The sequence below is a fragment of the Xanthomonas sp. JAI131 genome (assembly GCF_013410075.1).
Taxonomy (GTDB): Bacteria; Pseudomonadota; Gammaproteobacteria; order Xanthomonadales; family Xanthomonadaceae; genus Xanthomonas_A; species Xanthomonas_A bonasiae.
The window spans coordinates 1,381,366-1,608,098 of record NZ_JACCCN010000001.1 but is presented as its reverse complement, the minus strand read 5'-3'; the positions used below and the strand labels follow the sequence as shown (position 1 = coordinate 1,608,098).

200 protein-coding genes, 4 tRNA genes, 1 other RNA gene and 1 pseudogene (1 of these 206 running past the window's edge) are annotated in these 226,733 nt (G+C 68.1%); 130 read left to right on the top strand and 76 right to left on the bottom strand.

Annotation, left to right across the window (positions count from 1 at the left end; genetic code table 11):
* Positions 1-116 precede the first annotated feature (116 nt).
* Positions 117-1,481, top strand: a complete 1,365-nt coding sequence (locus HDC36_RS06720; protein WP_179565473.1) for an NAD-dependent succinate-semialdehyde dehydrogenase — start codon at positions 117-119, stop codon at positions 1,479-1,481.
* Between the two features lie 161 nt (positions 1,482-1,642).
* Here HDC36_RS06720 and HDC36_RS06715 read toward each other — a convergent pair whose 3' ends face one another.
* The 12 genes from HDC36_RS06715 to HDC36_RS06660 all read right to left on the bottom strand — a co-directional run bounded on the left by HDC36_RS06715 (position 1,643) and on the right by HDC36_RS06660 (position 12,776).
* Positions 1,643-2,635, bottom strand: a complete 993-nt coding sequence (locus HDC36_RS06715) for a magnesium and cobalt transport protein CorA (protein ID WP_179565472.1) — start codon at positions 2,633-2,635, stop codon at positions 1,643-1,645.
* Between the two features lie 25 nt (positions 2,636-2,660).
* Positions 2,661-3,851, bottom strand: a complete 1,191-nt coding sequence (locus HDC36_RS06710) for a DUF4105 domain-containing protein (protein WP_318241164.1) — start codon at positions 3,849-3,851, stop codon at positions 2,661-2,663.
* 110 nt (positions 3,852-3,961) lie between these two features.
* Positions 3,962-4,843 (bottom strand): transporter associated domain-containing protein, encoded by an 882-nt coding sequence (locus tag HDC36_RS06705; protein ID WP_179565471.1) that lies wholly within the window; start codon positions 4,841-4,843, stop codon positions 3,962-3,964.
* 112 nt (positions 4,844-4,955) lie between these two features.
* Positions 4,956-5,540 (bottom strand): hypothetical protein, encoded by a 585-nt coding sequence (locus HDC36_RS06700; protein ID WP_179565470.1) that lies wholly within the window; start codon positions 5,538-5,540, stop codon positions 4,956-4,958.
* 58 nt (positions 5,541-5,598) lie between these two features.
* The gene (locus HDC36_RS06695; RefSeq protein WP_179565469.1) at positions 5,599-6,042 is read right to left on the bottom strand and encodes a hypothetical protein; all 444 of its coding nucleotides are present in this window, start codon (positions 6,040-6,042) and stop codon (positions 5,599-5,601) included.
* Positions 6,043-6,122: 80 nt separating this feature from the next.
* Positions 6,123-6,608 carry an rRNA maturation RNase YbeY gene (gene ybeY, locus HDC36_RS06690; RefSeq protein ID WP_179565467.1) on the bottom strand — a complete coding sequence of 162 codons (486 nt, stop codon included), beginning with the start codon at positions 6,606-6,608 and terminating at the stop codon, positions 6,123-6,125.
* Between the two features lie 56 nt (positions 6,609-6,664).
* Positions 6,665-7,531: a hypothetical protein gene (locus tag HDC36_RS06685; protein ID WP_241093214.1), complete on the bottom strand. Its 867-nt coding sequence runs from the start codon at positions 7,529-7,531 to the stop codon at positions 6,665-6,667.
* Between the two features lie 134 nt (positions 7,532-7,665).
* Complete coding sequence (locus HDC36_RS06680) at positions 7,666-8,223, bottom strand: hypothetical protein (RefSeq protein ID WP_179565465.1); 558 nt, start codon at positions 8,221-8,223, stop codon at positions 7,666-7,668.
* The gene (locus HDC36_RS06675; protein ID WP_179565463.1) at positions 8,220-9,206 is read right to left on the bottom strand and encodes a PhoH family protein; all 987 of its coding nucleotides are present in this window, start codon (positions 9,204-9,206) and stop codon (positions 8,220-8,222) included. Before HDC36_RS06675 ends, HDC36_RS06680 begins: the two co-directional genes overlap by 4 nt.
* Positions 9,207-9,338: 132 nt before the next feature.
* Positions 9,339-10,793, bottom strand: coding sequence for a tRNA (N6-isopentenyl adenosine(37)-C2)-methylthiotransferase MiaB (miaB, locus tag HDC36_RS06670; protein ID WP_179565461.1), 1,455 nt, complete (start codon positions 10,791-10,793; stop codon positions 9,339-9,341).
* Between the two features lie 193 nt (positions 10,794-10,986).
* Positions 10,987-12,057 carry a DUF4344 domain-containing metallopeptidase gene (locus HDC36_RS06665; RefSeq protein WP_179565459.1) on the bottom strand — a complete coding sequence of 357 codons (1,071 nt, stop codon included), beginning with the start codon at positions 12,055-12,057 and terminating at the stop codon, positions 10,987-10,989.
* A gap of 98 nt (positions 12,058-12,155) precedes the next feature.
* Entirely contained in the window at positions 12,156-12,776 is a 621-nt protein-coding gene (locus HDC36_RS06660; RefSeq protein ID WP_179565457.1) for a glutathione S-transferase family protein, read from the bottom strand.
* A 75-nt stretch (positions 12,777-12,851) separates the two neighbouring features.
* On the opposite strand from HDC36_RS06660, the gene HDC36_RS06655 reads away from it, so the two are divergent.
* The 8 genes from HDC36_RS06655 (at position 12,852) to HDC36_RS06620 (ending at position 19,126) form a co-directional block, all read left to right on the top strand.
* The gene (locus tag HDC36_RS06655; protein WP_179565456.1) at positions 12,852-13,817 is read left to right on the top strand and encodes a YafY family protein; all 966 of its coding nucleotides are present in this window, start codon (positions 12,852-12,854) and stop codon (positions 13,815-13,817) included.
* 116 nt (positions 13,818-13,933) lie between these two features.
* Positions 13,934-14,890 (top strand): lytic transglycosylase domain-containing protein, encoded by a 957-nt coding sequence (locus tag HDC36_RS06650; RefSeq protein ID WP_179565455.1) that lies wholly within the window; start codon positions 13,934-13,936, stop codon positions 14,888-14,890.
* Between the two features lie 138 nt (positions 14,891-15,028).
* Positions 15,029-15,652, top strand: a complete 624-nt coding sequence (gene petA / locus HDC36_RS06645; protein WP_003478708.1) for a ubiquinol-cytochrome c reductase iron-sulfur subunit — start codon at positions 15,029-15,031, stop codon at positions 15,650-15,652.
* Positions 15,653-15,655: 3 nt separating this feature from the next.
* Positions 15,656-16,918, top strand: a complete 1,263-nt coding sequence (locus HDC36_RS06640) for a cytochrome bc complex cytochrome b subunit (RefSeq protein ID WP_179565454.1) — start codon at positions 15,656-15,658, stop codon at positions 16,916-16,918.
* Positions 16,911-17,063: a hypothetical protein gene (locus HDC36_RS06635; protein WP_179565453.1), complete on the top strand. Its 153-nt coding sequence runs from the start codon at positions 16,911-16,913 to the stop codon at positions 17,061-17,063. Before HDC36_RS06640 ends, HDC36_RS06635 begins: the two co-directional genes overlap by 8 nt.
* Positions 17,060-17,806 (top strand): cytochrome c1, encoded by a 747-nt coding sequence (locus HDC36_RS06630; protein ID WP_179565452.1) that lies wholly within the window; start codon positions 17,060-17,062, stop codon positions 17,804-17,806. The genes HDC36_RS06635 and HDC36_RS06630 overlap by 4 nt, the downstream gene beginning before the upstream one ends.
* A 170-nt stretch (positions 17,807-17,976) precedes the next feature.
* A complete protein-coding gene (locus HDC36_RS06625) occupies positions 17,977-18,612 on the top strand; it encodes a glutathione S-transferase N-terminal domain-containing protein (protein WP_009598113.1) in 636 nt (211 codons plus the stop codon).
* 79 nt (positions 18,613-18,691) lie between these two features.
* The gene (locus HDC36_RS06620) at positions 18,692-19,126 is read left to right on the top strand and encodes a ClpXP protease specificity-enhancing factor (protein ID WP_179565451.1); all 435 of its coding nucleotides are present in this window, start codon (positions 18,692-18,694) and stop codon (positions 19,124-19,126) included.
* A 252-nt stretch (positions 19,127-19,378) separates the two neighbouring features.
* On the opposite strand, the gene HDC36_RS06615 is transcribed toward HDC36_RS06620, so the two are convergent.
* From HDC36_RS06615 to HDC36_RS06600, 4 genes are all read right to left on the bottom strand, one after another.
* Positions 19,379-19,723: a DUF3301 domain-containing protein gene (locus HDC36_RS06615; RefSeq protein ID WP_179565449.1), complete on the bottom strand. Its 345-nt coding sequence runs from the start codon at positions 19,721-19,723 to the stop codon at positions 19,379-19,381.
* A gap of 351 nt (positions 19,724-20,074) precedes the next feature.
* Complete coding sequence (locus tag HDC36_RS06610; RefSeq protein ID WP_179565447.1) at positions 20,075-21,172, bottom strand: DUF2272 domain-containing protein; 1,098 nt, start codon at positions 21,170-21,172, stop codon at positions 20,075-20,077.
* Between the two features lie 65 nt (positions 21,173-21,237).
* Positions 21,238-22,116 carry a carboxylating nicotinate-nucleotide diphosphorylase gene (gene nadC, locus HDC36_RS06605; RefSeq protein WP_179565445.1) on the bottom strand — a complete coding sequence of 293 codons (879 nt, stop codon included), beginning with the start codon at positions 22,114-22,116 and terminating at the stop codon, positions 21,238-21,240.
* Positions 22,113-22,382: a Trm112 family protein gene (locus HDC36_RS06600; protein ID WP_039005221.1), complete on the bottom strand. Its 270-nt coding sequence runs from the start codon at positions 22,380-22,382 to the stop codon at positions 22,113-22,115. The genes nadC and HDC36_RS06600 overlap by 4 nt, the downstream gene beginning before the upstream one ends.
* A gap of 58 nt (positions 22,383-22,440) precedes the next feature.
* Between HDC36_RS06600 and purE the strand changes: the two genes are divergently transcribed.
* Together purE and HDC36_RS06590 are read left to right on the top strand one after the other, a co-directional pair.
* The gene (gene purE / locus HDC36_RS06595; RefSeq protein ID WP_179565443.1) at positions 22,441-22,944 is read left to right on the top strand and encodes a 5-(carboxyamino)imidazole ribonucleotide mutase; all 504 of its coding nucleotides are present in this window, start codon (positions 22,441-22,443) and stop codon (positions 22,942-22,944) included.
* Entirely contained in the window at positions 22,941-24,092 is a 1,152-nt protein-coding gene (locus tag HDC36_RS06590) for a 5-(carboxyamino)imidazole ribonucleotide synthase (RefSeq protein ID WP_179565441.1), read from the top strand. Before purE ends, HDC36_RS06590 begins: the two co-directional genes overlap by 4 nt.
* Positions 24,093-24,281: 189 nt before the next feature.
* Here HDC36_RS06590 and HDC36_RS06585 read toward each other — a convergent pair whose 3' ends face one another.
* On the bottom strand, positions 24,282-24,860 hold the full coding sequence (locus HDC36_RS06585) for a Fe-Mn family superoxide dismutase (protein ID WP_179565439.1): 579 nt from the start codon (positions 24,858-24,860) through the stop codon (positions 24,282-24,284).
* Between the two features lie 130 nt (positions 24,861-24,990).
* On the opposite strand from HDC36_RS06585, the gene grxD reads away from it, so the two are divergent.
* From grxD to HDC36_RS06515, 14 genes are all read left to right on the top strand, one after another.
* Complete coding sequence (gene grxD / locus HDC36_RS06580) at positions 24,991-25,311, top strand: Grx4 family monothiol glutaredoxin (protein ID WP_179565437.1); 321 nt, start codon at positions 24,991-24,993, stop codon at positions 25,309-25,311.
* Positions 25,308-26,048 carry an SDR family NAD(P)-dependent oxidoreductase gene (locus tag HDC36_RS06575; protein WP_179565435.1) on the top strand — a complete coding sequence of 247 codons (741 nt, stop codon included), beginning with the start codon at positions 25,308-25,310 and terminating at the stop codon, positions 26,046-26,048. Before grxD ends, HDC36_RS06575 begins: the two co-directional genes overlap by 4 nt.
* On the top strand, positions 26,045-26,644 hold the full coding sequence (locus HDC36_RS06570) for a MarC family protein (protein WP_179565433.1): 600 nt from the start codon (positions 26,045-26,047) through the stop codon (positions 26,642-26,644). Before HDC36_RS06575 ends, HDC36_RS06570 begins: the two co-directional genes overlap by 4 nt.
* A gap of 306 nt (positions 26,645-26,950) precedes the next feature.
* Positions 26,951-29,332: a TonB-dependent receptor gene (locus HDC36_RS06565; protein WP_179565431.1), complete on the top strand. Its 2,382-nt coding sequence runs from the start codon at positions 26,951-26,953 to the stop codon at positions 29,330-29,332.
* A gap of 116 nt (positions 29,333-29,448) precedes the next feature.
* Positions 29,449-29,910: a hypothetical protein gene (locus tag HDC36_RS06560; RefSeq protein ID WP_179565430.1), complete on the top strand. Its 462-nt coding sequence runs from the start codon at positions 29,449-29,451 to the stop codon at positions 29,908-29,910.
* A gap of 424 nt (positions 29,911-30,334) precedes the next feature.
* Positions 30,335-33,502, top strand: a complete 3,168-nt coding sequence (locus tag HDC36_RS06555; protein ID WP_179565429.1) for a TonB-dependent receptor — start codon at positions 30,335-30,337, stop codon at positions 33,500-33,502.
* A 108-nt stretch (positions 33,503-33,610) separates the two neighbouring features.
* Entirely contained in the window at positions 33,611-34,999 is a 1,389-nt protein-coding gene (gene ppnN, locus HDC36_RS06550; protein WP_179565428.1) for a nucleotide 5'-monophosphate nucleosidase PpnN, read from the top strand.
* Positions 35,000-35,163: 164 nt separating this feature from the next.
* On the top strand, positions 35,164-35,673 hold the full coding sequence (locus HDC36_RS06545; RefSeq protein ID WP_179565427.1) for a Tfp pilus assembly protein FimT/FimU: 510 nt from the start codon (positions 35,164-35,166) through the stop codon (positions 35,671-35,673).
* Positions 35,670-36,152, top strand: coding sequence for a type IV pilus modification protein PilV (gene pilV, locus HDC36_RS06540; protein ID WP_179565426.1), 483 nt, complete (start codon positions 35,670-35,672; stop codon positions 36,150-36,152). Before HDC36_RS06545 ends, pilV begins: the two co-directional genes overlap by 4 nt.
* A 35-nt stretch (positions 36,153-36,187) precedes the next feature.
* On the top strand, positions 36,188-37,387 hold the full coding sequence (locus tag HDC36_RS06535; protein ID WP_255432599.1) for a PilW family protein: 1,200 nt from the start codon (positions 36,188-36,190) through the stop codon (positions 37,385-37,387).
* A 3-nt stretch (positions 37,388-37,390) separates the two neighbouring features.
* Entirely contained in the window at positions 37,391-37,873 is a 483-nt protein-coding gene (locus HDC36_RS06530) for a PilX N-terminal domain-containing pilus assembly protein (RefSeq protein ID WP_179565422.1), read from the top strand.
* A 10-nt stretch (positions 37,874-37,883) separates the two neighbouring features.
* Positions 37,884-42,866, top strand: a complete 4,983-nt coding sequence (locus tag HDC36_RS06525; RefSeq protein ID WP_179565420.1) for a PilC/PilY family type IV pilus protein — start codon at positions 37,884-37,886, stop codon at positions 42,864-42,866.
* A gap of 35 nt (positions 42,867-42,901) precedes the next feature.
* Positions 42,902-43,342: a type IV pilin protein gene (locus HDC36_RS06520; protein WP_304951827.1), complete on the top strand. Its 441-nt coding sequence runs from the start codon at positions 42,902-42,904 to the stop codon at positions 43,340-43,342.
* A gap of 89 nt (positions 43,343-43,431) precedes the next feature.
* A tRNA-Asn gene (locus HDC36_RS06515) sits at positions 43,432-43,508 on the top strand.
* A 41-nt stretch (positions 43,509-43,549) separates the two neighbouring features.
* Here HDC36_RS06515 and HDC36_RS06510 read toward each other — a convergent pair.
* Positions 43,550-44,167 (bottom strand): GspH/FimT family pseudopilin, encoded by a 618-nt coding sequence (locus HDC36_RS06510; RefSeq protein WP_255432598.1) that lies wholly within the window; start codon positions 44,165-44,167, stop codon positions 43,550-43,552.
* 68 nt (positions 44,168-44,235) lie between these two features.
* Here HDC36_RS06510 and uvrB point away from each other — a divergent pair, with 68 nt between their 5' ends.
* From uvrB to HDC36_RS06420, 18 genes are all read left to right on the top strand, one after another.
* Complete coding sequence (gene uvrB, locus HDC36_RS06505; protein WP_179565418.1) at positions 44,236-46,257, top strand: excinuclease ABC subunit UvrB; 2,022 nt, start codon at positions 44,236-44,238, stop codon at positions 46,255-46,257.
* Positions 46,258-46,353: 96 nt separating this feature from the next.
* A tRNA-Val gene (locus HDC36_RS06500) sits at positions 46,354-46,428 on the top strand.
* A 167-nt stretch (positions 46,429-46,595) separates the two neighbouring features.
* Positions 46,596-46,853 carry a hypothetical protein gene (locus tag HDC36_RS06495; RefSeq protein WP_179565416.1) on the top strand — a complete coding sequence of 86 codons (258 nt, stop codon included), beginning with the start codon at positions 46,596-46,598 and terminating at the stop codon, positions 46,851-46,853.
* Positions 46,854-46,888: 35 nt separating this feature from the next.
* Positions 46,889-48,562, top strand: a complete 1,674-nt coding sequence (locus HDC36_RS06490) for a type IV secretory system conjugative DNA transfer family protein (protein WP_179565414.1) — start codon at positions 46,889-46,891, stop codon at positions 48,560-48,562.
* Positions 48,563-48,985: 423 nt separating this feature from the next.
* Positions 48,986-49,414 (top strand): hypothetical protein, encoded by a 429-nt coding sequence (locus HDC36_RS06485; RefSeq protein ID WP_179565412.1) that lies wholly within the window; start codon positions 48,986-48,988, stop codon positions 49,412-49,414.
* A gap of 62 nt (positions 49,415-49,476) precedes the next feature.
* A complete protein-coding gene (locus HDC36_RS06480) occupies positions 49,477-50,493 on the top strand; it encodes a type IV secretion system protein (RefSeq protein WP_179565410.1) in 1,017 nt (338 codons plus the stop codon).
* Positions 50,490-51,251, top strand: coding sequence for a TrbG/VirB9 family P-type conjugative transfer protein (locus HDC36_RS06475; protein WP_179565408.1), 762 nt, complete (start codon positions 50,490-50,492; stop codon positions 51,249-51,251). Before HDC36_RS06480 ends, HDC36_RS06475 begins: the two co-directional genes overlap by 4 nt.
* Positions 51,248-52,447, top strand: coding sequence for a TrbI/VirB10 family protein (locus HDC36_RS06470; RefSeq protein WP_179565406.1), 1,200 nt, complete (start codon positions 51,248-51,250; stop codon positions 52,445-52,447). The genes HDC36_RS06475 and HDC36_RS06470 overlap by 4 nt, the downstream gene beginning before the upstream one ends.
* 18 nt (positions 52,448-52,465) lie before the next feature.
* On the top strand, positions 52,466-53,509 hold the full coding sequence (gene virB11 / locus HDC36_RS06465) for a P-type DNA transfer ATPase VirB11 (RefSeq protein ID WP_179565404.1): 1,044 nt from the start codon (positions 52,466-52,468) through the stop codon (positions 53,507-53,509).
* A 146-nt stretch (positions 53,510-53,655) separates the two neighbouring features.
* Positions 53,656-54,546 carry a lytic transglycosylase domain-containing protein gene (locus tag HDC36_RS06460; RefSeq protein ID WP_179565402.1) on the top strand — a complete coding sequence of 297 codons (891 nt, stop codon included), beginning with the start codon at positions 53,656-53,658 and terminating at the stop codon, positions 54,544-54,546.
* 75 nt (positions 54,547-54,621) lie between these two features.
* Complete coding sequence (locus tag HDC36_RS06455; RefSeq protein WP_179565684.1) at positions 54,622-55,023, top strand: TrbC/VirB2 family protein; 402 nt, start codon at positions 54,622-54,624, stop codon at positions 55,021-55,023.
* Positions 55,016-55,327 (top strand): VirB3 family type IV secretion system protein, encoded by a 312-nt coding sequence (locus HDC36_RS06450; protein ID WP_179565400.1) that lies wholly within the window; start codon positions 55,016-55,018, stop codon positions 55,325-55,327. The genes HDC36_RS06455 and HDC36_RS06450 overlap by 8 nt, the downstream gene beginning before the upstream one ends.
* Positions 55,328-55,497: 170 nt before the next feature.
* Complete coding sequence (locus HDC36_RS06445) at positions 55,498-57,966, top strand: VirB4 family type IV secretion/conjugal transfer ATPase (protein WP_179565398.1); 2,469 nt, start codon at positions 55,498-55,500, stop codon at positions 57,964-57,966.
* A 67-nt stretch (positions 57,967-58,033) separates the two neighbouring features.
* Positions 58,034-58,807 (top strand): hypothetical protein, encoded by a 774-nt coding sequence (locus tag HDC36_RS06440; RefSeq protein ID WP_179565396.1) that lies wholly within the window; start codon positions 58,034-58,036, stop codon positions 58,805-58,807.
* A gap of 138 nt (positions 58,808-58,945) precedes the next feature.
* Positions 58,946-60,055, top strand: a complete 1,110-nt coding sequence (locus tag HDC36_RS06435; RefSeq protein WP_179565682.1) for a type IV secretion system protein — start codon at positions 58,946-58,948, stop codon at positions 60,053-60,055.
* A 40-nt stretch (positions 60,056-60,095) separates the two neighbouring features.
* Positions 60,096-60,584 (top strand): DUF4189 domain-containing protein, encoded by a 489-nt coding sequence (locus HDC36_RS06430; RefSeq protein WP_179565394.1) that lies wholly within the window; start codon positions 60,096-60,098, stop codon positions 60,582-60,584.
* Positions 60,585-60,744: 160 nt separating this feature from the next.
* Positions 60,745-61,191, top strand: a complete 447-nt coding sequence (locus tag HDC36_RS06425; protein WP_218848005.1) for a DUF4189 domain-containing protein — start codon at positions 60,745-60,747, stop codon at positions 61,189-61,191.
* 317 nt (positions 61,192-61,508) lie between these two features.
* Positions 61,509-63,119, top strand: coding sequence for an alpha-glucosidase (locus tag HDC36_RS06420; protein ID WP_179565392.1), 1,611 nt, complete (start codon positions 61,509-61,511; stop codon positions 63,117-63,119).
* A 578-nt stretch (positions 63,120-63,697) separates the two neighbouring features.
* On the opposite strand, the gene HDC36_RS06415 is transcribed toward HDC36_RS06420, so the two are convergent.
* Both HDC36_RS06415 and HDC36_RS06410 read right to left on the bottom strand, forming a co-directional pair.
* Entirely contained in the window at positions 63,698-66,451 is a 2,754-nt protein-coding gene (locus HDC36_RS06415) for a TonB-dependent receptor (RefSeq protein ID WP_179565390.1), read from the bottom strand.
* 602 nt (positions 66,452-67,053) lie between these two features.
* The gene (locus tag HDC36_RS06410; protein WP_255432633.1) at positions 67,054-69,138 is read right to left on the bottom strand and encodes a glycoside hydrolase family 97 protein; all 2,085 of its coding nucleotides are present in this window, start codon (positions 69,136-69,138) and stop codon (positions 67,054-67,056) included.
* Between the two features lie 265 nt (positions 69,139-69,403).
* On the opposite strand from HDC36_RS06410, the gene HDC36_RS06405 reads away from it, so the two are divergent.
* From HDC36_RS06405 to HDC36_RS06395, 3 genes are read left to right on the top strand one after another with little or no spacing between them, the layout of a single operon-like run.
* Positions 69,404-71,602, top strand: a complete 2,199-nt coding sequence (locus tag HDC36_RS06405) for a Six-hairpin glycosidase-like protein (protein WP_179565385.1) — start codon at positions 69,404-69,406, stop codon at positions 71,600-71,602.
* The gene (locus tag HDC36_RS06400; protein WP_179565384.1) at positions 71,599-73,092 is read left to right on the top strand and encodes an MFS transporter; all 1,494 of its coding nucleotides are present in this window, start codon (positions 71,599-71,601) and stop codon (positions 73,090-73,092) included. The genes HDC36_RS06405 and HDC36_RS06400 overlap by 4 nt, the downstream gene beginning before the upstream one ends.
* Positions 73,089-74,768: an alpha-amylase family glycosyl hydrolase gene (locus tag HDC36_RS06395; protein ID WP_255432596.1), complete on the top strand. Its 1,680-nt coding sequence runs from the start codon at positions 73,089-73,091 to the stop codon at positions 74,766-74,768. Before HDC36_RS06400 ends, HDC36_RS06395 begins: the two co-directional genes overlap by 4 nt.
* 80 nt (positions 74,769-74,848) lie before the next feature.
* Here the strand turns inward: HDC36_RS06395 and HDC36_RS06390 are convergent, their stop codons facing one another.
* The 4 genes from HDC36_RS06390 to HDC36_RS06375 all read right to left on the bottom strand — a co-directional run bounded on the left by HDC36_RS06390 (position 74,849) and on the right by HDC36_RS06375 (position 78,318).
* The gene (locus HDC36_RS06390; protein WP_179565382.1) at positions 74,849-76,420 is read right to left on the bottom strand and encodes a PepSY-associated TM helix domain-containing protein; all 1,572 of its coding nucleotides are present in this window, start codon (positions 76,418-76,420) and stop codon (positions 74,849-74,851) included.
* A gap of 10 nt (positions 76,421-76,430) precedes the next feature.
* On the bottom strand, positions 76,431-76,694 hold the full coding sequence (locus HDC36_RS06385) for a hypothetical protein (RefSeq protein ID WP_179565676.1): 264 nt from the start codon (positions 76,692-76,694) through the stop codon (positions 76,431-76,433).
* Positions 76,694-76,993 (bottom strand): hypothetical protein, encoded by a 300-nt coding sequence (locus HDC36_RS06380; RefSeq protein ID WP_179565380.1) that lies wholly within the window; start codon positions 76,991-76,993, stop codon positions 76,694-76,696. The genes HDC36_RS06385 and HDC36_RS06380 overlap by 1 nt, the downstream gene beginning before the upstream one ends.
* 260 nt (positions 76,994-77,253) lie before the next feature.
* Positions 77,254-78,318 (bottom strand): LacI family DNA-binding transcriptional regulator, encoded by a 1,065-nt coding sequence (locus tag HDC36_RS06375; protein WP_179565378.1) that lies wholly within the window; start codon positions 78,316-78,318, stop codon positions 77,254-77,256.
* A gap of 462 nt (positions 78,319-78,780) precedes the next feature.
* Here HDC36_RS06375 and thrS point away from each other — a divergent pair, with 462 nt between their 5' ends.
* The 22 genes from thrS to HDC36_RS06265 all read left to right on the top strand — a co-directional run bounded on the left by thrS (position 78,781) and on the right by HDC36_RS06265 (position 102,193).
* Positions 78,781-80,685 (top strand): threonine--tRNA ligase, encoded by a 1,905-nt coding sequence (gene thrS, locus HDC36_RS06370; RefSeq protein WP_179565376.1) that lies wholly within the window; start codon positions 78,781-78,783, stop codon positions 80,683-80,685.
* A 63-nt stretch (positions 80,686-80,748) separates the two neighbouring features.
* Positions 80,749-81,273 (top strand): translation initiation factor IF-3, encoded by a 525-nt coding sequence (gene infC / locus HDC36_RS06365; protein WP_074375534.1) that lies wholly within the window; start codon positions 80,749-80,751, stop codon positions 81,271-81,273.
* A 504-nt stretch (positions 81,274-81,777) separates the two neighbouring features.
* Positions 81,778-81,975 (top strand): 50S ribosomal protein L35, encoded by a 198-nt coding sequence (gene rpmI, locus HDC36_RS06360; RefSeq protein WP_002811096.1) that lies wholly within the window; start codon positions 81,778-81,780, stop codon positions 81,973-81,975.
* Between the two features lie 10 nt (positions 81,976-81,985).
* Positions 81,986-82,345 carry a 50S ribosomal protein L20 gene (rplT, locus tag HDC36_RS06355; RefSeq protein ID WP_003466653.1) on the top strand — a complete coding sequence of 120 codons (360 nt, stop codon included), beginning with the start codon at positions 81,986-81,988 and terminating at the stop codon, positions 82,343-82,345.
* Between the two features lie 201 nt (positions 82,346-82,546).
* Positions 82,547-83,542 (top strand): phenylalanine--tRNA ligase subunit alpha, encoded by a 996-nt coding sequence (gene pheS / locus HDC36_RS06350; RefSeq protein WP_179565373.1) that lies wholly within the window; start codon positions 82,547-82,549, stop codon positions 83,540-83,542.
* Between the two features lie 121 nt (positions 83,543-83,663).
* The gene (gene pheT, locus HDC36_RS06345) at positions 83,664-86,042 is read left to right on the top strand and encodes a phenylalanine--tRNA ligase subunit beta (RefSeq protein ID WP_179565371.1); all 2,379 of its coding nucleotides are present in this window, start codon (positions 83,664-83,666) and stop codon (positions 86,040-86,042) included.
* A gap of 21 nt (positions 86,043-86,063) precedes the next feature.
* Entirely contained in the window at positions 86,064-86,363 is a 300-nt protein-coding gene (locus HDC36_RS06340; protein ID WP_003466661.1) for an integration host factor subunit alpha, read from the top strand.
* Complete coding sequence (locus tag HDC36_RS06335) at positions 86,344-86,700, top strand: MerR family transcriptional regulator (protein ID WP_009597860.1); 357 nt, start codon at positions 86,344-86,346, stop codon at positions 86,698-86,700. The genes HDC36_RS06340 and HDC36_RS06335 overlap by 20 nt, the downstream gene beginning before the upstream one ends.
* A gap of 97 nt (positions 86,701-86,797) precedes the next feature.
* Positions 86,798-86,874 (top strand) — tRNA-Pro (locus tag HDC36_RS06330).
* Between the two features lie 613 nt (positions 86,875-87,487).
* The gene (locus HDC36_RS06325) at positions 87,488-88,189 is read left to right on the top strand and encodes a polysaccharide biosynthesis/export family protein (protein ID WP_179565369.1); all 702 of its coding nucleotides are present in this window, start codon (positions 87,488-87,490) and stop codon (positions 88,187-88,189) included.
* Positions 88,171-89,598: a GumC family protein gene (locus tag HDC36_RS06320; protein ID WP_179565674.1), complete on the top strand. Its 1,428-nt coding sequence runs from the start codon at positions 88,171-88,173 to the stop codon at positions 89,596-89,598. The genes HDC36_RS06325 and HDC36_RS06320 overlap by 19 nt, the downstream gene beginning before the upstream one ends.
* A 317-nt stretch (positions 89,599-89,915) precedes the next feature.
* A complete protein-coding gene (locus HDC36_RS06315) occupies positions 89,916-91,376 on the top strand; it encodes an undecaprenyl-phosphate glucose phosphotransferase (protein WP_179565367.1) in 1,461 nt (486 codons plus the stop codon).
* Between the two features lie 247 nt (positions 91,377-91,623).
* Positions 91,624-92,880, top strand: a complete 1,257-nt coding sequence (locus tag HDC36_RS06310) for a polysaccharide biosynthesis protein GumE (RefSeq protein ID WP_218848091.1) — start codon at positions 91,624-91,626, stop codon at positions 92,878-92,880.
* Positions 92,877-93,974 (top strand): acyltransferase family protein, encoded by a 1,098-nt coding sequence (locus HDC36_RS06305; protein ID WP_179565363.1) that lies wholly within the window; start codon positions 92,877-92,879, stop codon positions 93,972-93,974. Before HDC36_RS06310 ends, HDC36_RS06305 begins: the two co-directional genes overlap by 4 nt.
* A 43-nt stretch (positions 93,975-94,017) precedes the next feature.
* Positions 94,018-95,151 (top strand): glycosyltransferase family 4 protein, encoded by a 1,134-nt coding sequence (locus tag HDC36_RS06300; protein ID WP_179565361.1) that lies wholly within the window; start codon positions 94,018-94,020, stop codon positions 95,149-95,151.
* On the top strand, positions 95,148-96,197 hold the full coding sequence (locus tag HDC36_RS06295; RefSeq protein ID WP_179565359.1) for a glycosyltransferase: 1,050 nt from the start codon (positions 95,148-95,150) through the stop codon (positions 96,195-96,197). The genes HDC36_RS06300 and HDC36_RS06295 overlap by 4 nt, the downstream gene beginning before the upstream one ends.
* On the top strand, positions 96,194-97,699 hold the full coding sequence (locus tag HDC36_RS06290; RefSeq protein WP_179565357.1) for a lipopolysaccharide biosynthesis protein: 1,506 nt from the start codon (positions 96,194-96,196) through the stop codon (positions 97,697-97,699). Before HDC36_RS06295 ends, HDC36_RS06290 begins: the two co-directional genes overlap by 4 nt.
* Before the next feature lie 53 nt (positions 97,700-97,752).
* Positions 97,753-98,940, top strand: a complete 1,188-nt coding sequence (locus HDC36_RS06285; RefSeq protein WP_225209651.1) for a glycosyltransferase family 1 protein — start codon at positions 97,753-97,755, stop codon at positions 98,938-98,940.
* A 54-nt stretch (positions 98,941-98,994) separates the two neighbouring features.
* A complete protein-coding gene (locus HDC36_RS06280) occupies positions 98,995-99,786 on the top strand; it encodes a polysaccharide pyruvyl transferase family protein (RefSeq protein WP_179565355.1) in 792 nt (263 codons plus the stop codon).
* Positions 99,773-100,537 (top strand): WecB/TagA/CpsF family glycosyltransferase, encoded by a 765-nt coding sequence (locus HDC36_RS06275; RefSeq protein WP_179565353.1) that lies wholly within the window; start codon positions 99,773-99,775, stop codon positions 100,535-100,537. The genes HDC36_RS06280 and HDC36_RS06275 overlap by 14 nt, the downstream gene beginning before the upstream one ends.
* Positions 100,538-100,642: 105 nt before the next feature.
* Positions 100,643-101,113 (top strand): cupin domain-containing protein, encoded by a 471-nt coding sequence (locus HDC36_RS06270; RefSeq protein ID WP_179565351.1) that lies wholly within the window; start codon positions 100,643-100,645, stop codon positions 101,111-101,113.
* Positions 101,114-101,170: 57 nt separating this feature from the next.
* Positions 101,171-102,193 carry a TraB/GumN family protein gene (locus HDC36_RS06265; RefSeq protein WP_179565349.1) on the top strand — a complete coding sequence of 341 codons (1,023 nt, stop codon included), beginning with the start codon at positions 101,171-101,173 and terminating at the stop codon, positions 102,191-102,193.
* Between the two features lie 23 nt (positions 102,194-102,216).
* On the opposite strand, the gene dxs is transcribed toward HDC36_RS06265, so the two are convergent.
* From dxs to HDC36_RS06225, 8 genes are all read right to left on the bottom strand, one after another.
* Positions 102,217-104,130 carry a 1-deoxy-D-xylulose-5-phosphate synthase gene (gene dxs, locus HDC36_RS06260; RefSeq protein WP_179565347.1) on the bottom strand — a complete coding sequence of 638 codons (1,914 nt, stop codon included), beginning with the start codon at positions 104,128-104,130 and terminating at the stop codon, positions 102,217-102,219.
* Positions 104,131-104,280: 150 nt separating this feature from the next.
* On the bottom strand, positions 104,281-104,940 hold the full coding sequence (locus HDC36_RS06255) for an HNH endonuclease (RefSeq protein WP_179565345.1): 660 nt from the start codon (positions 104,938-104,940) through the stop codon (positions 104,281-104,283).
* A gap of 102 nt (positions 104,941-105,042) precedes the next feature.
* Positions 105,043-106,827: an acyl-CoA dehydrogenase C-terminal domain-containing protein gene (locus HDC36_RS06250; RefSeq protein ID WP_179565343.1), complete on the bottom strand. Its 1,785-nt coding sequence runs from the start codon at positions 106,825-106,827 to the stop codon at positions 105,043-105,045.
* 177 nt (positions 106,828-107,004) lie between these two features.
* On the bottom strand, positions 107,005-108,000 hold the full coding sequence (locus HDC36_RS06245) for an HlyD family secretion protein (protein ID WP_179565341.1): 996 nt from the start codon (positions 107,998-108,000) through the stop codon (positions 107,005-107,007).
* Positions 108,001-108,008: 8 nt separating this feature from the next.
* Positions 108,009-108,215 carry a DUF1656 domain-containing protein gene (locus HDC36_RS06240; protein WP_179565340.1) on the bottom strand — a complete coding sequence of 69 codons (207 nt, stop codon included), beginning with the start codon at positions 108,213-108,215 and terminating at the stop codon, positions 108,009-108,011.
* Positions 108,199-110,373: an FUSC family protein gene (locus tag HDC36_RS06235; RefSeq protein WP_179565338.1), complete on the bottom strand. Its 2,175-nt coding sequence runs from the start codon at positions 110,371-110,373 to the stop codon at positions 108,199-108,201. Before HDC36_RS06235 ends, HDC36_RS06240 begins: the two co-directional genes overlap by 17 nt.
* Positions 110,370-110,867 carry a MarR family transcriptional regulator gene (locus HDC36_RS06230; RefSeq protein WP_179565336.1) on the bottom strand — a complete coding sequence of 166 codons (498 nt, stop codon included), beginning with the start codon at positions 110,865-110,867 and terminating at the stop codon, positions 110,370-110,372. The genes HDC36_RS06235 and HDC36_RS06230 overlap by 4 nt, the downstream gene beginning before the upstream one ends.
* Before the next feature lie 283 nt (positions 110,868-111,150).
* Positions 111,151-111,627 (bottom strand): LEA type 2 family protein, encoded by a 477-nt coding sequence (locus HDC36_RS06225; protein ID WP_179565334.1) that lies wholly within the window; start codon positions 111,625-111,627, stop codon positions 111,151-111,153.
* Between the two features lie 658 nt (positions 111,628-112,285).
* Between HDC36_RS06225 and HDC36_RS06220 the strand changes: the two genes are divergently transcribed.
* From HDC36_RS06220 to HDC36_RS06210, 3 genes are all read left to right on the top strand, one after another.
* A tRNA-Phe gene (locus HDC36_RS06220) sits at positions 112,286-112,361 on the top strand.
* A 329-nt stretch (positions 112,362-112,690) separates the two neighbouring features.
* Positions 112,691-112,972 (top strand): hypothetical protein, encoded by a 282-nt coding sequence (locus tag HDC36_RS06215; RefSeq protein WP_241092830.1) that lies wholly within the window; start codon positions 112,691-112,693, stop codon positions 112,970-112,972.
* Between the two features lie 314 nt (positions 112,973-113,286).
* A complete protein-coding gene (locus tag HDC36_RS06210) occupies positions 113,287-113,829 on the top strand; it encodes a lipocalin family protein (RefSeq protein WP_179565332.1) in 543 nt (180 codons plus the stop codon).
* A 39-nt stretch (positions 113,830-113,868) separates the two neighbouring features.
* Here HDC36_RS06210 and HDC36_RS06205 read toward each other — a convergent pair whose 3' ends face one another.
* Genes HDC36_RS06205 through queG form a run of 3 tightly spaced genes read right to left on the bottom strand, consistent with a single transcriptional unit; the run spans position 113,869 to position 116,796 of the window.
* The gene (locus HDC36_RS06205) at positions 113,869-114,264 is read right to left on the bottom strand and encodes an antitoxin Xre/MbcA/ParS toxin-binding domain-containing protein (protein ID WP_179565330.1); all 396 of its coding nucleotides are present in this window, start codon (positions 114,262-114,264) and stop codon (positions 113,869-113,871) included.
* Between the two features lie 44 nt (positions 114,265-114,308).
* On the bottom strand, positions 114,309-115,640 hold the full coding sequence (gene xseA / locus HDC36_RS06200; RefSeq protein ID WP_179565328.1) for an exodeoxyribonuclease VII large subunit: 1,332 nt from the start codon (positions 115,638-115,640) through the stop codon (positions 114,309-114,311).
* A gap of 28 nt (positions 115,641-115,668) precedes the next feature.
* A complete protein-coding gene (queG, locus tag HDC36_RS06195) occupies positions 115,669-116,796 on the bottom strand; it encodes a tRNA epoxyqueuosine(34) reductase QueG (protein WP_179565327.1) in 1,128 nt (375 codons plus the stop codon).
* A 23-nt stretch (positions 116,797-116,819) separates the two neighbouring features.
* On the opposite strand from queG, the gene HDC36_RS06190 reads away from it, so the two are divergent.
* The 6 genes from HDC36_RS06190 (at position 116,820) to HDC36_RS06165 (ending at position 124,432) form a co-directional block, all read left to right on the top strand.
* Positions 116,820-118,304, top strand: a complete 1,485-nt coding sequence (locus HDC36_RS06190) for an NAD(P)H-hydrate dehydratase (protein ID WP_179565325.1) — start codon at positions 116,820-116,822, stop codon at positions 118,302-118,304.
* Positions 118,301-118,780, top strand: coding sequence for a tRNA (adenosine(37)-N6)-threonylcarbamoyltransferase complex ATPase subunit type 1 TsaE (gene tsaE, locus HDC36_RS06185; protein ID WP_179565323.1), 480 nt, complete (start codon positions 118,301-118,303; stop codon positions 118,778-118,780). Before HDC36_RS06190 ends, tsaE begins: the two co-directional genes overlap by 4 nt.
* Positions 118,781-118,861: 81 nt before the next feature.
* Positions 118,862-120,496, top strand: coding sequence for an N-acetylmuramoyl-L-alanine amidase (locus HDC36_RS06180; RefSeq protein ID WP_179565321.1), 1,635 nt, complete (start codon positions 118,862-118,864; stop codon positions 120,494-120,496).
* Positions 120,497-120,655: 159 nt separating this feature from the next.
* Positions 120,656-122,521 (top strand): DNA mismatch repair endonuclease MutL, encoded by a 1,866-nt coding sequence (gene mutL, locus HDC36_RS06175; protein WP_179565319.1) that lies wholly within the window; start codon positions 120,656-120,658, stop codon positions 122,519-122,521.
* Positions 122,521-123,450, top strand: a complete 930-nt coding sequence (locus HDC36_RS06170; protein WP_179565317.1) for a DUF1684 domain-containing protein — start codon at positions 122,521-122,523, stop codon at positions 123,448-123,450. The genes mutL and HDC36_RS06170 overlap by 1 nt, the downstream gene beginning before the upstream one ends.
* 16 nt (positions 123,451-123,466) lie before the next feature.
* Positions 123,467-124,432, top strand: coding sequence for a TraB/GumN family protein (locus HDC36_RS06165; RefSeq protein WP_179565315.1), 966 nt, complete (start codon positions 123,467-123,469; stop codon positions 124,430-124,432).
* 123 nt (positions 124,433-124,555) lie between these two features.
* Here HDC36_RS06165 and phaR read toward each other — a convergent pair whose 3' ends face one another.
* The 3 genes from phaR to gluQRS all read right to left on the bottom strand — a co-directional run bounded on the left by phaR (position 124,556) and on the right by gluQRS (position 126,993).
* A complete protein-coding gene (gene phaR, locus HDC36_RS06160) occupies positions 124,556-125,071 on the bottom strand; it encodes a polyhydroxyalkanoate synthesis repressor PhaR (protein WP_009597630.1) in 516 nt (171 codons plus the stop codon).
* Between the two features lie 215 nt (positions 125,072-125,286).
* On the bottom strand, positions 125,287-126,027 hold the full coding sequence (locus tag HDC36_RS06155; RefSeq protein ID WP_179565313.1) for a beta-ketoacyl-ACP reductase: 741 nt from the start codon (positions 126,025-126,027) through the stop codon (positions 125,287-125,289).
* A gap of 57 nt (positions 126,028-126,084) precedes the next feature.
* On the bottom strand, positions 126,085-126,993 hold the full coding sequence (gene gluQRS, locus HDC36_RS06150; protein WP_179565311.1) for a tRNA glutamyl-Q(34) synthetase GluQRS: 909 nt from the start codon (positions 126,991-126,993) through the stop codon (positions 126,085-126,087).
* 103 nt (positions 126,994-127,096) lie between these two features.
* On the opposite strand from gluQRS, the gene htpX reads away from it, so the two are divergent.
* The gene (gene htpX / locus HDC36_RS06145; RefSeq protein WP_179565309.1) at positions 127,097-127,984 is read left to right on the top strand and encodes a protease HtpX; all 888 of its coding nucleotides are present in this window, start codon (positions 127,097-127,099) and stop codon (positions 127,982-127,984) included.
* Between the two features lie 209 nt (positions 127,985-128,193).
* On the opposite strand, the gene HDC36_RS06140 is transcribed toward htpX, so the two are convergent.
* The 3 genes from HDC36_RS06140 to HDC36_RS06130 form a co-directional block, all read right to left on the bottom strand.
* The gene (locus tag HDC36_RS06140; RefSeq protein ID WP_179565307.1) at positions 128,194-130,266 is read right to left on the bottom strand and encodes an EAL domain-containing protein; all 2,073 of its coding nucleotides are present in this window, start codon (positions 130,264-130,266) and stop codon (positions 128,194-128,196) included.
* Positions 130,267-130,461: 195 nt separating this feature from the next.
* Positions 130,462-131,658: an NAD(P)/FAD-dependent oxidoreductase gene (locus HDC36_RS06135; protein ID WP_179565306.1), complete on the bottom strand. Its 1,197-nt coding sequence runs from the start codon at positions 131,656-131,658 to the stop codon at positions 130,462-130,464.
* Positions 131,655-132,200 carry a YaeQ family protein gene (locus HDC36_RS06130; protein WP_179565304.1) on the bottom strand — a complete coding sequence of 182 codons (546 nt, stop codon included), beginning with the start codon at positions 132,198-132,200 and terminating at the stop codon, positions 131,655-131,657. Before HDC36_RS06130 ends, HDC36_RS06135 begins: the two co-directional genes overlap by 4 nt.
* Positions 132,201-132,320: 120 nt before the next feature.
* Here HDC36_RS06130 and HDC36_RS06125 point away from each other — a divergent pair, with 120 nt between their 5' ends.
* The 4 genes from HDC36_RS06125 (at position 132,321) to HDC36_RS06110 (ending at position 135,312) form a co-directional block, all read left to right on the top strand.
* Positions 132,321-132,692 carry a hypothetical protein gene (locus tag HDC36_RS06125; protein ID WP_179565302.1) on the top strand — a complete coding sequence of 124 codons (372 nt, stop codon included), beginning with the start codon at positions 132,321-132,323 and terminating at the stop codon, positions 132,690-132,692.
* Positions 132,689-133,564, top strand: coding sequence for a pseudouridine synthase (locus HDC36_RS06120; protein WP_179565300.1), 876 nt, complete (start codon positions 132,689-132,691; stop codon positions 133,562-133,564). Before HDC36_RS06125 ends, HDC36_RS06120 begins: the two co-directional genes overlap by 4 nt.
* Positions 133,565-134,177: 613 nt before the next feature.
* On the top strand, positions 134,178-134,387 hold the full coding sequence (locus HDC36_RS06115) for a cold-shock protein (protein ID WP_033483465.1): 210 nt from the start codon (positions 134,178-134,180) through the stop codon (positions 134,385-134,387).
* A 229-nt stretch (positions 134,388-134,616) separates the two neighbouring features.
* The gene (locus tag HDC36_RS06110; RefSeq protein ID WP_179565298.1) at positions 134,617-135,312 is read left to right on the top strand and encodes a glutathione S-transferase; all 696 of its coding nucleotides are present in this window, start codon (positions 134,617-134,619) and stop codon (positions 135,310-135,312) included.
* A gap of 70 nt (positions 135,313-135,382) precedes the next feature.
* Here the strand turns inward: HDC36_RS06110 and HDC36_RS06105 are convergent, their stop codons facing one another.
* The gene (locus HDC36_RS06105) at positions 135,383-136,279 is read right to left on the bottom strand and encodes an alpha/beta hydrolase (RefSeq protein ID WP_179565296.1); all 897 of its coding nucleotides are present in this window, start codon (positions 136,277-136,279) and stop codon (positions 135,383-135,385) included.
* Between the two features lie 620 nt (positions 136,280-136,899).
* Between HDC36_RS06105 and HDC36_RS06100 the strand changes: the two genes are divergently transcribed.
* Positions 136,900-138,453: a YdiU family protein gene (locus HDC36_RS06100; protein ID WP_179565294.1), complete on the top strand. Its 1,554-nt coding sequence runs from the start codon at positions 136,900-136,902 to the stop codon at positions 138,451-138,453.
* Positions 138,454-138,586: 133 nt separating this feature from the next.
* On the opposite strand, the gene HDC36_RS06095 is transcribed toward HDC36_RS06100, so the two are convergent.
* Entirely contained in the window at positions 138,587-139,291 is a 705-nt protein-coding gene (locus HDC36_RS06095) for a TetR/AcrR family transcriptional regulator (RefSeq protein ID WP_241094041.1), read from the bottom strand.
* A gap of 62 nt (positions 139,292-139,353) precedes the next feature.
* Between HDC36_RS06095 and HDC36_RS06090 the strand changes: the two genes are divergently transcribed.
* From HDC36_RS06090 to HDC36_RS06075, 4 genes are all read left to right on the top strand, one after another.
* Positions 139,354-140,505 carry an efflux RND transporter periplasmic adaptor subunit gene (locus tag HDC36_RS06090; RefSeq protein ID WP_179565292.1) on the top strand — a complete coding sequence of 384 codons (1,152 nt, stop codon included), beginning with the start codon at positions 139,354-139,356 and terminating at the stop codon, positions 140,503-140,505.
* Between the two features lie 6 nt (positions 140,506-140,511).
* Positions 140,512-143,625, top strand: a complete 3,114-nt coding sequence (locus HDC36_RS06085) for an efflux RND transporter permease subunit (RefSeq protein WP_179565290.1) — start codon at positions 140,512-140,514, stop codon at positions 143,623-143,625.
* A gap of 81 nt (positions 143,626-143,706) precedes the next feature.
* Positions 143,707-144,264, top strand: a complete 558-nt coding sequence (locus tag HDC36_RS06080; protein WP_179565288.1) for an adenine phosphoribosyltransferase — start codon at positions 143,707-143,709, stop codon at positions 144,262-144,264.
* Between the two features lie 223 nt (positions 144,265-144,487).
* Positions 144,488-144,838, top strand: a complete 351-nt coding sequence (locus HDC36_RS06075; RefSeq protein WP_179565286.1) for a hypothetical protein — start codon at positions 144,488-144,490, stop codon at positions 144,836-144,838.
* A 122-nt stretch (positions 144,839-144,960) separates the two neighbouring features.
* Here the strand turns inward: HDC36_RS06075 and HDC36_RS06070 are convergent, their stop codons facing one another.
* Together HDC36_RS06070 and dbpA are read right to left on the bottom strand one after the other, a co-directional pair.
* Positions 144,961-145,479, bottom strand: a complete 519-nt coding sequence (locus tag HDC36_RS06070) for a hypothetical protein (RefSeq protein WP_179565284.1) — start codon at positions 145,477-145,479, stop codon at positions 144,961-144,963.
* Positions 145,476-146,852 (bottom strand): ATP-dependent RNA helicase DbpA, encoded by a 1,377-nt coding sequence (gene dbpA, locus HDC36_RS06065; RefSeq protein ID WP_179565282.1) that lies wholly within the window; start codon positions 146,850-146,852, stop codon positions 145,476-145,478. Before dbpA ends, HDC36_RS06070 begins: the two co-directional genes overlap by 4 nt.
* A gap of 131 nt (positions 146,853-146,983) precedes the next feature.
* Between dbpA and HDC36_RS06060 the strand changes: the two genes are divergently transcribed.
* Positions 146,984-148,882, top strand: a complete 1,899-nt coding sequence (locus HDC36_RS06060) for an ATP-binding cassette domain-containing protein (RefSeq protein ID WP_179565280.1) — start codon at positions 146,984-146,986, stop codon at positions 148,880-148,882.
* Positions 148,883-149,566: 684 nt separating this feature from the next.
* On the opposite strand, the gene HDC36_RS06055 is transcribed toward HDC36_RS06060, so the two are convergent.
* A complete protein-coding gene (locus HDC36_RS06055) occupies positions 149,567-150,067 on the bottom strand; it encodes a barstar family protein (protein WP_179565278.1) in 501 nt (166 codons plus the stop codon).
* Complete coding sequence (locus HDC36_RS06050; protein ID WP_179565276.1) at positions 150,064-150,537, bottom strand: ribonuclease domain-containing protein; 474 nt, start codon at positions 150,535-150,537, stop codon at positions 150,064-150,066. The genes HDC36_RS06055 and HDC36_RS06050 overlap by 4 nt, the downstream gene beginning before the upstream one ends.
* A gap of 333 nt (positions 150,538-150,870) precedes the next feature.
* On the opposite strand from HDC36_RS06050, the gene HDC36_RS06045 reads away from it, so the two are divergent.
* Positions 150,871-151,482 (top strand): superoxide dismutase, encoded by a 612-nt coding sequence (locus tag HDC36_RS06045; RefSeq protein ID WP_179565274.1) that lies wholly within the window; start codon positions 150,871-150,873, stop codon positions 151,480-151,482.
* A gap of 60 nt (positions 151,483-151,542) precedes the next feature.
* On the opposite strand, the gene HDC36_RS06040 is transcribed toward HDC36_RS06045, so the two are convergent.
* Together HDC36_RS06040 and HDC36_RS06035 are read right to left on the bottom strand one after the other, a co-directional pair.
* Entirely contained in the window at positions 151,543-152,034 is a 492-nt protein-coding gene (locus tag HDC36_RS06040) for an AraC family transcriptional regulator (protein WP_179565272.1), read from the bottom strand.
* Positions 152,035-152,177: 143 nt separating this feature from the next.
* Positions 152,178-152,576, bottom strand: coding sequence for a hypothetical protein (locus HDC36_RS06035; RefSeq protein WP_179565271.1), 399 nt, complete (start codon positions 152,574-152,576; stop codon positions 152,178-152,180).
* Between the two features lie 177 nt (positions 152,577-152,753).
* Here HDC36_RS06035 and HDC36_RS06030 point away from each other — a divergent pair, with 177 nt between their 5' ends.
* Together HDC36_RS06030 and HDC36_RS06025 are read left to right on the top strand one after the other, a co-directional pair.
* The gene (locus tag HDC36_RS06030; RefSeq protein WP_179565270.1) at positions 152,754-155,765 is read left to right on the top strand and encodes a sensor histidine kinase; all 3,012 of its coding nucleotides are present in this window, start codon (positions 152,754-152,756) and stop codon (positions 155,763-155,765) included.
* A gap of 45 nt (positions 155,766-155,810) precedes the next feature.
* Positions 155,811-156,428: a response regulator transcription factor gene (locus tag HDC36_RS06025; RefSeq protein ID WP_179565666.1), complete on the top strand. Its 618-nt coding sequence runs from the start codon at positions 155,811-155,813 to the stop codon at positions 156,426-156,428.
* 33 nt (positions 156,429-156,461) lie between these two features.
* On the opposite strand, the gene HDC36_RS06020 is transcribed toward HDC36_RS06025, so the two are convergent.
* The 3 genes and pseudogenes from HDC36_RS06020 to HDC36_RS06010 form a co-directional block, all read right to left on the bottom strand.
* A complete protein-coding gene (locus HDC36_RS06020) occupies positions 156,462-157,367 on the bottom strand; it encodes an endonuclease/exonuclease/phosphatase family protein (RefSeq protein WP_179565269.1) in 906 nt (301 codons plus the stop codon).
* 64 nt (positions 157,368-157,431) lie between these two features.
* Positions 157,432-160,413, bottom strand: a complete 2,982-nt coding sequence (locus tag HDC36_RS06015; RefSeq protein WP_179565268.1) for a glycoside hydrolase family 3 C-terminal domain-containing protein — start codon at positions 160,411-160,413, stop codon at positions 157,432-157,434.
* A 78-nt stretch (positions 160,414-160,491) separates the two neighbouring features.
* A pseudogene (locus HDC36_RS06010) lies at positions 160,492-162,186 on the bottom strand (M14 family metallopeptidase); the annotation flags it as partial.
* A gap of 257 nt (positions 162,187-162,443) precedes the next feature.
* Between HDC36_RS06010 and HDC36_RS06005 the strand changes: the two are divergent.
* Both HDC36_RS06005 and HDC36_RS06000 read left to right on the top strand, forming a co-directional pair.
* Entirely contained in the window at positions 162,444-164,000 is a 1,557-nt protein-coding gene (locus tag HDC36_RS06005; protein ID WP_179565266.1) for an oligopeptide:H+ symporter, read from the top strand.
* 9 nt (positions 164,001-164,009) lie between these two features.
* On the top strand, positions 164,010-164,645 hold the full coding sequence (locus tag HDC36_RS06000) for a rhomboid family intramembrane serine protease (protein ID WP_179565264.1): 636 nt from the start codon (positions 164,010-164,012) through the stop codon (positions 164,643-164,645).
* A 175-nt stretch (positions 164,646-164,820) separates the two neighbouring features.
* Here HDC36_RS06000 and HDC36_RS05995 read toward each other — a convergent pair whose 3' ends face one another.
* Positions 164,821-165,021: a hypothetical protein gene (locus HDC36_RS05995; RefSeq protein WP_179565262.1), complete on the bottom strand. Its 201-nt coding sequence runs from the start codon at positions 165,019-165,021 to the stop codon at positions 164,821-164,823.
* 300 nt (positions 165,022-165,321) lie between these two features.
* Between HDC36_RS05995 and HDC36_RS05990 the strand changes: the two genes are divergently transcribed.
* The 4 genes from HDC36_RS05990 (at position 165,322) to HDC36_RS05975 (ending at position 168,238) form a co-directional block, all read left to right on the top strand.
* A complete protein-coding gene (locus tag HDC36_RS05990; protein ID WP_179565260.1) occupies positions 165,322-165,609 on the top strand; it encodes a GNAT family N-acetyltransferase in 288 nt (95 codons plus the stop codon).
* Positions 165,610-165,670: 61 nt separating this feature from the next.
* Positions 165,671-166,531 (top strand): DUF3298 and DUF4163 domain-containing protein, encoded by an 861-nt coding sequence (locus HDC36_RS05985; RefSeq protein WP_179565258.1) that lies wholly within the window; start codon positions 165,671-165,673, stop codon positions 166,529-166,531.
* An 11-nt stretch (positions 166,532-166,542) separates the two neighbouring features.
* Positions 166,543-167,661, top strand: a complete 1,119-nt coding sequence (gene cfa / locus HDC36_RS05980; protein WP_179565256.1) for a cyclopropane fatty acyl phospholipid synthase — start codon at positions 166,543-166,545, stop codon at positions 167,659-167,661.
* A gap of 79 nt (positions 167,662-167,740) precedes the next feature.
* Positions 167,741-168,238 carry a MarR family transcriptional regulator gene (locus HDC36_RS05975; protein ID WP_179565254.1) on the top strand — a complete coding sequence of 166 codons (498 nt, stop codon included), beginning with the start codon at positions 167,741-167,743 and terminating at the stop codon, positions 168,236-168,238.
* 115 nt (positions 168,239-168,353) lie between these two features.
* Here the strand turns inward: HDC36_RS05975 and HDC36_RS05970 are convergent, their stop codons facing one another.
* A complete protein-coding gene (locus tag HDC36_RS05970; RefSeq protein ID WP_179565253.1) occupies positions 168,354-170,555 on the bottom strand; it encodes a M3 family metallopeptidase in 2,202 nt (733 codons plus the stop codon).
* Between the two features lie 209 nt (positions 170,556-170,764).
* Here HDC36_RS05970 and HDC36_RS05965 point away from each other — a divergent pair, with 209 nt between their 5' ends.
* Complete coding sequence (locus HDC36_RS05965) at positions 170,765-172,807, top strand: amidohydrolase family protein (RefSeq protein ID WP_179565251.1); 2,043 nt, start codon at positions 170,765-170,767, stop codon at positions 172,805-172,807.
* Positions 172,808-172,811: 4 nt separating this feature from the next.
* Entirely contained in the window at positions 172,812-173,303 is a 492-nt protein-coding gene (locus HDC36_RS05960) for a glutathione peroxidase (protein ID WP_179565249.1), read from the top strand.
* A gap of 144 nt (positions 173,304-173,447) precedes the next feature.
* Here HDC36_RS05960 and HDC36_RS05955 read toward each other — a convergent pair whose 3' ends face one another.
* The 3 genes from HDC36_RS05955 to HDC36_RS05945 all read right to left on the bottom strand — a co-directional run bounded on the left by HDC36_RS05955 (position 173,448) and on the right by HDC36_RS05945 (position 176,630).
* Positions 173,448-174,227: a ferredoxin--NADP reductase gene (locus tag HDC36_RS05955; RefSeq protein WP_179565247.1), complete on the bottom strand. Its 780-nt coding sequence runs from the start codon at positions 174,225-174,227 to the stop codon at positions 173,448-173,450.
* Between the two features lie 97 nt (positions 174,228-174,324).
* A complete protein-coding gene (locus HDC36_RS05950; RefSeq protein WP_225209654.1) occupies positions 174,325-174,720 on the bottom strand; it encodes a hypothetical protein in 396 nt (131 codons plus the stop codon).
* A 26-nt stretch (positions 174,721-174,746) separates the two neighbouring features.
* A complete protein-coding gene (locus HDC36_RS05945) occupies positions 174,747-176,630 on the bottom strand; it encodes an ABC transporter ATP-binding protein (protein ID WP_179565245.1) in 1,884 nt (627 codons plus the stop codon).
* A 207-nt stretch (positions 176,631-176,837) separates the two neighbouring features.
* On the opposite strand from HDC36_RS05945, the gene HDC36_RS05940 reads away from it, so the two are divergent.
* Complete coding sequence (locus HDC36_RS05940; protein WP_179565243.1) at positions 176,838-177,065, top strand: hypothetical protein; 228 nt, start codon at positions 176,838-176,840, stop codon at positions 177,063-177,065.
* A gap of 70 nt (positions 177,066-177,135) precedes the next feature.
* Here the strand turns inward: HDC36_RS05940 and HDC36_RS05935 are convergent, their stop codons facing one another.
* The 3 genes from HDC36_RS05935 to HDC36_RS05925 form a co-directional block, all read right to left on the bottom strand.
* Positions 177,136-178,041 carry an arginine deiminase-related protein gene (locus HDC36_RS05935; RefSeq protein WP_179565241.1) on the bottom strand — a complete coding sequence of 302 codons (906 nt, stop codon included), beginning with the start codon at positions 178,039-178,041 and terminating at the stop codon, positions 177,136-177,138.
* Between the two features lie 178 nt (positions 178,042-178,219).
* Complete coding sequence (locus HDC36_RS05930) at positions 178,220-178,660, bottom strand: carboxymuconolactone decarboxylase family protein (RefSeq protein ID WP_179565239.1); 441 nt, start codon at positions 178,658-178,660, stop codon at positions 178,220-178,222.
* Positions 178,661-178,757: 97 nt separating this feature from the next.
* Positions 178,758-179,639 carry an RNA polymerase sigma-70 factor gene (locus HDC36_RS05925; RefSeq protein WP_179565237.1) on the bottom strand — a complete coding sequence of 294 codons (882 nt, stop codon included), beginning with the start codon at positions 179,637-179,639 and terminating at the stop codon, positions 178,758-178,760.
* A 101-nt stretch (positions 179,640-179,740) separates the two neighbouring features.
* Here HDC36_RS05925 and HDC36_RS05920 point away from each other — a divergent pair, with 101 nt between their 5' ends.
* On the top strand, positions 179,741-181,264 hold the full coding sequence (locus tag HDC36_RS05920; RefSeq protein ID WP_179565235.1) for a fumarate hydratase: 1,524 nt from the start codon (positions 179,741-179,743) through the stop codon (positions 181,262-181,264).
* Positions 181,265-181,348: 84 nt separating this feature from the next.
* Complete coding sequence (locus HDC36_RS05915; protein ID WP_179565233.1) at positions 181,349-181,984, top strand: glutathione S-transferase family protein; 636 nt, start codon at positions 181,349-181,351, stop codon at positions 181,982-181,984.
* Positions 181,985-182,057: 73 nt separating this feature from the next.
* Here the strand turns inward: HDC36_RS05915 and HDC36_RS05910 are convergent, their stop codons facing one another.
* Together HDC36_RS05910 and HDC36_RS05905 are read right to left on the bottom strand one after the other, a co-directional pair.
* Positions 182,058-183,209: a phospholipase A gene (locus tag HDC36_RS05910; RefSeq protein WP_179565231.1), complete on the bottom strand. Its 1,152-nt coding sequence runs from the start codon at positions 183,207-183,209 to the stop codon at positions 182,058-182,060.
* Positions 183,210-183,338: 129 nt separating this feature from the next.
* The gene (locus tag HDC36_RS05905) at positions 183,339-183,824 is read right to left on the bottom strand and encodes a DUF456 domain-containing protein (protein ID WP_179565229.1); all 486 of its coding nucleotides are present in this window, start codon (positions 183,822-183,824) and stop codon (positions 183,339-183,341) included.
* 236 nt (positions 183,825-184,060) lie between these two features.
* On the opposite strand from HDC36_RS05905, the gene HDC36_RS05900 reads away from it, so the two are divergent.
* A complete protein-coding gene (locus tag HDC36_RS05900) occupies positions 184,061-184,276 on the top strand; it encodes a cold-shock protein (protein ID WP_046979462.1) in 216 nt (71 codons plus the stop codon).
* 96 nt (positions 184,277-184,372) lie between these two features.
* Here HDC36_RS05900 and HDC36_RS05895 read toward each other — a convergent pair whose 3' ends face one another.
* Together HDC36_RS05895 and HDC36_RS05890 are read right to left on the bottom strand one after the other, a co-directional pair.
* Entirely contained in the window at positions 184,373-184,849 is a 477-nt protein-coding gene (locus HDC36_RS05895) for a glycine zipper 2TM domain-containing protein (RefSeq protein ID WP_179565227.1), read from the bottom strand.
* 153 nt (positions 184,850-185,002) lie between these two features.
* Positions 185,003-185,428 (bottom strand): hypothetical protein, encoded by a 426-nt coding sequence (locus HDC36_RS05890; RefSeq protein WP_179565225.1) that lies wholly within the window; start codon positions 185,426-185,428, stop codon positions 185,003-185,005.
* Positions 185,429-185,523: 95 nt separating this feature from the next.
* Here HDC36_RS05890 and HDC36_RS05885 point away from each other — a divergent pair, with 95 nt between their 5' ends.
* Entirely contained in the window at positions 185,524-186,357 is an 834-nt protein-coding gene (locus HDC36_RS05885) for a tRNA threonylcarbamoyladenosine dehydratase (protein WP_179565223.1), read from the top strand.
* A 69-nt stretch (positions 186,358-186,426) separates the two neighbouring features.
* On the opposite strand, the gene HDC36_RS05880 is transcribed toward HDC36_RS05885, so the two are convergent.
* The 4 genes from HDC36_RS05880 to HDC36_RS05865 form a co-directional block, all read right to left on the bottom strand.
* Positions 186,427-186,861: a hypothetical protein gene (locus HDC36_RS05880; RefSeq protein WP_179565221.1), complete on the bottom strand. Its 435-nt coding sequence runs from the start codon at positions 186,859-186,861 to the stop codon at positions 186,427-186,429.
* Between the two features lie 3 nt (positions 186,862-186,864).
* Positions 186,865-187,134, bottom strand: coding sequence for a hypothetical protein (locus tag HDC36_RS05875; protein ID WP_179565219.1), 270 nt, complete (start codon positions 187,132-187,134; stop codon positions 186,865-186,867).
* Positions 187,135-187,348: 214 nt separating this feature from the next.
* On the bottom strand, positions 187,349-188,131 hold the full coding sequence (locus tag HDC36_RS05870) for a TatD family hydrolase (protein WP_179565217.1): 783 nt from the start codon (positions 188,129-188,131) through the stop codon (positions 187,349-187,351).
* 6 nt (positions 188,132-188,137) lie between these two features.
* Positions 188,138-188,377 carry a DUF6116 family protein gene (locus tag HDC36_RS05865; protein ID WP_179565215.1) on the bottom strand — a complete coding sequence of 80 codons (240 nt, stop codon included), beginning with the start codon at positions 188,375-188,377 and terminating at the stop codon, positions 188,138-188,140.
* 179 nt (positions 188,378-188,556) lie between these two features.
* On the opposite strand from HDC36_RS05865, the gene HDC36_RS05860 reads away from it, so the two are divergent.
* From HDC36_RS05860 to HDC36_RS05805, 12 genes are all read left to right on the top strand, one after another.
* A complete protein-coding gene (locus HDC36_RS05860) occupies positions 188,557-189,369 on the top strand; it encodes a glycine zipper 2TM domain-containing protein (RefSeq protein ID WP_179565213.1) in 813 nt (270 codons plus the stop codon).
* Positions 189,370-189,476: 107 nt separating this feature from the next.
* Positions 189,477-190,640 (top strand): acyl-CoA dehydrogenase family protein, encoded by a 1,164-nt coding sequence (locus HDC36_RS05855; protein ID WP_179565211.1) that lies wholly within the window; start codon positions 189,477-189,479, stop codon positions 190,638-190,640.
* A 60-nt stretch (positions 190,641-190,700) separates the two neighbouring features.
* Complete coding sequence (locus tag HDC36_RS05850; protein WP_179565209.1) at positions 190,701-191,240, top strand: GNAT family N-acetyltransferase; 540 nt, start codon at positions 190,701-190,703, stop codon at positions 191,238-191,240.
* A 91-nt stretch (positions 191,241-191,331) separates the two neighbouring features.
* Positions 191,332-191,886 carry an NADPH-dependent FMN reductase gene (locus tag HDC36_RS05845; RefSeq protein ID WP_179565207.1) on the top strand — a complete coding sequence of 185 codons (555 nt, stop codon included), beginning with the start codon at positions 191,332-191,334 and terminating at the stop codon, positions 191,884-191,886.
* A 216-nt stretch (positions 191,887-192,102) separates the two neighbouring features.
* Positions 192,103-193,521 carry a replicative DNA helicase gene (locus tag HDC36_RS05840; protein WP_179565205.1) on the top strand — a complete coding sequence of 473 codons (1,419 nt, stop codon included), beginning with the start codon at positions 192,103-192,105 and terminating at the stop codon, positions 193,519-193,521.
* 175 nt (positions 193,522-193,696) lie between these two features.
* On the top strand, positions 193,697-194,806 hold the full coding sequence (locus HDC36_RS05835; protein ID WP_179565203.1) for an FIST N-terminal domain-containing protein: 1,110 nt from the start codon (positions 193,697-193,699) through the stop codon (positions 194,804-194,806).
* A 2-nt stretch (positions 194,807-194,808) separates the two neighbouring features.
* Positions 194,809-195,942: an ATP-binding protein gene (locus tag HDC36_RS05830; protein WP_179565201.1), complete on the top strand. Its 1,134-nt coding sequence runs from the start codon at positions 194,809-194,811 to the stop codon at positions 195,940-195,942.
* Between the two features lie 3 nt (positions 195,943-195,945).
* On the top strand, positions 195,946-197,052 hold the full coding sequence (locus HDC36_RS05825) for an HDOD domain-containing protein (RefSeq protein ID WP_179565199.1): 1,107 nt from the start codon (positions 195,946-195,948) through the stop codon (positions 197,050-197,052).
* On the top strand, positions 197,049-198,206 hold the full coding sequence (locus HDC36_RS05820) for an HD domain-containing phosphohydrolase (protein WP_179565197.1): 1,158 nt from the start codon (positions 197,049-197,051) through the stop codon (positions 198,204-198,206). Before HDC36_RS05825 ends, HDC36_RS05820 begins: the two co-directional genes overlap by 4 nt.
* Positions 198,207-198,302: 96 nt before the next feature.
* Positions 198,303-199,724, top strand: coding sequence for a deoxyribodipyrimidine photo-lyase (locus HDC36_RS05815; protein WP_179565195.1), 1,422 nt, complete (start codon positions 198,303-198,305; stop codon positions 199,722-199,724).
* Positions 199,725-199,847: 123 nt separating this feature from the next.
* Positions 199,848-201,302, top strand: coding sequence for a wax ester/triacylglycerol synthase family O-acyltransferase (locus tag HDC36_RS05810; RefSeq protein ID WP_179565193.1), 1,455 nt, complete (start codon positions 199,848-199,850; stop codon positions 201,300-201,302).
* A 106-nt stretch (positions 201,303-201,408) separates the two neighbouring features.
* The gene (locus tag HDC36_RS05805) at positions 201,409-202,107 is read left to right on the top strand and encodes an OmpA family protein (RefSeq protein ID WP_179565191.1); all 699 of its coding nucleotides are present in this window, start codon (positions 201,409-201,411) and stop codon (positions 202,105-202,107) included.
* Between the two features lie 153 nt (positions 202,108-202,260).
* On the opposite strand, the gene HDC36_RS05800 is transcribed toward HDC36_RS05805, so the two are convergent.
* On the bottom strand, positions 202,261-203,352 hold the full coding sequence (locus tag HDC36_RS05800) for a LysR family transcriptional regulator (RefSeq protein WP_179565189.1): 1,092 nt from the start codon (positions 203,350-203,352) through the stop codon (positions 202,261-202,263).
* Positions 203,353-203,480: 128 nt separating this feature from the next.
* Here HDC36_RS05800 and HDC36_RS05795 point away from each other — a divergent pair, with 128 nt between their 5' ends.
* From HDC36_RS05795 to HDC36_RS05770, 6 genes are all read left to right on the top strand, one after another.
* Positions 203,481-203,705: a hypothetical protein gene (locus HDC36_RS05795; RefSeq protein ID WP_179565187.1), complete on the top strand. Its 225-nt coding sequence runs from the start codon at positions 203,481-203,483 to the stop codon at positions 203,703-203,705.
* Positions 203,702-204,475 (top strand): SDR family oxidoreductase, encoded by a 774-nt coding sequence (locus HDC36_RS05790; RefSeq protein WP_179565185.1) that lies wholly within the window; start codon positions 203,702-203,704, stop codon positions 204,473-204,475. The genes HDC36_RS05795 and HDC36_RS05790 overlap by 4 nt, the downstream gene beginning before the upstream one ends.
* Complete coding sequence (locus tag HDC36_RS05785; RefSeq protein WP_179565183.1) at positions 204,472-205,680, top strand: efflux RND transporter periplasmic adaptor subunit; 1,209 nt, start codon at positions 204,472-204,474, stop codon at positions 205,678-205,680. The genes HDC36_RS05790 and HDC36_RS05785 overlap by 4 nt, the downstream gene beginning before the upstream one ends.
* A gap of 162 nt (positions 205,681-205,842) precedes the next feature.
* Complete coding sequence (locus HDC36_RS05780; protein WP_179565181.1) at positions 205,843-209,013, top strand: multidrug efflux RND transporter permease subunit; 3,171 nt, start codon at positions 205,843-205,845, stop codon at positions 209,011-209,013.
* 31 nt (positions 209,014-209,044) lie between these two features.
* On the top strand, positions 209,045-209,779 hold the full coding sequence (locus HDC36_RS05775) for an SDR family oxidoreductase (RefSeq protein WP_179565179.1): 735 nt from the start codon (positions 209,045-209,047) through the stop codon (positions 209,777-209,779).
* Entirely contained in the window at positions 209,773-211,224 is a 1,452-nt protein-coding gene (locus tag HDC36_RS05770) for an efflux transporter outer membrane subunit (RefSeq protein WP_179565178.1), read from the top strand. Before HDC36_RS05775 ends, HDC36_RS05770 begins: the two co-directional genes overlap by 7 nt.
* 276 nt (positions 211,225-211,500) lie before the next feature.
* On the opposite strand, the gene HDC36_RS05765 is transcribed toward HDC36_RS05770, so the two are convergent.
* Positions 211,501-212,475: a GGDEF domain-containing protein gene (locus tag HDC36_RS05765; protein WP_179565177.1), complete on the bottom strand. Its 975-nt coding sequence runs from the start codon at positions 212,473-212,475 to the stop codon at positions 211,501-211,503.
* A 288-nt stretch (positions 212,476-212,763) separates the two neighbouring features.
* Positions 212,764-213,816: a LysR substrate-binding domain-containing protein gene (locus HDC36_RS05760; protein WP_255432595.1), complete on the bottom strand. Its 1,053-nt coding sequence runs from the start codon at positions 213,814-213,816 to the stop codon at positions 212,764-212,766.
* Positions 213,817-213,924: 108 nt separating this feature from the next.
* On the opposite strand from HDC36_RS05760, the gene HDC36_RS05755 reads away from it, so the two are divergent.
* Positions 213,925-214,509, top strand: coding sequence for an NAD(P)H-dependent oxidoreductase (locus HDC36_RS05755; RefSeq protein ID WP_179565176.1), 585 nt, complete (start codon positions 213,925-213,927; stop codon positions 214,507-214,509).
* 265 nt (positions 214,510-214,774) lie between these two features.
* Here the strand turns inward: HDC36_RS05755 and HDC36_RS05750 are convergent, their stop codons facing one another.
* Complete coding sequence (locus tag HDC36_RS05750; RefSeq protein ID WP_179565175.1) at positions 214,775-214,948, bottom strand: hypothetical protein; 174 nt, start codon at positions 214,946-214,948, stop codon at positions 214,775-214,777.
* Between the two features lie 630 nt (positions 214,949-215,578).
* Positions 215,579-215,930, bottom strand: a transfer-messenger RNA (tmRNA) gene (gene ssrA, locus HDC36_RS05745).
* Between the two features lie 605 nt (positions 215,931-216,535).
* Here ssrA and HDC36_RS05740 point away from each other — a divergent pair.
* Positions 216,536-218,845 carry a S8 family serine peptidase gene (locus HDC36_RS05740; protein ID WP_255432629.1) on the top strand — a complete coding sequence of 770 codons (2,310 nt, stop codon included), beginning with the start codon at positions 216,536-216,538 and terminating at the stop codon, positions 218,843-218,845.
* Positions 218,846-218,923: 78 nt separating this feature from the next.
* On the opposite strand, the gene smpB is transcribed toward HDC36_RS05740, so the two are convergent.
* Positions 218,924-219,427: an SsrA-binding protein SmpB gene (gene smpB / locus HDC36_RS05735; RefSeq protein ID WP_053837624.1), complete on the bottom strand. Its 504-nt coding sequence runs from the start codon at positions 219,425-219,427 to the stop codon at positions 218,924-218,926.
* Between the two features lie 60 nt (positions 219,428-219,487).
* On the opposite strand from smpB, the gene HDC36_RS05730 reads away from it, so the two are divergent.
* On the top strand, positions 219,488-219,919 hold the full coding sequence (locus tag HDC36_RS05730) for an SRPBCC family protein (protein WP_179565174.1): 432 nt from the start codon (positions 219,488-219,490) through the stop codon (positions 219,917-219,919).
* Entirely contained in the window at positions 219,916-220,179 is a 264-nt protein-coding gene (locus HDC36_RS05725) for an RnfH family protein (RefSeq protein WP_179565173.1), read from the top strand. Before HDC36_RS05730 ends, HDC36_RS05725 begins: the two co-directional genes overlap by 4 nt.
* Before the next feature lie 27 nt (positions 220,180-220,206).
* Here the strand turns inward: HDC36_RS05725 and bamE are convergent, their stop codons facing one another.
* The gene (bamE, locus tag HDC36_RS05720; RefSeq protein ID WP_179565171.1) at positions 220,207-220,605 is read right to left on the bottom strand and encodes an outer membrane protein assembly factor BamE; all 399 of its coding nucleotides are present in this window, start codon (positions 220,603-220,605) and stop codon (positions 220,207-220,209) included.
* Positions 220,606-220,708: 103 nt separating this feature from the next.
* Here bamE and fur point away from each other — a divergent pair, with 103 nt between their 5' ends.
* Entirely contained in the window at positions 220,709-221,131 is a 423-nt protein-coding gene (gene fur / locus HDC36_RS05715) for a ferric iron uptake transcriptional regulator (protein ID WP_179565169.1), read from the top strand.
* 869 nt (positions 221,132-222,000) lie between these two features.
* On the opposite strand, the gene recN is transcribed toward fur, so the two are convergent.
* Positions 222,001-223,668, bottom strand: a complete 1,668-nt coding sequence (gene recN / locus HDC36_RS05705) for a DNA repair protein RecN (protein WP_179565167.1) — start codon at positions 223,666-223,668, stop codon at positions 222,001-222,003.
* A 112-nt stretch (positions 223,669-223,780) separates the two neighbouring features.
* Here recN and hrcA point away from each other — a divergent pair, with 112 nt between their 5' ends.
* The 3 genes from hrcA to dnaK form a co-directional block, all read left to right on the top strand.
* Positions 223,781-224,839, top strand: a complete 1,059-nt coding sequence (gene hrcA / locus HDC36_RS05700) for a heat-inducible transcriptional repressor HrcA (RefSeq protein WP_179565165.1) — start codon at positions 223,781-223,783, stop codon at positions 224,837-224,839.
* Positions 224,840-225,015: 176 nt separating this feature from the next.
* The gene (grpE, locus tag HDC36_RS05695) at positions 225,016-225,537 is read left to right on the top strand and encodes a nucleotide exchange factor GrpE (protein ID WP_179565163.1); all 522 of its coding nucleotides are present in this window, start codon (positions 225,016-225,018) and stop codon (positions 225,535-225,537) included.
* A gap of 150 nt (positions 225,538-225,687) precedes the next feature.
* Positions 225,688-226,733, top strand: partial view of a molecular chaperone DnaK gene (gene dnaK / locus HDC36_RS05690; RefSeq protein WP_179565161.1) — the 5' portion only. Its footprint extends 871 nt past the window's final position; only the first 1,046 of its 1,917 coding nucleotides appear in the window; it begins with the start codon at positions 225,688-225,690; the stop codon falls past the right edge of the window.

Here is a 226,733-nt window from a genome sequence, read left to right as displayed (position 1 = left end):
CTACCAGAGCCGCCGTCGCCGCAGAACGCTGCGGTCCATCGCGGTCGCCGCATCGCCACGCCGCCGCAACCTTCGCGGCGCTAGGCTGGGCGGACTTTTCCCAGGAGTCCGTCGCGATGCCTTACGACACCGTCAATCCCGCCACCGGCCAGGTCGAATACAGCCTGGAGCTGATGGATGCCGCCGCCGTCGAGCGGCGCCTGGCCGCGTCCGCGCAGGCCTTTCCCGCATGGGCGCAGACGCCGCTGGAGCAGCGCGGCGCGCTGTTGCGGCAGGTCGGCGTGCAGTTGCGCGCGCGCCGCGAGGAGATCCAGCGGCTGATGACCGCGGAGATGGGCAAGCTGCGCAAGGAGGCGCTGGCCGAGGTCGACAAGTGCGCCGATGCCTGCGACTACTACGCCGAGCACGCCGCCGACTACCTGCGCGAGCAGCCGATCGCCACCGATGCGCAGCGCAGCTACGTGCGCTACGAGCCGCTGGGCTGCGTGCTGGCGGTGATGCCGTGGAACTTCCCGATCTGGCAGGTGTTCCGCTTCCTGGCGCCGGCGCTGATGGCCGGCAACGTGGCGTTGCTCAAGCATGCCAGCAACGTACCGCGCTGCGCCGATGCGATCCATGCGGCGCTCGCCGCGGCGGGCGTGCCCGATGGCGTGTTCGACGTGCTGCACATCGACAACGACCAGGCCGCCGAGGTGCTGCGCGACGCGCGCATCGCCGCGGTGACGCTGACCGGCAGCGAGCGCGCCGGCCGTTCCATCGCCGCCAACGCCGGCGATCAGCTGAAGAAGTGCGTGATGGAACTCGGCGGCAGCGACGCCTTCGTGGTGCTGGACGACGCGGATCTGGACATCACCGTGGCTGCGGCGGTGAAGTCGCGTTTCGACAACGCCGGGCAGACCTGCATCGCGGCCAAGCGCTTCGTGGTGGTGGAGGCGATCGCCGACGACTTCGTGCGCCGTTTCGTCGCCGCGGCGGCCGAGCGCCGCCTCGGCGATCCGCAGGACGAGGCGACCACGCTGGCGCCGATGGCCCGGCAGGACCTGCGCGACGAACTGCACAAGCAGGTGCAGGCCAGCATCGCCAAGGGCGCCACGGCGCTGCTAGGCGGCGCCCCTGACACCGGCACCCACGCCGGCTATCCGGCCTCGATCCTGGATCACGTGGTGCCGGGCATGCCCGCCTACGACGAGGAACTGTTCGGCCCGGTCGCCGCGATCCTGCGCGTGGCCGACGAAGCCGAGGCGGTGCGCGTGGCCAACGACACCAGCTTCGGCCTGGGCGGCAGCGTGTGGAGCGCCGACCGCACCCGTGGCGAGCGCGTCGCCCGCCAATTGCAATGCGGCGCGGCCTTCGTCAACGCCATCGTCAAGAGCGACGTACGCCTGCCGTTCGGCGGCATCAAGCGCTCCGGCTTCGGCCGCGAACTGGCCGAGCATGGGATTCATGAGTTCATGAATATCAAGTCGGTGTATGTGGGTTGAAGCCGGGATTGGGGAGTCGGGATTGGGGATTCGCAACAGCGGATCCCGATGCCTGACGCCAAGCGGCGCAGCTGTTGCTTCAACGCGTGGCTTGCCTCGAACTGGCTACGGCGTGGAGTTCCGCCGTTGCGAATCCCCACTCTCCAATCCCCAATCCCGGCTTACAGCCACCGCGCCCGCTTGAACGCCAGATACAGCCCCAGGCAGACGACGCCGACGCCGCCGATCATCAGTGGGTAGGCCCAGGGCCATTCCAGTTCCGGCATCTGCTTGAAATTCATGCCGTACCAGCTGGTGATCAGGGTCGGGGCGGCCAATAGCGCGGCCCAGGCGCCGAGGCGCTTGACCGTCTCGCCCTGGGCCAGGGTCACCAGCGACAGGTTCACGCTCAGCGCGGTGCCGAGCATCTCGCGCAGGGTGTCGATCGCCTCGTTGGTACGCACCGCGTGGTCGAGCACGTCGCGCACGTACAGCCGCACTTCGTCGGGAATCAGCGGGCCGGGGTTGCGCTTGAGGTGGGCGAGCACGTCCTGCAGCGGCGCCACGCCCAGGCGCATCTGGTTGAGCTCGCGCTTGAGCTCGTACAGGCGGATCGCGGTGTCGCGCCGGTAGGCCTCGGCGAAAATGTCCTTCTCCAGGCGCTCCAGGCTCTGCCGGAATTCGTCCAGGATCGGCTGGTAGTTGTCGACGATGTAGTCCAGCACCGCGTACAGCGCGTAAGACGGGCCGAGCTGCATCAGCGCCGCCTCGCGCTCCAGGCGTTCGCGCACCGGCGCGTACGGCAGCGAGGCGCCGTGGCGCACGGTCAGCAGGAAGCGCGCGCCGAGGAAGGCGTGGGTCTCGCCGTAGACGATGCGCTCGTCGATCACCTGCGCGGTGTGCACGGCCAGGAACAGCGAGTTGCCGTAGGCCTCGACCTTGGGCCGCTGGTGCGCCTTGCGGGTGTCCTCGATCGCCAGGTCGTGCAACTGGAATTCGTCCTGCAGCTGCTGCAGCACGTGGTCGGCGGGTTCGTACATGCCGACCCAGACGAAGCCGTCGTCGCCGGCCAGCACGTCGCTGATCTGCTCCAGGGCGATGTCGTGGCGGCGGCCGTGACCGTCGTAGTGCACGCAGTTGATGACGCAGGCGGGATTGGCGGGGACGGTGGCCATGGGCAGCAATGGTGTGCGGGCGGGATCAGCGCTGCAAGCGGCGCCGCGTGAACGTCCAGGCCAGCGCGGCGTGCACCGGCAGCAGCAGGGCGATCCACTGCAGGTTGAATTGCGGCTGCAGCATCGACAGCCAATGGATCAGCAATGCCGCGCCGGCCAGGGCGACCACCAGCCACAACACCAGGCCGAACCAGCGTCCGGGCGGGCGACCGCGCAGCTGCGCGATGGCGCCGCCGACCAGCAGCAGGCACAGCGGGTCGAGCAGCAGCAGGTTGCGATTGGCCCAGGCCGCACGGTGGTCGCTGAAGCCCCACAGGTACAGCAACACGCCGCCGCCGAGCGCGCACAGCAGCCAGAACGGCAGCGCCAGCGCCGCCAGCCAGCGCGGCCGCCGCGCCAGCGCGACCACGCCGACGGCGACCAGCAGCCCGGCCAGCAGCCACGGCCACCAGTGCCGCGCCTGTTCCTGCGGTTCCGGCGCCAGCCGCTGCGGCAGCACCTGCTGGCGCGACTGCACCAGCGGGCGCCCGGCGCTGTTGCGTACCTCGCCCAGGCTCTCGGCCAGGCGCATCGGCACGAACGCCTCTTCCCAGCGCGACAGCGGCTTGTCGGCGAACGGGCCCAGGCCCAGGTCGAAGCCCAGCCACATCCATGGCGCCGGCGAGGCCAGCCGCACCGATTCGCTGCGATAGGTGTTGCCGCGCGAACGCCCCGACAGCTGCGCATGCAGCGTGCCGCCCAGCGCACGGTCCAGCGCATCGCGGACCATCGTGGCGCAGTTGGCGGTGTAGTAGTCGTAGCGGTAGCGCGCGTTTTCCGGCCGCGCGCGCCAGGCCAGGGCCTGCTGCAGCGCGCGTGCCTGCGCCGGTTCCATGTCCAGCCACTGGATGTCCACGCCGCGGCCGGCATCGCGGTACTGCGCCAGGTCGTCCTGCAGCGGCAGGGCGACCAGGTAATACATCATGTCGCCGGCGGCGAAGCGGCTGACGAAGTCGGGCTCGCTGGGATCGAAGAAGCCGAAGTTGTACGAGGTGGCCTGGCCGCTGCGCGGATCCACCACCACGATCGCATCGTGGCCGAAGCGTTCGAAGAACACCTCGCCCGGCTGCATCGTGGCCACGCCGATGCGCGGCGCCGGTGCGGACGCGTCGGTGCTGGGCGGACCGGCGACGGGCGCCGCGGCGGAGGCGGGCGCCAGCGCCGGCGGCGCGGCCAGGTCCGCGTCGCCGGCCTGCGCGAACGCGAACGCCGCGCAGCAGGCCAGCAGCGTGCCCAGCAGCCATTGCGGCCAGCCGCGTGCCGGCCAGCGCGACAGCGGGCGGGCGATCAAGCGTCTTCCTGCGGGTCGGGCGGCAGGATGGTGACGTGGAAGGCCTGCACCCGGCGCGCGTCGGCGCGCGCCACGCGGAACGCGAAGCGTCCCAGGGTCAGCTCCTCGCCGGTTTCCGGCAGGTGGCCGATGGCCTCGGTGACCAGGCCGCCGACGGTGTCGTAGTCGTCGTCGGAGAAGTCGGCGCCGAAGCGTTCGTTGAAATCCTCGATCGGGGTCAGCGCGTCGACCACGTACTGGCCGTCGGCCTGCGCGGCGATCAGCGAGGCTTCGTCCTCGGCGTCGTCGTGCTCGTCGTCGATCTCGCCGACGATCTGCTCCAGCACGTCCTCGATGGTGACCAGGCCGGCGACGCCGCCGTACTCGTCGACCACGATCGCCATGTGGTTGCGCGAGAGCCGGAACTCCTTGAGCAGCACGTTGAGCTTCTTCGATTCGGGGATCAGCACCGCCGGGCGCAGCAGCTCGCGCACCGTGCCCGGACCGTGGTCGGCGACCACGCCGCGCAGCAGGTCCTTGGCCAGCAGGATGCCGAGGATGTCGTCCTTGTTCTCGCCATGCACCGGGAAGCGCGAATGGCCGGATTCGACCACCTGCTTCATCAGGTCGAGAAAGCGCGCTTCCGCCGACAGCGACACCATCTGCGAGCGCGAGACCATCACATCGCCGACGGTGAGTTCGGACACCGACAGCGCGCCTTCCATCATGCGCAAGGTGTCGGCGGCGATCAGCCCGTCGTGCTGGGCGTCGCGCAGCACCTCGACCAGGTCGTCGCGGGTGTGCGGGTCGCCGGAGAAAACCGAGCTCAGGCGTTCCAGCCAGCCGCGGCGTTTTTCGTGGGTTTCCTGAGGGGAGCTACTAGAGTCGTCTTCTGACATGTTCTATGGATACGGCACCCGGTCTGCCGGGCGATGTGCGCAAGTCTAGCAGGGCCAATGGGACAGAGCCGCGACGCCGGCGGCGGCCGCGGCGGCGCGCGCAGGGACGGGTTCAGCCGCCGCTGGCGGGCGTGTGCAGCGGGTCCGGCGCCGGCGGCGCGTCCGGGTCCTCCGGCAGGTCCAGGCTGTAGCTGCAACCGGCCAGGGTCTGGCCGGGGTGCGACTTCACCGTGGACAGGCTGAGGATGATCGATTCGATCATCGGCTCGCCGGTCTTGGGATCGGTCACGTCGCGGCTGACCAGCTCGCGGCCGAACATCGCCTTGTCCGGCGTGTCCACCGCCGCTTCCAGCTGCAGTTGCTTGGCCAGCGGGCGTGGATCGGGCAGGTCCAGGATCGCCATCACGCTGGCGCCGGCGACGGCGATGCGCGTGGTGCTGTGGCCGAACACCTGGATCGGCCGCACCAGTTCGTATTCGCGCATGAACAGGTTGGACTGCGGCAGCGGCCGCCAGCCCTGCGCGACGGCTTTCAGCGGATCGGCCAGCAGCGGCCCCAGCGCGGCGAAATCGGCCACGCGCTGGCGGCATTCGAGCAGCGCCGGCAGGTCGATGGCGGGTGCAGGGGCGGGTGCGGGAGCGGCCGCAGCGGGCAGCGCGGCCGCGAGCGCGAACAGAAGCAACGATGGACGGATCAACGCGCTGGACCTCGGGCCGGAAAGCAGGGAGTTGCGGCGCAGCGGCCGCGCGGCAACGTTAGCGCCCGCGCCAGCGCTTGACCAGCCAGTGCCGCGCGCTGGACAGGGTCAGCAGCGCGCTGGCCAGGTACAGCACGGACAGCGCAGCGAGCGTGCCGCCGCTGTCGAACTGGGTGTTCAAGTGGCGGCAGCATAGCCACGCGCCGATCGACAGCGGACACAGCAGCGCGACCCGTCCGGTGTGGGCGGCGACGCGCACCGGGCCGCCGACCCGCGCTTGCCGCCGGCGCAGGTAGAACCAGCGCCAGGCGCTGGGCGTGGTCGCCAGCACCAGCAGCGCGAGCGCGCCCAACCAGGGCAGCAACGATTCGGGCAGGCTGCCGCTGCCGGCGAACAGCGGTGCCGGACGGATCAGGCCCAGATAGACGGAGGCGGTCAGGCCGATGCCCCACAGGGCCGCGGCGAGGCCATGCCATCGCCCTGGGCCTGGGCGGGTTTCCACCTGTGTGGCTGGTGCTGGTTCGAACATCCTTGTCCCCCTTGCTCGTCAGCTGTCGAAAAACGCGCCGCGCGCGACAGGCGTCAGCGTTCCCCGGCGTAGGGGTCGCCCACGCCCAGGTCGGCCAGGATCTCGCGCTCCAGCTGCTCCATCGCGTCGGCCTCCTTGTCGTCCTCGTGGTCCCAGCCGAGCAGGTGCAGCACGCCGTGCACGGTCAGGTGCGCGTAGTGGGCGTTGAGCGGCTTGCCCTGTTCGGCGGCCTCGCGCGCCACCACCGGCGCGCAGATCACTAGGTCGCCGAGCAGCGGCAGCTTGACGCCCTTGGGCAGGCCTTCGGGCAGCTCGGCCGGGAAGCTGAGCACGTTGGTGGCGTAGTCCTTGCCGCGGTAGTGGTGGTTGAGCGAGCGGCCTTCCTTGTCGTCGATCAGGCGGATCGCCAGGTCGGCCTCGCGGATGCGGCCCTTCAGCGCCGCCGCCACCCACTTGCGGAAGCTCGCCGCCGCCGGCAATCCGGCGCGGGGCAGGGCGTAGCTGACGCCGACGTCGAGGTGGACCGGACCTTTGGTCATGGCGATACCGGCATTTCAGAGCGGACAGGAGCCGACAGTATCGCGCGTGCGGCGCGTCACCGCGACTTCCAGTCGTCGGCGGTGTAGGCGATTTCGATCACCTCGGCGGTGCCAGCTTGCCCATCGATGCCCGCGTCCTTGACCGAGCCATGGCAGTTGAAGCCCATGTGCGTCGTGGCCTGGCGGACCAGTGCCACGGCGCTCTGCTCGGGCGTATCGTTCACGTCGATGTGGATGGTCGCGTCCGCGCAGCCGCCGACGTTGGCCACGTGGATGGCCGGCACGAGCGCGCGCGCGGCCTGGTCGGCGAGCGCGTCGAAGCTGTCCCGCGCGATGCGTTCCTGTGCTGCGGACACGCGGACCTTGAAATAGTAAAGCTGCTTGTAGAACAGGTAGCCGTTGGAGAACAACGGCATGTCCGTCGAGGTCCGATGCATGTCCAGCCGCAGCTTCTGGCCGTGGACCCGTTCAGACTGGGCAATGGCCGCGAGCACCGCCGCATCGGCGTCGTTGTCCGCCTGGGGCGACGGTGCGGCGTCGCCGTTCAGCGCGAACGGCTCATCGCCCAGTTCGCGCAATTGCGTATAGGCGCCTTGCGACACTGCCGCGGCCAGATCGGCGCGGAACGCCACCATGCCGTCAGCGATGGCCTTGGCAGGATCCAGCCGTCCAGCCGGATACACGAAGACATCGATCACCAGTGCCGGCTGGTCCGCCAATGCGTAGTGGAAGCCGGCGCCAGCCAACTTGGCGGCGGGGTCGTACTTGCTGCGGATGAGGGCGAAATCGCCTACCGTTTTCGGCGCGACCAGATAGCTGGTCTCGACGTAGGCGCGCGCCGGCGGTGCTTTCGGTTTGGCGGGCGCCGCGCTTGCGAACACGACCAGCAGGCAGGCGAACAGCAGCGAACGGCAACGGAACATGGCACTCCCCCAGTGCATACGTGGCGGCAGTGTAAGCCGGTTGCGCCCAGGCTTGAGCGGATGCAGGACGCGGTCCAGTTGGCGACCGATGCCGCGGTTCCAGGACGCTGTCGGCGGTTGCCGCTATCGCAGGATCAGGTGACGCATTCGATCAGCATCAGCAATGGCGGTCCGCCGACGGCGACGCGGTAGAGAACGCTGCCCATCGGGCCGTGCTGGCAGTGCGGGTCGCTGCGCTCGACCTGGATCGCCGGCGCCAGGCCCGGCGGCGCGTTCGTCCACACGGCAGCCTGCCCGCGTTCGAGCAGTTGGCCTACCAGATACAAGGCATCGGAAGGCACCCGCGCCTTTTCGACCACGGCGCAGCCGAAGCGGTCGCGTGCGTCGCTGGTGGCGGCCAACAGCGCCTGCGCACGCCCTCCGGCGATCCAGGCCAGCCGTTGTCGCTCCTCGTCTTTCGGCATGGCGGCAGAGGCGTGCCGCGCATCGGCGGCGCGTTCGAGTTCCGCGCCAGGCAGGCTGATGGTCGCCTGCTCGACCCTGATCGACAGGCATGGGGGCGCCATGGCCTGGGCGAGGGCGATACGCTGTGGCGTCGCCGGAATCGCCGCCCGGGTCTGGGCCAGGCCGCAAGGGCTGCAGGCCGTGCCGAGCAGGGCGGTCAGTGCAACGCCGGGCCAGCGCCGGGTCACGCGGCCGGGCCGGTCGCCTTGTCGATGAGGTCGCGCTTTTCGTAGGCGGTGACGATGCGCGCCACCAGCGGGTGGCGCACCACGTCGCGCGCCTCGAAGAAGGTGAAGCTGACGCCTTCGACCTCGTGCAGCACCTCGATCGCGTCGCGCAGGCCGGACTTGACGTGCTTGGGCAGGTCGATCTGGGTCAGGTCGCCGGTGACCACCGCGGTGGAGCCGAAGCCCAAGCGGGTCAGGAACATCTTCATCTGTTCGATGGTGGTGTTCTGCGCCTCGTCCAGGATCACGTAGGCGTCGTTGAGCGTGCGCCCGCGCATGTAGGCCAGCGGCGCGATCTCGATGACGTTCTTTTCCAGCAGCTTGATCACCTTCTCCACGCCGAGCATCTCGTACAGCGCGTCGTACAGCGGGCGCAGATAGGGATCCACCTTCTGGCTCAGGTCGCCGGGCAGGAAGCCGAGCTTCTCGCCGGCTTCCACCGCCGGGCGCACCAGGATCAGCCGCTGCACGCGCGATTCGTTCAGCGCTTCGACCGCGCTGGCCACCGCCAGGAAGGTCTTGCCGGTGCCGGCCGGGCCGACGCCGAAATTGATGTCGTGGCTGGCGATCTGGTGCAGGTACTTGGCCTGGTTGGCGCCGCGGCCGCGCACGGTGCCGCGCTTGACCTTGATCGCCACTTCCTGCGGTTCGTAGGCGCGCTGCGCGACGCGATCGACATTGGCCTGGTTCAGGCGCAGGTGGATGGCCTGGTCGTCGAACACGACGCTGTCGGCCTCGGCATACAGGGCTTGCAGCAGCACCTCGGCGGCGGCGACCGCGCTGGACGGGCCGGTGATCCGGAACACGTTGCCGCGGTTGGAGATCTCCACGCCCAGGCGCAGTTCGATCTGGCGCAGGTGCGCGTCGAACGGCCCGGCCAGGTTGGCCAGGCGTTCGGTGTCGGCGGGTTCCAGGGTGAAATCGCGTTGTGCGGGGATGGTCATTCGATGCGGACGCGGCGGGCGCGGGGCTGCCGGCGTCGTTCAGGACAGGGAAGGAAAGCGTAGCGCGCGCGCGGGTGAAGGACCAGTCGCGTCCGCACGGACAGTGCGGCGCGCTGGCGCCGCGCGCGGCGCTCAGTCGGCGTCGACGAGCAGGCGCCCGCGCAAGGAATTGCTCAGCGCCTCGGTGATCGCCACCTCGACGAACTGGCCGACCAGGCGCGGGTGCCCGGGAAAGTTCACCGAGCGCATGTTCTCGGTCTTGCCGGTGAGTTCGGCCGGGTTCTTCTTCGACGGGCCTTCGACCAGCACCGTCTGCACGCTGCCGACCATGTCGCGCGAGAGTTGCAGCGAGTGCGCGTTGATGTGCGCCTGCAGCCGCGCCAGCCGCGCGTGCTTGACCGCGTCGGGGGTGTCGTCTTCCAGGTCCGCCGCGGGCGTGCCCGGGCGGCGCGAGTAGATGAAGGAGAAGCTCTGGTCGAAACCCACGTCCTCGATCAGCTTCATGGTCTTGTCGAAGTCGGCGTCGGTCTCGCCGGGGAAGCCGACGATGAAGTCCGAACTGATCGAGATGTCCGGGCGCACCGCGCGCAGCTTGCGGATCTTCTGCTTGAATTCCAGCGCGGTATAGCCGCGCTTCATCGCGCTGAGGATGCGGTCGCTGCCGGCCTGCACCGGCAGATGCAGGTAGTTGGCCAGCTGCGGCACGTCGCGATACGCGTCCACCAGCGAATCGCTGAACTCCAGCGGATGCGAGGTGGTGAAGCGGATGCGGCCGATGCCGTCGATCTGCGCGATGCTGCGGATCAGCAGGCCCAGGTCGGCGTACTGCGGCTCCTCGCCGGCCTCGGCGTCGGCGTAGGGCCCACGGTAGGCGTTGACGTTCTGGCCGAGCAGGTTGATCTCGCGCACGCCCTGCGCGGCCAGCTGCGCCACTTCCACCAGCACGTCCTCGAACGGCCGGCTGATCTCCTCGCCGCGGGTGTAGGGCACCACGCAGAACGAGCAGTACTTGGAGCAGCCTTCCATGATCGACACGAACGCCGACGGGCCTTCGGCACGCGGTTCCGGCAGGCGGTCGAACTTCTCGACCTCGGGGAAGCTGATGTCCACCTGCGACTTGCCCGACTCGCGCCGCGCGCGGATCAGCTCCGGCAGCCGGTGCAGGGTCTGCGGGCCGAACACCAGGTCCACGTACGGCGCGCGCTTGACGATCGCCTCGCCCTCCTGCGACGCCACGCAGCCGCCGACGCCGATGATCACCGGCTTGCCGCCGGCCTTCAGCGCCTTCCAGCGGCCGAGCTGGCTGAACACCTTCTCCTGGGCCTTCTCACGGATCGAGCAGGTGTTGACCAGCACCACGTCGGCTTCTTCGGGGTTGTCGGTCAGTTCCAGGCCCTCGGCGGCGGCGAGCACGTCGGCCATTTTGGCCGAGTCGTACTCGTTCATCTGGCAACCGTGGGTCTTGATGTACAGCTTGCCGCGTACCACCGCAGGCGCCGCGGGCCGGGCGGCAGGCAGCGGCAACAGGGCAGGGGCGCTCGCGGCGGGAGCCGCGATCGGCGAAACGGGGGCTGGCGTCCCGGGCATGGCGCTTACTCCAGACGGGTTGCGGGCGCGGCCGGCGATGGCTGCGATCAGCCGATCATTGTATCGGGAACCGAGACTGCCGCGGCGGGCGGCGGCGAACCGGCGCCGCGCAAGGCCTTTCGCGGCGGGACGGCCCGCCGCCGTCCCCGCGCCGCGTCGGCACCGCGAGCGGTGCGCTGCCGCGGAAGGCGCCTCAGCGCACGTAAGGCGACTCGGCGTTCTCTTCCTGCTTGCGCTTCGCCTCTTCGTAGCGCTTCTGCGCTTCTTCGCCGCTCATCTGGTACTTGGGCGCGATGTGCGGCAGCAGCAGCTTGGCCCAGGCGGTGGTGATGCGGCTGCTCTCGGTGGGGCAGCGCTGGGCGCGATCTTCGGGCAGCATGCCGCTGGTCACCAGGCGCAGGTACTTGCCCGGGTCGCGTCCGTACAGCATGCACATCAGGTTGTAGAAGCGCTGCTGGCCGAGCGAGTGCTCGTCGGCGAAGTCGGCCGCGCCATACTGCTCCTTGGTGTTGAGCACGAAGAACAGGCCGGCCAGCCGCAGGTTCTCGGCCAGGTCGCCGGGCGACTCGTTGGGGGCCATGAACATCAGCATCAGCGAAGAAGCGAGCTGGTCGGCCGAATCCTCCTCGCGGCCGGTGCTGGGCAGGCTCAGCATGTCGATCAGCGCATGGCCGAATTCGTGCAGCATGATGAAGCGGGTGTTCGCCAGCAGGAAGCGCGCGCTGAAGCTGTCGTCCTGGTTCTGCTCGCCCAGGCTGGCGCCGATCTTGATCAGCATCTCCACCATTTCGTAGCACAGCACCAGCTCGTGCTTGGTCGGCGAATAGAAGGCGTTGGTCTGCTTGCACTCGGCGGTGATCAGGTGCAGCGGGCCGGGCAGCATCAGCAGCCCGTCCATCGCGTTGACCTCGGGCAGGCGATGCAGGATGTCGATCTTGACCGAGAAGTCGTACGCTTCCTGCAGCGCCGGATCGCGCGGCGGCACGTATTCGTAGGTGAACTTGACGCCCTCGGCCTTCGGTTCCTCGGTCGTCGCGTCCTTGGCCGCCTCCGGCTGCGGACCCTGCTGCGCATCGACCGCATTGCCGGCGGCGGCATCGGCGACCGCATCGGCGGAGGCGCCCTTGGCCGCGGGCTTGGCCGGCGGGGGCAGCGTCGCGGGCACGACGGCGGCGGTCTGTTGCCCCTTCCATGCGGTGTAGGCCCAACCGCCGCCTACGGCGCACAGCGCCACGATCAAGATCGCGATGAGAGTCTTTTGCATGCGTTTCCTTCCTTGGTGACGATGGCGGCCGGCGCTTCCCGGCTGAGCTGCGGCGAGATGGTACGGTGCCGATTGCCCGCTGGGAAGATGCCGCTGCGTCAGGCGCTTCCGGCATCGATCGCCTGCGCGCGCTGCACCGCTGGCCGCGCCGCCATGCGTTCGACATAGGCGCGGGTCGGCGCCGGCGGATCGACCAGGCCGAAGCCGATCATCCAGCCCAGCGCGCTGCCCCACAGCACGTCGGCCGCGGTGCAGCGGTCGCCGAGCAGGTAGTCGCCGCGCGCCAGCTGGTCGTCGACCACGCCCATCACCGTGTCGCAGTCGGCATACGGCGAGATCGCCCGCGGCGGCGCCTCGCGCTTGAGCGCGCGGTCGATCACCGCCGGCTCGAACGCCGAGCCGTAGAACGCCAGCCAGCGCAGGTAGGGGCCGCGGCGCGGATCGCCCATCGCCGGCGCCAGCCCGGCTTCGGGGTACAGATCGGCCAGGTATTGGTAGATCGCCACCTGTTCGGTAACCACCGCGCCGGCGTGGTCGATCGCCGGCACCTTGCCCATCGGGTTGATCGCCAGGTACGCCGGTTCCAGCTGCGCGCCGCTGGCGAAGTCGATGCGGTCCAGCGTGTAGTCGGCACCCAGTTCCTCGAGCAGGATCAGCACGCCTTTGGAGCGGGATTTGGGGTTGTGGTACAGGGTCACATGGCGGTCGGCGATGGGCATGGCGGCTCTCCTCGGTGATCGAGCGGCCATGCTAGGCGCTATTGCGGACGGATTCTGTCCGCAATACCGTGCGCCATGGCTTCCCCTGCCTCCCGCACCTTGCGTCTGATCGGCCTGCTGCAGACCCGCCGGGTCTGGGCCGGCGCGGAGCTGGCCGAGCGCCTGGGCGTGGACCGGCGCAGCCTGCGCCGCGACATCGAGCGCCTGCGCGCCCTGGGCTATGCGGTGCAGGCCTCGTCCGGCGTCGGCGGCGGCTACCGGCTGGCGGCCGGTGCGCAGATGCTGCCGCTGCTGTTCGAGGACGACGAGGCGGTGACGGTCGCGGTGGCACTGCGCGCGGCCGCCACCAGCATGGGCGGCCTGGAGGACACCGCGCTGCGGGTGCTGGCCAAGCTCGACCCGCTGCTGCCGGCGCGGGTGCGGCAGCGCGCCGGGGCCTTGCAGGCGGTCACCCTGTCGCTGGGTGAGGAGCCGGCGGCGGACACCCAGGTACTGACCGGCATCGCCAGCGCCTGCCGCGATCGGCGCCTGCTCGGCTTCGGCTACTGCGACCATGCCGGGCGCCGCAGCCAGCGCCTGATCGAGCCGCTGCGCCTGGTCAACTACGGGCGCCGCTGGTACCTGCTGGGCTGGGACCGCGAGCGTGCCGACTGGCGGACGTTCCGCGCCGAACGCATCGTGCCGCCGCTGCAGCCGGGCGAGACGATCGCGCTGCGCCTGCCGCCGCGCGATCCGGCCGCGATGGTGCGCGACGCGATCCGGCACAGCCCGCTGCCGCTGCAGTTCGGGCTGAGCGTGCGGCTGCGCGGCAGCATGGGCGACCTGGGGCCGCGCATTCCGTCCTGGTGCGGAACCCTGGAGGCCGAGCAGGACGGCTATTGCCGGCTGTCGATGCTGGCCGACGGATTGCCGTGGCTGGCGGCGCAGTTGCTGACCCTGGGCGTGCCCTTCGTGTCGCTGCAGGCCGACGCGGCGGTGACTGCCGGGCTGCGTGCCATGCTGGGCGAGCTGCTGGCGCAGTTGCCGGGCGCGGCCGAGTGAGCGGGCGGATCGAGCCGGCCGGGCGCGCCGCGCGGCTCGGATGGAAACGGGCGGCCGGTCCCGCTGCCGTCGCCGCGCACTTGGCAAGCGTCGGCGAAGTTGGGACACTCGCCGCCATGAAGGGGATGGTGGGGCTTCTGGGGCTGGCAATCGCAACGCTGTCGGCAATGCCGGCCAGCGCGGGCACCCTATACAAATGCATCGGTGGCGACGGCGTACCCAGCTACGTCAGCAAGCGCGTGGCCGGCGCCAGTTGCAGCGTGGTCGGCAGCTATGTGCCCGACCGCCGCGCCGCACGTGCTGCGCCCGCGGTTGCCGCAGCCTCCACCGAGCGTGCGTCCAATCGCGGTGTCGTCACCCTGGCCGCGCCGCAGTCCGGCGCCCCGGCCACCATCATCAGCACGCCGGTCGCGGCGCCGACGCCGGTCGCCGCCAGCGTGGTGCCGAAGAGTGTGGCCCCCGTGCCTGCCATGACCGGTACCGCGCCGCGGCGGGTGGTCAGCGGCCAGGTCTATTCCTATATGAAGGACGGCGTGCGCCACTACACCAGCGCACGGCCGACCCAGGTCGCCAGCCTCGGCGCGGTGCGCACCATCCGCTACAGCTTCATCGAGACCTGCTACGCCTGCGCCAACCCCGGCCTGAACTTCGGTGCGGTGCGGCTGAACACCACCGCCTACCAGAGCGAGATCGCCGCCGCCGCGCGCGAGTACGGGGTCGACGAGGCGGTGGTGCGCGCGATCATCCATGCCGAGTCGGCCTACAACCCGATGGCGCTGAGCCGTGCCGGCGCGCAGGGCCTGATGCAGCTGATGCCGCCGACCGCGCGCCGCTTCGGGGTCAGCGATTCGTTCGATGCATCGCAGAACATCCGCGGCGGCGTGCAGTACCTGGCCTGGCTGCTGAAGCGCTTCAACGGCAACCTGACCCTGGCCGCCGCCGGCTACAACGCCGGCGAAGGCGCGGTAGACAAACACGGCGGGGTGCCGCCGTACAGCGAGACCCAGCGCTACGTGCAGCGCGTCGGCGTGCTCGCCGACCGCTACCGCGGCGTGCTGGCGACGGCGCATTGAGGCATTCTCGTTTCCGTCGCGACGATGCATTGTCTGCGCGTTAAGGGTTCCGCTACACTGCAGTGGATTTTATGCGGTTCGACCCCCACCGAACCGCTGGCAGCCTAATGCTACCCAATCAAAAAATCGGAGTGCCGGATGGCCAACGATGGGGTCAACGATTCTGTTAATGCAGGACGCCGCCGCTTTCTCACCGCCACCACGGCGGTGGTGGGCGCGGTGGGTGCGGGTTTCGTCGCGGTTCCTTTCATCAAGTCCTGGAACCCCAGCGCCAAGGCCAAACTGGCCGGTGCGCCGGTCACCGCCGACATCAGCGCGTTGCAGGAAGGCCAGCGCCTGATCCTGGAGTGGCGCGGTCAGCCGATCTGGATCGTCAAGCGTTCCAAGGCGATCCTGGATGCGTTGCCGACGCTGGATGGGCGGCTCAAGGACCCCAAGTCCGAGGTCACCGACCAGCAGCCGGCCTACATTAAGGGCGAGGGCCGTTCGATCAAGCCCGACATCTCGGTGCTGGTCGGGCTGTGCACGCACCTGGGCTGCTCGCCGGAGATGGTCGCCGAGATCCGCCCCGAACCCTACGATCCGGAATGGAAGGGCGGCTATTTCTGCCCCTGCCACAAGTCGCGCTTCGACATGGCCGGCCGCGTGTTCCAGGGCGTGCCTGCGCCGATCAACCTGCTGGTGCCCCCGCATCACTACCAGGACGACAACACGCTGATCATCGGCGTCGATCCCAGTTCGTCCGCGAAGGGGGCAGCGTAAGCCATGGCCGACAATCTCCTTACCCGCACCGCGGGCAACGTGTTCGACTGGGTCAACGAGCGCGCGCCGGGGCTGATGCCGTTCTACCGCAAGCACGTCAGCGAGTACTACGCGCCGAAGAACTTCAACCTCTGGTACTACTTCGGTTCGCTGGCGATGGTGGTGCTGGTCAACCAGATCGTCACCGGCATCTTCCTGACGATGCACTACAAGACCAGCGCGGCCGAGGCGTTCAACTCGGTCGAGTACATCATGCGCGACGTGGAGTGGGGCTGGCTGATCCGCTACATGCACTCCACCGGCGCCTCGCTGTTCTTCATCGTGGTGTACCTGCACATGTTCCGCGGGCTGCTCTACGGCAGCTACAAGAAGCCGCGCGAGCTGGTGTGGATCCTCGGCATGCTGATCTACCTGGTGCTGATGGCCGAGGCCTTCATGGGCTACGTGCTGCCGTGGGGGCAGATGTCGTTCTGGGGCGCCAAGGTGATCATCTCGCTGTTCGGCGCGATCCCGGTGATCGGCAACGGCCTGACCGAGTGGATCATGGGCGACTACCTGCCGTCCGACGCCACGCTCAACCGCTTCTTCGCGCTGCACGTGATCGCGCTGCCGCTGGTACTGCTGTTGTTGGTGGTGCTGCACCTGGGCGCGCTGCACGAGGTCGGTTCCAACAACCCCGACGGCGTGGAGATCAAGAAGGGGCCGAAGGGCAACCGCTGGGATCCGAACAAGCCGGCCGACGGCATTCCGTTCCACCCGTACTACACGGTCAAGGACCTGGTCGGGGTCGGCTTCCTGCTGCTGATCGGCGCCTTCATCATCTTCTTCGTGCCCGCGTTCGGCGGCCTGTTCCTGGAGCACGACAACTTCACCGAGGCCAACCGCCTGGTGACGCCCGAGCACATCAAGCCGGTGTGGTACTACACGCCGTACTACGCGATGTTGCGGGTGGTGCCGAACAAGCTGGGCGGCGTGCTGGTGATGTTCTCGGCGATCGCGATCCTGTTCCTGGTGCCGTGGCTGGACCGCGCCAAGGTCAAGTCGATCCGCTACCGCGGCTGGATCTCCAGGGTGATGCTGGGCGTGCTGGCGGTGTGCTTCGTCTGGCTCGGGGTGATCGGTTCCGGTCCCGGTACCGATGCCAGCGAGACCATCATCGGGCGCGTGCTGACCGTGCTGTACTTCGGATTCTTCCTGACTATGCCGGTCTGGACCACGTTGGACCGGACCAAGCCGGTGCCGGAGCGGGTGACCACCCATGACTAAGCCCGTGATTGCCGTCCTGGCCTGCTCCGCGAGCGTCTCGTTGTTGTCCGCCATGAGCTACCTGCTGCCGTTGGGGCAGATCGTGTTCTGGGGCCGGCAGGCGCTCGGCTCCCTGTTCGGTGCGATGGTGGAGGGATCCCTATGAGCAAGCGCCTGATGTCCGTTCTGGCCTGCTTCGCCTCCGCGCTGCTGTTGTCCGCCTCGGCGCTGGCCGCCGAGGGCGGCGCCACCCAGCAGGCCGGCAACGATCTCGGCGACCGTGCCTCGCTGCAGCGCGGCGCCAAGCTGTTCATGAACTACTGTTCCGGCTGCCATTCGCTGAAATACCTGCGCTACTCGCGCATGGCCGAGGACCTGGGCCTGAGCGAGGACGAGGTGATGGCCAACCTCAACTTCACCGGCGCCAAGGTCGGCGAGCACATCGAGGCGGCAATGCCGCACGATGCGGCGACCAAGTGGTTCGGCAAGGCGCCGCCGGACCTGAGCCTGATCGCGCGCGTGCGCGGCACCGACTGGGTCTATACCTATCTCAAGTCGTTCTATCTGGACCAGTCGCGCCCGTTGGGCTGGAACAACAAGCTGTTCGCCAACGCCTCGATGCCCAATCCGCTGTGGGAGCTGCAGGGCCTGCAGCAGCCGATCTACGGCAAGGCCGAGCAGCCCGGCGTGGACAAGCCGGTGGAGCGGCTGCAGTTGGCCTCGCCGGGCAGGGAAACGCCGGCGCAGTTCGACCAGACGGTCCGCGACATCAGCAACTTCCTCGAATACGCCGGCGAACCGGCCGCGCTGAAGCGGCAGAGCCTGGGCGTGTGGGTGGTGCTGTTCCTGGCGCTGCTGACCTTCCTGGCCTATCTGCTGAAGAAGGAATACTGGAAGGACGTGCATTGAGCGTCGGCCGCAGTGCCGGCGCGTTGTCTGCATCGTTGCTGACCCGATCCCCTGTTCATCCTATTGGCTTTTGCGAGCGAGGGTTGCACACTCAGGGGCCGTGATGACCGTCAGCAGGGTGTTGGCGGCATCGATGCGGCCGGCGGATTCCGGTCGTCGGAGAGCCTTGAATGGCGGCGAGTGTGCGTATGCGAAATACCTTGACGTTGTTTTCTTCCACGGATGATGTGCTGTGCCACCGCGTCCGTCTGGTGCTCGCCGCAAAGGGCGTGACCTACGATTTCGTGGCGGTGGATCCGCAGAATCCTCCCGAAGACCTGATCGATCTCAATCCCTACCACTCGGTGCCGACCCTGGTGGAGCGCGAGCTGGTGCTGTACGCGGCCTCCGTGGTCAGCGAATACCTGGACGAGCGCTATCCGCATCCGCCGCTGATGCCGGTCGATCCGTTGTCGCGCGCGCGCCTGCGCCTGGCCATGCTGCGCATCGAGCACGACTGGGTGCCGCAGGTGCAGGCGATCCAGCTCGGCAACAAGGCCCAGGCCGAGGCCGGGCGCAAGCGGCTCAAGGAGCTGCTGACCGCGTCGGTGCCGCTGTTCAAGGCCAGCAAGTTCTTCCTCAATCCGGAAATGAGCCTGGCCGATTGCGCGATGGCGCCGATCATCTGGCGTCTGCAGGCGCTGGACATTCCGCTGCCCAAGGACGGCAAGGCGATCGAGGACTACGGCAACCGCATCTTCCGCAATCCCGGTTTCATCCGCAGCCTGACGGATCAGGAAAAGAAGCTGCGCGACCTGCCGGCCTGATGTTCCGGCCGCGCGTGGCGCATCCGGTTTTTCCCGCGTTGCGCCGGCGCCATTGCGTGCCGACGCGTAGAATTGGCGCATGACCGACGATATTTCCCGCATGACCAGCCATCGCCCGTACCTGTTGCGGGCGCTGGTGGAGTGGATCAACGACAACGGCATGACCCCGCACATCCTGGTGGATGCGGGCCTGCCCAACGTGCAGGTGCCGCCGAGCGCGGTCAAGGACGGCCGGGTGGTGCTCAACATCGCCGAACGCGCGGTGGTGCGGTTGCAGATCGACAACGACGGGGTCAGCTTCACTGCGCGCTTCGGCGGTGTCAGCTATCCGGTGCAGGTGCCGATGGCCGCGGTGCTGGCGGTGTACGCGCGCGAAACCGGGCAGGGCATGGCGCTGCCGGACGATATCCACGGCGCCACCGAGCCGCCGGGCGACGACACCCCGCCGCCGCGCCCAAGCGGTTCCGACGACGGCGCCGGCGGCAAGCGCCCGCATCTGCGCGTGGTGAAGTAACGGCGACGTCGGACCCGCGCCGGCGCGCATGTGGCCGGAGCGATCGTCCGATCCGCTGGCGCATTGATGCCCGGCGGATCGCGCGCATCGCCAGGCGCTGCGCACCATTCGCTAAGGTTCACGCGCGCCAAGGCCAGTTTGGATCGAAACGCTGTAGGAGCGCCTTCAGGCGCGACCGACATGCGTGCAGAACATCTTGTCTGTCCTGCGAGAGCCCTTGCGGAACGACTTCGCGAACGACGAGGCAGCGCCTCACTCGCGCGGCGCACGGCCTTCGTGCAGCGCCGTCACCGTGGCCACCGAGGGCCCGGTGAAGGCGATCAGCTGATTGCCGAGCAGCACCAGGCGACCGCTGTGGCGATCGATGCCATCGTAGGAATAATCGAAGCGGAAGGTCCGCTCGAAGCCGAGCCAGCCGCTGGGCAGGCGCCGCAGGCGCAGGCCGGTGCCGTGCACGCTCTGGTCCAGCCACTGCACATCGGCGGCCTTGCAGGCATTGCGGCCGAGGCTCTCGGCGCGTTCGGCGGCGGCGCGCGACGCGTTCCAGAACGCGAACACCGCGGCGCCGGCAATCATCAACAGGATCAGGCTAGGCATGCGTCACTGTAGCGAGACGCGGGGTGGAGCGGCAATGCTTGGTTGGGGACTCGGGACTCGGGACTCGGGACTCGGGACTCGGGAATCGGGAATCGGGAATCGGGAATCGGGAATCGGGAATCGGGAATCGGGAATCGAAGCCGGGGCCGGGGCTGGGCTGGGGTCGTGGCCGGGGCCGTGGCTGGGATTCGAAGGTGCGCCGATCGCGAGCGCGACGTTTTCGTGTGCGACTCAAGGCCTCTTGTGGGAGCGACTTCAGTCGCGACAGGCCTCACCGACAAAGCCTGCTGCGACCGATGGATCGAGGCGAGCCGGTACGGATCCTGAAGGCCGCAAGCGTTCGATAAAACGCTAGCGTTCCAGCAGCGGTTCGGTCGCCGACGGTTGTGCCCCCGGTGTCGCCGCTGCGGGGGACGGTGCGGTCGGTACGGCCGGTGCGGCTGGCACCGTGCCGGATGCCGGCGGTGGCACCATCGGCGCGGTGGCCGGCGGCGCGGCCGGATCCACGGCGGGAACGACGCCCGGCGTCACCGGCGGCTGCAACTGCGCCTGCGGTTGCAGCTGCAGCAGCGCCGCCCAGTCCTGGCGATTGAAGTCGCACAGCTCTTCGCGGCCGGGCGTGCACTCCAGGCCGGCGCCGTCGTCGCCGGCCTGGTCCTGCGCCAATGGCGCCTCCAGCTGCAGGCGGCCGGCGCGGTCCAGCGGCAGCTTGCGCATGGTCACCGCGTTGAGCACGTTGCCGCCGATCAGGTACAGCGTGTGGTCGCCGCCGACGTTGGCCGCGACCACGATGTCGCAATGCGACTCCCACGGCAGCGCGCCGCCGCGCGCCAGCGCCTCGCGCAGCCCGGCCGCGCCCAGCGGTTGCTTGCGCCCGCGCAGGAAGCACAGCAGGTCGCCCGGTGCGGGCTTGTCCTGCTGCGGGTCGGCGTAACGGTAGGGCAGGCCGTCGGCACCGGCCTGGTAGGCGGCGCGGATGTAGTCGATGTGCCGCACCGAGGTGCGGAAGCCGCCGACGCCGGCGCGCACCATCACCCAGGACACGAACGCCGCCGACCACGGGTTGTCGACGATGAACGCGCGGCAGTCCGCTTGCCGGTAGCGCGAGCCGTCCAGCTGCTGGCAGCTGGCGGCGCCGTCGCTGCCGCCCATCGCGCCCAGCGTGCCGCTGTCGCGCCAATAGGCGGCCACGCGCTGCCAGGCTTCGATGCCGTGATCGGCGAGATAGCTGCGCTCGGCCTCGGTCACGCGCAGGCCGGCGAGCCGGCCGTCGCGATCGATGAACGGCCGCCACCACAGGCGATGCTCGTTGCAGGCGGTGCGCACGATGGCGACGGCGGCGGGCGTCAGGCCGAAGCGCGGCGGCAGGTCGCACACCTCCGCGGCGGCCGCGCGGCCGGCGGGAAACAGGGCGGCGGCACACAACAACGCGAACCAGGGGCGGGCCATCGGCGAACTCGGTGAATAGGGGGATGCGTGCAGCGTCGCAGAGCGGCGCGGCCGTGGCCGTGAAGTCAGTGCGGCGGCGGGCCCAGCTTCAGCGACAGATCCACCGCCTGCACGTGCTTGGTCAGCGCGCCGATGGAGATGCAGTCCACGCCGTCGGCGGCGATCGCGCGCACGCCGTCCAGGTCGACGCCGCCGGACACCTCCAGCGGGATCGCGCGGTGGAACGGCGCGGCCGCGGCGATCGCCACCGCTTCGCGGCGCTGCGCCGCATCGAAGTCGTCGATCAGGATGCGGTCGCAGCCCACCGTCAGGGCTTCGCGCAGTTGCGCCAGCGTCTCCACCTCGACCACCAGCGGCAGGTCCGGCCATTGCGCGCGCGCGGCCTGCACCGCCGCGCTCAGCGAGCCGGCGGCGTGGATGTGGTTTTCCTTCAGCATCACCGTGTCGTACAGGCCGAAGCGGTGGTTGCTGCCGCCGCCGCAACGCACCGCGTACTTCTGCGCCAGGCGCAGGCCGGGCAGGGTCTTGCGCGTGTCGAGGATGCGCGCGCCGGTGCCGGCGACCGCGGCCACGTAGGCGGCGGTGGCGGTCGCGGTCGCGGACAGGGTCTGCAGGAAGTTCAGCGAGGCGCGCTCGGCGCTGACCAGCGCGCGGCTGCGCCCGTGCAGCAGCGCCAGCACGGTGCCGGCGGCGACGCGTTCGCCTTCGGCGATGCGCCAGTCGATCCGCACCTGCGGGTCGAGCGCGCGGTGGCAGGCGTCGAACCAGGGCCGGCCGGCGATCACCGCGTCCTGCTTGCACAGCAGGTAGGCGCTGTCGGTGCGGTCGGGCAGCAGCGCGGCGGTGACGTCGCCGCTGCCGATGTCCTCGGCCAGCGCGCGTGCCACGTCGGCGTCGATCGATGCCTGCGCCGGCGGCTGCAGCGGCGCCGCGGCGCCGCTCATTTGCCGGGGAAGTCGGCGAGCTGGGCGGTGCCGATCGCTTCTTCGGCCAACAGCACCGGGATGCCGTCGTCGACGCGGAACAGCTGCTTGCGGTCGCGGGTGATCAGCGCCTCGCGCAGCGCTTGCGCCTGCGGGCTGCCGTCGGCGCGCTGCACGCCGCCGGCGGCGATGGCGCGGTTCAGCGCCTCCAGGCCGCGCGCATCCAGCAGGGCCAGCGGTTGGCGGGTGTCGGGCGAGCACAGCAGGTCGAGCAGTTTGCGATCCATCCGGTCTTCGTCTTGCGTGGAAGACGGCTAGAATACGTCTTTAAGGCAGGGGACGGCCATGACCTCCAAGCAAACCGCGCCGCTCGTCGGCATCGTGATGGGTTCCCGCTCCGACTGGGAGACCATGCAGCATGCGGCGCAGAAACTCGATGCGCTGGGCGTGCCCTATGAAGTGAAGGTGGTGTCCGCGCACCGCACCCCGGACGTGCTGTTCGCCTATGCCGAAGCGGCCTCCACCCGCGGCCTGCGCGCGATCGTGGCCGGCGCCGGCGGCGCCGCGCACCTGCCGGGCATGCTCGCGGCCAAGACCGCGGTGCCGGTGCTCGGCGTGCCGGTGCAGTCCAAGGCGCTGAACGGCCTGGATTCGCTGCTGTCGATCGTGCAGATGCCGGCCGGCATCCCGGTGGCCACGTTCGCGATCGGCAACGCCGGTGCGGCCAATGCCGCGCTGTTCGCCGCGGCGATGCTCGCCGCCGAACACGCCGACATCGCCGCCGCGCTGGACGATTTCCGCCAGCGCCAGACCGACGAGGTGATGGCCAAGGACGACCCGCGCCAATGAGCACCACTGTCGGAATCCTGGGCGGCGGCCAGCTGGCGCGGATGATGGCCGTGGCCGGTGCGCCGCTGGGCCTGCGCTTCGTGATGCTGGATACGGTGGCCGACGCCTGCGCCGGGCAGGTCGCGCCGCTGCAGGTCGGCGACTACCGCGACGAGGCGGCGCTGGCCGCGTTCGCGGCCAGGGTCGATGTAGCCACCTTCGATTTCGAGAACGTGCCGGCGGCCAGCGCCGAATGGCTGGCCGGGCAGGTGCCGGTGTTCCCGAACCCGCGCGCGCTGGCGGTGGCGCAGGATCGGCTGGCCGAAAAGACCCTGTTCCGCGAACTGGGCATCCCGGTGCCCGATTTCGCTGCGATCGGCAGCCGCGCCGAACTGGACGCGGCGCTGGCGCAGGTCGGCACCCCGTGCATTCTCAAGACCCGGCGCCTGGGCTACGACGGCAAGGGCCAGTTCCGGATCAAGTCCGCGGCCGATGCCGATGCGGCGTGGGCCGCGCTGGGCGCGCAGGCGGCCAGCGTGGGCCTGATCGTGGAAGCCTTCGTGCCGTTCCAGCGCGAGATCAGCGTGGTCGCGGTACGCGGCCGCGACGGCGAGTTCCGCACCTGGCCGCTGACCGAGAACTGGCATGTGCAGGGGGTGCTGTCGGCCAGCCTGGCCCCGGCGCAGGCCGATGCCGCGCTGGAGCGGGCCGCCATCGCCCACGCGCAGGCGTTGGCCGAGCGCCTGCAGTACGTGGGCGTGTTCGCGCTGGAACTGTTCTGCCGCGACGGCGAACTGCTCGCCAACGAGATGGCGCCGCGGGTGCACAACTCCGGCCACTGGACCATCGAAGGCGCGGAGACCTCGCAGTTCGAGAACCACCTGCGCGCGGTGCTGGGCCTGCCGCTGGGGTCCACGCGCATGCTCGGCCATGCCTGCATGCTCAACTGGATCGGGCAGATGCCCGACGCCGTGCCGGTGCTGGCGCAGCCCGGTGGGCATTGGCACGACTACGGCAAGGACGCGCGCGAGGGCCGCAAGGTCGGCCACGCCACGCTGCGCGAGGACACGCCGGCCGCCTTGGCGCAGGCGCTGCAGACGGTCGGCGCGCAGTTGCAGCGCGGCGACCAGGTCGCGCCGGTGATCGAGACCCTGCGCGCGCAGGGTTGAGCGGGCCGAGGGTGCCGCGCCCAGGCCCCGCGCCTGGGCGTGGCCCGAAAGGGCGCCAGCGCCACGCGCGACTACGCGTCAGCCGTCATTCGTCGAATCCCGGAGCGCTTCACCACGGCCGCAGGCCGTTCATCCCGAATCCCGAAGCGCTTTACAACAGCCGCAGGCTGGTCATCCCCAATCCCGGCCTCACCGCATATTCGCCGCCACGAACTCCCAGTTCACCAGCTTCCAGAACGCTTCCAGGTAGCGCGCACGGTCGCCGCGGTAATCGATGTAGTAGGCGTGCTCCCACAGGTCGCAGGCCAGCAACGGGAGGTCCTCGCCGGTCAGCGGCGAGCCGGCGTTGACCGTGGCGAGCAATGCCAGCGTGGCGTCCGGGCGCTGCACCAGCCAGACCCAGCCCGAGCCGAACACGGCCAGCGCCATGCGTTCGAACTCGGCCTTGAAGCGGGCGACGTCGCCGAAGCTCCTGGCGATGCGCTCGGCCAGCTCGCCGCCCGGCTCGCCGCCGCCGCGCGGACGTAGCCCGCGCCAGTAGAATTCGTGGTTCCAGACCTCGGCCGCGTGCTGGAACAGGCGGCCCTGGCTGCGGCGCACCAGGTCCTGCAACGGCAGGTCGGCGAATTCGCTGCCGGCGATCTGCGCGTTGAGGCGTTCGACCAGCGCGCGCTGGTGCCGGCCATGGTGCTGGTCCACGGTCTCGGCGGACAGGTGCGGCGCCAGCGCCGCGCGGTCGTACGGCAGGGGAGCGAGTTCGATGGCCATGGATCCTCGGGAGCGGTTTCGGGGGCGCGCGTTTCGGTACTGCCGTGCGCAGGGCTTACACTATGCGGCTACGCGAAAGTCTAGCCGACCGCCGAGGTCCGTTTTTTCGCCCCAGCAGGAGAAATCCCCCATGCAGGTGATGGAGCGCATCCAGGCCGACGTCGAACACCACCCCATCGTGTTGTTCATGAAGGGCACACCGCAGTACCCGATGTGCGGCTTTTCCAGTCGCGCGCTGCAGGCCCTGTTGGCCGCCGGCGCCGACCGGCTGCACACCGTCAACGTGCTCGACGAACCGGAGATCCGCGCCAATCTGCCGCGCTATTCGAACTGGCCGACGTTCCCGCAGCTGTTCATCCATGGCGAACTGATCGGCGGCTGCGACATCACCATGGAACTGTTCGAATCCGGCGAGTTGCAGCGCATCGTGGCCGAGGCCTACCAGCCGTGACAGCGGAGCCGACGCCGCACGCGGGCGCGCTGGCGCAGCGCGTGGTGCTGGTGTGCGGCGCCGCCGGCGGGCTGGGCAGCGCCGCGGCAATGGCCTGCGCCCAGGCCGGCGCCACGGTGGTGTTGCTCGGGCACAAGCCGGCCCGTTTGAACCGGGTCTACGACGCGATCGCCGCCGTCGGCGCGCAGCCGCTGCTGTATCCGCTGGACCTGCTCGGCGCCACGCCGGAAGACTATGCGACGCTGGCCGAACGGCTGCAGGCCGAACTCGGGCGGCTGGACGGGGTGCTGCACTGCGCCGCCGATTTCGTCGGACTGACCCCGTTCGAGCACGCCGACCCGGCGCAATTCGCGCGCGCCATCCACGTCAACCTGACCGCCCCGGGCTGGCTGACCCAGGCCTGCCTGCCGCTGCTGAAGCAGGCGCCGGACGCGGCGATCGTGTTCGCGCTCGACGACCCGGCGCGCGTCGGCCAGGCCTACTGGGGCGGCTACGGCGTGGCCCAGCATGGCCGCCGCGGCCTGCTGGCGACCCTGCACGGCGAACTGGCCGCCTCGACGGTGCGCGTGGCCGGATTGCAACCCGGACCGATGCGCACCGCGCTGCGCGCACGCGCCTACACCCACCAGGAAGACCTCGACGCGGTCGATCCGGCGCACTACGCCGCCGCCTGCGTGGAACTGCTGTCGTCCGCCGGCGCCGCGCACCGCGGCGCGATCTGGAATCCCCTGGCATGACCATCCTGTCGGCAGCATTGCTGCTGTTCCTGATCCTCGACCCGCTGGGCAACATCCCGGTGTTCCTCAGCGTGCTCAAGCCGCTGCCGGCCAAGCGCCAGCGCGTGGTGCTGGCGCGCGAGCTGCTGATCGCGCTGGGCGTGCTGATGGCATTCCTGTGGGGCGGCAAGTACGCGCTGGAAGTGATGCACCTGCGCCAGGAATCGGTGGCGATCGCCGGCGGCATCGTGCTGTTCCTGATCGGCATCCGCATGATCTTCCCGCGCCCGGAAGGGCTGATGGGCGAGATTCCCGACGGCGAGCCGTTCATCGTGCCGCTGGCGATTCCGCTGGTGGCCGGTCCCTCGGGCATGGCCGCGGTGATGCTGATGGGCAGCAACGAGCCCACCCGCCTTGGCGAATGGAGCCTGGCGCTGATCCTGGCCTGGATCGGCACCTCGGCGCTGCTGTTCTCCGGCACGCTGCTGTACAAGCTGCTCGGCATGCGCGTGCTGATCGCGGTCGAGCGGCTGATGGGCATGTTGCTGGTGGCGATCTCGGTGCAGATGTTCCTGGACGGCCTCAGCGCCTATCTGAAGCTGCCCGTCGCCGGCTGAGCGTACGCGCGCGCCATGTTGCGCGCGTACGCCGCCGCGCCCTTGCCGTGCCTGTCGCTACGCGCCAACGCTGCGACATCCCTGGCGTTTGCGGCAATTCGATGACATTTGCGGCGCTTTTTTGTGCCGCCGCGTGTCGGTGCGTGGCGTCTTCTTAAGTTTTTGTAAACCCTCGAGGCATACGCGGGCGAAATAGCCCGCCTACCGTAGCGCCTTCCGAAGCGGTGGGCGCGCGTGCGCCGTGTCCATGCCAGTCGCTCCACCGCTCTCTGCCGCTCCCACGTTAGCCACAGAGGCGTTTGCCCGATGAAGTCCCGTTCCGCACACCGTATTTCCACTCTTTCCCTGGCGCTGGCGACCGCGCTTTCGGCGCACGCGGCCCTGGCCCAGGACGCCGGCACCGACAGTGCCGAGCAGCGCGTCACGGCCTCCAGCACCTCCAATACCACCGCTGCCTACGAGACCAAGCGCGTGCAGCAGCTGGACAAGGTCAACGTCAATGCCGACAAGAGCGGCTACGTGCTCGGCGGCGGCAACATGACCGTGCAGACCGCCAGCAAGGCGATTTCCACGGTGACCCGCGAGGCCATCGCGCAGGCGTCCGGCGGCAGTAACTTCACCCAGATGATCGATGCGATCCCGGGCGTGGACGCCGCCACCAGCGACGTGACCGGACTCAACAACGGCAACTACAGCCTGCGCGGCTTCGACTCCTCGGCGATCGGCGTCACCGTCAACGGCGCGCCGGTGACCGACAGCGGCAGCTACTCGGTCTACGCCACCGAATACGGCGATGCCGAGAACTACAACGACATCACCGTGACCCAGGGCACGCCCAACGTGGACCAGCCGGAGATGGGCGCCACCGGCGGCCAGATCGCCTGGTCGACGATCGACCCGAGCCACACCTTCGGCGTGGACTTCACCCAGAGCTTCGGCAGCAACGACTATCGGCGCACCTTCGTGCGCGTGAACACCGGCGATACCGGCGCGGTGCGCTCGTGGGTGTCGTTCTCGACCAACAGCGCCGACAAGTGGAAGGGCAACGGCGACATGTCGGTCAACAAGATCGACGGCAAGAGCGTATGGGACATCAGCCCTGGCAACTCGATCAGCGCCTCGTTCCAGTACAACCGCCAGTCCAACTATTCCTACAACACCGCCAGCAAGACCCAACTGGCGAGCGATTACGAGTACGACTACAACGACACCTGGGGCGGCGGCACGACCTCGGCCGACCAGTCCTACTGGAAGTTGCGGCGCAACCCCTACAAGAGCCTGCTGGTCAGCCTGGACGGCGAGTTCACCTTCAGCGACAGCCTGCGTCTTTCGGTGGTGCCGTATCTGTGGTGGGGCAAGGGCGGCGGTTCCAGCGCCGCGTCGGTATACCCGTCCACCAGCAGCGGCAACGTCTATGGCTACTCCAGCGGCGTGAGCGGCAGCCGCGACGTCGACTACACCTATTCCTACTCCAGTACGGTGCGTCCGGGCGTGGTCGCCAAGTTCTTCCAGGACATCGGCATGGACCACAATCTGGTCTACGGCCTGTGGTACGACCGTTCGCGCAAGAGCCAGAACAACAGCATCGTCAAGACCGACCAGAGCACCGGCGAGGCGTGCGACGTGTGGGCCGACAGCGACGATTGCTTCCTGACCTACGCCGATGGCCAGGTGCAGCAGAGCTACCGCACCTACACCGTCACCGACGTGCAGAAGTACTTCATCCAGGACAACTGGACCCCGGCCGACGACTGGGCGGTCAACTACGGCGTGTCCTGGATCCATGCCACGCGCAAGGGCCACAACTACCAGTGGCCGGATACCGCCAAGGAGATCGGCGTGGACTTCGACAACAGCTACAGCAAGCTGCTGCCGGCGTTCGGCATCAAGTACGCGCCCGACAGCCGTAACCAGTTCTATTACGGCGTGGCCAAGACCTTCCGCGTGCCGGCGACCAATTCGATTTCGTTGAACCTGTCGGCGGCCCAGGAGATCCCGCAACCGGAATCGGCCTGGACCAACGACCTCGGCTGGCGCTACTACGGCGACCGCTTCTCGCTGTCGACCATGCTGTACCAGAGCAATTACAGCAACAAGCAGATGTCTAGCTACGACCAGACCACGGCGCTGACCACCTACATCTCGATCGGCAAGGTGCGCATGCGCGGCTTCAACAGCGAAGCCAGCTACAACATCACCGACAATCTCAAACTGTACGGTTCCTACACCTACACCCAGGCCAAGATCCTGAGCGACACCCTGGCGGTGGGGACCTCCAAGGGCACCTACGACTATGCGGTCGGCGGCAAGCAGTTGGCCAATACGCCGAAGAACCTGGCCAACCTGCGCCTGAGCTACAGCATCGGCGACTTCTGGGTCGCGCTGAAGGGCCGTTACTCCGGCTCGCGTTACGGCGACTACATGAATACCGAACGGGTAGGGGGCTACACCACCTTCGGTGCCGATGCCGGTTACGCGTTCGCCGACTGGGGCTGGCTGAAGAAGCCGTCGATCAAGCTCAATCTGTACAACCTGACCGACAAACAGGCCGTCACCTGGGCCAGCACCACGCAGGTACTGGCGGCCTCCGGCGCCAGCGAGTACCCGGACGTGGTGTCCACCGGCACCCCGTACTACTCCGTGCTGGAACCGCGCGCGTTCGCGGTGACCTTCGGCGCCTCGTTCTGAGGCAAGCCCAGGCCCCGCCTGGGGGCTGGACAACGGAAGCGATGCAGACGGCCGGGGCCTAGCCCCGGCCGTCTGCGTTTGGGCTTTCGTCATTGCCGCGCCGGGTTGGTGCAACTGTGTGCGCTACGGCCATCTTCGTCGAAGGCGAGCGCCGTCCAGGCCCTGCCTTCGGTGGGGTTGGGGTTTGGCGTTCGATTCCGATTCCGATTCCGATTCCGATTCCGGGTCTGGGTCTGGGTCTGGGTCTGGGTCTGGGCCAGGGCCAGGGCCAGGGCCAGGGCTGGGGCTGGGGCTGGGGCTGGGGCTGGGGCTGGGGCTGGGGCCAGGGCCAGGGCCAGGGCCAGGGCCAGGGCTGGGGCCAGGGCCAGGGCCAGGGCCAGGGCTGGGGCCAGGGCCAGGGCTGGGGCCAGGGCCAGGGCTGGGGCCAGGGCTGGGGCTGGGGCTGGGGCTGGGGCTGGGGCCAGGGCCAGGGCCAGGGCTGGGGAGGCCTGTTGCGCCTGGGGGAACTACAAATTCGGCATACGGACGCGGTGCTCGCAGATGTCAGGGCGGCGGCGGGGCAGCGCGGGCTGGGCTAGGGCCGCGCAGCGCCCGGAGCTCCTTTGCCGCGTGGACGCCGGCCCCGCCATTCGCGGTTGCCCAAGCGGTGCCTGAGCGAAACATGGCCGGACGTTTCCTGTCCGCCGCGACCTGCGCCCGCGGCTGACCGGATGCCAGTCGTGCCCACGCCTGGCCGGGAGCGTCCTCGCCGGTGCCACGCGATGACCAATGGCTGCCAGGAAACTGCGATCCATGTCGTGTCATGTCCGTTTGTGCCAGCTTGTCACGTTTTGGCAACAAAACGGCCCTATGGTGTTAAACTCACGTTAACCCTTGCGGGGGATCCAGCAAGGGGGCATGAACCCACATTCCGCTGCCGTGCGCGCACCAGGACGGCTAGCTATGCGCATTTCGCCAAACTCCATCGAGGCTATTGCAATGACTCAACCCCGCCGTCTCCGGATGTCCAAGCTCACCCTTGGCCTCGTTGCTGCGCTCGCCGCCGCCCCCGTGTTCGCCCAGAGCACCTCCGCCGGCGTCGGCGGTCTGGTCACCCACGACGGCCAGCCGGTGATGGGCGCCGACGTGACCATCACCCACGTCGAATCGGGAACGGTCAGCCGCGCCACCACGGACGCCAGCGGTCGCTACAACGCGCGCGGCCTGCGCGTCGGTGGCCCGTACACCATCACCATCACCAAGCCCGGCGAAGGCACCAAGACCGAAGACGGCGTCTTCCTGGGCGTCAACCAGACCGCCAGCGTCAATGCGGCGCTGACCGGCGACTTGACCACACTGGAGACGGTCAATGCCGTTGCCGTGGCCGGCGGTTCGGAAGTGTTCCGCGCCACCAACACCGGCTCGGGTACCCAGATCAGCCAGGAAACGATCACGGCGCTGCCGTCGATCAACGGCAACATCCAGGATTACATGCGCCTCGATCCGCGCGTGGCCTTCGTTGACCGCGCCTCGGGCTCCATCTCCGCCGGCGGCCTGAACCCGCGCTACAACTCGATCAACATCGACGGCGTGGCCGCGAGCGACACCTTCGGCCTGGAAGGCAACAACATGGCGACCCGTCGCCAGCCGGTGTCGATGGAAGCCATCGAAGCCCTCGACATCAACCTGTCGAACTACGACGTCAGCATCGCCAGCGCCGCCGGCGCCACCGTCAATGCCGTGACCAAGTCCGGTACCAACGAATTCCACGGTTCGGTGTATGGCAGCTATCGCGACGGCGACTGGTTCGGCGACAACCCGGACGGTACCCCGTTCAACGGCTTCACCAAGGAAAAGACCTACGGCATGACCCTGGGTGGTCCGGTCATCAAGGACAAGCTGTTCTTCTTCGCCAACTACGAGAAGTTCGAGCAGGGCGCTCCGGGCGCCGACCTGGCCAGCACCGCGTACGGCAAGGCCAATGCGGTCATCAATGACGCCTACATCGCCCGCGCCCAGCAGATCGCCCAGAACTACGGCATCGACGCCGGCTCGTTGAACAGCAACGGCAACACCGACCTCGAAGAGTACGCGCTGAAGCTGGACTGGAACATCAACGACCAGCACCGCGCCAGCCTCCGTTACAGCAAGCTCGACCAGAGCAAGCTGCGCATCAACGGCATGGCCAGCAGCTCGGTTTCGCTGAGCTCGTACTGGTACCAGCACGACAAGTCGATCGAGAGCTACGTCGGCCAGCTGTTCTCCGACTGGAGCGACAACTTCTCGACCGAGTTCAAGGTGTCCTACCGCGACTACTCGGCCATTCGCAACACTCCGACCACCGCGCCAAGCATCCAGATCCAGCAGGGCACCGACTCGTTGTATCTCGGTACCGAGCTGAGCTCGCAGAACAACATCCTGACGACCAAGACCTGGAACTACTACGGTGCCGGTACCTGGACGCTGGGCGACCACGACCTGAAGTTCGGCGTGGACTACAGCACCAACGAGATCTATAACTACTTCGCCCAGAACGGCTGGGGCAGCTATGTCTTCCAGGGCCTGGACAACTTCGCCGCCGGCACCTGGTCCAGCTATCGCCTGGCTGCCGAGACCTCGCCCGGCTCGATTCCGGCCGACTACAAGTACAACAGCCTCGGCCTGTTCGTGCAGGATACCTGGTACGTCAACAGCAACCTGACCCTGACCCTGGGCCTGCGCGGCGACCGTCCGGACACCAGCCCGTCGCCGACCTACAACGCCGCCGCGTCGAGCACCTTCGGCTACAACAACAGCAAGCTCTTCAACGGCGACTTCCTGATCCAGCCGCGCGTCGGCTTCAACTACACCTTCGACAGCGAGCGCCCGATGCAGCTGCGCGGTGGCGTGGGCCTGTTCCAGGGCGACTCCCCGCAGGTGTGGATCGGCAACAGCTACTCCAACACCGGTCTGAACTACACCTCGTACAACCAGACCACCTACAGCCCGGCCGTGCCGTTCTCGCCGGATGGCCTGAACCAGCCGACCCCGACCGCGCCGGGCTCGGCGCTGCAGAGCGTCAACTTCGTCGGCAACGACTTCAAGCAGCCGTCGCTGTGGAAGGCGAACCTGGCCATCGACAGCGAACTGCCGTGGTACGGCATCGTCGCGTCGGCCGAGTTGCTGGTGACCAAGGTCAAGGACGGCCTGTACTACCAGTCGCTGAACCTGGGACCTGGCTATACCGGTCCGGACGGCCGCACCTTGTACTGGAACCCGGCCAAGGTCAGCTGGACTTCTGCTGAAACCGGCAGCAATTCGGCCGCCAGCCGCTACGGCCGCTACAGCAGGTACGATTCCATCTATCTGATCGACAACACCGACAAGGGCAAGACCTCGCAGTTCACCGTCTCGCTGACCAAGCCGTTCAGCGAAAGCAGCGACTGGTCCTGGACCCTGGGCTATACCTACACGCATGCGACCGAAGTCGGCCCGTTGACCAGTTCCACCGCCAGTTCGGGCTGGGCATACCAGTACGCCTTCGACGTGAACTCGAACACCGAAACCACCTCGCGCTACGAGATCAAGGATCGCATCAGCGGTTCGCTGGACTGGAAGCACAAGTTCTTCGGTGACTACGAAACCCGCATCGGCCTGGTCTACGAAGGCCGCAGCGGCCGTCCGTTCAGCTACGTCTTCGCCAACGACTTCAATGGCGATGGCCGTACCTACAACGACCTGTTCTACGTTCCCAACGGCGACGTGCTGTTCGGCAGCGTGAGCAGCGCCGGCCGGTTCACCCCGGACGCCGCGATGGCCGCCAACTTCAATGCATGGCTCGCCGCGCATCCGGAACTGGCGAAGTACGCGGGCAGCTACGCTCCGGCCAACGGCTTCCGCTCCGGCTTCGTGAACACCTTCGACGTGCGCATCAGCCAGGAGCTCCCGGGCTTCTACAAGGGGCACAAGTCGCAGATCTGGCTGGACATCCAGAATGTGGGCAACCTGATCAACAAGGATTGGGGCCACATCGTGGACTACGGCTTCTACGCCGACGCCTCGGTGGCACGCCTGGCCGGCATCTACAACGGCCAGTATGTGTACAACTACACCGGCACCAGCCAGCCGACCGCTGCCAACTCGGACGCCGACGGCTTCAACGTGGGCGTGTCGCAGTGGTCGCTGCAAGTGGGCTTCCGCTACCAGTTCTGATTCGTCGGAACACAGCTGCAACAAGAGACGGCCGGGGCAACCCGGCCGTTTTCTTTTGCGGAGGCTGACGCTAAAGTCGCCGTTGACGACAACGACAAGAATTCCGATATGACGACGAGCAATACGGCGGCGCGGGCGCTGCCGGTAGTGGACGCGCGGATCTACCCGCGCGGCGGCCTGGACATCCTTTCGCGCGCCGAAGTGGCACGCCTGCGCGATGCCTCCAGCGGCGGCCTGCACGAACTGCTGCGGCGCTGCGCGCTGGCGGTACTGACCAGCGGCAGCGCCTCCGACGACCCGCGCGCCGCGCGCGATCTCTATCCCGATTTCGACATCCAGGTCGCGCAGCGCGACCGCGGCGTGCGCATCGACCTGCTCAACGCCCCGGCGATGGCGTTCGTGGACGGGGAGATCATCAACGGCGTGGCCGAACTGCTGTTCGCCGTGATCCGCGACCTGGCCTACATGGCCATCGAGCTCGGTCCGGAATCGGCCGCCGACCTCGACTCCAGCGAAGGCATCACCAGCGCCGTGTTCGGCCAGCTGCGCAACGCGCGCATCCTGCAGCCGGCCGATCCGAACCTGGTGGTGTGCTGGGGCGGCCATTCCATTTCGCGCGACGAGTACCTGTACACCAAGCAGGTCGGCTACGAGCTGGGCCTGCGCGGGCTGGACATCTGCACCGGCTGCGGCCCGGGCGCGATGAAGGGGCCGATGAAGGGCGCCACCATCGCCCATGCCAAGCAGCGCAAGCGCGACAACCGCTACATCGGCATCACCGAGCCGGGCATCATCGCCGCCGAGTCGCCGAACCCGATCGTCAACCATCTGGTGATCATGCCGGACATCGAGAAGCGCCTGGAGGCCTTCGTCCGCATCGGCCACGGCATCATCGTGTTTCCCGGCGGTGTCGGCACCGCCGAGGAGATCCTGTACCTGCTCGGCATCCTGCTGCGCGAGGAGAATCGTGGCCTGCCGTTCCCGCTGATCCTGACCGGCCCGACCATCGCCGCGCCGTACTTCGAGCAGATCGACCGGTTCCTGCGCCTGACCCTGGGCGAGGCGGCCACCTCCCGCTACCAGATCATCGTCGGCGACCCGGTCGCGGTGGCGCGCAAGATGGCCGAGGGCATCCAGCAGGTGCGTCTGTACCGCAAGGACCAGAAGGACGCGTTCTACTTCAACTGGTCGGTGGACATCCCGCTGGAGTACCAGCGTCCGTTCGTGCCAAGCCACGAGGCGATGGCCGCGCTCGACCTGCATCACGGGCGCCCGCCGCACGCGTTGGCGGCGGACCTGCGCCGCGCCTTCTCCGGCATCGTCGCCGGCAACGTCAAGGAAGACGGCATGCGCCGCATCGAGGAGTACGGCCCGTTCGAGATCCACGGCGACGCGGACATGATGCAGGCCCTGGATGAACTGCTGCGCGCCTTCGTCGAGCAGCGCCGGATGAAGATTTCCGGTGAGTACCGGCCTTGTTATCGGGTCATGGCCTAGGTCGGCATTCCCGGGCGGGGAGGGCGCCCGGAGGTGGAGGCGGGGTTTGGACCGCGGCGCCTGAAGCGGAGAGCGGCGTCCAGGGGGCGGCCGTCGCTCACCTGGGGCTTGCGGTATGATGCGCCGGGGTTCAGGATTGCGCCATCACTCTGGGGAGAGTCTAGATGTCGTTTCGTCATGCCGGGTTCACGCTAGTGGAACTCGTCGTCACCATTGCCGTGATGGCGGTGGTCATGGCGATCGCATTCCCTAGCTTCCAGAACACCTTGCGCTCCCACCGGGTATCGACGTCGACCAACGACCTCATCTCGCAGATCTCGCTGGCCCGCAGCGAAGGCGTTCGCAGCACCCACGGCGGTGGCGTCTGCGCAAGTGGGGATGGCGCTACCTGCGGTACCGATTGGAGCGCTGGCTGGTTGGCCTGGGCCGATGCCAATGCCAATGGTGCGCTCGATGCCGGCGAGGTCGTATTGCGGTTCTCCAATGGCAGCGGACATGTCGTGGTCACCGGCCCGGGCAGCCCGATCACGTTCGACGCGCGCGGCTTGCGCAGCAGCGCCGGGACCCAGGTGATCGCGTTGCAGCCCGATAGCTGCGGAGGCCAGGCCTTCCGCCGCACGCTGACGATCACGCCCACTGGCCAGGTAAAGACGGTAACGGGTGCCTGCATATGAGCCAGCGCCAGCGTCGGTTGGTCAAGGGCCGGCAAGCGGGATTCACGCTGATCGAAGTGATGATCGCTGTTTTGATCCTGGGGTTCGGACTGCTCGCTTTTGGATTGCTGCAAACCATGAACGTCCGTTTCACCAAGAGCGCACAGCAGCGCACCATCGCCAGCAACCTGGCCTACGAAGTCGTGGACATGATGCGGATGCAGCGCAGCGACTCGGGGCTGTACGCATACAGTGCGATCGACTACGCAAGTTTTACCAGCGTCGCCGAAGGCGACTGCGCGAGCGTGACCGACGCCAGCATCGCGAACAACATCGCGCGCTGGAAGTGCCAGGTGAAAAATTCGCTGCCCGAGGGGGCGGCCGTGGTCCAATTGGCAAGCGACGGCAACGTCACCGTGACCCTGAAGTGGGGTGACGCTCCTTGGGAGACCGAAGCCGCCAAGAAGGTCTCGAGTTTCACGCTGAGGAGCCGGATATGAGGCCGGTGCGCTTCGGGGCGCGGCACGCGCACGGCATGTCGCTGATCGAGTTGATGATCGCATTGCTCATCGGGTTGATCCTGCTGGTCGGGGTGATCCAGGTGTTCGCCGCCTCGCGTGCGTCCTACCAGATCTCGCAGGGCGTCGCGCGCAACCAGGAGAATGGGCGCTTCGCGATGGACTTCCTGTCGCGCGATCTGCGCATGGTCGGTCATGCCGGATGCGTCAACGACCAATCCCTGCTGGCGCAGGATGCATCGGGCGCGATTTCCGGCGGCAATATCCGTTCGCTGTTCATGAGCGGGGCCGACCGGGATGCCAACAGCGTCGCCAATCTGGAATTTCCACTGCGCTTCGACCTCGGCGTACAAGGCTTCGACGCGAATGGAACTGGCCCCGGCGATAGCCTGACACTGCCCGCCACACCCGCTGCGGGTAGCGCGGCGAGTTGGACGCCGGCATTGCCTGGTGTGATCTCTGACCTCAATCCGATCGCCGGCAGCGACATCGTGGTCGTGCGCTATCTCTCCGCGGAGCAGGCGCCGCTGACGGGTTTGACCCTCGGAGCCACGTCCACCTTGCAGTACGCCGCTTCCGATGGAGCGGTGGCGACCCAAGGCTCCGGCCTGTATGCCATCGCCGATTGCAACAGCGCCACCGTCTTCCAAGCTGCATCGGCGCCGACGACGACAGCGATGTCGGTGGCGGTCAGTGGCTTGAACAAATCGAGCTTGAGCTATGTTTCCGGCAACGATGGCGCCCTGTCGTACAAGGCCGGCGGGACGATGCTGTATCGCGCGGAAACGCGCGTTTACTACGTCGCGATGAACGCTGCGGGGACTTCTCCGTCGCTGTATCGCACCCGCTGGACGTCGGTGCCTGGCACCGATGCCATCCAGGCCAGCACCGAGGAAATGGTCGAGGGCGTGGAGTCTTTGCAGTTGCTGTATGGCGAAGACGCCCAAAGCAACTTCTCGCTGCCGCCTTCGGGTCACATCACCAAGATCAATACGGCCGCCACGATCGGCGGCGCAGCCAACTCTGCGCGCTGGCGTCGCGTGGGCGCGGTGCAGATGGCGCTGCTGGTGAGGGACGGGGATTCGGAGAAGTCGCGGACATTGGCGGCTTCCCATTATTCGTTGCTCCAGGTTTCCATGACGCCGCCAAATGACGGTCGCTACAGGTCGGTATATGAAACGACCATCGCGATGCGCAATCGACTTTTCGGGAACTGATCCATGATGGTTCGTCGTCCGTTCTCGCCGGTCTCTCTCCGCTCTCAGCGCGGCGCGGTGCTGTATGTCGCGTTGATCATCCTCATTCTGCTGACCCTGATCGGCATCGTCGGCATGCAGGTGGCGACGATGCAGGAACGCATGTCGTCCAACTACGTGGCTGCGAACCAGGCGTTCCAGAAAGCAGAACGCGGTGTCCGCGATGCGGAAGTGCAAATAGCGGCGAATGCGGCTTACGACTACGAAGACTGCGCCACGCCATTCTCCGCCGAAACCTGGGCCGACAATGCCGACGACGCCCAGGTCGCCGACGTGAGGGTGCGCAACATCAGCCGTTGCACGGGCCAGTGCAGCGCCGCCGCCGCTGCGGACGAGTCGGAAACACTCTGTAACTGGTATCGAATCACTGCGTACAGTCGGGATCAGGATAGCGCTGCGGACTCGTCGTCGTTCGCTGCTGTCGACAGCATCTACATCAAGCCTTAATGGATCTCCGATGAAAATCAAGTACTGGATATTGTTGGGGCTGTTGGGCATTGCGGCATTCATTGTCGGGCGAGCGATCACCGCGCCTGCGGAACTGAATATCTCGCAGCAGCCCTTGTTCTTGCGCAGCTCGTTGCCGCCGCTGAACATGCTGGTGATGGGGCGCGATCACAAGCTGTACTACGAAGCCTACAACGACGCGTCCGATCTCAACGAGGATGGCGTCCTGGATGTGGGCTACAAGCCGGATACCATCAACTACTACGGCTACTACAATTCCAACGTCTGTTATGAGGCGGTGCAGGGGACCGGCGGGCAGTTGTTCCGGCCCGTAAGCCAGGCGACGGGCAGCAACAAGAAGCAGTGCAGCAATCTGTGGAGTGGCGATTTCCTGAACTACGTCACCACCTCGCGCATGGATGCGTTGCGCAAGGTCCTGTTCGGCGGCTATCGCGAGACCGATAGCACCAACGAGACGATTCTGCGCGCGGCGTACATCCCGGAGGATGCGCACAGCTGGGGCAAGGAGTATCAGAGCATCGCCCGGGACGGGTACGACATCAGCAAGTACACGCCCTACGCCGCGCCAGCCAGCGGGCGTTATGTCCTGTTCGCGGTAACGACGCTTTCCGACAACGGCGTCCCCCAGATGCGCGTTCTCAACAATACCCCGTTCCGGATATGGAACTGGGTGTCGATCGAACGCCCGGTGGCCGGCGACGACTGCTTTACTGCCTCCAGTACCAGAGTCAATTGCGTCAACAGTTCGCAGTCTGGCTGGGAAGTCGTGCCGAATGTCGCCTACGCCAATGCCTTGAACATCACCACGTGGCGTGACTCTGTGGGAAGTCCCGGCGACACGGCAGCGATGAATAGTCTGTTCGCTGCCGACAGCACGTCCAATCGTTGTGGGCGGGGCACTGTTGCCACCATCAATACCACCGGGGGCAACAACAATCCTTTCTCCGGTTTCAACAGTTGTACCCAGAACAATTACCACACGCTCATTTCAGGTCAGCTCAACATCACCCAGGCCGGCGACTACCGGTTTGCGGTCAACGGCGACGATGCTGTCGATGTTGCGATCGACAACAACGTGGTCGCTTCCTGGTACGGCGGCCATGGACAGAACAACAGTGCGGACAACCTGAACAGCCACGCGGGGACGGTCTATCTCAGCGTCGGCCTGCATACGGTCACGTTCCGTCACGAAGAAGGCAGCGGCGACGACAACTGGCAGCTGTATTGGTTGCCGCCCGCCAACGCCAACGCGACTGCGATGACCAATTATGCGCTGCGGGTCGAGGCTTGCCCCGCGACTGCCGAATTGCGCGAGGACAATTGCAAGATCTATCCCAGCGGCGGCATCAAGCCGACCGGCATATTGCATGACTACGGCGAAACCGACCGCATGTATTTCGGCTTGCTCACCGGTTCTTATGTGAAGAACATTTCCGGTGGTGTGCTGCGCAAGAACATGGGAAGTTTTTCCGACGAGATAAATCCAAGCACCGGCCAGTACTGCCTGAACGGAAATTGCGGCAACGGGCGCGACGTCAAGGGCGTGGTGCACACCATCAGCACCTTCCGCATGCTGGACTTCAGGTACAGCGACTACACCTATGGCTGCGGCTGGATCACCACGCGCCCGGTGAACGAAGGCGAGTGCTGGATGTGGGGCAATCCGGTCGCCGAAATGATGTACGAGACCTTGCGTTACTTCGGTGGCGCGAAGACGCCGCGCAGCGAATTCGACTATTCCAGTGGTGTCGACAGCTCCACGCTTGGGTTGTCCAAGCCCGCATGGAAGCCGCCTTATGTGGCGGCCCAGGACGGCGGCGGCGGTTATCCGAAGTGCTCCCAGCCGACCATGACGGTGTTGAGCGACATCAACCCTTCCTACGATTACAGTGTGCCCGGTACGCACTGGGGGACGATGAGCTCGAACGGCGATCCGGCGTCTTTGCAGGACCTGAATGTATCGTCTCAGGTCGACCAGATATGGGCTGCAGAAGGAGGGGGCTCGCGAAGCGTGTTCATCGGCGAATCGAACGACGTCACCGACAATGCGCCGACGCCGAAGACGATCAACAATCTCTCTACGGTTCGTGGTCTTTCGCCGGAAGAACCCAGCAAGCAAGGTACCTTCTATTCGGCCGGCGTTGCCCGCTACGGCGCCACCAACTTCATTGGCGGCGAAAAGCACATGCGGACCTACTCCGTTGCGCTTGCGTCGCCGTTGCCGAAGTTCAAGTTCCCCGTGGGCAGCGGCAGCATCACCCTGGTCCCGTTCGCCAAGTCCGTGGCTGGCAGCAGCATCAGCGCGACCAGCAATTTCCAGCCGACCGACCAGATCGTGGACTTCTACGTCCAGAAGGTGGCCAATACCGATGCGGCTGGACGCGATCGCGATACGACTGTCAATGGCGGGCGGCCCTACGCGGAGTTCCGCATCAATTACGAGGATGTCGAGCAGGGCGCCGATCACGACATGGATGCGTTCGTGCTGTACACGCTTGCCGTCAATCAGACGAACCAGTTGGTGGTGACCCTGTCCTCCGAATACGCCGCGGGCGGCATCAGCCAGTACATGGGCTATGTCATCTCCGGGACCACTGCCGATGGCGTCTATCTGGAAGTGAAGGATCAGGGCGGAGACAACGTGGCCTACCGGCTGAACACGCCGCCCGGACGCGCGCCCGGTTACTGCAATACCCAGGCGCCGCCGAACGACTGTGTCGGCTTGCCCTTGAATGCCACGCGCACCTTCGATGTGGGCAACAACGTGGGTGCCGGCCTGCTCGATAGTCCGCTCTGGTACGCGGCGAAGTACGGCACCGATCTCAATCCGGATGCCAACAACGACGGGATCCCGGACAATTACTTCCTGGTGACCAACCCGCTTTACCTGAAGTCGCAGCTCACCAAGACATTCGACGCGATCGAAAATCAGAACGGCAGCAGCGGGACCGTGACCGTGTCGGGCGCACGGGTGTCCTCCAGTTCCTACGTGGTGGCGCCGAGTTACGGAAACTACAACAACGGCTCCGACTGGGTAGGCGATCTGCAGAAGTTCCCGGTGCTGTCGTCGGGCTTGCTGGGAACGGTGCAATGGAGCGCAGCGGCCAAGATGCCGACCGATTCCGCTGGCGTAGCGCAACGCAAGATATACACCGCGCTTTCCAGTGTGAATTCCACCAACCGCGCCAACGTCGTGCGCGAGTTCACCGCACCCAATTTGGTCGCGACGTCGAGCGGCAGTGCGGTGGCGGATGCCTCCGAGATCTTCAATCGCCTCGGTTACACGACTGGCGACATCATCAACAAGTTCGGCGGCAACGTGACGCCAAGCCAGCTCGTCAGCTACCTGCGTGGCGACCAGGCGATGGAAGGGACGGCCAAGAATACGGCGCCATTCCGCAGGCGTTCCAAGATCCTCGGCGATATCGTCAATTCCTCGCCGGTGATCGCGACCAAGCGGGCTAACTACGGTTGGGCAACGGCCACCGGGTTGGTCTCGGCGGCGCGCACGAGCTATGCGGCTTACTTGACGAGTAAGGCGCAGGCGTCGCACGAATACATCTACGCCGGATTCAACGACGGAATGCTGCATGCGTTCAACGACGCCGGCGACGAGGTCTTCGCGTATGTGCCCAATGCCGTGTTGGGGAAGACCGGATTTCTCGCCGACGCCGGACTGGACGGTGGCTCGGGCTATACGCACCGGTTCTACGTGGATGGGCAGTTGACGACGGCCGACGTCTATATGGGCGGGCAATGGAAGACGGTAGTGGTGGGCACCGCCGGCGCCGGCGGCCGCTCGGCGTTCGCGCTGGATGTCAGCAATCCTTCCTCGTTCTCGGCCAGCGACGTTCTCTGGGAGGTCAACGGGCAGAGCGATACGGAGCTCGGCTACGCGATGGGCAAGCCTGTCATCGTGCCGCTGCAGAACGGCAAGTGGGTGGCGCTGATCGGCAATGGCTACAACAGCGTCAACAGCGATCCTGTGTTGTTCGTCGTGGATATCGAGACAGGCGGTGTCCTGGCCAAGTTGCGCCCCAACGACCAGGACGACGTCAACGTCAATGGCCTGGGCAATCTGGTCACGCTCGATACAGACGGCAATGGCCTGGTCGATACCGTTTATGGCGGCGATCTCCAGGGCAACGTCTGGAAGTTCGATCTCAGCGGTGTCAATGCCTCTGACTGGAACGTCGCCTACAACGGCGTTCCGATGTTCGTCGCCCGCGACCTGCATGGCGCGCGGCAGCCGATTACCGGCGAATTCGAAGTGGCGACGGGGCCGGGCAACGGCTACATGCTCTATTTCGGCACCGGGCGCTATTTCGCGGTGGGCGACAACAGCAGCGCGATCGGCCAACAGGTGCAGAGTCTCTATGGCGTTTGGGACAATGGGACGCCAGTGACCGGCAACCGGGATGCTGCGTTGGTCGCGCAGACCATCACCGCGTCGACGTCGGCAACCCGCTCGGTCTCGAGAAACGCAGTCAACTACTTGCAGAGTCGTGGCTGGTACCTGGACCTGCTCACCACCGATACCGCTGGGGTTGCCCAGACCACGGGCGAGCGCTTCTTTGGCCGCCCGCTCATTCAGAGCGGATCGGTGTCGTTCACGGCCTACCAGCCGGAGGCGGCATCGGATTGCAATCCGGGCGGTCAGAATTGGCTCTATCGTCTCAGTCTGCTGACAGGCGCGGCGGCGTATGGCCAGGTGACCTTGCCGGACGGGACGGTGGTGAGTGGAGGGTCGGTCGGCGCCACCGCGACAGGTTCGGGCGCCCCCAGCCGCGGGGTGGCGGTCACGCAGCCGGTTGCCTCGGAGCCGGTGTATTGCGATCCTGCCGATCCGAGTTGCGCTGGCGGCGGCGGATCGCAGCAATGCCAGGAGGTTACGTTGAATCCCAACAAGCCGGAGAATTCCTTGATCTCTCAGCGTTCTTGCGGAAGGCAGTCATGGCGGCAGATCAAATGAATGCGACGACGCCAGCCGCGTCCACCACGGCACGGATGCTGCCGCCGGTGGATCGCATCCAGCGCATGCCACGCGGCGCGCGCGGATTCACCTTGATCGAGCTGATGATCGTGGTTGCGATCATCGCGATTCTTGCGGCGATCGCCTATCCGTCGTACACCGAGTACGTGCGCAAGTCCAGGCGTGCGCAGGCGAAGGCCGACCTGATGGAGCTCACCCAGCAGGCCGAGCGCTTCCGCACGACCGAGAACCGCTACACGGGCTGGGCGCCGAGTTTCGCGCAATCGCCTCGCGACGGGGTCGCGCAGTACTCGCTGTCGGTTTCCGACTTGGCTGCCGGCACGTACACGCTCAAGGCGACACCTGTCGCGGGCTCCCCGCAAGCGAACGACAGATGCGGCATTCTTGCGATCGATCAGTCCGGCAAGAAGTACTCCGGCGCCAGCGGTACTGACTCGAATCCTGATTGCTTCTGAGGCGTGGCACGCACCAGATGCGGGCGCATCCGCTTTGTGAGACGAAGCGCTTGCGCTGCTCCTGGACTTCCTACTACAATGCGACCCCCGCCCGAATAGCTCAGCCGGTTAGAGCACTTGACTGTTAATCAGGGGGTCGTTGGTTCGAGTCCAACTTCGGGCGCCAAAATCCTGCAGAAGCCGCGAGCAATCGCGGCTTTTGTCGTTTCATTCCGGTGCCGTGCATGGCGGTCGCCCTGAGGGCTTGGCCGAACGCACACGCCCGACGTTGTTCACCACCACTTCCGCAAGCAGATGGCCGCGGCTGCATATCCTGACGGTGATATTGCTGCCGGCACTGCGGCCATCGGGAAGAAAGCGAATGGCGCGCCTGCCCCGGCTGGACATCAGCGTCATCGCCCCCGTGGCGGGCAAGCGTTCCTGGCTGAGGATCCTGCTCGCGTTCGCGGGCTGGCCCTGGCGGTCCGGATCGCGATAGACGATCCAGCCTTGGCTCCAATCGCTGTCGTCGCGGCAGCCGCCATCGCCCGATGAGGGGCAGGCGCTCACCGCGCCCCTCGAAGAGATCGCGCTGTTGCGTGCCAGCGCCAATTGCGTGCTGAGGCGGTGGATCGTGGCGGCGGTGCGCTGCCGTTCCAGCAACTCCTGAAAGGCCGGCAAGCCGGTTGCCGCCAGGACACAGATCAGCGCCATCACAGCGGCAAGTTGGAGCAATGTGTAGCCTTGATCGCGGAATTTCTGCATGGATGCCACCCATTCGGCCGGATGGCCGACAGTCTCCGCACAGCGCGCAAGGGCTTGAATGAGAGGGTTCACCGTTCCCATGTAAGGAATCATCCCGGCGGTGCGTCAGCCGAGGCTCGCTCCACTCAAATTCATCTCGAGGCCCGTTCATGTCCGACCGTTTCCAACTCGTATCGCCATACTCGCCGGCCGGCGACCAGCCGCAGGCGATCGAGAAGCTGGTGGCCGGCTTCGAGGCCGGACTGGCCAAGCAGACCCTGCTCGGGGTGACCGGTTCGGGCAAGACCTACACCATCGCCAACGTGGTCGAGGCGATCCAGAAGCCGACCCTGGTGATGGCGCCGAACAAGACCCTGGCGGCGCAGCTGTACGGCGAGTTCAAGGCGTTCTTCCCGAACAACGCGGTCGAGTACTTCGTCAGCTATTACGACTACTACCAGCCGGAGGCCTACGTGCCGTCGTCGGACACCTTCATCGAGAAGGACAGTTCGATCAACGAGCACATCGAGCAGATGCGCCTTGCCGCGACCAAGACGCTGCTGTCGCGCCGCGATGCGCTGGTGGTGGCCACGGTGTCGGCGATCTACGGCCTGGGCGCGCCGGAGGACTACCTGTCGCTGCGCCTGATCCTGTCGATCGGCGAGCACATCGAGCAGCGCCAGCTGATCAAGCACCTGACCGACCTGCAGTACACCCGCAACGAATACGAGCTGCACCGCGGCACGTTTCGCGTGCGTGGCGAAGTCATCGACGTGTTTCCTGCCGAGTCGGACAGCGAGGCGCTGCGCATCGAGCTGTTCGACGGCGACGTCGAGCAGCTGACCCTGTTCGATCCGCTGACCGGCGAGACCCTGCGCAAGCTGCAGCGTTACACGGTCTATCCGAAGACCCACTACGCCACCACCCGCGAGCGCACGCTCAGCGCCGTGGACACGATCAAGATCGAGCTGAAGGAGCGGCTGGAGCAGCTGTACGCGCAGAACAAGCTGGTCGAGGCGCAGCGGCTGGCGCAGCGCACCCAGTTCGACCTGGAGATGATGGCCGAGGTCGGCTACTGCAACGGCATCGAAAACTACTCGCGGCATCTCACCGGCAAGGCCGCGGGCGAGCCGCCGCCGACCCTGTTCGACTACCTGCCGGCCGATGCGCTGCTGGTCGTCGACGAATCCCATGTCACCGTCCCGCAGATCGGCGCGATGTACAAGGGCGACCGCTCGCGCAAAGAGACGTTGGTGGAGTTCGGTTTCCGTCTGCCTTCGGCGCTGGACAACCGGCCGCTGCGCTTCGAGGAATGGGAGGCGCGTTCGCCACGCAGCATCTATGTCTCGGCCACGCCCGGTCCGTACGAACTGCGCGAGTCGGCCGGCGAGATCACCGAACTGGTGGTGCGACCGACCGGACTGATCGATCCGGAAGTGGAGATCCGTCCGGTCGGCACCCAGGTCGACGACCTGCTGTCGGAGATCGGGCTGCGCGTGGCGTTGGGCGATCGCGTGCTGGTCACCACGCTGACCAAGCGCATGGCCGAGAACCTCACTGAGTACCTGGGCGAACACGGGGTCAAGGTGCGCTACCTGCACTCGGACATCGACACGGTCGAGCGCGTGGAGATCATCCGCGACCTGCGCCTGGGCAAGTTCGACGTGCTGGTCGGCATCAACCTGCTGCGCGAGGGCCTGGACATGCCCGAGGTGTCGCTGGTGGCGATCCTGGATGCGGACAAGGAAGGCTTCCTGCGTTCCACCGGTTCGCTGATCCAGACCATCGGCCGCGCCGCCCGCAACCTGCGCGGCAAGGCGATCCTGTACGCGGACCGGATGACCCGCTCGATGCAGGCGGCGATCGACGAGACCGGACGTCGCCGCGAGAAGCAGGTGGAGTACAACCTCGAGCACGGCATCACCCCGAAGTCGGTGGCGCGGCCGATCGTCGACATCCTGGAGGGCGCGCGCGCCGACGGCGCGGTCGAGGCCAAGTCCGGCAAGGGCAAGGGGCGCCGGGTGGCGGAGGAGCCGGCCGACTACCGGATGCTGGAGCCGGCCGAGGTGGCGTCCCGGCTCAAGGCGCTGGAACAGAAGATGTACCAGCACGCCCGCGACCTGGAGTTCGAGGACGCGGCGCGGGTGCGCGACCAGATCAAGAAGCTGCGCGACGCCAGCCTGGTCAGCTAGCCGCACGGCAGCTGGCCTCGTCCTCGCGGCTATTGTTCTTGGCCGCAAGGTGGGCTAAGATTCGCGCCCCTGCAGCGGTATGTCCGCAGCAGCGATGGGCGGTTAGCTCAGCGGTAGAGCACTACCTTGACATGGTAGGGGTCACAGGTTCGAACCCTGTACCGCCCACCACGACATGCAGACGATGCACTCGTGGAACACAACAAGCCGGCACCCGCCGGCTTTTTTGTTGCCTATCGTCCAGCGCAGGGCAGGGCGATCGCGCGCTGGCGGCGGGTGGCCCTGGCGCCCGGCTTGCTTTAGCATCAGGCAGACGATCAGGCGAGGAGGCCGTACGCATGATGGAATATCATCATACGATTCAAGTCAAAGGACGTTACCAGCTGGTGGCGTTGACGCGCGAACCGGAATACAGCCCCGCCAACGTGGTCGGCTACACCGTCACCACCGCGGGTGGCGCGCGCCTGGACTCGCACGACATGTCCTGGGACGAGGCGCGGGTCTGGATGGATACCCTGGTCGAGCAGGACGGCGGCGGCGTCAGCGTCGAAAAAAAGCCGTCGAAGAGCAAGCCGAGCACCCGGCGCCGAAGCTAGAATAGCCGCCAAGGTGCATCAGGGAGGATAGGGGCTTGTCGAATCGTAAGATCGTTGCGGCTGTGGTCGTCGTCGCACTCACTGCCGTTGTCGGCTATTTCCTGTCCGGCTACCTGGTGCTGCTGCTGCTCAAGCTGGATACGCGCCTGTTCGGACTGGGCACCTATTACGAATACGTGCATGCCATCGGCTTGCCGCAGGTCGCGCCCTTCGTCGGCAAGATCAAGTGGGCCGGCTACCTGGGCTTCGGCTTGCCCGGGTTGCTGTGCCTGCTGACGCTGGTAGTGATGTTCAAGCCGCGCAAGCAGGCCTTGCACGGCGACGCCCGTTTCGCCGGTGCCGCCGACCTGGCCAAGCACGGCCTGTTCAAGCAGAGCGGCAACGGCATCGTGGTCGGCAAGTTCCGCGGCAAGCTGGTGCGCCTGAGCGGTCAGCAGTTCGTCATCCTGGCCGCGCCCACCCGTTCCGGCAAGGGCGTCGGCGTGGTGATCCCGAACCTGCTCGAATACCAGGAATCGGTGGTGGTCCTGGACATCAAGCAGGAAAACTTCGACCTCACCAGCGGTTGGCGCGCCAGCCAGGGGCAGGAGGTGTTCCTGTTCAACCCGTTCGCCGAGGACCGACGCACGCATCGCTGGAATCCGCTCAGCTACGTATCCGACGACCCCGCGTTCCGCGTCTCGGACCTGATGAGCATCGCCGCGATGCTGTATCCGGATGGATCGGACGACCAGAAATTCTGGGTCAGCCAGGCGCGCAACGCGTTCATGGCGTTCGCGCTGTACCTGTTCGAGAACTGGGACGACGAACGCAACATCGGCTTCCCGGGCGGCCTGGGCACCCCGACGCTGGGGGCGATCTACCGCCTGTCCTCGGGCGATGGCAGCGACCTGAAGAAATACCTGAAATCGCTGTCGGAACGGCGCTTCCTCAGCAGCAACGCCAAGTCGGCGTTCTCCAACATGCTGTCGCAGGCCGAGGAGACCTTCGCATCGATCCTGGGCACGTTGAAGGAGCCGCTCAATGCCTGGATCAACCCGGTGCTCGACGCGGCCACCAGCGACAACGACTTCCTGCTGACCGACCTGCGCAAAAAGAAGATGACCATCTACATCGGCATCCAGCCCAACAAGCTGGCCGAGAGCCGCCTGATCATCAACCTGTTCTTCAGCCAGATCATCAACCTCAACACCAAGGAACTGCCCAAGAGCAATCCGGCGTTGAAGTACCAATGCCTGCTGCTGATGGACGAGTTCACCGCGATCGGCAAGGTCGACATCATCGCCTCGGCGGTGTCATACATGGCCGGCTACAATGTTCGGCTTCTGCCGATCATCCAGAGCATGGCGCAGCTGGACGCAACCTATGGCAAGGACGTGTCGCGGACCATCATCACGAACCATGCACTGCAGATCCTCTACGCTCCGCGCGAGCAGCAGGACGCCAACGACTACTCGGAGATGCTCGGCTACACCACCTTCCGCAAACAGAATGTGACGCGCGGCAAGGACGTGACCCGCAGCGTGTCGGAAGAGAGGAGGGCGCTGATGCTGCCGCAGGAACTGAAGGCGATGGGGAACGATCACGAGGTGTTCCTGTACGAGGGCATCCCGCATCCGGTGAAGTGCGACAAGATCAAGTACTACAAGGACAGGCACTTCACCGCAAGGCTGAAGCCGAAGGTCAATGTGCCGACACTTTCCTTGTGACATAGGGTGACGTGGTTCGCAAAATTATTGGCAATCTGGCTGGATTGAACGCTTTTTTGCCAAAAGCTTGACGTGAGCATGGCCCTGCGGCACATTCTCGCGATGCTGGTGCGGGGCAATTGGCAATAGGAACAGGGGCGTGGGTTCCCAGGACGCACGCGAGGGTGACATGGAAAGTTTTCTGACAAATTCCGTTTTTCTCGGCGCTGAAAGCCTGTCCTCGGACGTCCTTCGTCTGCAGGAGCGCGTGCGTGCGCCGGATCTACGCGATCCCCGACTCTGTCATCAGGCTCTTGCGCCGACTGTGCATCGCGCCGTGCCGTCCCTGTGGCGAAACCTGCAGTTCTCAGACCGTCGGCCGTTTGCCGGCCGTCCATCAAAAAACGTTTCCGCAATTTAGAGGCTCGCGTGAAAAGAACGCATATGTTTCGGATGATCGCCACTCTGAGCGCCGTTGCGCTGCTGAGCGCCTGTGCCACCAGGCCGGCGCCTGATTTCCGCGGCAGGTGGAAGCCGGTCAACCGGTTCTCCGAGTCGACGATGGAGATCCCGCTGTACTCCTCATACGTGTACCAGGCGGTGCCGATGGACGGCACCCTGAAGACGATGCTCGAGCGCTGGGCCAAGGACTCGAACATGCAGTTGAGCTACAGCATCCAGTCCGACTACACGCTCTATGCGCCGGTAGCCAAGATCAACACCACGAGCATCCAGCAGGCGGTCGCCGAACTCAGCGTGGTCTATGCGCAGGAAGGCGTCACCGTCTCCGCTGCGGGCAACCGCATTCTCGTGCAGCCATCTTCTTCGCTGAGCGGGACTGCGGCGCCGGCCGGCGATGGCAACGCGAAGTGACTTTACTTTCGGAGGCCGTCCATGTGCCTCCGCAGCCACATTACGTAACCTGGTGAAGTCTGATGTTCGGTAAAAAACCAGTTGAGAGCGAAAGCGTCAACAAGGCGGTTGCAAAGGCTGTCAACTACGAGATCAGCATCGCTGATCTGGCGCGGCGCAGCGAGCGCCGCGCGTGGTGGGTCGCGTTCGGCGCGATCGTCATGTGCCTGCTGTTGGGCGGCGGCTATTACTACATGCTGCCGTTGAAGGAGAAGACTCCCTACCTGGTGATGGCCGATGCCTACACCGGCACTGCAACGGTCGCCGTTCTGCAGAACACCGGCGATGTGCGCAACATCACTGCAAGCGAGGCGCTGGCCAGAAGCAATGTGTCGCGCTTCATCACTGCTCGCGAATCCTACGATTTCGAGATGATGGGGCTCAACGACTGGAACACCGTCTTTGCGATGTCGGAGAAAGATGGCGCAGTTGCCAACGAGTATCGGGCGCTGCATGCGCCGAACAATCCATCTGCGCCTTATTTCATCTATGGCAAGGTCAGGTCCATCCGCGTCAACATCCTGAGCATCACCTTGCTGGGTGGTGCCGGCAAGCCCTATACCGGCGCCAATGTCCGCTTCCAGCGCAGCATATACGACAAGAAGTCGGGGCAGACCACGCTGCTGGACAATCGGTTCGCGATCATGGGCTTTCGCTACAACGGCAATCTGGCCATGTCCGATAACCTGCGAGTAGAGAATCCGCTGGGTTTTCAGGTGACTGATTATCGCGTCGACACGGACTATGCCTCGATTCCTGCACCGCCGCCGGCAGCGTTGCAGGCACCGGCAGTGCAGGCGGCACCCGTCGACCAGGCCATGCCGGCAGGCCAGCAACAGGCCATGCCGGGTCAGGTGCCGGGCCAGCCGATGGCGCAACCTGGTGCGCCGGGTGTCAATGGAACGGTCCCCGCTCAGCAGCAGGCTCCGGTAATGAACGCTGCCGGCGTGCCTGTGTATCCGGGCGCACAGCCCGCCCAAGCAGCGCCCGTGCCCAACGCTGCACCTCAGAACAATGGCAATGGAGCGAACGTTAGATGAGTTTCATGACTAAAAACGGCTCGGCGCGTCTGGCGTTGGCGGCCCTGGCTTTGGTTGCGCCGCTCGCGTCCGCTCAAGTTGTCCAGCAATACGAGTACGAAGCGGACAAGATCTACCAGGTGCGTACCGGACTCGGCATTACTACGCAGGTCGAGCTGAGCCCGAACGAAAAGATCCTCGATTACAGCACTGGTTTCACCAGTGGTTGGGAGTTGAGCCGTCGCGAGAACGTCTTCTATCTGAAGCCGAAGAACGTCGACGTCGACACCAATATGATGATCCGCACCGCGACCCATTCCTACATTCTGGAATTGAAGGTCGTGGCGACCGATTGGCAGCGGCTTGAGCAAGCCAAGCAGGCCGGCGTCCAGTACAAGGTGACCTTCGTCTATCCCAAGGACACCAGCTTCGCGGCTGCCAGCGAAGAGGTGAAGGACGAGTCGCAGATCGATACCAGGCTGTCCAAGGACAGGCACTACTACTTCGATTACGACTACTCGACGCGCTCGAAGCAGACCTGGATCGTGCCCAACAGTGTGTATGACGACGGCAAGTTCACCTATATCAAGATGGATCTCACCAGGTTCCCCACCGGCAATTTCCCGGCCGTGTTTGCGCGCGAAAAGGAAAATGACGAGGACTTCTTGGTCAACACGACGGTCGAGGGCAATACGCTGATCGTCCACGGGACCTATCCTTTCCTGGTTGTTCGCCACGGCAAGAACGTTGTCGGCTTGCGTAGGAATAAGCAAAAGTGAACTCAAACATACCTCCGTCTGACGAAAATAACGGCCACAACGAGGGCCAGCTTCCTCGTTCTCCGCAAGGCGGAGATGTGGGCAAGGAAAATCCCTACTTCGCCCGGCAACAGCAAACAGCGGATCCCGACCTCGATGCCAACGAACCGGTTCTGAGGTCCAGCGACCTGCAGAAGCTCAACCGGAAGGCGTTGCTGTTCCTGGGCGGCATCGCGTTGCTGCTGATCGTGGCCATTTTCTGGCTGGTTGGCGGAAGCGACTCGAAAGAGCCGCCGCCGAAGCCGCGCCAGGAGGCCGTGGTGGCGCCTGCGCTTCCGCAGACGGCGCCATTGCCGACGCAACCCGCCGAGCCTGTGCCGTTGGCGCAGGAGCAGAGCCTGCCGCCGCTGCCGCCAATGCCCACCGACAGCGATATCCGTAACGCGCCTGCTGCGCAGCAGGAACGCGGTCCGTCGCTGCTCGAGCGGCGCATGGCGGGGATGCAGGATCCGGCTCAGGTAGGCGGTGGGCAGCAAGGGTTTGGCGGGATCCTGCCTCCTGGCGCGCAGCAGCCCGGCGCCGGCCAGGGACAGGACCAGGAAACCTCGGCGAAGCCGATCGCCAATCCTGACGGCCTGCTGGTGCGCGGCACCTATATCCGCTGCGTGCTCGAGACACGCATCATCAGCGATTTTGCGGGCTTCACCTCCTGCATCATCACCGAGCCGGTGTACTCCATCAACGGCAGGCGTTTGCTGTTGCCGAAGGGCTCCAAGCTGTTGGGTAAATACGATTCGGTCGAACCGACCGGGCCGCGCATGGAGGTCATCTGGGATCGGATCACCACGCCCACGGGTATCGATGTGTCGCTGATGGGGCCTGGTATCGACAACCTCGGCAGCTCAGGCCATCCGGGCCAGTACAACGCGCATTGGGCCAGCCGTATCTCTTCCGCCCTGATGATCAGCATGCTCAGCGATGCGTTCAAATGGGCGGCAGCCGAGCACGGTCCGCAGACCACGACGGTCGGTCTCAACTCCGGCCTGGTGACCGAGCAGCCGTTCGAGAGCAACACGGCGCGCGCGGTGCAGCGCATGGCCGACCAGGCGCTGGAGCGCTCGGGACGCCGTCCTGCGACGGTGACGATCAACCAAGGCACCGTGGTCAGCGTCTATGTCGCCAAAGACGTGGATTTCACTGCCGTGCTCGCCCGCTGATAGCGAAGAGACAATCACGTGACGCTCGACGATTCACCAACCGCGCAGATATCTTCGGATTTCCTGGATTACCAGTACTCAGTGCTGGGCATCCTGGATTATCTGAATTCGCCGGAAGTGACGGAAATCTGCATCAACCGTCCCGGTGAGCTGTATCTGGAAACGCTGCGCGGTTGGCAGAAACTGGATATTCCGTCGCTGACCTTCGATCGTGCGCGCCAGTTCTGCACCGCGGTAGTCAACGAGAGCAACACGGGGCAGCGCATTACCGATACCGATCCGGTCGTGTCGCTTACGTTTCCGACCGGGCAGCGTGCGCAGTTCGTTATTCCGCCTGCGTGCGACGCGGGCAAGGTGTCGATCACGATCCGGTTGCCGTCCAAGCACACCAAGACCCTGGAGCAGTATCAGGAAGACGGCTTTTTTAAGGAGATCCTCGAGCAGGAAGCGGGTATCGGCGAGCAGGATCACGAACTGCTGGAACTGCGCAGGCAGCGCAATTATTCGGAGTTCTTCAAGAAGGCTGTGCTGTTCAAGAAGAACGTCGTCGTCGCCGGCGCCACCGGTAGCGGCAAGACCACGTTCATGAAGTCGCTGGTGAATCATATTCCCAACGAAGAGCGCCTAGTCACGATCGAAGACGCGCGCGAGTTGTTCATCAGTCAGCCCAATACCGTGCATTTGCTCTACTCGAAAGGTGGACAAAGTGCGAGTAACGTGACGGCGAAAAGCTGCATGGAGGCTTGCCTGCGTATGAAGCCCGATCGCATCATCCTGGCGGAGTTGCGCGGCGACGAATCGTTCTACTTCATCAGGAATTGCGCATCCGGCCATCCGGGGTCGATCACCAGCTGCCACGCAGGCAGCATCGGCCAGACCTGGGACCAGCTCGCGTTGATGGTCAAGGCGTCGGCAGAGGGCTCGGGGCTGGAGTTCTCGGTCATCAAGCGCTTGCTGATGATGACGATCGATATCGTGGTGCATATTAAGTCGCATGCGGGTCGTCGCTATATCACGGGTATCGATTTTGATCCGGAGCGCACCCTTCATGGAAGCAAGTGAATTTGTTCACGAAAGTGATTGCTGAATCCTTGTCGGATTGACTTTGATTTTCTCTTCAGACACTATTAATTTGCGTGATCTGCGGCTGTATGGTTCTCAGGCCAATAGTCGACGGATATAGGAGGAGTGACGGCATGTTGCCAGGCATGGAACTACTGAGCTGTCCCGAAATGGCAGTTCCGGCTGAAGTGATGCAGCACGTCGTGCGCGTCGAGTCGTCGCACAATCCGTTCGCGATCGGTGTCGTCGGGGGTCGCCTGGTGCGCCAGCCGCAGAATCTCTCTGAGGCCGTCGCCACGGCACGGATGCTCGAAGACAAGGGTTACAATTTTTCTCTCGGCCTGGGCCAGGTCAACCGCTACAACCTGCTCAAGTACGGGCTCGACTCGTACGAGAAGGCGTTCAAGACCTGCCCCAACCTGCAGGCGGCCTCACGGATTCTGGCCGAGTGCTATGGCCGCTCCGGCGGCAACTGGGGCAAGTCCTTCAGTTGCTATTACTCGGGCAATTTCGAGACCGGCTACAAGCACGGCTATGTGCAGAAGGTCTACGCATCCATCAATCAGGGCAGGGCGCTCGCCGTCGCGTCCGCCGATGCCATCGCCGTCGTGCCGAACGGCGTTCACCGCCCGGCCCAGGCCGCCAAGGCCTCCGTCGTCCGCGAAATCGATTCGGTCGTCTCGCGTCGCATCGCAGGCGCCAACCAGCTTGCCAATGGTCTGGCTGCCCAGGTCCAGCCTTCTCCAGCCGCGGCTGCAGCGCCTGCCCAAGTGCATCCAGCAGCGCAGCTTTCCAATGCAGCACCGAATGCCGCCGCAGTGCGAATGGGTCAAGCGGCCGGCACCGATGCGGAACTATATGTAATACGCCCGACAAGCGCCGGCAAAGGAGTGGCGGTGCCTGCTGGTGGCGGAGCCGATCCAGCTTCGCAAGCATCTGTGGCCAGGGGTTCGGCCCTTGGTGGTTCCGCAGAGCCGGCCGTCCCGAGCTTGAATTCGCCACCGCTGGCCCCCGGCGATGGCGCCTTTGTCTTCTAGCGTAGGGAAGCAGCACCGCCATGGGAATGGCGTTTCCATCACCACCCCTCTGTTCCAATCAGGAGATACACCATGATGTCTAAGAAGAGCGAAATGACCACGGGCGCCAAGATGGCCGGCATGGCCGCGCTGAAGGCCGCCATTTTCGTAGGTTCGTTGCTGGTCGCCGGTGCGGCGATGGCGACGGGCGCGACCGATTACGCCGGTACCGACGGCAAGGTCTGTGGCTTCCTCACCAAGACCAACAATCTGCTCAACATGGGCTCGATCGCGGTCGTGACCATTGCCGTCATCGTCGCCGGCTACCAGATCGCGTTCGCACACAAGCGCATCTCGGATGTTTCGTCGATCCTGATCGGTGGCGTATTGATCGGAGCCGCGGGACAGCTGGCCAAGATGCTGATCGGCGACACCGGTTCCACCTGCTCGGCCACGACCATGAATCTCGTCCAGCAGGCGCTGCAGCACTATGCATAAAAACGTACTTTTCCGTGGCTGCACGCGCCCCGCCATGTTCATGGGGGTGCCCTACATCCCCTTTTTCATCGGCGCAGGTGGCGGCTTGCTGGCGGGAATGTACTTCGATCTTTGGTATCTGTTGTCGATCCCGGTGATTATCTTTGGGTTGCAGCAGATGACCAAGCGTGACGAGATGATATTCAGGATGCTTGGGCTGCGTTGGTTGTTCAGGATGCGCGTGCGCAACCTGCAGCGCTACTCCGGCGCCTGGGTGTTTTCCCCTAACGAATATCGGAGAAACGTGCCTGGCGCCAAGCCGTAAGTTCGGCATTGTGTCGGTGCCTGAACCCCATGCACGAACGAGTCGTTTCGTGCGTGGGGTTGTTCGGTTTTACCGTGTTGCATAAATTTTGTAGTAGGTACGCGTTCGACTACTCCCGGTTCGTCCGAATCGGGCCTTGGCAAGACGAAATGGATTCAGAGTAATTCCCTATGTTCATCCCAGACAGTTCGATCAGCGAGTTCATTCCCATCTCTACGCATGTAGCGCCATCGGTGCTCAAGACGACGGGTGGGGACTACATGTTGACCTGGCATTTGGGCGGGCTGCCTTTCGTCGGCCGTGAAGAGTGGGAAATCGAGCACCGCCACAACACCTTCAACCGCATGCTTCAGACCTTGCGCGCTCCCGACTTCGCCAACGTGGCCTTTTGGGTGCACGACGTGCGGCGTCGCCGCCGCATCAAGTCCCGCGGCAAGTTTCAGCAGACGTTCAATCAGGAATTGTCGGATCAGTACTACAGCGCGCTCTCATCGCAGAAGATCATGCAGAACGAGCTGTATCTGACCATGCTGTATCGCCCGGTCGTCACCGGGAAGCGCTTGATGGAAAAGTCGGCCAACCTGGCGCAGCTGCAGTCGGAGCAGGATCAGTCCATTGCCAAGATCGTGGAGCTGGCCGGCAACGTCGAGGCCGTGCTCAAGGACTACTCGCCGTATCGGCTGAGCATGTACGAGGCCAGCAACGGCGTCGTCTTTTCCGAAGCGCTGGAATTCTTCGGCTATCTGATCAACCGGATCGACGAGCCGGTGCCGGTCCTGCAGGCGCCGGTGCCTGCATACCTGCCGGTGAGCAAGCATATGTTTGCGAACAAGACCGGCGACTTCGTCATCAAGACACCCGAAGGCACCAATCATTTCGGCGCCATCCTGAATATCAAGGAATACACCGACGGTACGTATCCGGGCATTCTGAACGGGCTGAAGTACCTCGATTTCGAATACGTGGTAACGCATTCCTTCAGCCCGATGGGGCGTCACGATGCGCTGAAGGTGCTGGATCGGACCAAGGGCATGATGATCTCGTCCGGCGACAAGGCGGTCAGCCAGATCCATGAGCTGGACCTGGCGATGGATCAGCTGTCGTCGGGCAATTTCGTGCTCGGCGAGTACCACTTCACCATTGCGGTCTACGCCGACACCCAGGAAAAGCTTTCGCAACAGATCGCGACCACGCGCGCCGAACTGTCCAATGCCGGCTTCGTCTCTTCGAAGGAAGACCTGGCCATCGCCTCGTCGTTCTATTCGCAGCTTCCCGGCAACTGGCGCTATCGCACCCGTCTGGCAAACGTGAGTTCGCTGAACTTCCTGGGCCTGTCGCCGTTGCACAACTTCGCGCAGGGCAAGCGCGACAACAATCCGTGGGGCGAATGCGTTACCACTCTGCAGACCACCAACGGCCAGCCGTACTACTTCAATTTCCATGCGACGCACCCTGCGGAGAATTCGCTGGGCGAAAAGGCGATCGCCAATACGATGGTCATCGGCAAGTCCGGTACCGGTAAGACGGCATTGATCAACTTCCTGCTCAGTCAGGTGCAGAAGTTCGATCCGATCCCGACGATCTTCTTCTTCGACAAGGATCGCGGCGCCGAGATCTTCGTTCGCGCCTGCGGCGGCAATTATCTCGCGCTGGAGAATGGTCGCCCCACCGGCTTCAATCCGTTCCAGTGCGAGCGCAGCGAAGCCAACGTACAGTTCCTGGCGGACCTGATCAAGGTGCTTGCCGGCAAGGCCGAGTACAGCTCGCGCGACGACGAGGACATCTTCCGTGCCGTCGAGGGCATGCTGGATACGCCGATGCAGCTGCGCAGCATGACCAATTTCCGCAAGAGCCTGCCCAACATGGGCGACGACGGCCTCTATGCGCGCATGCGCAAATGGACCGCGGGCAACTCGCTGGGTTGGGTATTCGACAATCCGGTCGATACCATCAATCTGGAAAAGGCCAGCATCATCGGCTTCGACTACACCGACGTCATCGATAACCCGGAAGTGCGCGTACCGGTCATCAACTACCTGTTGCACCGGCTCGAGGCTTTGATCGATGGGCGTCCGTTGATCTACGTGATGGACGAGTTCTGGAAGATCCTGGACGGCAAGGGCGGCCTCAAGGAATTCGCCAAGAACAAGCAGAAGACCATCCGTAAGCAGAACGGCCTGGGCATCTTCGCCACGCAGAGTCCGGAAGATGCATTGGCCAGCGACATTTCCGCGGCGCTGGTCGAGCAGACCGCCACGATGATCCTGCTGCCCAATCCGAACGCGAGCAAGGAAGACTACATGGAGGGCCTCAAGCTGACCGAGGCCGAGTACCAGGTGGTCGTCAATCTGGACGAGCGCTCGCGCTGTTTCCTGGTCAAGCAGGGCCATGGCTCGTCCGTCTGCCAGCTCAACCTGAGGGGCATGGACGACGCGCTGTCGGTCATTTCGGCATCCACCGACAACATCGAAATCATGCATCAGGTGCTTGAGCAGAAAGCGGCCGAGCACGGGGTGGCGCAGAATGACTTGCGGCCCGAGCAATGGCTAAGCGAGTTCTATGCCAAGCGGAAGGGGTCGGGCAAGTCTGCGAATAGGCCCTCGGCATCCGACAGCAAGGGCGCCGCGGCGCTCGCCTGATCGATGCATTCCCCGAAAAATCGTTTCGTTCTACATGACTGGCTGTGAGGTCTATATGGACAACAATATGAAATCCTTCGCTCGATTCCGTCTGCTGACGATTGCTTGCGTTCTGTGTGCTTCGGCGCCGTCGACCGCGTTCGCGCAGTGGTGGGTGCAAGACGACAAGCAGATCGAGGAGAACAAGACCAACACGGATACACTCGACAAGAAGCTCGACAAGATCCGCGAAGACAACCAGATCGGCGCCAAGCCCTCTGGGGATAAGCCCAGCGGCGAGGAGGTTGAGGCGTTGAAAGATGGCGACACGAAGCCGAAAAAGGTCGAGGAGGACTACGGCATCGCCAACTGTGCAGGAGCCCAGGGCACACCAGTCTCAGACGAGCAAAAGACCAACTGCGAGCTGATGCAGAAGACTAGGAACGCTCAGTACAACTACATGGTTGCCATGTACGAGATCACCACCAAGCGGCTGCAGCGTCTCCGCGATCTGGAGAAAGAGCGCAACAACATCGCAGAGAACGAGATCGGCAAGCTGGAGGACAACACCAACAAGCTGATCGCGCTTAAGACCTTGATGGATATCGACCGTCAGCAGATGGAATCTGCGATGTTTGCGTACGAGATCCGGCTCAAGTATCTGCAGAAAGAGCAGGCCGACCAGACCGATGCCGCGATGAAGGGCAAGAAGAAGAGCCCCAATGGTTGGTTCGAGGACTTGCCTGGTCCGATCGCCGACCTGGCCAAGGCATCTGTGGCGGGTATGGTGATGAAGGGAGCGCTCGAAGGTGTCAAGAGCAGCAAGCCGTCCGGGATGCAAACGCTGAGCTTCGAAAAGTGAAGCGAAACCGCTTGAAATATGTCGCTCGCTCATTGTGCATGGATGTGCCGCCCAAGCCCATCTCCGAATTGAACAAAGGTTCGGGTGCTACCTCGCCCGCATGGAAGATCCAACATGTTTAACACGACCACTGGTTTTATGGATGCCGCACTTGGTGGGGCGCTCAGCTCCTTTCTTGGCAACATGGCCAACTATGCGTTCTTTTCGCTGATCAACGATTATTTGCGCGACGAGATCGACATCTTCCAATGGGCGCTTCTGCAGCGCACCACGATGTGGATGGGTGCCATCGCATTGACCGTGCTGACCTTGTGGATCCTGTTGCAGGGGTATCGGATTGTCACAGGCCAGGCGCGCGATTCGGCGATGGCGATGGTGGTGACAGCGCTGCGCGCCACGTTGATCATCGCCTTGGCAACCAGCATGGCAACTGGCTCCTCCAAGCTGTACTGGACGCTGACCGATGGACTGAGCAAGGAGATCACCCAGGTAGTCACCGGTGATGACGACAGTCCTTACGACAAGATCGACCAGAACCTTCTGCTCATGCAGACGGCATTGGCGAGTATCGATGCGTTGCAAGCGGCCGGCAACAAGGAGCAGGAGGACGACAAGACCCGGGCGCGCTGGTTCATGGGTCTGGGCATCGCCGGACCGGGCGTGGTCGCCGGCTCGATGCTGCTGCTGAACAAGATCGCGATGGCGCTGTTCATTGGTTTTGGGCCGCTGTTCATCATGTGTCTGCTATTCAATGCCACGAAGCAGCTCTTCAGCAAATGGCTGTATTACGGAATCGGTACGGTTTTTTCGTTGTCGGTATTGAGCGTGATGGTCGCGATCACCACCAAAGTGGTGGGGGCGGTGGCTTTGGCATTCGTTACCAAATGGGCTGCAAATGGGTGGAGTCTTTCCGGCGAGGGCATCAGCAGCATGTCGCTGCAGCAAGGAGGGTTGGGCTTGGTGATGACGACACTGGTTGTGACTGCGCCCCCGATGGCGGCTGCATTCTTCCAAGGCGTGCTGGGCCAGTTCAGTCCGTACTCGGCGATGGGTGCTGGTGGTGGTGCGGCTGCTGTGCCGGCTGGGCCGGGTGGAAGCTATGTGCCTCGCCAACAAGCACTTGAGGATAGAAATGCTAACGCCAATGTCAGTGGTGGTGGTGGCGGTGGTAATTTCTACGGCGCTCAATCTGTTCCTGCGGAGTCAGAAGTCGGCCGGTTAGGTAAGGCTAAGACTACTAATGGATGATGCAGGTTAAATTTATTATTCGGTTGCGGGGCTGTTTCTTATGAGGCTTAAGCTGCTTGTAGCTGCGTTGGTCTTCGGCTATTCGACATTGGGATACGCTCAAACCGCATGTCCTGTAGGCACAGCCCCGGGCTCCGCAACTTGTGGCCCGTCTCCCAGCCAGGAGGTTGTTATTCCACCTGCAAGACCGTCTGGCGAGTGGATTAAAACATGGGGAGGCATTGCTACCTCTTCCAGTGGCGGTGGCGGAGTTAGTTCAGGGCGCATGTCAAAGGAAGAAGCAGAGAGCGTGGCTTTGCAAAACTGCAAATCATCAGGGGCAAAGAATTGCAAGGTCGAATTTGTTTATAAAAATCAGTGCGTTGCGTTGGTTTATCCGGTTGATCAGGTCAACGGAATGATTTCAACTGCATCGACGGTAGAAGGTGCGTCGCAGAGAGCAATGGAGAAATGCAGGATTGAAACAGGTGGCAAGGAATGCAAGGTTGCCGTCCTAGAATGCTCAAATCCTGTTTTTAAAAGTTATTGAATTTTAACTATTTCTTGTGATGGCTTGAAAGATATAAGTCTCTGCAAGAGATTTTTTGATAGCCTGTGAAATATTTTCTCGCATTTTGATTTTGGGCGGAAAATGGCTATTAAGTTAAATTTTTTTATGTTTTATCCTTTTTGTCACCTTCATTCCGTTTTTGGCGTTCGCGCAAACTGCGTGTCCTGTTGGTGTCGCTCTGGGTTCCGCGCAATGTGGCCCTTCGTCAATCCTCGGGAGTGAAATTTTGCAACCTCCTCCCTCCCCTAGTGGTGAGTGGATTAAAACCTGGGGTGCGATCGCCACGGCTCCAAATGGCGACACTGGGGTCAGTTCCAAGATGCTTTCAAAGGAGGATGCGGAATCAAAGGCATTGAATAACTGCATTGGCTTGGGCTCCTCTGGTTGTAGAGTTAGTTTTGTCTACAGGAACCAATGTGTAGCTGCTGTAAATCCTGTTGACGGCGGAGATGGTGGTGTTATCTCTAGTGCAGAGACGCTTGATAAGGCTCTGAAGCGCGCATTGTCAAAATGCCGTTCTGCGTCAGGAAGTGAGTGCAAAGCCTCAATTGCTGAATGTTCTGCCCCATTCTTTAGGAAGTATTAGTTTCGCGGAGAGTCTGGTTAATAGGCTTGGTGCGATTTCTGCCGACATGTCTACTGCCGAAAATGCAGGATTAGCCGCCAATGTGGCGTCTAGTGTCGCGTTCACAAGAAGATGGCGCCTTTCTGTTGCTGGTCATTCTTGTAATAGGTCATGGTGCTCTTCACCTGCTCAGCATTCGATTTGCTAAAGGCCTTTAGTCATGTCGATGCGCTGAATACGTATGCAAGCACCTCTACAATTCGCACATCGACGTTACCCTAACGCAGCTTTCCGCGTGCCCACTGCGCGCGCGATCTCTGCCCGAAGGGGGGCGTTGCATGACTCAGGCTCCATGGTGGCGCGGTGCCGTCATCTATCAGATCTATCCGCGTAGCTTTCTCGATGCGAACGGCGATGGTATCGGCGATCTGCCCGGCATCGTTCGCAAGTTGGACTACATCGCATCGCTTGGCGTGGACGCGATCTGGATCTCGCCGTTCTTCAAGTCGCCGATGGCCGATTTCGGCTACGACATCGCCGACTATCGCGAGGTCGATCCGCTGTTCGGCACGATGGACGACTTCGATCGCTTGCTGGCCAAGGCGCATGCGCTGGGCTTGAAGGTGATGATCGATCAGGTGCTCAGCCACACGTCGGTGGAGCATGCGTGGTTCAAGGAAAGCCGCCAGAGCCGCGACAATCCAAAGGCCGATTGGTACGTCTGGGCGGACGCGCGCGAGGACGGCACGCCGCCGAACAACTGGATGTCGATCTTCGGCGGCGTCGCCTGGCAGTGGGAGCCGCGTCGTGGCCAGTACTACCTGCACAACTTCCTGTCGTCGCAGCCGGACCTCAACTTCCACAATCCCGAGGTGCAGCAGGCCACGTTGGACAATGTCGAGTTCTGGCTCGCGCGCGGGGTGGATGGGTTCCGGCTGGATGCGATCAATTTCTGCTTCCACGATCCGTTGCTGCGGGACAATCCGCCAAAGCCCCCGGAAAAGCGCGTGGGGCGGGGCTTCAGTCCCGACAATCCGTATGCGTTCCAGTACCACTACTACAACAACACGCAGGCGGAGAACCTGCCGTTCCTGCAGAAGCTGCGCGGTCTGCTCGATCGCTATCCCGGGACGGTGAGCCTGGGCGAGATCTCGTCCGAGGACTCGCTCGCCACCACCGCCGAATATACGCGAGCCGGGCATCTGCACATGGGCTACAGCTTCGAGCTGTTGACCGACGATTTCAGCGCACGCTACATCCGCGAGACGGTGTCGAGTCTCGAAGTGGCGATGACCGAAGGTTGGCCGTGTTGGGCGATTTCCAACCACGATGTGCAGCGTGCAGTGACGCGCTGGGGGCAGGGCGCGCAGACGCCTGCGTTCGCGCGGCTGCTGATCGCGTTGCTGTGCTCGTTGCGCGGTTCGGTGTGCGTCTATCAGGGCGAGGAGTTGGGCCTGGGCGAGGCCGAGGTCCCGTTCGAGGCGCTGCAGGACCCGTATGGCATCGCATTTTGGCCGAGCTTCAAGGGGCGCGATGGATGCCGTACGCCGATGCCGTGGGACGACAGCGCACAAGCCGGCTTCAGCACCGGGAAGCCATGGCTACCGGTGGCGCCAGCGCATCGCGCGCAGTCGGTGGCGGCGCAACTGGCCGATCCGCATTCGGTGTTGATCGCGTTCCAGCAGTTCCAGGCCTGGCGCAAACGGCATGCAGCTTTGCGCGAAGGCGATATCGCGTTCGTCGAGACCGCCGAGCCGGTGTTGATGTTCCAGCGCCGGCATGCGCGGCAGACGCTGCTGTTGGCGTTCAATCTGTCGGCGCAAGCCACCGAAGTGGCGCTGCCCGTGGGGCAATGGCGACAGCTGGCAGTGCCTGGCATCGACCCAGGCAAGGTCGAGGGTGGCCTGCAGCTGCCCGGTTACGCGATGGTGTGTCTGGAAGGCGCGTAGCCACCGCGTAGTCCGCTGGTTCGGCTGCCTGCGTGACAGGCAGCCGAAAGCGGCATGGATGCCAACGTCGGGCTATGGGGAGTGTAGATTTCCTCCCTGGCACAGAACGTTCGCCTGTCTCCTGGATGTCACCGCGCTGGATGTACGCGAATCGCTTGATACTCGCGGTTCCATATCCAAAACCCGCATGTTGCCGCCATGGCAGCGCCTAGAGCGCGACCAGATTGCGAAGCATCGGCTCGCGTTGCCCTACAGTGCACAAAAACCGTTGCCCTGATTGAAGCGCGCGTGTCCATGATCCATGGGTGAAAGCGTTTCTTGCGGCACCTATGGCCGTTTCGTTGCGAACGACGCCGGCACTGGTACTGACACAACCCTGGGCATTGGTGCGTGTGGGATGGGCAACGCATGCGCGCCGCTCGCTACGTCATTCAGTGTTCGTGCGTGGGCATTGCCGTTTGCGCAGTTGGGCTGGCAGGCCGATGCGTTTCGCCGGGCGCTGCTGCGCAGCGTACTGGGCACAAAAAAAGCCCGCCGGCATCACGCCGACGGGCTTGCTGCAGGCACGGAGGGTTGGCCTAGAACTTGTAGTTCACCCCGAGCACGTAGGTGCGGCCCCACTCGATGTATTCCAGCGGGCGATCCTTGGTCTCGGCATAGGTGCGGTAGGGCGAGTTGCTCAGGTTGCTCGCCTGCAGCAGCAGGCTCAGGCCTTTCAGGCTGCTGAGGTCGCCGAAGGTATAACTGATCTGCGCGTCGGTGATGTTCTCGCCGACCACGTAGCGCAGGGTGCGGTTGCCGTTGAAGTTGCCGATCTCGCCGATGAAGTCCGAGCGCCGGCGCTGGCTGACGCGTGCTTCGAAGCCGTTGCGCTCGTAGTAGGCGGTGAGGTTGTAGACGCGCTTGGACAGGCCCGGCAGGCTGATCTCGCCGTCGCCCACGCTTGATGCGCTTTCCGGGTCGCGGATCTTGACGTCGCTGTCGTTGAAGGTGGCGCTGGCCTGGATGCCGAATCCTTCCAACGGGGCGAACAGCATGTCCAGTGGCAGCGAGGCGGTCAGTTCCAGGCCGCGAAGGGTGCCGCCCTTGCCGTTGAACGGCGCGCTGAAGGTGCCGGTGGTCTGCACCGGCGCCGAGCCCGGCGGCGGCACGTAGCCGGCGACCAGGGCGGAGAAGTCGTAGTCGTCGCGGGTCTGGGTGTAGATGTAGCTCTTCAGGTCCTTGTAGAAGAACGCGGCCGCGACATAGGCCTTGGCGCCGAAGTACTTCTCGTAGGAGATGTCCAGGGCGTTGGCGCGCCACGGATCGAGGGTGGGGTTGCCGCCGCTGGCGCCGGGCTTGCCGGTGGCATTGTCCACGCCGAATTCCAGCGAGGCGCGCAGCTGGTCCACGCGCGGACGCGCGACCTGCTTGGCCAGCGCGAAGCGCAGGGTCTGCTCGTGCGGGAACTGGAAGGCCAGATTCAAGCTCGGCAGCCAGTCGTTGTAGGTCTTGCCTTCGTCGATTGGCCGCACTTCGCTGCCGACGGGCTGCGAGGCATCCCAGTAATTCGCCTGCGACGACTGGTCTGCGTGCTGCAGCTGTACGCCGATGTTGCCGCGCACGCCTACCGCGCCCCATTCGGTGTCGATGTTGGCGCGCATCCAGGCAGTGGTGATTTTTTCCTGCACAGTCCAGGCCTTGGAGACCAGGTACGAGGCATCCTCGCTGGGATCGAACACCATGTAGCGCGAGACCGCGCCCGGCACGTTCCAGGCGGGGATGTAGCCGATGCCGGCGAAGCCCAAGTTCACCGGCGCGTACTGCAGGTCGGAGGCGATGGTGGTGTCGCCTTGCGCGCCCAGGGTGATGTTGCCTTCGGGCTGGTGCTTTTCCTTCTCGCGGTTGGCGTAGTTCACGCCCACGTCCAGATCGGAGAACCAGCGCAGCGCTTCGGGCATCGGGAAGCTGGCTTGCAGGCGCGCGCCCTTCAGCACGTCCTCCACGCGCGGCGCCTTGCCGTAGCCGGAGCCGTAGATGGTGTTGGTGATGTACAGCGCATCTGGGTTGGAATAGTCCAGCCCGGGCGAAAGCTGCGAGAAACCGTTGTTGCGGTAGGCCAGGCCGACCGTGTCCAGCTGCGGCATCGGCGTCAGCTGCAGGTTGTTCTCGAGATTGAGCTCCTTGCGCGTAGCCTTGGAGTAGTTCACGTCGGTGATGATCCGCACGGCGCCGGCGTTGATTTCGTTGTTCCAGCCGAACGCGTCGATCTTGTCCTCGCGCTTGTTGTACATGCCGCGTACCAACGGATAGACACCGCTGGCGGTGCCGCCGGTGAAGGTGCCGTTGCCGTTGACCTGGGTGCCGGCGATGGCCAGACCCGGGGTGTAGCCGCCGTTGTAGTTGCTGAGGTTGAGCTCGAACTGGTTGGCGGTGTCGATCTGCTCGGCTTCGGTGTGGAAGGCATCGAGCGTGCTGGTCCAGGCATTGGAAGGGCGGTACTGCAAGGTCGCCATCACGCCGTCGCGCTTGGAGTCGCCGGTGCGGCGCAGCGCCTTGATGCCGTCGGAGAAGTAGGTGCCGGCGGCCACACCCGGGCGCGCGCCGCTATCGGTGTTCTGTGTGCTCCAGGGTTCGTACAGGCCCACCTGGTCCTCCTGAATGGGCGTGTCGGTATGCGCGTAACCGATCGCCAGGCCGATGGTGCGATCGGCGAACTGGTCGATGTAGCTGGCGCTGAAGCGGTTGCCATAAGGATCGGTATCGGCGGCCTTACCCAGCGAATTGCGCTGGTAGCGGCCGCCGATCGCGATCACCCGCTCGCCGAAGCTGAGCGGGCGCGCGGTCTGCATGTCCACCGTGCCCGACAGGCCCTGGCCGACCAGGCCGGCATCGGGGGTCTTGTAGACGGTGACGCCGCTGACCAGTTCGGACGGGTATTGGTCGAATTCGACGCTGCGGTTGTCGCCGGTGCTGACCACCTCGCGACCGTTCAGCAGGGTGGTGGAGAAGTCCGGCGACAGGCCGCGCACGCTGATGACCTGGGCGCGGCCGGCCACGCGCTGCGCGGCCAGGCCGGGTAGGCGCGCCAGCGATTCAGCGATGCTGACGTCGGGCAGCTTGCCGATGTCCTCGGCCGAGATCGCCTCGACGATGGACGTGGAATCCTTCTTGATCGCGATCGCGTTCTCGATACCGCGGCGGATGCCGGTCACCTCGACCTTATCCAGATCGGTGACCTGACCGTCGGTGGCTGCGGTGGCGGACTGCGTCTCGGATTGTGCGGCGGCCAGCATCGGTGTCATGGCGATGGCTACGGCCAGCGTCAGCGCATTGCGCTTGTGGTTCAACATTTTCCCCTCCCAGGCAATGTTGTCGTGCAAATTTTCTGATCCGGAAAATCGGCCGGATGTAGGGATCGCGCTGCCGATGTTCGGTAACGCGACTGCGACGTATGGTAGACACGGCAATCCGCCGCGAACGCGGCCTGCATACGTATTCACTGGGTTTCATCGCATTGGAATCGATTCCACGGTGGCGATGGCGTACGGCGATAAAGCGTGGGCGCGTCGTGATCGCAAAGGCGGTGTGCGGGAATGTGCGGCGCAGCGCGCTGCGAAGTGCGTGGATGCGGGGCATGCAGGCAGTCGCGGCAGTCCGACGCATGCCGATGGGGAGAGCAGATGCCTGGGAGACAGATGCGGATACCAGGCGCGACGAGCGTTATGGGCCAGGGCGGCACGCGTTCGCGCGCAGCATGCGCGGGGAACGGAAAAGGCGGCGCTGCATGGATGCGTCAGTCATCCGTCCGAAGCAGACCGTTGCCGATCGCCTGAGCCATTGCAGGTTGTCTGGCGACTTGGGTCGTGGCGGGCCTTGTCGATAAAGTCCGTCGCGGCTGAGGTCGCTCCTGCAGGTAACGTCATCCAGCGATCCGGTCCGGAGCGGGAATGGGCTAGCGCCGTGCCGCTGGATCGCCGTCGGCGGCGGCCGCCGCCGCGTCCAGCGGTGTGAAGCGGATCGCCTGGCCGCCGCCCGGCGCCAGCTTCAGTTCCAGGGAATCGGCGCTGCCGACCTCGCGTTGCTCGCGTACGAAGTCGAACGGGTTGTGCCGGTAGTCGGCGGCGTCGCCGTCGCGGTAGATCTCGGCGCGGTAGCGCACGCCCGGCTCCAGGAACGACAGCGACACCGGCAGCACCCGGCCGTGTTCGTCGGTGATGCTGCCCAGGTACCAGTCGCGGCTGTGGCGGTCCTTGCGTACGATGGTCACGTAGTCGCCGACCTCGCCGTCGAGGACGCGGCTGTCGTCCCAGTCCACCGCCACGTCCTCGATGAAGCGGAACGCGTCGCGATGCTGCAGGTAGTGTTCGGGCAGGTCGGCGGCCATCTGGATCGGGCTGTAGATCGCCACGTACAGCGCCAGCTGCCGCGCCAGCGTGCTCGGGATCGGCTGGCCGTCGCGGCCTTTCAGGCTGAGGATGCCCGGGGTGTAGTCCATCGGACCGGCCAGCATGCGGGTAAAGACCAGATTGACCTCGTGTTCGGGCGGGTTCGGCGGCTGCCCCCAGGCGTTGTATTCCATGCCGCGCGCGCCTTCGCGCGACAGCCAGTTGGGATAGGTGCGGCGCAGGCCGGTGTCCTTGATCGGCTCGTGCGCGTTGACCGATAGGTGGCGCGCCGCGGCTTCGCGCACCACCTTCAGGTGATGCTGCGCCATGAACTGGCCGTCGTGCCATTCGCGCCACAGCGGCCCGCCGGCCGGATTGCGCCGGTCCACCTGGCCGTCGTCGCAGACGTAGCCGGTCTTGAAGGTGTCCACGCCCAGGCGTGCATACAGGTCCAGGGCGGCATCGAGCTGGTCTTCGTAGTGCTGCACCGCGCAGCCGGTCTCATGATGGCCGATCAGGTGCACGCCGCGCTTGGCGGCATAGGCGCTGAGCGCTTCGAGGTCGAAATCCGGGGTCGGCCGGGTGAAGTCGAAGCCGCCGCCGTTGCCGAACCATTCGCCGTTCCAGCCGGGATTCCAGCCTTCCACCAGCACGCCACGGAAGCCGTGCGCGGCGGCGAAGTCGATGTAGCGGCGGGTGTTGGCGGTGGTCGCGCCGTGCTTCGGTCCGGTCGCCCAGGTTTCCTGGTTCAAATGCATCGACCACCACACACCCACGTATTTGGCCGGATGCACCCAGCTCACGTCGCCCAGCGCATTGGGCTCGTTGAGGTTGAGGATCAGATTGGAGTCGACCAGGCCGCCGGCGTGGTCGGCGATCTGTACGGTGCGCCACGGCGTGTCGAGCGGCAGGCGGCGCTTGACCTTCCAGCCTTGCGCCGACGGCGACAGCTGCGCGTGCAGGCGCTGGCCGTCGCCGCGGCGCAGCCACATCCCGGCGTAGTCGACCAGGGCGGCCTCGTGCAGGGCTATGTGCAGTCCGTCGCGGCTGCGCATCGTGATCGGCGTATGCGCCAGCGCGACCTGGTTCAGCGGCGTCTGCCGGTACAGGTATTCGTAGTGGATCGGCTCGCCGGCCGGGATCCACCAGGCGGACGCCTCCGGCACGATGTCGAATTCGGTCAGTTCCTCATCGATGATCGCCTCGCGCAGGCCCGCTTGCTGCGGGAAGCTGTAGCGGAAGCCCAGGCCGTCGTCGTAGACCCGGAACACGACCGCGAAGCGCCGCCGCAGTCCGCTGCGCTCGCCCAGGTCCACGCGCAACTCGTTGTAATGGTTGCGCACGTAGCGGCGCTCGCCCCACGGCTGCTCCCAGGTTTCATCCACGCTGCGCGTGGCCTGCGCCAGTACCGCCAGGTCGCGGTCCAGGCGCCCGTCGCGCAACTGGAAGCCCAGCCTGGAAGCGCCGATCACGGTATCGCCCAGGCGCTGCACACGGTAGCTCGGCCTGCCGTCGTCCAGTTGCAGTGCGACCTGCAGCACCTTGCCCGGCGAGTCCACGCTGGCCACGGTCTTCGATTCCGCGCGCAGCAGCGGTGCGGTGCACAACAGCGCGGCCGCGAACAGCATCCGCGTAGGCGGCGATGGACGCATGCGTGGCATGGCATGGAACTGCGGCATATCCCCTCCCAAGGCGGCCGTTGCAGCTGCGGCGACTATAGCGAGGCGCTGCGAGCCCGTTGCGGCCAAGGCGATGAATACGTATGCAGATGCACGCGATGCGATGCGGCGCGTCTACCATGTCCGCAGCGCTTCTCGAAGAGGCCGCGACCGCGGTGCCGGCATGCCGGTGCGGCGAACCCACAATGCAGGCAAAGAGGGAGGGAGGCCGACGGGCGCGAGCCGGTCCGCCGCTTCGATGCTGAAGATGATCTGCTTGGCCGCCACCTTGGGTGCTGCGGTGTCGGCGTCTGCGTGGCAGACGTCGTTGCAATGGCGCGGCCAGACCGCGCAGGCCGCGGTCACCGCCGACGGCGGCTTCGTGCTGCGTTCGGCGCAGGGCACGCGCACGCTGGCGGCGCAGCCGCTGCGCAGCGACACCGCCAGCCCGCTGTTCGATGCGCTGTTCGCGCTGGCGCAGCAGGAGTTGCGCGACGACCAGGTCGACGCGATCCGCGATCCTGCCTTCGACCACGGCAAACCGCTGCCGTGCGACTGCTACCAGACCGGCGAACGCTGGCCCTACGTGTGGACCCGCGACGTCAGCTATGCCGCCGATCTGGCGCTGGCGCGGCTGGACCCGCAGCGCACGCGGCGCTCGCTGCGCTTCAAGCTGTCGGCGATGCGCGGCGCGGATGCGCTGCCGGGCCTGTTCGTGGCCCAGGACACCGGCTCGGGCGGCAGCTGGCCGGTGAGCAGCGACCGCGTGGTCTGGTTCCTGGCCGCGCGGCATCTGCTCGACGATGCGCAGTTCGCCGCCGACACCCGCGCCGCACTCGATGCGACCCTGGCGCAGGATCGCGCATTCGCATTCGACCCGCGCATCGGCCTGTACCGCGGCGAGACCTCGTTCCTGGACTGGCGCGAGCAGACCTATCCGGCCTGGACCCGCAACGACGTGCGCTTCATCGCCGAGTCGTTCGCGCTGTCCACCAATGTGCTGCACTACCAGGCGTTGCGCCTGGGCGAGCGGCTGGCGCGCGAGCACGGCGACACTGCGGCGACGGCGCGCTATGCCGGTTGGGCGGATGCGCTGCAGCAGGCGATTGCGCAGCGCTTCTGGCGCGAGGACCGTGGCACCTACGTCAGCTATCTCGGCAGCGCTGCGCATCCGGTGGCCTACGAAAGCTATGACCTGCTGGGGCTGTCGCTGGCGGTGCTGGCCGACGTGCTGCCGCGCGAACGCGCACGCCAGGCGCTGGCGCGCTATCCGGCGGTCGAGGCCGGCAGCCCGGTGGTCTGGCCGCAGCAGCAGGAGGTGCCGATCTACCACAACCGCGCGATCTGGCCATTCGTCAGCGCGTATGCGCTGCGCGCGGCGCGGCATACCGACGACAGCGCGCGCATCGCCTTCGAAGTGCGCTCGCTGCTGCGCGGCGCCGCGCTGGCCGGCTCGAACATGGAGAACTACGAATTCCTGAGCCAGGCCGCACATGTGGACGATGGCCCGCTCAGCGGGCCGGTGGTCAATTCGCCGCGGCAGCTGTGGTCGGTGGCCGGCTACCTGGCGATGGTGATCGAAGGCGTGTTCGGTGTGGAGGACGACGGAACGGTGGCACCGAAGTTGCCGGTTGGCCTGGTGCCGATGTTGTTCGGCGAGCGCGACGAGATCGCGCTGCAGCTGCGCGAGCGACGCATCGTGCTGCGGCGGCCTGCACAGGTGCATGGCGACCTGCTGGTGGCCGGCGACACGCGCACCCATGATGGCGTGACCACCGTGCAATTGGTCGCGCGCGACACGGCGAGCACGCCGGTGCCGCTGCTCGCGGCCGCCGATGCGTTCGCCCCGCTCGCGCCGCCAGCGCCGCGCGTCGAGCGCGATGCGCAGGGCTGGCGCGTCGCGGCGGCCGCCGACGCGGTGGTGTACGTCGATGGACAGCGCCAGCCAGGCGCCGCCGATGGCGTGCGCCTGCCGTTGCGCGAGGACGTGCAGTGCCTGAGCCTGACCCGCCGCGATGCGCATTGGGAGTCGCTGCACAGCCCCACGGTCTGCATCGGCGACGTGGTCCGCCTGCGCGGACCCGACGACTGGCGTTGGACCGCGCCGCGCGATGGCGAGTACCGGCTGAGCCTGCGCTACGTCAACGCGCACGGCCCGATCAATACCGGCGTCACCGCCGCGGTGAAACAGCTGCAACTGCAATGCGGCGATGCCGCGCCGCAACGCATGCCGGTGGTGATGCCGCACAGCGTCGGCGAACAGGAGTCCACTGCCGCCGTGTTCGCGCTCAAGGCCGGGCAGGCCTGCCGCATCCGCCTGGCGCCTGCGGCCAACATGAGCGCGTTGCAGCACTTCGCGCGCTATACCGGCGGCCAGGGTGGCGCCGACGGCGTGATCAATGCGGCCGATGTCGCCGCGCTGCTGATCGCGCCGGCCGCGGCGAAGGTGAGCCGATGAGGACCGCGCCGCGCGCCAAGCCGGCGCTGTCGTTCTGGCAGATCTGGAACATGTGCTTCGGCTTCCTTGGCATCCAGTTCGGGTTCGCGCTGCAGAACGCCAATGCCAGCCGCATCTTCCAGACCCTGGGCGCGGACATGGAGCAGGTGCCGGGGCTGTGGATCGCCGCGCCGCTGACCGGGCTGATCGTGCAGCCGATCGTCGGCTATCTGTCCGACCGCACCTGGAACCGCTTCGGCCGGCGCCGCCCGTATTTCATGGTCGGCGCGCTGTTCACCACACTGGCGCTGCTGGTGATGCCGAACTCGCCGGCGCTGTGGGTGGCCGCCGGCACGCTGTGGATCCTGGATGCGTCGATCAACATCTCGATGGAGCCGTTCCGCGCCTTCGTCGGCGACCAGTTGCCGCAACGCCAGCGCGCCAGCGGCTATGCGATGCAGAGCTTCTTCATCGGCGTCGGTGCGGTGGTGGCGAGCATGCTGCCTTGGCTGTTGGCGCAGTGGGGCGTGAGCAATACCGCCGCCCCCGGCCACGTGCCGGCGACGGTGCGTTACGCGTTCTACCTCGGCGGCGCGGTGCTGTTCCTGTCCATCGGCTGGACCGTGCTGCGCACGCGCGAGTATCCGCCCGAAACGCTGCAGGAGTTCGACGACGCGCCGCCGTCGCACGCTGCCGAACGGTCGACCACCATGCCGCGTTCGGATGGCGTCGCGACGATCTGGACGGTGCTGGGCCTTGCCGGTGCCTCGGCGATCTTCTGGAGCGGCGGCGACCGCATGCTGTACGTGCTGGCCGGCCTGGTCGCCGGCTATGGACTGTTGCAATGGCTGGCGCCGCGACTGAGGCCGCACCACATGCTGGCGGCGATCATGCGCGACGTGCAGGCGATGCCGCAGGCGATGCGACGCCTGGCCTGGGTGCAGTTCTTCTCCTGGTTCGCGCTGTTCGCGATGTGGATCTACACCACCGCGGCGGTGACGCAGACGCACTACGGCGCCACCGACACCGCCTCGGCGGCGTACAACGACGGCGCAAACTGGGTGGGCGTGCTGTTCGGTGCGTACAACGGCTTCGCCGCGCTCGCGGCGATCGCCATTCCGCTGCTGGTGCGCGCGGTCGGCCTGCGCGTCAGCCATCTGCTCAACCTGTGCCTGGGGGCGATAGGGCTGCTGTCGTTCCTGTGGATCCGCGATCCGCAGTGGCTGCTGCTGTCGATGCTGGGCGTCGGCTTCGCCTGGGCCTCGATCCTGTCGCTTCCGTACGCCTTGCTGTCCGACAGCGTGCCGGCGGCGAAGATGGGCGTGTACATGGGCATCTTCAATTTCTTCATCGTGATCCCGCAGCTGGTCGCGGTCAGCGTGCTGGGTTTCGTGCTCACGCACTGGCTCGGCGGCCGGCCGCTGTACGCGCTGGGCATCGGCGGCGCCAGCCTGCTGCTGGCGGCGCTGTGCGTGCTGCGGGTTCCCGCCGAACACGGAGCAACGCAATGACGTATCGGATATCGCTGCTGGCGCTGGCCTTGTTGGGTGCCGTTGCGCCACCGGCGCGTGCGCAGGCAGCGGCGGAGTACTACGGCACGCTGGAACCGTTCGCCAGCGAGGCGGTGTATTTCGTGGTCACCGATCGCTTCGTCAACGGCGATCCCGGCAACGATCATCGCGACCAGGGCGGCGCGCACCGCACCTTCGACATCCCGCTGCCGGCGCCACCGGGCGAGAGCGACAACATCGGCTACCTGGGCGGCGACTTCAAGGGCGTGGTCGACAACGCCGGCTATATCCGCGGGCTGGGCTTCGGCGCGGTGTGGATCACCCCGATCGTCGACAATCCGGACGAAGCGTTCACCGGCGGCAAGCCGATCAGTTGGGGCAGCAACCTGAGCGATCGCGGCAAGACCGGCTATCACGGCTATTGGGGCGTCAATTTCTACAAGCTGGACGAACACCTGCCCAGCCCGGGCCTGGATTTCGCCGGCTTCACCCAGGCGATGCATGCGCAGCGGCTGAAGGTGGTGCTGGACATCGTCGGCAACCATGGCTCGCCGGCCTACACGATGCCGAAGCGGCAACCGATGTTCGGCCAGGTGTTCGATCGCGACGGCAAGCTCGTCGCCGATCACCAGAACCTGCCGCCGGCCAGGCTGGATCCGGTGCACAACCCGCTGCATGCGTTCTACAACACCGGCGGTGGCCTGGCCGAGCTGTCGGATTTCAACGAGCGCAATCCAGCGGTGATGGAGTATCTGGTCGGCGCCTATTCGCAATGGCTGGGGCAGGGCGCGGACGCCTTCCGCATCGACACCATCGGCTGGATGCCGGACAGCTTCTGGCACGAGTTCGTGCGCCGCATCCGCGCGCAGCGGCCGGGCATGTTCATGTTCGGCGAGGCCTTCGACTACGACGCGCGCAAGATCGCCGGGCACACCTGGGCGCGCAACGCCGGGGTCAGCGTGCTGGATTTCCCGCTGAAGCAGGCGCTGTCCACGGTGTTCGGGCATGCGCGCGGCGGCTTCGAGCAATTGCAGGCGCCGCTGTACCTGGAGCGCGGCCCGTACGCCAACCCGTACGAGTTGATGACCTTCTACGACAACCACGACATGGCGCGGCTGGACGCCAGCGATGCCGGCTTCATCGATGCGCACAACTGGCTGTTCACGGCGCGCGGCATCCCGGTGATCTATTACGGCTCGGAAACCGGCTTCATGCGCGGCCGCGCCGAGCATGCCGGCAACCGCAACTATTTCGGCCAGGCACGGGTGGATGCGGCGCCGCAGAGCCCGATCTTCGCGCCGTTGCAGCGCATCGCGCTGCTGCGGCAACGCACGCCGGCGCTGCAGCGCGGGCTGCAGCTCGACCTGCGCCTGTCCGGCGACGACGCGGTGTTCTATCGCGTGTTCCAGCATGCCGGCGGCACCCAGACCGCGCTGGTGCTGCTGAACAAGGGCGACGCGCCGAAGACGCTGGAGGTGCGCCGTTACCTGCAGCCGGGTACCTGGCGCGACGGTTTCGACGGCAGCGCGGTCCAGGTCGCGGACAGCTTGCGCGCCGAGGTGCCGGCGCACGGCGTGCGCGTGTTCCTGTCCGATGCGCCGATCGTTCGCTCGGATCTGCGCGCGCGGCTGGATTGGCTGATGGCGGCGAAGGATGGCGTGGAGCCGCCACTGTAGGAGCGGCTTCAGCCGCGACCGGGCGTCACCGGTAACGCCTGATCGCGGCTGAAGCCGCTCCTACAAGACGCTGGCAGTGTTCACGCGACCGACGGCTGCGGCTCGGCCCACACGCTGTTCGGTTCGCCATGCCGGGCGCGGCGCGCGGTTGCGCGTGCCAGCGCGGCGAAGCCCACAGCCATCGCCACGGCCATGCCGTCGACCCAGAACAATGGCCATTGCCCGGCGGCGGCGCTGCTCCACATCCACCAGCCGCTGGCCAGGCCGTGCGCCAGCGGGATCGCCGCGGTCACCGCGGCGGCGGCCCACAACAGCTCGCGCGCGGCCTGCGCGGGCGCGCGCAGCGCCGCCCACAGCGCGCACAGCGCCCAGCTGCCGAAGCAGGTCCAGCGCATGCCGGCATCCACCGCGTCCGGCGCGATCCGTTCCAGCACCTGCACCGCGACGAATGCCGCCGAGATCGCCACGCACAGGCCGATGCACACGCCGACCGTGGCCCGCGCCATGTTGATCTGCGCGCGGCCTTGCTGCGCCTGGCGGCGCTTGCGCCGCGATTCGATCCACAGCAGGTTGCCCGAGTAGAACAGGAACGCGCCGCCGATGCCGAGCAGGAAGTACAGCCACGGCACCAGCGCATTGCCGTATTCGCCGAAATGCAGCGCATAGGCCGAGGTCAGCGTGGCATGGTTGGCGTCGCGGCGGCCGGGCAGCTGGGTGGCGATCACCTTGCCGCTGGCCGCGTCCAGCGCCACCGTCCCGGTCGGTCCCAGCGTGCCGGGCGACTCGCCGCTGATTTCCACCGTGGCGTTGCGGTCGCCGGCGTGCTGCAGCTTCATGTACACCGGCGCGAAATCGTGCAGTCCTTGCCGCCGCGCCTCGGCGACGGCACGCGCGCTCCAGTCGGCCAGCGTGCCCACCGGCGCCGGCGTGCCGCTGGCGCTGCGCACCGGCGCGGTGTCCATCGCCACCGGCACCGCGTCCTGCACCTTGCCGTCGAAGACCAGCGGATTCAGCGCCGCCATCAGGACCAGCGACAGACACAATATCGCGCCGGTCACCGCGAACATCAGGTGCAGCGGCAGGCTCAGCACCCCGACCACGTTGTGCGCATCCAGCCAGAACTGCTTGAGATTGCGGCCCGGGCGCAGCGCGAACAGGTCCTTGAGCAGCTTCGGCAGATGGATGATCACCCCGGACACGATCGCCACCGCATACAGCAGGCTGACGATGCCCATCAGATAGACGCCGGCCACCGGCAGGCCCAGCGTGTAGTGCAGTTCGTTGACCAGGGTGGCCAGACCCGCCTGCGGCAGTTCCGGCCCGCCCTCCAGGTCGTCGAGCGTGGCCATCTGCCACACGCCCTCGGCATCGGGCCAGTAGATCAGCGCCTTGGGAAATTCGCTGCTGGGGAACAGCATGCCGAGCATCGGCTTGGCTTGCGGGTGCCGCGCCAACGTCACGTCGAGCAGGCGCTGCGCATCGTCCATGGTCTGCACCGGCACCACCTGTTGCGATTGCCAGCGCGGCAGGTCGTGGTGGAACACGGTGATCGCGCCGGCATAGAAGGCGACGAACAAGGCGAAGCCGGCGACCAGGCCCATCCAGGTGTGCAGGGCGGTGAAGGTACGCAGCGTGGCGGCTTGCAGTTTCATGCGGATGTCCTCATTGCGCCCAGCCCAGCGCCTTCAGCGCCCACAGCAGGGCGAAGCCGGCCACTGCCAGCGCGCTCAACCAACTCCAGGCGCGGCGCCCGCTGGCGCAGCAATAGGCGCCGATCGCCACGCCCACCCACAGCGGCACGAACGCGATCAGCGCGGGGACCAGCGCCTGCTGCCACGGCCCCGGCGGCAGCCAGCAGACCAGGCCGGTCAGCGCGGCGGCCAGGAAGAAGCCGGGAATCAGCCCGGCCAGCCCGCGGCTCCACATCATCGCGGCCGGCTCCGTGTGGCATCGCCCGTCTCGCCGCGCAGGGCGCCGACGGTCGGTACCAGCATCAGCGCCAGCATCCAGCTGGCGAGCATCGCGCACAGCCCGGCGCCGACGCCCAACTGCACGATCCACGCCGCCAGCGAGGTGCCCGCCAGCGCCAGGCCCAGCCCGTTGCCGAACCGGCGCAGGCGCCGCAACGACGCCAGGCGGCAGTTCGGCGAGCCGGCATACAGCGCCAGCGCGGACAGCGCCGCGCATACGGCGGCCAGGACAATCCCGGCAATGGCCGTACTCATCGGGTGCCGCTCCATGCTGCCGATCGCGGCGGCCTGCCGCCTGCGGCGGTTGCCGGCGGGAGGGCGGAGGTCGGGTGGGAAGCGGGACGGGCAGGGGGCATCGGCATTCCAGGCGGCGGCGTGCAGCCGCGGCAATCCGCGGCACTCTCTCGCGGATGATAATCATTCTGCTTTCGTAAGGAAAACGCGGCGGATGCGCGTGGCGTGTCTGCCCGGCGCGAATGGAGCGTCTGCGGCTGCGTCCGCGCGCCGGTGAGGGATCAGCTGCGCAGCGAGGAACCGCGCAGCGCCAGCGTCACCGGCAGGGTGCGGCTGGCGACCGGCTGCCCGGCGATCTGCGCCAGCAGGGTCTCCACCAGCACCGCGCCGGCCAGCTTGGTGTCCTGTTGCACGGTCGACAGCGCCGGCGCCACGCAGGCGGCGATCGGGATGTCGTCGAAGCCGGCCAGGGCCACGTCCTCGGGCACGCGCAGGCCGTGCTCGCGCAATGCCTTCAGCGCGCCGATCGCGATCAGGTCGCTGGCGGCGAACACCGCGTCGAAGCGTTCGCCACCGCGCAGCAGCGCCTGCGCCGCTTCGTAGCCGGACTGCTCGGTGGTGATCGCGTCCACCTGCAGGCCGGGCGCGAGCTCCGATCCGGCCGCATGCAGCGCCTGGGCATGGCCGCGGTAGCGCTCCAGGAACTCGGGGTAGTGGTTCGAGGCGTCGCCAAGGAACGCGATGCGCCGGCAGCCCTGTTGCAGCAGATGCGCGGTGATGTCGTGGCCGCCCTGGAAGTTGTCGCTGCCGATCGACACCCCCGGCTGCCCGGGCAGCACCGCGCCCCAGCGCACGAAGTGGGTACCTTGCTCGACCAGATGCTGCAGCCGCTGCTGCGCCTGCAGATAGTCGCCATAGCCGAGCAGGATCAGGCCGTCGGCCTTCTGGCTGTCGCCGTAGTCGGCGCGCCAGTTGTCCGACAGCTGCTGGAACGACACCAGCAGGTCGTAGCCGTGGCGCGCGCAGGCGCGGGTGATCGAGCCCAGCATCGAGTGGAAGAACGGGTTGATCAGCGAGTCGTCGGTGGTCGGGTCCTCGAAGAACAGCAGCGCCAGCGTGCCGGCATTGCGCAGGCGCAGGCTGGAGGCGTGCTTGTCGACCTTGTAGTTCAACTCGTTGGCGATCGCCAGGATCTTGCGCCGGGTCTGCTCGTTGACCGCCGGGCTGCCGCGCAGTGCGCGCGAGACGGTGGGCTGCGATACGCCCGCCAGGTAGGCGATATCGAGCGATGTGGCCTTGCCTTTGATGACGGGCGCTCGCAGTGCAGAGGAAACAGGCCGAAGCATGCCATGGCGTACGGGATAGCACTTGCTGCGGCGCAGCGTGGGGTGGGGCGCGGGACTCGGGACCGGAGACCCGGAAGAGCACAGCCCGTGCCGCTTCGTTGCCACCGCGCTGCAGGTCTTGACCGTCGATTGCCACGCACACCATCAACGCCAGCCAAGCGCCTTTCCGAGTCCCCGGTTCCGAGTCCCGAGTCCCGCGCTTCCACCCCCTTCAAATCCACAAACCACCCAAATGCGTTACCATTTGGTCTCTCTTAAATGCGGAACTACGGGTGGCCCGCGGCAACGCCGGCCGAGCGTGCGACATGAGCACTACCATCGCCCCAGCATGAAACCCCGTCCAAGGCTGTCCGAGCAGGCGCCCTTGTGGCGCCTTCTTTGTATCCCGCGCCTTGCGCCGCCGGCTTCCGGCGCGCCGCGGGAAACGCCCGACCCGCCTCGCTTTCCTTCTTGCCGACTCCCATGATCACGATCACGCTCCCCGACGGCAGCCGCCGCGAATTCGAACATCCCGTCAGCCCCATGGACGTGGCCCAGTCCATCGGCCCGGGCCTGGCCAAGGCGACCATCGCCGGCCAGGTCGACGGCCGCCTGGTCGACGCCTGCGACCTCATCGAGCACGACGCCAGCCTGCGCCTCATCACCGCCAAGGACGCCGAGGGCGTGGAGATCATCCGCCACTCCTGCGCGCACCTGGTCGGCCATGCGGTCAAGCAGCTGTATCCCGAGGTCAAGATGGTGATCGGCCCGGTCATCGCCGAGGGCTTCTACTACGACATCTACAGCGAGCGCCCGTTCACCCCCGAGGACATGGCGGCGATCGAGAAGCGCATGCAGGAGCTGATCGCGCAGGATTACGACGTGGTCAAGAAGGTCACCCCGCGCGCCGAGGTGATCGAACTATTCCGCCAGCGCGGCGAGGACTACAAGCTGCGCCTGATCGAGGACATGGCCGACGACGTCACCGCGATGGGCCTGTACTACCACCAGGAATACGTGGACATGTGCCGCGGCCCGCACGTGCCCAACACGCGCTTCCTCAAGGCGTTCAAGCTGACCCGCATCTCCGGCGCCTACTGGCGCGGCGATGCCAAGAACGAGCAGTTGCAGCGCATCTACGGCACCGCCTGGGCCGACAAGAAGCAGCTGGACGCCTACATCCTGCGCATGGAGGAAGCGGACAAGCGCGACCATCGCAAGATCGGCAAGCAGCAAGGCCTGTTCCATCTGCAGGAAGAGGGCCCGGGCCTGGTGTTCTGGCATCCGAAGGGCTGGTCGATCTGGCAGGTGGTCGAGCAATACATGCGCCGCGTGTACCGCGACAGCGGCTACGGCGAGGTGCGCTGCCCGCAGATCCTGGACGTGTCGCTGTGGCAGAAGTCCGGCCACTGGGACAACTACCAGGACAACATGTTCTTCACCGAGTCGGAGAAGCGCACCTACGCGGTCAAGCCGATGAACTGTCCCGGCCATGTGCAGGTGTTCAACCAGGGCCTGCACAGCTACCGCGACCTGCCGATCCGCTACGGCGAGTTCGGCGCCTGTCACCGCAACGAGCCGTCCGGCGCGCTGCACGGCATCCTGCGCGTGCGCGGTTTCACCCAGGACGACGGCCACATCTTCTGCACCGAGCAGCAGATCGAGGCCGAGGTCACCGCGTTCCACCAGCAGGCGCTGAAGGTGTATGCCGACTTCGGGTTCGACGATATCCAGATCAAGATCGCGCTGCGCCCGGAAAAGCGCCTGGGCGACGACGCGACCTGGGACAAGGCCGAGGCCGCGCTGCGCGCCGCGCTCGGTGCCTGCGGCGTGGAATGGCAGGAGCTGCCGGGCGAGGGCGCGTTCTACGGCCCCAAGATCGAGTACCACCTGAAGGACGCGATCGGCCGCACCTGGCAGCTGGGTACGATGCAGGTCGACTTCATGATGCCCGGCCGCCTCGGCGCCGAGTACGTGGACGAGAACAGCCAGAAGCAGCACCCGGTCATGCTGCACCGGGCCATCGTCGGCTCGATGGAGCGGTTCATCGGTATCCTGATCGAACATCACGCCGGCGCGTTCCCGGCCTGGCTGTCGCCGGTGCAGGCAATGGTGATGAACATCACCGATGCCCAGGCCGACTATGTAGACAGCGTGCGGAAACTCCTTGCAAATCAAGGCTTCCGCATCGAGGCCGATTTGCGGAACGAAAAAATCGGCTATAAGATTCGCGAACACACGCTGCAGCGGGTGCCGTACCTGCTGGTGGCGGGCGACCGCGAGAAGGAAAACGGCGCCATTGCAGTCCGCACGCGATCGGGGGAGGATCTGGGAACCATGTCGGTTGCCGCCTTCGCCGAACGGCTGCGCGCCGAGCAACTGGCGTAAGACAACCCCGATGCGGGCGGAGCCTCCGCCCGCGTCGGTCCGATTCCCCTGGGAGATTGCAACATCAGTACCCCTGACAACAAACAGAACCGCAAGAACCAAGAGATCCGTGTCCCGCGCGTTCGCGTGATCGGCAAGGACGGCGAGATGGTCGGCGTGTTGACCCGCGACGAAGCGTTGGCGCTGGCCGAAGAGGATGGGCTCGACCTGGTCGAGATCCAGCCGCAGGCCGATCCGCCGGTCTGCAAGATCATGGACTTCGGCAAGTTCAAGTTCGAGCAGCAGAAGAAGGCGAACGAAGCCAAGAAGAAGACCAAGCAGGTCGAGATCAAGGAAATCAAGTTCCGTCCGGTCACGGACGAGGGCGATTACCAGATCAAGCTGCGCAACATGCGTCGCTTCCTCGAAGAGGGCGACAAGGTCAAGGTCAACATCCGTTTCCGTGGCCGCGAGATGAGCCACCAGGAACTCGGGCGCGAAATGGCGTCGCGGATCGAAGCCGACCTCGGCGAAGACATCGTCATCGAATCGCGTCCGCGCCTGGAAGGCCGGCAGATGGTGATGATGATCGCGCCGAAGAAGCGCTGACCAGCAGTTCAGGATCGCGCCCCCGCCCATGTGCGGGAGCGCGGCCGCTGCCGGGCGCCTGCTGGCGTCCTTCGTGTTTTCCGATCGCCGCTTGCTGCCGCCGCCTGGCGGTGGCGGCGCGTGGATGCGCGCTGTCCGGGGGCAAGTCGCCCGCCACGCGTCCGGTACCCATGCAGGGCGGGGCGGGGCCGGCATCCGTTCGAGGCAGCAGCGCACTGCGAGCGCGTCCCCGCCTGATGGCGCAAGCACCCGCGATGCCGCAGCCTTTTCGATTCCCGATTCCCGATTCCCGATTCCCGGCGCCCGGGAAATCCATGATTTGCAAGGCATTCCAAGCCCTGGCATAATGCGCGGCCCAGTACATCGGGTTTGCCGTCAACGCGGCAATAGGACCCGCCCTGATTCTTTGAGGATCAAGGGCTTACAAGCCGGTACGGGCACGGACGGAAAGCGTGGCGCAGCCACCGCCCTGACCAGTGACAAAACACAATCAAGGACATTGCAATGCCCAAGATCAAGACCAACCGGGCGGCGGCCAAGCGTTTCCGCAAGACCGCCTCCGGCAAGTACAAGTGCGGCCACGCCAACCGTAGCCATATCCTCACCAAGAAAGCGACCAAGCGGAAGCGCAACCTGCGGCAGACGAACCATGTTCGTGCCGAGGACGCTGGCCGTCTTGACCGTATGCTGCCTTACCTCTGAGGACTGAACCATGGCTCGAGTAAAACGTGGCGTCCAGGCACGCCGTCGTCACAAGAAAGTTCTGAACCTGGCCAAGGGCTACTACAACGCCCGTCGCAAGGTCTTCCGCGTCGCCAAGCAGGCGGTGATCAAGGCGCAGCAGTACGCCTACATCGGCCGCAAGCAGAAGAAGCGCGTGTTCCGTTCGCTGTGGATCACCCGCATCAATGCGGCGGCCCGCATCAATGGCCTGAGCTACAGCCGTTTCATGAACGGCCTGCTCAAGGCTGGCATCACCCTGGATCGCAAGGTGCTGGCGGACATCGCCGTGCACGACGCGCAGGGCTTTGCCGCCTTGGCTGAGAAGGCAAAGGGCGCGCTGGCGGCATAAGTGCGAGTCCCTCGCAGGAGCCCGCACATCCATGTGCGGGTGTTCGGCGAGGGAGCCATCGCAGACATGCAGGGGAAGGGCGCGAGTCCTTCCCCTTTTTGCGTTTTGTGCATCCCGATTGCGGGATCGATCCTGTCGCGGGGTGTCTCCCGGGCGCAGGATCCGGGTCGGGGTGGTCGGCTGAAGTGAGGCGCGAGTGCAATGAGTGAGATCGAATCCCTGAGCGGGCAGGCGCTGGCGGACATCGCCGCGGCGGCCAGTCCCGAAGCGCTGGAGCAACTGCGCGTCGCGCTGCTGGGCAAGAGCGGCAGCATCACCGCGCAGCTGAAACAGCTCGGCGCGCTGCCGCCCGAACAGCGCAAGCTGGCCGGCGAGGCGATCAACCAGGCGCGCGATGCGGTCTCCGCGGCGCTGGCCGAACGCCGCGCGTTGCTGGAAGGGGTAGCGCTGGATGCGCGCCTGGCCGCCGAGCGCATCGACGTGACCCTGCCGGGCCGGCGCGGCGAACGCGGCGGGCTGCATCCGGTCACGCGCACGCTGGAGCGCATCACCGAGATCTTCGCGCGGCTGGGCTACGAACTGTCCGACGGCCCGGAGATCGAGGACGACTGGCACAACTTCGAAGCGCTGAACTTTCCGCCGCACCATCCGGCGCGGGCGATGCACGATACCTTCTACTTCGGCGACGGGCGCCTGCTGCGCACCCATACCTCCGGCGTGCAGGTGCGCTACATGGGCGAGCACGCGCCGCCGCTGCGCATGATCGCCGCCGGCAAGGTCTACCGCAGCGACAGCGACCAGACCCATTCGCCGATGTTCCACCAGGTCGAAGGCCTGCTGGTCGACGAACATTCCACCTTCGCCGACCTCAAGGGCACCTTGTCCGAGTTCGTGCGCGCGTTCTTCGAACGCGATTTCGAGATGCGTTTCCGCCCCAGCTACTTTCCGTTCGTCGAACCCGGCGCGGAAGTGGACATCGCCTGGCAGCAGCCCGACGGCAGCACCCGCTGGCTGGAAGTGCTCGGCTGCGGCATGGTCCATCCGAACGTGCTGCGCAGCGTCGGCATCGATCCGGAACGCTACACCGGCTTCGCCTTCGGCATGGGCGTGGAGCGCTTTGCGATGCTGCGCTACGGCGTCAACGATCTGCGCGCGTTCTTCGAGAACGATGTGCGGTTCCTTAGGCAGTTCGCCTGAGGGCCGGGATTGGGGAGTCGGGATTGGGGATTCGCGAAAGCGGATTCCTCCCGATTGCACCAGTCCCGCATGAACCCGCTCTTGCGAATCCCCAATCCCGACTCCCCAATCCCGGCCTCTCATGAAATTCAGCGAAAACTGGCTGCGCAGCCACGTCCCCACCCAGGCCACGCGCGATGAACTGGCCGCGACCCTGACCGCCATCGGTCTGGAGGTCGAAGAGGTCACGCCGCTCGGCGAATCGCTGCAGCAGGTGGTGGTGGCGCGCATCGTCGAAGCGGCGCGGCATCCGGAAGCCGATCGGCTGCAGGTGTGCCAGGTCGATGCCGGGCAGGGCGGCTTGCTGCAGATCGTCTGCGGTGCGCCGAACGCGCGCGCCGGGCTGGTCGCGCCGCTGGCGCTGGTCGGCGCCCAGGTCGGCGGCATCGCGATCAAGGCGGCCAAGCTGCGCGGCGTGGAGTCCAATGGCATGTTGTGCTCGGCCAAGGAGCTGGGCCTGGACAGCGATGCGTCGGGCCTGTTCGAGCTGCCCGACGACGCGCCGATCGGCCAGGCGCTGAGTGACTACCTCGGGTTGCCCGACGCCAGCATCGAGATCAAGCTGACCCCGAACCGCGCCGATTGCTTCGGCGTGCGCGGCATCGCCTACGACGTGGCCGCGGCCTGCGCCAGCGAAGTGCTGCCGTTCGCGGCCGAGCCGGTCGCCGTCGCCAGCGAGCGCCGCCTCGAGGTGCGCCTGCAGGCGGGCGGCGATGCGCCGCGCTACTGCGGCCGCGTCGTCGAGGATCTCGACCCGGCGGCGAAGACGCCGCTGTGGATGGCCGAACGCCTGCGCCGCAGCGGCGTGCGCCCGGTGTCGCTGCTGGTCGATATCACCCAGTACGTGATGCTGGAACTGGGCCAGCCGATGCATGCCTTCGACCTGGAGACGCTGCACGGCCCGGTCGGCGTGCGCCGCGCGCGTGCCGGGGAAACGCTGAAATTGCTCGACGGCCGCGACGCGACGCTCGACGACAGCTTCCTGGCCGTCACCGACGGCGACCGCGTGGTCGCCCTGGCCGGCTTGATGGGCGGCCACGACACCCGCGTCACCGATGCGACCCGGCATGTGTTCTTGGAGGCCGCGCACTTCGCGCCGGCGGCGATCATGGGCCGCGGCCGCAAGCTCGGCCTGCACACCGATGCCGGCCACCGTTTCGAGCGCGGGGTGGATCCGGCGCTGCCGCGGCCGGCGCTGGAACTGGCGACGCGGCTGGTGCTGGAACTGGCCGGCGGCCGCGCCGGCCCGGTGGTGGAGGCCGAGCTGCGCGAGCACCTGCCGACGCCGGCGCCGATCACGCTGCGCCGCGCGCGCATCGTGCGCGTGCTCGGCATCGAAATCGTCGACGCCGACGTCGAGCGCATCCTGCGCGCGCTGGGCATGGAGGTCGTCGCAACCGGCAATGGCTGGCAGGTCACCGCGCCCAGCCGCCGCTTCGATATCGCCCTGGAAGAGGACCTGATCGAGGAGCTGGCGCGCATCCACGGCTACGACCGCTTGCCGACCACGCTGCCGGGCGGCGCCTCGCGCATCGCCATGGGCAGCGAGACGCAACTGGACGAATTGAGCGTGCGCCGCCAGCTGGTCGCGCGCGAGATGCTGGAAACCATCAACTACGCCTTCGTCGATGCGGCCCTGCTCGACCAGTGGGGCCTGGACGCCGGACGCGTGGCGCTGGCCAATCCGCTCAGCGCCGAACTGGCGGTGATGCGTCCGTCGCTGTTGCCGGGGCTGGTCGCGGCGCTGGGCCGCAACGTCGCCCGCCAGGCCGGGCGGGTGCGCCTGTTCGAGCTGGGCAAGGTGTTCGCGGCCGCGGCGACGGCCGGCGCCGCGCCGGCGGAGACGCAGCGCGTGGCGGCCGCGGTGTGCGGCGATGCCGATGCGCTGCAGTGGGGCCTGCCGGCACGCAAGGTCGACTTCCACGACCTGAAGGGCGACCTGGACGCGCTGGCCAGTGCCGCCGGCGCGCGCCTGGACTACCGTCCGTCGGCGCTGCCGTTCGCGCATCCGACCCGTGCGGCCGACGTATACCGCGATGGCGCGCGGATCGGCTGGATCGGCCAGTTGCATCCGCGCCTGTTGCAGGCCATGCAGATCGACGTGGAGGTGCTCGGCTTCGAGCTGGATCTGGCGCCGCTGGCCGCGCGTGCGCTGCCGCGTGCCGCCGAGCTGTCGCGGTTCCCGTCGGTACGCCGCGACCTGGCCTTCCTGGTGCCCGAGGCGGTGGCCTGGTCGGCGCTGGCGAGCAGCGTGCGCGGCGCGGTCGGGCCGCTGCTGCGCGACGTGGTGCTGTTCGATCGCTACGTCGGGCCGGGGGTCGAGGCGGGTTTCAAGAGTCTCGCTATGGGCTTGATTTTGCAGGACAACTCGCGCACTCTGACGGATCGCGATGTGGATGCCGTGGTCGCCGATGCGGTGGCGGCGCTGGCGCGCGAACACGATGCGCGGATTCGCGGCTGAGACGTAGGGGATAGCAGGGCAATGGCGTTGACCAAAGCGGAAATGGCCGAACGGTTGTTCGACGAAGTCGGGCTGAACAAGCGCGAGGCCAAGGAATTCGTCGATGCTTTCTTCGATGTGCTGCGCGATGCGCTGGAGCAGGGACGGCAGGTGAAGCTGTCCGGTTTCGGCAACTTCGATCTGCGCCGCAAGAACCAACGGCCCGGTCGCAATCCCAAGACCGGCGAAGAAATTCCGATCTCGGCGCGGACGGTGGTGACCTTCCGCCCGGGACAGAAGCTCAAGGAGCGAGTGGAGGCTTATGCTGGACCCGGGCAGTAACCGCGAACTTCCGCCGATTCCGGCCAAGCGCTACTTCACCATCGGTGAGGTCAGCGAGCTGTGCGACGTCAAACCGCACGTGCTGCGCTACTGGGAAACCGAATTCCCCAGCCTGGAACCGGTCAAGCGCCGCGGCAACCGCCGCTACTACCAGCGCCACGACGTGCTGATGGTGCGGCAGATCCGCAGCCTGCTGTACGAACAGGGCTATACGATCGGCGGCGCGCGTCTGCGCCTGGAAGGCGAGGGCGCGCGGCAGGAGTCGGCGCTGAGCAACCAGATCATCAAGCAGGTGCGGCAGGAACTGGAAGAAGTGCTGCAGTTGCTGCGGCGCTGAGCGGCAACCGCGCGACCGGCTAGGAATGGCCGCGCCAATCCCGCTATAATTGCCAGCTCGCCGCGAGGCGGGACCGCCGCAACGGCGGAGTTTTTACCGGGGTATAGCGCAGCCTGGTAGCGCACTAGTCTGGGGGACTAGTGGTCGTCGGTTCGAATCCGGCTACCCCGACCATCTTCGAAGGCCCATGTCAGCGACATGGGCCTTTTTCGTTTTGCGGGGGTTGGGCCGTCCGGGCCGCCACAAACATGCAGCCGGCGTAACCGGCGATCGGCAGGCAGTCGCCGCAGTGCTCGCCCCTGCGGCGGACGCTGGTGGCGCGCGCCACTGGTGCCGTCCCGACGCGGATCGGCTGCGGGACCGTTCGGACGAGGGTGTAGACAAACGCGCTCGGGTCGATGCGATGCCTGCTGCGGCCGCCGCGGGGCCTGCGACGACCGGGACGGAAATCCGGCAGCGAACTGCGGACGAGGACCGTCAACGCCTTGACATGTGTCACGTTAACGTCGTGTATTTTGCGACGTGGCTTCGTTGAACATGCTGAATATTCGGACATGTACTTGAATCCACGCGGTATAGCGTCAAAAAAATGCCGCAAGATGTCTTGGTGAGGGCGGGTAGCTGTGCCATAGTGCACTGCAGCACGAGGCTTCGCTGTTGGCCTGGGCGGTCGTCCCAGGCAGGAAATGACACTGCAATCGTCTTACCCGACCGGTGATGGAGCGCTGGCCGGATAGAGGAGTGCGGCGTTCCCAAAACCACTCGACAGAGGGCGTCTGCATCGCGCATGGGTAAACTCTCCGGTACGTTCAACTGGGCATTGTGTCTGGCCCTTTCTTGTCTGGTCTTCCTGTCCGGGTGCAGCAGCACCGGGCCGAAGATGCTGACGGAATTGCCGGCAGGCGATCCGCTGGCCGCCTCCATGGGGCAGCCGGAGTACCTGCTCGGCCCCGGCGACCTGCTGACGGTCAAGGTGTTCCAGGTGGACGACCTGGAGCGCCAGGTGCGGGTCGACAACGAGGGCCGCATCTCGCTGCCGCTGGTCGGCGACATCAAGGCCGCCGGACTCAGCGTCAACGCATTGCAGAAGGACATCACCCAACGCTACCGCAACGGCTATCTGCAGAACCCGCAGGTGTCGGTGCTGGTCGACGAGTTCACCGGCAACCGGGTGACCGTCACCGGCGCGGTGGGCGAGCCGGGCATCTACCCGATCGCCGGTTCGGCGCTGACCCTGCAGCAGGCGCTGTCGCTGGGCAAGGGCGTCAGCGATGTGGCCAGCCGCGGCAACGTGGTGGTGTTCCGCAACGTCGGCGGGCAGAAGATGCTGGCCCGTTTCGATCTGCGCGATATCCAGAAGGGCGTCTCGCCGGATCCTGAAATCTATGGCGGCGACATCGTCGTGGTGTACCGCTCCGATGCGCTCGTCGTGCTGCGCACGATGGTGCAGCTGACCCCGTTCGTCATGGTCTGGCGGGCATACCGATGAGTTCCTCGAGCATGCACACCCGCACCTCCTCGGCGCCGCTGAGCCCGGCCGACATCAGCCTGCTGGACTACTGGAACGCCCTGTACCGGCAGCGCTGGCTGATCGTCGGCCTGACCGTGGCGGTCGTCGCGCTGGCGCTGCTGGTAACGTTATTGATGACGCCCAAGTACCGCGCCACCAGCGTGCTGCAGATCGAGCGCGAGTCCTTGAACGTCACCAACGTGGCCAACCTGATGCCGGTGGAATCGCCGCAGGATCGCGATTTCTACCAGACCCAGTACGAGCTGCTCGGCAGCCGTTCGCTGGCGCGGGCGGTGATCCGCGAGGCGCGGCTGACCCAGGACCCGACGTTCAAGCCGCTGGTCGACGAGGCGCTGGAGAAGCTGCAGGGCAATGGCGATGGCCGTGCTCCGTCGCCGGAGGCGCGCGCCGCCGCGGCCGAGAATGCGCTGGTCGGCCCGGTGCTGGACGCGTTGACGATCGAGCCGGTGCGCGATTCGCGGCTGGTGCGGATCAACTTCGATTCGCCCGACCGGGTGCTGGCCACGCGCGTGGCCAACACCTACGCCAAGATGTTCATCGCCTCGACCCAGGAGCGGCGCCTGCAGGCGTCCTCGTTCGCCGCCAAGTATCTGTCCGAGCGGCTGGAGCAGCTGCGCGACAAGGTGGAAGAGTCGGAGAAGAACGCGGTCGACTACTCCAGCAAGGAGCAGATCGTGTCGCTGGGCGACGACAAGCCGTCGCTGCCGACGCAGAACATGAGCGAGTTGAACGTGCGCCTGGCCGCCGCGCAGGATGCGCGGATCAAGGCCGAGTCGGCCTGGCGCCAGGCCGGGATCGGCGACGGCATGGGCCTGCCGCAGGTGATCAGCAGCCCGCTGATCCAGAGCCTGCGCGCCGAGCAAGCCAAGCTGGCGGCCGACTACCAGCAGAAGCTGGCCACCTTCCAGCCGGGCTACCCGGAGATGCAGCGCCTGCAGAACCAGATCGCCGAGACCAAGCGCCAGATCGGCAACGAGATCGCCAACATCCGCAGCGGGCTGAAGAACGATTACGAAGCGGCGCGGCAGCAGGAGACGCTGTTGTCCGAACGCATCTCCAGCCTGAAGAACGACGAGCTGGATCTGCAGACCCGCAGCATCCGCTACAACATGTTGCGGCGCGAAGCCGACACCAACCGCCAGCTCTACGACGCGCTGCTGCAGCGCTACAAGGAGATCGGCGTGGCCGGCAACGTGGGCACCAACAACGTGTCGATCGTCGACCGCGCCGACGTGCCGGGCAAGCCGAGTTCGCCGAAGACCTTGCTGAACCTGGCGCTGGCGTTCGTGTTCGGCCTGTTCTCGGCGATCGCCATCGCCCTGATCCGCTATTTCCTGCGCGAAGCGCAGGCGGCGGCCGCGGCATGAAGCGCGCGGCGCGACGTCTGCTGCGATGCGCCGTGACCGCGGTCGCGACCGATGCGACGACGCAGGCACATCGTCATGTTTCCTACGCAAATTCTTCAGTGAGGTGATACGTGGTTCAGCTAAGTACAGAGGTGTTCCATTATTTTCCTGACCGGTTGTACGCAGTCGCGGTTCTGTTGAAATAAACATGGGCTGCCTTGGACCTGGGGTCGGTGAGGAAGGCACCGCAGCGGTCCACTGGCAGATGAGATCGAGGCTCGCATACGTCGCATGTTCCCCCGCATGCCACCGACCGAGTTTGGATAGGAATCCCGACCATGCTTCTGGCAGACCTGAGTAGCGCCACCTATACAACGTCGTCCCCCCGCCTGCTGTCCAAATATGCAGCCGCGGCGGATATCCTGCTACGCGTATCGGATCTGACGGTCATCGTCGCCGGTGCGCTGCTGACCCACCGGCTGCTGTTCGGCAACTGGATGCCGGAAGCGTCCTACCGCGTCGCGATCGGCACCACGTTGCTGTACGCGGTGATCTGTTTCGCGCTGTTTCCGCTGTATCGCAGCTGGCGCGGACGCGGCCTGATGCGCGAGATGATGGTGCTGAGCCTGGCCTGCGGCGGCGTGTTCGCGCTGTTCGCGGTGCATGCCTTCGTGGTGCAGTTCGGGCAGCAGGTCTCGCGGCTGTGGATCGGCCTGTGGTTCGCCACCAGCCTGGCCACCTTGCTGGTCTCGCGCACCATGGTGCGCGGCGTGCTCAACCACCTGCGCTCGGAAGGCGTGGACGTGCAGCGCGTGGTGGTGGTCGGCCTGCGCCATCCGGTGGTCAAGATCCACAACTACCTGAGCCGCAATCCGTGGGTGGGCATGCAACTGGTCGGCTATTTCAGCAGCGACTACGACCTGTCGGTGGCCGATCATCCGAAGAAGCTGCAGTGCCTGGGGGCCGGCACGCCGGAGTCGCTGATCGACTACCTCAACAACAACGAGGTCGAGCAGGTATGGATCTCGCTGCCGCTGGGCGAGCGCGACCACATCAAGCAGCTGCTGCAGCAGATGGACCGCTATCCGATCCAGGTCAGGCTGATCCCGGACCTGTTCGACTTCGGCATGCTCAACCAGTCCGGCGACCAGATCGGCAACGTGCCGGTGATCAACCTGCGCCAGGGCGGGGTGGACCGCAACACCTACTTCGTGGTCGCCAAGGCGCTGCAGGACAAGCTGGTCGCGCTGGCCGCGCTGGCGATGCTGTGGCCGGTGATGCTGGCGATCGCGGTGGGCGTGAAGCTGAGTTCGCCGGGTCCGGTGTTCTTCCGCCAGCGCCGCCATGGCCTGGGCGGCCGCGAGTTCTACATGTACAAGTTCCGCTCGATGCGCGTGCAGCAGGAACCCAGCGACGTGGTGGTGCAGGCCAAGCGCGGCGACAGCCGGGTCACCCCGTTCGGCGCGTTCCTGCGCCGCAGCAGCCTGGACGAGCTGCCGCAGCTGTTCAACGTGCTCGGCGGCAGCATGTCGGTGGTGGGGCCGCGGCCGCATGCGGCGCAGCACAACACCCACTACGAGAAGCTGATCAACCATTACATGCAGCGGCACTACGTCAAGCCGGGCATCACCGGTTGGGCCCAGGTCAACGGGTTCCGCGGCGAGACGCCGGAGCTGCGGACGATGAAGAAGCGCATCCAATACGATCTGGATTACATCCGCCGCTGGTCGCTGTGGCTGGATACGCGGATCATCGTGCTCACCGCAGTGAAGGTGCTCGGGCAGAAGACCGCCTACTGATGCGCCCGATGTACCGTTATCGCGCCGACCGTCCCCACTGCCGGCGCCGCCCCGTCGTCGCCGCCGGTGGCGGGGACGGCGGCGGCTGGGCCGCGGGCCGCGGCGCCATCGAGGTCGCTTGCCGCCGTGTCGTGCACGCGGGGCGTTCCGCCATGGGCACGTTGCGGTCGCCGTTGTCGCAACCCGTGGCGCGTCGCGTCGCGCAGCGAGGTGCCGCGTGCTGAACACCGCCATCGATGCGCCGCCGATGACGCTGCGCGAGCAGCGCCACAATCTTCTGATCGAACTGGTGCTGCTGTTCGCCATCGGCTACAACTTCCTGCTCGCGGTGGTGAACGCCAAGGTGTTCCGGGTCAGCCCGGCGATGACCTATGTCGCGGAACTGGCGATCTACGGCGCCTGCTTCCTGATCGGCCTGTGGTCGCTGGACCGCAAGCGCACGGCGATGGTGTTCACCGGCATCGGCCTGCTGGCGCTGCTGATGCTGGTGCGGCTGTTCCTGGTCTGGTCGATCGATCCCAAGTTCTTCCGCGACGCGCTGATCCCGTTCGCGTTCCTGGTGCTGGGCGCGGCCTATACCGGTTCGTTGCCAAAACTTTTTCTGCGCATGGCGCTGATCGTGTCGCTGGTGGCGGCGTTCGAGCTGGCCCTGCCCAAGGTCTACGGCGACGTGGTCAACCCGAAGAGCTACTTCGTCAATGCGCGCGGCGCCAGCGCGTCGAGCTTCTGGAACCAGGACAGCAACCTGTTCGTCAGCGCGACCCGGCCGGGCGCGCGCAACTTCCTGCCGTCCTCCAACCTGCCGCGCGCCTCCTCGGTGTTCATCGAGCCGGTGACGATGGGCAACTTCATCATCTTCTTCACCGCGATCCTGCTGACCTTCTGGCGCTGGATGCGGCCGGTGGGGATCGCCGCGTCGGTGGCGATGATCGGCTTCCTGATCGTGGCTTCGGACGGGCGCCTGGCCGCCGGCACCTGCGTGATGATGGTGGCGCTGACCCCGCTGCTGCTGCGCATGGACCAGCGCCTGGGCTTCCTGATCTTCTTCGGCGTGTTGCTGGGCGCGTGGCTGATGGTGTGGGCGTCCGGCATCCAGAGCTACGAGGACACCACCCTGGGGCGGGTGTTCTTCACCGTGTATTCGATCCGCAACATGACCGCTGAATCGTGGCTGGGCCTGGATTTCGACACGCCGTACAAGTATTTCGACAGCGGCATCGCCTATTTCATCTCCTCGCAGTCGGTGGTGCTGGTGCTGGCGTTCCTGCTGGCCTATTCGTTCGCGATGCTGATGCGCACGATCGAGGGCCAGCTGTTCAAGAACCTGCTGATCTTCGCGTTCGCGTTGAGCCTGCTGGTCTCCAACGGCTACTTCTCGATCAAGACCGCGGCGCTGTGGTGGTTCGTCTGCGGCTGCCTGTGGCAGATGGTGCCGCGGCGCGCAGCGGCGGCGGCGTTGCCGCCGGCAACCGACACCACGTCGCGTGCGGCGGTGGCGACATGAGCGCCTCCACGCAGGCACTGCAGACGGTGCTGGCCGAGCAGCCGGCCCGCAGCGGCGTGCGCGGCACGCGCGATGCGCGCATCGACGCGGCCAAGGCGCTGGCGATCCTGCTGGTGGTGTTCGGCCACGCCAAGGGCATCCCGCATGCCTATGTGATCCTGGCCTACAGCTTCCACGTGCCGATGTTCTTCGTGCTGTCCGGCTGGGTCGGCGAGGCGTTCGGCAAGCGGCCGCTGGGCATGGCGACCTGGACCAAGCTGGCGCGCAGCCTGTTGCTGCCGTATCTGGCGTTCTTCCTGGTCGCGTACGCGTACTGGATGCTGACCCGCAACATCGGTTCCAAGGCGCAGCTGTGGGGCGACCGGCCGTGGTGGGAACCGTTGCTGGGCCTGGTCAGCGGCATCGGCCCCAAGCTCTACGTGATGCCGGCGTTGTGGTTCCTGCCGGCGCTGTTCGTGACCACGCTGAGCTATCTGTACCTACGCCGGCGCCTGTCGCTGGAGGTGCTGGCGGTGTTGTCGCTGCTGCTGGCCTGGGGCTGGGCGATCTGGTTCCCGACCCAGGATTACCGGCTTCCGTTTGCGCTGGATGTACTACCGGTGTCGCTGTGTTTCTTCGCGGTCGGCGCGGCCGCGGCCAAGCGCAGCGGCCTGCTTCCGACCAGCCGCACGGGCAACGCGCTGGCGGCATTGCTGCTCGGCGCGGCGTGGTTCGCGATCGCCTGGAACAACGGCCGGGTGGACGTGAACATGATGAAGTTCGGGCATTCGCCGCTCGGCTTCCTCGCCGCCAGCCTGCTCGGCAGCGCGATGGCGCTGTGCGTGGCGCGGCTGGTGCAGGAGTGGGCGTGGCTGCAGTGGATCGGACGCAACACCTTGCTGATCCTGTGCACGCATACGTTGCTGTTCTCGGTCATGGCCGGCGTGGCCAGCCGTACCGGCCTGGTCCGCGGCGATGCCTGGGGGCCGGCCTGGGCGGTGTCGGTGAGCGTGCTGGCGGTGCTCGCCAGCGTGCCGATGCGCGCGGTGATCGTGCGCGTGGCGCCGTGGATGATCGGGCTGCGGCGCGAGCCGGCACGGCAGGAGGCGTCCTGATGGCGCTGTCGCAATGCGGTGCGCTGGCGCACGGGAGCGTTCAATGAAGGTGGTTCACGTCGTGCGCCAATTCCATCCGTCGGTGGGCGGCATGGAGGAGGTCGTGCTGAACATCGCGCGGCGGCACCTGCAGCAGGGCCGCGATCAGGTCGAGGTGGTCACCCTGGACCGGGTCTTCACCCGGCCGCAGGAGCGGCTCGCGCAGCGCGATGCGTATCAGGGCGTGCCGATCGTGCGGCTGCCGTACCGCGGGTCCTCGCGTTATCCGCTGGCGCCGAAGGTCCTGGCCGCGCTGCGCGGCGCCGATCTGGTGCACGTGCACGGCATCGATTTCTTCTACGACTTCCTGGCCTTGACCCGGGTGCTGCACGGCACGCCGATGATCGTCTCCACCCATGGCGGCTTCTTCCACACCACCTATGCCTCGCGGCTGAAGATGCTGTGGTTCAAGACGCTGACCCGGGCCTCGGCCCGGGCCTACGCGCGGGTCGTGGCGACCAGCGAGAACGATGGCCAGGTGTTCTCGGCGGTGGTCGCGCCGCAGCGCCTGCGGGTGATCGAGAACGGCGTGGATGTGAGCAAGTTCGCCGGGCAGGGCAGCGCCACGCCGGGCCGCACGCTGATCTATTTCGGGCGCTGGTCGGTCAACAAGGGCTTGCTGGAAACGCTGGACCTGCTGCGCGCGCTGGCGGCGCAGGATCCGGCCTGGCAGCTGATCGTGGCCGGGCGCGAATACGATTTCACCCAGGCCGACCTGTTGCAGGCGATCGCCGAACGCGGCCTGCAGGACCGCGTGCAGCTGCGCGTGGCGCCGTCGCAGGAGGAACTGGCGCAGCTGCTCGGCAGCGCGCAGTACTTCGTGTGCCTGTCGCGTCACGAAGGCTTCGGCCTGGCCGCGGTCGAAGCGATGAGCGCCGGCCTGTTGCCGGTGCTGAGCGACATTCCGCCGTTCGCGCGCCTGGTGCGCGAATCGGCGCAAGGCGTGCTGCTGGATCCGGCCGATCCGCAGCGCGCCGCCACTGCGGTACAAGCCTATGCCGCCGCCACCGACGCGACGTTCCCCGCGCAGCGGCAGGCGGCCATGGCCTACGCGCAGCGCTACGACTGGGAGCATGTGGTCGGCGCCTATCTGGACGAATACCGCGCGGTACTGGGCAAGACGGAGGCGGGGCGATGAGCGACGAACCGCGTTGCAGCGGCGATGCGCGCGTGCCGGGACCGCCGATCACCGTGCTGCTGTCGACCGAGCGGCCGGGCGCGACCACCAATCCGTACCTGACCCAGTTGTACGCGGCATTGCCGCAGCAGGTGCAGTTGCGTTTCTTCTCGATGCGCGCGGCGCTGCTGTCGCGCTACGACGTGCTGCACGTGCACTGGCCGGAATACATGATGCGGCACCCGACGGCCGTGGGCACGCTGGCCAAGCAGGCGTGCATGGCGCTGCTGCTGCTGCGGCTCAAGCTCGGCGGCGTGCCACTGGTGCGCACCTTGCACAACGTGGCCCCGCACGAGGACAAGGGCTGGCGCGAGCGCCTGCTGCTGCGCTGGACCGATCGCCTGACCGCGCGCTGGATCCGCATCAACGCGACCACGCCGGAGCGTGCGCCGGCCACCGACACCATCCTGCACGGCCACTACCGCGACTGGTACGCGGCGATGCCGCAGCCGCCGCGGGTGCCGGGACGCCTGCTGCATTTCGGCCTGCTGCGCCCGTACAAGGGCGTGGAAACCCTGATCGCGACGCTGCAGGCCTTGCCCGACCCGGCGCTGAGCCTGCGCATCGCCGGCAATCCGATCGATGCGCAGATCCGCGCCGTGGTCGAACAGGCCTGCGCCGCCGATCCGCGGATCAGCGCGCGGCTGCAGTACGTGGAAGACGAGGTGCTGGCGCGCGAAGTCGGCGAGGCCGAACTGGTGGTGCTGCCGTACCGGCAGATGCACAACTCCGGCACGCTGCTGCTGGCGCTGTCGCTGGCGCGGCCGGTGCTGGCGCCGTGGAACGAGGCCAATGCGGCGATCGCCGAAGAGGTCGGGCCGCAGTGGGTGCTGCTGTATCGGGGCGAACTGGATGCGGCGCAACTGGCCGACGCGCTGGCGCAGGCGCGGCGCCTGCCCGCCGACGCGGTGCCCGACCTGTCGCGGCGCGACTGGAGCGCGATCGGCGTGCAGCACTACCGCAGCTATCTGGATGCGCGCGGCGTGCGCAGCGAGGCACGGGCATGAGCACGACCGAAACCCCCGGTCCCGCAGCGCCGCCGGAACGCAGCCTCGGCTCGCGCGCCGCCGGTGGCGCCGCCGTCACCATGGCCGGGCAGTTGGCGAAGATGGTGGTGCAGTTCGGCGGCATCGTGCTGCTGGCGCGCTTGCTGACGCCCTACGACTACGGGCTGATGGCGATGGTCACCGCGATCGTCGGCATGGCCGAGATCCTGCGCGACTTCGGCCTGTCCTCGGCTGCGATCCAGGCCAAGCACGTCAGCCGCGAGCAGCGCGACAACCTGTTCTGGATCAACAGCGGCATCGGCCTGGTGCTGGCGATCGTGGTGTTCCTGTCCTCGTCGTGGATCGCGCACTTCTATCGCGAGCCGGCGCTGCTGGGCATCTCGCAGGCGCTGGCGGTGACCTTCCTGCTCAACGGCATGACCACCCAGTACCGCGCGCATCTCAGCCGCGGGCTGCGCTTCGGCCAGGTGTCGCTGAGCGATGTCGGCGCGCAGGTGATGGGCCTGGTCGCCGGCGTCGGCGTGGCCCTGGCCGGCTACGGCTACTGGGCGCTGGTGTGGCAGCAGGTGGTGCAGGCGCTGGTCAACCTGGCGATCGCCGGCGCCTGCGCGCGCTGGCTGCCGCGCGGCTATCGCCGCGACGCGCCGATGCGCGCGTTCCTGAGCTTCGGCTGGAACCTGATGGCCGCGCAGTTGCTCGGCTACGCCAGCCGCAACGTCGGCCAGGTGATCATCGGCCACCGCATCGGCGCCGAGGCGCTGGGCCTGTACAACCGCGCGTTCCAGCTGCTGATGATGCCGCTGAACCAGATCAATGCGCCGGCCACCTCGGTGGCGTTGCCGGTGCTGTCGCAGCTGCAGGACGATCCGCCGCGCTTCGGCAGCTTCCTGCTGCGCGGGCAGACGGTGATGGTGCATCTGATCGTGGCGTTGTTCTCCTGCGCCTGCGCGCTGGCGCTGCCGCTGATCGTGCTGGTGCTCGGCGAACAATGGCGGCCGGCGGTGCCGCTGTTCCAGGTGCTGACCCTCGGCGGCATCTTCCAGACCGCGTCCTACGCCACCTACTGGGTGTTCCTGGCGCATGGCCTGATGCGCGAGCAGTTGGTGTATTCGGTGGTCGGGCGGGTGATGCTGATCGCCTGCATCTTCGCCGGCTCGGCCTGGGGCGTGATGGGCGTGACCATCGGCTACACGCTGGGCCTGCTGGTGATGTGGCCGCTGTCGGTGATCTGGATCGCCAAGGTGGCGCCGCAGGTGCCGGCGCTGGAATTGTTCAACAACGGCCTGCGCGCGATCCTCGGCTACGGCGCGGCCGGCGTGGCGGCGTACTTCGCCGCGCAGCAGTGGGGCGGCAGTTCGCTGTGGCAGCAGCTGGCGGTGGGCGGCGCGGCGATGGCGCTGGGCTGCGTGCTGGTGTTCGCGCTGTGGCCGGCGTTCCGCCGCGACGTGATGGCGATCCTCAACATGCGCACGTTGCTGCGCGACGCCAGGGCCAAACGATGACCCGCGATCCGGCGATCTTTCCCGACACCCCTCTACCGCAAAGGAGCGATGGCATGAGCGATTCTTCCGCAGCGGCGACGCTCGCCGCGGCACCGGCCGCGGCCCTTGCCGGACGCCCGCCGTGCTATCTGGTGCTGTCGGCGCACGACTACCGCACGCCGCGCCGCGCCAACATCCACTTCATCGCCGACGAGCTGGCCAAGCGCGGTACCACGCGCTTCTTCTCGCTGCGCTACAGCCTGCTGTCGCGGATGAAGGGCGACCTGCGGTTGCCGCTGGACGCCACCGCCAACACCGTGGTCAAGCACAACGGCGTGGACTGCTACCTGTGGCGCGCGCCGCTGCATCCGTTCAACACGCGGCGGCGCTGGCTGCGGCCGCTGGAAGACCTGATGTTCAAGCTGTACGCGGCCAAGCCGCCGGCCACGTTGCTGCGCTGGATGCAGGAAGCGGATGTAATCGTGTTCGAAAGCGGCATCGCGGTGGCCTTCATCGAGCTGGCGGCACGCATCAACCCGACCGCGCGCAAGGTCTACCGTGCCTCCGACGGCCTGAGCACGATCAACGTCGCCGACTACATCGAGCGCGAATTCGACCGCGTGGCGCCGAGCCTGGACGTGATCGCGCTGGTGTCGCCGGCGATGGCCGAGGAGATTTCCAGCCGCCACAACGTGTTCCATGTGGGCCATGGCGTGGACCACAACCTGGACACGCTCGGCGATCCGTCGCCGTACGGCGAGGGCATCCATGCGGTGGCGGTCGGCTCGATGCTGTTCGATCCGGAATTCTTCGTCGCCGCCAGCCGCGCCTTCCCGCAGGTCACCTTCCATGTGATCGGCTCGGGCATGGGCCGCGCGCCGGGCTATGGCGACAACGTGGTGGTGTATGGCGAAATGAAGCACGCCGAGACCATCGGCTACATCAAGCACGCGCGCTTCGGCATCGCGCCGTACGCGTCGGAGCAGGTGCCGGTGTATCTGGCCGACAGCTCGATGAAGCTGCTGCAATACGATTTCTTCGGCCTGCCTGCGGTGTGTCCGAACGCGGTGGTCGGCAGTTACCAGTCGCGCTTCGGCTATACCCCGGGCGACGAGGCCTCGATCGTCGCGGCGATCGAAAAGGCGCTGCACGCCCCGCACGTGCGCCATCGCCAATGCCTGAGCTGGTCCGAGACCACCGACCGTGTCCTGGATCCGTCGGCCTATCCGGAAACCCGGCTTTTCGCAGGCGATACCGCCTGACACGGAGCCGCTCGCCCGCGAACGGCGTTCGCGTACACAAGGGAGGATGTCGCATTGTCCGCATTGCAAAAATGGATCGACTACGAAGAACGCCGCGCGCTGTTCTGGTGGAAGCCGAAGAACGGCGAGATCAACGTCGGCGATCACCTGTCCAAGATCATCGTGTCCAACGTGCTGGCGCAGCGCGACCGGACCCTGCTGGACAAGCGCGACAAGCGCAAGCGCCTGATCGCGATCGGTTCGGTGCTGCATTTCGCCAGCGACGGCGACACGGTGTGGGGCAGCGGCATCAACGGCAAGATCCCGGCCGACCGGCATCGCTTCCGCGCGCTCGACGTGCGTGCGGTGCGCGGACCCAAGACCCGCGCGTTTCTGCAGGAACGCGGGCTGCAGGTGCCGGAGATCTACGGCGATCCGGGACTGCTGATGCCGCTGTTCTTTCCGCTCGACGCGCTGGCGCCGCCGGCCGTGCGGCAGCCGTTCCTGATCGTGCCGCACTTCAACGAGCCGTCGGACAAATACGCACGCTACAAGGACCAGCTGGTGCTGCCGAACCGGCAGCCGGCCGGGTTCGTGCGGCAATTGCTGGGCGCGGAACTGGTGGTTTCCAGTTCCCTGCATGGGCTGATCCTGGCCGAAGCCTACGGCGTGCCGTCGGTGTACCTGGACTGGGGCAACGGCGAGGACCGTTTCAAGTACGACGATTACTACTACGGCACCGGGCGCACGCAGTGGCATGCCGGCCACAGCGTCGAGGAGTGCCTGGCCCTGGGCGGTAACGCCCCGTTCGAGCTGAATGCCCTGCAGCGCAGTCTATTGGACAGTTTTCCCCATGACCTCTGGTGATGCGCATTCCGAGCGGCAGGAGGTGATGGCGCTGGGCGGCTATCCGATCCTGCGCACCACCGAAGCGGCGTTCGCGCACGCGCTGTTCCAGGCGCAGGCGCGCGGCGAGCAGCGCCAGGTGTTCTTCGCCAATACCAACTTCGTGGTGCAGTGCCAGGCGCTGCGCACGCGCCTGCGCGCGCCGGGCGTGCGCATCGTCAACGACGGCATCGGCATGGACCTGGGCGCGCTGCTGGTGCATCGCCGCCGCTTCGCCGGCAATCTCAACGGTACCGACCTGATTCCGTACCTGTGCCGGCACAGCCGGCGGCCGCTGCGCTTCTTCCTGCTCGGCGGGCGGCCCGGCGTGGCCCAGGCCGCCGCGCAGACGCTGCGGCAGACACTGGGCCAGCACGTGGTCGGCACCTGCGACGGCTACGCCGAGTTCGCCGCCGCGGGCACGGCGCTGACCGAGCGCATCAACGCTAGCGGCGCCGACGTGGTGCTGGTGGCGTTCGGCAATCCGCTGCAGGAAACCTGGATCCTCGACCATGCCGCGCAGCTGGACGCGCGCTTGCTGTTCGGGGTCGGCGCGCTGCTGGATTTCCTGTCCGGCAACGCCCAGCGTGCGCCGGCCTGGGTGCGCCGCCTGCACATGGAGTGGATGTACCGCCTGCTGCGCGAGCCGCGGCGCCTGCTCAAGCGCTACAGCTGGGACCTGCTGGTGTTCTTCCGCGTCTGCCTGCGCAACGGCCGGCGCCTGGTGGGCTAGCCTAGCCAGGCAAGGCGGGCCGGCACCCGCCGGCGCCCATCAACCGCCAGGGCGGCCCGCGTCGGTGGTCTAGCCCAAGCCGGCCGACAGGCCCTAAACTGAGCCATGTCTACGAAATCGTCCACTCGTATCGCCACCTTGGTGCGCGACCTGTCGCTGCTGCCGCACCCGGAGGGCGGGCGCTATGCGCGCGTACATACCTCCGCACTGCAGGTCCAGCACGAGGGCGTCACGCGTCCGGCCTGCACCGCGATCCGCTTCCTGCTGGTGCGCGGCGAGTGCAGCGATTGGCACCGGATCGATGCCGACGAAACCTGGCAATGGGAGGAGGGCGGCGCACTGGAATTGCTGAGCTTCGATCCGCAGCATGGCCTGCAGCGCTACCGGATGGACGCCAGCGAACGCGGCGGCCTGCCGTCGGTGGTGATCCCGGCCGGCAGCTGGCAGGCGGCGCGGCCGCTGGACGACTACAGCCTGGTGCGCTGCGTGGTGGCGCCGGGGTTCCTGTGGGAGCGCTTCCAGCTGCTGCCCGTCACCGATCCGCTGGCCGCGTACCTGCCCAAGCTGTCGGGCTGATATCGTCGCGAAGCGCTGGATCTTCGGCGTCGGTCCGAATTCCTGGAGAGTGTCGCGATGCCCTGGACGAGTGCGGTGAGAGGCGTGTGTGCGGCAATGCTGCTGGCGTTCGCGGGCCTGGCCGCCGCGCATCCGGCGGTATCGCCGGCGGCGCCGGCCGCCGCGCCGGTGGTCGATCTGGAGGCGGTGCTGGTGACCGGCCAGCAGCCCGGTCCCGGACTGTGGCAGGTGCGGCGCGGCGACCACGTGCTGTGGATCCTGGGCACGGTGTCGCCGTTGCCCAAGCGCATGCAGTGGGCGTCGGGCGAGGTGGAGCGGGTGATCAGCCAGTCGCAGCAGGTCATCGCGGCGCCGACGCTGTCGCTGTCCTCGAACCTGGGCGTGTTCCGCAGCCTGCTGTTGCTGCCGTCGCTGCTGAAGGCGCGGCGCAACCCGGACGGCCAGACCCTGCAGCAGGTACTGCCGGCCGACCTGTACGCGCAATGGCTGCCGCTGAAGGCGCGCTACCTGGGCCGCGACGCCAGCGTGGAAACGTGGCGGCCGGTGTTCGCCGCGCAGGAGCTGTACGAAGCGGCGATGCGCAAGTCCGGGCTGAGCATGGCCAGCGTCACTGCGCCGGTGATCGAGCGCGCGGCTAAGCGCGCCAAAGTGCCGATCGTGCCGGTGGTGGTGGAAGTGAAGGTGCCCGACGCCAAGCGCGCGCTGCAGGAATTCCGCGCGACGGCGCTGAACGACCGCAACTGCTTCGCGCGCACGCTGCAGGTCATCCAGGGCGACCTGGAAACGATGCGGCAGCGCGCCAATGCCTGGTCCGAGGGCGATCTCGACGCGCTCGGCAAGCTGCCGGGCAACGATCAGTACCGGGTGTGCATGGACGCGGTCGGCGAGGCGGCGATCGCGCGCAAGCTGGGCCTGGGCGATGTGCGCCAGCGCGCGCTGGGCAAGTGGCTGGAAACGGCGGAGCGGGCGCTGGCGCAGAACCGCTCCAGCTTCGCGGTGCTGTCGATGCAGGGCCTGCAGGAGGCAGACGGTCCGCTGGACCGGCTGCGCGCACGCGGTTACGAGGTGATCGCGCCTTGAGCGGGTGAGGTGCGACGCGCTGCCTACCTGGCCGCGGTACGCGCTGCGTTGGCGCCGGTCGCCAGCTGCGGCCAGCGCGCCAGGATCGCCGCGCGGATGCCGGCGGCGTCGATCCCGGCTTCGGCCAGCAACTGCTCGCGGCTGGCGTGGTGCTGGAATGCGTCGGGCAGGCCCAGGTGCAGCACCGGGCGCAGCACGCCTTCGGCATTGAGCAGCTCGGCCACGCCGGAACCGGCGCCGCCGGCCACCACGTTGTCCTCGATGGTCACGAAGCCGTCGTGGCTGCGCGCCAGCTCGAGCAGCAGCGCGCGGTCCAGCGGTTTGACGAAGCGCATGTTGACCACGCTCAGGCCGAGCTCGCGGCCGACCTGTTCGGCCGCCGCCACGGTCGCGCCGAACGCCAGCAGCGCCAGCGTGGCGCCGTTCGCGCGGACCTGCGCCTTGCCGATCGGCAGCGTGTCCAGCGCCGTGCCGGGCGCCACGCCGGGACCGGTGCCACGCGGATAGCGCACCGCGGCCGGACCGGCGTGCTGCAGGCCGGTGCTGAGCATCTGCCGGCACTCGGCCTCGTCGGCCGGGGCCATCACCACCAGATGCGGCACGCAGCGCAGGAAGCTCAGGTCCAGGTTGCCGGCATGGGTGGCGCCGTCCGGGCCGACCACGCCGCCGCGGTCGATCGCGAACAACACGTCGAGCTGCTGCACCGCCACGTCGTGCACCAGCTGGTCGTAGCCGCGCTGCAGGAAGGTCGAGTAGATCGCCACCACCGGCTTGGCGCCCTGCGTGGCCATGCCCGCCGCCAGCGTCACCGCATGCTGCTCGGCGATCGCCACGTCGAAGTAGCGCTGCGGGTATTCCTTGCTGAAGCGCACCAGGCCCGAGCCCTCGCGCATCGCCGGGGTGATCGCCAGCAGCGTCGGTTCGGCGGCGGCCATGTCGCAGATCCAGTCGCCGAACACGTCGGTGTAGGTCGGCGCCTTGGCGCCCGGCTTGGACACCAGGCCCTTGCTGGGATCGAACGGGCCGACCGCGTGGTAGCCGATCTGGTCGCCCTCGGCCAGTTCGTAGCCCTTGCCCTTGGTGGTGATCACGTGCAGCAGCTGCGGACCCTTGAGCGTCTGCAGCGTCTTCAGCGCACCGATCAGCGCCGGCAGGTCGTGGCCGTCGATCGGCCCGGTGTAGTGGAAGCCCATCTCCTCGAACAGCGTGGAGGGCACGAACATGCCCTTCCAATGCTCCTCCCAGCGGCGCACGAAACGCGCGGTGGGGTTGCTCTTCTTGTCGCCGAGTATCTTCTTGCCGCCTTCGCGGATCGCATTGAGGGTCTTGCTGCCGCTCATCCGGCCGAGCATCTTGGTGACCCCGCCGACCGCTTCGGAGATCGACATGCGGTTGTCGTTGAGGATCACCAGCAGGTTCGGTTCCGGGTCCATGCCGCCGGCGTGGTTCAAGGCCTCGTAGGCCATGCCGGCGGTCATCGCGCCGTCGCCGATCACCGCCACCACCTTGCGCTCGTCGCCGGCGCGCTGCAGCGCGATGGCCATGCCCAGCGCCGCGGAGATCGAGGTGGAGGAATGGCCGACGCCGAAGGTGTCGTACTCGCTTTCCTCGCGCTTGGGAAACGGCGCCACGCCGCCGGCCTGCTTGACCGAATGGATCTCGTCGCGACGTCCGGTCAGGATCTTGTGCGGATAGGTCTGGTGGCCGACATCCCACACCAATCGATCGACCGGGGTGTCGTAGAGATAGTGCAGGGCCACGGTGAGTTCGATCACGCCCAGGCCGGCGCCGAAATGGCCGCCGCTCTTGCCGACGCACTCGATCAGGTAGGCGCGCAGTTCCTCCGCGATCGCCGGCAGCTCCGACTCCTCGAAGCGGCGCAGTTCGGCGGGGATCTGGATGCGCGCGAGGCGCGGATAGCGGGTGGGATCGATCATCGGGATTAGGGTTCAGCGGACCGTCCATTTTCCTCCCCATTCCGGGCACGGGCAAGCAACCCGTTCAGTTGCGCACGGGCGCAGGCCACGCTGGCAGGGAGGTGCGGCAATCCGTCGCAGTGCGCGGCGCGTTGCGCGCCGGCCTGGCGGTCAGACCGACAGCTTGGAACGCTTGGGCAACTGCGCCTTCAGGAACGACATCTGGTCGGCGAGGATGTTGCGGTTGGACAGGATCAGGTGCTCGATCCAGCTCGGCCGGTACGGGACGGCCAGCAGCGGCATCGACGCCTGCTGCGGGGTGCGGTTGCCCTTGCGCGAGTTGCAGTGGAAACACGCGGTGACCACGTTCTCCCAGGTGTCGCGGCCGCCCTTGGAGACCGGCAGCACGTGGTCGCGGGTCAGTTGCGGGCGGCTGAACTGCTGGCCGCAGTACAGGCACAGCTGCGCGTCGCGGGCGAACAGCGCGGTATTGGTCAAGGTGGGCGTGGGATCGAGCGCGCGCGAGCGGGCATGGCCGCGCGCGGCGATGATCGGATGCAGGTGCAGCACGCTGCGCTCGCCGCTGGCGCGCGACATGCCGCCATGGATGTGCATGCACGGCTCGCCGAGGGTCCAGGCCACCGCGCCGCGCGCATACAGGCAGGCGGCCGATTGCCAGTTGATCCAGTCCAGCACCCGGCCATGCGCGTCCAGCGACAGCAGGCGCACCGAAGGCAGGTGGGTAGGGGGCGACGAAAACGACGCGTCGCCGGCCGAAGCGGCGAAGGCTCCGGTATCGATCAGACCAAGCGTTGTTGTGTCTGTCTCCATCGGGAAAACAGCTTATACCCGATTGTTGACGATTTGTGTATCGAAGCGGGACGGATCTGCGCGACCGGCGCAGTGCGCCGCCGGTCGCGCAGCGCACCTTGCTCAGAAGTGCGCGTCGGCCATCGCCATCAGCGGTTCGGCACCGGCCTCGATCACCGCGGCGTGGGTCAGCGTGCGCGGCAGGAGCTTGGCGTAGTAGAAACGCGCGGTCTCGCGCTTGGACTGCTTGAACGCTTCGCTCTGCGCCGATGCATCCGCGGCGGCGACGCTGCGCGCCCACCAGTAGGCCAGCACCACGTAGCCGGAATAGAACACGTAGTCGTAGCTGGCCGCGCCCAGCTCGTCGGCGTTGCCGGCGGCGCGCTGCAGGATGCGCTTGGTCAGCGCTGCCCATTCGCCGGCCTTCTCGCGCAGCGGGCCGACGAACTCGGCCACGGCCGGATTCTCGGCATGCTCGGCGAGGAAGGCCTCGATCTGCGCCAGGAACAGCTTCAGCCCCGCGCCCTGGCTGGACGCGGTCTTGCGCCCGATCAGGTCCAGCGCCTGGATGCCGGTGGTGCCTTCGTACAGCGTGGTGATGCGGGCGTCGCGCGCCAGCTGTTCCATGCCGTGCTCGTGGATGTAGCCGTGGCCGCCGAAGCACTGCAGCGCGTGATAGGTGTTCTCCACGCCCCATTCGGTCTGGCAGGCCTTGGAGATCGGGGTCAGGAAACTGACCAGCACGTCGGCCTGCTCGCGCTCGGCCGGGTCCTGCGCATGGTGGGCGATATCGATCAGGGTCGCGGCGTGCAGCGCCAGCAGGCGGCTGCCTTCGGTCAGCGCCTTCACCGTCAGCAGCATGCGGCGCACGTCCGGATGCACCAGGATCGGGTCGGCCGGCTTGTCCGGCAGCTTGGCGCCGGTCAGCGAACGCGACTGCAGGCGTTCGCGCGCATAGCGCAGGGCGTTCTGGTAAGCGCGCTCGGACAGGCCGATACCCTGCAGGCCGACGCCCAGCCGCGCCGTGTTCATCATCGTAAACATGGCCTGCAGGCCCTTGTGCGGCTGACCGACCAAGTAACCTTCGGCGCCGTCGAAGTTCATCACGCAGGTGGCCGAGCCGTGGATGCCCATCTTGTGTTCCAGCGAGCCGCAACGCACCGCGTTGCGCGCGCCGACGCTGCCGTCGCGAGCGACCTTGAACTTGGGCACCACCAGCAGCGAGATGCCCTTGGCCCCGGCCGGCGCATCCGGCAGCCGCGCCAGCACCAGGTGCACGATGTTGTCGGTGAAGTCGTGCTCGCCGGCGGTGATGAAGATCTTGGTGCCGCTGACCGACCAGCTGCCGTCGGCATTGGGTTCGGCGCGGGTCTTGAGCAGGCCCAGGTCGGTGCCGCAGTGCGGCTCGGTCAGGCACATGGTGCCGGTCCAGCGGCCATCCACCAGCGGCTTCAGGAACACCTCCTGCTGCCAGGCCTCGCCGTGCTGCTTCAGCGCCTCGACCGCGCCATGCGACAGCAGCGGGAAGTTGCCCCAGGCCAGGTTGGCGGCGTTGACCATCTCGTTGAGCGGCACGCCCAGGGTATGCGGCAGGCCCTGGCCGCCGAACTCTGTGGCCGCGGTCAGGCCGGTCCAGCCGCCTTCGGCGAACTGCCGGTAGGCCTCGCGAAAGCCCGGTGCGGTGGTGACCGCGCCGGTAGCCGCGTCCAGCGTGCAGCCGTGTTCGTCGCCGACCCGGTTCAGCGGCGCCAGGACGCTGCCGGTGAAGCGCGCGGCTTCCTCCAGCACGGCATCGACCACGTCGGTGGTGGCCTCGGCATAGCCGAGGCGGGCGAACAGCGCTTCCACCTGCAGCACGTCGTGCAGCGCGAAGCGCAGGTCGGTCAGCGGGGCTTGGTAGGTGCTCATGCGGTCGCTCGAACAGAGGCCGCGGCGCGGCCGAGGTGCGCAGGATACTACGGCGTATGGATGTGGGGCGGGGATTCGGGATGGGGGATTCGGGATTCGTAACGGCCGTCGCGCGGCGGAAGATCGGAACCGGCTGTCGCTTTTACGAATCCCCAATCCCCAATCCCGAATCCCGAATCACGGCTCCCCATGCACCGTGACCGTCGCCGTCATGCCGGCCGCCAGGACCGTGTTCGGCGGCACGCTGGCCGGATCGATGCGCACCCGTACCGGCACCCGCTGCGCCAGGCGGATCCAGTTGAAGGTGGGGCTGACGTCGGCGAGCAGCGAGGCGCTGGTCGGGTTGTCGCTGTCGGCGATGCCGCGGGCGATGCCTTCGACCTTGCCGTGCAGCATCACTCCGCCGCTCATCAGGCGGATATCGGCGCGGTCGCCGACGTGCACCCGCGGCAGCTTGGTTTCCTCGAAGTAGCCGTAGATCCACATCGCGTCGTCGCGTACCAGCGCCAGCCGCGCGCTGCCGGCCTGGGCGTAGTCGCCGACGCGCACGTCCAGGTTGGTGACGTAGCCGTCGGCGGTGGCGCGCACCTGGGTGCGTTGCAGGTCCAGTTCGGCCAGATCGACCGCGGCCTGCGCCTGCGCCACCGCCGCCAGCGCCTGCGCCTGTGCGGCGCTGGCCTGGCCGCGCACGGCGGCGGTGCGGTGCACGTCGGCCTGCGCCGAGCGCGCGGTGGCCTCGGCATCGGAACGGGCCTCGGCCGAGATCACCGACGCGGCGCGGGCGCGGCGTTCGGCCTGCGCGCGGCGCATCTGGAATTCGGCCTCGCTGGCGGCCTGGCTGGCGGCTGCGGCGGAGATGCTGGCGCCGGCCGAGCGCGCCTGCGCCTGCGCCGCGGCCAGATCGGCGCGGGCCTGCGCCAGGGCCAGCTCGAAGCGCCGGCGGTCGACGCTGAACAAGACGTCGCCGCGCTCGACGTGCTGGTTGTCGGCCACCGCGACCGCATCGACCAGGCCGGACACGTCCGGGGCGATGCGCACCACCTCCGCACGCACGCGGCCGTCGCGGGTCCACGGCGACAGCATGTAGTGCCGCCACAGCGCGTGCGCGAGCAGGGCGGCGATCAGCACGATCGCGGCGGTCAGGGCGAAACGGATCAGGGCGGATGTCTTCATGGCGGGACTCACGGCAAAAGGAGCAGGCCGAGCGCGGCGAACACGCCGACGTACAGGGCCAGACGGAACAGCGGCGGATGCCAGGCGTAGCGGTACAGCCCGGCGCGGCCGGCGAGCGCATCCACCGCCCAGGCGGCGAACAGCAGCGCCACCGCCAGCACCAGCAGGCCGGGCACGTACACGCCGGCGATCGAGATTTCAGCGGGCAGCGCCATCGGCGGCTCCTGGCGAGGTCGGGGCGGGCGCATGCCCGGCAGCGAGGGCGGCGAGCACCGAGTCGGCATCGAGCAGTGCGCCACGCAGCAGGTGCAGGTGTTCGCGGGTGCGCTTCCAGCGCAGCGGCACCGCGCCGTCGAGACGGCTCGCCGCCAGCGCCGCATCGATGCGCTGCAGGGCCAGCCGATGGCGTTCGGGCGAAGGCGCCAGGTACAGCTCGGCCAGTGACTGCACCGCAGCGTCCACATCGGTGGCCAGCGCGTGCGGCAGGTCGCCGTCGGCCGCGTCGCGGCGCAGCTCGACCAGGGTGCGCCCGGTCTCGTGCACCGACAGCGCCCAGCCCAACAGGTCGCGCAGCTCGTCGCTGCCCGGCGGGGTATGCGCGACGATCTGCTGGAACAGGTCGCGGTTGACGCTTTCCAGGCGCAGGTGCAGGCCGGGCAGCGGCGCGCGTGCGGCCAGTGTGGTCTGCCGGCGCAGCTGTTCCAGCAGGCGCTGGCGATGCCAGCGCGTGCCGATCACCGGCGGCACGAACACGAACGCCACGCTCACCGCCAGCGTGCCCAGCAGCAGCGGCACCACGCTGTTGAAGGTAGTGACGGCATTGAAACTCGGCGTCGGCTGCACCGCCAGGATCGAGACGAAGGCCAGATTGGTGCCGGTGGCGAAGCCGAACAGCGCCGGCTTGGAGGCCAGGTACAGGGTCAGCAGCAGGAACGGCGCGGTGCCGGCGACGAACAGGCCGTAGCCATCCATCTGCGGCAGCACCAGCAACTGGCAGACCGCGCCCAGCGCGGCGCCGAACACGAAGCCCTTGAACAGCGAGCGCGCCGCCGCCGGCGCGTTGGCGCTGGACGACAGGATCGCGCTCAACGCCACCGCCTGGAACACCGCGGTGGCGCCGCTGATCCAGCCGGCCTGGATCCATAGCCAGCACATCGCCGCCACCAGCAGCGCGCTGCGCAGCGCGGTCAGCGCGGCGGCCGCGTAGTCGTTGCCGCGCAGGAACACGGCGGTGTCGCCGCCGGCTTGCGGCGTGCGCCACTGCTGCGGGGCGACCAGCGCGGCCTCTGCGGCGACGTAGTCGTGCAGCTCGCCGAAGAAGCGCCGCAGCAGCGACACGCCGGTGTCGAAATCTTCGTGGCGCGCGCTCGGCAGGGTGTCGCGCACTGCGGCGGCACGCGGCGCCAGCGCGTCGCGGCATTCGGCCAGCCGGCGCGCGGTCTCGACGGTGCGTTCGCGGCCGCCGCGTTCGCTCAGCGCGGCTTTCAGCGGCCGGTACAGGCCGATCAGCGCTTCGGCGACATCGCCTTCGGCCTGGCGCAGCAGGCGGTTGATGTAGTGATGCAGCGACTGGAAGCTGGTGGACACCGCCATGAAGCGCTGGTTGAGCAGGCGCAGGCGGCCGCTGCGCACGCGCGCCTCCGGGTCCTCGAACACCACCGAGCTGCGCAGGTCCTCGATCTCCACCGCGTCGCGGACGAAGCGCAGGTGCGCCTGTTCCATCGACGCGCGCGACAGCTGGCCGCCGGTGGCGTCGCGGACGAAATCCAGGAAGCCGTCGTAGGCGCGGCGCACCGTGTCGCGCAGGGTCTGGCGCAAGCGGCTGGGGAACACCACGTCGCTGATCACGCCGGTCACCAGCAGCCCCAGCAGCACCTCGGTGACGCGCGCGGTGACCAGCGCGAACACGTTCTGCGGCTGGTTCACCGCCGGCAGCGCGATCAGCGCCACGGTGTAGCCGGACAGCACGAACGCGTACGCCTTGAAGTTGCGGTACAGCAGCGCGCCGCCGGTGCACAGGCCGATCCAGATCGCCAGCACCAGCACGAACAGCACCGGTTCCTGCGGGAACAGCGCCACCATCGCCAGCGCGGCGACGCTGCCGATCAGCGTGCCCAGCACGCGGTAGAAGCCTTTCGCGAACACCATGCCGGTCTGCCGGTGCATCACCACCACCACGGTGATCATCGCGGTCATCGGCGAGGACAGGTCCAGGCGCAGCGCGATCCAGCCGGCCAGATAGATCGACAGCAGCGTGCGCAGCACGAACAGCCAGGCCTCGCCTTCGCCGCGCAGGGCGTCGGCGAACACGGCGCGCAACCGCGGCGGGGCGGCGGCTGCGTTGGCTGCGACATCGGTCCCGCGCGCGCTCATGCGTCGCCTTCCACGCTGCGCAGCAATTGCTTCAGCAAGGTTTCCAGCTGCGCCAGTTCGGCGCTCTCCAGGTGCTGCGTGTACCCGCGCAGTTGCGCGAACACGTCGGGCATGAATGCCTGGATCAGGCGCTCGCCCTCGGCGGTCAGGCGCAGCAGCAACATGCGCCGGTCCTCGGCGCTGGGGGTGCGCTGGATCAGGCCCTTGTCGACCAGGTGGCTGGTCAGGCGGGTGATGTTGGCCGACTTCTCGCTGGCCGCGTCGCTCAGCTGCGACGGGTTCAAGGTCCCGTCCGGGCTGGCGTCGATCATCATCAGCACGTTGTATTCGGAGTAGTTCAGGCCGTAGGCGCGCAGCATGTCGTTGCCCTGATCCAGGATCAGCTTGTGCAGCAGCTTGATCAGGCGCACCACCGCGGCCGCGTCGCGAGGGAACCCCGGATGCTTCTGGCCGGTGACGTCCAGGCGCTGCTCGGTGGCGGTGAAGCGGCTCATGGCTGGCTAGGCATTTGGTACATATGTATATATTACATTTGTGTATTAAATGCGCGGTAATGGCAGCTGAACGCGTGCTCGGCGGGACGGCGCTCTTGGGTCGGGATATAAGGCGACGGAAGCGGTCGCGAAGCGGCCCGGGCAATGGCGGGCCTGCCAGCGCAGCGGTTGCGGGGGGGCTGGCTGAAGCGCCGATCGACCGGCACGGCGTCGCTGCCCCTAGCTCACAGCGGGCGCAAGAAGTGAGGGCGGGACCGCGCCGCGGTGGCGCGGCGGGATGCGGCTAGCGCAGGACGCCGTCCAGTCCGGGCGCGGGGGTGAGCATATTGCGCGTATCGATCTCGAACGTACGCTGCTTCTTCTCTTCCGGGGTGGCGTCGATGCTGCCCTTGAGGGTGTAGTCGAGGCTGCGGCGGCCGGCCAGGGCATCGGCGACGGCGATGCGCGCGGCCGAACTCGGGCGCAGCGCGACGCTGACCACGTCCGCCGTTTCCGGCCCGATCGAGATGCCGGGTGCGAGCTGCAAGGTCCCCGCGGCTTCGCCGCCCACGCCCAGGTCCAGGCGTACGCCGTCGTAACGCATCGGGATGCTGCTGTAGTTCTGCAGGCGCAACTCCACCTTCCAGCTGCCGTCCATGTTGACGGTGAGCTGCTGCAGGCTGGCCGCGGGGTCGGACACGCGCCGCACCATGCCGTCGCCGCAGGCGGCCAGCAGCGCAGTGCACAACACGAGCAAGCCGAAGCGAAGCCGCTGACGCATGACCGATTCCAGGACGTGAAGACCGGCGAAGAATACTACGGCGCCCAGGGACCCGGCGTGGCGAGCGCCGGGCCACCGTCGCGCGTCGCCTGCAGCGAGCCGCCAGCCGCGCGCACCTTGGTGGCGCGGTTTCTCTGGAAGCCACGCCGTCTCCAGCCCGGCGTTGCTGTCGTTGCCCAGTGCTTCGGCGCTCCGCTGTCCGGCGCTTCGACGCGCTCGGGTGCTTCGACACGCTCGGGTGCGGCGCCGCTCCAGTGCCACCGCGGCGCGTCATCGGCTGCACCGCCTTGCGGGGCTGCAGGTCGGCGGCGTTCGCGGCTTCCGGGCGAAGGCGTCCGCGGCCAGCTTTGCGGCAGGGCTGGCCGGTCACCGGGATCGGAGGCCCTACGGCAGCGTCGTCGACCCAGCGGCGAACGCGCCGGATCTGACAGCGCCTTGGTGTCCTTGGCGGCCTGGCCTATGACCATCACCAGCGGCATCCGTGCCCGTGCATAGGCCAGGCGCCGAGGACGCCTTCAGCATGCGCGGCGGCGGAATCCGGCGCAGTCGGCGCGGGCCGTGTCGCTCGGTAGGAAAATTCCGAAATGCCGCACTTGCCCAATCCCGAACGCATCGCTATGATGCGCGTCCCCGCACCGGTCCTGCCGCGTTGCGCAGTGGCCGAGTAGCTCAGTTGGTAGAGCAGGGGATTGAAAATCCCCGTGTCGGCGGTTCGATTCCGTCCTCGGCCACCATTCCATGAAAGGCTTGCAGAAATGCAGGCCTTTTTCTTTGCGCTGTCGTGTCCCGCGGCGCGATGACGGGTGTCTCGCAGGGGAGGGCGCGCCCGGCCGGTGGAACGCGGGCCCGCGATGCCCAGCACCTGCGACGGGCCGGGCGAGCACACGCATTGTGTGCCGACTTCCGCATTGGAGCTGGCCTATTCATGCTATCGCCCGAGGAAGCGACTGCGTTTACGCTCGTAGACAAGTGCGGCAATTCTCAGGTTTGCCGTGATGTAACGCTCAACTATGCGGGGCCGATGTCGTAATCATGTGCACATGGTTAATCTGAGAGCGGGCCAATGCACAAGGAATTGACGCGGCTATGTGTACTGGCCCTTGCATTGGCGGTGGCCGGTGGCGCCGGCGCCGCGCCGGCGTTGAGCAAGCTGGATCCCGCCTATCAGGCCGGTCACGATCCGGCCGCGCCGTATATCGAGCAGGTCGGCTCCGAGTGCGTGATGGTCAACGTGTACCTGGAGCAGCGCGACGGTGTCGTCCAGCAAGTCATCCTGCGCGAGCCGGTGGAATGCAGTAACAGCAGCCAAGGCCAGGACCTTGCCGTGGCCGACCTTTCGCCCTAGCGCGTCGGCGTGGCACGTTTGCGGCTTCTGTTCCTGTTCGTCGCAGCGGGCGGCACCTGTTTCGCCAGTTGCCGGGTAGGCGAAGCGCCGTGTTGAATGCGCTGCGCCCACGCGTCGCGCGGACTGCGTAATTCGTGCACTGCTTTCTTGCGTAGCGCTGGCCTGCCGCCGCGGCGCGCGCCTTCGGTTGTGGTGTTGTCATGGCATGCTGCCGCAATGGCGGTTCGTCGCAGGCCTGCACGAAGGCTGCGCTTTACATCGCCGCGCCGCTCCTGCATAAGGCTGGTCTTCTCCTTTTTTGCAGGAACGTCCGCATGCGTTCTCCATCGCTCGCGATGCTGCTGGCCTGCCTGCTGTGCCTGGCGCTGCCGGCACGGGCCGCGCAACCGGTGACGTCGGTCGCCGAGTTCGATCTCGGCCGCTATGCCGGGCAGTGGCACGAAATCGCGCACCTGCCGGTGTCGTTCCAGAAGAAATGCGTCGCCGACATCACCGCGGCCTACGTGCTGCGCGACGACGGGCTGATCGGCGTGCGCAACGCCTGCCGTACCGGCAAGGGCGACATGCTCGCCGCCGAGGGCGTGGCGCGGCGGGTGGCTGGCCATCCCGGGCGGCTGCAGGTACGGTTCGCGCCGGATTGGCTGGCCTGGGTGCCGCTGGTCTGGGCCGACTATTGGGTGATCGCGCTGGATCCGGATTACCAGTGGGCGCTGATCGGCGAGCCGGATCGCAAGTATCTGTGGGTGCTGTCGCGTTCGCCGCGGATGCCCCGCGCGCTGTTCGAGCAGGTCAAGGCCAAGGCGCGGGCGATGGGCTACGACTTGGATCCGCTGTTGGTCGTCGCGCCGCTGGAGTGAGCGGCCTGCCGGTCGGCGCGCAAGAGCGGCGCAGCGCCGCTAGCCGGCGAAGCAGGCGCGGGCCGCATCGAGCAGCCGCGCGCTGGCGCCGTCCCGCAGCAGTTGCCGCGGCGTCTGTCCGCCGAGCTGCGCGTGGCTGCCGTTGAGCCACTGCGACAGCGCGGCACGGTCGCCGCCGCAGCCGTTGCAGACGATGCAGATCGTCTCGCCGACATCGAGCAGGTGCTCGCTGCGCAACGTTGCCAACGTGTCCGCATCGCGCCCGAGCCAGTCGAGCACGCGTTGCGCGTCCTCGGTGGAGCCGTAGCTGGCGCCGTCGATCAGCGACAGCGTGTCGGTCGAGCGCGATAGCCGGCCGGCCTTGTCGCGCTCGGCGCGGCGCATGCCTTGCAGCACCGCCTTGATACGTTGTTCGTTTGAAGCTGGCTGCGACATGGAAATGCACTGGCGATGAGTAGCGGTCGACAGGTGTACCGCAGTCATTCTGTACGTAGCGTCACCTCGCCGTCGGCAAGCCGCGCGCGCAGGCGGTCGCCGGGCGCAACCTGCGTGGTCGAGCGCACCAGCGTGCCGTCGTCGACCCGGGTCAGGATCGTGTAGCCGCGCGTCACCGTGGCCAGCGGGCTGACCGTCTCCAGCGCGCGGGCCAGCGCGCGCAGGCGCTGCGTGTCGGCCTGCAGCTGCCGCGCCATCGCCGCTTGCGGGCGCCTGCCGAGCGCGCGCAGGCGCTCGTGCAGGGCGGCCAGGCGCCGTTGCGGCTGGGCTGCGCGCAAGACCGCGGCGGCGTGGCGCAGGCGCGCGCCGCGGCGTTCCTGCTGTTGCCGCCACAACGCCAGCAGGCGGCGCGCGGCATCCTGCTGGCGGCGCTTCAGCATTTGCAGTTGCGCCTGCGGACTCTGCGCCTGCAGCCGCAGCGAGGCGCGATCGGCGCGCTGCATCGCCTGGCGCAGGCGCTGCTGCTGCCACTGCAGCAGCCTCGCGTGCTGGCCGCGCAGGCGTGCGGCGAGGTCGCGCTGGTCGGGGGCGAGCAGTTCCGCGGCGACCGATGGCGTCGGCGCGCGCAGATCGGCGGCGAAGTCGGCCAGGGTCACATCGGTCTCGTGGCCGACCGCCGACACCACCGGCGTGGCCGCGGCGGCGATCGCCCGCGCCAGGCGTTCGTCGTTGAACGCCCACAGGTCTTCCAGCGAGCCGCCGCCTCGGGTCAGCAGGATCGCGTCGTAGCGACCGCTGGCATCGGCGCGCTGCAGCAGCGAGGTCAGCTGTGCGGCGGCGCTGTCGCCCTGCACCAGGCTCGGCAGGATGTCCACTTCCAGCAGCGGCAGGCGCCGGCCGAGCACGCTCAGTACGTCGCGCACCGCCGCGCCGCTGGGCGAGGTGATCACCGCCAGGCGGCGCACGAAGGCGGGCAGGGCGCGTTTGCGCTCGCTGGCGAACAGGCCCTCGGCAGCGAGCCTGGCCTTGAGTTCCTCGAACGCGCGGCGCAACGCGCCTTCGCCGGCTTCCTCCAGGTGATCCAGCACCAGTTGGTAGTCGCCACGCGCCTCGTACAGGGTCAGCCGGCCGCGCGCGAGCACGCGCAGGCCTTCGCGCGGAACGAACTTCAGCCATTGGCTCTTCGGCTTGAACATCGCGCAGCGCACCTGCGCGCGCGCGTCCTTCAAGGTGAAGTACAGATGTCCGGACGAGGGCCGGGTGACGTTGCCCAGCTCGCCTTCCACCCAGGCCAGCGGGAACGCGCTTTCCAGCAGGTCGCGCGCCAGCGTGTTGAGCTGGCTGGGGCTGAGGATCTGGTCGTCGCGATCGGGCATGCGGGCGCTGCGTGGGCGTGCGGGGCGCCTATCCTCGCACGTCGCCGTGAGCGGCCGGTCGCGGCAACGCGACCTCGCCGGCAGACGCCCGGTCCGCATGCTGCGCCAGCGCCCACTGCACGTGTTCGCGCACCAGCGGCGAGGCGTGCTGCGCGCGCGTGCCGAGCGCGGCCAGCACCTGCGGTGTGCTCGGCGCATTGCCCAGTGCCACCGCCAGGTTGCGCAGCCAGCGCTCGTGGCCGCTGCGGCGGATCGCGCTGCCTTCGGTGCGGCGCAGGAACTCGTCCTCGTCCCAGGCGAACAGCTGCGCCAGCGTGGCCCGGTCCAGATCGTTGCGGGCGCGGAAGTCGGGTTCGTCGCTGCGCTTGGCGAACTTGTTCCAGGGGCACACCAGTTGGCAGTCGTCGCAGCCGAAGATGCGGTTGCCGATCGCCGGGCGCAGCTCCTCGGGAATCGCGCCGTCGTGCTCGATGGTCAGATAGGCGATGCAGCGGCGCGCGTCCAGCCGGTACGGGGCGACGATCGCCTGGGTCGGGCACACCTCGATGCAGCGCGTGCAGGTGCCGCAGTGCGCGCTGGCCGGCGGATCGATCGGCAACGGCAGGTCGACGTAGATCTCGCCGAGGAAGAACCAGGAGCCGCCGTTGCGGTCGATCAGGCAGGTGTGCTTGCCGATCCAGCCCAGGCCGGCGTCGCGCGCCAGGGCGCGTTCCAGCACCGGCGCCGAATCGACGAAGACGCGATGGCCGAACGGGCCGATCTCGGCCTGGATGCGCTCGGCCAGTTTCTGCAGGCGGTTGCGCATCAGCTTGTGGTAGTCGCGGCCCAGCGCGTAGCGGGCGACGTAGGCGCGCTCGCCATCGTGCAGCGTGTCCCAGGCCGAATCGTCGTCGTTGCGCCCGTAGTCCAGGCCGACCGAGATCACCCGCAGCGTGCCTGGAATCAGTTCGGCCGGACGCGCGCGCTTGTCGCCATGTTGCGCCATCCATTGCATCGTGCCGTACAGGCCTTGCGCCAGCCAGTCGCGCAGATGCGCTTCGTCCTGCTGCAGCTCGATCCCGGCGATGCCGCAGCGCTGGAAGCCGAACTCGCGCGCCAGCGCGCGGATGCGCGCGGCAACGGTGTGGGGATCGGCGGGGGCGACGCTGCTGGACATGGCGCAAGTATAGAATCCCGCGCATGTCCGACTCGTTCGATCTCTACGATACCGCCGCCGCGCGGCGCATCGATGCGCAGGCCACGGCCTTGCTCGGCGGCGACGGCTACACGCTGATGCAGCGTGCCGGCCAGGCCGCCTGGCAGACGCTGCTGCAGCATTGGCCGCAGGCGCAGCGCATCCTGGTGGCCTGCGGCACCGGCAACAATGGAGGCGATGGCTACGTGCTGGCGCGGCTGGCGCATTGCGCCGGACGCCGCGTGCGCGTGCTGCATCTGCCTGGGCGTGGCCCGCAATCGGCGTTGGCGCAACGCGCCTGCACCGACTACATCGGCGTCGGCGGCCGTATCGAGGTGTTCGATGCGGCGCTGGACCAGGCCGACGTGGTCGTCGACGCGTTGCTCGGGATCGGCCTGAATCGCGCGCCCGACGCCGAACTGGCCGCGCTGCTCGGCGCGCTCGCCGGACTCGGTGTGCCGGTGTTGGCGCTGGACGTGCCCAGCGGCGTGGACGCCGAACACGGCACCGTGCCGGGCGCGGCATTGCCGGCGACGCTGACCGTGCAATTCATCGTCGCCCATGCCGGCTTGCATACCGGGGCGGCGCTGAACCATGTCGGCGCCACCGCGTTGGCGTCGCTGGAGGTGCCGGCCGCCGCATTCGACGGCTGCGCGGCGCAGGCCCAGGCCTGGACCGGCGCGGCGCTGGCCGCGCGCCTGGCGCCGCGGCGGCGCGACAGCCACAAGGGCGATTCCGGGCATGTGCTGTGCATCGGCGGCAACCTCGGCAGCGGCGGTGCGGTCATGCTCGCCGCCGAATCGGCGTTGCGCAGCGGTGCCGGCCTGGTCAGCGTGGCGACCCGCGACGCGCATGTCGCGCCGTTGCTGGCGCGGTGTCCGGAGGCGATGACGCACGCGATCGAGGACGGCGCCGCGCTGGCCCCATTGCTGCGCAAGGCGAGCGTGGTCGCGCTGGGTCCCGGGCTGGGCCAGGACGAATGGGCGCAGGGCCTGTGGCGGCTGGCGCTGGCGGCGGAGCTGCCGTCGGTGATCGACGCCGATGCGCTGAACCTGCTGGCGCAGGCGCCGCGCGCGTTGCCGAACGCCGTGTTGACCCCGCATCCGGGCGAAGCCGGGCGCCTGCTCGGCATCGCCACCGCCGAGGTGCAGCGCGACCGCTTCGCCGCCGCCGCGGCACTGGCCGAGCGCTACCAGGCCGTGGTGGTGCTGAAAGGTGCCGGCAGCATCGTCGCCGCGCCGGGGCGGGTTCCGCGGGTCATCGCCGCCGGCAATCCGGGCATGGCGGTCGGCGGCATGGGCGATCTGTTGACCGGGGTGATCGCGGCGCTGCGTGCGCAAGGCCTGGCCGCCTTCGAAGCGGCCAGCGTCGGTGCGTTGCTGCATGCGGCCGCCGGCGATCGCGCCGCCGCCGCCGGCCAGCGCGGCCTGCTGCCGTCCGACCTGCTGCCGGCGCTGCGCCACCTGGCCAATCCGGAAGCGAACCGATGATGCGGCTCCATCTGCAAGACAGCGACGCCACCGAGCGCCTCGGCCAGGTCCTGGCCGCCACGCGTCCGGCGCAGGCGATGGTGCATCTGCGCGGCGATCTCGGTGCCGGCAAGTCGACCCTGGCGCGGGCGCTGCTGCGCGCGCTGGGCGTGCAGGGTGCGATCCGCAGTCCGACCTACACATTGGTCGAGCGCTATCCGTTGCCCGACGGCGAAGCCTGGCACCTGGACCTGTATCGCATCGGTGCCGCCGGCGAGCTGGATTTCCTGGGGTTGGACGAGGCATCGGCGACCCTGTGGCTGGTGGAATGGCCGGAACGCGGCGGCGATGTGCTGCCGCCTGCCGACCTGGTCGTGGCCCTGGCGCTGCACGACGAGGGGCGCGCCGTGCAGCTGCAGGCCGGCACGGCGGTCGGCGCGGCCTGGTTGTCGCGGATGGCCGAACGGGATGACTTGCGGGGTTTTTCTGCCGGCTGACACTAGGAAGTGCAGGCAGGTTATGGATTATTAAGGGAAAACCGCTTGTGTTTATGTGCGCGGGATGCTTGAATCGCCTCCATGCGCCTGGGGACCCGTTTTTTCGCCTGTTCCGCCATCGCCGCAGGCTGGTGCCTAGCGGCGCAATCGGCGTTTGCGGGTCAGGTCCAGGCGGTTTCGCTCGGTAATGGCGCCACCGGCACGCGTGCCGAGATCCGGCTGCAGGGCAGCGGTGGCTTCACCACGCTGACCCTGGCCAACCCCAACCGGCTGGTCGTCGATCTGCCCGAATCCTCCGCTGCGCAGGGCCTGAAGCTGCCTGCCGGAAACGGGGTGGTCACGGCCGTGCGTACCGGTCATCCGGTCCCCGGTACCTTGCGCATCGTGTTCGACCTGAGCAGCCCGGTGGTGGCATTCAAGCCGCAGATGCAGACCGTGGCCGGCAGTTCGGTGCTGGTGATCGAATGGCCGGGCGATGCGTCGTCGGCCAAGCCGGTGGCCAATGCCGGTAATGGCGCGGCAACGCCCGCGCCGACGGCATCCACGGCGCCCACCGCGGCGGCGGTTGAACCCAAGCCGACGCCCGATCCGCGCCTGGAAGCGGCGCGCGCGACGGCGGCCCTGACCTCGTCGGTGGTGCAACGCGCGGCACCGCCGCCGCCGCCGACACCAGTACAGACACCGACGACGACCGCGGCGGTTCGCCCGGGCGTCGTGCCGGCACCACCGGCCGCTGCTCCAGGGACTTCCGTTACCTCGATGGCACCGACCGCATCCGCATCCGCGTCGGTCGGCGCCGCCGTGCCGGCGCAGCAAGGCGCCGTCGCGCCGACGCCGACGCCGACGCCCGACCGGCCCGACGCGGCCAGCATCGACGATGTGGCCGCCGCTGCTGCCGCCGAGGCGCGCCCGGTGATGCCGAGCGCACCGTCGCGGGTGGCGATGAAGCCGGGCATGCGGCCGTTGATCGTGGCCATCGATCCCGGCCATGGCGGTCAGGATCCCGGCGCGATGGGGCCGACCGGCAAGCGCGAGAAGGACGTGACCCTGGCGATCGGCCGCGAACTGGCGCGGCAGATCAACGCCACGCCGGGCATGAAGGCCTACATGACCCGCGATACTGACGTGTTCATCCCACTGCCGATGCGCGCGCAGAAGGCGCGCGCGGCGAAGGCCGACATCTTCATCTCGATCCACGCCGACGCCGCCGAGAACCGCAGCGCGACCGGCTCTTCGGTGTATGTCCTCTCGACCAAGGGCGCCTCCTCGCAGCGCGCGCGCTGGCTGGCGGACAAGGAAAACGCGGCCGACCTGGTCGGTGGCGTGCGTCTGCAGAAGACCGACAGCACCCTGGCCAGCGTGTTGCTGGACCTGGCGCAGAGCGGGCACATGAAGGCCTCCGAAGACGCGGCCGGACATGTGTTGGGCGGGCTCAAGCGGATCGGCAACAACCACAAGCCGGAGCTGGAACGCGCCAACTTCGCGGTGCTGCGCACCTCGGACATGCCGGCGATGCTGGTCGAGACCGCCTTCATCTCCAATCCCGACGAAGAGCGCCGGCTGACCGATCCGGGCTACCAGCGGCGCCTGGCCGGCGCGGTGCTGGACGGCGTCAATACGTTCTTTACCCGCCAGCCGCCGCCGGGCACGCTGTTCGCCGCGCGCGCGCAGGCCGAGGCGGAAGCGGCCAGCACCGTGGCCGGCGGCAGCCGCTGAGGCGCTCGGCTATCATCGCCGGCTGATCCCGATGGCGGCGTCCGCGCCGTGAGCCGTGCCGATGTCCTGTAACCGTTTCTGCTCTCCCGTTTCCGAATCCGGCGCGATCGCGCTGTGCCCGCATGGCGCGTGCGCGCCGCAGCGCGGGCGGCAGCCGGCATGAGCATTCGCCAGCTGCCCGAGATCCTGATCAACCAGATCGCCGCAGGCGAAGTGGTGGAGCGTCCGGCCTCGGTGGTCAAGGAGCTGGTCGAGAACGCGCTGGATGCCGGCGCGCGCCGCGTCGACATCGACCTGGAAGAAGGCGGCGTGCGCCTGATCCGGATCCGCGACGATGGCGGCGGCATCCCCCCCGAGGAACTGCCGCTGGCGGTGTCGCGGCACGCGACCAGCAAGATCGCCTCGCTCGACGACCTGGAGTCGGTCGGTACGCTCGGGTTCCGCGGCGAAGCGCTGCCGTCGATCGCCTCGGTCAGCCGCTTCACCCTGGCCTCGCGCCGCCCCGGCGACGAGCATGGCGCCGCGCTGCAGGTCGATGGCGGCAAGGTCGGGCAGGTGCAGCCGCGCGCGCAGGCGCCGGGCACCACGGTCGAGGTGCGCGAGCTGTTCTACAACGTGCCGGCGCGGCGCAAGTTCCTGCGCGCCGAGCGCACCGAACTCGGCCATATCGAGGAATGGCTGCGCTCGCTGGCGCTGGCGCGCCCGGATGTGGAACTGCGCGTGTCGCACAACGGCAAGCCGTCGCGGCGCTACAAGCCTGGCGACCTGTATTCGGACGCGCGGCTGGGCGAGACCCTGGGCGAGGACTTCGCGCGGCAGGCGCTGCGCGTGGACCACAGCGGCGCCGGGCTGCGCCTGCACGGCTGGATCGCGCAGCCGCATTATTCGCGCGCCAGCGCCGACCAGCAGTACCTGTACGTCAACGGCCGCTCGGTGCGCGACCGCAGCGTCGCGCATGCGGTGAAGATGGCCTATGGCGACGTGCTGTTCCATGGCCGGCAGCCGGCCTATGTGCTGTTCCTGGAACTGGAGCCGTCGCGGGTCGACGTCAACGTGCATCCGGCCAAGCACGAGGTGCGCTTCCGCGATGCGCGGCTGATCCACGACTTCGTCTATCGCACGCTGCAGGACGCGCTGGCGCAGACCCGTGCCGGCAGCACGCCGACCGCGGGCGATGCCGCGCAGGCGGCGCCGCTGGCGTACGCCGGCGGCGCGCAGCCGATGTCCGGCAACGCGGGCGGCGGTGGCTCCGGCGGCCAGGGCTACGGCGCGCAATGGCGCCCGGCGCAGTCGCCGCTCGGCCTGCGCGTCAACGAGGCGCCGGCCGCCTACGCCGCGCTGTACGCCGCGCCTGCAGGCACCGCCGATGCCGCAGCGGGCATGCCGCTGCAGGCCCAGGATGCGGCCGGCGGCCTGCCGCCGACCTCGCCCGACAGCGGCGTGCCGCCGCTCGGCTATGCCATCGCGCAGCTGCACGGCATCTACATCCTGGCCGAGAACGCCGAAGGCCTGATCGTGGTGGACATGCATGCCGCGCACGAGCGCATCGGCTACGAGCGGCTGAAGAACGCGCACGACGGCATCGGCCTGCATGCGCAGCCGCTGCTGGTGCCGATCACCCTGGCGGTGGGCGAGCGCGATGCCGACACCGCCGAGCGCGAGGCGGAAACGCTGGCCGCGCTCGGCTTCGAGATCACCCGCAGCGGCCCGCAGTCGCTGCATGTGCGCAGCATCCCGGCGTTGCTGGCCCAGGCCGAACCCGAAGCCCTGCTGCGCGACGTGCTGACCGACCTGCGCGAGCACGGCCACAGCCGCCGCGTGGCCGGCGCGCGCGACGAACTGCTGTCGACGATGGCCTGCCACGGCGCGGTACGCGCCAACCGGCGCCTTACCGTGCCGGAAATGAACGCGCTGCTGCGCGACATGGAAGCCACCGAGCGCTCCGGGCAGTGCAATCATGGGCGTCCGACCTGGGCCCGTTTCACGCTGGGCGAGATCGATCGTTGGTTCTTACGGGGGCGCTGATGGGCAAGCGGGGAAGGGCGGCGGCGCTGCTGGCAGCGCTGCTCGCGGTGGGCGCATGCGGCAAGCAGGCACCGGTGCCGGCCGCGCCGGCGGTCGCCGACAAGGCATTCCTGGCCGATGAGCAGCGCTGGCGCGAGCAGCGCAAGCAGGAGCTGCAGGCCGCCGATGGCTGGACCAGCCTGGTCGGCCTGCACTGGCTGGAACTGAAGGAGCATTACATCGGCAGCGGCCCCGGCAGCGGTATCCGCCTGGCGGTCGGGCCGGCACGGATGGCGCTGGTGTCGCGGGTGGGCGCCCAGGTGTTCCTGACCCCCGAACCCGCCGCGGCGCTGAGCCTGGACGGCAAGCCGTTGCTGCGGCGCACCCGCCTGTACAGCGACCACGATGCCACGCCCAGCGTGATCGAGTTCGATGGCGGCAAGGGCAAGCTGAGCCTGATCGAGCGCGGCGGCCGCTATGCGTTGCGGGTCAAGCACGCCGATGCGCCGACCCGGCTCGGCTTCGCCGGGCTGCACTATTGGCCGATGGCCGAATCCTGGCGCATCCGCGGCCGCTTCGTGCCCAACGCGCCGGGCAAGACCCTGCCGATCGTCGACATCATCGGCGTCACCACCGAATCGCCGAACGCCGGCGCGCTGGAGTTCGAGCGCGACGGCAAGCGTTTCCGCCTGGAAGCGATCGGCGAACCCGGGCGCCCGCTGTTCGTGGTGTTCGCCGACCGCACCAGCGGCCGCGGCAGCTATCCGGCCGGGCGCTTCCTGGACGTGCCGGCGCCGAATGCCGACGGCAGCGTGGTGCTGGATTTCAACCGCGCCTACAACCCGCCGTGCGCGTTCACCCCGTTCGCGACCTGTCCGCTGCCGCCGCCGGAGAACCGGCTGGACCTGGCGGTGGAGGCCGGCGAGCAGGCCTATGCCGCCGCACACTGAACCGAGAGCCCCGACGATGCCGATCCCGCGCCTGCTGCGCAACCTGCTGTTGTGTCTGACCCTGTTCGCCGCCGCGCCGGTGCCGGCGCGCACGCCGCCTCCGACGGCAACACCCAGCGCGACGCCTGCGCCGCCGACGCCGCTGCTGTGGAAAGTCAGCGGGCCGCGCGGTGCGCTGTACCTGCTCGGTTCGTTCCACCTGCTCAAGCCGGACGACTATCCGCTGGCGCACGAGGTGGATGCGGCCTACGCCGCGTCGCCGCGGCTGCTGTTCGAGCTGTCGCCGCAGGACGTGGAGTCGCCGCAGCTGGGTGCGCAGATGCTGCAGGCAGCGCAGCGGCAGGACGGCAAGCGCCTGCAGGACGATCTGGATGCGGCCACCTGGCAACGCCTGCGCCGCTATGCCGCCGGCCACGGCCTGCCGCTGGAGCAGATGGGCGGATTCGAGCCCTGGTTCGTCGGCCTGAGCATCAGCATCGCCGAAATGAAGGCGCAGGGGCTGCAGGCCGATGCCGGCCTGGACCGGCATTTCATGGACATGGCGGTGCAGGCCGGCAAGGCGGTCGAGGGCCTGGAAACCGCGCAGGCGCAGATCGCGATGCTCGATGGCATGGAGCCTGTGGAGCAGAAGCAGATGCTGATCGAAGCGCTGGACGACGCCGAGCAGGGCGCGGCGCAGACCCAGCGCCTGCACGATGCCTGGCGTCGCGGCGACGAGCGCCTGCTGTGGCAGGACATGGGCATGGAGATGAAGCGCGACTACCCGCGGCTGTACCAGCGCATCAACGTCGATCGCAACCAGGCCTGGGTGCCGCGGCTGGAGCAGCGCCTGCGCGACGGCCAGGGCGACACCCTGGTGGTGGTCGGCGCCTTGCATCTGCTCGGCCCCGATGGCGTGGTCGAGGCGTTGCGCGCGCGCGGCTACAAGGTCGAGCGGATCTGTGCCGGTTGCCGGACGTCGCCAGCGCCGCGTTCGCGCTGAGCCGGCAGCGCGGTCGTGTGAGTGACATGTGTAGGAGCGGCTTCAGCCGCGACCGGGGCTTTGCCGGTCGCGGCTGAAGCCGCTCCTACAAGGGGGCAGGCGCCTGAAGGCGCCGCAGCGCGCTCAGCGCGCCCGCGACTTCGGTGCGGCACCGGCGGCCGGCGGCTCGCTCGGCTTGGTGCCGCCCGCGGCAGGGCGACCGAAGCCGGTGCCCAGGTTGCGCTGGAACTCCTGCCACAGCTCCATGTTGCGCTCGGTCAGCTGGTTCATCATGGTCCACGGGGTCTGCCCGAGCAGGTTGCCCATCTGCTGGCGGAACTGCTGCTGCTGGTCCAGGAACACCTGCATGCTGCGCTCCAGGTAGTTGCCCATGAAGCCCTGCAGCGAATCGCCGTAGAACCGGATGATCTGGCTGAGCAACTGGGTGGACAGCATCGGTTCGCCGTCCTGTTCCTGGTCGGCGATGATCTGCAGCAATACCGCGCGACTGAGGTCTTCGCCGGTCTTGGCGTCGCGGACCTCGAATTCTTCGCCGTCGATGATCAGCTGGCGGACGTCTTCGATCGTGATGTAACTGGAAATCTCGGTGTCGTAGAGGCGGCGATTGGGATACTTCTTGATGATGCGGATCTCAGCCATGAAGCGTTCGCTCTTGACGGTAGGCGCGCAGCATGGCGCAGCGCAGCAGGGCTTGCAACCGCCAAAAGCCCCTGAACTCGGGCCCGACGGCAAAAAAAATGCTGCGCAGCACGCGCGCAGCACGGGTACGAAGCGCGCAACGCGAGCTGCAGCATTTTCGGTAGCGTTACCTCGGCGGTGCCGCCTGCGCGCCTGAGCGGTTCAGTCGCCTGCCGCTACCAGCCCATGTGGTGGCCGCCGTTGATGTCCAGGTTCGAGCCGGTGATCCAGGCCGCCTCTTCGGCGACCAGGAACGCGACCGCGTAGGCGATCTCTTCCGGCCTGCCCAGGCGCCCGGTGGGGATGTCGGCGATGATCTTGGCGCGCACCTCTTCCGGCACCGACATCACCATGTCGGTGGCCACGTAGCCCGGCGACACCGTGTTGACGGTGATGCCGTAGCCGGCGTTCTCGCGCGCCAGGGAAATGGTGAAGCCGTGCATGCCGGCCTTGGCCGCGGCGTAGTTGGCCTGGCCGTACTGGCCCTTCAGGCCGTTGATCGAACTGATCTGGATGACCCGGCCCCAGCGCTGCTTGCGCATGCCTTCGATCACCGGGCGGGTGACGTTGAACACCGAGTTGAGGTTGGTGTTGATGACCTCGTGCCACTGCTCGGCGGTCATCTTGTGGAAGGTGGTGTCGCGGGTGATGCCGGCGTTGTTGATCAGCACCTCGATCGGACCGAGCTGCCGCTCCACTTCCTGCACCAGCGCCTGGGCGTGGTCGGGCGAGGCGACGTCGCCGGCGACGATGGCGACGTCGTGGCCGCGTTCGCGCATGCGCTGCTGCCAGGCCTGCGCCTTGGCCGCGTCGCGGTAGTTGCTGGCCACGCGGTGGCCCTGTGCGGCCAGCCGCTCGCAGATGGCGGTGCCGATGCCGCCGGTACCGCCGGTGACCAGCGCAACGCGTGATGTCATGGATTCGCTCCGGATGGGGGAAGAGGAGAGGGCCGCGCCGCAGCCGAAACCCCGATTCTAGTCAGCCTTGGCGTCGCTGGGGATACCGGCCGCGTCCGCCAGCCTCCGATCCTGGGCCGGCAGCCGCGCCGGCTCGAACGCGCGCAGCGCCGCGGCCAGCAATGCGGCCACCGAGCCGGCCCCGGCCAGCGCTGCCGGGGCCTGCCCCAGCAGGCTCCAGGCCAGGCGTAGCGCGGGCAGCGGATCGGCGTCGTCCAGCGGCAGCGCCGCATGCGACTTGGACAGCTTGCGGCCGTCGTCACCGAGCAGCAGCGGCAGGTGCAGGTAATTCGGCGTCGGCAGGCCCAGTGCGCGCTGCAGCAGGATCTGCCGCGGCGTCGAGTCGAGCAGATCGGCGCCGCGGACCACGTCGCTGATGCCTTGCGCGGCATCGTCGACCACCACCGCCAACTGGTAGGCCCAGCAGCCGTCGGCGCGCAGCAGCACGAAATCGCCGACCTCGGCATGGACGTCCTGTTCGACATCGCCGCGCACGCCGTCGCGAAACCCGACCGTGCTGCCCGCGGCCACGCGCAGGCGCAGCGCCGGCTGCGGCCGCGCCTGCGCGGCCACGCAACGGTGGTGCACGCCGCCTTGCGCGGCCAGTTCGCTGCGGCTGCAGCTGCAGGCGAACGCCTGGCCGCGCTGCAGCAGGCGCTGCGCGGCGGCCTGGTAGAGCGCAGCGCGCTCGCTCTGGCGCAGGATCGGCCCATCGGCTTCCAGCCCGCAGGCGCGCAGGCTGGCAAGTTGGCGTTCGGCCGCGCCGGGCACGCTGCGCGGCCGGTCCACGTCCTCGATGCGCAGCAGCCACTCGCCGCCGGCATGGCGCGCCAGCAGCCAGCTGCCGAAGGCGGCGAGCAGCGAGCCCAGGTGCAGCGGGCCGGTGGGCGAGGGCGCGAAACGGCCGCGGTAGGGAGGCGAGGACATGGGCAAGCTGAATCGTCGGTCAGGTATGCGCTTGAATTCAAGCTGTACGCGCCGCAGATTCGAGCCAGTCCTTCATTTTTCCTGGTGCGGAGTCCACGCCTACATGTTCAATCGAATCGCCTTGTTCCTCATCACCAATCTGGCGGTGCTGGTGCTGGCCGGCATTGTCATGTCCGTGTTCGGGATCAATCCCAACCAGATGGGCGGCCTGCTGGTGATGGCCGCGCTGTTCGGCTTCGGCGGCTCGCTGGTGTCGCTGCTGCTGTCCAAGTTCATGGCCAAGCGCGCCACCGGCGCGCAGGTGATCACCGAGCCGCGCAATCACACCGAGCGCTGGCTGCTGGAGACGGTGCGGCGGCAGGCGCAGGCCGCCGGCATCGGCATGCCCGAGGTCGCGGTCTACGACGGTCCGGAGATCAACGCCTTCGCCACCGGCGCCAACCGCAACAATGCGCTGGTCGCGGTGTCCACCGGCCTGCTGCGGAACATGACCGAAGACGAAGCGGAAGCCGTGCTCGCGCATGAGATCAGCCATGTCGCCAATGGCGACATGGTGACGATGGCGCTGCTGCAGGGCGTGCTGAACACCTTCGTGATCGTGCTGGCGCGGGTGGTCGGCGGGATCGTCGACGGTTATCTGTCAGGCAATCGCGACGGCGGCCGCCGCGGTCTGGCCTACTACGCCATCGTGATGGTGCTGGAGATGGTGTTCGGCCTGTTCGCGACGATGATCGCGATGTGGTTCTCGCGCTACCGCGAGTTCCGCGCCGACGCCGGCGGCGCCAGCCTGGCCGGGCGCCACAAGATGATCGCGGCGCTGCAGCGGCTGGAACTCAACCATGGGCAGAGCACGCTGCCGTCGCAGGTGCAGGCGTTCGGCATCGCCGGTGGCCTGGGCCAGGGCCTGCGCAAGCTGTTCATGAGCCACCCGCCGCTGTCCGAGCGCATCGCCACGCTGCGCGCCTCGCACAGCAATGCGACGGTGAGCTGAGGCAGGAAGCGGGCTGTCACGCTCTCGGATGGCGCTTCGGCGGACTTCGAGCCTAACAGTCGGCTCAGGCAACGCCAGGCAGGTCACCCTGCCTGGCGTTGCTTTTTGCAGGATCGTGTGGATTTGCAGGATCGTGTGGAATGGCCTGGCCGCTGCCGTTGCGAATCCCCAATCCCGAATCCCCAATCCCCAATCCCCAATCCCGGCCTTCAAGCAAAATCGAAGGTCATCCCCGGTCCCGCCAGGCCGACGAATTCGCCCTGCACGTAGTCGACGCCGGCGCTGAACAGCAGGCTCATCGACGTGGCGTCGGTGACGAACTCGGCGATGCTGCGGATCCCGGCCGACTGCGCGCGCTCGGTGATCTCGCGGATCTTTTCCTGGTGCTCGCGGGTCTGCGCCAGGTCCTGGGTGAAGCCGCGATCCAGTTTCAGGAACGAAGGCTGGAAATGCGCCAGCAGCTGGAACGAGTCCAGGCCCGAGCCGAACTGCTCCAGCCCGACCTTGCAGCCCAGTCCTGTGGCCGCCGCCAGGAACTGCTGCGCATTGCGCAGGTGGGTGAACACCTTGGCTTCCGGCGTCTGCAGCCACAGGCGCTCGCCGGGCACGCCGTGCGCGGCCAGTTCGCGGCGGATCAACTCCACCATCTGCAGGTCGGCGAAGGCGTCCGGGCTGATCTTGACCAGCAGGCTGGTGGCATGGCCGGCGCGCTGGCGCTCGCCGATCACCGCGATCGCGCGCGCCACCACCCAGCGGTCGATCTCGGCCATCAGCCCATGTTCGGTGGCGATGCCGAGGAACGTGGTCGGGCCGATGATCTCGTCGTTGCGCTCCAGGCGCAGGTAGGCCTCGTACAGTTCGTGCGGCTCGCCCTGCAGGTTCAGTACCGGCTGGTAGTGCAGCAGGAAGCCGTCGCCGGCCAGCGCGTCGCGCAGTTGCTGCACCCAGCGCTGGATGCGCTCTTCCTCGACCCGGTCGGCCGCGCCGGGGTCGAAGATCTTGCAGGCGTTGCCGCCCAGCTCGATGGTGGCCTGCACGTTCTCGCTGGCGCGGGCCAGGACCTGGCCGACGGTGGCGATCTTCTCGCCGATCTGCACGCCGCCGATGCTGACGGTGACCGTGGCCGAGCGCTCGCCGACGCTGAACACGTGCGCGGCGTAGGCGTTGAGCAGGCGCTCGGCCTGCGCCGAGGTGCGGCCGTAGTCGCCCTGCAGCAGCAGCGCGAAGTTGTGTTCGCCGAAGCGCGCCGCCTGCACGTCGCCGTCGATCGCCGCGGCCAGGTGCTGGGCCAGCGCCGCGACAAGTGCGTCGGCCGAGTCCAGGCCGATGTCGGCCAGCAGCCGCGTGTAGTGATCGGGTTCGACCAGCAGGAAGCCGTAGTGGCCGTCGCCGCGGCCGACCTGGGCCACCGCGTTCTCCAGCGCCAGCATGAAGGTGGGACGGTTGAGCAGGCCGGTGACCTGGTCGCGCTGGCGCAGGTCCTCGACCTCGCGCGCCAGTTCCGGATCGAATTCCTCGCGACGGCGGAACACCACCTGCACGCAGGCCTCGCCCTCGTAGCTGGCGGTGGCGAACTCCATCGTCGCGGGGAAGCTCTCGCCCTCCATGGTGCGCGCGTCGACCTGGTACTGCGCCGGCGGCGGTTCGCCCTTGCCCAGCGACTTCAGCAGTTGCTTGAATTCCTCCACGTGCTGCGGCGCGACCATGTCCAGCAGCGAGACGCCTTCCACGTCGTCGAACGAGGCGAAGCCGAACATCTCCAGGTAGGCGTCGTTGGCGCGGATGTGCATGCCTTCGTGGATGTAGGCGATCGGGTCGCGCGAGGAGGCGATCAGCGCATCGCAGCGGCGCTCGGTCTCGCGCATTTGCGCCTCGATCCGGCGCAGGCCGCGGCGCGCGTGCAGGTCGGCCCAGGTGTTGCGCAGCACCGACAGCAGGTGCTCGGGACGCTGGCGCAGGGCGATCGCGCGCGCGCCGCCGGCCACCGCCTCGACCCATTCGTTCTCGTCGATGCTGTCGGCGAGCAGGATCACCGGGATGTCCTTGCCGCTGGCGCCCACGCGCTGCAGCACCTGCGGCAGCGGGATGGCCTGCGAGCGCGCGCTCAGCACCAGGTCGATCGGCTGCGCGGCGAGCATGGCGCCCAGTTCCTCGGCGTGCTGCGGCCGCGACGGTCGCACCGCGATGCCGCTGTTGCGCAGGCTGCTGACGATCGCTTCGGCGTCTTCACCGCTGTCGTCGACGATCATCAGGCGCAGGGTGGTGTCTTTGCCTGTTTGCATGAAGCCTCCCGGAGACGGGGTTTAATACACGATGCCCGCAGCGGCGTCCATGTGTGGCCGGGATTGGGGATTCGGGATTGGGGATTCGCAACGGCGCGCTTCGATGTTTACGCCCAGCTTTGGGCAACCCACGAACGTTCAGGCACCGGGAACCGCTGTTACGAATCCCGAATCCCAAATCCCCAATCCCGGCCTTCAGGCCACCATGCCGGCCGCGTGGCCCGAGGCCCAGGCCCACTGGAAGTTGTAGCCGCCCAGCCAGCCGGTCACGTCCAGGACCTCGCCGACGAAGTACAGGCCGGGCACCTGGCGCGATTCCATGGTCGCCGACGACACCTGATCGGTGTCCACCCCGCCCAGGGTGACCTCGGCGGTGCGGTAGCCCTCGGTGCCGCTGGCCACCAGCGGCCAGGCGCCGAGCAGGGCGGCGGCGGCGCGCAGCTGCGGTTCGTCGAGCTGGCGGACCGGCTTGTCCGGCAGCCAGACTTCGCACAGGCGCTGCGCGAAGCGGCGCGGCAGGGCCTCGCCCAGCACCGTGCGCAGCTCGGCGGCGCCGCGCAGGCGCTTCTGCTCGCGCAGCCACGCGGCCGCGTCCTGCCCGGGCAGCAGGTCCAGGCGCAGGTCGTCGCCCGGCTGCCAGTACGAGGAGATCTGCAGGATCGCCGGGCCGCTGATGCCGCGATGGGTGATCAGCATGAAGTTGCGGAAGCTGGCGCCATTGCAGCTGGCTTCCACCGGCAGCGCCAGCCCCGACAGGTCCTGCAGGCGTTCCTGGTGCTTGCCGCTGAGGGTCAGCGGCACCAGTCCGGCGCGGGTCGGCAGCACGCCGTGGCCGAACTGGCGGGCCAGTTCGTAGCCGAAGCCGGTGGCGCCCAGGCTGGGAATGGACAGCCCGCCGCTGGCCACGACCAGCGAGGCGGCGTGCACCGGGCCGTTGTCGCTGTCGATGCGGAACCCCTCGCTGTCGCGTTCCACGCCGCGCACGCCGCACTGGGTGAGGATGGTGACGCCAGCCGCGTCGCATTCGTCCACCAGCATGCGCACGATCTGCTTGGAGGAAATGTCGCAGAACAGCTGGCCCAGTTCCTTCTCGTGATAGGCGATGCCGTGGCGTTCGACCATCTCGATGAAATCGGCCGGGCGGTAGCGCGCCAGCGCCGATTTGCAGAAGTGCGGGTTGGCGGACAGGAAATTGCCCGGGCCGGTGCCGGTGTTGGTGAAGTTGCAGCGCCCGCCGCCGGACATCAGGATCTTCTTGCCGACCTTGTTGGCATGCTCGATCACCCGCACGCGGCGCCCGCGGCGGCCGGCGGTCAGCGCGCACATCAGCCCGGCGGCGCCGGCGCCGATGACCGCGACGTCGACCCGGATCGGCTCGGCGCGCGCGCTCATGCCGCGGCTTTGCGCACCGTCGGGGTGAAGGTGACGCTGCCGTCGTCGCCGAGCAACTGCACTTCGCCGTCCTGGATCACCACGTCGAAACGCATGCTGCGCTGGATCAGCTCGGCGGCCGAGGCGACCGCGTCGCCGGGCAGGTCGATCACCTGCAGCGGCTTGAGCTTGAGCAGGCCGGAGGCGTTCTTCTCCCACCAGATGTCGGCGACGCGGCCGCCGTAGTTGGCCACCACCACTTCGCGGGCGCGGCCGCAGGCCTTGCGGATGCGCGATTCGTCGGGCTGGCCGACCTCGATCCACTGCTCGATCGCGCCGGTGTAGTCCATCCGCCACAGGTCCGGCTCGTCGTCGCTGCTCAGGCCCTTGCCGAACAGCAGGCGCTCCTCGGCGAACAGGGCGAAGGTCAGCAGCCGCGCCATCAGCCGCTGGTCGGTTTCGGACGGGTGCTGGGCCAGGGTCAGCGCATGCGCCGCGTAGTAGCCGCGGTCCATGTCGGAAATCTGCAGGTCGGCCTTGCGGAGGGTGGCGGTGAGGGCCATGGGGGCACCGGAAGCAAAGAGGACCATGATAGTGGTTTGCTCGAGGCTGTCCGAGACGGTGCTTCTGGATCGACGCGATTGGTGGCACGCTTCCAGCCCGCCGTCCTGGTTGCTCGGTCCATGTCACGCCCCCGTTCCCGACGCCTGCAGATCGAAGGCGCTCCCTTCATCTGCGGCGTGCGCCCGCTGCGCGACGCTACGGCCGCGGCCCTGGTATTGGCCGCCCACGGCGCGGGCCGGCACCTGCGGCGGTGCTTCCGCTCCGATCCTGCGCAGGGGTGCCTGGCCGGCGACGCCGGGCTGGAGGCCGGCACCGTGCGCACGGCGGCGGGACGCTGGGTCAGCCTGCACCGTCCCGGTGTGATGCGGGCGCTGATCGAGGCCGGGTTGGCGCACACCGCGCCGGCAGGGCACCTCGACGACGGCTGGCAGTTGCTGGCGGCTGCCACCCTGCCGGCCGACAGCCTGGACCACGGCAGGGAGCCGGGATGACCGTACCCAGTCGCCTGCAATTGCCGCCCGGCGCGTGGCCGACCCTGCTGGACGGACTGTGCGCGCGGTTTCCGCAGGTGCCGCGCGGGCACTGGCTGGACCGCTTCGCGCGCGGGCGGGTGCAGGACCGGCATGGCCGGCCGTTGCCGGCGTCCCTGCCGTACCGGGTCGGGCTGGAAGTGCGCTATTTCCGCGAGGTCGCCGACGAGGCGCCGATCGCCGGGGTGGAGCGGATCGTCCATGCCGACGCGCATCTGGTGGTGGCCGACAAGCCGCACGGGCTGCCGGTGACTCCGTCCGGGCGCTACGTGCGCGAGACCTTGCTGGCGCGGCTGGTGGCGCGGCTGGGCAATCCGGCGCTGGTGCCGCTGCACCGGCTGGACCGCGCCACCGCGGGGCTGGTGCTGTTCTCGGCCGATCCGGGCAGCCGCGCCGCCTACCAGGCGCTGTTCCGCGAGCGGCGCATCGCCAAGGCCTACCAGGCGCTGGCCCCGGCCTTGCCGGGACAGGCGTTTCCGCTGCTGCGCGCGAGCCGGCTCGTGCGCGGCGAGCCGTTCTTCCGCATGGCCGAGGTCGAGGGCGAGGCCAACAGCCTGACCCGGATCGCCGTGCTGGACGCGCCCGACGGACCGCTGTGGCGCTACGCGCTGGCGCCGGTGACCGGCCGCAAGCACCAGTTGCGCGTGCACATGGCCGCGCTGGGCGCGCCGATCCTGGGCGATGCGCTGTATCCGCAGTTGCGCGCGGAGGAGGAGGGCGGCACCCCCGATGTGTTGCAGCTGTTGGCATGCGGGCTGGCGTTCGACGATCCGCTCAGCGGGCAGGCGCGCAGTTTCGCCAGTGCGCAGACCTTGGTTTGGCCGTCGGCGTGATGACGCGACCGAACTCCGCGAGACGCGTCGCGCCGCACCCTCATCCCAACCCCTCTGCCGGCGGGAGAGAGGTTATGTGCCTGGCGGCTGTTCCTTCTCCCACCGGGACCATGGCCCCCTTTTCGGGGGAAGGTGCCCCGCAGGGGCGGATGAGGGTCCGGGCGCAGCCTCGTGCACCCAGACTCCGCGAGTCGCTTCGCGCCGGACCCTCACCCCAACCCCTCTCCCGACGGGAGAGGGGCTTTCAGTGTCATAGTGGACGACGATTGCGTGCGCCGGCAGGTCATCCAATGGAACGCCGGGCAAGGGGAGGGCGGCTGCGCAATTTGCGTAGAACGGCAGGGATATCGACCGCACTACTGCGGACTTTAGGCCTGGGTTCAGCATCTTTGTGGGCGATCTCGGTTTGTCTACACAAACTTGTCGCTTTTTGCGGACGACCCGCGTATGGTAGGTCCCACTGTGTTTGCTAGGGTCACCGTGAATCGTGGCCTGGTGCAGTTGATCTCGCGATCCGCTTCATCGTTCCGCTTTACCAACGCCTGCAACTCAGTCTCGGCCCCGATACCCGGTGGCTGCGATTTCTTCAATCCAATGTTTCAGGAGTTAGTAAATGAGCGAGCGTCAGGGTGGTACCGTGAAGTGGTTCAACGATGCCAAGGGCTTCGGCTTCATCACCCCGGAAAGCGGCCCGGACCTGTTCGTGCATTTCCGCGCGATCCAGGGCACCGGCTTCAAGTCGCTGCAGGAAGGCCAGAAGGTGACGTTCGTCGCCGTCCAGGGCCAGAAGGGCATGCAGGCCGACCAGGTGCAGGCCGTCTAATTTAGACGCCAGCTACCGCAAGGTTGCCAAAACGCCGGGAGCGCAAGCTCTCGGCGTTTTTATTTGTGCGTGTGCGTAGCTGCGGCCCCGCTTGGAGCCCCGCCCGCGTTGGCCCACACGTGCCTCTGCAGCCGCGTCGGGGTGCAGAGACCTTGCACGGTGCCTGTAGTCGCGATCCCCATGCGGGCCCGGCTACCATGGCCGCCCCCGCGCCTTCGGAACCGTTGCCATGATCACCGTCCACCACCTCAACCAGTCCCGTTCCCAGCGCGTGCTGTGGCTGCTGGAGGAACTGGCGCTGCCCTACCAGGTGGTCAAATATCAGCGCGACAAGCAGACCATGCTGGCACCGCCGGAGCTGCGCGCGATCCATCCGCTGGGCAAGTCGCCGGTGCTGGTCGACGACGGCCACGTGCTGGCCGAATCCGGCGCGATCCTCGATTACCTGGTGGAGCGCTACGACACCGAGCGCGCGCTGTCGCCGTCGCCGCAGCCGCTGGAGGCGCCCGAGCGCCTGCGCTACCGCTACTGGATGCATTACGCCGAGGGTTCGGCGATGCCGCCGTTGCTGATGAGCCTGGTGTTCGGGCGCATCCGTTCGGCGAAGATGCCGTTCTTCGCGCGGCCGATCGCCCGCGCCATCGTCGACAAGGCGATGCACAGCTTCGTCGGCCCGCAACTGAAGCTGCATCTGGACTGGATGGAGCGCGAACTGGCGGCCACCGGCTGGTTCGCCGGCGACCGCTTCACCGCCGCCGACGTGCAGATGAGCTTCCCGGTCCAGGCCGCGGCCGCGCGCGCCGGCCTGCAGGCCTATCCGAACCTGGCCGGCTTCGTGCAGCGCATCGAGCAGCGTCCGGCCTACCAGCGCGCGCTGCAGCAGGGCGGGCCGTTCGAACTGCTCGGCAGCGGCAAGGCCGGCTAGGGCGCGTCCTTCGTCCCCACGCGGATTGCGGCCCGTGGCGAGGGCGTTCGATACGCTGCGCTACGTTGCTTCACGGTTGCGGCGTGCGCGGCTGGCACTGGCGCACGAAGGCGATGCTTTCGGCCATGACCGGCAGCGCCGGATCGTCCTTGCGCAGCGCCAGCGCCAGGCGCAGATGGCCGACGCCCGGATAGATCTTCAGCTCGGCGGGCACGCCGGCGCGGTGCAGGGCCGCCTGCAGCGAGCGGCTGTCGCGCGGTTCGACCACGCGGTCGTCGGCGCCGTGCAGCAGCAGCGCCGGCGGTTCGTCGCCATCGACGAAGGCCACCGGCTGCGAGCGCCGCTGCTGCGCCGGGTCGCGGCCGAACATGCCGATCAGGTCGGTGTCGGTCAGCGGCAGGAAGTCGTAGGGGCCGGCCAGGCCGACCAGGCCGCAAAGTTGCCGCGGCGACAGGCCCTGCGCCTGCAGCCAGCGGCCGTCGGTGGCCAGCAGCGCGGCCATGTGCGCGCCGGCGGAGTGGCCCATCAGCACCAGCCGGCGCGGGTCGCCGCCGTGCTCGGCGGCATGCCGTTGGCTCCAGGCGACCGCGGTGGCGGCGTCGTGCATGAAGCCGTCCAGGGTCACCTTCGGGTATTTGCGGTAGTCCGGCACGATCGCGACCACGCCATGCCGTGCCAGCGCCTCGCCGGCCCAGCGGTACTGCTGGCGGTTGCCGGTCTTCCAGGTTCCGCCGTGGAAGAACACCACCACCGGCGCGTTCTGCGCCGCGACCGGGCGATAGACGTCCAGCTTCAGGCCATGCGCCGCATCGAACACGATCCCGCGCTGCTCGCTCAGCCCGTTGCGCGCGGAGCCGGCGTTGAGGCCGCCGAAGAACACGCTGCTGCAGGCGGAGACCAGCAGCGAGGACAGGGCGACCAGCAGGTGGCGCGGCCAGCGTGGCGGCAACGGCGAACGTTCGGACATGGACGGTACCTGCAGGAAAGGAGCGGGAGCATGCCGCATGCGTGTGTCGGCAGCGAGTGCATGGCGTCGGCGGCACTGCCGGCAAGTACGCGCAAGATGTCGCTGCGGATGCGCTGGCCCGGCCGAGTCCGCCATTTCCTTCTCTCGCCGGGAGCGTGGCTCCCTTTTCGGGAAGGTGCCCGGCAGGGCGGATGAGGCGAGGGTAGGGGGCTTGTGCACCCAAACACCGCGAGACGCTTCGCGCCGTAACCTCACCCCAACCCCTCTCCCGATGGGAGAGGGGCTAGCGGCTGTTCCCTTCTCCCGTCGGGACCATGGCCCCCTTTTTGGGGGAAGGTGCCCCGCAGGGGCGGATGAGGGTACGGGCGCAGCCTCATGCGCCCAACTCCGCGAGACGCTTCGCGCCGTACCCTCACCCCAACCCCTCTCCCGATGGGAGAGGGGCTAGCGGCTGTTCCCTTCTCCCGTCGGGACCATGGCCCCCTTTTCGGGGGAAGGTGCCCAGCAGGGGCGGATGAGGGTACGGGCGCAGCCTCGTGAATCCAAACGCAGCGAGGCGCTTCGCGCCGCACCCTGACCCAAACACCTCTCCCGATGGAGAGGGCTGTAAGCTGGCGCGTATGCCTGCATTGCGCTTCGATAACCGTTTTACCGCCGAGCTGCCTGGCGATCCCGAGCGCGGACCGCGCTTGCGCGAGGTGGTGGGCGCGCTGTGGTCGGAGGTCGCGCCGACCCCGGTGGCTGCGCCGCAGTTGCTGGCCCATTCGCGCGAAGTGGCGGCCATGCTCGGCTTGTCGGAGCAGGAGGTGCTGGCGCCGCAGTTCGCCGAGGTCTTCGCCGGCAACGCGCTTTACCCGGGCATGCGGCCGTATGCGACGAACTACGGCGGCCACCAGTTCGGGCATTGGGCCGGTCAGCTCGGCGATGGCCGCGCGATCGCGCTGGGCGAGGCGCTGGGGGCGGACGGGCAGCGCTGGGAGCTGCAACTCAAGGGCGCCGGGCGCACGCCGTATTCGCGCGGCGCCGATGGCCGCGCGGTGCTGCGCTCGTCGATCCGCGAATTCCTGTGCAGCGAGGCGATGCACCACCTCGGCGTGCCGACCACGCGCGCGCTCAGCCTGGTCGCCAGCGGCGAGCGCGTGGTGCGCGACATGTTCTACGACGGCCATCCGCGCGCCGAGCCGGGCGCGGTGGTGTGCCGGGTGGCGCCGTCGTTTGTGCGCTTCGGCAGTTTCGAACTGCCGGCCGCGCGCGGCGAGACAGCCTTGCTGCGGCAATTGGCCGATTTCGTGATCGATCGCGATTTCCCCGAGCTGCGCGCACGCGGCGCCACGCGCCATGCCGACTGGTTCGGCGAGGTCTGCACGCGCACCGCGACGATGGTCGCGCACTGGATGCGGGTCGGCTTCGTGCATGGGGTGATGAATACCGACAACATGTCGATCCTGGGACTGACCATCGATTACGGCCCGTACGGCTGGGTCGACGACTACGATCCGGACTGGACGCCGAACACCACCGACGCCCAGGGCCGCCGCTACCGTTTCGGCACCCAGCCGCAGATCGCGTACTGGAACCTGACGCGGCTGGCGCAGGCGCTGGCGCCGCTGTTCGCCGACGTCGCGCCGCTGCAGGCCGGGCTGGCGCGTTTTCGCGACACATACGCGCAGGCCGAACGCGACAACACCGCCGCCAAGCTCGGCCTGTCTGCCTGCGGCGAGACCGACCTGGCGCTGATGCAGGACCTGCTGCAACTGCTGCAGCAGGGCGAGGTGGACATGACTCTGTGGTTCCGCGGGCTGAGCGCGGAGCAACTGCCGACGCTGGCGGACCTGGCCGTGGCGTTCTACGACCCGGCCAAGCTGGCCGCGCAGGCGCCTGCATTCGAGGCCTGGCTGGCGCGCTATGCGCAGCGGCTGCGCGACGATCCGCTGCCGGCGCCCGCGCGCGCGGCGAAGATGTGCGCGGCCAACCCGCGCTACGTGTTGCGCAACTACCTGGCGCAGCAGGCGATCGACCGTGCCGAGCAGGGCGATGCCGAGGGCATCGCCGAATTGTTGGAGGTGATGCGCCGGCCCTACGAGGAGCAGCCGGGGCGCGAGGCGTTCGCGGCGCGGCGCCCGGACTGGGCGCGCGACCGCGCCGGTTGTTCGATGCTGTCGTGCAGTTCCTGACGAAACACGAAGCACTGCAGCAGGGGCTTCGGCTCCGACGCTTTGCCGGCAAGGTGTCGGAGCTGAAGCCGCTCCTGCAGAAGGCTCGGTATCGCCGCGATTTCGCAGTCGCGTCGTCAGGCCCGGGCGGGCGTCAGCGCGACGAAGGCGCGCGATAGCGCCAGGCGGCGAGGAAGCTGGTCACCACTTCCGCCGCCAGCGCCTGCTGGCTGTCGCGATCGGGGGCCTGCCCGTTGAGCATCGCGCCGGGATAGGCGTAGCCGATCGCCGCGCCGATGAAGGCGCTGGCGGCCAGCGTGGGCGAGGCCACGCGCACGTCGCCGCGCGCATCCAGCATCTGCAGCAGATCGCTCAGGCGCTGGCGCAGGCGCCCGGTGCGGCGCTGGTGCATCGATTGCAGCAGCTCCGGCATCTGCGCGCTGGCCTGCACCAGCAGCCGGTGCAGGCGCAGCGAGGACGGCGCGTACAGGTGCGCCTGCACGGTCAGCGCGATCTGCTGCAGCGCGCGCGGCAGGTCCTGCGAGGCCGCATCGCCGATGTTCTCCAGCTGCGCCTGCAGTTCCTCGTTCAACGCCTCGAACACCTGCATCAGCAGGTCGGCCTTGCTGGAAAAATGGTTGTACAGGCTCTGCCGGGTGAGCCCGGCATGCAGCGCGATCTGCTCCAGCGAGACCTCCAGGCCGTGCTCCAGCAGCAGCTCGCGCGCGGCATGCAGCAACCGCGGCCGCGCCAGCGCCGGGCGCCCGCGCTGGCGCCCGGGCGGCGCAATCGCCCGCGCTTCCGCCGTCGCCGCGGGGGCGCGAGGCGGCGTGGCGCGGACGATTGTGCGATCCTTCATGCTTATTTATTTGTCTTTAAGTAAATTAAATGATCCTCCCCCCAGCTTCCAGGATCAAGCGCATGCCTGCGCCTTTCGTCCAGCGTTCCCGCCGCACGCTGTCGTTGCTGCTGTCCGTCGCCCTCGTCACGCTCGCCGGCTGCAAGGGCGAGCGCACCGCGCCGCCGGCGCAGGCCAGGACCGTGGGGGTGGTGACCTTGCAGCCGCAAAGCGTGCCGCTCAGCGCCGAACTGGCCGGGCGCACCGCCGCCTCCGAAGAATCCGAAGTGCGCCCGCAGGTCGGCGGCATCCTGCGCAAGCGGCTGTTCGAGGAGGGCGCGATGGTGCGCGCCGGGCAGCCGCTGTTCCAGATCGAGCCGGTCCTGTACCAGGCCGCGGCCAACGAGGCGCAGGCCAACCTGGCTACCGCCGAGGCCACGCTGGCCACCGCCAAGCTGCGCGCCGAGCGCTACCGCGAACTGGGCAAGACCCGGCTGGCTGCACAGCAGGACGTGGACGACGCCCAGGCCACCTACAAGGAAGCGCTGGCCAGCCGCGACGCCAACCGCGCCGCGCTGGACACCGCGCGCACCCAGTTGCGCTTCGCCACCGTGGAGGCGCCGATCAGCGGCCGTATCGGCCGCGCGCGGGTGACCCCGGGCGCGCTGGTCACCGCCAGCCAGGCCGATGCGATCGCCAAGATCCAGCAACTGGACCCGATGAACGTGGACATCACCCAGTCCGGCAGCCAGTTCCTGGCGCTGCGTCGCGCGATCGCCGACGGCGGGGTGCAGCCGGCGACCGCCGAAGTGCGGCTGAAGCTGTCCGACGGCAGCGACTATCCGCTGCCGGGCACGCTGCAGTTCGCCGACATCGACGTGGAGGAAACCACCGGCAGCGTGACCCTGCGCGCGCGCTTCCCCAACCCCGACGCGCAGCTGCTGCCGGGCATGTACGTGCGCGCGATCGTCGGCCAGGGCATCCGCCAGCAGGCGCTGCTGGTGCCGCAGGCGGCGGTGGACCGTACGCCGCGCGGCGACGCGCAGGCCTGGGTGGTGGGCACCGACAACATCGTGCGCCAGCGCCAGTTCACCACGCTGCGCGCGGTCGGCGACCGCTGGCTGGTCGGCGACGGGCTCAAGCCCGGCGAGCGGGTGGTGGTGGAGGGCCGGCAGGGCCTGAGCGACGGCGCCAAGGTCACGGTCAAGCCGGCCGCCGCTGCCGGCCAGGGCTGATCCGGCATGCTCGCGCGCTTCTTCATCGCCCGCCCGATCTTCGCCTGGGTGCTGGCGATCTGCATCATGGCCGCCGGCGCCATCGCCGTGTTCACCCTGCCGGTGGAGCAGTATCCGGACATCGCCCCGCCCGGGGTCAACGTCACCGCCACCTACAACGGCGCCTCGGCGCAGACGGTGGAGGACAGCGTCACCCAGGTGATCGAGCAGCAGATCAAGGGCATCGACCACCTGCTGTACTTCTCCTCGACCAGTTCCTCGTCCGGGCAGGCGCGGATCAGCATCACCTTCGACCAGGCCGCAAATCCCGACATCGCCCAGGTGCAGGTGCAGAACGCGGTCAACCAGGCGCTCAACCGCCTGCCGCAGGAAGTGCAGCAGCAGGGCGTGACCGTCTCCAAGTCGCAGGGCGACAGCCTGATGGCGGTGGCGCTGTACGACAGCACCGACCGGCTGGACAACGTCGACATCTCCGACTACCTGATCAGCACCCTGCAGGACCCGATCAGCCGCATCAACGGCGTCGGCGAGATCAACGTGTTCGGCGCGCAGTACGCAATGCGCGTGTGGATGGACCCGCACAAGCTCAACGCCTACAACCTGATGCCCGGCGACGTGCGCAGCGCGATCGAGGCGCAGAACACCCAGGTCACCGCTGGCGAACTCGGCGCGCTGCCCACCGGCGCCGACCAGGAGCTCAACGCCACGGTAACCGCGCAGTCGCGGCTGCAGACCGCGGAGCAGTTTCGCGCCATCATCCTGGCCACCCAGGCCGACGGCTCCAGCGTGCGCCTGGGCGACGTGGCGCGGGTGGAGATCGGCGCGGAGAACTACCAGAACAGCGCCACGCTCAACGGCCATCCGGCGTCCGGCTTCTCGGTGACGCTGTCCTCCGGCGCCAACGCGGTGGCCACCTCCGACGCGGTGCGCGCCACCATCGAGCGGCTCAAGCCGACCTTCCCGCCGGGCATGGAAGTGGCCTACCCGCGCGACAGCACGCCGTTCGTGCGGATCTCGATCGAAGGCGTGGTGCACACCCTGATCGAGGCGATCGTGCTGGTGGTGGTGGTGATGTTCCTGTTCCTGCAGAACGGCCGCGCCACGCTGATCCCGGCGATCACCGTGCCGGTGGTGCTGCTGGGCACCTTCGGCATCCTCGCCGCGGCCGGCTTCACCATCAACACGCTGACCCTGTTCGCGATGGTGCTGGCGATCGGCCTGCTGGTGGACGATGCGATCGTGGTGGTGGAGAACGTCGAGCGGATCATGCACGAGCAGCATCTGCCGCCGCGCGAGGCGACCGAGCAATCGATGGGCGAGATCACCGGCGCGCTGATCGGCATCACCGTGGTGCTGGGCGCGGTGTTCCTGCCGATGGCGTTCTTCGGCGGCTCCACCGGCATCATCTACCGCCAGTTCTCGATCACCATCGCCTCGGCGATGGCGCTGTCGGCGCTGGTCGCGCTGACCCTGACCCCGGCGTTGTGCGCGACCCTGCTCAAGCCGGTGGAAAAGGAGCGCCAACTCGGACGCTTCTTCCGCTGGTTCAACCGCGGCGTGGAGCGCAGCCAGCACGCCTACCAGCGCCGGCTCGGCACGATGCTGCGGCAGCCGCGGCGCTGGATGGCGCTGTACGCGGTGATCGTGCTGGCGATGGCGGCGCTGTACGCGCGCATGCCGACCGGCTTCCTGCCGGTGGAGGATCAGGGCCAGGTGCAGATCCAGTTCACCACGCCCGAGGGCACGCCGCTGGCCAAGACCGAGGCGCTGGGCCGGCGCATCAACGATTACTTCATGGCCCACGAGAAGAACAACATCACCGCGGTGTTCATGGTGATCGGCCGCAACAACGCCGGCACCGGGCAGAACGCCGGCCAGGCCTTCGTCGCGCTGCGGCCGTGGGGCGAACGCAACCGCGACAACACCGCGCAGGCGATCATCGACCGCGCCAATGCGTATTTCCGCGGCACCGCCGACGCCAAGATCAGCGTGCTGTCGCCGCCGGCGGTGCGCGGCCTGGGCCAGTCCAGCGGCTTCGAGCTGTGGATCCGCGACAGCGACGGCGCCGGCCGCCCGGCGCTGCTGAAGGCGCAGCAGCAGGTGCTGCAGGAGGCCGGCGACGATCCGCAGCTGACCGCGGTGCGGCTCAACGGGCTGGGCGACAAGGCGCAGCTGCAGGTGGACATCGACCAGGCCCAGGCCAGCGCGCTGGGGCTGGCGCAGAGCGACATCAACACCACGCTGTCCACCGCGTGGGGCGGCAGCTACGTCAACGACTTCATCGACCGCGGCCGGGTCAAGCGCGTCTACGTGCAGGGCGATGCGCCGTACCGTTCGCTGCCGGAAGACATCGGCCAGTGGTACGTGCGCGGCAAGGACGGGCAGATGGCGCCGTTCGCCAGCTTCGCCAGCACCCATTGGACCCGCGGGCCGCAGCTGCAGCAGCGGTTCAACGGCCTGCCGGCGTCGCAGATCCAGGGCGGGGCCGCGGCCGACAGCAGTTCCGGCGAGGCGATGCAGCGGATGCAGGCGCTGGTCGCCAAGCAGAAGGGCTTCGACCTGCAGTGGAGCGGCCTGTCCTACCAGGAGCAGCTGTCGAGCAACCAGACGCTGTGGCTGTACACCGCCTCGATCGTCTTCATTTTCCTGTGCCTGGCGGCGCTGTACGAGAGCTGGTCGATTCCGGTGGCGGTGCTGCTGGTGATCCCGCTGGGCGTGCTCGGCACGGTCACCGCGACCACCCTGGCCGGCTTCGTCAACGACATCTATTTCCAGGTCGGCCTGCTGACCACGATCGGCCTGTCGGCGAAAAACGCGATCCTGATCGTCGAGTTCGCCGAGGCCGAGCAGCGCGCCGGGCGGCCGTTGCTGGAGGCGGCGCTGGAAGGCGCGCGGCTGCGCCTGCGGCCGATCGTGATGACCTCGCTGGCGTTCGTCGCCGGCGTGTTGCCGCTGGCGCTGTCCACCGGCGCCGGCGCGGCCAGCCGCCGCGAGATCGGCGTCAGCGTGATTGGCGGCATGCTCTCGGGCACGCTGCTGGCGGTGCTGCTGGTGCCGCTGTTCTTCGTGCTGGTGCGGCGCCTGCTGCACGGCCGGGCGGCGGAGACGCAGGCCGGGTAGGGCGTAGACGGGCAATGCGGCGGCGCTGCACGGCGCCGCATTGCGCCTAAAATGAGCGCTTCCCCACGCTGCGATGTCCCGATGAACGATTCCTCCTGCTGCGGCGCGCCCAGCGACGCACCGGCCCACTGGTCCGGACGCATCCGCGATATCGCCGATTTCCCGAAGCCGGGCATCGTGTTCAAGGACATCACCCCGCTGCTGGCCGACGGCCCGGATTTCGCCTCGGCGCTGGACGAGATGGCGCGTCCCTGGCGCACCACACCGCTGGACGCGGTGCTGGGCATCGAGTCGCGCGGCTTCATCCTGGGCGCAGCGCTGGCGCACGAACTGCGCACCGGTTTCGTGCCGATCCGCAAGCCGGGCAAGTTGCCGGGCAGGACGGTGACCCAGGACTACACGCTGGAATACGGCAGCGACCGCATCGAGATGCACGCCGACGCGCTGCCGGCCGGCGCGCGGGTGCTGATCGTCGACGACGTGCTCGCCACCGGCGGTACCTTGCGCGCGGCGCTGTCGCTGGCGCGGCAACTGCAGCTGGAGATCGTCGGTGCGGTGGTGCTGGTCGAGCTGCAGGCGCTGCAGGGGCGCGAGCGCTGGAGCGACGCGGTGCCGCTGTTGGCGACGCTGACGTATTAGGGCGGGGCGGTCGGTGCGGATGGACGTCGTCGTGTGCGGCGCGCGGTCCTGCGCGCACGGCGAGGGCGACGGACTACCGCGGCAGCGGCAATCGAGCCGGGCGAGCGCTCGTTGGCGGGCGATGTCGATCCGCGGCTGAATGTGTCAACCGCGCGCATTCGCCCGCGAACTGCGTGGCTTACCGTTTTCCGCATGCGATCGGCATGCGACGGGTGGTGGCACGATGAACGGACAAACGCTGTTGCTGGCCTTGGCGGCCGCGTTCGCGCTGGCCAAGCTGGTCTCGGCATTGCTCGTGGCGATCTGGCCGGGCGGCACGGCGGCGATCGCCGCTTCGCGTCTGGGCCGCTGCGTCTACGCCAGCGGCAAGACCACACCGGTCCTGCTGGCGCTGACCCTGCTGCTGTACGCGGTGCTGTTCGAACCGCCGGCGCAGCTGCGCGCCTGGTTGGCGCTGGCGCTGCTGCTGGGCGCGGCGCTGGCGCTGCCGATCATCCACCTGCGCCGCAGCCGGCGCGGCAGGGGCGGGGCGCATCCGCCGCGGCAGTGGTCGCGGATCGTGCGGCTGCGCTGAGCGGGTCGAGGCCGGCACCGACGTCGGGTGCGCTTTGGAGCCGATCGTCGACGAGCGAGCGGCCATCGGCGGCAGCGTGCTCGCAGGGACCGCCGCGATCGCGACCCCCGCGCGACGCCGCATCAGTGCGGATAGACCACCGTTTCCAGGCTGGGGTCGGCGTAGGCGTCGGCGTGGCTCAGGTGCCCATCGAACGGGCCGACCTTGCAGATCCGTCCGTCGTGCGTGAACACCAACTGGAGTCCGTGTTCCTGTTCCCAGTCGCAGTTGCATTCCAGGCTGATGCGGATACGCCCGTCGCGGTAGCGGCTGGCATAGGCCTCGCTGCCGAACTGGACGTGCTGCCACACCTGCGCCGCGTCGTCGATGCGTGGCGAGGGCAAGCCGTGCTTTTCGTGCAAGGCGTGCATGCGTTGGTAATACGCGAACACGTGCGTCGCGGCGGCGGCGAACACCGCATCGTCGATGTGCAGGAACGCTTCGATGGCGGCACCGAAGTCGGCCTGCGCCGGATCGGCGGCATAGTCTTCGAGGACGAAACTGCAGTCCGCGCGCATCCAGCGCACCGGCACCGCATCGCTCCAGGCGGTGCCGTCTTCGTCCTCGTCCAGCGACGCCAATATCTGCGCCGGCAAGCTCACAGCTTGCTGACCCGGAACCGGCGGCCCTTGATCTTGCCCGCCTGCAGTTGTCCCAGCGCGCGGCCGGCATGCTCGCGGGCGATGGCGACATAGGAACGGGTCGCGTAGATCGCGATCTTGCCGATCGCCGCGCCCGACAGGCCGGCATCGCCGGTCAGCGCGCCGAGGATGTCGCCGGCGCGCAGCTTGTCGGTCTTGCCGCCGTCGATGCGCAACGTGACCATCGCCGCCTGCGGCAGCTGCGCCGGGCGCGCGGTGGCCAGCGGTGCGCGCGACCAGCGCAGCGGCTGGCCCTGTTCGGCCTCCAGCGCCTGCGCGCGCGCCAGCTCGCGCGGCGCCACCAGGCTCAGTGCCAGGCCGCGCTTGCCGGCACGCGCGGTGCGGCCGATGCGGTGGCGGTAGGTTTCGGTATCGGTCGGCAGTTCGTAGTTGAGCACCGCCGCCAGGTCCTCCACGTCCAGCCCGCGCGCGGCCACGTCGCTGGCGACCAGCACGTTGCAGCTGCGGTTGACGAAGCGCACCAGCACCTCGTCGCGGTCGCGCTGTTCCATGTCCCCGTGCAGCGCCAGCGCCGAGAAGCCGAACTGCTGCAGCGAGCCGGCCACCTCGTCGACCTCCTTGCGGGTGTTGCAGAACACCACGCTGGACTCGGGGGTGAAGCGCAGCAGCAGCCCGGCCACCGCCTTCTGCCGGTAGGTGGGGTCGACTTCGAAAAACTGCTGCTCGATCTCCGGCGCGCTGTCGGCGCCTTCGATGGTGATTTCCGCCGGCTCCTTCAGCAGTTCGCGCGCCAGGGTGCGGATCGCGTCGGGGAAGGTGGCCGAGAACAGCAGGCTCTGGCGGTGCTTGTCGCAGCGGCTGGCGATCTCGCGGATCGGCTCCTCGAAGCCCATGTCGAGCATGCGGTCGCCTTCGTCCAGCACCAGCGTGCGCACCCCGCCCAGGTGCAGCGCGCGCTTGCGCGCAAGCTCCTGGATGCGCCCGGGCGTGCCGACCACCACCTGCGGGTCGTGCGCCTCCAGCGAGGCCAGCTGCGGGCCGAGCGGCATGCCACCGGTCAGCACCACCAGCTTCATGTTGGGAATGCCGGTGGCCAGCTTGCGCAGCTGCTTGCCGACCTGGTCGGCCAGTTCGCGGGTCGGGCACAGCACCAGCGCCTGCGCGCGGGTCAGCGCAGGGTCCAGCTTGTGCAGCAGGCCCAGGCCGAACGCCGCGGTCTTGCCGCTGCCGGTGGGCGCCTGCACGATGACGTCCTGGCCGGCCAGGATCGGCGGCAGGCTCTGCGCCTGCACCGGGGTCATCGTGGTGTAGCCGAGCGCGTCGATGCCCGGCGCCAGCGCCGGGGAGAGGGACAGGGTGTCGAAATCGTTCATGGCGCATTTTAGCCGGGACTGGGGACTCGGGACCGGGGACTCGGCAAATCCGGAGCAATGCGCGGCGCCAACCGCGGCTGTCTGCGCTCTTGGTCCCGAGTCCCGAGTCCCGAGTCCCGTACAATTCCCCCATGCCTCTTATCACCCTACAGAACGTCGACTACAGCGTCGGCGGCCCCTTGTTGCTGGAAAAGACCGAACTGTCGATCGAGCCGGGCGAGCGTATCGCCCTGATCGGCCGCAACGGCGCCGGCAAATCGACCTTGATGAAACTGATCGCCGGCGAGCTCAAGCCCGACGATGGCGAGATCCGCGTCCAGCAGGGCGTGCGCATCGCGCGGCTGGAGCAGGAGGTGCCGCATGGCGCCGCCGGCAGCGTGTTCGACGTGGTCGCCGACGGCCTGGGCGAGCTCGGCCACTGGCTGGCCGAGTTCCACCGGCTCAGCCACGCCGCCGAGTTCGACGGCGACGCGCTGGGCGCGGTGCAGTCCAAGATCGACGGCGCCAACGGCTGGGCGCTGGACCAGCGGGTCAACGAGACCCTGACCCGGCTCGACCTGGACGGCGACGCCGAGTTCGCGCGGCTGTCCGGCGGCATGAAGCGGCGCGTGCTGCTGGCGCGTGCGCTGGTGTCGGCGCCGGACCTGCTGCTGCTCGACGAGCCGACCAACCACCTGGATATCGAGGCGATCGACTGGCTGGAACTGTTCCTGAAAGGCTGGAACGGCAGCGTGGTGTTCGTCACCCACGACCGGCGCTTCCTGCGTGCCCTGGCGACGCGCATCGTCGAGATCGACCGCGGCCAGGTCACCAGCTGGCCCGGCGACTGGGCCAACTACGAGCGCCGCCGCGAGGAGCGGCTCAATGCGCAGGCGCAGGAGAATGCGCGCTTCGACAAGATGCTGGCGCAGGAAGAAGTGTGGATCCGCCAGGGCATCAAGGCGCGCCGCACCCGCGACGAAGGCCGCGTGCGGCGCCTGGAATCGATGCGCAACGAGCGCACCCAGCGCCGCGAACTCGGCGGCAACGTGCGCATGGAGGCGGCGCAGGGCGAGTCTTCGGGCAAGAAGGTGATCGAGGCCAAGGAGCTGAGTTTCGCCTTCGGCGCGCGGACCATGGTGCGCGATTTCTCCAGCACCATCCTGCGCGGCGACCGCATCGGCCTGATCGGCCCCAACGGCAGCGGCAAGACCACGCTGCTGAAGCTGCTGCTGGGCGAGCTGACCCCGGGCAGCGGCGAGGTCCGCACCGGTACCAACCTGCAGGTGGCGTATTTCGACCAGTACCGCGCCACCTTGCGCGAGGACTGGAGCGCGATCGAGAACGTCGCCGAGGGCCGCGACTTCATCGAGGTCAACGGCAAGCGCAAGCATGTGCACGGCTATCTGCAGGATTTCCTGTTCACCCCGGAGCGCGCGCGCGCGCCGATCACCCGCCTGTCCGGCGGCGAGCGCAACCGCCTGCTGCTGGCGCGGCTGTTCGCGCAGCCGTCCAACCTGCTGGTGATGGACGAACCGACCAACGACCTGGACGTGGAGACGCTGGAGCTACTGGAAGAGCTGCTCGGCGACTACACCGGCACCTTGCTGCTGGTCAGCCACGACCGCGACTTCATCGACAACGTGGTGACTTCGACCATGGTGATGGAAGGCGACGGCCGCATCGGCGAGTACGTCGGCGGCTACAGCGACTGGGTGCGCCAGCGCGCCGCGCCGCCGGCCAGTGCGATGGCGGTGGCCAAGGCCTCGGCCACCGCGGCGGCGACCGCGCCTGCAGTGGCAGCGCCGGCCGCTGCCGCGGCGCCAGCGGCCAAGCGCAAGCTCAGCTACAAGGATGCGCGCGAGCTGGAGCAGTTGCCGGCGCGGATCGAGAGCCTGGAGCAGCAGGTCACGGCATTGACCGCGGCGATGACGGAATCGGCGTTCTACCAGCGCGATGCGGCGGCGGTGACCGCGCATACGCAGGCGCTGACCCAGGCGCAGGCCGAGCTGGACGCGGCCTATGCGCGCTGGAGCGAGCTGGACGCGTAGCGGCGCCGGTCTAAGGGGCGTTCTCTGCTACAGGCGCTTGCCATCGGCTGGCCGGCGCACTGTGAGGCTGCAGGGGACTTCAGTCCCGACAGCATCCGAAGCCGGAGAGTCCACCGCCTCGCTCGTCGCGACTGAAGTCGCTCCCACAGGGAACTCGCACCGAGTTGGCTAGGTGCACTGTGTGAGGGACTTCAGTCCCGGCACGGTCCGGTTGCGGCGACGCCGCCGCTTCGTCCGTCGCGGCTGAAGCCGCTCCTACAAAGTCTCGCGGCCAGCGTGCTGGGTGCATTGTGGGAGGGACTTCAGTCCCGACGCGGTTCGGTTGCGGCGACTCCGCCGCTTCGTTTGTCGCGGCTGAAGCCGCTCCTACAAAGTCTCGCGGCCAGCGTGCTGGGTGCATTGTGGGAGGGACTTCAGTCCCAACGCGGTTCGGTTGCGGCGACTCCGCCGCTTCGTTTGTCGCGGCTGAAGCCGCTCCTACAAAGTCTCGCGGCCGGCGTGCTGGGTGCGCTGTGGGAGGGACTTCAGTCCCGACGCGGTTCGGTTGCGGCGACGCCGCCGCTTCGTTTGTCGCGACTTAAGCCGCTCCTACAAAGTCTTGCGGCCAGCGTGCTGGGTGCACCTTGGGCGGAATTTCAGCATTGAAGCGGCGCCAGCCGCGCGACTGCGCAGCCGGCGCTCCGCTCAGCGCGAGGCGGCTTCCTCTTCGTCGTCGTCTTCGTCCAGATCATCGGCCTGGCTGTCGCGCTCGTCGGATTCGGCCTCGTCGCCGGTCAGCAGGCCGACGAAGGCGACGAAGGCGATGCCGTCCTGCGCCCATTCCTTGGCCACGTCGTCGAGCAGTTCCAGCAGCACGTCGAAATCCTTCTTCGCCACCGATTGCAGTTCGGCCGCGTCTTCCAGCAGCAGCGCATAGCCGCCCTTGGCCGGCAGCCACGACAGGTCGCGCAGGCCGTCCATCAAGGCATCCCAGTTGCGGCCGAAGCCGATCGGGAAGTCCAGCTGCGCGGCCAGCCGCATCAGCAGCATCGGCTTGCTGCTGCAGCCCTGCAGGTCGATCCGGCACAGCCGCAGGCCGGCGTCGCGGCCGAGCGCGGCGATGCTGTCCAGGTCGCTGTTGGCGACGCGGTAGACGCCGGATGCGGCCGGCTCGGCCAGGTTCAGCGAAAAATTGAAAGTGTTCATGGCGACGGCCTCCCGGAGGCGATGCTGAAACTGCGGAAACTGGCGTAGTGGTCGTCGCTGTAGTACCAGACGTCCGGCGGGTCGCCGCCGGTGACGATGCGCCGCGTCCCGCGGTGCTCCAGCCCCGGCGTGTCGACGGTGTATTCGCGATAGTAGCCGCGCGGGCGTGACGGCAGCCGGTTTTCGCGGTTGCCGAACACGCTGCCGTCCTGGCGGTGCGGGAACGGACCGCCGCGCTGGATCAGGGCGATGGTGGCGCGCGCTTCGGGCGGCAGGAACGCCGGCAGCGTGGCGTCCGCGCTCGCGGCCGGCGTGGCCGGCGGCTGCGCCGGCGCAGGTGCCGGCAGCGGAGCGGGGTTGGTGAGCGCGGGCGCGAACTGCGGATGCGGCGGTTGCTGCAATGCGCGGATGCCCCACAGTCCGGCGGCGAGCAGCACGATCGCGGCGATCAGTAACACGGGCTTGCGCATCGGGGGAAGCTCCAGCGAGAACGGCGGGCGCCGCGTTCTGGCGCAGCAGCGGCACAGTATGGGCGAGCGCGGCTGTTCGTGCTCTTAACCACGTGCCAGCAATGCTGGCCTGGCATCGCGCCAGCGCCGCGGACGCGGCTGCAACGCGCGATTCACATGCGACTAACCGGGTGCTGGCGCATGGTAGCCGCCGATCCGCGGCGGCGGCCGGCACTGCCGTTGCGCGATGGGACGATGTTTCCCCAACGCCGGTCTTGGTATGGTCGCCGGTCGTCCCTACCATTCATCATGCAACGTCCGTCCTTCCGGCGGGCGAACGTCCAGGAGAACCACATGGCCTACACCCTCCCCAAGCTGCCCTACGCCTACGACGCGCTGGAACCGCACATCGATGCGCAGACGATGGAAATCCATCACACCAAGCATCACCAGACCTACATCAACAACGTCAATGCCGCGCTGGAAGGCACCGAGTACGCCGACCTGCCGGTCGAGGCGCTGGTGTCCAAGCTGAAGTCGCTGCCGGAGAACCTGCAGGGCCCGGTGCGCAACAACGGCGGCGGCCACGCCAACCATTCGCTGTTCTGGACGGTGATGGCGCCCAACGCCGGCGGCACCCCGGTCGGCGAGGTCGCCAAGGCGATCGACAGCCAGCTGGGCGGCTTCGACAAGTTCAAGGAAGCCTTCACCAAGGCCGCGCTGACCCGCTTCGGCAGCGGCTGGGCATGGCTGAGCGTGACCCCGGACAAGAAGATCGTGGTCGAAAGCACCGCCAACCAGGACAGCCCGCTGTTCGAGGGCAACACTCCGATCCTGGGCCTGGACGTGTGGGAACACGCGTACTACCTGAAGTACCAGAACCGCCGTCCGGACTACATCGGCGCGTTCTTCAACGTGGTGGACTGGAACGAAGTCGAGCGCCGCTACCACGCCGCGATCGCCTGATCGCGCCGGCAGCGCCGTGGATCGAAAGGCCGGGTTCGCCCGGCCTTTCGTTTTGTGCGCTCAGGCGGCCGGCAGGCACAGCCTGGCGGTGACGGGCGCACGCTCGGCGCCATTGCCGGGCACCGCGGCCGGCGCGCCGGTACCGGCGCTGTCGCGGTTGTGCCGCGCATACCAGCCCGGGGTCGCGCCGGTGACGCGGCGGAAGCTGTTGACGAAATGGCTCTGGTCGAAGAAGCCGAGTTCGTAGGCCACGGTGCTGACCGAATGGCGTCCGCTCAACAGCAGTTGCCGGGCGCGTTCGATCCGCCGCTGCAGCAGGTATTGCATCGGGCTGTGGCCGGTACTCAGGCGGAACATGCGCGCGAAGTGGTAGCGGCTGACGCAGGCGGCGTTGGCGATGTCGGCCAGGCCGATGCGCTCGGCCAGATGGTGGTCGATGTAGCGTTGGGCGCGGGCCAGTGCGCACGGGCGCAGGCCTTTGCCGGCGGCGCTGGCGGCGGGCGGGCGATCGGTGGCGGTGGAGCGTTGGGCGGGAGCGTGGGGGCGGGGCATGGCGTGTCTCCTGGGAAGCGCCGGAAACGCACGCGCGCGATCTCGGCTGGCGCCTGCGGCATGCGCGTGGATGCGGTTCCGGGACCTGTCCATGCTGCTGCCGGCGCCGCAGCGCGGCCACCCCATTCCGGCAGAGCGGATGCTCACCCGTTCGGGGGATTCCGCTGCGAGGCCTGTGCCGGTTCGCGCGGCAACACCAGCAGGCGCCGGCCGAAACAGCGTGCGTCGAGCGAATAGGCTCCGGGCCCGAGCAGCGCCAGTGCCAGCGCCGGCAGTGCCGCCAGCAGTGCGCTGCCCGCCACGGTCGTGCCATGCCACAACGCCAGCGCCGGCACTGCGCAGGCCAGCGCGGCGGCGAGCGGAGTGAGCGCGCCGACCGCCGCCAGCAGCGCCAGCGCCAGCGCCGCCCAGCGCCAGTGCGGCGGCAATGCCCAGGCGCCGCCGGCGGTGGACGGCCATAGGCTCAGCGCCAGGAACAGCCGCAGGGCCAGCAGCCCGAGTCCGGCGCTGCCGCCGGGGAACATGGAGTAAAGTCGTTGCATGGCCCTCAGGCTAAGGCCGGCGCAGCACGCCGGCCTAGCCGTATTCGGGGCAGCGCAACATCCCTCGATCGGGGCGTTGGCGGGTTCGGCGCAGCCGTCGAAAATCCGGTTTTTTCCTTTTTGCGAGCGAGAGAAAGCGCAGTGCGAAGTCTGCGAAGACGGCTTTGGGCGGGCGCCGTGCTGGTGCTCGGCCTGGCCTTCGCGGCGACGCTTGCCGCGGCCACACCGACGCCGTTGCGGCCGACGCCGCTGCACAACACCGCCTGGCGGGTGGAGCAGGGCGCGCCGGCGGACGTGTGGGCGCTGGCGCAGTCGGGCGACGGCTATCTGTGGATGGCCACCGGGTTCGGCCTGTACCGCTTCGATGGCGAGCGCTTCGAGCGCCGCGAGCCGGCGCATGGCGCGCAGCTGCTGTCGCAGAACGTGACCGCGCTGACCGTGTTGCCGGACGGGCGCATGTGGCTGGGCTATTTCGATGGCGGCGCCAGCCTGCTGCAAGGCGGCCGGCTGCTGAACTTCGGCGCGGCCGAGGGCTTCCCGGCCGGGCCGGTGGCGCGCTTGGAAACGGACGGCCAGGGCACGCTGTGGGCGGCGACCTGGGCCGGGCTGGCCCGCTTCGACGGCCGCCGTTGGCAGCGGATCGGTGCCGACTGGGGGTATCCGTCCGCACGCGCCGACTGGCTGCTGCGCGACCGCCGCGGCGTGCTGTGGGTGAGCAGTGGCGACAGCGTGCTGCGGCTGCGCCCGGGCGCACGCCGCTTCGAGTCCACGGGCATCGCGACCATGCTGTACGCGGTGCTGGCCGAAAGCCCGGACGGCCGCATCTGGCTGTCGGACCGGCGCGGCGGCACCCGCGTCATCGCCGATGCCGATGGCACGCTGCTGCCGCCGACGGCGCAGCTCGCCGTGCCGGCGCTGCGCGGTCTGGCGGCACGGCGCATGGGCTTCGCCCGCGACGGCAGCCTGTGGCTGTCCGATTTCCAGGCGCGTGGCGCGGTGCGGGTGGTGCTGGACGATCCGCGCGCGCCGCGGCTGGAGCGGTTGCGCCGCAGCGACGGGCTGGCCTCGGACTTCGCCGCGCCGGTGCTGGAGGACAAGGAGGGCAATGTCTGGATCGGCAGCACGCTAGGTCTCAACCGCTACCGCCAGCGCAACGTGATGGCGCTGCCCGGCCAGCCCGGTGCCGAGGCCGGCGAGGTCGAAGTGCATGCGCAGCCCGACGGCAGCGTGCTGGTCTCCGACCCGCAGGGCATGTTCCGCGCCGACCGCGCCAGTGCCGAGCGGCTGCTGCGCGGCGAACCGCTGGCGCAGGAGTACGTGCGGCTGCGCGACAGCGGCTGGGTGCTCGGCGCCGACGCCATGCTGCGGCTGCGCCACGGGCGCCGCGAGGAGGTCGCGTTGCCGATCGGGTTCGCGCCGCGGCAGGTGCGCGCGTTCCTGTCCGATCGCGCCGGCGATGCCTGGGTCGCGATCGCCGAGCACGGCGTGTTCCGCTACCGCGCCGGGCAATGGACGCGGCAGGCGCTGCTGCCGCCGGCGACCTGCACCGCGATCGCCGAGGACGCGCAGGGCCGCTACTGGTTCGGCTACGCATCCGGGGAAGTGCGGCAGTTGCAGGGCGAGCGGGTCCGCGCGTTCGCGGCCGGCGACGGCGTGCAGGTCGGCCGGGTCAATACCATCCATGCCGGCGCCGGCGCCGGCGCGCTGCTGGTGGCCGGCGAGCTGGGCATCGCGCAATGGCAGGGCGCGCGCTTCGCGACATTGCCGCCGTCGCGCGCACCGGGCTTGCGCGGCATCACCGGCATCGCCGAGAGCGAGGACGGCGAGCTGTGGCTCAACGGTGCCGTCGGCGTGTCGCGGATCGGCCGGCGCCAGCTCGATGCGGCGCTCGGCGCCGCCGCGGCGACGCTGCAACCGGCCTACTACGGTGCCGCCGACGGCTTGCCCGGCCTGGCGGTGCAGGCCAGCCGCAGCGGCACCGCGGCGCGCGACGGCGACGGCCTGGTCTGGCTGGCCACCAGCCAGGGCCTGGCCTGGATCGACACCCGGCGCCTGTGGCGCAACCCGTGGCCGCCGCAGGTGTTCGTGCGCGCGCTGTTCGCCAACGAGCGGCCGCTGCCGCTGGACGCGCCGCTGCTGTTGCCCAAGGGCACCACGCGGGTGCAGATCGCCTACACCGCGACCAGCCTGACCTCGCCGGAGCGGATGCGTTTCCGCTTCCGCCTGGACGGCGTGGACGAGACCTGGCGCGATGCCGGCGCGCGCCGCGAGGCGTTCTACACCAACCTGCGCCCCGGGCAGTACCGCTTCCAGGTCATCGCCGCCAACAACGACGGGGTCTGGAACACGCAGGGCGCCACGCTGCGCTTCGGCATCGCGCCGCGCTTCGTGCAGACCCCGGCGTTCTGGCTGCTGTGCGCGCTGGCGCTGCTGCTGGCCTTGTCGGCGCTGTACCTGCTGCGCATGCGCCAGCTGGCCACGCGGCTGCGGCTGCGGCTGGAAGAGCGCTACCAGGAGCGCGAACGCATCGCCCGCGAACTGCACGACACCTTGCTGCAGGGCTACCAGGGCCTGATCCTGCGCACCCATGCGGCACTGGGCACGCTGCCGGTCGGCGCGCCGCTGCGGCGCGAACTGGAGAGCACGCTCGATCGCGCCGAACAGGCGCTGGAGCAGGGGCGCGACCGGGTCGAGGGCTTGCGCGCCAGCGCCGGGAACACGCCCTCGTTGCCGACCGCCTTCGCCGACATGCTCGAGGAACTGGGCGCGCAATCGCAGGTGCAGCGGCGGGTGCTGGTCGAAGGCGCGCCGCTGCCGCTGCAGCCGCTGGTCGCCGACGAGTTGTACCAGCTCGGCCGCGAGGCGCTGCTCAACGCGTTCCGGCATGCGCAGGCGAGCAGCATCGAGGTCGAGATCGCCTACGGCCGCGATGCGCTGCGGCTGCGTTTCCGCGACGACGGCCGCGGCATCGAGCCGCAGGTGCTGGCTGCCGGCGGCCGCGCCGGGCATTGGGGACTGACCGGCATGCAGGAGCGCGCGCGGCGCATCGAGGCGCGCCTGGATGTGTGGTCGCGGCCCGGCATGGGCACCGAACTCAATCTGCGCCTGCCGGCGCGCCGCGCCTACCGCGAACCGGCGCGAAACCGGCTATGGTGCCGCCTGCGCCAGTGGCTGGCGGGAACCGAGTGAAGTGAGACGTGAAGTGAGCGAGCCGAAGTGAACGAGGTGTTGCCGATGCCGATCCGCATCCTCGTCGTCGACGACCATCCGTTGCTGCGCGAGGGCATGGCCGCGGTGCTGGCCGCGCAACCGGACCTGCAACTGGTCGGCGAGGCGGCCGATGGCCTGCAGGCGCTGCAGGCCTATCGCACGCTGCGCCCGGACCTGGTGCTGCTGGACCTGCAGTTGCCCGGCCTCGGCGGCATCGAGGTGATCGTCGCCCTGCGCAAGGAATTCCCGCAGGCGCGGATCGTGGTGGTCACCGCCTCGCGCGGCGACGTGCAGGCGGTGCGCGCGCTGGAAGCCGGCGCCAGCGGCTATCTGCTCAAGAGCGGGCTGCGCCGCGAACTGGTCGACACGGTGCGCGCGGTGCACCAGGGCCGGCGCCAGGTGCAGGCCGAAGTGGCCGCGGGGATCGCCGAACACCTGCTCGGCGACAGCCTGTCCGCGCGCGAAATCCAGGTGCTGCAGAGCGTGGCCGCGGGCAATTCCAACAAGGCCATCGCCGCGCTGCTGTCGATCGCCGAGGAGACGGTCAAGGCGCACATGAAGAACATCCTGTGCAAGCTCGGCGCGCGCGATCGCACCCACGCGGTGGCGATCGCGGTCAAGCGCGGCATCATCGAACTGTAGGCAGAGCGGCGCGCGCCGTCGCGCGCGCTGCGGTCAAGGCACCGGCAACGGCGGGACCGCGTCCGCCGGCAGCGGATCCAGCGGTTGCAGCGCCACCAGCAGGCCGCGCGGATCGGCGCCACGCGCTGCGCCCGGCGTGCGCGGCAGCAGCCGCGCGCTGCGCAGCGGGCGGAAGCGGTCGCGTTCGAAGAACACATGGTCGGCCTGCGCGGCCAGCGCGAACAGGTGCGGATCCAGGCCGTTGCGCGGCGCGTCGTTGCCTGCGCCGCGCAGGCGCGCGTCGCTGTCGCCGAAGCGCGCGGCCAGCGGCGCCAGTTCCGGGGCGTCGGCGGCGGCGTAGAAGCCGCCGGCCAGCAGCGAGGGCACGCCCTCGGCGGTGGCGTCGATCCACGCCATCAGGTCGTCGGCCTGTTCGCGGCGGCTGGCGCCACCGTCGCGCTCGGCATGCAGGCGGGTGAAGTACAGGTTCACCGGCTGCCCGTGCAGGTCCACGCGCACCAGGCCGGCCACGCTGTAGTCCTCGAACGGATGCAACAGGGTTTCCGCTTCCTCCAGCACCGGCAGCCGGGTCAGCAGCGCATTGCCGCGGCGTTGCGGCCGGCTCGGCGGATCGGCGCTGATGAAATGGCAGTGGTAGCCGAGCTGCGCGGCCAGCCATTGCGCCTGGTTCGGCAACGCGGAGGTCTGCAGCACTTCCTGCAGCGCGATCGCATCGGGTTGCAGCCGTTGCAGCGCATCGACGAGGCGCCCGCGGCGCGCGGGCCAGTCGTTGCGGTCCTGATCGAGATTGAGGCTGACCACGCTGAGCGTCGCCGCGGGCGCAGGCGGCGGCACCGGCAAGCCGGCGGGCAGCGCTTGCGCGCCCGCATGCGTCACCAGGGCCAGCAGCAGCCAGCCGAGGCGATGCCGTCGTCGTGGAGTCCCGGGCGTGCGCGTCATGCGCTGAATGCTAGGACCTGCGGCTTCAGCGCCACGTGTACATGGACACGCGGCGCTGCGGTTTCTAGCGCGGCAGCACGCTTTCTTGTAGACGCAGCGGCACGCTGGCCGCGGCCTGCGTCGCCGAGCGGCCCAGCACCAGTTCGTAGTCGCCGGCGGCGATGCGCCACTGGCGCTGCGCCGGGTCGTAGTCGGCCAGGGTCTTGGGTTCGGCGACGATGCTGACGCGGCGGGTTTCGCCGGGCTTGAGCGTGAGCTTGTCCCAGCCGACCAGGCGGATCGGCGTGTGGTGGCCCTGCGGCAGGCGCAGGTACAGCTGCGGCACGTCGGCGCCTTCGCGTTCGCCGCTGTTGCGCACGTCGAAGCTGGCGATCACCGTGTTGCCGTCCACCTGCACGCTCAGGTTGGCGTAGTCGAAGCGGGTGTAGGACAGGCCGTGGCCGAACGCGTACAGCGGATCCAGGCCGCGCGCGGCGAACCAGCGGTAGCCGACGTTGGCGCCCTCGATGTCGTAGTCGACATTGCTGCCGGCCGGTTGCGCCGGCTTGAAGCCCAGCCCCGGGATCGATGGCCGCGGCAGCTGCGCCACGTCGCGCAGCCAGGTCACCGGCAGGCGCCCGGACGGATTGACCTCGCCCAGCAGCAGGCGCGCCAGCGCTTCGCCGCCGCGGATGCCCGGGTACCACGCTTCCAGCACCGCCGGCACCTGTTGCAGCCACGGCATCGCCACCGGGCCGTTGGTCTCCAGCACCACCACCGTGCGCGGGTTGGCCTTGGCCATCGCCGCGATCAGCGCGTCCTGCTTGCCGGGCAGTTTGATGTCGGGAAGGTCCACCGATTCGGCCGACCACTGTGTGGCGAACACGATCACCGCCTCGGCGCCGCGCGCGAGCTTGGCCGCCGCCGCCACATCGTCGCCGCTGGCATAGTCGATCTGCGCGTCAGGCATTGCCTTGCGCAATGCCTGCAGCGGTGAGGACGGATGGAACATCACCGGGCCCGGCCAGGTGGTCGGGGCCAGCCCCGGCACCGCGTTGGCGCCGTTGACGGTGAAGCCGACCATCGACGAGCCGCCGCCGCCGATCACGCCCTTGTCGGCATGCCCGCCGATCACCGCGATGCGCCGCAGCGTGCGCGGCAACGGCAGCGTGTCGCGCTCGTTGCGCAGCAGTACCGTGCCTTCCTCGACCACTTTCTGCACCGCCTCGCCGCCGGCGACGTCGTCGATCGGCTGGCGCTGCGGCGGATGGTCGAAGCTGCCGGTGGCGATGAAGGCGCGCAGGATGCGCCGCACCATGTCGTCCAGGCGCGCCTGCGGCACCGTGCCGCCGGCCACCGCCAGGCGCAGCGGCTGGTCGAAGTACACCGCCTTGTCGAACACTTCGCCGGCCGATTGCTGGTCCAGCCCGGCCAGCGCCGCCTTGGAACCGCTGTGCACGCCGCCCCAGTCGGACATCACGTAGCCGGGGAACTTCCATTCCTGCTTGAGCACCTTGTTGAGCAGGTAGTCGTGTTCGCAGCCGTAGATGCCGTTGATGCGGTTGTAGGAACACATCACCGAGCCGGGTTCGCCGATCTTCAGCGCCAGCTCGAACGCCAGCAGGTCCGATTCGTGCATGGCCTGCTCGCCGATGTCGGCGCTGTGGGTGTTGCGCCCGGTCTCCAGGTCGTTCATCGCGAAGTGCTTCATCGTCGACACCACGCGCTGGCTCTGCACGCCGCGGATCGACTCGCCGACCATCACCCCGGCCAGCAGCGGATCTTCGCCGGCGTACTCGAAGTTGCGGCCGTTGCGCGGATCGCGCTGCAGGTTGACGCTGCCGGCCAGCAGCACGTTGAAGCCCTGCTGCCAGGCCTCGCGGCCCATGGTGGCGCCGCCGGCGAAGGCCAGGTCGCGGTTCCAGGTGGCGGCGGTGGCCGGGCCGGACGGCAGCGCGGTGGCGTGGTCGCCGGGGCGCACGTTGCCCGGATTGGTCACGCCGACGCCGGCGTCGGCCAGCTGTTGCGCGGCGATGCCCAGGCGTTCGATCGCCGGCACGAAGCCGGCCGAGCCGAGCGCGCCGGGCGGCAGCGGGCCGCCGTCCTTGCCCAGGCCGAAGTAGCTGTGCAGCATCTGGAACTTCTCGTCCTGGGTCATCGCCTGCACCAGCAACGCGGCGCGGCGGTCCGGCGCCAGCGCGCGATCGGTCCACGGGCGCTGCGCATCGGCGGTGGCGCTGGGCGCCAGGCGGAACGTGCTGACCAGGCCGAAGTGGTCCGAGGCCCAGACGCCGTTAGCGTCGGGCTTCTGGAACAGGATGCGGCTGCTCACCGGCTCGAACCGCTCGCGCTGGAAGAACACGTGGTCGATGCGTTTGGGCGGATTGAACTTCGGGTTCAAGGTGCTGTCGGCACGACGGTCCTTGGCGCCGTGCAGGCTGCCGTAGCTGTCGCCGAAGCCGCTGCGCAGCGCGGCCAGTTCCGGCGCGTCGGCGCTGGCGTTGAAGTCGCCGGCGAGCAGCGACGGCGCGCCGTCGGCGGTCTTGTCGACCCAGGCCAGCAGGTCCTGCAGCTGGCGTTCGCGCAACGCGCCGCCGGCCTCGGTCCAGTGCAGGTGGGTGATGTAGAGATTGACCGCGCGGCCGTCCACGTCCAGGCGCAGGCGCCCGGCGCTGCGGCTGTCGTCGAGCGGGTTCAGGCGGATCTGTTCGCGCGCCAGGATCGGGCGCCGGGTCAGCAGCGCGTTGCCGTAGCGCTGCGCGGCGCCGGGCGGATCGACGCTGGTGAAGTAATACGCGTAGCCGAGCTGCTCGGCCAGCCATTGCGCCTGGTTCGGCAGCGTGTCGTGCTGCAGCACTTCTTCCAGGGCGATCGCGTCCGGATGCAGTTCGCGCAGGGTCTGCACGATCTGGGTGCGCCGATTCGGCCAGTCGAGCTTGTCGTGGTACAGGTTCAGCGTGACCACGCTGAGCGTCGGGGTGTCCTTGGCGGTCGCGGGCGCAGGCGCGGCGAAGGCCGGCCAGGCCAGCGCGAGCGCCAGGCAAAGGAGTCCTGAAAACGTTTTCATAGCGGGGCGTGAGGCCTCTCTAGCAGCTGAAGGGATTGCGCATCGGGGGGAGTTGGGGAGGGGAGAGCCGCTGAAGCGCTAGGACGGCGCTTCGTCGCTGCGCATCACCGGATACAGCCGGTACTGCGCATCCCAGGAGGAATGGCGGCGGTGGAAGAACTCCAGCCGCGCATGCGGATCCTTGGCGAAGTCGGCGTCGTGCTCGAGCTTGCTCTCGAATTCGGCCTTCAGTGCCGGGTCGCTGGCCAGCATCTGCCGCGCCACGTCCTCGGCCACATAGTCTTCCATGTATTCGGTGCGCTCGAAGGCGCTGTTGAACTCGCCCCATTGCAGCAGCGAGTCCGGCGCCTGCGGTTCCAGCAACGCCATCAGCAACCGCGCCTTGGGCTGGGCGATCGGCACGAACAGGGCGCCGGCGCCGATGGCGCGCGTCGCGGGGGTCCAGCCGCCCTGCACGCTGAGCCGCTGGTGGCCTTCGGAGGAACGCGCGGCGAAGCTGGCATCGTCGGCGCGGAACGTCTGCACCGGCAGCGTGGCGGCGCGGTCCAGGGTGCGGAAGGCGATGCCGTGCTGGCGCAACTTGGCGGCGACCAGCGCCGCCTGCGCGGCCGGCACCAGATAGCCGGCGCGCGGCGCCACGACTTCCACGCTGGGCACGATGTGATCGCGCAGCGGTACCCGCCAGATCTGCGGGGTGCGCTCGTCGTAGCGGGTCATCAGCGCCCCGGACACCGGCGACAGCGTGCGGGTATAGGCGTAGCCGCGGAAATCCACCAGGCGCGACTGCTCGGTGGTGCGGTAGTCCAGCGCCAGCGTCTTGCCGCCGAGCTGCTGCGCGCGCGCGTCGGCGGCGAGCGCGTCGGCGCGCCAGCGGCCGCCGTTGCGCGCCACCTGCTGCAGCACCGAGACGATGGTGTTGCGGGTGATGCGCACGCGTTGCGGATAGGGCTTCCACGAATGCGTTTCCACCAGCATGCCGAAGCGGTTGCGCAGCTGGAAATAGCCGTGCGAGAAGCGCGGCGTGGCCACGCCGTCCTCGAAGCCGGAGGCCGGATCGTCGTTGACCACGAACGAGGGGTAGTAGGGCAGCGGCAGCGAGCCCTGCCGCTTCAGGTCGGCGAGCACGCCGTCGCGCAGGCGCAGGCCGTCGCCGCGCAGCGCGGCGTCGCCGGCATGCAGCGGTTCCACCTGCACCGACACGTCGTGCTCGAACTGCGCACCGTCGGTGACGTGCAGGTCCACGTACAGCAGCGGGTCCCATTGTTCGACCAGGCGCAGCATCGCCTGCATCTCCGGCGCGTCGGCCTTGACGTAGTCGCGGTTGAGGTTGAGGTTCTGCGCGGTGGTGCGCCAGCCCATCTGCTCCGGCCCGCGCTGGTTGGGCCGGTTCCAGGCGCCGAAGCGCTCGTGGCCATCGACGTTGAACACCGGCACGAACAGCCACACCTGCTTGTCCAGCGCGCCGCGCGCGGCCTCACCGTCGAGCAGCTGGCGCAGCGCCAGGAAGCCGGCGTCCTTGCCGTCGATCTCGCCGGCGTGGATGCCGCCCTGGATCAGCACCACCGGCAGCTTGCGCGCTTGCGCCGTTGCGGCATCCAGCGCGCCGGACGTGGAGACCGCCAGCGCCTTCATCGGCCGGCCCTCGGGCGTGGTGCCGAAGTCGAAGCACCGCACCGCCTGCGGATAGCGCCGCGCGAACGCGTCGCACAGCGCGATGGTCTCCGCGTAGCGCCCGGTACGCAGAAAACCGCTGCGCTCGGCCTCGGTGGACAGGCCTGCATCGCTGGCCAGCAATGGCATGCTGCACAGCAGCATCGGCAGCAGGAGGGGGACCAGCCAGGGTCGGATCATTGCGGCACCGTCGCGGGAGAGGCCCCCATGATGCGTGCAGCGCGCCGATTGCGGAAGCACCTGCGTGCCGCCGCGGCCGCTGCGGGCGGTTCGATTCGCCCGGAACGATCGGGTAACCTTCTGAAAATTTTGCCTGGACCAGTGCCTGTGACGAGCGAACGAGCGACGAGGAAGTGCGGATGAGTGCGGCCAACGCACATGCCGGTGCGCGGATGCCGAGGCAGATCCCCTACATCATCGGCAACGAGGCCTGCGAGCGTTTCAGCTTCTACGGCATGCGCAACATCCTGGTGCAGTTCCTGATCACCTCGCTGCTGCTGCAGGAAATGACCGCGCCCGGCCGCGAGGCCGAGGCCAAGCACATCATGCACAGCTTCATGGTCGGCGTGTATTTCTTCCCGCTGCTCGGCGGCTGGCTGGCCGACCGCTTCTTCGGCAAGTACACAACGATCCTGTGGTTCAGCCTGATCTATTGCGCGGGCCACGCCTGCCTGGCGCTGTTCGAGGGCAGCCGCGAAGGGTTCTTCGTCGGCCTGGGGCTGATCGCGCTGGGTGCTGGCGGGATCAAGCCGCTGGTGGCCTCGTTCATGGGCGACCAGTTCGACCAGTCCAACAAGCACCTGGCCAAGGTGGTGTTCGACGCCTTCTACTGGATCATCAACTTCGGCTCGCTGTTCGCCTCGCTGCTGATCCCGCTGGCGCTGAAGAACCTGGGGCCGGCGTGGGCGTTCGGCATTCCCGGCATCCTGATGTTCGTGGCCACGCTGGTGTTCTGGGCCGGGCGCCGCCGCTACGTGCGCGTGCCGCTGCCGCCGCAGGATCCGCACGGCTTCGCCCAGGTGGTGCGCAGCGCGCTGCTGTCGCGCGCGCCGGGGCAGGGGCGTCCCGGCCTGGCGCTCGCCGCCATCGCGGTGGTGCTGGCGCTGGCCAGCTTCGCGCTGCTGCCGACGCTGGGCATCGTGATCTGCCTGTGCCTGGCGCTGGTGCTGCTGCTGGCGGGCATCGGCGGCGGCACCTGGTGGCAGCTGGAGCGCGCCCGCGCGGTGCATCCGGACGCGGCGGTGGACGGCGTGCGCGCGGTGCTGCGGGTGCTGGTGGTGTTCGCGCTGGCGACGCCGTTCTTCTCGCTGTTCGACCAGAAGGCCTCGACCTGGGTGCTGCAGGGCCAGCAGATGCAGATGCCCGACTGGTTCAGCGCCTCGCAGATGCAGGCGCTGAATCCGGCGCTGGTGATGCTGCTGATCCCGTTCAACAACCTGGTGCTGTATCCGCTGCTGCGCCGTGGCGGCTACGAGCCGACCGCGTTGCGGCGGATGACCGCGGGCATCGCCTTCAGCGGCCTGGCCTGGATCGTGGTCGGCACGCTGCAGGTGGCGATGGACGGCGGCGACGCGCTGTCCATCGCCTGGCAGATCCTGCCGTACGCGCTACTGACCTTCGGCGAGGTGCTGGTCTCGGCGACCGGCCTGGAGTTCGCCTACAGCCAGGCGCCGCAATCGATGAAGGGCGTGGTGATGAGCTTCTGGAACCTGACCACCACGGTCGGCAACCTGTGGGTGCTGCTGTCCAACGCGGCGGTGCGCAACGACACCGTCACCGCGCACATCGGCAGTACCGGGCTCAGCGAAACCGCGTTCCTGATGTTCTTCTTCGCCGCCTTCGCCTGCGTCGCCGCGCTGTTGTTCGGGTTGTATGCGCGCCGTTACCGCATGGTCGATCATTACCGTACCGCCTGAGGCCCCCGCATGCCGTCCGTCACCCCCGTCAACCTGATCCTGATCGTCCTCACCGTGCTGGTGTCGTGGGCGGCGTTCAACAACCGCAAGCTGCTCGACCGGTTGATCCTGTGGCCGCCGGCGATCGACCGGCACAAGCAATACGACCGGCTGGTGACGCATGGCTTCATCCACGCCGATTTCCCGCATCTGCTGTTCAACATGGTCACGCTGTACTTCTTCGGCGGCCCGATCGAACGGTTGATGGAGCGGTTGACCGGCAGCCTGCTGACCTATCCGCTGTTCTACCTGGCGGCGCTGGTGGTGGCGATCCTGCCCAGTTACCTGAAGAACCAGAAGAACCCGAACTACTTCAGCCTGGGCGCGTCCGGCGCGGTCTCGGCGGTGCTGTTCGCCTACATCCTGCTGGCGCCGTGGACCGGGATCTACTTCTTCTTCATCCCGATTCCGATCCCGGCGATCCTGTACGCGCTGTTCTATGTGGGCTACAGCATCTGGATGGACCGCCGTGGCGGCGACAACATCAACCATAGCGCGCACCTGGCCGGTGCCGCGTTCGGGGTGATGTTCCTGCTGATCCTGGAACCGTCGGTGCTGCAGCACTTCCTCGACCAGCTGGCGCAGCCGCGCTTCGGCCGCGGCTAGCGGCCGCGCGGATTCGCGCACGCTGGCGGCGATGCCGTCGCTGCAGGTGGGCGCGAGGCGAGGGGACCGCCGAAACGGAAACCGGCTGCCAGCGCGGGGTGCGTGCTGCGGCCGGTGGCTCGAAACCTCTCCGGCGGTCTGCGGCCCGCGCCGCGGTCCGCGCGTGAGGCTCGGCTCAGGCGGCCTGCTGGCCGCGCAATTGCACGTTGGCGCTGCCGATCGCGGCGTGTTCGTAGGTTTGCTTCAGCCGGTCGTAGACCTCGCTGTTGAGCTGGTCGAATTCCCAGCCCTGGGTGTGGCCGCTGACCACCAGTTGGTACAGCCCTTCCAGCAACGACGCATCGTGGTCGCCATGGATCTGTTCGTTGTCGCTCATGCGCATCGCCCCTGTTCGATTACACCGTGATGGATTTCGCAAGTCCCATGCCAGATTTCCACGGTGGTACGCGGTTGGTAGCGGCCGCGCGCGGCAGGACTTTAGGGCGCGTCGCCGATTCCCGAGCCGGCTGCAGGGATCGGCGCGCGTCCCTGAGCCGCGTCGTGGCCGGCCGCCGGCCCGGCCCCGGCCGGAAGTGACGCAGCGCGTCGGCTGCGGGTGACGCGGCGCGGCGTGCGGCTTCACATCGTCGCGGCGCGCGCGCGACCAGACTGTGCATTCCGTCGCATGAGCCAGGCCATGAGCGCAGCGTCCTCCCCACCGATCGCACACGATCCGCAGCGACAGCGCTTCGCGCTGCAGCTGGACGGCCATGAGGCCGAGTTGGACTATCTGCTGCAGGACGGCCGCCTGGTCATCACCCATACCGGCGTGCCGACCGCGATCGGCGGCCGCGGCTTGGCGGCACGGCTGGTGAGCGCGGCGCTGGACCATGCGCGGGCGCAGGGATTGAAGGTGGTCCCGGCCTGTTCGTACGCGGCGGTGTTCGTGCAGCGCCATCCCGAATACGCCGACTTGCCCGGCTGAGTGCGCACGACGCGACGACGGCGCGATAATTCGTCATCACACAGACGCAAGACACAGGGGAATGGACGTGAGGCACAGGGTACAGACGGGGCAGAACATTCCATGGCGGTGGACGGCGCTGGCGTTGGCGGCGACGTTGGCCGTGGCAGGGTGCAAGCGCGAGGCGGCGGCGCCGGCCGCCGAACCGGCGCCGGCTCCGGCGCCCGCCGCCGCGGCGGCGCCCGCAGCGCCGGCCCCGATGGAACTGAAGGACGTGATCGAGCACAGCCCCAGCTACGTGGTCGGCATCACCTTCCCGCCGGCGCTCAACCGCTATCCGGGCCTGGCCGAGGCGGTCGGCCGCTACGCGCAGGCCGCGCGCGGCGAACTGATGGAAGCGGTCGGCGGCCTCGGCAACGACCGTCCCAGCGCGCCCTACGAGCTGTCGCTGCAGTTCGAGATGCTGCTGGAACGGCCCGAACTGGTGGCGGTGGCCGCCGACGGCAGCCGCTATACCGGCGGCGCCCATGGCGAGCCGCTGGTGGCGCGCTTCGTATGGCTGCCGCAGCAGCAGCGCATGCTGACCGCCGAGACGCTGATTCCCGATCCCAAGGGCTGGGCGCAGGTGGCCGGCTATGTCGCCACGCAGCTGCGCCAGGCGGTGCAGGCGCGGGTGGATGCCGAGCAGTTGCCGCCGGAGGACCACGACGAACAGGTCCGCAGCGCCGACAAGATGATCGCCGAAGGAACCGAGCCGCAAGCGGAGAACTTCAGTCAGTTCCAGCCCCTGGTCGACGCCGCCGGCAAGATCGTGGCGTTGCGCTTCGTGTTCCCGCCTTACCAGGTGGGACCGTATTCCGATGGCACGCAGACGGTGGATGTCCCGGCCAGCGTGCTGCGCGGGTTGGTGGCGCCGGAATACGCGGAGCTGTTCGCGGCATAGCGGGTGCGGGCGTGGCCGGGCCGCTGCAGCGCCGTGTCGTCGACCTGCTCGCCAGTGCCGACGTGCGCGTCGGCGGCGCGCGCGCCCACGACATCGCGGTGCACGACCCGCGTTTCTACGCGCGGGTGCTGGCGCAAGGGTCGCTGGGCCTGGGCGAAAGCTACATGGACGGCTGGTGGGAGGCGCCGGCGCTGGACCAGACCCTGGCGCGGCTGCTCGATGCCCGGCTCGAGCAGCGCGTGCACGGCATCGCCGACCTGGCCTACGCGGTGCGCGCACGCCTGTTCAACCTGCAGCGCGGACGCCGCAGCTACGAGGTCGGGCGCCGCCACTACGACCTGGGCAACGACCTGTACCGGGCGATGCTCGGCCGCCGCCTGGTCTACAGCTGCGGCTACTGGGCCGCCGCCGACGCTCTGGACGCGGCGCAGGAGGCCAAGCTCGACCTGGTCTGCCGCAAGCTGCGGTTGCGCGCGGGCATGCGCGTGCTGGACATCGGCTGCGGCTGGGGCGAGGCGCTGAAGTTCGCCGCCGAGCGCTACGGCGTGGCCGGGGTCGGCGTCACCGTGTCGCGGGAACAGGCCGATTACGCGCGGCAGCTGTGCCGCGGCCTGCCGATCGAGATCCGCCTGCAGGACTACCGCGCGCTGGACGAGCGTTTCGACGCGATCTTCTCGATCGGCATGTTCGAGCACGTCGGCGACAAGAACTACCGCAGCTACTTCGCACGGGTACGGCAGTGCCTGCATCCGCATGGGCTGTTCCTGTTGCACAGCATCGGCAGCAACGTGTCGCGGCACCGGACCGATCCGTGGATCGCGCGCTACATCTTTCCCAATTCGATGTTGCCCTCGGCCGCGCAGATCGCCGCGGCGCTGGAAGGCCGCTTCGTGTGCGAGGACTGGCACAACTTCGGCGCCGACTACGAGCGCACGCTGCACGCCTGGCGCGACAACGTCGAGGCGGCCTGGCCGGATCTGGATGCGCAGCGCTACGACCTGCGTTTCCGGCGCATGTGGCGCTTCTATCTGGCCGGGTCGATGGCCACCTTTCGCTGCCGCCGCGCGCAGTTGTGGCAGCTGCTGTTGTCGCCCGAAGGTGTACGGGGAGGATACCGCGCACCGCGTTGAGCGAAGGCGGGTGGTTGCTGTCGCACAACAGTCGGTAGCATTGGCGGCCCCGACCCCTGACGTGCGATTCCACCCTCCAATGGGAAGTTTTGATCAGACCGAGCGGCGCGTAGCCTTCACCTGCGAGCGCTACCCTGCCTTCCCACGCGAACCGGCCGTGCTGGTCAGGCTCGTCAAGCATCTGTACAAGCGCATCCACGCCAATGCCTGCGGGCTGCTCAAGGCGCACGGCATCAGTCCGCCGGAATACGAGATCCTGATGATGCTGTACGGCACGCCCGGGCAGTGCATCACCCCGACCGAAGTGGCCGAGGCGGCGAGCGAGAAGCCCGCCAACATCACCCGCCTCACCGACAACCTGTGCGGCAAGGGCCTGCTGCTGCGCTCGGCCAGCCCCGAGGACCGGCGCAAGATCACCCTGACCCTGCAGCCGGCCGGGATCGCGCTGATCGAACGCATGTTGCCGGCGGTGTGCACGTTCCTGGACGAGGAGACCGCCGGCCTGGACGAGGCCGAGCAGGTGCAGCTGGAGACGCTGCTCAAGAAGATGCTGGCCGGCATCGACAGCGCCGGCTGACCGCGCCGCGTCCGCGCGTGCGGACGCACGCGGCTGCGGCAAGCGCCGCAAACGACGACGCCGCCCGCGAATGCGGGCGGCGTCGGGGTGCGCATGGCGCGGGGGTTCAGTCTTTTCAGTCCTTGCCGGCCGGCGTCTGCGGCGTGGCGCTGTCGCCGCCGCCCGGGGTCAGGCCGCGCTTTTCCAGCAACGGTTCGATCTTCGGCGCGTGCCCGGCGAAGTCCTGGAACAGCTGCATCGCATCGACGCTGCCGCCGCGCGAGAGCAGGGTCTGGCGGAAGCGGTCGCCGTTGGCGCGGCTGAGCCCGCCATGCTGCTTGAACCACTGCTGGGTGTTGGCGTCGAGCACCTCGGACCAGATATAGGCGTAGTAGCCGGCCGCGTAGCCGCCCATGATGTGGCTGAAATAGGGCGTGCGGTAGCGCGGCGGCACCGGCGCGTAGGCGATGCCGTCGGCGGCCAGCGCCTTGGCCTCGAAGTCCATCACCCCCGCTGCCGGCGGCACCTGGCCGGCGGCGAGCTGGTGCCAGCGCTGGTCGAGCATCGCCGCGCCCAGGTATTCGGTGGTGGCGAAGCCCTGGTTGAACTTGGCCGCGGCCACCACCTTGTCCAGCAAGGCCTGCGGCATCGGCGCGCCGCTCTGGTAGTGCTTGGCGTAGTGCTTGAGGATGGCCGGATCGTCCGCCCACATCTCGTTGACCTGCGACGGGAACTCGACGAAATCGCGCGGCACGCTGGTGCCGGAGAAGTACGGGTACTTCACGTTGGAGAACATGCCGTGCAGCGCATGGCCGAACTCGTGGAACGCGGTGGTGACCTCGTCCCAGGTCAGCAGCGTGGGTTGGCCGGCCGGCGGCTTGGGAATGTTGAGGTGGTTGGCGACCACCGGCTTGTAGCCGGTCAGCGCCGACTGCGACACGTAGGAATTCATCCACGCGCCGCCGCGCTTGGATTCGCGCGCGTACATGTCGGCGATGAAGATCGCCAGCTGCTGGCCGTCGGCGTCGAACACGTCGTAGACCAGCAGGTCGTCGCGGTAGGTCGGCAGGTCGGTGCGCTGCTTGAAGGTCAGCCCGTATTCCTGGTTGGCGGCGTAGAACACGCCGTTTTCCAGCACGTTCTTCAGTTCGAAGTAGGGCTTGAGCTGGGACTCGTCGAAGTCGTACTTGGCCTGGCGCACCTTCTCGGTGTAGTAGGCCCAGTCCCAGGCGGCGAGGGTGAAGCTCGGCTTGCCGGCCGCCTTCTGTTCCTTGTCGATCATCGCCTGCAGGTCGGCGGCCTCGCGCTTGGCGTTGGCGACCGCGGCCGGGGCCAGCTTGCCGAGCATCGCGTTGACCGCTTCGGGGGTCTTGGCGGTCTGGTCTTCCAGCGAGTAGGCGGCGTGGTTCGGGTAGCCCAGCAGCTTGGCGCGCTCGGCGCGCAGGCTCATGATCCGCGACACCAGCGCGGTGTTGTCGTACTTGCCGCCGTGGCTGCCGCGCGACACCGAGGCTTCGTAGATCTTCTGCCGCAGCGCGCGGTCCTTGAGCTGGGTCAGCGGCGGCTGGCCGGTGGTGTTGAGCAGCGCGATCACGTACTTGCCGTCGAGCTTGCGTGCCTTGGCCGCTTCGGCCGCCGAGGCGATCTGTTCGTCGGACAGGCCGTCGAGCTGCTTGACGTCGTCCACCACCACCGCGGCGGCATTCACTTCGGCCAGCACGTTCTGGCTGAACTGGGTGCCGAGCTTGGCCAGCTCGGCGTTCATAGCCTTGAGCTTGGTCTTGTCGGCATCGCCGAGCTTGGCGCCGTCGCGCACGAAATCGCTGTAGTACTTCTCCACCAGGCGCACGCCCTGCGCGTCCAGGCCGAGCTGGTTGCGGGTGTCGTACAGCGCCTGGATGCGCGCGAACAGCTTGGGATTGAGCGAGATCGTGTCGCGGTGCGCGGCGAACTTGCCCGAGTACTCCGCCTGCAGCTGCTTGCGCGCATCGTTGGTGTCGGCGCCGACCAGGTTGAAGAACACCGTGGTCGCGCGGTCCAGCACCTGGCCGCTCTTCTCCATCGCCACGATGGTGTTGTCGAAACTCGGCTTGGCCTTCTGGTTGGCGATCGCCTCCACTTCCTTCAGCTGCTGCGCCATGCCGGCGTCGAAGGCCGGGGCGAAGTCGCTGTCCTTGATCCGGTCGAACTGCGGGTAGTGCAGCGGCAACGGGCTTTCGGCGAAGAACGGATTGGCCTGCGTGGCCGCTTGCGAAGCGGCGGGCGTGGCGGCGTTGGCGTAGGCAGGCATGGCGAGTCCGAGCGTGGCGGCGAGCGCGAGGGCGAGGCGGGTGGTCATCAAGCGGTATCCAGCGATAAGGTTGGACCATGCAGGCTACCGCAGTGCGGCGCATGCGGCCCGTGACTAAAGCCATGGGGGCTATGGCGCGGCGCAGCACATGCTGCAGGCGCGCTTGCCTTCGCCGCGGCGGCGGCGTCATATAGCGCCTGACCGATGCAGACCACTGCCATTGCGTGAACACGGCCGACGGCCGCAGGGAGAAACCGATGAAAGCGATCTTCGGCTTGTGCGTGGCCGCGTGCGCGGCATGGGCGGCGCCGGCGTGGTCGGCGCAGACGCTGCGCTACGTGGTGCTGGTGGACGGCGGCAAGCAGGCCGGGCAGCAGAGCGTCAGCGTCGGCGACGACGGCATCACCCGGGTGGACTTCGTGTTCAAGGACAACGGCCGCGGCCCGGAACTGAAGGAGCAGTACACGCTGGCCGCCGACGGCACCTTCAAGACCTACCAGGTACAGGGCACCTCCACCTTCGGCGCGCCGGTGGACGAGCGCTTCAGCCGCGACGGCGAGCGCGTGCAGTGGAAGTCCACGTCCGACCAGGGCGAGCGGCGCGTGGCCGGCGGCGCACAGTACTGGCCGCTCGGCGGCACCCCGGCGGCGACCTCGGCGGCGGTGACCGCGCTGAGCCGCCGCGCCGACGGCAGGCTGCCGCTGATCCCCAGCGGCGCGCTGACCCTGCGCAAGCTGCAGCAGGCGCAGGTCGGCCAGGGCAACAGCGCGCGCAAGGTGCAACTGGTGGCGCTGACCGGGGTCGGCTTCACCCCCACCTTCGCCTGGCTCACCACCGACACCACGCCGCGCCTGTTCGCGTTCATCGCGCCGGGCTGGATGCAGCTGATCGAAACCGGCTACGAAAAGGATGCCGACGCGCTGGAAGCGGCGCAGAAGCAGGCCGAAGCCACCGCCCTGGTCGAGTTGCAGCAGCGCCTGGCGCATCCCTTGCCCGGCACCACGCTGATCCGCAACGCGCGCGTGTTCGACAGCGAGCACGCCACGCTCGGCGCCGCGTCCGACGTGCTGCTGCGCGACGGCAAGATCGTCTCGGTGGTCGCCACCGGCAGCGCGCCGGCGCAGGCGCAGCAGGTGGTCGATGCGCAGGGGCGGGTGCTGCTGCCCGGCCTGTTCGACATGCATGGGCATGTCGGCCGCTGGGACGGCGGCCTGCACCTGGCCGCCGGCGTCACCACCGTGCGCGACATGGGCAACGACAACGCCACGCTGCAGCAGGTGATGCAGGAAGAGCGCGCCGGCCAGTTGCTGATGCCGAGCCTGGTCGCCTGCGGCTTCCTGGAGGGCGAGAGCCCGATGGCGGCGCGCAACGGCTTCGTGGTCAGCACCCAGGCACAGGCCAACGAGGCGGTCGACTGGTATGCGGCGCACGGCTACGTCGGCATCAAGATCTACAACTCGTTCCCGCAGGCGCTGGTGCGCGACACCGCCGCCTACGCGCACGCCAAGGGCCTGCGCGTGAGCGGGCACATTCCGGTGCACATGCTCGCGCACGAGGCGGTGGAGCAGGGCTACGACGAAATCCAGCACATCAACCAGGTGCTGCTGAACTTCTACGCCACCCACGACACCGATACGCGCACGCTGGAGCGTTTCTACCTGCCGGCCAAGCGCACCGCCGACCTGGATTTCGACTCGGCGCCGGTGCAGGCCTTCGTGCAGGAACTGGCCAGGCGGCAGATCGTCATCGATTCGACCGTGGCCACCTTCGACTTCATCCGCCAGCGTCCGGGCGACCTGTCGCAGGCCTATGCCGCGGTCGCCGGGCACCTGCCGCCGGACGTGCAGCGCGGGCTGCGCAGCGCCGAGTTCGACATTCCCGACGACGCCACCGCGGCGCTGTACGAGCGGTCCTACGAGAAGATGGTGGCCTTCGTCGGGCGCCTGTACCGCGCCGGCGTGCCGCTGGTGGCCGGCACCGACGCCACCCCGGGCTTCACCCTGCAGCGCGAGATCGAACTGTACGTGCAGGCCGGGCTGACCCCGGCGCAGGCGCTGCAGGTGGCGACCTGGAACGGCGCCAAGTACTCGCGCACGCTCGACAGCCGCGGCTCGATCGCGCCCGGCAAGCGCGCCGACCTGATCCTGGTCGATGGCGACCCGACCCGCGACATCGCCGACCTGCGCAAGGTCGCGTTGGTGGTGAAGCAGGGCACGGCGTATTACCCCAGCGAGGTCTACGCGGCGCTGGGCATCGAACCGTTCGCCGCGCCCGCGCGCATCGCCACCGTCGAGGATTGAGCGCATGGACACGCCGACCACCGCCTACGCCTTCACCGCCGACGACCTCGATGGCCGTCCGCAGCCGCTCGCCGACTACACCGGCAAGGTGCTGTTGATCGTCAATGTCGCTTCCAAGTGCGGCTTCACCCCGCAATACGCCGGGCTGCAGGCGCTGTGGCAGCGATACCGCGAACGCGGGCTGGTGGTGCTGGGGTTTCCCTGCGACCAGTTCGGCCACCAGGAGCCCGGCACCGCGGAGGAAATCAAACAGTTCTGTGCGTTGACCTACGACGTCGATTTCCCGATGTTCGCCAAGGTGCAGGTCAACGGTGACGCCGCGCATCCGCTGTGGCAGTGGCTCAAGCAGCAGAAGTCGGGGCTGCTCGGCATCGCCGCGATCAAGTGGAATTTCAGCAAGTTCCTGGTCGGCCGCGACGGCCGGGTGCTGGCGCGCTATGCGCCGACCGACAAGCCGGAAGCGCTGGCGGCGGAGATCGAGCGCGCGCTGGGGTGAGTGGAAGCGGTGCGCGATGCGGCGCGCTTTTTCTATAGGAGCGGCTTCAGCCGCGACAGGCTCTGCGGATAGCGGCTGTCGCGGCTGAAGCCGCTCCTACAGGGGTACGTCGTGGTTGGCGGGCGCAGCGATCGCGGCCGCGCGTCACTTCTCGACGAAGGCGCGCTCGAACACGTAGTGGCCCGGCGTGCCGATCCGCGAGGAGGCGACGAAGCCGCGCGCGTCCAGCGTCTGGCGCAGGTCGGCCAGCATCTGCGGGCTGCCGCAGATCATCGCCCGGTCGTATTCCGGATTCAGCGGCGGCAGGCCCAGGGTCTGCTGCATCTGCCCGCTTTCCAGCAGTTCGGTGAGGCGGCCGCGGTTGCGAAAGTCCTCGCGGGTCACCGCCGGGTAGTACAGCAGTTTCTCGCGAATGGTCTCGCCGAGGAACTCGTGCTGCGGCAACTCGTTCTCGAAGTAGTCGCGGTACGCCAGGTCTTTTTCGAAACGCACGCCGTGGGTCAGGATCACCTTGTCGAAGCGCTCGTAGGTTTCCGGATCCTTGATCACCGACAGCCACGGCGCCAGGCCGGTGCCGGTGCCGAGCAGGTACAGGTGCCGGCCCGGATGCAGGTCGCTGATCAGCAGGGTGCCGGTGGGCTTCTTGCCGACCAGCACCGCATCGCCCGGCTTGATGTGCTGCAGGCGCGAGGTCAGCGGGCCGTCCGGCACCTTGATGCTGAAGAACTCCAGCCGCTCTTCCCAGTTGGCGCTGGCGATGGAGTAGGCGCGCAGCAGCGGCCGCGTCTCCGTCTCCAGGCCGATCATCACGAACTGGCCGTTGTCGAAGCGGAAGCCTTCGTTGCGGGTGGTGGTGAAGCTGAAGTAGTCGTCCGTCCAGTGGCGGACGTCGAGCACCGTTTCGGGGCCAAAAGCAGAGGACATGCCGTTGATCGTGATGGGGAAGGAGCGGGCGCCATTCTACCCCATGTCGCCCCAAATGAGAGGGAATCTCATTTGGGATGGTTCATCCCGGCGTGCGTCACTTCTCGAACGACAGTTCGTAGGACAGGTACAGCGGCGCCTGCGGCGGGACCAGCAACGGGCGCTGGCGCAGGAAGCGCTCCAGGCACAGCGCCAGCGGCGTGGTGCCGTTGCGCCAGCTCGCGCCGACGTTGCCGTCGGCCTGCAGCTGGACCACGACGACGAACGGCGAGGTGTCCGGGCGCGGCGTGGCGCAGCTGGCCACGCCCTCGTCCAGCGCCGCGCGTTGCAGCGCCTGCAGGCGCTCGGCCAGCGCGCCGGGCAGCGCGGCCTCGTCGCGGTCGGCCAGGGCCTTGGCGGCGGCGTAGTCGGATGGGCCGGGAACCGGGTCGGCCGCGGCGGCGGGGAACGCCACGGCGGCGGCAAGCAGGCAGGGCAGGAGGCGTCGCAGCATGGCGGATCCGAAAGGGCAGACGAAGCTCAACGATACCCAGCGGCCTGCAATTCGAACAGCTCCGCGTAGCGTCCGCCCTGCGCCATCAGTTCGGCATGGGTGCCGCTCGCCTCGATCTGGCCGCCGGCCAGGACCAGGATGCGGTCGGCCATGCGCACGCTGGAGAAGCGGTGCGAGATCAGCACCGCGGTGCGGTTGTCGGACAGCTCCTTGAAGCGCTGGAACACCTCGAACTCGCTGCGCGCGTCCAGCGCCGCGGTCGGCTCGTCGAGGATCATTACCTGCGCATCGCGCATGTAGGCGCGCGCGATCGCGATCTTCTGCCACTGCCCGCCGGACAGGTCCACCCCGGTCTTGAAGCGGCGTCCGATCAGTTGCTCGTAGCCATGCGGCAGGCCTTCGATCAGCTCGGCGGCCATCGCCCGCTGCGCGGCGGCGCGGATCCGCGTCGCATCGGCCATCGAATCGACCCGGCCGACGCCGATGTTCTCGCCGGCGCTGAGGTGGTAGCGCACGAAATCCTGGAAGATCACCCCCAGGTTGGCGCGCAGGTCGTCCAGGTCGTAGTCGCGCAGGTCGCGGCCGTCGAGCAGGATGCGGCCCTCGTCCGGGTCGTACAGCCGCGCCAGCAGCTTGACCAGGGTGGTCTTGCCGGCGCCGTTCTCGCCGACCAGCGCCAGCACCTCGCCGGCGCGCAGCTCGAAGTCCAGGTGCCGTACCGCCCATTGCTCGGCGTCCGGGTAGCGGAAGCCGACGTTCTCGAACACGAAGCCGCGCACGATCGGCCGCGGCACCGGCACCGCGCCGGGCCGGGTGCGGATCTCGGGCACGATGCGGAAGAACGAATACAGGTCGTCCAGGTACAGCGCCTGTCCGGCGACCTGCGAAAACCCGATCAACAGCCCTTCCAGCAACTGGCGCAGGCGCAGGAAACTGCCGGCCAGGAAGGTCAGGTCGCCGATGCTGAAATCGCCGCGCACCGTGCGCCAGGCGATGTAGCCATAGGCGGCGTAGTAGCCCAGCGTGCCCAGCGCCGCCAGCAGCGTGCCCCACAGCATGCGCTTGCGCGCCAGCGCGCGGTTGGCCTGGAAGAAGCGGTCGGCCAGCGCGCGGTAGCGCGCGATCAGGAAGCTGTGCAGGTTGAAGATCTTCACTTCCTTGGCGGTCTCGACGCTGGCGCCGACCTGGCGCAGGTAGTCGAGCTGGCGCCGCTCGGCGGTCCACTGGAAGTTCAGCGAATAGCCCAGCGCGTTGAAATGCGCCTCGCCGACGAACGCCGGGATCAACGCGACGGCCAACAGCAGCATCAGCCACGGCGCATACACCACCAGGCCGATCGCGAAGCTGACCACGGTGATCGCGTCCTGCACCTGGCCGAACAGCTGGCTCATCAGGTTCATCCGGCCCATGGTCTGGCGCCGCGCGCGGTCGAGCTTGTCCTGCTGCTCCGGGTCCTCGAAATCCTCCAGGTCCAGTTGCGCGGCATGTTCCATCAGCTGCACGCTGGTGACGTTGTTGAACAGCTCCGACAGCAGCGTATCGGCATAGCTGACCAGCCGCCCGAGCAGGTCCGAGCCGATCGCCAGCGCCAGTTCCAGCGCCAGCAGCTCCAGCAACCGTTCCAGCCGCCCGCTGGCCAGCGCCTCGCCGAACGAGGTGAAGCCGGGCGACTGCCCGACCAGGTGGATCGCCTCGTCGATGATCAGCTTGCCGATGTACAGCGAGGCCACCGGGATCAGCGCGCGCAGCACGCGCAGGCCGATGCTGGTCAGGGTCAGCCCGCGGCTGGTCTGCCAGATCTGGCGCAGGAACGGCGGCAGGTTGCGCATCGCGTCGAAGCGTTCGCGCAGGCTGGGGCCGGTACGGGGAGAGGGGCGCGGTGCGCCATGGACAGAAGAAGGGGAGGCCATCCGCGCATTGTGCCGGGGCCGGATGTGGGCGGGGAGTGTTTGGGCCTGGTGCGACCGGCGGGCCGCGGTGCGCTATCGGTGCGGCGGCCGCGGCCCGCTGTCGCCAAGACGCTATTCCCGCTATCTTCCGAGCCCGGACCAGGGACCGCTCTCCATGCAGAACGCACTGCCGCTTGCCGCGCTCGACTGCTTTGGAGGACGTGCGCGATGACGGCGGGCTTCGCCATCCGCTACATCGTCTACTGTCTGGCCATCCTCGGTTGCCTGTTCTGGATCAACTCCTTTCTGCCGCCGGCTGTCGCCATCGTCGCCGCGCTGGTGTTCTTCGGGTTTGCGGTCGTCTACACCGTGTTCCGCCTGCTGGGCGGGCGCGGCCGCATCGGTGTCGGCAGACTCTGGAAGGCGTTCCTGGATTTCCTCTACGGTCTGGGCTGACCAGCGGCGCAGCGCTGCGGATATCGCGCATGCGGCCATGCGCTGGCAGGCCGTCGATCGCGGCGGAACGTCACTCGTCCAGGCGCAGGGTCAGGCACTTGGCCGCGCCGCCGGCCTTCAGGAATTCGTCCAGCGGGGTCTGCACCACGCGGTAGCCGATCCGCGCCAACGCCGCGCACAGCTCCGGCGAGGCGCGGTTGAGCAGCAGGCGCTGGTCCAGGTCCACCGCATTGCAGGCGAAGGCGAGGGCGTCGGCTTCGCCGACCGCGATGCGCCGCGCCGGCGGGATGCGGCGGGCGATGGCTTCCTGCGCGTAGTCGTCGAAGGCGGCCGGGTAGTACAGCAGGTAGCCGTCGCGCAGCGGGCAGAAGCAGGTGTCCAGGTGATAGAAGCGCGGATCGACCAGGCGCAGCGGCATCACCTCGATGTCCAGCAGGTCGGCCAGCTCGTGCGCGGCGGCGAGGTCGCTGCGATGGCCGTGGCCCATCCACAGCCGGCGTGCGCCGCGCTCCAGCAACGCATCGCCGGCGCCTTCGAAGCGCACGTCTTCGGGCAACGCACGGATGCGGAAGCCGGCGCGGCGGCACCAGTCGGCGAACAGCGCTTCCTCGCCGCGGCGCTCGGCATGGCGGAACCGGCTGGGCACGAAGCTGTCGCCGAGCACCAGGCCGGCGTTGGCGCTGAACACCATGTCCGGCAGCCCGGCGGCCGGGGCGATCCGCTCGACCTGGGCGCCGGCCGCCTCGGCCGCCGCGACCAAGGCATCCCACTGCGCCTGGGCGCGCTCGCGGCTGGCGGCGTGGACGTTGCCTTCCATCCAGGGGTTGATCACGTAATCCACGGCGAAGTGCTGCGGCGCGCACATCAGCAGGCGATGGCCTGCGTGGGCGGCGCTGCAGGCCTGCGCTTGCGGCTCGGCGAATGCCAGGTCCGTGTCGTCCGCGGCCGCGCCACCCGCCAGGAATTTCTCGCTCATGCCCGCCTCGCTGTGCGTTGGTGATGCGCAAACGCTAGCGGTGTCGTGTTGCGGTTTGCGGTCACGCTATTCGGGATTCGGGATTCGGGATTGGGGATTCGGGATTGGGGATTGGGGATTCGGGATTGCGAGGCGGGCGGCGTACCGGCATGCGCCGGGACGCCGCTTCGCGCTTCGCTTACGGCATTGCCGGTTGCAGGCCTACGCCGAGCCGGTTCCAGGCATTGATGAGGGCGATGGCCATGGTCAGCGCGCTGATGCCGTGTTCGTCGAAGTGCGCCGACAGGGCGTCGTAGGCGTCCTGCGGCGGCGCGCCGGACGGCAGGGTGGTGAGCGCCTCGGCCCAGGCCAGCGCCAGCCGTTCGCGCGGATCGAAGAAGCGGCTCTCGCGCCAGCCGGCGAGGGTGTCGAGCTTGCGCGGTTCGATGCCGGCCTTGCGCAGCGCGGTGGCGTGCATGTCGATGCAATAGGCGCAGCCGTTGAGCTGGGAGACGCGCAGGAACACCAGTTCGGCCAGTTCGTGGCCGAGCACGCCCTCGTGCACCTGCTGGCTGGCGCTCAGCAGGGCGCGGAAGGCGACGGGTTCGTGGCGGGTGTAGTCGATGCGATGGAAGTGCATGTGTCCTGCTCCATGACGGCCGCAACGGCCGTCTTCGCAGTAAGGACGCGGCAGCGCGCGGCGGCGTGACAGCGCCGCCCCGGACCAGGCGTTCGCGTCAGGCGCTCGCGGCAGCGCCTGCGCCGGCCAGCGGCGGCAGCTTGTCCGGATTCATCAGGGTCAGCACTTCGACGATGCGCTCGCCGTCGATCACCACCAGCACCGCCGAATGCAGGCGCGCGCCGATGAAGCGCAGGATCGCCGGTTCGCCGTTGACCGTGCCGATCCGCGCCTGCAGGCCCAGGCCGCGCCGCGCCACCGCCCAATACAGCATGGCGATGCGTTCGGCGCCGAGCAGCGGACGCAGCGTGGCGGTGACCTTGCCGCCGCCGTCGGAGAACATCCGCGCATTGGCGTCGAGCAGGGCCACGATCGCGCCGCGGTCGCCCTGCTGCGAGGCGTGCATGAAGCGCTCCAGCAGTTGCCGGTGGCGTTGCGGCGTCACCGCGAAGCGCGGCCGGCCGGCCTTGAGCCGTTCGCGCGCGCGGTGCACCAGCTGCCGGCAGTTGGCTTCGGCATGCCCGAGCAGCTGGCCGATCTGCGCATAGTCGTAGTCGAACGCTTCCTTCAGCAGGAACGCGGCACGTTCCTCCGGACCCAGCCGTTCCAGCAGCGCCAGGAACGCCACCGACACCTGCTCGGCGCGCGCGTGGCGCTCGGCTGGGTCGGTGTCCTCGGCGATCTCCAGCGGCTCGGGCAGCCACGGGCCGGTGTAGTGGACGCGGGCGCTGCGCGCCGCGCGCAACCGGTCCAGCCCGAGCCGGGTGGTGGTGGTCACCAGCCAGGCCTCCGGGTCGCGGATCGCGGCACGGTCGCTGGACTGCCAGCGCAGCCAGGCGTCCTGCAGCACGTCCTCGGCGTCGCTGCGGCTGCCGAGCAGGCGATAGGCCAGGCCGAACAGCCGGGGTCGTTGGGATTCGAAGGTGGGATCGGGGCTCATGGCGACCAGGACGGAACAGCGCGTGCCGGCGTGACAGCGGGCGAAGCGGTCACTTTGCCCTAAAATGGCCGGGTTTCCCCCCGCCAGCCGTAGAGCCAGCCGTGACCTCGATCAAGCAGGAAGACCTCATCCAGTCCGTCGCCGACGCGCTGCAGTACATCAGCTACTACCACCCGGTCGACTACATCAAGAACCTGGCCGCCGCCTACGAGCGCGAACAGTCGCCGGCCGCTAAGGACGCCATCGCGCAGATCCTGATCAACTCGCGCATGTGCGCCGAGGGCCACCGCCCGATCTGCCAGGACACCGGCATCGTCACCGTGTTCCTGGAAATCGGCATGAACGTGCGCTGGGACGACGCCACGATGGGCGTGGAGGACATGGTCAACGAGGGCGTGCGCCGCGCCTACAACCATCCGGACAACAAGCTGCGCGCCAGCGTGCTGGCCGATCCGGCCGGCAAGCGCGCCAACACCAGGGACAACACCCCGGCGGTGGTCAACACCAAGATCGTGCCGGGCGAGCACGTCGAGGTGATCGTCGCGGCCAAGGGCGGCGGCTCGGAGGCCAAGAGCAAGTTCGCGATGCTCAACCCGTCCGATTCGATCGTCGACTGGGTGCTCAAGACCGTGCCGACCATGGGCGCCGGCTGGTGCCCGCCGGGCATGCTCGGCATCGGCATCGGCGGCACCGCCGAGAAGGCGATGCTGCTGGCCAAGGAAGCGCTGATGGAGCCGATCGACATCGTCGACCTGCAGGCGCGCGGCGCGTCCAACCGGGCCGAGGAACTGCGCCTGGAGCTGTACGAGAAGGTCAACGCGCTGGGCATCGGCGCGCAGGGCCTGGGCGGCCTGACCACGGTGCTGGACATCAAGGTCAAGGACTACCCGACCCACGCCGCCAACCTGCCGGTGGCGCTGATCCCGAATTGCGCGGCGACCCGCCATGCGCATTTCACCCTGGACGGCAGCGGCCCGGTGATGCTGGAGCCGCCGTCGCTGGAAGACTGGCCCAAGCTCACCTACAACCCGAGCAACGCGCGCCGGGTCAACCTGGATACCATCACCCGCGAAGAAGTCGCCAGCTTCAAGCCGGGCGAGGTCGTGCTGCTCAACGGCAAGCTGCTGACCGGCCGCGACGCCGCGCACAAGCGCATGATCGACATGCTCAACCGCGGCGAGACGCTGCCGGTCGATTTCACCAACCGCTTCATCTACTACGTCGGCCCGGTCGATCCGGTGCGCGACGAAGTAGTGGGCCCGGCCGGCCCGACCACCGCCACGCGCATGGACAAGTTCACCCGGCAGATGCTGGAGCAGACCGGCCTGCTCGGCATGGTCGGCAAGTCCGAGCGCGGCGACGCGGCGATCGCCGCGATCCGCGACAACAAGGCGGTGTACCTGATGGCCGTCGGCGGGTCGGCCTACCTGGTGTCCAAGGCGATCAAGGCCTCGCGCGTGCTGGCGTTCGAAGACCTGGGCATGGAGGCGATCTACGAGTTCGAGGTCAAGGACATGCCGGTCACCGTGGCGGTGGATGCCAGCGGCGAGTCGGTGCACAAGACCGGCCCGCGCGAATGGCAATCGCGCATCGGCAAGATCCCGGTGGTGGTCGAACCGGCCTGAGCCGGCGCCGCCGCCGGCACGGCGCGGCATGCGAGACTGCCACGGCCGCAGTGATCCGGCTGCGGCGACTTACCAGGAGATTGCATGAGCGCCACCCTGTACTACTCGCCCAGCACCGCCGCCCTGGTGGTGCACTGGCTGCTGATCGAACTGGACGTGCCGCATACGCTGCACGCCCTGGATTTCGAGCGGCGCGAGCATAAAACGCCGGAGTACCTGCAGCTCAATCCGGCCGGCGTGGTGCCCACGCTGGTGCTGGACGGGCAGGTGCTGACCGAGGCGGCGGCGATCGTGCTGCACCTGGCCGACCTGCATCCGCAAGCCGGACTGGCCCCGCCGCCCGGCAGCCCGGCGCGCGCCGACTACTACCGCTGGATGTTGTTCTGCGCCAACACGCTGCAGCCGGCGTACCGCGCCTGGTTCTATCCGGACGAGCCGGCCGGTGCCGACAACGTCGAGGCGAGCAAGGCGCAGGCGCGGCAGAAGCTGGAGGCGGCCTGGGAGCAGGTCGCGCAGCATCTGCAGGCGAACGGTCCGTACCTGCTCGGCGCGCAGCTGTCGGCGGCCGATTTCATGCTGACGATGATGATGCGCTGGTCGCGCAACATGCCGCGGCCCAGCGATACCTGGCCGGCGCTGCAGGCGCACGCGCAACGGATGAAGGCACGTGCCGCGTTCCAGGAAACCTACCGCCGCGAAGGCCTGACCGACTGGACCTGAGCGCGGCGTCGGCCATGTGGCGCGGCGGCCGCTGACGGCCGCCGCGCGATGCCGCTCCGGGGCCGTTCGGGCCTCAGTACCACTCCAGCAGCGACACGCCCAGGCCCACATAGGTGGCGCGGTGGTTGTAGTCGATCATGCTCTCGCCGTAGCCGTCGAACACCTGCACATGGCCGCGCAGCAGGTTGCTGATCGGGAAGCCCCAGTCCAGCTGCACCGCGCCGTGCGAGCGGTCGCCGCTGCGCAGCGAATGCCGCGCCATCAGCGAGATCTCGTGGCCGCCGCGGTTGTAGGTCAGGGTCGCATCGCCGCGGCCCATGTAGTCCTCGATGTCCGGGTTGTTGTCCTGGCGGTCGCTCTCCGGGATCCGGTACCACGGGCGCAGCACCAGCGCCCAGTTCTCGCGGTCCAGGCCGACATTGAGGATCGCCCGGTTCCAACTGCGCGAGAACGGATCGCTGCGGCCGTTGGACTGGTGGGTGAGCTGAATCCCGGTCATCCGCCCCTTCCAGCCGAACAGGCTGTAGTTGTTGCGGAACACCAGCGCCAGTTCCGGCTCGTAGTTGGTCTCGCGGAACGGGCGCGACTGCTCGCTGTTGTAGACCTGCCAGCGCGAACTCTGGGTATAGGCGCCCCACAGGTCGCCGTTGTCGCCGAAGATGTTCTCCACGATCTTGGTCTTGAAGCTGAGCTGGAACTTGGCTTCGATGCTGTCCAGCGACTCGGCCGTGGTCACCGTGTTGTTCGGATTCGGCGAGGACGGCGTCTCGTTCTTCTTGCTGGTCCAGAACGCCGGCAGCAGGTACACCGGCTTGTAGGCGCGCAGCTGGAAGGTGCCCAGCTTGGAGTCCTTGGCCAGTTCCCAGCGGCTGTCCAACAGCGAGCCCTTGCCGGCGTTGGCGATGGTGGCGTCGTAGCGGTCGTCCTTGAACAGCGAGGCGGCGCGCTGGCGGGTGCGTTCGGCCAGGCCGGCGTCCTGCGGGATCGACGCATCCAGCTGTTGCTTCTGGTTCTCGATGGCCATCTTCGCCGCCGCATCGGCGGCCTGCGGATCGGCGACCCGGCGCGACAGCGCCTGGTCGTAGCAGGACAGGCGCGCGGCGTCGCTGGTGATCGCGACGCAGGCCTCGGGCGAGGCGGGGGTGGGCTTCACTTCCTGGGCGTGGGCCAGCGGCATCGCCGCGAAGGACAGCAGCAACAGGGGACGGGCCGGGCGATGGATCATGCAGGTTCTCTCGGAAACAGGCGGCGCGGGCGGGTGGTGCGCTGCCGAGGTGAATAGCCGGCTGCGAAAATACAGCAGCGTCCACAACGGAGTCATCACGCGTTCATCTCACGACGCCGACGCGGGGCCTCACAGCAGCCAGGCGGCGGCGAACAGGCCGACCATCGCCAGCGCCAGGGCCAGCTTGGCGGCGGTCCCCAGGACGATGCCCAGCCAGGTGCCGAGGCCGACCTTGGTCGCCTGCTGCAGCTGCCGGCCGTGCCAGTATTCGCCGGCCAGCGCGCCGACGAAGGGCCCGACGAACAGGCCGATCGGCATGAAGAACAATCCCGCAATGCTGCCCAGGACCGAGCCCCACAGCGCCTTGCGGCTGGCGCCCACGCGCTTGGCGCCGAACACGGTGGCCAGGAAATCGACCAGGAACGACAGCAGGGTCAGCACGCCGAGCACCGTCAGCATCACCCAGCCCACGCGCTGGAAACCGTCGGCCCAGGCCGCCAGCAACAGCCCGGCGAACAGCAGCGGCATCCCCGGCAGGGCCGGCAGCACCACCCCGGCCAGGCCCAGCACCACCAGCAGCCCGGCGACGATGTAGTAGATGAACGTAGGATCCACGCGGCTTGCTCCGGAGGGTGATTTGGGGGTTGACAGATGGGGTGTTTTTGCTGATTGCATTTTCATTTTCGCCGCGGTAAGTTTCAGCCGCTGCGTTTGCAAAGGTCACCGTGAATCGTGGCCCGATGCGGTAGATCCAAACGATCCGCTACAGCGTTATACCTCGCTTCCTCCTTGCAACCAGCCGCCGAACCCACGGCGTACCCACCCCTGAGACTGTTTCAAGGAGTAAGTCCATGACTGACGGCAATCGCGAAAACGGCACCGTGAAGTGGTTCAACGATGCCAAGGGCTTCGGTTTCATCAGCCGCGAGAACGGCGAGGACGTGTTCGTGCACTTCCGCGCGATCCAGACCCAAGGCTTCAAGAGCCTGAAGGAAGGGCAGAAGGTCAGCTTCACCGTGGTGCAGGGCCAGAAGGGCCTGCAGGCCGACGCGGTGCAGCCGGTCTGAACCCGGCGCGCCCGGCGCCACGCCGGGCCCGTGCCCAGCAAAAAGGCCCGCACTGCGGGCCTTTTTGCGTTTCGGCAAGCGCGGCAGCGCGAGCGCTTAGCGCGGCACCACGCGGCCGTTGACCACGCGCACATAGGTGTTCTCGCGGATTCCGGCCAGATCGCGCTGGTTGACCACGATCACCCTGCCATCGTCCATCTGCACGTGCACGTCGTAGCTGTCGCTGGTGACGTTGTTCTGGATCTGGTTGCCGGCCAGCGCGCCGGCGGCGGCACCGGCCACGGCCGATACGTTCTGGTTGCCCTTGCTGCCGCCGGTGTGGTCGGAGATCTCGTGGCCGGCGATCGCGCCGACGATGCCGCCCAGGACCGCGCCGGTGCCGGTGGGCGCGGTGCGGCCGGAGGCCACCGTATCGATGCGGGTGACGATGCCGCAGTCCGCGCAGCGGTTGTCCGAATAGCCGCGCGACGGCTGGCTATAGCCGCCGCCACCGCCGCCGTAGCCGGGGGACGTGGCGCAGCCGGCCAATGCCAGAACGGCGACGGCGCCAGTGGCCAGTAGATGGATCTTCATGTGTGCTCTCCTCGACAGACGGTGGACCGCGGCAGCCCCGCGTTTGCACGCATCCTGTCCGCCAGCGTGTGAATGCAACGCCAATCGCCACGCGCCTGGATGGCCGACGCGCTGCAGCGTCAGGGGGAATTCATCGACGAGCGCGATGGCGGGTCAGCGGAAATCGCGATGGCAGGCGTCGCAACCGTCGTCGATCCGGTGGGTGAGCTGGTCTAGCGCGGCGCAGGTGGTCGGCAGCGGGGCCTGCGCCGCATCCAGCGTGGCGCGCAGCGCCCCGGCATGCTGCTGGAAGCGGCTGTCGTCGCCGAGTCCGGGAAACGCGGTTTCCAGGTCGTTGCCGAGCAGGCGCAGCGTGTGCACGCGCGCCTGCAGGTCGGCGGCGCTGCAGCGGTTCTGCGCATGGCTGCGTTGCAGCAAGGCCAGCTGCTTGTCCATCACCTGCATCAGGCTGCGCGGGAACGGATCCTGCCGCGCCTGCAGCGCGCGCATCGACATCACGGTCGCGACCAGGCCGATCAGGATCCCGGCGAGCAGCACGAACAGGTAGCGGGAGGCAGTGGAGGCGGGCGGGCTGGCCATGGGGCAGGCTGGCGGAAGGAAAGCGCGATAGTACGCCGGCCGCCGTCCCGCGTGGCGTCGCCGCCGCGGCGTCGCCGATGAAATAAACTGCGCGCATGAACGAACAATTGCGCGAGCGCTTTGCCGGCATCGACCGGCTGTACGGGCGCGGGACCATCGAGCGCCTGGCGCAATGCCGGGTGGCGGTGGTGGGGATGGGTGGCGTCGGCTCGTGGGTGGTGGAGGCGCTGGCGCGTTCGGCGGTCGGCCATCTGACCCTGATCGACGCCGACGACATCTGCGTGTCCAACACCAACCGCCAGTTGCCGGCGCTGCACGGCCAGTACGGGCGCAACAAGGCGCGGGCCATGGCCGAGCGCTGCGTGGCGATCAACCCGGCGATCGAAGCGACCGCGGTCGAGGCCTTCCTGACCCCGTCCAACATCGCCGAACTGCTCGGCACCGGCTTCGACCTGGTCATCGATGCCTGCGACAGCTTCCGGGTCAAGGTGGAGACCATCGCCTGGTGCCGCCGGCGCAAGCTGCCGCTGCTGACCGTGGGTTCGGCCGGCGGCCGCACCGACCCGACCCTGGTGCGCATCCGCGACGTGTCGCGCACCGAGCACGACGCGATGCTGGCGCTGATCCGCAAGAAGCTGCGCAGCGAGTTCAACTTCCCCAAGAACCCGCAGCGCTACTTCGGCGTGCCGGCGGTGTATTCGCTGGAGAACGTGCGCTACCCGCAGGCCGACGGCAGCGTGTGCGGGCTGCGGCCGCAGCTGGGGCCGGATGCGGCGTTGAACCTGGACTGCGGCGCCGGGCTGGGCGCCGCCACGCATATCACCGGCGCGTTCGCCTTCGCCGCGGCGGGCAAGGCCTTGGAGATGCTGTTGAAACCGAAGCGGGAGCAGCCGGCGACGGCGACGGCTGCGGCGCTGGAAGCGGAGTAGCGAGCCGAAGCGGTTGTCCGCCCCGTGGGCCTGACAATTGGTTCACGCCTGCCGGCCTGACGGAGTCCGTCAGTGATTCTTTTCCAGATAGAACGCGAGGTACTTCCTTGGCCGTTCCTGGAAGGCTCTTGCCTTGCCGAAGCGGTGGGCTTGGTCGAAACAGCGATAGGCCTCGGAATATTCTTCCAGCTCGAAGTGCGCCATTCCCAGGTCGATCAAGGGGCCGGTATCGCTCTCCGATTCACGGGCCTGTAGCGACTTCTGCGCCCATTGTTTGGCGGCGGCGAAGTCGGCGTTGTCGAAATGCAGGTTGTAGAAGGAGCCGGTGATCCACGCCGACAGCGGCGGCCATTCCAGCTTCGGCTCGGGCAGCAAGTCCCAGGCGCGGTGGTAGGCCGATCGGGCGGCGTCCTTGTCGCCGCGCTCGTCCAGCGCATTGCCCGACTCCATGATGCCCATGATGGCCTTCGCCAGCTCGGGGTTTGCGTCTGCCAGGTCTTCCATGCGTCATGGCTCCTTGCCGATGCGTTCTTCGTGGTCCACCGATTCTACATCCGGCCCAGCGGGCAGCCATTTGCCCTCGATTCTCTTGTAGCTGTCTGCCCGATACGGGTGGCGAGCGACGATGCGCGAAATTCGCGTCTGGAAATCGCGCTCCTCATGCCAGACGCTGCCGCACTCGCCGCAGCCCCAGAACGGGGGCGGATCGGCATCGATCCAATCGACCCATCCCGCGCATCGTGGAAGCGGGCCGCGATAGGGGGGGCTCGTGGTCATGCGGCTTGGCGATAGCGACCATCGTGACGTACTGCGTGGAAGTGCCGCAGCACGGGCACTCGATCATGATGAAACGCTGGCCCTTTGCCAGCAGCGGCATGACGAACGCACGCGGTTGCGCGTCCAGGTCGAAGCGCTCCTTGCAGAGCTGGCACTGTGCGTTCGCCGTGGACTCCATGTCTGTTTCCCTGCAGGCCGCCGCATTTCCGAGCCGTCACGCGGGCTCGGCACGCGCATCCAGGCCGAACAGTTGTTGCGCATTGCGCGTGGTCTGTTCGGCGATCTCGGCGGCGGGCTGGCCGCGCAGCGCGGCGATCGTGTCCAGGACCGTGCGCAGCCGCGCCGGCTCGTTGCGCTCGCCGCGGATGGATGCGTCGGGCTGGTCCGGGGCGTCGGTTTCCAGCAGCAACTGCTGCAGCGGCAGCTCGGCCGCCAGGCGCCGCAGCCGCTGCGCGCGTGCGTAAGTGACCGGGCCGCCGAGGCCGATCAGGAAATCCAGCGACTGCAGTTGCCGCGCCTGTTCCGGGCTGCCGGCGAAGCTGTGCACCACGCCGCGCAGGCGCCCGACCTTGCGGATCGCCAGGATCACCGCGTCCACCGCGCGCCGCGCGTGCACGATCACCGGCAGGTCGAACGCGCGCGCCAGCTGCAGCTGGCCGGCGAAATACCGCTGCTGTTCGGCCTCATTCAGTCCTTCGACGAAGAAATCCAGGCCGCATTCGCCGATGGCGCAGGGGCGCTCGCGTTCGATCCACTCGCCGAGCAACGGCAGATGCTCCGGGCGGTGCTGGTCCATGAACAGCGGATGCAGGCCGTAGGCCGGATACAGGCCGTCGGCCATCGCGCAGACCTCGCGCAGCTTCGGCCAGGACGCCGCCGTCACCGCCGGCAGCACCTGCGCGACGATGCCGGCGGCCTGCGCGCGCGCGACCACCGCGGCGCGGTCACCGTCGAACTCGGCGGCGTCGAGATGGCAGTGGCTGTCGATCAGACGCATCGGCGGTCAGCGGCGCATGCGGCGCGCGCTGGACGCGATGGGCTCCGGTTCGACGGACGCAGGCGTGCGGGTCTTCCAGTTGGCCAGCAACAAGGTGCCCAGGCCGAACACGATCTCGTCGATGAAGGGCAGCGGGTCGGGCAGCAGCACGCTCAGCACGAACAGGCCGGCGGTCAGTTTGAACAGCGTGGGGTAGCGCAATTTGCCGGCCCAGCGCAGCAATGGCAGCACGATCGGGTTAGGCATGGACGATCCTCCGGCAGGGTGATGAAAACGCTAACACGCTTGATATGGCGCCTTTCCGCATGCCGCACCAGTCCGCGCTCGGGATTTTCGCTGAATAGGGAGCGGATCGGTTCAGCTTCGGCATGGTAATCACAGCACCGTAGATGCAGACAACGCGGCCAGACCGCAGGAGAGAAACGATGAAGAGCAATACGACAACCATTCTGGTCGCGGCTGGCGCATTGCTGGTCGGCGGCGTGGCCACCGCGGCCTTCATGAACAACCGCGACAAGCAGGAGTTCGCCGGCAGCGGCGACGTGCGTCCGGCTGCGGACAGTGTTGCCGGCGACGCGGTCGCAGGCAACGACGTCGGCGGCAAGCTGGAATACGCCGACGTGGTGCGGGTCGATCCGATCACGCAGAAGGAACAGCGCTACGCCGAGGTGATCGGCACCGAGCCGCTGCGCGAAACTTCCACCACCACCACTCCGCGCCAGGTCTGCAACGACGTGGTGGTGCAGGAGCGCCTGCCCGAGCGCGACGGCAACGTCGGCGGCACCGTGGTCGGTGCGGTGGTCGGCGGGCTGCTCGGCAACCAGGTCGGCCATGGCAACGGCCGCAAGGCGGCGACCGCGGCCGGCGCAGTGGCCGGCGGCTTCATCGGCAACCAGGTCGACCGCAACCACGTCGGCGGCCGCGTGGTCGATCGCACCGAGCGCCAGTGCCACACCGAGAACAGCACCGCCGAGTCCTCGCGCATCACCGGCTACAACGTGACCTACCGCAACGACGACGGCAGCACCGGCACCATGCGCACCGACAGCAAGCCGGGCAGCCGCATCGCCTTGGGCAAGGACGACGTGGTCAAGGGCTACGAGGTCACCTACCGCTACGACGGCCAGGAGAAGACCGTGCGCATGGACGACAAGCCCAGCAGCGACCGCCTGCCGGTGCTGGACGGGCGCCTGGTCACCCAGACCGCCTCGGCCGGCGACGTGATCAGCCAGCGCTGAGTCTCGCCGCGGCAGCAGGGAGAAAGGGTCGGCCAGGTGCCGGCCTTTTCTTTTTCCGGAGCGCGGGCAGGCCGATACAATGCGGCTTTCGCCTGCCGAGTCCCGCCATGCCGTTGCCTTGCGACGATCTGTTCAACGTGGCCGCGCTGCTGAGCGAGGAGGAGCGCGCGATCCAGCAGGCGGTGGCGCGCTTCGTCGATGCCAGGGTGCTGCCGATCATCGGCGATGCGTTCGACCAGGCGCGGTTCCCCGCCGAACTGGTGCCGGACCTGGCGCAACTGGGCCTGCTCGGCGCCACGCTGCCGCCCGCCGACGGCGGCGCCGGGCTCAATGCGGTCTGCTACGGCCTGATCTGCCAGGAACTGGAACGCGGCGACAGCGGGCTGCGCAGCTTCGTCAGCGTGCAGTCCTCGCTGTGCATGTATCCGATCCACGCCTATGGCAGCCAGGCGCAGCGGCAGCGCTGGTTGCCGGCGATGGCCGCCGGCACCGCGATCGGCTGCTTCGGCCTGACCGAGGCGCAGGGCGGTTCCGACCCGGCCGCGATGCAGACCCGCGCGGTGCGCGACGGCGACGGCTGGCGCCTGAGCGGCAGCAAGATGTGGATCACCAACGGCAGCCTGGCCGACGTGGCGATCGTGTGGGCGCAGACCGAGGACGGGGTGCAGGGGTTCCTGGTCGAAGCCGGCACGCCGGGCTTCGCGACGCAGGACATCGCGCACAAGATGAGCCTGCGCGCCTCGGTGACCTCGGCGCTGTTCCTGGACGACGTGCGCGTGGCGGACGCGCAGCGGCTGCCGGGCGTGCGCGGGCTGAAAGGCCCGCTGGGCTGCCTGACCCAGGCCCGCTACGGCATCAGCTGGGGCGCGATCGGCGCGGCGATCGCCTGCCTGCGCGAGGCGCTGGCCTATGCCGGCGAACGCATCCTGTTCGGACGCCCGCTGGCGGCCACGCAGAGCGCGCAGATCAAGCTGGCCGACATGGCCCGGCGCATCGCCGGCGCGCAGCTGTTGGCGCTGCAGCTGGGCCGGCTCAAGGATGCAGGCGCACTGCAGCCGGCGCAGGTGTCGCTGGCGAAGTGGAACAACGTGCGCATGGCGCTGGACATCGCCCGCGAATGCCGCGACCTGCTCGGCGGCGCCGGCATCACCACCGAATACGGCGCCATCCGCCATGCCTTGAACCTGGAATCGGTGATCACCTACGAAGGCACCGAGACCGTGCACCAACTGGTGGTCGGCCGCGAGCTGACCGGCATCAATGCGTTCTGAACCGGTGCGCGCCGCGGCCATGGCGCCCGGGGCAATGGACAGGCACGAGGAGGCGAGGGCATGAGCATTTTCGATCTGCAACTGGACACCGGGCGTCTGCTGCTGCGCCCGCCGAGCGCGGCGGATTTCGACGACTTCTGCCGGTTCACCGGCGATGCCGAGGCGATGCGCCATCTGGGCGGCGTGCAACCGCCGCCGGTGGCCTGGCGCGCGCTGGCGGCGCTGGTCGGCAGCTGGCAGTTGCAAGGGTTTTCGATGTTCTCGGTGATCGAGAAGCGCAGCGGGCAATGGATCGGCCGGGTCGGGCCGTGGCAACCGCATGGCTGGCCGGGGACCGAGGTCGGCTGGGGGATCGCGCGCCCGTACTGGGGCCAGGGCTATGCGCCGGAAGCGGCGCGCGCCTCGATCGACTGGGCGTTCGCGCAATTGGGCTGGACCGAGGTGATCCATACCATCGCCGCCGACAACGCCAATTCCAAGGCGGTCGCGGCCAAGCTGGGCGCGCGCTACCTGCGCCAGGATCGCCTGCCCGAGCCGCTGCAGGCGCACGAGGTGGAAGTGTGGGGGCAGTCGCGCGCGGACTGGCAGGGGCGGCGCTGAGCGGCCTGGCGGCGGTCGCCCTGGCCGTATTCACCTGGCCACGCTGCGCCGGCGGCTAGGCTGCAAGCCCCAAATCGGTCAGGAGTACGCCATGAGCCAGTACCGCATCGCCGTCTTCGTCGGCAGCCTGCGCAAGGAGTCGTTCAACCGGCGCCTGGCGCTGGCGCTGGAGAAACTGGTCGGCGACCGCGCCCGCTTCGAGTACGTGGAAATCGGCGACCTGCCGCTGTACGACCAGGACCAGGATCACGACTATCCGGAGCAGGGCAAGCGGCTGAAGGCGCAGGTCAGCGACGCCGACGCGGTGCTGTTCGTCACCCCCGAGTACAACCGCTCGATCCCCGGCGTGCTCAAGAACGCGATCGACCTGGGCTCGCGGCCCTACGGCGACAGCGCCTTCGCCGGCAAGCCGGCAGCGGTGTGCGGAGCGTCGCCGGGCACGCTCGGCACCGCGCTGGCGCAGCAGCACCTGCGCAACGTGCTGGCCTACCTGGACATGCCGGTGCTGAGCCAGCCGGAGGTGTTCGTGCAGTTCAAGGACGGCCTGATCGAGGCCGACGGCAGCATCGGCAACGACGATACGCGCAAGTTCCTGCAGGGCTTCGTCGACAAGTTCATCGCCTGGGTCGACGAACTGCAGGCCTGAGCCGGCGAACCGGCGATCTCAGCGGATGCGACGCACAAGGGCGATGCTGCGGCGCCGCGGCGATCGCCTTGCGTGGCGCGGCCTGCGCGCAGTTCTCAACGGGTTGTCCACAGACTTGCCCCTAGCCGCGCCGCACGCCGCTGACTAAGATGGCCGGCCGGGTCGCGCCATCGGCGCCGCCCGCCGACCGCGCCCCCCAGAGAGAAGATCCAGCCCATGTCCGCCCGTCCCGGCTACCGCGGCGACCGCAAAAGCGAGCGTGGCGAACGCAGCGAGCCGCGTATCGATCAGTTGCGCGTGCCGCCGCATTCGATCGAGGCCGAACAGGCCGTGCTCGGCGGCCTGATGCTGGCGCCCGACGCCTACGACCGGGTCAACGACCAGCTCACCGACAACGATTTCTACCGGCGCGATCATCAGCTGATCTACCGCGCGATCCGCGAGCTGGCCGAGAAGGGCCGCCCGTTCGATGCGGTGACCCTGGGCGAGTGGTTCGAGTCGCAGGGCAAGCTGGAGATGGTCGGCGACGGCGCCTACCTGATCGAACTGGCCAGCACCACGCCGTCGGCGGCCAACATCGCCGCCTATGCCGAGATCGTGCGCGACAAGGCGGTGCTGCGGCAGCTGATCGAGGTCGGCACCACCATCGTCAACGACGGCTTCCAGCCGGAAGGGCGCGAGAGCGCGGAGCTGCTGGCCAGCGCCGAGAAGGCGGTGTTCAAGATCGCCGAGGCCGGCGCGCGCGGGCGCAGCGATTTCGTGGCCATGCCCGGCGCGTTGAAGGACGCGTTCGAGGAATTGCGCAGCCGCTTCGAGAACGGCGGCAACATCACCGGTCTGCCCACCGGCTACAGCGACTTCGACGCGATGACCGCCGGGCTGCAGCCGACCGACCTGATCATCCTGGCCGCGCGTCCGGCGATGGGCAAGACCACCCTGGCGCTGAACATCGCCGAGTACGCCGCGATCAAGTCGAAGAAGGCGGTGGCGGTGTTCTCGATGGAAATGTCGGCCTCGCAGCTGGCGATGCGCCTGATCTCCTCCAACGGCCGCATCAACGCCCAGCGCCTGCGTACCGGCCAGCTCGAGGACGAGGACTGGGCGCGGGTCACCGGCGCGATCAAGATGCTGAAGGAAACCAAGATCTTCATCGACGACACGCCCGGCGTGTCGCCGGAGATCCTGCGCTCCAAGGCGCGCCGGCTCAAGCGCGAGCACGACCTGGGGCTGATCGTCATCGACTACCTGCAGCTGATGTCGGTGCCGGGCAACAGCGAGAACCGCGCCACCGAGATCTCCGAGATCTCGCGCTCGCTCAAGGGCCTGGCCAAGGAGCTGGGCGTGCCGGTGATCGCGCTGTCGCAGCTCAACCGCTCGCTGGAAACGCGTACCGACAAGCGCCCGGTGATGGCCGACCTGCGCGAATCCGGCGCGATCGAGCAGGACGCGGACATGATCGTGTTCATCTACCGCGACGATTACTACAACAAGGAAAATTCGCCGGACAAGGGCCTGGCCGAGATCATCATCGGCAAGCATCGCGGCGGCCCGACCGGCTCGTGCAAGCTCAAGTTCTTCGGCGAATACACCCGCTTCGACAATCTGTCGCACGATTCGGTGGGCGCGTTCGAGTAAGCGCCGCACGCGACCGCAACGGCGGCCGCGCGATTGCTGCGCTGCAGTGGATGCGGCCGGCGGCGTGCGTATTCATCCGGGCACAGCGATACTTCTGTCACAGAGCGCTTTGACCGCGCTCAACCTCAATCCGTGATGGTCGATACCCGGAGGGAACCCTTCCTGGATCCCGCCCATGCCGTTGACCGTCACCCATGCGGAAACCGCCGACCGCGATGCCGTCGCTGCGGTCGCCGCGTTGCGCGCGCAACTGGGCGCCGCGCCGCTGGACGCCGTGCTGCTGTTCTGCGATGCCGAATACGATCTGGACGCGTTGGGTCCGGCGATCAAGGCCGGCTTCGACTGCCCGGTGATCGGCTGCACCGCTGCCGGCCAGATCGGCGAGCACGGCTTCCAGAGCAACGGCATCCTGGTCGCCGGCCTGCGCGGCGGCGTGCTGCAGGCACAGCCGCTGCTGATCGCGCCGCTGAGCGACCTGCAGGCGCAGGTCGCGGTGGTGGCCGAGACGGTGCAGGCGGCGACGGCCGACAAGGCCGGGCAGTGCTTCTCGCTGCTGCTGGTCGACGGACTGTCCACCTGCGAGGAATACCTGGCGGCGGCGCTGTACCGGATGATCGGCGACGTGCCGCTGCTCGGCGGCTCGGCCGGCGACAATCTGCGTTTCGAGCGCACCCTGGTCTATTACGACGGCCGCTTCCTGGCCGATGCGGCGGTGCTGACCCTGTTCCATTCGCGGCACCCGTTCGTGGTGTTCAAGCTGCAGCACTTCGTCGCCAGCGAGATCGAACTGGTGGTCACCGACGCCGATCCGGCGCGGCGCCTGATCCGCGAGATCAATGGCGAGCCGGCCGCGCTGGCCTACGCGCAGGCGATCGGCGTGCCGCTGGAAGAACTGGAGCCGAAGGTGTTCTCGACCTATCCGCTGCTGCTGACCTTGAGCGGCGAGCCCTACGTGCGTTCGATCCTGCGCGTCAACGAGGACTTGTCGATGACCTGCTACTGCGCGGTGGAAGAGGGCATGGTGGTGTCGGTCGGCCAGGCGGTGGACGTGATGGAAACGCTACAGCAGGCCTTTGCCGAAGTGCACGAGACGATATCCGACCCGGCGCTGGTGATCGGTTGCGATTGCATCCTGCGCCGCCTGGAGTTCGGCCAGTCGCAGATGCAGCAGCAGGTCGGCGCGTTCATGGCGCAGCAAGGCGTGTTCGGTTTCTCCACCTACGGCGAGCAGTTCAACGGCTTGCACGTCAACCAGACCTTTACCGGCGTGGCGATCGGGAGATGAGCATGTCCGCAGATGCAGCGACGGTCCCGATCCTTGCGCATGCCGCAACCGCGCCGCTGGAGAGCGGCGAGACGGCGTTGATCGCCGAGTTGCGCCGGCAACTGGCCGCGCGCGACAAGGTGATCGCCGTGTTGAAGAAGCGGGTCACCGCGCGCGACGATGCGGCGGCCTCGCCGCTGGCGACGCTGCAGCAGAACATCGCGCTGGGCAAGGTGGTGGCGCTGAAGACGCAGGAGCTGAGCCGCGAGCGGCAGGAGCTGGAGCATGCCCTGGCCGACCTCGGCAAGGCCCAGGTCGCGCTGCTGCAGGCGCAGAAGATGGAGTCGATCGGCCAGCTCGCCGCCGGCATCGCCCACGAGATCAACACGCCGGCGCAGTACGTGCGCGACAACCTGGCGTTCGTGTGCAAGGCCAAGCAGATCCTCGACCACGTGTTCGACATGACCTTCGCTATCGTCGATGCGGCGCGTGCGCAGGGCGTGGCGCCGGAGCTGGTGGCCGCGCTCGACGCGCAGGTGACCTCGTCCAAGTTCCAGTACCTGCGCAAGCAGACCCCCGAGGCCTTGCAGCAGTCGCTGGAAGGGCTGGACCGCATCACCAAGATCGTCAGTGCGATGAAGACCTTCTCGCATCCCTCGGCCGGCGAGAAGGAACCGGTGGACCTGCGCGAGCTGGTCGCCACCACCATCACCGTCGCCCGCAACGAGTGGAAATACGTGGCCGAGATCGAGACCGATTTCGCCGCGGACGTGCCAATGGTGCCGTGCCTGCGCGACGAGATCGGCCAGGTGTTGCTGAACCTGGTGGTCAACGCGGCGCATGCGATCGGCGACACGCTGGTGCCGGGCGAGCGCGAGCAGGGCCGGATCCGCATCATCCTGCGGCGTGCCGGCGACAGCCACGTGGACCTGTGCGTCAGCGACGACGGCCCGGGCATTCCCGAGGCGATCCGGACCAAGGTGTTCGATCCGTTCTTCACCACCAAGCCGGTCGGCAAGGGCACCGGCCAGGGCCTGGCGATCGCCTATTCGGCGGTGGTGGAAAAGCACCAGGGACTGATCTTCTTCGAACCGCCGGCGGACCAGCGCGGCACCACGTTCGTGGTGCGGCTGCCGTTGAACGCCGTGGCGGGCTGAACGATGCGCGTGCTGTTCGTCGACGACGAGAAGCAGGTGCTGGCCGGCCTCGAGCGCACCATGTTCATGGCCGACCGCGATTGGGACGTGGCCTTCGCCGGCAGCGGCGCCGAGGCGCTGGTCGCGCTGCGGGCGCAACCGGCCGACGTGGTGGTCTCGGACATGCGCATGCCGATGATGGACGGCGCCGAACTGCTGCGCCAGGTGCGCGACAGTTGCCCGCGCACCATCCGCATCATCCTGTCCGGGCATACCGAACAGGAAGCGGCGCTGCGTTCGCTGGACGTGGCCCACCAGTTCCTGGCCAAGCCCTGCGAGGGCGATGCGCTGATCGAAGCGATCGACCGCGCCGTGGCGCTGCAGGTGCTGCTGGACGATCCGGCGGTGCAGGCGGTGGCCGGACGCATCGGCGGGCTGCCGTCGGCACCGCGCATGTTCGCGCGGCTCAACCGCCTGCTCGGCGACCCCGCTGCCGGCGTGGCGCAGGTGGCCGCGGTGGTGGAAGGCGACCCGGCGCTGGCGGCCAAGGTGCTGCAGCTGGCCAATTGCGCGTTCTTCGGCAATGGCCATCGCGTGGCCGAGATCAAGGACGCGGTCAACCGCATCGGCATCGGCCTGCTGCGCACGCTGGTGCTGGCCAGCGAGGTGTTCCACAGCGACGCCGGCGACTCGGCCGACGCGATCCGCACCGATGCGGTGCGCGCGTCGCGGCTGGCGGCGGTGGTCGGCAAGGGTCACGTCGCCGAGGACGTGGTCACGACCGCGGCGCTGCTGGCCAACGTCGGCGCGTTGCTGCCGGACGTCGAGCGCCTGTGCCGCGATGCCGATCCGCACGGCCGCGGCTTCCCGTCGCATGCGGAGATCGGCGCCTACCTGCTCGGCGTGTGGGGCCTGCCCGGGGCGATCGTCGAGGCGGTCGCCCATCACCGCGCGCCGCGCCGGGTCGAGCATCGCCAGTTCGATGCGATCGGCGTGGTGCACGTGGCCGTGGCGCTGGCCCAAGGCCAGGCGCCGGACCTGGAGTACCTGCAGGCGATGGGCGTGGCCGCGCAGCTGCCGCAGTGGCAGGCGGCGTGCGCGCAGATTCGCGAAGCGGAGGTCGTGTCATGAGCGAGCCGGAACTGCCGCGCATCCTGTGCGTGGACGACGAACCCAATCTGCTGGCGGCGCTGGAGCGCAACCTGTTCGGCCAGTTCGACGTGGTCACCGCCAACGGCGGCGAGGCCGGCCTGGCCGCGATCGCCGCCGGCCCGCCGTTCGCGGCGATCGTGTCGGACATGCGCATGCCGGGCATGGACGGCGCCGCGTTCCTGGCCGCGGCGCGCGCGCGCGCGCCGGACAGCGTGCGCCTGCTGCTGACCGGGCAGGCCGATGCGACCTCGGCGATCGCCGCGATCAACCAGGGCGCGATCTTCCGCTTCCTGTGCAAGCCGTGCCCGACCGAGGAACTGGTCGCCGCGCTGGAACAGGCGGTGGCGCTGCATCGCGCCACGCTGCTGGAACGCGAGCTGCTGGAAACCACGCTGGCCGGCACCACGCGCATGCTCACCGAAGTGCTGTCGATGGTCGCGCCGTGGGCGTTCCAGCGCTCGGCGCAACTGCAGGCCTGCGTCAGCCACGTCACCGCCAAGCTGCCGTGGCCCAACCGCTGGATGGTGGAAGTGGCCGCGGCGTTGAGCCACATCGGCTGCGTCAGCGTGCCGGGCGACATCGTGCAGCGCGAGATCGCCGGCGACGAGCTGTCCGAGGAAGAGCAGAAACTGATCGACGGCCATCCGCTGGTCGCGTACCGGCTGCTGACGGCGATCCCGCGCATGCAGGCGGTGGCCGAGATCGTGCGCTACCAGGCGCTGCCGCCGCCGGCCGATGCCTCGCCGGACGTGGTCCGCGGCGCGCAGCTGCTGCGCGCCTCGCTGCTGCTGGTGCGCGGGTTGGCGCGCAAGCTGCCGTTGGCGCACGCGGTGCAGGAGCTGCGCAAGGTCGAGCCGCCGCTGCCGCGCGGCCTGATCGACGCGCTCGCCGACCTGCAGCTCAATACCCGCAGCGGCATCCGCAAGGCCAAGGTCTGCGATCTGGTGCCGGGCTGGCGCCTGGAGCAGGACGTGGTGTCCAAGCGCGGCATGATGCTGCTGGCGCACGGCAGCGAACTGAGCCTCACCTCGATCCTGGCCTTGCGCAATCTGCAGGCGGCCGGCGCCATCGTCGAGCCGCTGCTGGTCAGCTACGGCAACCAGGAACAGTCCGGCGCGCCGGTCGCGGCCTAGCCAGCGCGCCAGCCGGCACCCGCGCCGTGCGCGCTCACGCCGGCTGCGCGCCGGCCCCGCGTATCCTTGCGCGTCCTTTTCCGGCCCGTCCTGCGCATGAGCTACGCCATCGTCTGGTTCCGGCGCGACCTGCGCCTGCACGATCAACCCGCGTTGCATGCGGCGCTGGCCGCCGGGCACACGCCGGTGCCGGTGTACGTGCACAGTCCCGGCGACGAGGGCGCCTGGGCCGCCGGCGCGGCCTCGCTGAGCTGGCTGCAGCGCTCGCTGGCCGCGCTCGACGCGCAACTGCAATCGCTTGGTTCGCGGCTGATCCTGCGCCAGGGTCCGGCCGAGACCGTGCTGCGCGAGCTGATCGCCGAATGCGGCGCGGTCGCGGTGTACTGGAACCGCCGCTACGAACCGGCCACGCAGCCGCGCGACGCCCGGCTCAAGCGCGAACTGCGCGAGCAGGGCCTGGAGGTGCACAGCCACAACGGTGCGCTGCTGTTCGAGCCGTGGCAGCTGGCGACCCAGCAGGGCGGGCCGTACAAGGTGTTCACGCCGTTCTGGCGCAGCGCGCTGAGCCATTGGCAGGTGCCGGCGCTCTTGCCCGCGCCGAAGACGCTGCCGCCACCGCCGCCGGCATTGCACAGCCTGCCGCTGGAACAACTGGGACTGGCGCCGGCGCTGGGCTGGGACCGCGGTTTCTGGGAGGTATGGCGACCGGGCGAAGCGGGCGCGCACGAGGCGCTGGAGGTGTTCGTCGACGGCGCCCTGCGCGGCTACGTCGCCGGCCGCGACCGTCCCGACCAGGTCGGCACCTCGCGCCTGTCGCCGCACCTGCATTTCGGCGAGATCGCGCCGTGGCGGATCGTCGCGGCACTGGAAAACGAGCGCAGCGCCGCCACCGGCGCGGCGATCGACGGCTACATCCGCCAGCTCGGCTGGCGCGACTTCGCCCATCACTTGCTGCACCATTTCCCGGCCACACCCGAGCACAACCTCAATCCGCGCTTCGCCCGGTTCCGCTGGGCCACGCCGGATCCGGCGCAACTGCAGGCCTGGCAGCGCGGCCGCACCGGCGTGCCGATCGTCGACGCCGGCCTGCGCGAACTGTGGCATACCGGCTGGATGCACAACCGGGTGCGGATGATCGTCGCCAGCTACCTGTGCAAGCACCTGCGCGTGCATTGGTCCGAAGGCGCGCGCTGGTTCTGGGACACCCTGGTCGATGCCGACCTGGCCAACAACACGCTCGGCTGGCAGTGGGTGGCGGGGACCGGCGCCGACGCCGCGCCGTACTTCCGCGTGTTCAATCCGGTGACGCAGGCGCAGAAGTTCGATCCGCAGGGCCGCTACATCGCGCGCTGGGTGTCGGAACTGGCGGCGCTGCCGGTGGCCGAGCGCTTCGCGCCGTGGCTGTCGCCGCAGCGCCTGGCCGCCAGCGCGCCGCACTATCCGCGGCAGCCGATCGTGGACCTGGCCGCCGGACGCGACGCCGCGCTGGCCGCCTACCGCGAGACCGGCGGCGGCTGACCCGGGCGCACGCGGTGCGCGCGTGCTGCGCTGCGGCGTGAACCGCGGCAGCGCGGGGCAGGGCGCCGCGATTGACGCCCTTCGCCGCGCCATGATTCACTCCGGCCAGGCACAGGAGCATGCATGGCCACCAGCACAGCCCGCCGCAAGCCGCGGCGCGAACCGATGTCGCGCGTGGATACCGCCTGGTTGCGGATGGAGCGGCCGACCAATCCGATGATGATCACCGGCGTGCTGATGCTCGACGAGGCGCTGTCGCTGTCGCAGTTCAAGCAGTTGGTGCGCAAACGCTTCCTGTCGTTTCCGCGCTTCCAGCAAAAGCCGGTGGACACCGCGACCGGCGCCTACTGGCAACACGACGACGACTTCGACCTGGACTGGCACGTGCGCCTGTCGGCCCTGCCCGGACGCGGCGGCAAGAAGGCGCTGGAACGCTTCGCCGGGCAGATGGCGTCCACGCCCTTGGACAAGACCAAGCCGCTGTGGCAGTTCCATCTGATCGAACGCTACGAAGGCGGCTCGGCGCTGGTCGCGCGCATCCACCACAGCTACGCCGACGGCATCGCCCTGGTGCAGGTGCTGCTGTCGCTGACCGACATGCAGCGCGTGCCGGAACCGTCGGCGCAGTTGGGCCGCGCCTGGCTGAAGGACGACGGCAAGGAAGTGGTGCGCCGGGTCGGCGCCATCGACCGCTACCTGAAACTGGGCGGGCGCATGCTCGACAAGGGCCGCGAGATGTACCAGGACCCGAACCTGGCGCAGATGCTGGCCAAGGAAGGCGGCCTGATCGGCCGCGAACTGGCCAATGCGTTGCTGCTGTCCGACGATCCGCCGACGCTGCTGCGCGGGCGGCTGGGGGTCAGCAAGCGGGTGGCCTGGGCCGCGCCGCTGGACCTGGACGAAGTGAAGGCGGTCGGCCGCGCCTGCGACTGCACGGTCAACGACGTGCTGATGGCGACGATGGCCGGCGCCCTGCGCGACTACATGCTCGAGCGCGGCGAGCAGTTGGACGGGGTGACCCTGCGCGCCACGGTGCCGGTCAACCTGCGCCCGCTGGAACACGCGCGCAAGCTCGGCAACCATTTCGGGCTGGTGTTCCTGGACCTGCCGGTCGGCGAGGCCAATCCGGTGCGGCGCGTGCAGCGCGTGGCCGAATCGATGCAGCAACTCAAGCAGTCGCGGCAGGCGATGGTGGTGTTCGGGCTGCTGGCCGCGGTGGGCATGGCGCCGGCGGCGCTGCAGTCGCTGGCGCTGGACCTGTTCAGCCGCAAGGCGACCACCGTGGCGACCAACGTGCCGGGGCCGCAGCAGCCGCTGTATCTGGCCGGCAGCCGCGTGCGCGAGATGATGTTCTGGGTGCCGCAGACCGGTTCGATCGGGGTCGGTGTGTCGATCATGAGCTACAACCACCGCGTGCACTTCGGCCTGATCGGCGACGCGCGGCTGATTCCCGACCCGGATGCGGTGATGCGCCGGATCGGCGCCGAATTCGAGAAGCTGCTGTACCTGGCGCTGATGGGCGACTGGGAGCATCCGCTGCGCGCAGCGGATGCGGACGCGCTGCTGCCGGTTTCCTGAACAGGGCGCATGCGGACGCAGCGCGACCCGCGCGGCGTTCATGCCCGTCTCGCAGGCGCTTGTTTATGCTTGCTCCCACTTCAATCCAGATGTGGGAGAGAGCGCGATGAAACGCACCGTCATTCAAGGCATGTCCGTGGCGCTGGCCAGCGCGCTGGTGTTGTCCGCCTGCGCCACCGGCGGTTCCTACGTGCAGCGCGACCAATACGGCAATCCGACCGAACAGCAGAACAACCGCACCGGCCGCGGCGCGCTGATCGGCACCGCGGTCGGCGTCGCCGCCGGCCTGCTCAGCGGCAGCAGCGCCACCGAGCGCCGCCAGCACGCGATGATCGGCGCCGGCATCGGCGCGCTCAGCGGCGCGGCGATCGGCAACTACCAGGATCGCCAGGAGCGCGCGCTGCGCGAGCGCACCGCCAACACCGGCATCGACGTGCGCCGCGACGGCGACAACATCACCCTGAACCTGCCCGACGGCATCACCTTCGACTTCAACCAGTCCACGCTGAAGCCGCAGTTCTATTCGGCGCTCAACGGCGTGGCCTCGACCCTGGGCGAATACAACCAGACCATGATCGAAGTGGTCGGGCACACCGACAGCATCGGCAGCGATGCGGTCAACCAGCGCCTGTCCGAGCAGCGTGCCGCCTCGGTGGCCGCGTACCTGACCGCGCAGGGCGTGCAGCGCGAGCGCATCGAGACGCTGGGTGCGGGCAAGAAGTACCCGATCGCCGACAACAGCACCGAGGCCGGCCGTGCGCAGAACCGCCGGGTCGAGATCCGCGTGGTGCCGCTGCGTTCCTGAGCGGCGTCCACCAAGCCGGAAATGCGAACGGGCCGCGGATGCGGCCCGTTTCGCGTTGTGCGCCACCGGCGCGCCGGCGTGTGCCGAGGTCGTCCCGGGATCGCAGCGCGCAAGACCGGGGCCAGCGGCCGCGGTCGTTGCCCGCCTGCCTGCTCAGACCAGCGCTTCTTCCTCCAGTTCCGGCACAGGTTCCGCCTCCGCCTCTTCCAGCGATGGCAGTTCGGCCAGCTGCGGCAACGCCAGGGTCTGGGTATTCATCGCCACGCCGCTGCACAGGGTGAACTCGGCGCCGCTGTCGGCGTGTTGCGTGGCCAGCTTGGCCGGGCACTGCGCCAGCATGTAGTTGACGTCGAAGTTGAGCTTGTCGACCAGGAAATCGACGAAGGCGCGGACCTTCGGCGACAGCATGCGCCCGCCGGGAAACACCGCGTTGAAATCCAGGTCCGGGCCGACCCAGCCGCCGAGCACGCGGCGCGCCTTGCCGGCCTCGATCAGCGGCTTGATCGTCGCGTCGCTGGCCAGCACCAGGCCTTCGCCGCACACCAGCCCGCCGATCAGCGCGGCCGAGTCGTTGGCGACCAGGATCGGCTGGATCGCGAAGTCGCCGCTCTGCTTGCCGTTGCGCAGCGGCCAGCTGAGCCGGTTGTTGCCGTTGCGGCCATTGCTCAGCGCCAGCGTGCGGTGGTGTTGCAGGTCGTCCGGATGCAGCGGCTCGCCGTGGCGCTCGATGTAGTTGGGGCTGGCGAACACCTGGGTGCGGAAGGTGGCCAGCTTGCGCGCGACCATGGTCGAGTCCAGCAGCGCGCCCATGTGCAGGGCCACGTCCACGCCTTCGGCGATCGGATCGACCTTGTCGCTGGTCATGACCATTTCCAGGCGCACTTCCGGATGCTGCTTGTGGAATTCGCCCAGGATCGGCGCCACCCAGGAAATGCCGGCGGAGTAGGGCACGCTGAAGCGCAGCCAGCCGCGCGGGCCGGCCTGCAGCTGCCCGACCGCGCTCTCGGCTTCCTCCAGTTCGCGGGCGATGCGCTGGCAATGTTCGTGATAGACCGCGCCGGCTTCGGTCAGGCCGAGGCGGCGCGTGGTCCGGTGCAGCAGGCGCGCGCCCAGGCGCGCCTCCAGATCCTGCACCTTTCTGCTGACGGTGGTCTTGGGCAGGCCGAGCGCATTGGCCGCGGCGATGAAGCTGCCTTGCTCGACCACCTTGACGAAGATCAGGGTGTCGTTCAGATCGTGGGTCATGGCGGGTTCCTGAGGGGTGAAGACGATTGGACCGGTGACGGGACGATTATTCCCCTTAATTCGGACTAATCAAGTGCGGCTTTGGCGCCTAATTTGTACACATTCGCCGCCACCCAGGCCATTTGCTCATGCTGTTGCGCACTCTGTTCCAGTTTCTCGCAGGCGTCCGTCGCCCGAATCGCGTCGATGGTACGCCCATCGACGCGCTGGAAACCGGTTACCTCAAGGCATTTCGTGAATTCACCCCGCCGCCGCGCAGCCAGGCCGGCAGTTCGATGCAGCTTGGCCAGCGCGGCAGCGGCCGACTCGGTCGGATTTCGATTGTCCCGTTTGCGGGAGTAAAAGTCCCGTGAGCGGGACGCTGGACCCGGAGGTGCTGGTGCTCGGCGGCACCGGCAACATCGGTCTGGGCGTGGTCCGCGCCTTGCTCGAAGCCGGCAGTCCGGTCGTGGCCGTGGCGCGCGACCGCGGCCGGTTGCGCGCCTTGCGCGATCGCTACAGCGACGAACCGGCGCTGGACGTGCTGCAGGGCTCGGTCGCCAACGACGCTACCGCCGCCGCCCTGGCGGCGGCCGTGGCGCAGCGGCCGCGGCCGCTGGCCGGGGTGGTCGCCAGCCTCGGCAGCCCGTTGCGCTGCGGGCGCCTGCTGGACCAGCCGGTGACCGCGCTGCGCCGGCGCATGGAAGCCGACCTGCTGCCGCATCTGGCCGCCGCCCGGCACCTGCTGCCGCTGCTGGCGCAGGCCGAGCGCGGCGGCCGCTACATCCTGCTCGGCAGCCCGTGCGCGTTGCGCGCCTGGGCCGGGCATGGCGAAAGCTCGGTGGCCGCGGCCTCGATCCGCATGCTCGCCCAGGTCCTGCACGAAGAAGCCAAGCCGCTGGGCGTGCGCGTGCAACTGCTGTCGCTGACCCATCCGGTCTGCCGCAGCGAAGCCGGCGCCGACGACTGCCCGGAATGGTTCACCACGCTCAGCGTGGGCCGCGCCGCGGTGGCGCTGCTCGCCGACGCCGGCGTGCCGGGCCAGGCCATCGTCGACATCGACAAACACCACTACGCGCATCCACGCACCTCGTTGATGACCGCACCGCATTTTTCTCCTTCCACTCACGAGGTTTCTCCATGAACCCGATTCCGATGTCGTTCCATTCCCCATCGCGTACCCTGCGCCCGCTGGCCATCGCGCTGCTGGCCGCGGCCCTGGCCGCCTGCGGCGGCAAGGCCGAACAGCAGGGCGCGCCGCCGCCGCCAGCGGTCGGCGTGGCGCCCGCGCTGCAGAAGGAAATCAGCCAGTGGGACGAGTTCAGCGGCCGCGTCGAGGCGGTCGAACACGTCGACCTGCGCCCGCGCGTGTCCGGCTACATCGACAAGGTCAACTACGTCGAAGGGCAGGAGGTGAAGAAGGGCGATGTGCTGTTCACCATCGACGCGCGCAGCTACCGCGCCGAACTGGCGCGCGCCAACGCCGAACTGGCGCGGGCGCGGACCCAGTCCAAGCTCAGCGGCAGCGAGGCGTCGCGCGCCAAGAAGCTGTCCGACCAGCAGGCGATCTCCACCGAGACCTGGGAGCAGCGCCACGCCGCCGCCGAACAGGCCGATGCCGACGTGCTCGCCGCCCAGGCCGCGGTGGACACCGCGCGCCTGAATCTGGAGTGGACCCAGGTCCGCGCGCCGATCGACGGCCACGCCGGCCGCGCCCTGGTCACCGCCGGCAATCTGGTCAGCGCCGGCGACAGCGCCAGCGTGCTGACCACGCTGGTGTCGCTGGACAGGGTGCATGTGTATTTCGATGCCGACGAAGGCACCTTCCTGCGCTATGCGCAGATGGCGCGCAAGGGCGAGCGGCCCAGCGAGCGCGACGGGCAGTTGCCGGTGCAGGTCGGCCTGGTCGGCGAGGACGGGTTCCCGCACGCGGGCAAGGTCGATTTCCTCGATAACCAGATCACCCGCAGCACCGGCACCATCCGCGTGCGCGCCGTGCTCGACAACGCCGATCGCAGCTTCACCCCGGGCCTGTTCGCCCGCGTGCGCCTGCTCGGCAGCGGCCGCTTCAACGCGCTGCTGATCGACGACAGGTCGGTGCTGACCGACCAGGATCGCAAGTATGTCTATGTCGTCGACAAGGACGGCAAGGCGCAGCGTCGCGACGTGCAGCTGGGACGCAGCGCCGAAGGCCTGCGCATCGTGCTCGGCGGGCTCAACCCCGGCGACCGCGTCATCGTCGACGGGGTGCAGAAAGTGTTCATGCCGGGCATGCCGGTGCAGGCCAAGCCGGTGGCCCTGGCCACGGCGTCGCCGGCGGCCGCACGCAAGGCCGTCGCGCTCGACTGATCGCTTCCGACTGACGCCGGAGGCGCGCACAGCGTCGTAGACCGGCCGCGCTGGCGGCCGGTGCTTGCCGGCCGGGCCACCGTCGTGGCCCGGCGTAGCCGCCGCTTTGCCCGCCTTCCTGTTCGGCCATCCGTTTCACCTTAGTTTCCAGGACCACCACCCATGGACTTTTCCAGATTCTTCATCGACCGGCCGATCTTCGCGGCCGTGCTGTCGATCGTCATCTTCGCCGCGGGACTGATCGCGATCCCGATGCTCCCCATCGGCGAATACCCCGAAGTGGTACCGCCGTCGGTGGTAGTGCGCACGGTGTATCCGGGCGCCAACCCCAAGGTCATCGCCGAGACCGTGTCCACGCCGCTGGAGGAAGCGATCAACGGCGTCGAGAACATGATGTACATCAAGTCGGTGGCCGGCTCCGACGGCGTGCTGCAGATGACCGTGACCTTCCGCCCGGGAACCGACCCGGACGACGCCGCGGTCAAGGTGCAGAACCGCGTCGCACAGGCGCAGGCGCGCCTGCCCGAGGACGTGCGCCGGCAGGGCGTGACCACGCAGAAGCAGTCGCCGACCTTCCTGATGGTGGTGCACCTGACCTCGCCCAAGGGCAAGTACGACAGCCTGTACCTGCGCAACTACGCGCGCCTGCACGTCAAGGATGCGCTGGCGCGGATCCAGGGCGTGGGCGATGCGCAGGTGTTCGGCGGCGGCGACTACGCCATGCGCGCCTGGCTGGACCCGGAGCGGGTGGCCGCGCGTGGGCTCACCGCCGGCGACGTGGTCGCCGCGATGCGCGAGCAGAACGTGCAGGTCTCGGCCGGCCAGCTCGGCGCCGAGCCGATGCCCGACAGCAAGTTCCTGACCCTGATCAACGCGCAGGGCCGCCTGCGCAGCGAGCAGGAGTTCGGCGACATCGTGCTCAAGGTCGGTACCGATGGCGAAACCGTGCGCCTGGGCGACGTCGCGCGCCTGGAGCTGGGCGCCGGCGACTACACCCTGCGCTCGCAGCTGGACGGCAAGAACGCGGTCGGCATCGGCATCTTCCAGGCGCCGGGCGCGAACGCGCTGCAGATCCGCGACCAGGTGATCGCCAAGATGGACGAGCTCACCAAGCAGTTCCCGGAGGACGTCAAGTACGAGGCGGTCTACGACACCACGATCTTCGTGCGCGACTCGATCACCGCCGTGGTCCACACCTTGCTGGAAGCGGTGCTGCTGGTGGTGCTGGTGGTGATCCTGTTCCTGCAGACCTGGCGCGCCTCGATCATTCCGTTGATCGCGGTCCCGGTGTCGGTGGTGGGTACCTTCGCCGCGCTGTACGTGCTGGGTTTCTCGATCAACACGCTGACCCTGTTCGGCCTGGTGCTGGCGATCGGCATCGTCGTGGACGATGCGATCGTGGTGGTGGAGAACGTGGAACGCAACATCGAGGAAGGGCTGGCCCCGCTGGCCGCCGCCCACCAGGCGATGCGCGAGGTGTCCGGCCCGATCGTGGCGATCGCGCTGGTGCTGTGCGCGGTGTTCGTGCCGATGGCGTTCCTGTCCGGCGTGACCGGCCAGTTCTACAAGCAGTTCGCGGTGACCATCGCCATTTCCACGGTGATCTCGGCGATCAACTCGCTGACCCTGTCGCCGGCGCTGGCCGCGCGCCTGCTGCGTGCGCACGACGCGCCCAAGGACGGCCCGTCGCGGCTGATGGACCGCCTGTTCGGCGGCTGGCTGTTCCGTCCGTTCAACCGTTTCTTCAACCGCAGCTCCGAGCGCTACCAGGGCAGCGTGTCGCGCATCCTCGGCAGGCGTGGCGTGGTGTTCGTGGTCTATCTCGGCCTGCTGCTGGTCACCGGCGTAATGTTCAAGGCGGTGCCGGCCGGCTTCATCCCGACCCAGGACAAGATGTACCTGATCGCCGGCGTGAAGCTGCCCGAAGGCGCCTCGCTGGAACGCACCGATGCGTTGCTGCGCAAGGTCACCACCATCGCCATGCAGACCGAGGGCGTCGAGCACTCGATCTCCTTCCCCGGTTTGAACGCGTTGCAGTTCACCAATACGCCCAATACCGGCGTGGTGTTCCTGACCTTGAAGCCGTTCGCCAAGCGCCATCGCAGCGCGTTGGAGATCAACGCCGAAATCAACCAGCGCATCTCGCAGTTGGGCGAAGGCATGGCGTTCGCGTTCATGCCGCCGCCGATCCTCGGCCTGGGCAACGGCAACGGCTATCAGCTGTTCATCGAGGACCGTGCCAATCTGGGCTACGGCGCGCTGCAGAATGCGGTCAGCACGATGCAGGGCGCGGTGGCGCAGACCCCGGGCATGAGCTTCCCGATCGGCACCTACCAGGCCAACGTGCCGCAGCTGGATGCCGAGGTCGACCGGGTCAAGGCCAAAGCGCAGGGCGTGGCCCTGACCGATCTGTTCGATACCTTGCAGACCTACCTGGGCTCGGCCTACGTCAACGACTTCAACCAGTTCGGCCGCACCTGGCAGGTGATCGCCCAGGCCGACGCGCCGTTCCGCGAGAACGTGGAGGACATCGCGCGGTTGCGCACCCGCAACGCCGCCGGCGAAATGGTGCCGATCGGCTCGATGGTGACGATCAAGCAGAGCTTCGGTCCGGATCCGGTGTTGCGCTACAACGGCTATCCGGCGGCCGATCTGGCCGGCGAGGCGGATGCGCGCATGCTGTCCTCGGCCGAAGCGATGGCCAAGATCACCCAGATCGCCAAGCAGGTGCTGCCCAACGGCATGGAGATCGAATGGACCGACCTGAGCTATCAGCAGGCGAGCCAGGGCAATGCGGCGATGGTGGTGTTCCCGCTGGCGGTGATGCTGGCGTTCCTGGTGCTCGCCGCGCTGTACGAAAGCTGGACGCTGCCGCTGGCGGTGATCCTGATCGTGCCGATGACGCTGCTGTCGGCGCTGTTCGGGGTGTGGCTGACCGGCGGCGACAACAACGTGTTCGTGCAGGTCGGCCTGGTGGTGCTGATGGGCCTGGCGTGCAAGAACGCGATCCTGATCGTCGAGTTCGCCCGCGAACTGGAGCTGCAGGGCAAGGGCATCGTGGAATCGGCGCTGCAGGCCTGCCGCCTGCGTCTGCGTCCGATCGTGATGACCTCGATCGCGTTCATCGCCGGCACCGTGCCACTGGTGTTCTCGCATGGCGCCGGCGCGGAAGTGCGCTCGGCCACCGGCATCACCGTGTTCGCCGGCATGCTCGGCGTGACCCTGTTCGGCCTGTTCCTGACCCCGGTGTTCTACGTCGCCCTGCGCAAGCTGTCCGGGCGTCCGCTGGTGTCGCATGCGCCGCCGCACGCCGATGCGCCGATCCACGCTTGATCCTTTCATTCCCCCTTTTCAGGACATCCGCATGAACACGACCCACAAGATCGCCCTCGTCACCGGCGCCACCCGCGGCATCGGCCTGCATACCGTGCGCCAGCTGGCCGAGGCCGGCGTGCACACGCTGCTGGCCGGCCGCGATTCCACCCGCACCACGGCCGCTGCGCTGGAACTGCAGGGCGAAGGCTTGCCAGTGGAGGCGCTGACCCTGGACGTCACCGACGCCGCCAGCATCGCCGCCGCGGTGGCGGCGGTGCAGGCGCGCCATGGCCGGCTCGACATCCTGGTCAACAACGCCGGCATCATGATCGACGATATGAAGCTGGCGGTCTCGCAGCAGAGCCTGGAGACCTGGCGCAAGACCTTCGACACCAACGTGTTCGGCCTGATCGCCGTCACCCAGGCATTCCTGCCGCTGCTGCGCGCCGCGCCCGCCGCGCGCATCGTCAACGTGTCCAGCCTGCTCGGCTCGCTTGCCCTGCACAGCCAGCCCGGCTCGCCGATCTACGACTTCAAGGTGCCGGCCTACAACGTGTCCAAGAGCGCGGTGAACGCGTGGACCGTGCAACTGGCCTACGAACTGCGCGACACCCCGATCAAGGTCAACACCATCCACCCCGGCTACGTGAAGACCGACATGAATGCCGGCGAGGGCGAGCTGGAAGTGGCCGACGGCGCGCGCAGCAGCGTGATGATGGCGCTGCTCGACGCCGATGGCCCGACCGGCAGCTACACCCATGTGGGCCAGGTGCTGCCATGGTGATCCGTCCCGCGATCGGCGCGCTGGCGTTGGCGCTGCTCAGCGCCTGCGCCAGCGTCGGCCCCAACTACCACGCCCCGGAACAGGCGCCGGTGACGCTGCAGGGCGCGGCGGCACCGGTGTTCGCGACCGCCTCGCCGGTGGCATCATGGTGGGCGCAGTTCGACGACCCGGTGCTGGAACAGCTGGTGCACCAGAGCCTGGTCGCCAACCTCGACCTGCGCATCGCCCTGTCGCGGGTGCACGAGGCGCGCGCGGTCTTCGCCGAACGGCGCCTGGACCAGGCGCCGCACGTCACCGCCAACGGCGACTACAGCCGCGGCAAGGCGCCGGATGCGGACGCCGGCGGCGCGCGGGTGCTGACCGAGAGCTACAGCCTGGGCTTCGATGCCGGCTGGGAACTCGATCTGTTCGGGCGCCAGCGCCGCGCCACCGAGGCGGCGCGCGCCGACCTGGAAGCCGAACAGGCCGGCATGGCCGATGCGCAGGTCACCGTGGCCGCGGAAGTGGCGCGCAACTACTTCGAGTTGCGCGGCGCGCAGAAGCGCATCGCGGTGGCGCGCACCACGCTGGACAACCTGCGCGATACCCAGCGCCTGACCGAGACCCGCTGGCAACTGGGCGCCGGCAGCGAACTGGACGTGCAGAGCAGCCGCGCCCGGCTCAAGGCGATCGAGGCCGACATCCCATTGCTGGAAGTCAGCGAAGCGCAGGCCCGGCATCGGCTGGCGGTGCTGCTGGGCCGCCCCCCCGGCGCGCTGGACGAGCTGCTGGCGCCGCGCGCGACGCCGGCCTATGCGCGCGCGCTGCCGCTGGGCGATACCACCCAGTTGCTGCGCCGGCGTCCCGACGTGCGCATCGCCGAGCGTCGGCTGGCGGCGGCGACGGCGCGGATCGGCGTGGCCACCGCCGACCTGTTCCCGCGGATCAGCCTCAGCGGCTTCGTCGGCTTCCTCTCCGGCGATGCCGGCTCGCTGCTGCAGGGCAGCAGCAAGGCCTGGTCGCTGACCCCGTCGATCAGCTGGGCGGCGTTCGACTTCGGCACCGTGCGGGCGCGGCTGCGCGCCAGCGAGGCGCAGGCCGACGGCGCCGCCGCCGACTACGAGAAGGCGGTGCTGGGCGCGCTGGAGGATACCGAGAACGCGTTGACCTCCTACGCCAAACAGCAGGCGCGGCTGGCGATCGTCGCCGAGCAGGCGCAAGCGGCGGGCCGTGCCGAAGCGCTGGCGCAATTGCGCTACCGCGAGGGGTCGGAGGATTTCCTGACCCTGCTCGATACGCAGCGCACCAAGCTGTCCGCCGACGATGCCCTGGCCGATGCCGAGGCGTCGGTCAACGTCGGCGTGGTGCGGGTGTACAAGGCGCTCGGCGGCTGGGGCCAGGATGCGGTGCTGCCGCCGGAGGTGGCGCTGGCGACGCCTCCGGCGCCGGCGCCAGTTCCGCGCTGACCGCCAGGGCGTTTTCTCGCTGCTGTTCACGGCCGCCGGTCTCTCGCTGGCGGCGCGACCCCAGTCGCGATGGGCGGTAGCGAAAACGCCCAGCGCGACTGAGCAGCGCATGGCAGGCGAGGGTGCTGCGGCCGGCATGCCGCGGCAGCTGCGCGGCAGAGGATGGTGCGGCCGCGCATGGCGGCAACATCGCCATGCAGGCCGATGCCGATCCTGCTGCCCTTGCCCAGGCATCGGCGGCAGCGCGGCCCGCTGGCGCACCACCGGCGCCAGCGATCACCCCTCGATCAGGTCGTCGGCGATCACGTAGGTGTCGCGGCCGCCGTTCTTGGCGTGGTACAGCGCCGCGTCCGCGCGCGAGAACCAATCCTGCCAGTGTTGCTCGCCGCATAGCATGGCCGCGCCGAGGGAGACGCTGATGCGGCCGCCGGGGCCGCGCAAGGCCTCGCGCGTGACCTGGTGCAGGCGCTTGGTGAAGGCGGCCAGCTCGCTGCGCGACTGCACGCGCGTCACCACCACGAATTCCTCGCCGCCGAAGCGGAACACCTCGTCCGGCGCGCGCACCTGGAAGCGCAGCAGTGCGGCCAGCTCGGCCAGCGTGCGGTCGCCGGCGGCGTGTCCGTAGAGATCGTTGACCTCCTTGAAGTGATCGATGTCGATCACGATCAGCCCATGCCGGCGCGGCTTGCGGCGCGCATCGGCCACGCGCTGCGACAGGCTGCGTTCCAGCATGCGCCGGTTCGGCAGCCCGGTCAGCGCGTCGTTCGACGCCAGCTGTTCCAGCTGCACGCGGTCGCCCTCCAGGCGCAGCGACAGCACGTAGCCCAGGCCGGTGATCAGCAGCGACACCGCGAGCAGCGAGAACGTGTGCTCGGTGCCGAGCAGGGTGCCCGGGGTGACCAGCATGATCACGATCAAGGTGGCGTTGCAGGCCAGCCCGACGCCGCGCGCGACCACGAAGAAGTTGCTCATCATCGCCAGGTACAGCCACGGCACCGCGGCCTGGTGCAGGGCATGGCTGGCCAGCGCGCTGCCCAGCAACCAGCTCAGGGTCAGCAGCGCGTCCATGCGGCCGTCGCCGCGGCGCAAGGCCAGCGAGGTGGCCAGCGCCGCCAGGCCGGCCAGCGTGGCGCCGGCGGCGGCGCTCCAGGCATGGCCCTGGAGCCACTGATAGGCCCCGAACAGCAGCAGCACCGCGGCGGTGGTCGGCCCCAGGATCTTGATGATGCCGAGCCGGAAGTGCCGGCGCATCGATGCGCTCACGGCCGGACGGCGCTCTGCGTGGCGAGCGCTATCGGCTTGGCAACGACACGCTGGGGAACGGGAAGAAAGGCGTGCATGCGGGCATCGCGCTGCGTTAGGGTCGCAGTGAACAGGCAAATTCTGTGCCGTCCGCCGCATCGGCTGCGTGAGTGCGGCAGGGCGGGGAGGTCGCGGGGCAGCTGGTGTCGCCCCGGTCGTGGCCGCGTGCCGGTTCGCCTTGCCCCGTATCGGCGCAAGGCGTGAGCCGGCGCAGCGCCGGCGTCGCATCCGCGTGCTTTACTCCCGCACAGGCATAGGCGCAGCTGCCGCCGCGGGCCCGGGCCCGGGCCCGGTGCCGGCGACGCGGGCGGCGTGCGGCCTGGCGGCCTGGCTCGGGTCGGGCGCCAGCCGCTGGCAGTCGTGGTGGAACGTGGCCTGCGGCAGGCGTTCGGCCAGGAAATCGACGAAGCTGCGGATCGCCGGCAGCAGGCCGCGGCGGCTCGGGTAGACGAAATGCAGCAGGCCCTGGGCGGTGCTGTAGTGCGGCAACACCCATTCCAGCATGCCGTTGGCGAGCAGCGGGGCGCAGAATTCCTCGGGCAGCAGCGCCACGCCGCAGTCCTGTACGGCCGCGGCCATGAGCACGGAGAAATCGCCGCTGACCAGCCGCGGCGTCATCTCCACCGCGGTCTTGTTGCCGTCGCCGTCGAGCAGTTCCCACAGCTGCGCGCCCTCGTGTTCGAACATCGACAACGCCGGCAGCCGGGCCAGCTCCTGCAGTGTCTGCGGACGGCCCTGCGCGTCCAGGAACGCGCGGCTGGCCACCAGCATGCCGCGCGCATGGCCGATGCTGCGCACCACCAGGGTGGCATCGGTATCGAGCTTGTCGCGCACCCGGATCGCCACGTCGTAGCCTTCGCCGATCACGTCCACGCGGCGGTTGGTCGCGGTGAGCCGCACCTGCACCTTGGGGTGTGCGAGCAGGAACGCCGGCAGGATCGGGCCCAGCACGTTCTGCGCCAACGACACCGGGCAGCTGACCCGGACCACCCCGCGCGGTTCGGTGCGCAGTTCGTCGACCGCCTCCTGCGCGGCGCGCGCTTCTTCCAGCACCGCGCGGCAATGCTGGTAGAAGCGCGTGCCGACCTCGGTGACCACGAAGCGTCGCGTGGTCCGCTGCAGCAGGCGCACGCCGAGCCGCTCCTCGAGCTGGGCGACGCGCTTGCTCAGCCGCGACTTGGGCAGGCCCAGCGCCCGCCCGGCGGCGGAAAATCCGCCGTGTTCGACCACCGAGGCGAAGAAATACAGATCGTTGAGGTCGTGCAGGACGCCGTCCATCGTCGGGATCATCGTTTCTCGTTGCGAACGATCAGTGTACTTCAGGCCGGCTAATCGTTCGATTGTTTCGCGCGTATCGTCTCCGCCATGCCGCTCCGCGGCCAACGCAAAGGAACCTCCATGAAACTCCTGCACATCGACAGCAGCGCGCTCGGCGCGCATTCCGTCTCGCGCGGCCTGACCGCGGCCATCGTCGCCGAGTTCGTCGCCGCGCATCCGGGCGTGGACGTCGCCTACCGCGACGTGCACGCCGCGCCGCTGAGCCACTGGGCGCCGCCGGCCGGCGATGCCGACCCGGCAGCCATCGAAAACAGCCAGGTGCTGGAAGAGTTCCTGGCCGCCGACGTCGTCGTGGTCGGCGCGCCGATGTACAACTTCGGCATCGCCAGCTCGCTGAAGGCCTGGATCGACCGCCTCGCCGTGGCCGGCAAGACCTTCCGCTACGGCGCAGCCGGTCCGGAAGGCCTGGCTGGCGGCAAGCGCGTGATCGTCGCGTCCTCGCGTGGCGGCATCTACAGCGCAGGCAGCCCGGCTGCGGCGCACGATTTCCAGGAGACCTACCTGCGCGCGGCGTTTGGTTTCTTCGGCATCACCGACATCGCGTTCGTCCGCGCCGAAGGCGTGGCGATGGGCGAGGACCACCGCAGCCAGGCGATCGGCGGCGCGATCGCCGGTATCGGCGGCTTGTTGCGCGAGGCGGCGTGAATCGTCGCTTCGCGCGTTGCCGGGAAGTCTGCCGGTAGAGCGGGGCATCGGTGAGGCAAGAGCGGTCGGCGCAAATAGGCCCGGCCGCTTTGGCATGTGTGCTGGAGTGGCGAGTGTTTCGCGCAGAGCGTCGGCACAGCCAGCATGGACTCGATGCCAAGACTGCATGGGCCATACCGCAGAGATCGGGATGCGCCCGTCGATCCGATGGCGTCCATGCCACCGCGCGCGGCCGTTGCCGGCGCCAGCCGGCGCCGTGGCTGCTCTACGGTGTTTCGCCGTCGATCAGGCGCATGCCCTGCGGGCTGAGCGCGATATCGCCGTCTTCGCCTTGCGCGGCGTGGTTTTCGCGCACCGCCCAGTTCGCCTCTTCTTCGGTGACGGGCTTCGTGGCGTGGATGTCCTGCAGAATGCGCAGTTGTTCGCGGGTCAGTTGCATGGCGCACCAGGGTGGCAATCGATGTCGTCACCGTACAGGCCGCGCGTGATGGGTATGTCGCCGGCATCGGCCTGAGCTGGCTGCGTTTCTTCGGGCGGCGCAGCGCCACACACCGTCCATTGTGGGATCCGCAACGCAAGTCTGGATGCCGCCCCGCGCATGTCGTCGTTCCGACATGCCGCGAGGACATGTTCCTAACAGTGCCTGCCGCATCCTTGCCCTACCAGCTGTGCGGCCGTAGGTAAAATCTCAGGGCTGCTTCAAGGGTGCAGGCATCCGCGGCTGGACCATTTTCCTTTCGACGTGTTGCAGATGCCCCACCGCTGGGCGTCTGCCATCTTCGGCTGCGCCGTGCGCTACCGGCGCTCCCGTAACCACTCGCGGCAACTCCGATCCGCTCGCTTGCAGCATCGAACCGACGTGCTGGGCGACGCGGTTCGCTGCGAAGCCTGCCCGTCTCGGTCGCTCCGCGATGGTCGCGCCTATCCCGGAGCCGCCCGCAGATGCATCGCTGTGCCGTCAACGGCGTCCTGTCGGTGGCGGGGGACAAACAAAAAAGGCCGGATTGCCCTGGAATCCAGGAAAATCCGACCCTTGTCGTACGTCCGCGAATTGCTGCGAACGTTCAGATGGTGGAGGTGGGCGGAATCGAACCGCCGTCCGAAGGCACTCCATCCCCGGCACTACATGCTTAGCTCATCGTTGGATCTCATCCCGGAACAGCACGATGTGCGAAGCGCATCCCGGGACCAGCCTGCTTCATTTAGCCAATGGCTGACAGGCAGCCACCACCGGCGATTCCGTGATAATGACCCTACGTCGCGAGCACGGACACAAGCGATTTCGGGGCTAGGCCTTAAGCGGCCAGTGCGTAGTTGTCGTCGTTGGCAACTATAAGTTTGCTGCTGGATTTACGAGGAAAGCGGCCCCCTCGGCATGCGCCAAGCGATTTTGCAACCCCCGTCGAAACCAGTGCACCCCCGGGGAAAACGTAAAACGCTGACCGGCACAGTGTAGGGATCGGGGAGGGCAGTCACAAGTCTTGCGACAGGGGCGGCTTAAGCTGGCTTCACTCGGCGCGGCAGTTGGCGGTAGGCGCCGACGGATCTCCCCCAGGCATGGAGCACCGCGATGGCAACCAGGCAACAGCGTGCGCGCGACGGCGGGCGCGATGGGAAACGAGCAGCCGCGGCAGCGGTCGCCGCAGCGAAACCAGCGAACGCGTCCGTCCCGGCCGGCCGGGCAGGGCCTGCACGGCAGGGCGTTGCGGCGAAGAAGGCCAAGCCCAAGAAGGCCGCCGCGCAGCGGGCCGAGGCGAAGAGCGCGGGAAAGACGGCCGCTCGGTCGAGCGGGTCGGCGCGGCGCAGCGCGGCGAAGACAGTGGCTGGCGACAGATCCAGGACAGGTGCGCCCAAGGCGGCCAAGCCCAAGGCAGTCAAGCCCAAGACGGGCAAATCCGGGACAGCCAAGCCGGACGCCGCCGCCAAGCGCGCGCCGTCGTCTCATCGCGGCACAGGTGCCGCCACCGCCGCCAGCGTTCAGGCCCCTGCGCGCACCACCAGGCCCAAGGCCACCGGCGAAGGCTCGCTGGCACAGGGCCAGGCGCGCACGGTCATCTACATCCATGGCATCGGCAACAAGCCGCCGGCCGAGGTGCTGCGCTGCCAGTGGGATCGTGCCCTGTTCGGCCGCGAGATGGGCGAGCGCACGCGCATGGCGTACTGGGTCAGCCGCGAGCGCTATCCGTCGCCGGAACCGGGCAGTTGCCAGGACCAGGACCGCGGCCCGGCGTTGAACCAGGCCGAGCAGCGGGTGCTTGGCGCGCTGGGCGTGGTGCCGCAGCTGGCCGATCTGCGCCAACTGGCCGATACGCTGGCCGGCAGCGACGCCGAGCGCGCGCGCCTGCGGCAGTTGCTGGACGAGGTGCAGGCCGCCGCGCCGGAGGCCGCCGGCCTGCATGCGCAGGGGCCGATCGACGTGCTGAACCGGATGCTGCTGAAACTGATCTCTGCCGCGCTGCTGCAGGACGTGCACGATTTCTTCTTCGTGCCGGCGCGGCGCGCGCAGATGCGCGAAAGCCTGCTGCAGCGCATGCGCGCCGGCGGCGGTCCGTTCGTGGTGGTCGCGCACAGCCAGGGCTCGCTGATCGCCTACGACGTGCTGCGCGAGTTCGAGGCCGAGGGCTGCGAAGTGTCGCTGCTGCTGACCCTGGGGTCGCCGCTGGGCCTGCCGGTGGTGCGCAGCATGTTCAAGCAGTGGACCGGCACGCCGAAGTTGCCGTTTCCGGCTTGCGTGAAGCGTTGGGTCAACGTCGCCGAGCGGCGCGATCCGGTGGCGCTGGACGACGATCTGAGCGACGACATCGCCGATGCGCAGGGGCGCTTCCACAACATCGCCGGGTCGCGCATCAACCCGGATTGGCAGCGCAATCCGCATTCCGGCTCCGGCTATCTGTCCATCCCCGAGGTCCGCGCCGAGGTGCGGCGCGCGGTGGGCGTGGGCTTCGATCAGCCGATCGCGCATCCGGTGCTGATCAAGGATCTGTCCGACCAGCTGGAGGCGCACGCGCCGGACTATCGCCACGAGGTGCTGATCGAACTGGACCGCCTGCCGGACGCGCGCGAGCCGGCGCAGTTGAAGCGCGACCTGGTCGCGGCGCTGCGCGAGCTGACCCAGGCGTCCACCGGATTGCACGGCGAGGCGCTGGATGCGGCAATCGAGCTGGAGGACACGCTGCAGCGCTACGTGTCCGCGCGCCTGACCCGGTTCGAGATCGAAAGCCTGCGCGAGCGCTATCGCACGTTGAGCCTGAAACGGCTGTGGCGCGACGCCGGCAAGCGCGCCCTGATCTACCAGTCGCGCAGCACCGTGCAGGCCGACGCGGCGCAGGTGGCGTACCGCGCGCTCGGCACCGGCATCGGCTGGGCGGTGCTGGACAGCGGCATCGCCGCGGCGCATCCGCATTTCCAGCAGCCCGGTCTGCCGGAAACGGTGCTGGCGCAATGGGACTGCACGCAGCGCGGCCGCGCCCGCGAACTGCGCCACCGCGATGGCGCCGGTTTCGCCGCGCTGGACGGCAACGGCCATGGCACCCACGTGGCCGGGATCATCGCCGGGCAGTGCGAGGCGCCGTTGCCCGGGGCGGCGCCGGCCACGCCACTGCGCTTCGCCGGCATGGCGCCGCAGGCGCGGCTGTACGGGCTGAAGGTGCTGGACGACGACGGCAACGGCCGCGACTCGTGGATCATCAAGGGCGTGCAGCAGGTCGCCGAGATCAACGAGCGCGCCGGCGAGCTGGTCATCCACGGGGTCAACCTGAGCCTGGGCGGCTACTTCGATGCGGAAAGCTACGGCTGCGGCTTCACCCCGCTGTGCAACGAACTGCGCCGGCTATGGCGGCAGGGCGTGGTGGTGGTGATCGCGGCCGGCAACGACGGCCTGGCCTGGCTGATGCAGGACGATGGGCAGGCCTACCCGATGAACCTGGACCTGAGCATCGGCGACCCGGCCAACCTGGAGGAGGCGCTGGCGGTGGGCTCGGTGCACAAGAGCAGCCCGCACAGCTATGGCGTGTCGTATTTCTCCTCGCGCGGCCCGACCGCCGATGGCCGGCACAAGCCGGACCTGGTGGCGCCGGGCGAGAAGATCGTCTCGGCCCACCATCGCTACGACGCCGATGACCCCAGCACCTGGATGGTGGAGATGAGCGGCACCAGCATGGCGGCCGCGCACGTGTCCGGGCTGATCGCCGCGTTCCTGTCGGTGCGCCGCGAGTTCATCGGCTTCCCGGACCGGGTCAAGCAACTGCTGCTGGACCAGTGCCTGGACCTGCAGCGCGATCCCTACATGCAGGGCCGCGGGTTGCCGAGCCTGATGCGGATGCTTGGCGGGACGTGATGGGGCGGGGATTCGCGATTTGGGATTAGGGATTGGCAAAGGCGGCGCACCGCGAATCCCCAATCCCGTCATCCCCAATCACGCATTTTTATTGTGGCGCCGCATGATCCGCTGCTTGTCGCGGGCCCAGTCGCGGTCCTTGGCGGCATCGCGCTTGTCGTGGTCCTGCTTGCCCTTGGCCAGCGCGATCTCGAGCTTGATCTTGTTCTTGCTCCAGTACATCGCGGTGGGCACCAGGGTGTAGCCGTCGCGCTCGACGCGGCCGATCAGCTTGTCGATCTCGCTCCGGTGCAGCAGCAGCTTGCGGGTGCGGCGGTCGTCGGCGATCACGTGGGTGGAGGCCTGGATCAGCGGGGTGAACTGCGCGCCGAACAGGAACAGCTCGCCCTGGCGCACGAACGCGTAGCTCTCGCCGATGTTGGCGCGGCCGGCGCGGATCGACTTGACCTCCCAGCCCTGCAGGGCCAGGCCGGCTTCGTAGCGGTCCTCCAGGTGGTATTCGTGGCGCGCACGCTTGTTCAACGCGATGGTCTTGTTGGCCGTCGCGCCGTTTGCTTTATCCTTGGCGGGTTTCTTGCTCATCTTGCTATTGTCTCCGATTCGGGGCCTCCCGAACGTCTTGGTCCACTTTCCCCGCACCGAATGCCTATCATCCGCCGCAGCGCCCTGGTCGAACACCCCGCAACGCGCATGTTCGACCTGGTCAATGATGTCGCCGCCTATCCGCGCCGCTTCGCCTGGTGCGATGCGGCGCATGTGCTCGAGCACAGCGACCAGTACCTGGTGGCGCGGCTGGACCTGGGCGTGGGCTCGTTCCGCACCTGGTTCACTACCGAAAACCGGCTGCAGCGCCCCGACCGCATCGATATGCTGCTGCGCGACGGCCCGTTCAAACGCCTGCAGGGGCAGTGGGAGTTCCAGGGCTTCAACGACCACGCCAGCAAGGTCAGCCTGACGCTGGACTTCGAGCCGGCCTCGCGGTTGCTCGGGCCGGCGCTGGCGCTGGGCTTCCAGAGCCTGGCCGACCGCATGGTCAACGACTTCGTGCGCGTGGCCGACCGCGAAGACGCATGAGCGGGCTGCGGGTCGAGGTGGTGCTGGCCTGGCCGGAGCGCTTCGTCGCGCGCACGCTGCAATTACCCGAAGGTTCCACCGTCGCCGATGCGTTGAGCGCAGCGGCCTTGGCCGAGGCGACGCCGGGCATGCCCTGCGCGATCCATGGCAGCGTCGCCGCGCCGACCCAGCTCCTGCACGATGGCGACCGGGTCGAAGTGCTCAGGCCATTGCTGGCCGATCCGAAGGACGCCCGGCGGCGGCGCGCGAAACCGCGCTAGCGCCGCCAGGCGCGTTGCCGGCGCCGCTTACTCGCTGCGGCGCTGCTTCTTCTTGTCCTTGGCCAGGTTGCGGCCGAACTGGCGCACGCTGTTCTTGGCCAGCTCCGAATCGTTGTCCGGGAAATAGTCGCCTTCCCAGCGGGTCACCGTGTCGTTGTCGAAGTAGACGACGAAATTCTTGATCTCGGTCCGGCCGAGGCGATCGAGGCGCTCGGTCGAGGTGTAGTCCCAGCGTTGGGCATGGAAAGGATCCGGGATCGACGGGGTGCCGAGCAGCGCGTTGACCTGCTGCTTGCTTTGGCCGACCTTGAGCTGATCGACGGCCCCCTGCTTGATCAGGTTGCCTTGGTAGATAGGCTGCTTGTAGATGATCCCGCAGCCAGCGGTGGACAGGGCAACAGCGGCGACCAGCAAGAGATTGCGCATCGGGGACAGTACTGAGGGAAATCGGGTCGATGATACACTCCCGACGACCGCCGCGACCCATCCCGAGGCAGCTGGCGCTAAACCAGCTATGAACGGAGACGCCATGGAATCCCACGATCTGCGCAAAGTCGGCCTGAAGGTCACGCATCCCCGGATGCGCATCCTGGAGCTGCTCGAGCAGAAGTCGGCGCGCCACCACATGACCGCGGAAGAGATCTACCGCCAGTTGCTCGATCACGGCGACGAGATCGGCCTGGCCACGGTGTACCGCGTCCTGACCCAGTTCGAGGCGGCCGGCCTGGTGCTCAAGCACAATTTCGAAGGCGGCCAGGCGGTGTACGAACTGGACCGTGGCGGCCACCACGACCACATGGTGGACGTGGATACCGGCAACGTCATCGAGTTCGAAAGCGCCGAGATCGAGGAACTCCAGCGCAAGATCGCCGCCGATCACGGCTACGAACTGGAAGAGCACTCGTTGGTGCTGTACGTGCGCAGCAAGCGCCCGGCCGGCAAGAAGGGCTGAGCCGCCGCCCGTGCGGGCGCGTTCGCGCTCGACCTAGAGCCATCGCCGCAGACCGCCGCCGTGGGCGCTGCGCGCGGCAGGATTGGATCGGCGCTGGCGCTATCGTTACTGGCGCCTCGCGCAGGCCTGGGTGCGGCGCGCCTGTTGCGAGAACTCGGTTCTGGGGTCGCGGCCATCGCACCACCCGTGTGCCTGCTGTATGCCGGACAGGCCAGTGTGCCTGGTGCGTTCGTCTTGGTCCGGTTGATCGCTGACCACCTGGAACCGTTCCTGTGGCGTCTCAATAGGCAGGCCGAGTGCCCTCTGAAAAGTGTGGCTTGAGGGGCTTCGGTCTCTGTGGATTGCTCAACCGTCACGGATCCCGACTCCGTTCGTCGCGACTGAAGTCGCTCCCACAGGGGCGTGCGGCTGGCCGGCTGGGTGCACTTGGGAGCGACTCCCGGTGGCTTTGGCATCGGGCCTGATTGCCTCCGAAATCGATTGGCTGGATGGCGTCGTTCGTCGCGGTTGAAACCGCTCCTACAGAGGGGACTGGCGGCGAACCGGCTGGGTGCACTGTGGGAAGGGCTTCAGCCCCGACTGCTTCCGAGTCCGGAACAGCTAATGGCTCCGTTCGTCGCGGTTGAAACCGCTCCTACAGGGTGCGCGACGAACCGGCTGGGTGCACTGTAGGAGGGGCTTCAGCCCCGACCCGACACCATCCGAAGCCTGCAAGCTTCCTATCACCTGATGGCTCGGGACTCCCCGGTGCATGCGCGCGGGGACACCCCACGCTACCGAGCCGAAATCCAGGCCGCCAGCCCGGCGGAACGGTACTGCAGGCGCTTCAACAGTGGCGTCAGCGTGGCCGAATCCAGGAACAGCCGCTCTCAGCCAGCGCTCTGCAGCAGCCGCTTGGCCGCCGCGCGGGCTTCCTTGCTGACCTCGACCCCGCCCAGCATCCGCGCCAGCTCTTCCTCGCGCTGGCGCGGCGCCAGCAGTTCGACCGAGCTCTGGGTCATGCCCTCGACCGGGGCCTTGCTGACCCGGTAGTGGGCGTGGCCCTGCGCCGCGACCTGCGGCAGGTGGGTCACGCACAGCACCTGGCGCTGCTCGCCGAGCGCGCGCAGCTTCTTGCCGACGATGTCGGCGACCGCGCCGCCGATGCCCGAGTCCACCTCGTCGAACACCATCGTCGGCACCGCGTCCAGGCCCAGCGCGGCGACCTCGATCGCCAGCGAGATGCGCGACAGCTCGCCGCCGGAGGCGACCTTGCGCAGCGCCCGCGGCGGCTGGCCGGCGTTGGCCGCGACCAGGAATTCGACGCGCTCGGCGCCGGCCGGGTCGGGGCGCTCGGCCTCGTGCGGCTCGAGCTGGATCTCGAAGCGCCCGCCGCCCATGCCCAGTTCGCCGATCAGCGCGGTGGTGTCGCGCGACAGCGCCTGCGCGCCGCGCTGGCGGGTGCCGCTGAGCGCGGCGGCGGCGTCGCGCCAGGCCTGGGTGGCGCGGGCGATCTCCGCATCCAGCACGTCCAGCCGTTCGCCGGCCCCGCGCAGGCCCTCGACCTCGGCCAGCAGCGCGTCGCGGTGCTCGCCCAGCGTGTCCGGGGTGACCCGGTGCTTGCGCGCCAGGTCGTGCAGCCGGCCCAGCTTGCGTTCCATGTCCTCGAACTGCGCCGGATCGGCATCGAGGTCGTCGCGCACCCGGTCGACCAGCGCCAGCGCCTCTTCCAGCTGGATCGTGGCGCTGTCGATCAGCGCTTCGACCTCGGCCAGGCGCGGCTCGTATTCGCCGACCTTGCCGAGTTCGTGGCGGGTCTGCTGCAGCAGTTCCAGCACCGCCGGCGCTTCGTCGCCGTTGAGCCGCTGCGCGGCGCCCTCACAGGCGCCGATCAGCGCCGCGGCGTGGGCCTGGCGGCGATGGTTGGCGTCCAGCGCGGCGATCGCCGCCGGCTCCAGGTCCTCGCGCTGCAGCTCGGCCAGCTGGTGCTCGAGGAAGCCGATGCGGTCGGACACGTCGCCCTGCGCCAGCAGCGTCTCGCGCTCGGCCAGCAGCGCCTGCCAGCGCGCGGCAGCGGCGCGCACCGCGGCGCGTTCGGCCTCGTTGCGGGCGTAGGCGTCGAGCAGGCCGAGCTGGCTGCCGCGCGACAGCAGCGCCTGGTGTTCGTGCTGGCCGTGGATCTCGACCAGGTGCCCGGCCAGTTCGGCCAGCTGCGACAGGGTCACCGGGCGGCCGTTGATCCAGGCGCGCGAGCCGCCGTCGGCGCGGATCACCCGGCGCAGCTGGCATTGGTCGTCGTCGTCGAGCTCGTTCTCGCGCAGCCAGGCGCGCGCCGGGGCGGCCTCGGGCACGGCGAATTCGGCCGACAGTTCGGCGCGGTCGGCGCCATGGCGGACCACGCCGCTGTCGGCGCGCAGCCCGGACAGGAAGCCGAGCGCGTCCACCATCAGCGACTTGCCGGCGCCGGTTTCGCCGGACACGACGGTCATGCCAGCGCCGAATTCCAGTTCGGTGCCGCGGACGACGGCGAAATCCTTGATCGAGAGATGTCTGAGCATGGGGGTCGGGATCCAGGGGCGCGCAACGCTAGCACGCGGGGGTAGGTGGGCCAATGACTTGCCAAGCCGGCATGCAGCCATTATCTAGTGTCCAGTCTCACGGATTGATTGCATGCGCGCCTCCCCGGTCCACTCCTCGCTCGACCCACGCGCCCGGCAGCTGTTGCGCACGCTGATCTCGCGCTATATCCGCGACGGCGAACCGGTCGGCTCGCAGACCCTGGCCCGCCACGCCGGGCTGGACGTGAGTCCGGCGACGATCCGCAACATCCTCGCCGACCTGGAGGACGCCGGCCTGCTCAGCTCGCCGCACACCTCGGCCGGGCGCATTCCCACCGCCACCGGCTACCGGGTGTTCGTCGACAGCCTGGTGCAGATGCGCCCGCCGGGCGAGGGCGAGGTGGCGCGGCTGCGCGCGGAGATGAGCAATGCCGCCGGCACCCAGGCGCTGCTCGGCAGCGCCTCGGAGCTGCTGTCGGCGATGACCCACTTCGTCGGCGTGGTCAGCGCGCCCAAGCGCGAGCAGTTCGCGTTCCGGCACATCGACTTCGTGCCGCTGGACGCGCGCCGGGTGCTGGCGATCCTGGTGTTCGCCGACAACGAGGTGCAGAACCGGGTCATCGAACCGCGCAAGGCCTACGAACCGGCCGAGCTGGAACGGGTGGCCAATTACCTGAACGCGCATTTCGCCGGGCGCGCGCTGGCCGACATCCGCGCCAGCCTGGTGCGCGACCTGCGCCACGCGCGCGACGAGATGGAGCTGCTGCTGGCGCACAGCGTGGAGCTGGCCGAGCAGGCGCTGGCCCCGGCCGGCGACGACATGGTGCTGGCCGGGCAGACCAAGCTGATGGGGGTGCAGGACCTGTCGGACCTGGAGCGGCTGCGCGAGCTGTTCGAGATCTTCGCCAGCAAGCGCGAGATCCTGCAGCTGCTGGAGCGCACCATCCGAGCGCCGGGGGTGCGCATTTTCATCGGCGAGGAAACCGGGGTGGTGCCGCTGGAGAGCGTGTCGCTGGTCACCGCGCCGTACATGGCCGGCGGCCAGGTGCTGGGCGTGCTGGGGGTGATCGGCCCCAAGCGCATGGACTACGACCGGGTGATACCGCTGGTGCAGACCGCTGCCGAAGTCCTGGGCGCGGCCCTGGACCCGACCCCGCCGACAGAGCGCTAGCGCGCAGGGCAGTGCGGCCAGCCGGCGGCCGCGCCCCCGCGGTTGCCGCCTGCTTTTCCCATTCCCGATTCCCGTCTCCCCATTCCCCCAAATGCAACACAGCATCTTGAATCCGCCCCGCACGCCCACATAGGTGGTCCGGTAGGGCGGGTGCATCTCCCGCCAGGGAACCGGAAATGAACCAAGACCACCCCGAATTCGATTCTGAACACCTGTCCGAGGCGCAGCAGCCGGCGACCGATCCGCTGCAGGCGCAGATCGAGACGCTGCGCACCGAGCTGGCGCTGCTCAAGGCCGACGTGCTGCGCGAGCGCGCCGACCTGGAAAACCAGCGCAAGCGCATCGCCCGCGACGTCGAGCAGGCGCGCAAGTTCGCCAACGAGCGCCTGCTCGGCGACCTGCTGCCGGTGTTCGACAGCCTGGACGCCGGCTTGAGCGCCGCCGGCAGCGAACCCAGCCCGCTGCGCGACGGCCTGGAGCTGACCTACAAGCAGCTGCTCAAGGTCGCCGCCGACAACGGCCTGACCCTGCTCGACCCGACCGGGCAGCCGTTCAACCCGGAACACCACCAGGCGATCAGCCAGGCCGAGGCCGACGGCGTCGCCCCCGGCCATGTGATCCAGGTGTTCCAGAAGGGCTACCTGCTCAACGAGCGCCTGCTGCGGCCGGCGCTCGTGGTGGTCGCCAAGCACGATTGACGCGTGGCGGCGGCGGTGCGCGCCTGAATCGGGCGCGCACCGCGGCAGAACGCTAATTTGCGGTGATGGCTTGAATGACCTGCGGCCATCCCTATATCCGAACCAGACCCCGGCAGCGGCCGGACACCAGAAATTTTCAGGAGTCATCCAATGGGCAAGATCATCGGCATCGACCTGGGCACGACCAACTCGTGCGTGGCGATCATGGACGGCGGCAAGGCCCGCGTCATCGAAAATTCCGAAGGCGACCGTACCACGCCCTCGATCGTCGCCTACACCAAGGACGGCGAAGTGCTGGTGGGCGCCTCGGCCAAGCGCCAGGCGGTCACCAATCCGAAGAACACCTTCTACGCGGTGAAGCGCCTGATCGGCCGCAAGTTCACCGACGCCGAAGTGCAGAAGGACATCGGCCTGGTGCCGTACGGCATCGTCCAGCACGACAACGGCGACGCCTGGGTGGCCACCGCCGACGGCCGCAAGCTGGCCTCGCAGGAAATCTCCGCGCAGGTGCTGGAGAAGATGAAGAAGACCGCCGAGGCGTTCCTGGGCGAGACCGTCACCGAGGCGGTCATCACCGTGCCGGCGTACTTCAACGACAGCCAGCGCCAGGCGACCAAGGACGCCGGCCGCATCGCCGGCCTGGACGTCAAGCGCATCATCAACGAGCCGACCGCCGCGGCGCTGGCCTACGGCCTGGATAAGGGTCAGGGCGGCGATCGCAAGATCGCGGTGTACGACCTGGGCGGCGGCACCTTCGACGTGTCGATCATTGAGATCGCCAACGTCGACGGCGAGAAGCAGTTCGAAGTGCTGGCCACCAACGGCGACACCTTCCTGGGCGGCGAAGACTTCGACAAGCGCGTCATCGACTACCTGGTCGAGGAATTCAACAAGGACCAGGGCATCGACCTGCGCAAGGATCCGCTGGCGCTGCAGCGCCTGAAGGATGCGGCCGAGCGCGCCAAGATCGAGCTGTCGTCCTCGCAGCAGACCGAAGTCAACCTGCCGTACGTCACCGCCGACGCGTCGGGCCCGAAGCACCTCAACATCAAGCTGACCCGGGCCAAGCTCGAGGCGCTGGTCGAGGACCTGGTCAAGCGCACCATCGAGCCGTGCCGCACCGCGCTCAACGACGCCGGCCTGCGCGCCAGCGACGTGACCGAGGTGATCCTGGTCGGCGGCCAGACCCGCATGCC

Bases quoted from the DNA above. Each gene is read 5' to 3' on its own strand.
- HDC36_RS06720 (WP_179565473.1), top strand. From the start codon at position 117: ATGCCTTACGACACCGTCAATCCCGCCACCGGCCAGGTCGAATACAGC.
- HDC36_RS06715 (WP_179565472.1), bottom strand. From the start codon at position 2,635: ATGGCCACCGTCCCCGCCAATCCCGCCTGCGTCATCAACTGCGTGCAC.
- HDC36_RS06705 (WP_179565471.1), bottom strand. From the start codon at position 4,843: ATGTCAGAAGACGACTCTAGTAGCTCCCCTCAGGAAACCCACGAAAAA.
- ybeY (WP_179565467.1), bottom strand. From the start codon at position 6,608: ATGACCAAAGGTCCGGTCCACCTCGACGTCGGCGTCAGCTACGCCCTG.
- HDC36_RS06685 (WP_241093214.1), bottom strand. From the start codon at position 7,531: ATGTTCCGTTGCCGTTCGCTGCTGTTCGCCTGCCTGCTGGTCGTGTTC.
- HDC36_RS06675 (WP_179565463.1), bottom strand. From the start codon at position 9,206: ATGACCATCCCCGCACAACGCGATTTCACCCTGGAACCCGCCGACACC.
- miaB (WP_179565461.1), bottom strand. From the start codon at position 10,793: ATGCCCGGGACGCCAGCCCCCGTTTCGCCGATCGCGGCTCCCGCCGCG.
- HDC36_RS06665 (WP_179565459.1), bottom strand. From the start codon at position 12,057: ATGCAAAAGACTCTCATCGCGATCTTGATCGTGGCGCTGTGCGCCGTA.
- HDC36_RS06660 (WP_179565457.1), bottom strand. From the start codon at position 12,776: ATGCCCATCGCCGACCGCCATGTGACCCTGTACCACAACCCCAAATCC.
- HDC36_RS06655 (WP_179565456.1), top strand. From the start codon at position 12,852: ATGGCTTCCCCTGCCTCCCGCACCTTGCGTCTGATCGGCCTGCTGCAG.
- HDC36_RS06650 (WP_179565455.1), top strand. From the start codon at position 13,934: ATGAAGGGGATGGTGGGGCTTCTGGGGCTGGCAATCGCAACGCTGTCG.
- petA (WP_003478708.1), top strand. From the start codon at position 15,029: ATGGCCAACGATGGGGTCAACGATTCTGTTAATGCAGGACGCCGCCGC.
- HDC36_RS06640 (WP_179565454.1), top strand. From the start codon at position 15,656: ATGGCCGACAATCTCCTTACCCGCACCGCGGGCAACGTGTTCGACTGG.
- HDC36_RS06635 (WP_179565453.1), top strand. From the start codon at position 16,911: ATGACTAAGCCCGTGATTGCCGTCCTGGCCTGCTCCGCGAGCGTCTCG.
- HDC36_RS06630 (WP_179565452.1), top strand. From the start codon at position 17,060: ATGAGCAAGCGCCTGATGTCCGTTCTGGCCTGCTTCGCCTCCGCGCTG.
- HDC36_RS06625 (WP_009598113.1), top strand. From the start codon at position 17,977: ATGGCGGCGAGTGTGCGTATGCGAAATACCTTGACGTTGTTTTCTTCC.
- HDC36_RS06620 (WP_179565451.1), top strand. From the start codon at position 18,692: ATGACCGACGATATTTCCCGCATGACCAGCCATCGCCCGTACCTGTTG.
- HDC36_RS06615 (WP_179565449.1), bottom strand. From the start codon at position 19,723: ATGCCTAGCCTGATCCTGTTGATGATTGCCGGCGCCGCGGTGTTCGCG.
- HDC36_RS06610 (WP_179565447.1), bottom strand. From the start codon at position 21,172: ATGGCCCGCCCCTGGTTCGCGTTGTTGTGTGCCGCCGCCCTGTTTCCC.
- nadC (WP_179565445.1), bottom strand. From the start codon at position 22,116: ATGAGCGGCGCCGCGGCGCCGCTGCAGCCGCCGGCGCAGGCATCGATC.
- HDC36_RS06600 (WP_039005221.1), bottom strand. From the start codon at position 22,382: ATGGATCGCAAACTGCTCGACCTGCTGTGCTCGCCCGACACCCGCCAA.
- purE (WP_179565443.1), top strand. From the start codon at position 22,441: ATGACCTCCAAGCAAACCGCGCCGCTCGTCGGCATCGTGATGGGTTCC.
- HDC36_RS06590 (WP_179565441.1), top strand. From the start codon at position 22,941: ATGAGCACCACTGTCGGAATCCTGGGCGGCGGCCAGCTGGCGCGGATG.
- HDC36_RS06585 (WP_179565439.1), bottom strand. From the start codon at position 24,860: ATGGCCATCGAACTCGCTCCCCTGCCGTACGACCGCGCGGCGCTGGCG.
- grxD (WP_179565437.1), top strand. From the start codon at position 24,991: ATGCAGGTGATGGAGCGCATCCAGGCCGACGTCGAACACCACCCCATC.
- HDC36_RS06570 (WP_179565433.1), top strand. From the start codon at position 26,045: ATGACCATCCTGTCGGCAGCATTGCTGCTGTTCCTGATCCTCGACCCG.
- HDC36_RS06565 (WP_179565431.1), top strand. From the start codon at position 26,951: ATGAAGTCCCGTTCCGCACACCGTATTTCCACTCTTTCCCTGGCGCTG.
- HDC36_RS06555 (WP_179565429.1), top strand. From the start codon at position 30,335: ATGTCCAAGCTCACCCTTGGCCTCGTTGCTGCGCTCGCCGCCGCCCCC.
- ppnN (WP_179565428.1), top strand. From the start codon at position 33,611: ATGACGACGAGCAATACGGCGGCGCGGGCGCTGCCGGTAGTGGACGCG.
- HDC36_RS06545 (WP_179565427.1), top strand. From the start codon at position 35,164: ATGTCGTTTCGTCATGCCGGGTTCACGCTAGTGGAACTCGTCGTCACC.
- pilV (WP_179565426.1), top strand. From the start codon at position 35,670: ATGAGCCAGCGCCAGCGTCGGTTGGTCAAGGGCCGGCAAGCGGGATTC.
- HDC36_RS06535 (WP_255432599.1), top strand. From the start codon at position 36,188: ATGTCGCTGATCGAGTTGATGATCGCATTGCTCATCGGGTTGATCCTG.
- HDC36_RS06530 (WP_179565422.1), top strand. From the start codon at position 37,391: ATGATGGTTCGTCGTCCGTTCTCGCCGGTCTCTCTCCGCTCTCAGCGC.
- HDC36_RS06525 (WP_179565420.1), top strand. From the start codon at position 37,884: ATGAAAATCAAGTACTGGATATTGTTGGGGCTGTTGGGCATTGCGGCA.
- HDC36_RS06520 (WP_304951827.1), top strand. From the start codon at position 42,902: ATGCTGCCGCCGGTGGATCGCATCCAGCGCATGCCACGCGGCGCGCGC.
- HDC36_RS06510 (WP_255432598.1), bottom strand. From the start codon at position 44,167: ATGGGAACGGTGAACCCTCTCATTCAAGCCCTTGCGCGCTGTGCGGAG.
- uvrB (WP_179565418.1), top strand. From the start codon at position 44,236: ATGTCCGACCGTTTCCAACTCGTATCGCCATACTCGCCGGCCGGCGAC.
- HDC36_RS06495 (WP_179565416.1), top strand. From the start codon at position 46,596: ATGATGGAATATCATCATACGATTCAAGTCAAAGGACGTTACCAGCTG.
- HDC36_RS06485 (WP_179565412.1), top strand. From the start codon at position 48,986: ATGTTTCGGATGATCGCCACTCTGAGCGCCGTTGCGCTGCTGAGCGCC.
- HDC36_RS06480 (WP_179565410.1), top strand. From the start codon at position 49,477: ATGTTCGGTAAAAAACCAGTTGAGAGCGAAAGCGTCAACAAGGCGGTT.
- HDC36_RS06475 (WP_179565408.1), top strand. From the start codon at position 50,490: ATGAGTTTCATGACTAAAAACGGCTCGGCGCGTCTGGCGTTGGCGGCC.
- HDC36_RS06460 (WP_179565402.1), top strand. From the start codon at position 53,656: ATGGAACTACTGAGCTGTCCCGAAATGGCAGTTCCGGCTGAAGTGATG.
- HDC36_RS06455 (WP_179565684.1), top strand. From the start codon at position 54,622: ATGTCTAAGAAGAGCGAAATGACCACGGGCGCCAAGATGGCCGGCATG.
- HDC36_RS06450 (WP_179565400.1), top strand. From the start codon at position 55,016: ATGCATAAAAACGTACTTTTCCGTGGCTGCACGCGCCCCGCCATGTTC.
- HDC36_RS06445 (WP_179565398.1), top strand. From the start codon at position 55,498: ATGTTCATCCCAGACAGTTCGATCAGCGAGTTCATTCCCATCTCTACG.
- HDC36_RS06440 (WP_179565396.1), top strand. From the start codon at position 58,034: ATGAAATCCTTCGCTCGATTCCGTCTGCTGACGATTGCTTGCGTTCTG.
- HDC36_RS06435 (WP_179565682.1), top strand. From the start codon at position 58,946: ATGGATGCCGCACTTGGTGGGGCGCTCAGCTCCTTTCTTGGCAACATG.
- HDC36_RS06430 (WP_179565394.1), top strand. From the start codon at position 60,096: ATGAGGCTTAAGCTGCTTGTAGCTGCGTTGGTCTTCGGCTATTCGACA.
- HDC36_RS06420 (WP_179565392.1), top strand. From the start codon at position 61,509: ATGACTCAGGCTCCATGGTGGCGCGGTGCCGTCATCTATCAGATCTAT.
- HDC36_RS06415 (WP_179565390.1), bottom strand. From the start codon at position 66,451: ATGTTGAACCACAAGCGCAATGCGCTGACGCTGGCCGTAGCCATCGCC.
- HDC36_RS06410 (WP_255432633.1), bottom strand. From the start codon at position 69,138: ATGCGTCCATCGCCGCCTACGCGGATGCTGTTCGCGGCCGCGCTGTTG.
- HDC36_RS06405 (WP_179565385.1), top strand. From the start codon at position 69,404: ATGCTGAAGATGATCTGCTTGGCCGCCACCTTGGGTGCTGCGGTGTCG.
- HDC36_RS06400 (WP_179565384.1), top strand. From the start codon at position 71,599: ATGAGGACCGCGCCGCGCGCCAAGCCGGCGCTGTCGTTCTGGCAGATC.
- HDC36_RS06395 (WP_255432596.1), top strand. From the start codon at position 73,089: ATGACGTATCGGATATCGCTGCTGGCGCTGGCCTTGTTGGGTGCCGTT.
- HDC36_RS06390 (WP_179565382.1), bottom strand. From the start codon at position 76,420: ATGAAACTGCAAGCCGCCACGCTGCGTACCTTCACCGCCCTGCACACC.
- HDC36_RS06385 (WP_179565676.1), bottom strand. From the start codon at position 76,694: ATGTGGAGCCGCGGGCTGGCCGGGCTGATTCCCGGCTTCTTCCTGGCC.
- HDC36_RS06380 (WP_179565380.1), bottom strand. From the start codon at position 76,993: ATGAGTACGGCCATTGCCGGGATTGTCCTGGCCGCCGTATGCGCGGCG.
- HDC36_RS06375 (WP_179565378.1), bottom strand. From the start codon at position 78,318: ATGCTTCGGCCTGTTTCCTCTGCACTGCGAGCGCCCGTCATCAAAGGC.
- thrS (WP_179565376.1), top strand. From the start codon at position 78,781: ATGATCACGATCACGCTCCCCGACGGCAGCCGCCGCGAATTCGAACAT.
- rpmI (WP_002811096.1), top strand. From the start codon at position 81,778: ATGCCCAAGATCAAGACCAACCGGGCGGCGGCCAAGCGTTTCCGCAAG.
- rplT (WP_003466653.1), top strand. From the start codon at position 81,986: ATGGCTCGAGTAAAACGTGGCGTCCAGGCACGCCGTCGTCACAAGAAA.
- pheS (WP_179565373.1), top strand. From the start codon at position 82,547: ATGAGTGAGATCGAATCCCTGAGCGGGCAGGCGCTGGCGGACATCGCC.
- pheT (WP_179565371.1), top strand. From the start codon at position 83,664: ATGAAATTCAGCGAAAACTGGCTGCGCAGCCACGTCCCCACCCAGGCC.
- HDC36_RS06340 (WP_003466661.1), top strand. From the start codon at position 86,064: ATGGCGTTGACCAAAGCGGAAATGGCCGAACGGTTGTTCGACGAAGTC.
- HDC36_RS06335 (WP_009597860.1), top strand. From the start codon at position 86,344: ATGCTGGACCCGGGCAGTAACCGCGAACTTCCGCCGATTCCGGCCAAG.
- HDC36_RS06325 (WP_179565369.1), top strand. From the start codon at position 87,488: ATGGGTAAACTCTCCGGTACGTTCAACTGGGCATTGTGTCTGGCCCTT.
- HDC36_RS06315 (WP_179565367.1), top strand. From the start codon at position 89,916: ATGCTTCTGGCAGACCTGAGTAGCGCCACCTATACAACGTCGTCCCCC.
- HDC36_RS06310 (WP_218848091.1), top strand. From the start codon at position 91,624: ATGACGCTGCGCGAGCAGCGCCACAATCTTCTGATCGAACTGGTGCTG.
- HDC36_RS06305 (WP_179565363.1), top strand. From the start codon at position 92,877: ATGAGCGCCTCCACGCAGGCACTGCAGACGGTGCTGGCCGAGCAGCCG.
- HDC36_RS06300 (WP_179565361.1), top strand. From the start codon at position 94,018: ATGAAGGTGGTTCACGTCGTGCGCCAATTCCATCCGTCGGTGGGCGGC.
- HDC36_RS06295 (WP_179565359.1), top strand. From the start codon at position 95,148: ATGAGCGACGAACCGCGTTGCAGCGGCGATGCGCGCGTGCCGGGACCG.
- HDC36_RS06290 (WP_179565357.1), top strand. From the start codon at position 96,194: ATGAGCACGACCGAAACCCCCGGTCCCGCAGCGCCGCCGGAACGCAGC.
- HDC36_RS06285 (WP_225209651.1), top strand. From the start codon at position 97,753: ATGAGCGATTCTTCCGCAGCGGCGACGCTCGCCGCGGCACCGGCCGCG.
- HDC36_RS06275 (WP_179565353.1), top strand. From the start codon at position 99,773: ATGACCTCTGGTGATGCGCATTCCGAGCGGCAGGAGGTGATGGCGCTG.
- HDC36_RS06270 (WP_179565351.1), top strand. From the start codon at position 100,643: ATGTCTACGAAATCGTCCACTCGTATCGCCACCTTGGTGCGCGACCTG.
- HDC36_RS06265 (WP_179565349.1), top strand. From the start codon at position 101,171: ATGCCCTGGACGAGTGCGGTGAGAGGCGTGTGTGCGGCAATGCTGCTG.
- dxs (WP_179565347.1), bottom strand. From the start codon at position 104,130: ATGATCGATCCCACCCGCTATCCGCGCCTCGCGCGCATCCAGATCCCC.
- HDC36_RS06255 (WP_179565345.1), bottom strand. From the start codon at position 104,940: ATGGAGACAGACACAACAACGCTTGGTCTGATCGATACCGGAGCCTTC.
- HDC36_RS06250 (WP_179565343.1), bottom strand. From the start codon at position 106,827: ATGAGCACCTACCAAGCCCCGCTGACCGACCTGCGCTTCGCGCTGCAC.
- HDC36_RS06245 (WP_179565341.1), bottom strand. From the start codon at position 108,000: ATGAAGACATCCGCCCTGATCCGTTTCGCCCTGACCGCCGCGATCGTG.
- HDC36_RS06240 (WP_179565340.1), bottom strand. From the start codon at position 108,215: ATGGCGCTGCCCGCTGAAATCTCGATCGCCGGCGTGTACGTGCCCGGC.
- HDC36_RS06235 (WP_179565338.1), bottom strand. From the start codon at position 110,373: ATGAGCGCGCGCGGGACCGATGTCGCAGCCAACGCAGCCGCCGCCCCG.
- HDC36_RS06230 (WP_179565336.1), bottom strand. From the start codon at position 110,867: ATGAGCCGCTTCACCGCCACCGAGCAGCGCCTGGACGTCACCGGCCAG.
- HDC36_RS06225 (WP_179565334.1), bottom strand. From the start codon at position 111,627: ATGCGTCAGCGGCTTCGCTTCGGCTTGCTCGTGTTGTGCACTGCGCTG.
- HDC36_RS06215 (WP_241092830.1), top strand. From the start codon at position 112,691: ATGCACAAGGAATTGACGCGGCTATGTGTACTGGCCCTTGCATTGGCG.
- HDC36_RS06210 (WP_179565332.1), top strand. From the start codon at position 113,287: ATGCGTTCTCCATCGCTCGCGATGCTGCTGGCCTGCCTGCTGTGCCTG.
- HDC36_RS06205 (WP_179565330.1), bottom strand. From the start codon at position 114,264: ATGTCGCAGCCAGCTTCAAACGAACAACGTATCAAGGCGGTGCTGCAA.
- xseA (WP_179565328.1), bottom strand. From the start codon at position 115,640: ATGCCCGATCGCGACGACCAGATCCTCAGCCCCAGCCAGCTCAACACG.
- queG (WP_179565327.1), bottom strand. From the start codon at position 116,796: ATGTCCAGCAGCGTCGCCCCCGCCGATCCCCACACCGTTGCCGCGCGC.
- HDC36_RS06190 (WP_179565325.1), top strand. From the start codon at position 116,820: ATGTCCGACTCGTTCGATCTCTACGATACCGCCGCCGCGCGGCGCATC.
- tsaE (WP_179565323.1), top strand. From the start codon at position 118,301: ATGATGCGGCTCCATCTGCAAGACAGCGACGCCACCGAGCGCCTCGGC.
- HDC36_RS06180 (WP_179565321.1), top strand. From the start codon at position 118,862: ATGCGCCTGGGGACCCGTTTTTTCGCCTGTTCCGCCATCGCCGCAGGC.
- mutL (WP_179565319.1), top strand. From the start codon at position 120,656: ATGAGCATTCGCCAGCTGCCCGAGATCCTGATCAACCAGATCGCCGCA.
- HDC36_RS06170 (WP_179565317.1), top strand. From the start codon at position 122,521: ATGGGCAAGCGGGGAAGGGCGGCGGCGCTGCTGGCAGCGCTGCTCGCG.
- HDC36_RS06165 (WP_179565315.1), top strand. From the start codon at position 123,467: ATGCCGATCCCGCGCCTGCTGCGCAACCTGCTGTTGTGTCTGACCCTG.
- phaR (WP_009597630.1), bottom strand. From the start codon at position 125,071: ATGGCTGAGATCCGCATCATCAAGAAGTATCCCAATCGCCGCCTCTAC.
- HDC36_RS06155 (WP_179565313.1), bottom strand. From the start codon at position 126,027: ATGACATCACGCGTTGCGCTGGTCACCGGCGGTACCGGCGGCATCGGC.
- gluQRS (WP_179565311.1), bottom strand. From the start codon at position 126,993: ATGTCCTCGCCTCCCTACCGCGGCCGTTTCGCGCCCTCGCCCACCGGC.
- htpX (WP_179565309.1), top strand. From the start codon at position 127,097: ATGTTCAATCGAATCGCCTTGTTCCTCATCACCAATCTGGCGGTGCTG.
- HDC36_RS06140 (WP_179565307.1), bottom strand. From the start codon at position 130,266: ATGCAAACAGGCAAAGACACCACCCTGCGCCTGATGATCGTCGACGAC.
- HDC36_RS06135 (WP_179565306.1), bottom strand. From the start codon at position 131,658: ATGAGCGCGCGCGCCGAGCCGATCCGGGTCGACGTCGCGGTCATCGGC.
- HDC36_RS06130 (WP_179565304.1), bottom strand. From the start codon at position 132,200: ATGGCCCTCACCGCCACCCTCCGCAAGGCCGACCTGCAGATTTCCGAC.
- HDC36_RS06125 (WP_179565302.1), top strand. From the start codon at position 132,321: ATGTCACGCCCCCGTTCCCGACGCCTGCAGATCGAAGGCGCTCCCTTC.
- HDC36_RS06120 (WP_179565300.1), top strand. From the start codon at position 132,689: ATGACCGTACCCAGTCGCCTGCAATTGCCGCCCGGCGCGTGGCCGACC.
- HDC36_RS06115 (WP_033483465.1), top strand. From the start codon at position 134,178: ATGAGCGAGCGTCAGGGTGGTACCGTGAAGTGGTTCAACGATGCCAAG.
- HDC36_RS06110 (WP_179565298.1), top strand. From the start codon at position 134,617: ATGATCACCGTCCACCACCTCAACCAGTCCCGTTCCCAGCGCGTGCTG.
- HDC36_RS06105 (WP_179565296.1), bottom strand. From the start codon at position 136,279: ATGTCCGAACGTTCGCCGTTGCCGCCACGCTGGCCGCGCCACCTGCTG.
- HDC36_RS06100 (WP_179565294.1), top strand. From the start codon at position 136,900: ATGCCTGCATTGCGCTTCGATAACCGTTTTACCGCCGAGCTGCCTGGC.
- HDC36_RS06095 (WP_241094041.1), bottom strand. From the start codon at position 139,291: ATGAAGGATCGCACAATCGTCCGCGCCACGCCGCCTCGCGCCCCCGCG.
- HDC36_RS06090 (WP_179565292.1), top strand. From the start codon at position 139,354: ATGCCTGCGCCTTTCGTCCAGCGTTCCCGCCGCACGCTGTCGTTGCTG.
- HDC36_RS06085 (WP_179565290.1), top strand. From the start codon at position 140,512: ATGCTCGCGCGCTTCTTCATCGCCCGCCCGATCTTCGCCTGGGTGCTG.
- HDC36_RS06080 (WP_179565288.1), top strand. From the start codon at position 143,707: ATGAACGATTCCTCCTGCTGCGGCGCGCCCAGCGACGCACCGGCCCAC.
- HDC36_RS06075 (WP_179565286.1), top strand. From the start codon at position 144,488: ATGAACGGACAAACGCTGTTGCTGGCCTTGGCGGCCGCGTTCGCGCTG.
- dbpA (WP_179565282.1), bottom strand. From the start codon at position 146,852: ATGAACGATTTCGACACCCTGTCCCTCTCCCCGGCGCTGGCGCCGGGC.
- HDC36_RS06060 (WP_179565280.1), top strand. From the start codon at position 146,984: ATGCCTCTTATCACCCTACAGAACGTCGACTACAGCGTCGGCGGCCCC.
- HDC36_RS06055 (WP_179565278.1), bottom strand. From the start codon at position 150,067: ATGAACACTTTCAATTTTTCGCTGAACCTGGCCGAGCCGGCCGCATCC.
- HDC36_RS06050 (WP_179565276.1), bottom strand. From the start codon at position 150,537: ATGCGCAAGCCCGTGTTACTGATCGCCGCGATCGTGCTGCTCGCCGCC.
- HDC36_RS06045 (WP_179565274.1), top strand. From the start codon at position 150,871: ATGGCCTACACCCTCCCCAAGCTGCCCTACGCCTACGACGCGCTGGAA.
- HDC36_RS06040 (WP_179565272.1), bottom strand. From the start codon at position 152,034: ATGCCCCGCCCCCACGCTCCCGCCCAACGCTCCACCGCCACCGATCGC.
- HDC36_RS06035 (WP_179565271.1), bottom strand. From the start codon at position 152,576: ATGCAACGACTTTACTCCATGTTCCCCGGCGGCAGCGCCGGACTCGGG.
- HDC36_RS06025 (WP_179565666.1), top strand. From the start codon at position 155,811: ATGCCGATCCGCATCCTCGTCGTCGACGACCATCCGTTGCTGCGCGAG.
- HDC36_RS06020 (WP_179565269.1), bottom strand. From the start codon at position 157,367: ATGACGCGCACGCCCGGGACTCCACGACGACGGCATCGCCTCGGCTGG.
- HDC36_RS06015 (WP_179565268.1), bottom strand. From the start codon at position 160,413: ATGAAAACGTTTTCAGGACTCCTTTGCCTGGCGCTCGCGCTGGCCTGG.
- HDC36_RS06005 (WP_179565266.1), top strand. From the start codon at position 162,444: ATGAGTGCGGCCAACGCACATGCCGGTGCGCGGATGCCGAGGCAGATC.
- HDC36_RS06000 (WP_179565264.1), top strand. From the start codon at position 164,010: ATGCCGTCCGTCACCCCCGTCAACCTGATCCTGATCGTCCTCACCGTG.
- HDC36_RS05995 (WP_179565262.1), bottom strand. From the start codon at position 165,021: ATGAGCGACAACGAACAGATCCATGGCGACCACGATGCGTCGTTGCTG.
- HDC36_RS05990 (WP_179565260.1), top strand. From the start codon at position 165,322: ATGAGCGCAGCGTCCTCCCCACCGATCGCACACGATCCGCAGCGACAG.
- HDC36_RS05985 (WP_179565258.1), top strand. From the start codon at position 165,671: ATGGACGTGAGGCACAGGGTACAGACGGGGCAGAACATTCCATGGCGG.
- HDC36_RS05975 (WP_179565254.1), top strand. From the start codon at position 167,741: ATGGGAAGTTTTGATCAGACCGAGCGGCGCGTAGCCTTCACCTGCGAG.
- HDC36_RS05970 (WP_179565253.1), bottom strand. From the start codon at position 170,555: ATGACCACCCGCCTCGCCCTCGCGCTCGCCGCCACGCTCGGACTCGCC.
- HDC36_RS05965 (WP_179565251.1), top strand. From the start codon at position 170,765: ATGAAAGCGATCTTCGGCTTGTGCGTGGCCGCGTGCGCGGCATGGGCG.
- HDC36_RS05960 (WP_179565249.1), top strand. From the start codon at position 172,812: ATGGACACGCCGACCACCGCCTACGCCTTCACCGCCGACGACCTCGAT.
- HDC36_RS05955 (WP_179565247.1), bottom strand. From the start codon at position 174,227: ATGTCCTCTGCTTTTGGCCCCGAAACGGTGCTCGACGTCCGCCACTGG.
- HDC36_RS05950 (WP_225209654.1), bottom strand. From the start codon at position 174,720: ATGCTGCGACGCCTCCTGCCCTGCCTGCTTGCCGCCGCCGTGGCGTTC.
- HDC36_RS05945 (WP_179565245.1), bottom strand. From the start codon at position 176,630: ATGGCCTCCCCTTCTTCTGTCCATGGCGCACCGCGCCCCTCTCCCCGT.
- HDC36_RS05940 (WP_179565243.1), top strand. From the start codon at position 176,838: ATGACGGCGGGCTTCGCCATCCGCTACATCGTCTACTGTCTGGCCATC.
- HDC36_RS05935 (WP_179565241.1), bottom strand. From the start codon at position 178,041: ATGAGCGAGAAATTCCTGGCGGGTGGCGCGGCCGCGGACGACACGGAC.
- HDC36_RS05930 (WP_179565239.1), bottom strand. From the start codon at position 178,660: ATGCACTTCCATCGCATCGACTACACCCGCCACGAACCCGTCGCCTTC.
- HDC36_RS05925 (WP_179565237.1), bottom strand. From the start codon at position 179,639: ATGAGCCCCGATCCCACCTTCGAATCCCAACGACCCCGGCTGTTCGGC.
- HDC36_RS05915 (WP_179565233.1), top strand. From the start codon at position 181,349: ATGAGCGCCACCCTGTACTACTCGCCCAGCACCGCCGCCCTGGTGGTG.
- HDC36_RS05910 (WP_179565231.1), bottom strand. From the start codon at position 183,209: ATGATCCATCGCCCGGCCCGTCCCCTGTTGCTGCTGTCCTTCGCGGCG.
- HDC36_RS05900 (WP_046979462.1), top strand. From the start codon at position 184,061: ATGACTGACGGCAATCGCGAAAACGGCACCGTGAAGTGGTTCAACGAT.
- HDC36_RS05895 (WP_179565227.1), bottom strand. From the start codon at position 184,849: ATGAAGATCCATCTACTGGCCACTGGCGCCGTCGCCGTTCTGGCATTG.
- HDC36_RS05890 (WP_179565225.1), bottom strand. From the start codon at position 185,428: ATGGCCAGCCCGCCCGCCTCCACTGCCTCCCGCTACCTGTTCGTGCTG.
- HDC36_RS05885 (WP_179565223.1), top strand. From the start codon at position 185,524: ATGAACGAACAATTGCGCGAGCGCTTTGCCGGCATCGACCGGCTGTAC.
- HDC36_RS05880 (WP_179565221.1), bottom strand. From the start codon at position 186,861: ATGGAAGACCTGGCAGACGCAAACCCCGAGCTGGCGAAGGCCATCATG.
- HDC36_RS05875 (WP_179565219.1), bottom strand. From the start codon at position 187,134: ATGACCACGAGCCCCCCCTATCGCGGCCCGCTTCCACGATGCGCGGGA.
- HDC36_RS05870 (WP_179565217.1), bottom strand. From the start codon at position 188,131: ATGCGTCTGATCGACAGCCACTGCCATCTCGACGCCGCCGAGTTCGAC.
- HDC36_RS05865 (WP_179565215.1), bottom strand. From the start codon at position 188,377: ATGCCTAACCCGATCGTGCTGCCATTGCTGCGCTGGGCCGGCAAATTG.
- HDC36_RS05860 (WP_179565213.1), top strand. From the start codon at position 188,557: ATGAAGAGCAATACGACAACCATTCTGGTCGCGGCTGGCGCATTGCTG.
- HDC36_RS05855 (WP_179565211.1), top strand. From the start codon at position 189,477: ATGCCGTTGCCTTGCGACGATCTGTTCAACGTGGCCGCGCTGCTGAGC.
- HDC36_RS05850 (WP_179565209.1), top strand. From the start codon at position 190,701: ATGAGCATTTTCGATCTGCAACTGGACACCGGGCGTCTGCTGCTGCGC.
- HDC36_RS05845 (WP_179565207.1), top strand. From the start codon at position 191,332: ATGAGCCAGTACCGCATCGCCGTCTTCGTCGGCAGCCTGCGCAAGGAG.
- HDC36_RS05840 (WP_179565205.1), top strand. From the start codon at position 192,103: ATGTCCGCCCGTCCCGGCTACCGCGGCGACCGCAAAAGCGAGCGTGGC.
- HDC36_RS05835 (WP_179565203.1), top strand. From the start codon at position 193,697: ATGCCGTTGACCGTCACCCATGCGGAAACCGCCGACCGCGATGCCGTC.
- HDC36_RS05830 (WP_179565201.1), top strand. From the start codon at position 194,809: ATGTCCGCAGATGCAGCGACGGTCCCGATCCTTGCGCATGCCGCAACC.
- HDC36_RS05825 (WP_179565199.1), top strand. From the start codon at position 195,946: ATGCGCGTGCTGTTCGTCGACGACGAGAAGCAGGTGCTGGCCGGCCTC.
- HDC36_RS05820 (WP_179565197.1), top strand. From the start codon at position 197,049: ATGAGCGAGCCGGAACTGCCGCGCATCCTGTGCGTGGACGACGAACCC.
- HDC36_RS05815 (WP_179565195.1), top strand. From the start codon at position 198,303: ATGAGCTACGCCATCGTCTGGTTCCGGCGCGACCTGCGCCTGCACGAT.
- HDC36_RS05810 (WP_179565193.1), top strand. From the start codon at position 199,848: ATGGCCACCAGCACAGCCCGCCGCAAGCCGCGGCGCGAACCGATGTCG.
- HDC36_RS05805 (WP_179565191.1), top strand. From the start codon at position 201,409: ATGAAACGCACCGTCATTCAAGGCATGTCCGTGGCGCTGGCCAGCGCG.
- HDC36_RS05800 (WP_179565189.1), bottom strand. From the start codon at position 203,352: ATGACCCACGATCTGAACGACACCCTGATCTTCGTCAAGGTGGTCGAG.
- HDC36_RS05795 (WP_179565187.1), top strand. From the start codon at position 203,481: ATGCTGTTGCGCACTCTGTTCCAGTTTCTCGCAGGCGTCCGTCGCCCG.
- HDC36_RS05785 (WP_179565183.1), top strand. From the start codon at position 204,472: ATGAACCCGATTCCGATGTCGTTCCATTCCCCATCGCGTACCCTGCGC.
- HDC36_RS05780 (WP_179565181.1), top strand. From the start codon at position 205,843: ATGGACTTTTCCAGATTCTTCATCGACCGGCCGATCTTCGCGGCCGTG.
- HDC36_RS05775 (WP_179565179.1), top strand. From the start codon at position 209,045: ATGAACACGACCCACAAGATCGCCCTCGTCACCGGCGCCACCCGCGGC.
- HDC36_RS05770 (WP_179565178.1), top strand. From the start codon at position 209,773: ATGGTGATCCGTCCCGCGATCGGCGCGCTGGCGTTGGCGCTGCTCAGC.
- HDC36_RS05765 (WP_179565177.1), bottom strand. From the start codon at position 212,475: ATGCGCCGGCACTTCCGGCTCGGCATCATCAAGATCCTGGGGCCGACC.
- HDC36_RS05760 (WP_255432595.1), bottom strand. From the start codon at position 213,816: ATGATCCCGACGATGGACGGCGTCCTGCACGACCTCAACGATCTGTAT.
- HDC36_RS05755 (WP_179565176.1), top strand. From the start codon at position 213,925: ATGAAACTCCTGCACATCGACAGCAGCGCGCTCGGCGCGCATTCCGTC.
- HDC36_RS05750 (WP_179565175.1), bottom strand. From the start codon at position 214,948: ATGCAACTGACCCGCGAACAACTGCGCATTCTGCAGGACATCCACGCC.
- smpB (WP_053837624.1), bottom strand. From the start codon at position 219,427: ATGAGCAAGAAACCCGCCAAGGATAAAGCAAACGGCGCGACGGCCAAC.
- HDC36_RS05730 (WP_179565174.1), top strand. From the start codon at position 219,488: ATGCCTATCATCCGCCGCAGCGCCCTGGTCGAACACCCCGCAACGCGC.
- HDC36_RS05725 (WP_179565173.1), top strand. From the start codon at position 219,916: ATGAGCGGGCTGCGGGTCGAGGTGGTGCTGGCCTGGCCGGAGCGCTTC.
- bamE (WP_179565171.1), bottom strand. From the start codon at position 220,605: ATGCGCAATCTCTTGCTGGTCGCCGCTGTTGCCCTGTCCACCGCTGGC.
- fur (WP_179565169.1), top strand. From the start codon at position 220,709: ATGGAATCCCACGATCTGCGCAAAGTCGGCCTGAAGGTCACGCATCCC.
- recN (WP_179565167.1), bottom strand. From the start codon at position 223,668: ATGCTCAGACATCTCTCGATCAAGGATTTCGCCGTCGTCCGCGGCACC.
- hrcA (WP_179565165.1), top strand. From the start codon at position 223,781: ATGCGCGCCTCCCCGGTCCACTCCTCGCTCGACCCACGCGCCCGGCAG.
- grpE (WP_179565163.1), top strand. From the start codon at position 225,016: ATGAACCAAGACCACCCCGAATTCGATTCTGAACACCTGTCCGAGGCG.